This window comes from Streptococcus sp. 116-D4 (genome assembly GCF_009731465.1).
GTDB lineage: Bacteria > Bacillota > Bacilli > Lactobacillales > Streptococcaceae > Streptococcus > Streptococcus pseudopneumoniae_E.
The window spans coordinates 525787-756472 of record NZ_AP021887.1; the positions used below are offsets into that span (position 1 = coordinate 525787).

Sequence of the window (230686 nt, forward strand, 5' to 3'; positions counted from 1 at the left end):
TCTTTTTTTCCGCTAGCACATGCTACAAGAACAATAACGGAAAGAAAGAGAACGAATAATGTACCTAATTTTTTCATTAGATCCTCCAATTTATTGGGGCATTGCCCCTTATTTTAACAAATGTTTATTTTTCAGTTTCAAATATCGTTGTTTTGGAGCGATAAAGAAACTAATGAGAAAGAAACTAGCGGCTGTAAGCACGATACTAGAACCTGCCGCAACGTTAAAGCTATAACCGATAAAGAGTCCCAAAACTGAAGCTATAGCTCCAAAGGTTGAGGAAAGAAAAATCATACTTTTCAGGCTATTAGCATACAGATAAGCAGTTGCAGCTGGGGTAATCAGCATGGCTACAATCAGGATAGTTCCAACACTTTGCATGGCTGTCACAGACACGAGAGTCAGGAGTACCATGAGAAGGTAGTGATAGAAATTGACAGGCATTCCCATGGCTTTAGCCAAGAGTTCATCAAAGGAAGTGATCAAGAGTTGCTTGAAGAAAATCCAGATTAACAAGAGAATGACTGCCCCAACACCCATGGTAATAAACATATCCGTATCTTGGACAGCTAGGATATTACCAAAAAGAATATGGAAAAGGTCAGTTGAACTTTTAGCGACACTAATCAAGATGATACCGAGGGCTAAGAAAGATGAAAAGGTAATGCCGATGGCGGTATCGCTTTTGATAATCGAGTTCCCCTTGATGTAGGTAATGATGATGGCAGCTAGTAGTCCAAAGACGATGGCTCCAATAAAGAAGTCAATGCCCAAGATAAAGGAGAGGGCTACACCTGGTAAGACAGCATGTGAAATGGCATCTCCCATGAGTGACATCCCGCGTAGGATGATGAAACATCCCACAGCACCAGCTACGACCCCGATGACAATAGCTGTTATCAAGGCATTTTGCAAGAAATGGAAGTTCTGCAATCCATCGATGAATTCTGCAATCATAGGTCACCTCCATTGAAAAAGAGTCGATTACCGTAAGCTTCTTTGAGATTGGCTTCGGTAAAGGTTTCTTTGGTCGGACCAAAAGCAATCACTTCTCGATTGACAAGCAGGACTTGATCGAAGTAGTGGGGAACCTTGCTGAGGTCGTGGTGGACGATGAGAACCGTCTTCCCAGCTTTTTTCAGATCTCTCAGCGTATTCATGATGATTTCCTCACTGACTGAGTCAATCCCAACAAAGGGTTCATCCAAGAGGATATAGTCGGCTTCCTGCACCAAACATCTGGCAATCAAGACCCGCTGGAATTGACCTCCAGACAGTTGACTGATTTGCCGTTCAGCATAGTCAGCTAGGCCGACGATTTCAAGGGCTTCTTGCACTTTCTTCCAATGTTTAGCATTTAAACTTCGAAAGAGAGGAATAGAGGGAAATAGTCCTAACGAGACGCATTCCTTGACCTTGATGGGAAAGTTGTAGTCGATATTGATTTTTTGTTCGACATAGGCGATTCGATGTAAGGATTTTTTAACTTCCTTGTCATCGAGAAATGCCTGACCTTGATGTGGGATAATTCCCAGCATACCTTTTAATAAGGTTGATTTTCCAGCGCCGTTTGGGCCAATAATTCCGGTAATAGTGGGTCCTTGGAGCACTAGTGAAATATCCTTTAGTGCCAACGTTTCTTTGTAGGAGACACTGAGGTTTTCGATATGTATCATACAGTTATATTCCTCCTATCTTTTAATATACCTTAAAATAAAAATTAAGTCAAGTTAATTTTCGTAAATATTTAAAATATTAACTAGAAAACAATCAGGAGAAGACGGTATTTTTAATTGCAATCCCAAGGGAATTTTGCTAAGCTAGGAATAAGTGAAAATAGGAAAGCGAGAACAAGATGACACGTTATCAAGATGATTTTTATGATGCTATAAATGGTGAATGGGAAAAGACTGCCGTCATTCCAGCTGATAAATCGAGAACAGGTGGTTTTATCGACCTTGACGAAGAAATTGAAGACTTGATGCTAACGACGACTGACAAGTGGTTGGCTGGAGAAGAGGTGCCTGATGATGCTATCTTGGCAAATTTTGTCAAATACCACGCTATGGTAAGAGACTTCGATAAGCGAGAAGCTGATGGTATTACACCTGTCTTACCACTCCTTAAAGAATTCCAAGAATTGGAGACTTTTGCGGATTTTACAGCTAGACTAGCAGAGTTTGAACTTGCAGGAAAACCTAGCTTCCTTCCATTTGGAGTATCACCAGACTTTATGGATGCTAGAACCAATGTTCTTTGGGCTAGTGCTCCAGGAACTATCTTGCCTGACACAACCTACTATGCGGAAGACCATCCACAGCGTGAGGAATTATTGAACCTTTGGAAAGAAAGTACTTCTAATCTCCTCAAAGCCTATAACTTCTCAGATGAAGAAATCAAAGATCTTTTAGAGAAACGATTGGAATTGGACCGCCGTATCGCAGCTGTCGTACTTTCAAACGAAGAGAGTTCAGAATATGCCAAACTTTACCATCCATACGCTTACGAAGATTTTAAAAAGTTTGCCCCTGCTCTACCTCTAGATGACTTTTTCCAAGCTGTTCTTGGTCAAGTACCTGATAAGGTCATTGTAGATGAAGAACGTTTCTGGCAAGCAGCAGAGCAATTCTATAGTCAAGAAGCTTGGCCTTTGCTCAAGGCAAGCTTGATCTTGAGTGTGGTAAATCTTTCAACTAGCTATTTAACAGATGAGATTCGTATCTTGTCAGGTGCCTACGGACGAGCTCTTTCAGGAGTTCCAGAAGCCAAAGACAAGGTCAAGGCAGCCTATCAGCTAGCACAAGGACCTTTTAAACAAGCTCTTGGCCTTTGGTATGCCCATGAAAAATTCTCTCCAGAAGCTAAGGCGGATGTAGAGAAAAAAGTGGCAACCATGATTGATGTTTATAAGGAGCGTTTGGCTAAAAATGACTGGCTGACTCCTGAAACGCGAGAAAAAGCCATCGTCAAACTCAATGTCATCAAGCCTTATATCGGTTATCCAGAAGAACTGCCAGCCCGCTATAAGGATAAGGTAGTGGATGAATCTGCTAGCCTCTTTGAGAATGCCCTAGCCTTTGCGCGTGTGGAAATCAAGCACAGTTGGAGCAAGTGGAATCAGCCGGTTGACTACAAGGAGTGGGGAATGCCAGCTCATATGGTGAATGCATACTACAATCCACAAAAGAACTTGATTGTCTTCCCAGCCGCTATCTTACAGGCACCATTCTATGACTTGCACCAGTCATCTTCTGCCAACTATGGTGGTATTGGTGCGGTTATTGCCCATGAAATTTCTCACGCTTTTGATACTAATGGAGCGTCCTTTGATGAAAATGGTAGCCTCCAGGACTGGTGGACAGAGAACGACTATGCTGCCTTTAAAGAGAAAACACAGAAGGTTATCGACCAGTTTGATGGTCAAGAATCTTACGGTGCAAAAATCAATGGGAAACTAACCGTGTCAGAAAACGTTGCCGACCTTGGAGGAATCGCTGCAGCGCTTGAAGCAGCTAAGAGAGAACCAGACTTCTCAGCTGAAGAGTTCTTCCATAACTTTGCTCGTATCTGGCGCATGAAAGGTCGCCCAGAGTTGATGAAACTCATGGCTAGCGTTGATGTGCACGCGCCAGCTAAACTCCGTGTTAACATCCAAGTGCCGAACTTTGATGACTTCTTTACAACCTATGATGTCAAAGAAGGTGACGGAATGTGGCGCTCACCAGAAGACCGTGTGATTATTTGGTAATATAATTAATGCTTTAATTATAATATTTTCTATAGTTGTTTTCTTTAGATTAGATTTTATGCTCATTGTTAACAACTATCAATATTTGTATAGTTTAGAATCTTATAAGTGAACAATCGATTCTTAATATACTCCATTGTCATTTTTCTTGTTATAAAATAAGTAAAGCTTATCTATTATTAAAATGTTGGACTTTTGTTAGTTGGATTAAGGATATGGTTAGTTTTGCATGTATGTTAGGAGAGATGACTCAAATATTTTATAAAATATAAAATGAAATTTATGGTTTGCTATAATTGAGCAAACCATATAATCTTATGGATGATACATGGATGATTATGCTATAATAGTTTCAACTAGCGTTATTTCATTGATTTATCTATAAGAAAAGAATTAATCATATTGCAAAAATAGATACAATAGTGCTATAATTAGAAATTAAAATGAATAGAATTTAGGAAATCTATGGAAAAAATAAGTGTAATAATACCTGCATATAATGCAGAAAAATATTTAGATCAATGTGTTGAAAGTGTACAATCTCAAATATATGATAATATAGAGATTATCATTGTTAATGATGGTTCAACAGATCGTACAGCTGCGATGATTGAGCGATTGAAAGAGAAAGACTCTCGGATTAGAACCTTACATAAAAGGAAGAACGAGGGCCTTGGAGCGGCTAGAAATAGTGCTCTTGAGCTTGTCACTGGACAGTATGTTTTGTTTTTGGACAGTGACGATTGGATTGATCCCAATCATATCAGTGACCTCTACGATTTATTAGTGAGAACAGATAGTGATGTGGCAATAGCAAATTTTACTCGCTATATTGAATCTGAGAATAGATACGAGATTCATATTACTGACGGTGATTATTACGAGCAGATATTTACTCCTCAAGAGTGGTTCACATATCAGTATGGAAAACCTCATAATTTAAGCCTATGTTTCACGGTTCCATGGGGTAAATTATATAAGCGAACTCTGTTTGATAATATAATCTATTATACAGGACCTTTTGGTGAGGATGATCGTACAACATGGAAACTATATTTACAAGCAGATAAAATCTCTTATATGCACCGTTCAAGTCTAATTTATCGTGTGAATAGCGGAAGCATGACTCAAGTTGCCAATCAGAGTACAGTTTTTTCGGTTGAGCCTGTATTAGAAAGACTTGCACTATTATCGATGTTAGGATTCAATCTTGAAAATGAAATTGCTGCTTTCGATTGGCGTGCACATATTGGAAAAAATAATGCACTGGCTAATGGAGATATATCTACATATAAGAAATTACAGTTTCAATTAGATATGATAGAGAAATATCGAAAACATTAAGGAAATGTGAGGCGAAAGATGCGCGTTTATATTACGAATATTAATGGTCAGTCTGGGCAGAGTACAGCTCAGTTGTGTCAAAATACGGTGACAGATGTGGCTGTTTCTCTAGGGTATCGTGAATTAGGAATTTATTGTTATCAAATTCATACAGATACTGAAAGTGAAATGAGTAAACGGTTGGATGGTATTGTATCAGGATTACGACATGGAGATGTCGTAATTTTTCAAACCCCCACATGGAATACAACAGAATTCGATGAGAAGTTAATGAATAAATTGAAATTATACGATATTAAAATTGTGCTATTTATTCACGATGTAGTTCCACTTATGTTTTCTGGGAATTTTTACCTAATGGATCGAACAATCTCATATTACAATAAAGCAGATGTAATAATCGCTCCAAGTCAGAGAATGATCGATCAGCTGAGAAAATTTGGCCTGAATGTTGCGAAAACAGTAATTCAAGGAATGTGGGATCATCCGACTCAAGCTCCTATGTTTTCAGCAAGTCTGAAAAAAGAAATTCATTTCCCTGGGAATCCCGAACGTTTTAGTTTTGTGAAAGAGTGGAATTATGATATTCCTTTAAAATTATATACATGGCAAAATACTGAATTGCCACAGAATGTTCATAAATTGAATTACAGACCAGATGAACAACTTCTAATGGAGATGTCGCAGGGAGGATTTGGTTTGATATGGATGGATGACAAAGATAAGGAGTACCAATCGCTGTATTGTCCATATAAGCTAGGAAGTTTTTTAGCGGCAGGTATTCCTGTTATTGTGCAAGAAGGAATTGCTAATCAAGACTTGATAGAGAAAAATGGTCTCGGTTGGGTTGTTAAGGATATAGAAGAAGCTATTGTTAAAATCCAAAACGTGACTGAAAATGAATATGCAGAATTAGTTAAAAATGTAAGAAGATTTAATCCTATTTTGCGAGAGGGTTTCTTTACAAGAAGATTGCTAACAGAAGCTGTATTGGAAGCTATGTGTGACTAGGAGGAGTGAATAGTGGAGAGATTATCAGAAATTAACGTACTTCCTATCTTGGAAAGTCTTACTTATATTAAAAAAAATCATGCTTCTGTTGTTCGGTTTGGAGATGGCGAAATTGATTTGATGACAGGGCATTCTATTCCATATCAAACACATAATGATAAATTAGCAAAAAAATTAAAGCAAATTTTACAGACCAAAAGCGATGAAAATCTTCTTGTTTGTTTACCTGATGTTTTTTCAAATATGGAGCGTTACAATCAAAATGCACAAATTTTTTGGGAAGGCCATTTTTTAAAGTATTCTAATTTTTATTTAGATAATTGTAATTCCCCATTTTATGGTTCAACATTTATTTCCAGACCTTATATTGATCTGGTTGACAAATCAGTTTCAGAAACTTATTTTTCATCCTTAAAAGAATTGTGGAAAGAAAAAGATATTTTAATTGTTGAGGGAGCGACATCACGTTCAGGTGTTGGAAATGATCTATTTTCTGAAGCTTCTTCTATTAAACGAATTATATGTCCATCCAAAAATGCATTTCAATATTATGATGAAATTTTTCAAAAGATTAAAAAACATGGCAAAGACCGACTAATATTGATTATGCTTGGGCCAACAGCAAAAGTTCTTGTTTCTGAATTAGCTTGTCAAGGGTATCAAGCAATTGATTTGGGCCACATTGATTCTGAGTATGAGTGGTATGAGATGGGAGCTACTCATAAAGTAAAATTAGCTAATAAGCATACCGCTGAATTTAATCATGATGAAGGTATAGAATTAGAACTTGATCAGAAATATCAACAACAAATTATTGCTAGAATTGGAGTTGGTAACTTTAATGAAATACAAGTAGAAAAGGTAGAAGAGATGGATACTAGCGAATTGATTAGTGTGATTGTTCCTGTTTATAACGTTGAACAATATTTAAAACGTTGCCTTGATTCTTTGCTGAAGCAATCGTATGAAAACTTTGAAATTCTTTTGGTCAATGATGGTTCAACTGATAGTAGCTCATTGATTTGTGAAGATTATGCTAAAAGAGATGGGCGAATTCGTGTTTATCATCAAATGAATGCAGGCCCATCGGCTGCTAGGAATACTGGTATAACCTTTGCAACCGGCAAGTATATCACATTTATTGATTCGGATGATTTTGTGGAGGAAACCTACCTAGAACATTTGTATCGAGCTTTAGTGGATAACGATTCTGATATTTCTATTTGCAATTTTAATTCTTTTAACGAAGAACGACAGTCATTCCTTTTTTCTATTACGAAAGAAAAATATTTTAGCAAAAATTATACAGTTGCAGAATGGATGAATCTAGAAAGTTCTCCAAATAATAATCTTTTTTTAACATTTACATTTTCACCGACCAAATTGTTTAAAGCAGAACTGTTTGATGGAATTCGGTTTCCAATAGGGCGACTAAGAGAAGATGACGCAACGATTTATCGGCTTTATTTGAAAGCAAAACAAGTTACCTTTATCAATGAAGGTTCTTATTACTATTCTCAAAGGAAAGAAGGACTTTCTAGAACTCGAATGTTGGACGATATTTCTAGTATGATTACTAATGCAGAGGAGCGAATTGCTCTTCTTGCAGCTATGGGATATGATTTGACTGAACAGATAAAGTCATATAAGGGACGTTTGAAGAAGTGTTGTGAAGATGCTCTACGAAATGGTCAGATAGAACTTTATCAACAGTGTTGTAACAAGCTGGACCTGATAGAAAATTATTCAAAGGAGAAATAATGGAAAAAGTAAGCGTGATTGTACCAATATACAACGCCGGAGAATATCTTCGGCCTTGCTTAGAGAGTATCGTTAACCAGACTTATTTGAATCTTGAAATTATTTTAATTAATGATGGTTCAACAGATACATCAGCTGCTATTTGTGAAGAATTTCGCCAGATAGATTCTCGGATTAGGGTGATACACAGGAAATTGGGAGGAAGCGGAGTAGGTGCTGCTAGAAATGCTGCTTTACCATTAGTTACAGGAGATTTTATCTTATTTGTAGATAATGATGACTGGTTAGAACTAAATCATATTGAAATATTATACAAAGATTTAAAGAATACCGGTAGCGACATTGCAGTCGCAAACTTTACAGAGTTCTTTGAAGAAAGACAAAGTTTTGCTTTTCATGTGGATGTGTCGGACCCTTATCTAGAAATTTATACACCTCAGGAATGGTTTGAAAAACAGTATGATGGACGATTATCATTTAGTCAGTGCTTTACAGTTCCATGGGGAAAATTATATAAAGCAGAGCTTTTTCAAGATATTGTTTATCCTGAAGAAGAGAAAGTAGAAGATGATCTAACAACCTGGAAAGTATATTTAATGGCTGATCGTATTTCTTATCGTAATTTGGGCTTGTACTATCATCGGAAACGCCCAACTAGTGTGACAAGCGTGGTTGAAATAGAACATGTGTTTCCAATCAAGAGTATTGAAGAACGTGTAACGGTACTTTCTCTCATAGGTTTCGATATTTCTAATGAATTAAGAGCCTATCGATGGCGACTAGAAAAGCATAAGGATAGTTATATTTCACGTGGAGATGCTTATAATTACAAAAAATGTTTGCAGAAACTAAAAATGATAGAAAAATATAGATAAATTCTCCAAATAACTTCAACAGCTAAGATAAGTGAAGGTTATTCAATGAAAATAGTAGAATCCAGCATCATCCCTTGCTAAGGTAAGTCCGACTGATTTTGACAATGTTTGTCAAGTAGACCTTAGCCTTTCACTAAGTTAATATATATATATATATATATATATATATTAAAAAATAAACAAATTAGTTGTTTTTTCATAAGAAATATTGTAAAATAGGTCGATAAAATATAAAAAAGGAGAATTGTGTGAGACACATAGGAGAAACATCCAGAAAAACTAGAGTTAAAATGCATAAATCTGGGAAAAATTGGGTACGAACCCTCATTTCTCAGATTGGTTTAATGCATTTTTTAGGGGGAGCAACCTCAGAACAAAGCATTAATGTTGATATATATGAACAAAAGAATATTTCTGCAAGTACAATTTTGAAAGGTGCGTTAGCACTGGGGGCAGTAACAGGTGCAACCGTCGTTACTGAGAATGCTTTTGCAGATGATACTGTGATAGCTAAAGAAACAACCCTTTTAACGACTGATACCAATGAAGTTAAACTCTCTAGCGAAACTACAGATTCATCGATTGAGGAAGAAAAAAATAGTCTTTCACAATCAGAATCAAGCTCAGAGCCAGCTAGTGAGTCGAACTCAACCTCAACTAGTGAGTCGATGTCAACCTCAACTAGTGAGTCGGTATCTCAGTCGATGAGTGAATCCGTTTCTGAATCAGTAAGCGAGTCAGTATCTGAATCCGTATCCGTTTCTGAGTCAGTCAGTGAGTCCATTTCTGAGTCAGTCAGCGAATCAACTTCAAAGAGTATTGTCTTGTCTGAATCAGGTGTTGCTTCTGGAGATAAAAATGCAACAACAGGAACTGAAGAAAAACAGGACAGTGTTCGTGAAAATCTAGATAAAATGATTTCAGAAGCTGAAGTGTTGAATGATTTGGCTACCCGTCAATTGAACACACTAGATGATGAACAGCAATTGGAGCTGATGAAATTAATGGTAGCGACACAATCACAATTGGAAGCTACTAAAAATCTGATTGGTGATCCAAATGCGACTGTGGCAGATTTACAGATTGCCCATACAACTTTAGGAAATAATACAGAAGCTCTTGGGAATGAATTGATCAAATTAAGTTCAAATGGTCAAATTCATGCAGTTTTAAATAATATCGAAACTACCCGAGCTGCGACCTTGCGCTCAACCACTACTGGGACAAAAACAACCTTTACCATTAGTGATTTCTCAAATGGTGGAACTCAATACTACTGGTCTGGTGGAAATAAAAACAATCTTTTAAATCCTATAGATAGTATTACTGCGGTTTATGACTCAGCTACTGGAAAAATTTCGTGGACAGTAGAATACAATCCGACGAAAATATTAACACATCCTACTGTTAAAAAATCTGGAGCTTATACAGGGATTTATATCGACACTTCGGCGGATCCGAAATTAAGTAAACCAACAAATGTTTTAATTGACGGGGCGGCAACAAATGAAGTTACAAGTCCTTATACTAACAGAAATCCTCAAGGGATAGAGTATGTAACTCAAACGAGATCAAAAGGAATTACGACTCACACAATTACTTTCGACACGGACTATAGCGGAACAAGTAGCGATCTTCGTGACTTGAAAATTAAAATGCTGGCTGCTTCACGTCCATCGGAGACAGGCACTTTTTATGAAGATGGCTATAGAGGAACTTTTGGACGTTATAATGGTAAAGAGGCTCCTTATGTTGTAGCCAATGATGGTGGGACAGCGATTGGTGGTTATCAAGTTGGTGGTGTGAATGCGGATTCAATACCTTCAGATACAACCAGTCAGTCGGAATCAACGTCTAAATCAGAGTCTACCTCAAAATCAATCTCAGAATCAATCTCAGAATCAGTATCAGAATCAGTGATTAGATCTGTCTCAGAATCAGTATCACAATCAGTAAGTGAATCTGTATCAGAATCAGTAAGCGAGTCAGTATCAGAATCTGTATCTGAATCAGTAAGCGAGTCAGTGTCTGAATCAGTTTCTGAATCAGTATCCGAGTCAGTAAGCGAATCTGTATCTGAATCAGTAAGTGAATCCGTATCCGAGTCAGTAAGCGAGTCAGTATCTGAATCAGTAAGCGAATCAGTGTCTGAATCCGTATCCGAATCCGTATCCGAATCAGTAAGTGAGTCAGTAAGCGAATCCGTATCTGAGTCAGTAAGCGAATCTGTGTCTGAATCCGTATCTGAATCAGTAAGTGAGTCAGTAAGCGAATCAGTGTCTGAATCAGTAAGTGAGTCAGTAAGCGAATCTGTGTCAGAATCAGTAAGCGAGTCAGTATCTGAATCAGTAAGCGAATCAGTATCAGAATCAGTAAGTGAGTCTGTATCCGAGTCAGTAAGTGAATCAGTATCAGAGTCAGTCTCAGAATCCGTATCCGAGTCAGTAAGTGAGTCAGTAAGTGAGTCAGTAAGCGAATCCGTCTCAGAATCAGTAAGCGAGTCAGTATCAGAATCTGTGTCAGAATCAGTAAGTGAGTCCGTATCAGAATCAGTAAGCGAGTCTGTATCTGAATCAGTAAGCGAATCCGTATCTGAGTCAGTATCTGAATCAGTAAGCGAGTCAGTATCAGAATCAGTAAGTGAATCAGTAAGCGAATCCGTATCAGAATCAGTAAGTGAGTCTGTATCCGAGTCAGTAAGTGAGTCTGTATCTGAATCAGTATCAGAATCAGTAAGCGAGTCTGTATCCGAATCCGTATCTGAGTCAGTAAGCGAGTCAGTAAGCGAGTCTGTATCTGAATCAGTATCAGAGTCAGTAAGCGAGTCTGTATCTGAATCCGTAAGCGAATCAGTTTCTGAATCAGTAAGTGAATCCGTATCTGAATCAGTAAGTGAGTCAGTAAGCGAATCCGTATCTGAGTCAGTAAGTGAATCCGTATCAGAATCAGTAAGCGAGTCTGTATCAGAATCAGTAAGCGAGTCCGTATCAGAATCCGTATCAGAATCAGTAAGCGAGTCTGTATCTGAATCAGTAAGTGAATCAGTATCTGAGTCAGTATCCGAATCAGTAAGCGAGTCCGTATCAGAATCAGTATCCGAGTCAGTAAGTGAATCCGTATCAGAATCTGTATCCGAATCAGTGTCAGAATCCGTATCCGAGTCAGTAAGTGAGTCTGTATCAGAATCAGTATCAGAGTCAGTAAGTGAATCCGTATCAGAATCTGTATCCGAATCAGTGTCAGAATCCGTATCCGAGTCAGTAAGTGAGTCTGTATCAGAATCAGTGTCAGAATCCGTATCAGAATCAGTAAGTGAGTCAGTGTCTGAATCAGTCTCAGAATCAGTAAGTGAATCTGTATCTGAATCAGTAAGCGAGTCCGTATCTGAATCAGTAAGCGAATCTGTGTCAGAGTCAGTAAGTGAGTCTGTATCAGAATCAGTGTCTGAATCCGTAAGCGAATCAGTGTCTGAATCCGTATCAGAATCCGTAAGCGAATCTGTCTCTGAATCCGTAAGTGAATCTGTCTCTGAATCCGTAAGTGAATCAGTTTCTGAATCAGTAAGTGAATCAGTAAGTGAATCCGTATCCGAGTCAGTAAGCGAATCTGTGTCAGAATCAGTATCTGAGTCAGTAAGCGAATCAGTGTCTGAATCAGTAAGTGAATCCGTATCCGAGTCTGTATCAGAATCAGTAAGCGAATCAGTATCCGAATCAGTAAGCGAGTCTGTATCAGAATCAGTGTCTGAATCAGTAAGCGAGTCAGTATCAGAGTCAGTAAGTGAATCCGTATCTGAATCCGTAAGCGAATCAGTATCAGAGTCAGTAAGTGAGTCTGTCTCTGAATCCGTAAGTGAATCAGTTTCTGAATCAGTAAGTGAATCAGTAAGTGAATCCGTATCCGAGTCAGTAAGCGAATCTGTATCAGAATCAGTATCTGAGTCAGTAAGCGAATCAGTGTCTGAATCAGTAAGTGAATCCGTATCCGAGTCTGTATCAGAATCAGTAAGCGAATCAGTATCCGAATCAGTCAGCGAGTCTGTATCAGAATCAGTGTCTGAATCAGTAAGCGAGTCAGTATCAGAGTCAGTAAGTGAATCCGTATCTGAATCAGTAAGCGAATCAGTATCTGAATCAGTAAGCGAATCAGTATCAGAATCAGTAAGCGAATCCGTATCTGAGTCTGTATCCGAGTCAGTAAGTGAATCCGTATCTGAGTCTGTATCCGAATCAGTAAGTGAATCCGTATCTGAGTCAGTAAGCGAATCAGTATCTGAGTCTGTCTCAGAATCAGTAAGCGAGTCAGTATCTGAATCCGTATCCGAATCAGTAAGCGAGTCAGTATCTGAATCCGTATCTGAGTCAGTAAGCGAGTCAGTATCAGAATCCGTATCAGAATCAGTGTCTGAGTCAGTAAGCGAATCTGTATCCGAATCAGTAAGCGAGTCAGTATCTGAATCAGTAAGTGAATCAGTATCTGAGTCAGTAAGTGAGTCAGTTTCAGAATCAGTAAGCGAGTCAGTATCTGAATCAGTAAGCGAATCAGTATCAGAATCAGTAAGTGAGTCCGTATCTGAATCAGTAAGCGAATCAGTATCTGAATCAGTAAGTGAGTCCGTATCTGAATCAGTAAGCGAGTCGGTAAGCGAATCAGTATCTGAGTCAGTAAGCGAGTCTGTATCCGAATCAGTAAGTGAGTCTGTATCAGAATCAGTAAGCGAGTCAGTATCTGAGTCAGTAAGCGAATCTGTATCAGAATCAGTAAGCGAATCAGTATCAGAATCAGTAAGTGAATCTGTATCAGAGTCAGTAAGTGAATCAGTATTCGAATCCGTATCAGAGTCAGTAAGTGAGTCTGTGTCTGAATCAGTAAGCGAGTCAGTGTCTGAATCAGTAAGCGAGTCAGTATCAGAATCAGTAAGTGAATCTGTATCAGAGTCAGTAAGTGAATCCGTATCCGAATCAGTAAGTGAATCAGTATCTGAATCAGTTTCAGAATCAGTAAGCGAGTCTGTGTCTGAATCAGTTTCAGAATCAGTAAGCGAGTCTGTGTCTGAATCAGTAAGCGAGTCAGTATCAGAATCTGTGTCTGAATCCGTATCAGAATCAGTAAGTGAGTCTGTATCAGAATCAGTAAGCGAGTCAGTATCAGAATCAGTAAGCGAATCCGTATCTGAGTCAGTAAGCGAATCCGTATCTGAGTCAGTAAGCGAGTCAGTATCAGAATCAGTAAGCGAATCAGTATCTGAGTCTGTATCCGAATCAGTAAGCGAATCAGTAAGCGAGTCTGTATCTGAATCCGTATCTGAATCCGTATCAGAATCAGTAAGTGAATCAGTAAGCGAGTCTGTATCCGAATCAGTAAGTGAATCCGTATCTGAGTCAGTAAGCGAATCAGTATCTGAGTCAGTAAGCGAATCAGTTTCTGAATCAGTAAGCGAGTCAGTATCAGAATCCGTATCAGAATCAGTAAGTGAGTCAGTATCAGAATCCGTAAGCGAGTCAGTATCAGAATCAGTAAGTGAATCCGTATCCGAGTCAGTATCAGAATCCGTAAGCGAATCAGTGTCTGAATCAGTAAGCGAGTCAGTAAGTGAATCCGTAAGCGAATCAGTGTCTGAATCCGTATCAGAGTCCGTATCCGAATCCGTAAGCGAGTCTGTATCCGAATCCGTATCTGAATCAGTATCAGAATCAGTAAGTGAATCAGTATCAGAATCAGTAAGTGAGTCTGTATCCGAGTCAGTAAGTGAATCAGTATCTGAGTCAGTAAGCGAGTCTGTATCTGAGTCTGTATCCGAATCAGTAAGCGAGTCAGTGTCTGAATCAGTGTCTGAATCAGTAAGCGAGTCAGTATCAGAATCAGTAAGTGAATCAGTAAGCGAGTCAGTATCTGAATCAGTATCCGAGTCAGTAAGTGAGTCCGTTTCAGAATCCGTATCTGAATCCGTAAGCGAATCAGTGTCTGAGTCAGTAAGCGAATCAGTATCAGAGTCAGTAAGCGAATCTGTGTCTGAGTCAGTAAGTGAATCAGTATCTGAGTCAGTATCCGAATCAGTAAGCGAGTCCGTATCAGAATCAGTATCAGAGTCAGTAAGTGAATCAGTATCAGAATCTGTATCCGAATCTGTGTCAGAATCAGTATCCGAGTCAGTAAGTGAGTCTGTTTCAGAATCAGTAAGCGAGTCAGTATCTGAATCAGTAAGTGAATCCGTAAGCGAATCAGTATCAGAATCAGTAAGTGAATCCGTATCTGAGTCAGTAAGCGAGTCTGTGTCTGAGTCAGTATCTGAATCAGTAAGCGAGTCTGTATCCGAGTCAGTATCAGAATCCGTAAGCGAGTCAGTATCAGAATCAGTAAGTGAATCCGTAAGCGAGTCCGTATCTGAATCCGTAAGCGAATCCGTATCTGAGTCAGTAAGCGAATCTGTATCAGAATCAGTAAGCGAATCCGTCTCAGAATCAGTAAGCGAATCCGTATCCGAGTCAGTGTCTGAATCAGTATCAGAATCAGTATCTGAATCAGTAAGCGAATCCGTCTCAGAATCAGTAAGCGAATCAGTTTCTGAATCAGTGAGCGAATCTGTATCCGAGTCAGTATCAGAGTCAGTAAGCGAATCAGTGTCTGAATCAGTAAGCGAATCCGTATCAGAATCAGTTTCTGAATCAGTATCAGAATCAGTAAGTGAGTCAGTAAGTGAATCCGTAAGCGAGTCAGTATCAGAGTCAGTAAGTGAGTCTGTATCTGAATCAGTAAGTGAGTCTGTATCAGAATCAGTAAGCGAGTCAGTGTCTGAATCCGTATCAGAGTCAGTAAGTGAGTCTGTATCAGAGTCAGTAAGTGAATCTGTGTCAGAATCAGTAAGTGAGTCTGTATCTGAATCAGTATCTGAATCAGTAAGTGAGTCTGTATCTGAATCAGTAAGTGAGTCTGTATCTGAGTCAGTAAGCGAGTCAGTATCTGAGTCAGTATCTGAGTCAGTAAGCGAATCCGTATCAGAATCAGTAAGCGAGTCAGTGTCTGAATCCGTATCTGAATCAGTCAGCGAGTCAGTATCCGAATCTGTGTCTGAATCAGTAAGTGAATCCGTATCAGAGTCAGTATCAGAATCAGTCAGCGAATCAGTATCAGAATCAGTATCAGAATCAGTAAGTGAATCTGTATCAGAATCTGTGTCAGAGTCAGTATCAGAATCTGTGTCAGAGTCAGTAAGTGAGTCTGTATCAGAGTCAGTAAGCGAGTCAGTATCCGAATCCGTATCAGAGTCAGTAAGTGAATCAGTCTCTGAGTCAGTAAGCGAATCCGTATCAGAATCAGTATCTGAGTCAGTATCTGAGTCAGTATCTGAGTCAGTATCTGAGTCAGTGTCAGAGTCAGTAAGTGAGTCAGTATCCGAATCAGTAAGTGAATCCGTATCCGAGTCAGTGTCTGAATCAGTAAGTGAATCTGTATCTGAATCTGTGTCAGAATCAGTAAGTGAGTCTGTATCCGAGTCAGTAAGCGAATCAGTCTCTGAGTCAGTAAGTGAATCCGTATCCGAGTCAGTGTCTGAATCAGTAAGTGAATCTGTATCTGAATCTGTGTCAGAATCAGTAAGTGAGTCTGTATCCGAGTCAGTAAGCGAATCAGTCTCTGAGTCAGTAAGTGAATCCGTATCAGAATCAGTAAGTGAGTCAGTATCAGAATCAGTAAGCGAATCAGTCTCTGAGTCAGTATCAGAATCAGTAAGTGAATCAGTATCCGAGTCAGTATCAGAATCAGTATCTGAGTCTGTATCTGAGTCAGTAAGCGAATCTGTGTCTGAATCAGTAAGTGAATCCGTATCAGAATCAGTAAGTGAGTCAGTAAGTGAATCAGTAAGTGAGTCAGTATCAGAATCAGTAAGCGAGTCAGTATCAGAATCCGTATCAGAATCTGTGTCAGAATCAGTAAGTGAATCAGTGTCTGAATCAGTAAGTGAGTCAGTAAGTGAATCAGTAAGCGAGTCAGTATCAGAGTCAGTAAGTGAGTCTGTATCTGAATCAGTAAGTGAGTCTGTATCAGAATCAGTAAGCGAGTCTGTATCAGAATCAGTAAGCGAGTCAGTGTCTGAATCCGTATCAGAGTCAGTAAGTGAGTCTGTATCTGAATCAGTAAGTGAGTCTGTATCAGAATCAGTAAGCGAGTCAGTGTCTGAATCCGTATCAGAATCTGTGTCAGAATCAGTAAGTGAGTCAGTATCTGAATCAGTAAGTGAATCAGTGTCTGAATCAGTAAGTGAATCAGTGTCTGAATCAGTAAGCGAATCAGTATCAGAATCAGTAAGTGAGTCAGTATCAGAATCAGTATCAGAATCAGTAAGCGAATCTGTATCTGAGTCAGTAAGTGAATCAGTATCTGAGTCAGTAAGCGAATCCGTATCAGAATCAGTATCTGAGTCAGTATCTGAGTCACCATCTGAATCAATCTCTGAATCAGTAAGCGAGTCTGTATCTGAATCTGTATCCGAGTCAGTAAGTGAATCAGTATCAGAATCAATTTCAGAATCTGTATCTGAGTCTGTGTCAGAATCAGTAAGCGAGTCAGTATCAGAATCAGTATCTGAGTCAGTAAGCGAGTCAGTCAGCGAATCAGTATCCGAGTCTGTATCTGAATCAGTAAGTGAATCAGTATCTGAATCAGTAAGCGAATCAGTATCTGAATCCGTATCTGAGTCAGTCTCAGAATCAGTATCTGAATCAGTAAGTGAGTCTGTATCAGAATCAGTAAGCGAATCCGTATCCGAATCAGTAAGCGAGTCCGTATCAGAATCAGTAAGTGAATCAGTATCCGAATCAGTAAGCGAGTCTGTGTCTGAATCAGTAAGCGAATCCGTATCCGAATCAGTAAGCGAGTCTGTATCCGAATCAGTAAGTGAATCAGTATCAGAATCAGTAAGCGAGTCTGTATCAGAATCTGTATCAGAATCTGTATCCGAGTCTGTATCCGAATCAGTATCTGAGTCAGTAAGTGAGTCAGTTTCTGAGTCAGTAAGTGAATCAGTATCTGAATCAGTAAGTGAATCCGTCTCTGAGTCACCATCTGAATCAGCAAGCGAGTCAGTGTCAGAGTCACCATCTGAATCAATCTCTGAATCAGTGTCCGAGTCAGTAAGTGAATCAGTGTCCGAGTCAGTAAGTGAATCAGTATCAGAATCAATTTCAGAATCTGTATCTGAGTCTGTGTCAGAATCAGTAAGCGAGTCAGTATCAGAATCAGTAAGCGAATCAGTATCTGAGTCAGTAAGTGAATCAGTATCTGAGTCAGTAAGTGAATCAGTATCCGAGTCAGTATCAGAATCAGTAAGTGAATCCGTATCAGAATCCGTATCAGAATCCGTGTCTGAATCAGTATCTGAGTCAGTAAGTGAGTCTGTATCAGAATCTGTGTCTGAATCAGTAAGTGAATCTGTATCAGAGTCAGTATCTGAATCAGTATCAGAATCAGTATCAGAATCAGTAAGCGAATCCGTTTCTGAATCAGTAAGCGAGTCAGTGTCTGAATCAGTAAGCGAATCAGTATCCGAGTCAGTATCTGAGTCAGTAAGCGAGTCTGTATCAGAATCAGTATCAGAATCAGTGAGTGAATCAGTATCTGAATCAGTATCCGAGTCTGTATCAGAATCAGTATCCGAATCAGTAAGCGAATCTGTATCAGAATCAGTATCCGAATCAGTGAGTGAATCAGTATCTGAGTCAGTATCTGAATCCGTAAGTGAATCAGTAAGCGAGTCAGTATCTGAATCAGTGTCCGAGTCAGTAAGTGAATCAGTATCTGAATCAGTAAGTGAATCCGTATCCGAGTCACCATCAGAATCAGCAAGCGAGTCAGTGTCAGAGTCACCATCCGAATCAATCTCTGAGTCAGTAAGCGAATCAGTATCTGAGTCACCATCAGAATCAGCAAGTGAGTCAGTGTCAGAGTCATCATCTGAATCGATCTCTGAATCAGTAAGTGAATCCGTATCTGAGTCACCATCAGAATCAGCAAGCGAGTCAGTGTCAGAGTTACCATCCGAATCAATCTCTGAGTCCGTATCTGAATTCCTTTCTGAGTCCGTCTCAGAGTCAGATTCTAGACGATTATTGCCAAATACGGGAGAAAATTCTTCTTCTCTTGGATTAGTTGGGCTCAGTGGTCTGCTAATCGGAGGACTGTTAGGACGTAAAAAACGTAAAACAGGAGATAATGAGTAAGAAGCGAATAGACTCTTAAAATAAATAAGCAAGGGTTGGTGGTGTTCTCACACCTCAACCTTGTTTTTATGTTATAATAATTTGGAATGGAGAGAATGGATTAATTTGAATATGATAAGAAAATTTCAGAAACACTGGAGGAAATCACTAGTAATCCAAAAATTTTCATGGATGATTTGTATAATATTTATATATATGTTAGGTCGACAAATTCCTATTCCAACAGTTGGGGTTGATAAAGTTGTACTGGGTAATGCCATAGATTCACAACTAATTGAAAATTTTGGAGCTATTACTGGAATTCAATTTAGTAGCATGACCTTATTCACATTAGGGATTGGTCCGACTATGACAATGATGATTTTATGGCGTTTCTTAGTTACTTTTAAATTAATTAGTAATTGGACCTCAGATAAAGTGAATCGGTTGCAGTTTTTGATGACATTAGTAATTGCTTTGTTACAAAGTTATGGTATAACAAATAGTTCTGAATTTTTAATATCATTTGGATATAATGATGTGACTTTAAGGATCATTACAATCATCTTATTAACAACTGGTACACTCATACTAAATTGGTTATGCAAAATTAATAGTGAACGAGGTATTGGAGGAATGACTGTTGTCATATTGGTAAATATGATATTAGCGTTTCAAAGTAATACAATGAAGTACTTCACAACTCAACAATTCGATTCCCATAATCTCATACAATTTGGCATATTATTTTGTACTGTGTTATCTGTACTTGTTTATTTAACTATATTACTGTATAAAGGGGAATATCGTATACCGATTCGAAGAGTAGGATTAAATACACCATACCACTCTAGTAGCTATTTACCTATTCGTGTGACACCTGCGGGTGCGATGCCATTTATGTATGGAATGACTTTAATGTTGTTGCCTCCTTATATATTTATATTGTTGTTGAATATATTTCCTAATAATCAAATTTTAGAATATCTTTCAATTCATATTGGATTATCTCAAGTACCTGGCGTCATTTGTTATATCATACTACTTTATCTCTTGTCCATTGGTTTTTCATACTATAATTATGATCCATATGAAATTTCAAAAAATATGAGAAATAATGGTGATTATATTTCTGGTAAAAAGCCGGGTGAAGAAACCTTAAAATATCTTCGACTTGTTATAAATTCGTTTGCACAATTTGGGGCTTTTACAGTAGTTGTTTTGGGTGGTTTACCGTTGCTTGCAGTTTCATTGCAGGGGCAGGGTAAAAATAGTATTTCAATTGCTCTATTGATTAGTAATGCCTATATTATAGTAAGTCTCTTGTTGGGTGTGATGGAGCAGGTTGATACAATGAATAGTTGGAAAAAATACAAAAATTTAATTTAATGGTGGGAAGTTTATGTTTTATTTTGTGCCTTCTTGGTATAGTCGACAAAGACAATGGTATGATAATACACCTTGGTGGTTTCGTGTAAATAATCGAATGACTTTTGATGATAGTGTGAATCAAGTAAAAATGTTTTTGGAAGCAAAAGAGGAAATTGGAGTAATGATATTGAACTATCAGCCTCAACTTCGATATTTTTTACATAATCAAGGGATTTTTGGGACTTACTATTGGTCATTTTTTGATGATATCCAGAATATCACAAGATTTTACACAAAAATGATTCATTTAAAAGACTTAAATTGGCCAAAAGGTAGTGAGTTTTTTTACAGTCCTTTTGCAGTCATTGTCCGACTAAAGGGAAAAATTTATGCTGTTGTGAACTATGCTGAAAATGGGAATATTCATTCGATATCATTTCAAAAGAATGAAAAAATAACAAAAGATTATATCTTTGATGATAGAGGATTTTTATCTAGCATTCTTTATTACGATATAGATGGGCAAGCCCTTTATCAAGATTACTTGAACACTAATGGTATTTGGCAAGTTAGAGAGTTTCTAAAAAAAGAAAATGACTCCTCTCCTCTACTTATGGTTAATGATTTTGCAGATAAGACTTTTAGTAAGAAGTATTATAATAGTTGGAAAGAATTGATAGAGGAGAGATTGGCAGTTTTTCAAAAAAATCATATTAAAAATAATGATATATTTGTTGTTGCAAGCCATGAACAACATAATCAACTTATTTCAACTATATTTAAGGATTATAGAACAATTTACTCTTTTTTCGGAAATAGATTTAATTTGCAAGATTTTAAAAAGAGTCAATTAACTTTTAATGAAGCTTCTTTTGTGGTGGTCGATACTGAGCGGAATGAAAGATTATTGAAGGATTTTTTTGAAAAAATAGGATTTAAATCAATTCCAATCATGCGTCTTTCACCTTTTGATAGTCGATTACGTCTTGGACATAGTCAGACTGTTAAAGAGCAGATAATTTACTTTTTCATCGATAATATAGAGCGCGATGAACTATATTCTGTCCTAACAATTATTCTAGAATTAATGAGTTTGCGTAAGGATATTGAACTTAGAATCGTAACATTTAGGCAGGATATTCAGTTGGATTTGTTAAAGACATGGATTATAGGATTAATTAAAACATTCCATTTTGAAGAACTCTTTTTTCAACATGTTAGTGAAGGTGAAAATGAACTAGAAGATGAACAAGAGATAGAGTTAAGTCGAATAGTGATGGATTATTTTACAAATGAAAATCAGATTATTGAATGTCTGGATACAGCTAGGTTAGTCATTGATCTTGGGCTTGAACCAGATCTATATACACAAATTGCTAGTATTAGTGCGGGTATACCACAAATTAATCGTGTAATTTCGGACTATGTTGAACACCAAAAGAATGGATTCGTTATCAGTGAAATCAGTGATTTGTCAGCAGCAATTGAATTTTATTTTGATGGACTATCAAACTGGAACGAAGCGCTCATCTACGCTGTTCAAAAAATGTCTGATTACACAAGCGGCAAAATAATAGATCAATGGAAGCAAATGCTAGAAAATAGGAATAGGTAATTGGATGACGATGAAGATTTTACAAATTGGCTATGTAAATTGGTCTAGCAAGGTAGAAAAACTACCAGAAGATTTAGAATGGTTTTTTTGTGAGCCAGAGAATATCCAAAATTTTTTAAAATTAGAAGAAGAAAGATTACTTGCAGAAATCCTTAAAAGCATGACGAAGCAAGATAAATCGATACAAAATCCTAAAGTTCATATTCATTTCAATGCGATTGTTATAACTGATTATCTTGAGGAAAAACAATTAGAACCTTTAATGGACACAATTGAAGCCTATAGTTTATTTTGTAGTTCAGAATTAGACCTATCTTCAGATAATCTAGATGGAATTTTTAGAAGAAAAATACTACGTAAACTGGAAAAATCAAAAGACATTTCTACTTGTATCAATTTTTTACATCAAGTATTGTTTAGCAGTCAATATGGGGCAAAATTAAAAATACCTGAAATAGATATCAATCCAAATTTTGGAGGTATGGTACAACGGAATGGTCATGTAAATACTCAGTTTACTGGTGATTTTGGAGAAGATTTCCAACAACTATTTACTTATAGGTATAATCTTTCAAGTTTTCCAATAGCTCTAGAATTATGGCAGGAGTATGAAAAAGTCAAAGGCAATTGTCACATTCAGTTAATAATAACTCCAATGAGAAGGGGTAGTCTTTATGAATTAATGGACAGTATGATTTATAATGAAGACGATCTTAAAAATTTAATTATCCTAGAATCAAATCCTGAAGAAATTGGTTTTTATGCTGTATCCATATATGCCAAAGGAGAGGGGACTCTGTCATTTGGCCCCCTTCATTGGCGATATTCACGTCAAGGTCTCGGCAACTTAGTTCTTGGAGGTGGAAGGTACAGTGATGAGAGAAGACAGGAATTTTTCTATTACTTTAATCCAGGAGATATGAAGCCACCTCTAAATGTATATTTTTCAGGGTTCAGGCCAGCTGAAGGGTTTGAAGGATTTGGAATGATGAAATCTCTAAATTCTCCGTTTCTGTTAATTGCTGATCCTAGATTGGAAGGAGGCTGTTTCTATGTTGGAACTGATCAATATGAAACAAAAGTCATTGAAGTGATACAAAGATCATTAGACTATTTAGGATTTTCATCATCAGAGTTGATACTATCTGGCTTATCAATGGGGGCATTTGGTGCAGTATATTATGCAGCAGACCTAAATCCTGCGGCAGTAATTGTAGGGAAGCCATTTACAAATCTTGGAGATACTGTGTCTGGATTAAAATTAAAAAGACCAGATGAATTTGAAACAAGTGCAGACATGCTGCTGAATGTAACTCATGGTTTAACAGAAATACAAATTGATGAGTTTAACCAAAAATTATGGAAGAAATATCATAAAGCAAGCTTTAAAGATACTCAATTTGCTATAGGGTACATGAAAAACGATGATTACGATAGTTGTGCTACTCAACGTTTAACAAATTATCTTTCACAGAAAGGTGTACATATATATAGTGTAGGATATGAAGGAAGGCATAATGACAACAGTCAAGCGATTAATAAATGGTTTAAGCAACAATTTAAAAGAATTCTAGAAGATCAGTTTGGAAGGTAAGGAATGTAAATGATTAAACAATTAATTGCTGAAATTTATTGGAAGGAAATAAGAAAGGGAGAGAATTATTTATATGGTTCCCAAATTAAATTCCAAGAGGATTTAGTAAATTTTTACAATCTACGGTTCGCATCAGGAAAGCCCATCGTTATCTTTAAATCACGAACAAATTATCAAGGCGACCGCCATTCTCCTGATCTTCCTATTCTCATACAGGGAAAGAAATATCAAGTGGAGTATTTGATTGATTCAGTACCGGAACTATCCTTTTTCTTACAACTTGATTTTTTTAATCGTCAAGCTGAGCAAATTGAGTCTATCATATTGAGACAATCGGGAGAAAGTTTTATTTTCCCACAGGACACATTTACTTACACACTTACATTGATGAGTGCGGGATGTCAATCTGTTGCGTATCAAAAGATTATGATATATGACATTAATGAGGAAGGAGAAAAAGAATCAGTATTTCGTACTTGCGAGAATCGATATTTACGGGAGTTGCTTCCGAAAGATCTTGATTTAGTAAAGGACCTAGTGAAATATATTTAATGGATAGATGGAAAAAATTAAACAAAAAAAATCATTTATTAATACAATAAAATTACGTAGACTTCGACAAAAATTAGTGAAAATAAATGCATTAGAAGAATCAATGTCCCGCTTAAGCGATGAAGAACTTAAGAAGAAGACTGAAGAGTTCAAAAATCGCTTAAAGACAGGAGAAACACTGGATGATATTCTAATTGAGGCTTTTGCAGCGATTCGTGAAGCAGATCGCCGAATACTAGGCATGTTTCCATTTGATGTTCAAGTTTTAGGAGCTTTAGCCCTTCATGAAGGTACGATTGTTGAAATGAAAACAGGAGAAGGAAAGACTCTGACTGCTACCTTACCTCTTTATTTAAATGCTTTGGAGGGGAAGGGAACAATCCTTGTAACAACAAATGATTATCTTGCCAGACGTGATGCAATAGATATGGGTGAAGTTTATCGTTTTATGGGATTAACTGTTGGAGTAGGCGTTTTTGACGATGATGAAGAAGTAGATTCTAATCGGAAGAAAAAAATCTACTCTTCTGATATATTGTATACGACAAGCACTGCTCTTGGATTTGATTATTTGATAGATAATCTGGCAGGAAATGCAGAGGATAAATTTTTACGACCGTTTAACTATGTTATCGTTGATGAAGCGGATGCTGTTTTGTTAGATAGTGCACAGACACCACTTATTATCGCTGGATCACCCAGAGTTCAATCTAATCTTTATGATACAGCAGATCAATTTATTCGAACATTGAGAAAAGAGCAGGAGTTTAAATTTCTCAAAGATGAAAAAATTATCTTCTTAACTGATGAAGGCATTCGTTATGCAGAGAAATATTTTAATATTCCAAATCTCTATGGTGAAGAATATTTTGAGCTGAATAGACATATAAATTTGGCTCTTAGAGCGCATTATTTATTTAAAAAAGATATAGATTATGTTGTAACTGAGGATACTGTTGAGCTACTGGATAATCGTACAGGGCGAGTACTTGAAGGAACTCGTCTCCAGTCTGGAATTCACCAGGCTATTGAGACAAAAGAAAAAGTCAAAAAATCAAAGGACTCTCGTGCCATTGCTTCTGTAACGTACCAAAGTTTATTTAATATGTTTCCTAAACTATCAGGAATGACGGGGACGGGAAAAATTGCAGAGAATGAGCTGATTAGTACTTATGGGGTATCAGTAGTTGTTCTTCCAACTAACACACCTATACAAAGATTAGATTATTCAGATAAAATTTATACTACTTTACCCGAAAAATTATTTGCTACTCTTGAATTTGTTAAGGAAATCCACGAAAAACAACAACCGATTCTTTTAATTTCAGGAACAGTTGATATTGCGGAGATATACTCACGTATGTTATTACAAGAAAGGATTCCTCACAATGTTTTGACAGCAAAGAATATTGCTAAGGAAGCATTGATTATTGCTGAAGCAGGTCAAAAAGGCGCCGTTACAGTTGCTACTTCTCTAGCTGGGCGTGGTACAGATATTAAGTTAGGACAAGGTGTTGCAGAATTAGGCGGTTTAGCTGTCATTGGCACAGAAAGAATGCCAAATAGTAGAATTGATTGGCAGTTAAGAGGACGAGCTGGACGACAAGGGGATCCAGGTTTGAGTCAGTTTTTTGTATCCTTAGAAGATGAGTTGATTATGAATTATGCTAATAAAAGATTAAAAAAATACTTTGAAAAGCAAAATCATATAGATCGAGAGAATTATGGAAAGCCTTTAATTTCTAAACGTTTTTCTAGAATTGTAGCGCAAGCTCAACAGAAAAGCGAGGACAAGTCGGAATCTGCTCGTCAGAATACAATTAAATTTGATGAGAGCTTAAAATCACAACGTAAGAAAATATATCATTTAAGAGATCAGCTGATTTATGGTGAAGTAAAACTCAGAGATCGTTTAGATAAATTGATGCGTGAATATATTGAAATGTATATAGAAGATCATCGTTACATTGGATTAAACCAAAATGATTTAAAGAGATTTATTTTAGAGAATTTCACCTATCAAGTGAGATTCCTTCCAACAAGTCTAGACTTGGACAATAGTAAACAAGTGAAGGATTATTTATTTTATCTTTATCAATTAGAGATGGAACGTAAATCTAAGCAACTAAAAACAGATTCAAAAGTGGAAGAGTTTATTCGTTTATCAATACTACGAGCAATTGATGAATGTTGGATTCAACAAGTAGACCATTTACAACAACTGAAGACATTCGTATCAATGAGACAAATAGCCCAAAGGGATTCTATTAGTGAATACTTACGAGAATCCTTAGAATCTTATGAGGAAATGGGTAAAGAAGTGAAACAGGCCATTGTTAAAAATGTGATGCTAAGCACCATAGAAGGAAAGATAGACGATGGTTTATCAATTTATTTTGTATAAGAGGGAATAATGACAATCTATAGTATTAATTTAGGGATTGGCTGGGCAAGTAGCGGTGTTGAGTATGCTCAGGCATATAGAGCACAAATTTTAAGATCACTTGGAATACCTGCTAAATTTATTTTTACAAATATGTTTCAATCAGAAAATCTGGAGCATTTTACAAAAAACATCGGATTTGAAGATAGTGAAATAATATGGTTGTATGGCTATTTTACAGATGTTAAAATTGCTGGAACTACATATAAAAAAGAAGATTTGGAGGCTACTTTTTCACAACATCCTACAAAAAAAGAAGTGAGTTCTGATCGAAAACTTATTCGTTATTATTTTGAAAATCAAGAACTATATATTAATGCTTCCCTCCATGGAGAGAATCAGGAATATGTACAACGAGTAGAATATGTTGTGAAAGGAAAACTGATTCGTAAAGATTACTATAGCTATACAAAAGTATTTAGTGAATTTTATGCACCTGGAGAAAATGGGGTACAGCTCTGTAATCGTTCATTTTATAATGAAGATGGTAGTATTGCTTATGAAGAGCTTCTTTCTAATGAAAAGAGTACTTTTGTTTTTTCAAATAAAATTTGTTATGGGCTAGAAGAATTATTAGAGTTCATGCTTGAGGATCTTTCTTTGACAAAGTCTGATTTGATTTTACTTGATCGTGCGACGGGAATTGGACAAGTAGTATTTGAAAATATAGGGGCAGCGAAGTTAGCAGTAGTTATTCATGCAGAACATTTTAATGAAAAGAATACAGATGAATATAATATTCTCTGGAATAATTATTATGAATATCAATTTACTAATGCAAATAAAGTGAATGCATTTATAACGTCTACTGAAAGGCAAAAAATGCTTCTTGAGGAGCAATTCACACAATATACTTCTCTACATCCGAAGGTAGTAGCCATTCCAGTAGGAAGTTTAGAACAATTGAAGTTTCCTGAGCAATCTAGAAAACCTTTTTCAATAATGACAGGTTCACGTTTAGCAATAGAGAAACATATAGATTGGTTAATTGAGGGAGTAGCCTTAGCTCAGAAAAAACTACCTGAACTGACTTTTGATATATATGGTGAAGGAGGAGAGAGAAGAAAACTGACAGAGCTTTTAACTAAATTACATGCTGGGGAGTTTATTGAGTTAAAAGGCCATAAACAGCTTGATGAAATTTATCAGAATTATGAACTATATTTAACTGCTTCAACAAGTGAAGGGTTTGGTTTGACGTTAATGGAAGCAGTTGGCTCAGGACTTCCTATTATTGGTTTTGATGTGCCATATGGAAATCAAACATTTGTTTATTCTGGAGAAAATGGTCTATTAATTGAGCGTCCTAAAGGGGATGACCGTTCTCGTATTGCACAAGCTTTTGCAGATTCGATATATGAATATTTCACTAAGTTTAACAAAACTGATGCACAACAATATTCTTATCATATTGCAGAGGACTATAAGCATGAAAAATTAGTTGAAAGATGGAAAGATTTTATAGAAGAGGTTTTACATGATTAGGTTGTTTGAATGGCTAACACAAGAATCTTTGGATCTACATTATTCTCTTGAGGAATCTGGCATCCATGGAACCAGTGTGGTTTTAAATGATGATGGTTTTTTACCAGCAGGAATTATTTCACCTTATACTTTTTTTTGTGAAGTTGAAATGGATGGCGGAGCACTTTATTTCAATCAATTGGAAGTTCCTTCTCTTTGGCAGATAACAGGAACGAATATAGAAGGAGAAATTTGGAACCGTAGTTCTAAAAAGGGAGTTATTCATTATCATGAACCAAAATATTTGCGATTTGTCCAAAGTGTAGATTGGCTGTATCCAGATGGTTCGATTTATATGACAGATCACTATAATAAACATGGATGGATTTTTGCTAAGACTTATTTTTTTAGTGACCAGCAGGTGAGTCACAAAAAGTATTTTAATAAATCAGGTCAGGAAGTTTTATCAGAAAATATTTTAACAGGTGATATTCTTCTCAATTGGCAAGGTAAAGTTTATCATTTTACTAAAAAAGTAGATTTCTTTCTTTTTTATTTAAAAAAATCAGGTCTAGATTTATCTTCTATTTGGTATAATTCACTGGGAATGCCTTTCTTAATTTCATATTACTTGGGAGGTGAAGGAAGAGACATTTTATTCTGGCAAGAAAAACTTGCGGATCAGCTTCCAGGTAATATGCAAGTTATTTTTTCAGGAAGATCAAGCAGAACAAAGAAAGTAATAGTTCAAGATCAGTCGGTGTATAAAAAACTATTACACTTAGTGGAAGATGGGAAAAAAGAGATGATTAGTTTCTTAAACATTCTCTATCCTAAATTGAGAGAAAACTATTCTCGAAAAGAGATTCTAATTGTGACAAACTCTGATCAAATAGAAGGCTTAGAATTATTAACTGAGCAGCTCTCAGCTTATACTTTTCACATTGGTGCTTTAACGGGTATGTCGGAGAAATTACAAAATTTTGGTCAAAAAGAAAACGTACGACTCTATCCTAATATGTCACCTAAAACGATGTTGGATCTACTGGATCAATGTGATATCTATTTAGATATTAATCATGGGAATGAAGTTTTATCTATAGTACGACAAGCTTTTGAACGAAATCTTCTTATTTTAGCATACGACAATACTATTCATTCAGCGGCTTTTCATCATAAAAATGGTATTTTTAATCATAGTCAGCCTCACACATTATCTGATTGGTTATTGAATGTAGATGATTATTCACAGACGGTTTCGCGTTGGCGGTCAGACATACTCCCTATGACTTATGAAGATTATAAACAAATATTGTTTAGGAATGTAGATTAATGAAGGAGAAAAATAATGACAGATAGAAATAAACTATTAGATGAAGATATACATAAACGTATCAAAGAAATACGCTATGAGAAACCAGATGAGGTAAAAAATAGAAAATCTATTTTTTATATTATCGTGGTAGTATTAGTAACTCTTTCAGTTCTGTTATCATTGTTTAGATATTTATAATAAAAAGGCTCTTTTCTTGCATTTGTCAAGTATATCAAAGGCTTTAAGAAAAAAAAGAGATAAGACAGTAGCTATTCTGAGGTTACTGTCTTATCTCTTTTTTTACTTATTGATCCATAAAAGGGCATGCTAAAAAACATCTCATCTGGTATTTTTGAAACAAGGTGTTATAATACGGCTTAGATAGCCTTATCGATTTTGGGTCAAAGAGTAATCGTAAAGTTTGTTATGCGTAATGAGGGAATACATTGTTCGAATGAGACGATGTATAGAGGCAATCGCGTGTGGCTTGGTTGAAGCTATTGTCGATTGTCTTTTTCGTTTCTCATAAAAGTTGGCGATATGGCAGGGATTGGCATGACTAGCTGAAGCCATGTTATGAATGCACTCGAACAAGATTTTTCTGGCATAGAGATTACCTCGCTTAGTAATGTGTTCCTTGGCGAGAAAGTTCCCAGATTCATAGTGTCTCAGGTCAGTGCCAATAAAAGCGTTGATTTGCTTGGCAGACTAAAAGCGACGACTATCTCCCAATTTGCCAATGTAGATGTGGCTGTGTTTTCTGCGATGCCAGAAATTGACCGTAAGATGTCATACTCTGGTAAAGGCTGAGCTAGAGCTACCATGTCGTTTAAGACAACTTGTCTGCATTCAGAAAGACGAAGCCATTTAGACGAGTGGTTATTATTGCTAGAAAAAAGGATTGAAGGTCTTTTCGTGAGCAATAGTGGTAGCTGGACCATGCCCTGGATAGACATCATAGTTTGGTAGGGTGAAGAGTTGGGTCTGGATGCTATGAAGGAGTTGCTCCATGCTACCAGTCGGAAGATCAGTTCGTCCAATTGTTTCTCGAAATAGGGCATCTCCTGTCAAGACTAGATGAGCATCAGGAAAGACGATAGAAACACCACCGATAGAGTGCCCTGGTGTTGGCAAGACAGTGAAACGAAAGTCCTCCAGTTGGTATTCTTCGTGAAAGATAAAGGTGCGTTCAGCCGGTTTTGCGACCACATCTGCCATATCATCGTGGCGAGGGAGACCAGAGAGATTATCGACGGGAGTATAGAGCCAGCTGGCTTCACTCTCTGCGATATAGACAGGAGGATTGCCAAAAGTCTTGCGCACCAAGTCCAGACTCATGATATGGTCATAATGAGCGTGGGTCAATAGAATAGCACAGATCGGTTTGTTGATGTTCTCTATTGTCTGACGAATGGCGTCCCAATGACTACCAGGATCAACGACGATGAGGTACTTTTCGCCTTCCAAGTAATAGGTATTTTCATAAGCAACAGGATTCACGGTTTTATGGATTTTCATACTAACTCCAATCTCAAAGAATGTACTAATACTCTTCGAAAATCTCTTCAAACTGCGTCAACTTTATCTACAACCTCAAAGTAGTGCTTTAAGCAACCTGCGGCTAGTTTGTTCTTTGATTTTCATTGAGTATAAATTAAGTATAGCACAGTTAGGGAGAATAAGCATAAAAGGGAATAGTTCTAGAAAGAAGAACTAGATTTAGATAAAAAAATAAGCCCCGAATTAGTTCGAGGCTTAGACTGCTTTAATTTCCAGCATAATATTTTTGGATTCCCTTGACAATCCCTTCAACCAGTTTATCTTGATAGTCATTGTTGCGGATTTTTTGGTTTTCTTCTGGATTATCCATATAGCCCATCTCTAGCAAAACAGCTGGTTTAGCTGTTTCACGAAGAACGGCAAAGGTTGCTTGCAAAAGTCCGGCATCCCTAGCTCCAGTTTCAGCTAGCAGTGAAGAATGGATATCGGCTGCGAGACGATTACTTTCACTCATCCGTTCAGGATTGTTGTGCCAATCCTTGTTAATCTTGCTAGGGAAACCGGGTTCATCCTTGTAAGAATAGGTCTGAATACCCAGGTTAACGGTTGTATCATTCCCTTTTGCATTGAAATGAAGGCTGATGAAAAAGTCAGCATTGGTCTTGTTGACCATACGAGAACGCTCGGTAATAAAATCAACGTCTATATCACTATCTCGAGAGGTGAGAACGGTATAGCCGAGTCCTTCTAGACGTTTACGTAGCTTACGATAAACTTGTAGGTTCAATTCTTTTTCAGCTATACCATAGTAATAAGCCCCGCGATCCTTACCACCGTGTCCTGGATCGAGAAAAATAGTTTTAGAGTAATGTCCTTTTTGAAAACCTTGTGCTAATTCACGAACCCATTTTCCATTCCCTTGGAAGAGCTGGTTTTTACCATCCACAGCATAGGTTCCTGTGACATACACACCATCGTCCTTCAGGTAGTACCAAGCTTGATAGTCTGGGTCGTAGATCCATTCTTTGTGGGCCATGTAGCCACCAGATTTGAGGTAGTAGGAACCAATCCATTGTTTTTGGGCATAGCGTCCACCAGACTTGAGGTAAAACCAACTAAAGTAGCTTTGGTCGTAGACCCATTCCTTATCTGCCATAGCACCACTGGCTTTGAGGTAGTAATCGCCTTTCCAGACATTGGCCAACATTCTACCGTAGTCATCAAAAGCATACCACTTGCCATTGATTTGGCTCCACTGGTTGGATAAATATTTACCTGAACCATTGATATAGTACCAATTATTTCCCATTTGGTACCAGCTGTTTTCAAGCAAGTAGCCATGACTATCAAAGAAATAACCATCATAGAGAGTATCTGTAAATTTGACCCCAGTTTGACTATAAAAAGTCCACTTGTTCCCTTCTTTTACCCAGCCAGTCTGTAGAGGTTGATTGGGTTTGGTTTCCCTAGAAAGAGAAGGTTTGCTTTCTTGCTCACTTGAAGTAGCTGTACTTGACGAAGTTTCTGTATTAGCTTGAGAACTGCTAGCAGAAGTATTTGTAGAATTGCTTGTTGAGCTACTGGGTGAACTAGTCATAGGGGTAGTAGTAGAACGACTCGTATCATCAGCTAAAACGACTTGGTTTGTTAGTCCAAGAAAAGCCAAAGCTAAAAGTGTCAGTCTTTTGTGTGATTTCATCTTATTTGCCTTTCTAGAGAAATGAAATTTCAGTAATTATCGTAAAAAAACTGTTCTTATTACCATTATACACTAAAAAAGTTAGAAAATTACCAAAATATTAAACCTTATTTATTGAAAAAAGAAGAATGTGTTTTCATTTCCCTGACTTTTAGTGTAGCCTATATCAAAAAAGATAGATGAAAATCAGATAATTTTATTGTTTTAGTGTGAATCTTTTTTATCCTCCTTCCTAATAACTTGAATAAGCTTTAGAATCCTCTTTTTCTAGTTTTCATATCCTCAAAAAAGTGTTAAAATGGTAGGAAGAATGGGAGAGTTTGCATGCCAAAAGAAGAAATTTATTCAGGCGATGAAGTCGTCGCTTTAACGCAAAAATATTTATCGAAAGAAGATGTGGCTTTTGTCCATAAGGCCTTGGTCTATGCTGTGGAATGCCACAGTGGCCAGTATCGTAAATCTGGCGAACCCTACATTATCCACCCTATCCAAGTGGCAGGTATTTTAGCCAAACTCAAGCTGGATGCTGTAACGGTAGCTTGTGGTTTCTTGCATGATGTGGTGGAAGATACAGATGCGACCTTGGACGATTTGGAGAGAGAGTTTGGACCTGATGTGCGCGTGATTGTCGATGGCGTTACCAAACTTGGTAAGGTTGAGTACAAATCGATTGAGGAGCAATTAGCGGAAAATCACCGCAAGATGCTCATGGCCATGTCTGAGGACATCCGCGTTATCTTGGTCAAATTGTCTGACCGCTTGCACAATATGCGGACCCTGAAACATCTTCGAAAAGACAAGCAGGAGCGTATTTCCAAAGAAACCATGGAAATCTATGCCCCACTTGCCCACCGTTTGGGGATTTCGAGTGTCAAATGGGAGTTGGAAGACTTGTCTTTCCGTTATCTAAATCCAACGGAATTTTACAAGATTACCCATATGATGAAGGAAAAGCGCAGAGAGCGTGAGGCCTTGGTGGATGAGGTAGTCACAAAATTAGAGGAATATACGACGGATCGTCACTTGAAAGGGAAAATTTACGGTCGTCCCAAGCATATTTACTCGATTTTCCGCAAAATGCAGGATAAGAGAAAACGTTTTGAGGAGATCTATGACCTAATTGCCATCCGTTGTATCCTAGACACTCAGAGTGATGTCTATGCCATGTTGGGATATGTCCATGAGCTTTGGAAACCAATGCCTGGACGCTTTAAGGACTATATTGCCAACCGTAAGGCCAATGGTTACCAGTCTATCCATACGACCGTTTACGGACCAAAAGGCCCGATTGAGTTCCAGATTCGGACCAAGGAAATGCACGAGGTGGCTGAGTACGGGGTTGCGGCTCACTGGGCTTATAAGAAAGGCATCAAGGGGCAGGTTAACAGCAAGGAATCAGCCATTGGAATGAACTGGATCAAGGAAATGATGGAGCTCCAAGACCAGGCTGATGATGCCAAGGAATTTGTCGATTCAGTTAAGGAAAACTATCTGGCTGAGGAGATTTATGTCTTTACCCCAGATGGAGCTGTCCGTTCCCTTCCAAAAGATTCAGGACCGATTGACTTTGCTTATGAGATTCATACTAAAATTGGGGAAAAAGCAACAGGTGCCAAGGTTAATGGCCGCATGGTACCATTGACTACCAAGCTAAAAACAGGTGATCAGGTTGAAATCATCACCAATCCAAACTCATTTGGACCAAGCCGTGACTGGCTCAATATGGTCAAGACCAGCAAAGCCCGAAACAAGATTCGTCAATTCTTTAAGAACCAAGACAAAGAATTGTCCATCAATAAAGGTCGTGAATTGCTGATTAGTCAGCTCCAAGAAAATGGCTATGTGGCCAATAAATTCATGGACAAGCGCCACATGGACCAAGTTCTGCAAAAGACCAGCTACAAGACAGAAGAATCCCTCTTTGCGGCTATTGGTTTTGGAGAAATCGGTGCTATTACCGTCTTTAACCGTCTGACTGAAAAGGAACGCCGTGAAGAAGAACGTGCCAAGGCCAAGGCGGAGGCAGAAGAACTTGTCAAAGGTGGCGAGGTCAAGGTTGAGAACAAAGAAACCCTCAAGGTCAAGCATGAGGGTGGTGTGGTCATTGAAGGTGCTTCAGGTCTCCTCGTGCGGATTGCCAAGTGTTGTAATCCTGTTCCTGGTGACGATATTGTCGGTTACATTACCAAGGGTCGTGGTGTGGCTATTCACCGTGTGGACTGTATGAATCTGCGTGCCCAAGAAAACTACGAGCAACGTCTCCTTGATGTGGAGTGGGAAGACCAGTACTCTAGCTCAAATAAGGAGTATATGGCCCATATCGACATCTACGGCCTTAACCGTACAGGACTGTTGAACGATGTACTGCAAGTTCTTTCAAACACAACTAAGAATATCTCAACAGTCAACGCTCAACCAACCAAGGATATGAAGTTTGCGAATATCCATGTTTCCTTTGGAATTTCAAACCTTTCAATGCTGACCACTGTAGTTGATAAGATTAAGAGTGTACCAGAAGTCTACTCTGTCAAACGGACCAATGGTTAAGTTGGTTTGATATAATCAGAAAGGATTGCTATGAGAATTATCGTTCAGCGTGTCAAAAAAGCCCAAGTTAGCATTGAAGGTCAGGTGCAGGGAGAAATCAACCAAGGCCTTTTATTGCTGGTTGGTGTTGGACCAGAGGACCAAAAAGAAGATTTGGATTATGCAGTAAGAAAACTGGTCAATATGCGAATTTTTTCAGACGCAGAAGGCAAGATGAACCTGTCTGTCAAAGATATTGAAGGAGAAATTCTCTCTATTTCTCAGTTTACCCTCTTTGCGGATACTAAGAAAGGCAATCGTCCAGCCTTTACAGGTGCAGCTAAACCGGATATGGCAGAAACTTTGTATCAAGAATTTAACCAAGAACTAGCCAAGGAAGTGCCCGTTCAGACAGGCATCTTTGGAGCGGATATGCAGGTTGAGCTGGTCAATGATGGGCCAGTTACCATTATCCTCGATACTAAAAATAGATAAGAAAAACCGGCTCTTTGTCAACTGTAGTGGGTTGAAGTCAGCTAAGCTCGAGAAAGGACAAAATTCGTCCTTTCTTTTTTGATGTTCAGAGCTATAAAAATTCTTTTTTTGAAGTTTTCAAAGTTCCGAAATCCAAAGGCGTTTCGTTTGATAAGTTTGATGAGATTATTGGTCGCTTCCAATTTTGCGTTGGAATAAGGTAATTGAAGAGCGTTGATGATTTTCTCTTTGTTCTTTAGAAAGGTTTTAAAGACAGTCTGAAAAATAGGATGAACCTGCTTCAGATTGTCCTCAATGAGTCCGAAAAATTTCTCAGGGTCTTTGTTCTGAAAGTGAAAAAGCAAGAGCTGATAGATCTGATAGTGGTGTTTCAAGTCTTCTGAATAGCTCAAAAGCTTGTCTAGAATCTCTTTATTGGTCAAGTGAATACGAAAAGTAGGACGATAAAAACGTTTATCGCTGAGTTTTCGACTATCCTGTTGGATGAGCTTCCAGTAACGCTTGATAGCCTTGTATTCATGGGATTTTCGCTCAAACTGATTCATGATTTGGACACGCACACGACTCATAGCACGGCTGAGATGTTGGATAATATGGAAACGATCCAACACGATTTTAGCGTTTGGAAAAAGCTGTTTAGCCAAGTCATAGTAAGGACTAAACATATCCATCGTAATGATTTTCACTCGACATCGAACGACTCTATCATATTTAAGAAAGTGATTTCGAATGATAGCTTGTGTTCTGCCTTCAAGAACAGTGATGATATTGAGCTTATCAAAATCTTGAGCAATGAAACTCATCTTTCCCTTTGTAAAGGAGTACTCGTCCCATGACATAATTTCAGGAAGACGAGAAAAATCATGCTTAAAACGGAAGTCATTGAGCTTGCGAATGACAGTTGAAGTTGAAATGGACAGCTGATGAGCAATATCGGTCATAGAAGTTTTTTCAATCAGCTTCTGAGCAATTTTTTGGTTGATGATACGAGGGATTTGATGATTCTTCTTGACGAGAGAAGTCTCAGCAACCATCATTTTAGAGCACTGATAGCACTTAAAACGGCGTTTTCTAAGGAGAATTCTAGAAGGCATACCAGTTGTTTCGAGGTAAGGGATCTTAGACGGTTTTTGAAAGTCATATTTCTTCATTAGACTTCCACAATCAGGACAAGAAGGGGCCTCATAATCCAGCTTAGCGATAATTTCTTTGTGGGTATCCATATTGATGATATCTAGAATCTTGATGTTTGGGTCTTTAATATCGAGAAGTTTTGTGATAAAATGTAATTGTTCCATATGATTCTTTCTAATGATGGTTTGATCGCTTTTCATTATAGATGATATGGAACTTTTTTTCTACAACAAAATAGGCTCCATAATATCTATAGGGGATTTACCCACTACAAATATTATAGAGCCGAAAAACCAAGCTCACGGGCTTGGTTTTTCTTATCTATCATAAAATACTCCAAAATGCAATGGGTTCTTGATAAGCTTTTGGAAAGTCTCTTTTCAGGCTCTGGCTTATACGATAGGAAGGGATGAGATGTCCTAGGATGAGGAGAGTTCCCTGAAGGAAGAGTGGGACATCCCTTAAAAACAGCAAAGAGAGAATGAACAGGATATCCCATAGGAAAATTTGTAAGGCAAAGCGCCAGAATTTCGGTCTAATCTGGGAATAGAGTTGACTAAAGTGATCACAAAGTTGGTTGGAAAGATAGGTCAATAGCACAGGATGAAAGAAAATGAGCCAACCGCTATAAATCAAAATCCAGTCCCAAGTAAGCCCCTCTTTAAATGTCAAAAATGCCAGCATGATTCCATCAATGACAAGGAGTTGAGTGATTTTGATGTAGATGATTTTCTTCATGATAAAACCTCCCTCTTTTATCTATCTTCATTCTACTCCAAAAGAATGGAAGTTTCAACTGGAATGATAAAAAATTTTAGTAAGGAGATTCTGTTAGATTTCTTTATTGGATTTCCTTCTTATTATTCCACTTCTTCATCATTCCAGACAAATAAAGCTCCGATTGCATTGAGGATATAAAAGATGTATTTTCCGATATTGGCAAAATTTCCTTGAATGCCAGCCTTTGTCAGCTGAACGAAATTGTAAATCAACCAAAAGCCCCACTGAGTTGTTAGTTTCAATGCGTTCAAAGCGTTGGCAATGAGGGACAGTCCAAAGGCAATAGTTGTTACGTAGGCAAGGAGATTCATCTTACCTCCATAGCCAATATAGTTGGTCACAAAGGCAAAGAGGAAGGCGATGATGGAAATGATGATGGCCGCCAATTTTACCTGTTTTTGGCTCATTTGGTTGGGTTTGCCTTCTTGCGAAGCTTCCCATTTCTTAATCGCAAAGGTATAAATGAGGAAGGTGACGGGATAGGTAATGATGGCCGCCTTATTTCCAAGGATATAATCAATAGCACCGGACAAAATGGTATTAACAATACCAAAGTAATTTCCCCATTTGCTTAATTTTCCCGTGAAGCGAGTGGATAACATGGAAATCCCAACGTTGGTTACAGAAATCAATCCAAAGGGAATAAGGGCAGTCCATGGTCCCCAGTCTACGAATTTGTCGAGACGGGAGTTGAGGTAACCAGATGCAATCGCAATTCCAACGACTAAAGCAACTCCGAAAAGATCAAACCATTTAGATGTAGCAAAAATTTTTAGTGACTTTTTCATAGGTTAAACTATCTTTCTTTTTTTACAAACATTCTACAACTAAATGAGAGTAAAATCAAATGATAGAAATAAAACCCTGAAAATCAAGCTTTCAGGGTTGGTAGGGGACTTGAGAAATTAGTCGATTTTTTCGACATAGAGTTGTTTGGCAATGTCCATACTTACTTGGAAATCCTCGTTTTTACTGAGGATAGTGAAGGTATTGCTGAAGCCGTCAAACTGCTTGACTTGGAGCGAATCACCGATGTGAAGTGAGTGCTTGTCCAGATAATGGAGAATGTCGAAACTATCGTGAACTCGAGTCAGGCGGTAGGATCCAGTCTCTTTAATATCAGCTAGTGGTAGGTTGTTGATTTCAACCAAGAGTTCTCCCTTGGCAGGAATAGTTCCTCCGTGAGGGCAGGTCTTGGGGAACCCAAGTAATTTTTCTAGTCTCTCCACGAATAGTTCAGAGACAGTATGTTCCAATACCTCAGCTTCCTCGTGAATCTGGTCACTCGTATAGTCTAAATGATGAACTAGAAAAACTTCAATCAAGCGGTGTTTGCGATAGAGCTCAGAGACCAGTTTAAGGCCGAGGTTAGTCAGTAGATAGCCACATTCCTTGTCCTTTAGGATGAGATTTTCGCTCTGCATCCGTTTAATCATTTCAGTTACGGCAGGGGGGGAGACTTGCATACGAGCCGCAATTTCCTTATTGGTAATTTTATGCAAATCTAAGCCAATTTCATAAATACACTTTAGATAATCTTCTTTATTCGGGGTCATTCGTTTCCTCTTGTCTAATATCTTTATCTAGTATATCAAAAAAAGCTAGATTTCTCTAGCTGTGACTTTTTATGTTATACTTATTGCAAGAGAAAAAACGAGGAGATGGATATGACGAAAATAGCTCTTCTTTCAGATATTCATGGAAATACCACCGCCTTGGAGGCTGTTTTGGCAGATGCTCGGCAGCTAGGAGTGGATGAATACTGGCTTCTAGGAGATATTCTCATGCCAGGGACAGGGCGTAGAAGGATTTTGGACTTGTTGGCTCAACTACCGATTACGGCTAGAGTTTTGGGAAACTGGGAAGACAGTCTGTGGCATGGTGTCCGAAAGGAATTGGATAGTACTCGTCCCAGTCAACGCTATCTCTTGCGCCAGTGCCAGTATGTTTTAGAGGAAATTTCCCTAGAAGAAATTAAACTGCTCCACAATCAACCACTCCAGATTCATCGTCAGTTTGGGGATTTGACGGTGGGAATTAGCCATCATCTTCCTGATAAGAACTGGGGACGAGAGTTGATTCATCTGGGAAAACAAGAGGATTTTGATCGTCTTGTCACCAATCCGCCTTGCGATATTGCTGTTTATGGTCATATCCATCAGCAGTTGCTTCGTTACGGCACTGGTGGCCAATTGATTGTCAATCCGGGTTCGATTGGGCAACCTTTCTTTCTAGATGCCCAGTTGCGGAAGGACTTGCGGGCCCAGTATATGATTTTAGAGTTTGATGACAAGGGCTTGGTAGATATGGACTTCCGACGGGTGGATTACGATGTGGCAGCTGAATTACAGCTGGCTAAAGATCTCAAACTTCCTTATTTTGAGGTTTACTATGAAAGTCTGGTTAATGGTATCCATCATACTCATCATCAGGAATTTTTGAGAGAATTGGCTCAGAAAGAGGGTTATGACAGGGAATTAGATGCCTGGTTAAAAGGTGGTAATGATTGACATTACAACTAAAAAGGGTATAATAAAAGAAAAAGAAGAGTAGAGGCAGGCTAGCCTCGTAAAAAGGAGGAGAGGATGCAAATTCCAAGTAGATTTACCATTGCGACTCATATGCTGATAATCATTGCCCTCAAGGGGAAGGAAAGCAAGGTGACCAGTGATTTTCTGGCTACTAGTGTCGGGGTCAATCCTGTCATTATCAGAAAGACCTTGTCCCAGTTGAAGAAGGCGGAGCTGATTTCAGTCGCGCGTGGAACGGGCGGAACAGAGATTGTCAAGGATCTCAAAGATATTAGTCTATTAGATGTTTATCAAGCGGTTGAGTGTCTTGGTAAGACAGGTCAACTCTTTAGTTTCCATGATAATCCAAATCCAAATTGCCCTGTAGGAGCTCATATTCATGATGTTTTGGATCAAAAATTGGAGAGAATTCAGCTGGCTATGGAGGCAGAGCTTGGTCAGACCAGTCTAGAGCAAGTGGTAGCTGATGCAGAGAGTCAGATGAAGGAGTGAGAGGGATAGATGCCCTCTTTTTTCTTTGGCTAATTATGATAAAATGTACTCACAAAAGGAGGAAGAAATGCCTCTCGTTATAGGAATTGTATTAGCCTATATCCTGTAATTTTAGAGGGATAATAGAAGTTTGTGAAATCCAGTATTATTCTTATTATCCCTCATTTCAAGTTAATTTTATCTACATACCATCTGCTTTTATTCGGGAGTAAGTAGTGATCTGTGTCAAGATGAAATGGCTCTTCCTTGCTTTTTGTGTCCTACTATTAGTCATCATTTTGCTATCCAATAAAGGAATTCTTTTGTAGTTAAACTCTTTGAAGATCTCTTCAAAACACGTTAGCTTTATCTACAACCTCAAAGCTGTACTTTGAGCAATCTGCGGCTAGCTTCCTAGTTTGCTCTTTGGGTTTCATTAACGATTAGATTCTATTTAAAAAGACTTAGAACACACCTGAAAGTATGTATTCTAAGTCTTTTATTTTGTAGACATTTGATTTTTGAAAGCTACTATCTATTTTTCCAGGCTTGGTAACGGGTATCAATCAATAACTGGGTAAGGCGTCCCATAGTTTCCCTTTCTTCTGGAGTGAGGGATTGCGCTTGGACGAAGAGATGATGAATGTGTTCGATAGCCTTGAAGGAAGATAGGTCATTGATAGAAGTAATACCAGCATCAAGAATAGTGCCAAAGAAGAGGTCAAAGTAGAGCTGTAGTTCCTCGTCAGGGACTGTGGCCACCCACTCCTTAAAGGTTGTGTCTACTTGTTGGCTATCACTGTTAGTTTTATCCAGTTGAACGAAGTGCTTGTCCTCAATCTGCCAACTAAAGGTATCGTGCTGGGCGATGCCACCTAAGGCAGTACTGTGTACGATGATTTGCTGGTTAGGGATTTCCAGCATCATACCGATAATGGAACCTTGTGGAATGAAAACATTAGTTCTATCCATTATCCTTTGATAGCCCTTGGTTTGTGTCAAATCTGTGTGGAGACCGGGCGCGTCAAAGGTATAAATTGCTGTGATTTGATTTTGCAAGTTTTGCTCAACTTGACTAGCAGCATAGATAGCTAGATTTCCTCCCTTGGAATGTCCAGCCAGAATGACCTTTTGCTTAGGATGGTGGATAAGAAAATTTCTTAAATAACGTAGGGCGTGCTTTTGAGCAGGAATTTCCTTCATATAGGTCAGGTGGAAATCTTCCTTCCAGCCAATGATGCTGTCATCAGTTCCACGAAAGACAATCAGATAGGTATCGAGAGTGAGGCGGTAGGTCATAGCCGCAAACTGCTTTTGCAATTCAGGGTCAATGTCATTGATAAAATGGGAGAGTTTACAATTTTTGAAGCGCTTGTGTTGAGCCAGTTCGTCCAATAACTGGAGGTGATTTTTGCTGGTCAGCATGTTAGTCTTCCTTGGAACCTGAGGAGCCAGGTCTAAAAGTCGCTGAGGAGTTATGGAGACCAGATTATCAAAGGAGAGGTAGGTGATTTCTGTTAAGGCTAGAATGTCTAATTCATTTATAGGAAGGTCGTAAAAGGAATCGTATGCGACATCTTTCAGATAGTCAAAAATATTAGCCATAGGTGCTCCTTTCTTTTCTTTATCTTATCAAATTTTCCTCAAATTAGCTAGTAGGATTGTTTCATTTTCAGACTTTCTAGTATGGAAAAATCTGTTATAATAATAGAAAAGGAGGAGCGCATGCACAAGATTTTATTAGTAGAAGATGATCAGGTCATTCGTCAACAGGTCGGTAAAATGCTCTCTGAATGGGGATTTGAAGTAGTCCTGGTAGAAGACTTTATGGAAGTGTTGAGTTTATTTGTCCAGTCGGAGCCTCATCTGGTCCTCATGGATATTGGTTTGCCCTTATTTAATGGCTATCACTGGTGTCAGGAGATTCGCAAGATTTCCAAGGTACCTATCATGTTTCTGTCTTCGAGAGACCAAGCTATGGATATCGTCATGGCAATCAATATGGGGGCGGATGACTTTGTGACCAAGCCTTTTGACCAGCAGGTTCTCTTAGCCAAGGTTCAAGGCTTGTTGCGTCGTTCCTATGAGTTTGGGCGTGACGAGAGTTTACTGGAATATGCTGGTGTGATTCTCAATACCAAATCCATGGATTTACATTATCAAGGACAAGTCTTGAATTTGACCAAGAATGAATTCCAGATTTTACGAGTTTTATTTGAGCATGCGGGCAATATCGTAGCGCGTGATGACCTGATGCGGGAACTTTGGAACAGTGATTTTTTCATTGATGATAATACCCTCTCTGTCAATGTGGCTCGTTTGCGTAAAAAATTGGAAGAGCAGGGCTTGATAGGATTTATCGAGACCAAGAAAGGGATAGGGTACGGACTGAAGCATGCTTGATTGGAAACAATTTTTTCTAGATTATTTGCGTTCCCGTAGTCGTCTGTTTGTCTATCTGCTTGCTTTGACGTTTCTGGTCTTGCTCTTTCAGTTTTTATTTACCAGTCTAGGAATTTACTTTCTCTACTTTTTCCTCTTGTGTTGCTTTGTAACTATTTTATTTTTCGCTTGGGACATATTGGTGGAAATGCAGATCTATCGCCAGGAACTTCTCTATGGTGAGAGGGAAGCAAAATCTCCATTGGAAAGAGCCTTGGCTGAGAAACTAGAAGCGCGTGAGATGGAACTCTATCAGCAGAGGTCAGATTCAGAAAGAAAACTGACGGATTTGCTGGATTACTATACCTTATGGGTCCATCAGATTAAGACCCCCATTGCAGCCAGTCAACTCTTAGTTGCAGAAGTAGCCGACCGCCAATTAAAGCAGCAATTGGAACAGGAAATCTTCAAGATTGACTCCTATACCAATCTGGTGTTGCAGTACCTGCGTTTAGAAAGTTTCCATGATGATTTGGTCTTAAAGCAGGTTCAAATTGAGGACCTTATCAAGGAAATAATTCGTAAATACGCTCTTTTCTTTATTCAAAAAGGCCTAAATGTCAATCTACATGACCTTGATAAAGAAATCGTGACGGATAAGAAGTGGCTACTAGTGGTCATTGAACAAATTATCTCAAATAGTCTCAAGTACACCAAGGAAGGTGGTCTGGAGATTTATATGGAAGGCCAGGAACTCTGTATCAAGGATACGGGAATCGGGATAAAAAACAGTGATGTCCTCCGAGTCTTTGAACGTGGCTTTTCAGGCTATAATGGGCGCCTGACCCAGCAGTCATCTGGACTTGGCCTCTATCTATCTAAGAAAATTTCTGAAGAACTGGGTCACCAGATTCGCATTGAGTCTGAGGTTGGAAAAGGAACGACAGTGCGGATTCAATTTGCTCAAGTGAACCTAGTCCTTGAGTAAGCACAATAGATAAGAACCCAGGATAAGACGAAATGTATTTGAATTTCTTAACTTAATGGCATTGAGTAGTCTACAATAATATTTTTTACACTCTTGCAGTCGGAGTGTTGATTCTGAATGATTGAACGTTTCTAGTTGAACATCAAAATGGAGAAATGGATTGTCAAACACACTCATCCTGTTTAACGATTAAAACGGCATCTTCTTTCAGAGGAGATATCGTTTTTCTTTTTCGGATAAGGATACAAAAATTTCTGGCTTTAACTATCTGTTAAATTTATAGATTTCTTCATATAAATACTGTAACATTTTTGGTATAATGTTAAGGATAGATTGATGGATATTTAAAGGATCATTTTCAAAAGAATAACAGGTGAGCATTTAAAATATGTAAGATTGGACAGAAGTCTCTCTACCATCATCTAGGCAGAAACAAAATTATATGAAATAAAAGGAGTAACCAATGACCCGAAACTATTCAACACGTGAATTTCGCGAGAAACTATATGATGATCTTCATGTTCGATTAAGAGATATAGTGATTTTGATGTGTGCGATTTTTATTGCCTCTATAGGTTTAAATATGAACTCAACAGCTGTCATTATTGGAGCCATGCTGATTTCCCCTCTTATGACACCGATTGTTGGACTGGGGTTTGGTTTAGCTATTTTTGATACGCGTTTAATCAAGCAATCTCTAGAGGTTTTATTTACTCAAGTATTGGTCAGTTTGCTTGTATCGACTCTGTATTTCTGGATTTCTCCCTTATCTTATGAAAGTAGCGAGTTGATTGCACGAACTTCTCCAACTATCTGGGATGTTCTCATTGCTATTGCTGGTGGGATAGCAGGTGTAATTGGTTCAAGGAAAAAAGAAGCAAATAATATCGTGCCAGGAGTAGCCATCGCAACAGCCCTGATGCCACCTATCTGTACTGCAGGCTATGGTTTAGCTACTGGAAATGTACGATTTTTATTTGGAGCTCTCTATCTTTTCTTGATCAACTGTGTCTTTATCATGCTAACCAATATTGTTGGAACAAGAATTTTGATTAGAAAATCTCCCTTAAGTTCATTTAAAGAGCTCAATGTTAAAATGAGAATTGGATTGATAATCTTGATTGTATTATTGATTCTTCCAGCCAGCTATTCAGCAGTCACTCTGACGATAGATCAAGCGCGAAAAGAAGGGATTAAAAAGTTTGTAGGCAAAGAGTTCGCCAATCATACGGTCATTAATCAAGTCTACAAGTCAAGGAATAATGAATTGGTCTTGACAGTTGTTGGAGATCCGATTTCAGAAGAAGAGTTAGAAACGCTCCACCAAAAACAAGCCTCTTACGGTATTCAATCTGTTCAATTGAAAGTCAATCAAGTCCATAATTCGACAAAAATAGATAGTGAGACGACCAAGGAATTTTACGAAACCATTAACCAGTATATCGATCAAAAACTCTCTGAAAAAGATTCACAAAAAGACCTCGTAAAAGAAAAAGAGGCAGACAAGGATTGAGGATATTGACCTTATCCAACTCATGAAAGCAAATCTTGTGTGGAGGTTTGGCCAATCACTACTAGCTCAGATTAAATAAAATCGAAAAAGCAACAACTGTTTCAGTTGTTGCTTTTTAGCTAGCTAGAATGTTATCCCTTATCTCTCAACGCGTGATTTGTTAGCGATATCAGCAAGGATTGCTGCTACAAACTCATCTACTGGGACAGTTTGTGTTTCTTTTTGTCCATAGTGACGAACGTTGACTGTTCCGTCTTCCATTTCCTTGTCTCCAACAATCAATTGGTAAGGAATTTTGCTTGTTTGTGAAGCACGAATCTTGAACTGCATTTTTTCATTGCGCTCATCTACATCTGCACGGACACCGCGGTCACGGAGTTTCTTAGCCACTTCCCAAGCGTAGTCCACATGTTTCTCGTTAGATACTGGGATGAGGGTTACTTGGTGTGGTGCAAGCCATGTTGGGAAGGCACCCTTGTAGTTTTCAATCAAGATAGCTGTGAAGCGTTCCATGGTTGAAATAACACCACGGTGAATCATAACTGGACGGTGTTCTTCACCATCAGCTCCAATGTATTTGAGGTCGAAGCGTTCTGGAAGCAAGAAGTCAAGCTGGATCGTAGAAAGTGTTTCTTCTTTTCCAAGGGCAGTCTTAACTTGGATATCCAATTTTGGTCCGTAGAAGGCTGCTTCCCCTTCAGCTTCAAAGTAGTCAAGTCCCATGTCATCCATAGCTGATTTCAACATACGTTGAGCATTTTCCCACATTTCATCATTATCAAAATATTTGTGAGTATCTTGAGGGTCGCGGTATGACAAACGGAAACGATAGTCAGTCAAGTTGAAATCTTCGTAAACATCGATAATCAATTGAAGCGTACGTTGGAACTCATCTTTAATTTGTTCAGGTGTTACGAAAGTGTGACCGTCATTAAGTGACATTTCACGTACACGTTGAAGACCAGTTAGGGCACCTGATTTCTCATAGCGGTGCATCATACCGATTTCAGCAATACGGATTGGCAATTCACGGTAAGAGTGAACGTGATGTTTAAAGACTTCGATATGGTGAGGACAGTTCATTGGACGAAGAACGAATTCTTCCCCATCACCCATATCCATAGTTGGGAACATATCTTCACGGTAGTGATCCCAGTGACCAGAAGTCTTGTAAAGTTCTACTGAGGCAATTGGTGGAGTGTAGACGTGTTGGTAACCAGCAGCGATTTCCTTGTCGACGATGTAGCGCTCCAATTCACGACGGATAGTAGCCCCATTTGGTAACCAGAATGGAAGCCCTTGACCAACCTCTTGAGAAATCATGAAGAGGTCAAGCTCTTTACCAAGTTTACGGTGATCACGTTCTTTGGCTTCTTCACGCATTTGAAGGTAGTTCTTCAAGTCTTTCTTGTCAAACCAAGCTGTACCGTAGATACGTTGCATCATGGCGTTGTCGCTATTTCCACGCCAGTAAGCACCAGCTACGTTAAGAAGGTGGAAGATTTGGATACGACCAGTTGATGGGACGTGTGGACCACGGCAAAGGTCAACGTATTCACCTTGGCGGTAAATGGTCAAACCACCTTCGTCTTCTGAGTGTTCTTCAATCAATTCTAATTTGTAAGGGTCGTTTTTGAAAATTTCACGCGCTTCATCTTTAGTCACTTCCTCACGAATAGATGGGAAGTTTTCCTTAACGATTTTTTGCATTTCTTCTTCGATACGAGGAAGGTCTTCGTTAGAGATTTGACCAGCTGTGTTGTCAGTATCGTAGTAGAAACCGTCTTCGATGGCTGGGCCAACTCCCAAGTGAATGTCTGGGAAAAGGCGACGAGCGGCTTGAGCAAACAAGTGAGCAGCTGAGTGACGCAAGATTGGAAGAGCATCTTCGTGATCAGGTGTCACGATTTCGATGCTTCCATCTTCAGTAATGGCACGAGTAGTGTCGATGAGTTTGCCGTTGAATTTACCAGCAAGAGCTTTTTTAGCTAGGGAATTGCTGATTGATTGAGCAATTTCAAAAGTTGTAACGCCAGATTCGAATTCACGAACAGCGCCATCTGGGAAAGTAATTTTGATCATGGTTTTCTCCTTTTTATATTTCATAGTTTCTAAGCATTGACTTTTTATTATGAGACTACTTCCTAGTCTGAATGTTCAACTGCTTTTCTTTATCAGAGAGGAAGTTTTCCATTTCCATCAGGATGTCTATATCCAAACGTTGAGAAAGTTCTACTAGCCACCAGATATTTTCTGAAAGTTTATGTTCCAGTGTGTAGGGTGTTTCATCATAGTAGCGTCCTTGCTTGGTCATCACTAATCGTTGGAAATTTCCAATATCATTCGATAAAGCCAAGAGGTCTTCTTCTACCGTCCACTTGGAATCATGATGTTTAACTTCCAGATCGTGATAAGCTTGTCGGATTGCCCAACTGCGCTCCACTAATTCTTGCAACTCCATAGTTAGTCTCCTCATAAAAAAATTGCGACATCCTAAAAAGGACGTCGCAACGTGGTTCCACCTTCATTTATGTTCCTCAAAAAAGAGGGACACCTCTGATCGGCTCTAACGTGGCCACCGTTTTATGTTTTCATAAAAGTCAGTAGAGTAGTATCAGTTTAGGCTTCCTATGCGTTTTCAGCAACCACGCACTCTCTAGTAGAAAGGGGCTAAGTGACTTGTCTCTATGCAATATTATAGCATGATTGTGAGATTTTTCAAGATATTTTTAGATTTTTTTGAATTTCCTTGTTGGAAAGGTGTTTGCAATCAGATATGGTAATATTAGAAAAGTTGATAATCTTAATTATGCTAGTGAACCACATGGAAAGTAATTTGTTGACAAAGAAGTTAGTTATTGGTAGAATAGGAACTGTCGTAAAGACAAATAACTTCTTCTTGGTTACAGGCATGCCAACCTGTCACTCAGATGAAGCCAAATAAAAAGGAGAAACATCATGGCAATCTCAAAAGAGAAAAAAAATGAAATTATCGCACAATATGCACGTCACGAAGGTGATACAGGTTCAGTAGAGGTTCAAGTTGCTGTCCTTACTTGGGAAATCAACCACCTTAACGAACACATCAAACAACACAAAAAAGACCACGCTACTTACCGTGGATTGATGAAGAAAATCGGTCGCCGTCGTAACTTGCTTGCATACTTGCGTAAAAACGACGTTAACCGTTACCGTGAGTTAATCAACTCTCTTGGACTTCGTCGTTAATCTGCTTTATTTTCCACTTACATTGCGTTGTCACCTTACCTCGATATACTCAAGTATAATCTTCGGTTACGGTTCCTAGCACTGTAAGGTAAAATAATCCAGATATTCTCCCTTCGGGGAGATTTTTTTGTTTCACTGAAAGTTTCGTACATTCTTCTCCTCGCCGTCTAGTCTATAAACGGTTTATCCAGCAAGAATTATGATGCTAAGGGCGTAAGAAATCCGTATGAAAATAGGGAAATGACACAGTGTTCGATGAACACAAGGAGTTTCATCTTTTTCACTAGGATTTTAGCCCGAGCTCAAATTAGCTCTCTGACTTCAGAGGGCTTTTTATGTTGTTGCCTTACCTTTGTATGCACAAGTATTATCTTTGCTTATACTTCCTAGCACAATCAAACCAACGATATTCATTTGTTCTCAGCTTGTTACCTAGTTGAAAATATGGTATACTTTTCATGAGAATTTTCTAAATTTTTAAGATTCTATCAAAGGAGGTTTACATGCTTTCCAAATTTTCTGGAAGCCGACAAGACCTGCAATTTGTGTTACTTTTAGGTATCTTGCTAGGTATTTTAGGTATTTCTCTCTTTCTAGCAGTTTCAATGGGATCCGTTGCGATTGATCTAGGAGATACCTATCGGATTATTTTGAGCAGGTTGGGTTTTCCTCTTGAAATAGGAGAGGTTTCCAAGTCTACTCTTGCCATTGTATGGAACATGAGATTCCCCCGAGTATTGTTAGGTTTGATAGTGGGGGCTGGTCTTTCTATGTGTGGTAGCGTGATGCAGTCTACAGTGAACAATCCCATCGCAGAGCCTTATGTCTTAGGAATATCTGCGGGTGCAACTCTAGGGGCAACCTTGAGCATCATTCTTGGTTTAAAAGTGATGATTAGCCTTGGAGCTTTTCTTGGCGCTATTTTGGCAACAATTGCTGTCCTCATCATTGCCTCTATTCAGGGAAGGATGACGACTTCCAGTCTGATCTTATCAGGAACGGTGGTCAACGCTCTCTTTCTGGCTTTTTCCAACTTTATTATCTCAGTTGGAGCTAATGCGGATAGTGTGATGACCATTAAGTTTTGGACAATGGGTTCGCTCGCTGGGACTTCATGGGCAGACTTGGTCCTGCCAACTATAGTAGTAGGAATGGCCTTTCTATTTTTTTCTACTCAGTATCGTGTTTTCAATGCGATGATGATGGGAGATGAGGCTGCTTTAACATTGGGGATTCCCTTACGCTTTTATTGGTATCTTTATGTGACCATGGTGGCTGTGCTGACAGCAGTCTTAGTGGCGACCTGTGGGATTATTGGATTTGTCGGTCTGATTACTCCACATTTAGCTCGAGGGTTAGTAGGAACGAATTACAAGAGGCTTTTTCCTGTTGCAACCTTGCTAGGTGCCCTCTTTGTCATTTGGGCAGATGTACTCTCTCGTATCATCATTCCAAATGCAGAGCTTCCTATAGGTATTTTCACAGCCCTAGTAGGTGCTCCCTTCTTTATCTACATTGTTGGAGGTAGGCGAAGGGAGGTGAGGGTCTGATATGGACTTGATTTGTCGGGATGTCCACTTTGGGCTAGGAGAGAAAAAAATCCTCAAAGGAGTCTCTCTTAAAGTTGAAGGGCATCAATTTCACACGATATTAGGACCAAATGGAAGCGGGAAAACCAGTCTACTTAAACTCCTCTATCGTCAGGAAAAGGTGGACAAAGGCTTGATAAGTCTAGATGGAAAGCCTCTGGAACAATGGACGCTCAAAGAAACAGCCAAGCAAATGGCAGTTGTGACCCAGTTTAATCAACTGCAGTTTGATTGTACCGTTGAGGAAATCGTCTTGCTGGGAAGAACTCCCCACCTCTCTTTTCTACAAAAGGAAAAGGAAAGGGATTATGTGCTCGTTCAAGATGCCCTCGTTAAGGTGGATATGCTCGAGAAGAAAACTCGTCTCTATTCGTCCCTGTCGGGGGGAGAGAAACAGCGAGTTTTGTTAGCCCGCGCCTTGGCGCAAGAACCGACTCTCTTACTCCTAGACGAACCAACCAATCACCTGGATATCAAGTATCAGCTAGACTTGTTGGCTATTGTGAAGGAACTCAAGGTCAATGTCCTAGCTGTCCTGCATGATATTCAACTTGCTTGTCGCTATTCGGATTATCTCTATCTAATGAAAGAGGGAGAAATCCTTTACCAAGGGACTCCAAAGGAGACTATCACCTCTGAGTCATTGCAAACTGTATACGGAGTTCAAAGTCAGGTGACTTGGACCGAGGATCAGCAAGCTATGATTCACTATTTATAAGATTGAAAAGGAAAACAAGATGAAAAAAACACTCAGTATTTTACTCGTAACAGTTGCTATCCTAACCATGGCAGCTTGTGGTAATACTACTACAGAAAAAACTACCACACAATCTAGCGCAGAAACAAGTCAAAAGGCAAGCGCAGAGACGACTTATCCGCTAACGGTCAAAACTTATGATGCTAAGGGAAATGAAGTCGAACAAGTCTTTGACAAGGCACCTGAAAAAGTTATCACCAACAATCTTTCAACCACTGAAATCTTATTGGAGCTAGGCTTGAAGGATAAAATTGCTGGCATGCTTAACCCTGATAATGCTGTGACGGACAAATACAAGGACGCGATTGCGACGATTCCTCAAATTGGGGATAAAAAAACAGTCTCACAAGAAACAGTCCTTTCTTATGAGCCAGACGCTGTGATGGGTCGAAACATGATGTTTTCTGAAAAATCCTTGGGGACAGTTAGCACTTGGAATGAAAACAAAATCCCAGTCTATACGCAAAAAGCTTCTCTCTCAACAATTCAGCAAGATTTGGGGAATATTGTAGAAGATGTCAAAAATCTTGGAATGATTTTTAATGTTCAGGACAAGACCAATGAATACGCGGCCCAATTACAAACTAAAATTGACGCTGTTAAGAAAGCAAATCCAGCAAGTCAAGGTGAAAAGAAAAAGGCTTTGATTATGGTTGCTTATAATGATCAAACCTTCGGTGCCTACAAGTCTGCTTTGCAAGAAAGTTTACTGAACCAACTTGGTTATACAAACGTTGCTACGGGGACATCAGGCTTGACCTTGGAAAATCTCGTGTCAATGGATCCTGAATTGATTATCTATGTAACCAGCGACCGCAATAAAAAATTGGATGAAAAAGCAGTAGAGTTGATGAAGGCAAATGCTGTTTTGGAAAGCGTACCTGCCATTAAGAATCAAAAAATTATGACCATCTCTTACGATGAATTGATGGATTATGGTCCAGCAGTGATTGATTCCCTTGAGAAAATCAATGACTTTATCAATAAATAATGAGTTTGATTGGGAAGGGATCCAAGTCAAAGTCAGCCTTCCCTCTAACTACGACCCCAATCAAACCTATCCGGCTATTTTATTGAATGACGGAAATTTGGATTTCCTATCGTCCCTTTCTGAATCTGTGATTTTAGTGGGCTTGACCTCTAAAAATCGCCTAGATGACTACACTCCCTGGAAGGCAGCTGCTCTGAGAGATGGAGCTCCAGATTTTGGAGGTCAGGCCAACGTCTATCATGATCATTTATTTGGAGGTCTTTTAGATAAGTTGCACTCGCTTTATCGCCTGGACGAAACTCGCCTTGCTTATGGAGGCTACTCACTAGGTGGTCTGACAGCAGTATACAGTCTTTTCAGCTTTGACAAGGTTTCCTGTGTCTTCTCCATCTGCGGTTCCTTTTGGTATCCTGATTTTGTGACTTACTGTAAGGCAGAGACAGTGAAAAATCTAGACTGTTTGCTGTATTTACAGAATGGTCAAACAGAAGGAGTTAATCATAGCAATCGTCTGGCTCAAGCACCAGTCTATGCTGAGCAGATCCATACCAGTCTTCAGAAACGCTATCCGAACGGTCAGTTTGTCTTTGATCCTTATGGACACCATGAACAAGTAGCTGAGCGATTTCTAGCTTTTTCTAGCTGGTTGACCCAAAAATGGAAAATCAAATAAAAGATTTATCCCTTGGCTTTTGCCAAGGGATTTTTGTATGTATTTAACTAAGTTTTTCTCTTTTCTTATCTGGATTCCAGATGAAACTTGCGATAAAACTAAAGATGATGGTTAGGATAGCGAGGATAATGGCAAGGATGAGGGCAGGAATGCGGACAAACCACCAGAGTGGATTTGGTTTTTTATCATTGTGCCATTGTTTCGTTTCGTCGTCTAGACGTTGAAATTCTGCTTGGATACGGTCTGCAACCATTTCAATCCCTTCATCGTTCATTTTCTTGATGTCTGAGATATCGATAGGATTTCCAAAGTTCATATCCACACGTTCACGGCTGACCAATCCTTTCAAGGTCATAGGACCTGTGTAGGTAACAGGCATGATACGAACCTTGGCCATCTTGGCAATCAGGGCTACGCCACCTTTTACATCATTTGAGTGACGGCTCCCACTTGGAAACATGATGAGCGAGCGGTCGCTTTTTTTGAGGACATTGATAGGGTATTTGATAGCAGAAGCGCTGGGATTTTCCCGGTCGATAGGAAAGGCCCCACACATTCGAATCCACCAGCCAAATATGCGGTTGGTAAACAGCTCTTTTTTAGCCATAAAGATGAATTGTTTTGGCTTGGTCGCAAAGGCCATGTAAACAGGATCCCACCAGGTACGATGAGGTGCGACGAGGATATAGTTTTCATCTTTATTAGGAATTTTATCAGTATTATGATAGTGGGCATTGCCATTGATGGACCACAAAATCAGCATGACTAGTCCACGCAAATAAGTATAGAACATGAGATCTCCTTCGATTGTATTGCTTTTATTATTATACCTTATCGAAAGACTACAGGCAAACTTTTTCAGTTATTAGTGGACAGTTTTTGGATAGAATTAGAATTCTTTTAGAAAAAATGATATGATAGAATTTATGGATAAAAATAAGATTATGGGATTAACCCAAAGAGAGGTCAAGGATAGACAAGCTAAGGGCTTGGTCAATGATTTTACTGCATCGGCCAGTACCAGTACTTGGCAAATCATCAAACGAAATGTCTTTACCCTTTTTAACGCTTTGAACTTTGCCATTGCCTTGGCGCTAGCCTTTGTACAGGCTTGGAGCAATTTGGTCTTTTTTGCTGTTATCTGCTTTAACGCATTTTCGGGGATTGTGACCGAGCTACGGGCTAAACACATGGTGGATAAGCTCAATCTCATGACTAAGGAAAAGGTCAAAACCATCCGTGAGGGTCAGGAAATTGCCATCGATCCAGAAGAATTGGTGCTGGGTGATGTCATTCGTTTGTCTGCTGGAGAGCAGATTCCCAGTGATGCCTTGGTTTTGGAAGGCTTTGCGGAAGTCAATGAAGCTATGTTGACGGGTGAGAGTGATTTGGTGCAAAAGGAAGTGGATGCCTTGCTTTTGTCAGGAAGTTTCCTAGCTAGTGGGTCAGTTTTAGCTCAAGTTCACCATGTCGGTGCAGACAACTATGCTGCCAAACTCATGCTGGAAGCCAAGACCGTTAAACCCATCAACTCTCGGATCATGAAATCACTGGACAAGCTAGCAGGTTTTACTGGGAAAATTATCATTCCTTTTGGTCTAGCTCTCCTGCTAGAAGCCTTGCTTTTAAAAGGCTTGCCTCTTAAGTCGTCCGTTGTAAATTCGTCGACAGCCCTTCTGGGAATGTTGCCTAAGGGAATTGCCCTTTTGACCATTACTTCGCTCTTGACTGCGGTTATTAAGCTGGGCTTGAAAAAGGTCTTAGTGCAGGAGATGTACTCTGTTGAGACCTTGGCGCGCGTGGATATGCTCTGTTTGGACAAGACGGGCACCATCACCCAAGGAAAGATGCAGGTGGAGGCTGTTCTTCCACTGACGGCAACTTATGGTGAAGAGGCTATTTCTAGCATCCTGACCAGCTATATGGCCCATAGTGAGGATAAAAATCCAACTGCCCAAGCTATTCGAAAGCGTTTTGTGGGGGAAGTTACTTATCCTTTGATTTCAAATCTCCCCTTCTCAAGCGACCGCAAGTGGGGAGCCATGGAGTTAGAAGGTTTGGGAACAGTTTTCTTAGGGGCGCCTGAGATGTTGTTGGATGCTGAAGTTCCTGAAGCTAGAGAAGCTCTTGAGCGAGGCTCACGTGTCTTGGTCTTAGCTCTCAGTCAGGAGAAATTAGACCATCACAAGCCGCAGAAACCATCTGATATTCAGGCTCTAGCCTTACTGGAAATCTTGGACCCCATTCGAGAGGGAGCAGCTGAGACGCTGGACTATCTCCGTTCTCAGGAAGTGGGACTCAAGATTATCTCTGGCGACAATCCAGTTACGGTATCCAGTATTGCCCAGAAGGCTGGTTTTGCGGACTATGACAGTTATATAGATTGCTCAAAAATCACGGATGAGGAATTGGTTGCTATGGCGGAGGAGACTGCTATTTTCGGACGTGTTTCCCCTCATCAAAAGAAACTCATCATCCAAACGCTGAAAAAAGCGGGTCATACAACAGCAATGACAGGGGACGGAGTCAATGATATTCTGGCCCTTCGTGAGGCGGATTGTTCTATCGTGATGGCGGAAGGGGATCCAGCGACTCGTCAGATTGCCAATCTGGTTCTCTTGAACTCTGACTTTAATGATGTTCCTGAGATTCTCTTTGAAGGCCGTCGTGTGGTCAATAACATTGCCCATATCGCCCCAATTTTCTTGATAAAGACCATCTACTCATTCTTGCTAGCAGTCATCTGTATTGCCAGTGCTCTTCTGGGACGGTCTGAATGGATCTTGATTTTCCCCTTCATTCCGATTCAAATTACCATGATTGACCAATTCGTGGAAGGTTTTCCACCATTCGTTCTGACTTTTGAGCGAAATATCAAACCTGTTGAGCCAAACTTCCTCAGAAGATCCATGCTTCGTGCCCTACCAAGCGCTCTCATGGTTGTGTTCAGCGTTCTTTTTGTGAAAATATTTGGAAGTAGCCAAGGTTGGTCTGAGTTAGAAATCTCAACTCTACTCTATTATCTCTTGGGGTCAATTGGTTTCTTATCCGTATTTAGAGCCTGCATGCCATTTACCCTATGGCGTGTCCTCTTGATTGTTTGGTCAGTAGGAGGTTTCCTAGCCACAGCTCTCTTCCCAAGAATTCAAAAACTGCTTGAAATTTCGACACTTACAGGACAAACATTGCCTGTTTATGGAACCATGATGCTGGTCTTTACCGTGATATTCATTTTGACCAGTCGCTATCAAGCCAGAAAATAAAGAAAGACTGCAATCTGTGGATTGTGGTCTTTTTAGGTGCAGGAGTGCTGACTGAAATGTGGTATAATAAGAGGTAATAGAGTTTTGGAAAGTGAGAGAAGATGATTTCAAAGAGATTGGAATTAGTGGCTTCCTTTGTGCCACAAGGTGCCATTTTACTAGATGTGGGAAGTGACCATGCTTATCTGCCTATCGAATTGGTCGAAAGAGGCCAAATCAAAAGTGCCATTGCAGGTGAGGTTGTGGAAGGCCCCTATCAGTCTGCAGTCAAAAATGTTGAGGCTCACGGCCTCAAGGAGAAAATTCAAGTTCGTTTAGCCAATGGCTTGGCAGCCTTTGAAGAGGCAGATCAGGTATCGGTCATCACCATTGCAGGTATGGGTGGTCGTTTGATTGCTAGGATATTAGAGGGAGGCTTGGACAAGCTAGCCAATGTAGAGCGTTTGATTCTCCAGCCTAATAATCGTGAAGACGACTTGCGCATTTGGTTGCAAGACCATGGTTTCCAGATTGTGAAAGAAAGCATTCTAGAAGAATCTGGCAAGTTCTACGAGATTTTGGTGGTGGAAGCAGGACAAATGAAGTTATCTGCTAGTGATGTTCGCTTTGGACCCTTCTTGTCTAAAGAAGTTAGCCCAGTCTTTATCAAAAAATGGCAAAAAGAAGCTGCTAAGCTAGAGTTCGTCCTCGGACAAATTCCAGAAAAAAATCTGGAGGAACGTCAAGTTCTAGTAGATAAAATTCAAGCCATTAAGGAGGTGCTCCATGTTAGCAAGTGAAGTGATTAACGCGTATGAAGCCTTTTGCCCTCAGGAATTTTCTATGGAGGGAGACAGTCGTGGCCTGCAAATTGGCACTTTGGACAAGGATATCCAAAGAGTCATGGTAGCTCTCGACATTCGTGAAGAAACGGTGGCTGAAGCCATTGAAAAGTGTGTGGACTTGATTATCGTCAAGCACGCGCCGATTTTCCGTCCCATCAAGGACTTGGTAGCCAACCATCCGCAAAATCAGATTTACATTGATCTCATCAAACATGACATCGCAGTTTATGTCAGCCATACTAACATTGACATCGTTGAAAATGGCCTCAATGACTGGTTTTGTCAGATGCTAGGTATTGAGAAGACGACTTATCTGCAGGAAACAGGTTCTGAACGTGGGATTGGACGTATTGGGAATGTTCAGCCTCAGACATTTGGGGAATTGGCCCAACATGTCAAGCAAGTCTTTGGTCTAGATAGCCTTCGAATGGTGCATTATCAAGAGACTGATTTGCAGAAGCCTATCTCAAGAGTGGCCATCTGTGGTGGAAGTGGGCAGTCATTCTATAAGGATGCCTTGGCAAAGGGGGCAGATGTCTATATCACTGGTGATATTTACTACCACACTGCCCAGGATATGTTGTCTGATGGTTTGCTAGCATTGGACCCAGGCCACTATATCGAAGTGCTTTTTGTAGAAAAAATTGCAGAGCTTCTTAATCAATGGAAAGAGGAAAAAGGCTGGACAATCGATATTGTACCTAGTCAAGTATCAACCAATCCTTTCCACCATATCTAGTTAGAAAGTGAAAACAATGAAAAAAGTTGCTATTATCGGAGCAGGGATCGTGGGTGCAACAGCTGCCTACTACCTCTCTAAAGAAAGTGACCTAGAAATAACCGTCTTTGACCATGGACAAGGTCAGGCTACCAAGGCCGCAGCAGGAATTATCAGTCCTTGGTTTTCCAAACGCCGCAATAAAGCCTGGTACAAAATGGCGCGCTTGGGGGCTGATTTTTATGTGGATTTGTTGTCTGATTTAGAGAATTCAGGGCAAGAAATCGACTTTTACCAACGTTCGGGAGTCTTTCTCCTGAAAAAGGATGAAACTAAGTTGGAAGAACTCTATCAACTAGCCCTCCAGCGCAGAGAAGAATCTCCCTTGATAGGGCAATTAGCCATTTTAGACCAAGCGTCTGCAAATAAATTATTCCCTGGTTTGCAGGGATTTGATCGCTTGCTCTATGCTTCTGGTGGAGCAAGAGTGGATGGTCAGCTTTTAGTCACTCGTTTGCTAGAAGCCAGTCAGATCAAGCTGGTCAAAGAAAAAGTGACTCTGACACCTTTAGCAGCAGGCTACCAGATTGGCGAAGAGGTGTTTGATCAGGTTATTTTAGCGACGGGAGCTTGGTTGGGAGATGTTTTGGAGTCTTTAGGATATGAAGTAGATGTCCGTCCTCAAAAAGGACAACTCCGAGATTATCAACTTACCCAAGATATGGAAGCTTATCCTGTTGTTATGCCAGAGGGGGAGTGGGATTTGATTCCTTTTGCTGGTGGGAAATTGTCCTTAGGAGCTACCCATGAAAATGACATGGGATTTGACTTGACCGTGGATGAAACCTTGCTCCAGAAAATGGAGGAGGCAGCCTTGCCCCATTATCCAGTTTTGTCTAAACCGACTTCAAGAACTGAGCGTGTGGGAATCCGTGCCTATACTAGTGATTTCTCTCCTTTCTTTGGACAAGTACCTGGCTTATCAGGTGTCTATGCTGCTAGTGGACTGGGTTCATCAGGCCTCACAACTGGTCCTATCATTGGTTATCACCTAGCTCAACTAATCCAAGACAAGGAGTTGACCTTGGACCCTCTAAACTACCCAATTGCAAACTATGTCAAACGAGTAAAAAGCGAATAATACTCAATGAAAATCAAAGAACAAACTAGAAAACTAGCCGCAGGCTGCTCAAAACACTGCTTTGAGGTTGTGGATAGAACTGACGAAGTCAGTAACCATACCAACCCATAGCAAGTCGACGTTGACATGGTTTGAAGAGATTTTCGAAGAGAAGAGTATAAGCATTTTACTGAAATTTTAGCCTCCCCTCTATGATGGCAAATGACATTCCCTATCAAAAATGGTAAAATAAGAAAAAATAATCCGAGAATCGAGGAAAGAAGATGCAAGAAAAGATTTTGGTAACGGGTGGAGCAGGTTTTATCGGAACCCACACTGTTATTGAGTTAATCCAAGCAGGTCATCAGGTTGTTGTGGTGGATAACCTTGTTAATAGTAACCGAAAGAGTTTAGAAGTTGTTGAGAGAATTACAGGAGTTGAAGTGCCTTTCTATGAGGCAGACATCCGTGATACAGCTACTCTTCGTGACATTTTCAAGCAAGAAGAACCAACAGGTGTCATTCACTTTGCTGGTTTGAAGGCTGTTGGTGAATCAACACGTATCCCTCTTGCCTACTATGAGAACAATATCGCCGGAACTGTCAGTCTTCTAAAAGCTATGGAAGAAAACAACTGTAAAAACATCATTTTCAGTTCTTCTGCGACAGTTTATGGCGATCCTCATACAGTGCCCATCTTGGAAGATTTCCCACTTTCAGTGACCAATCCTTACGGTCGTACTAAGCTTATGCTTGAGGAAATTTTGACCGATATCTACAAGGCAGACTCAGAATGGAATGTGGTCTTGCTTCGTTACTTCAACCCAATCGGAGCTCATGAGAGTGGTGATTTGGGAGAAAATCCAAACGGTATTCCAAACAATCTCTTGCCATATGTGACGCAAGTAGCCGTTGGAAAATTAGAGCAAGTGCAAGTGTTTGGAGATGATTACGATACGGAAGACGGAACTGGTGTTCGTGACTATATCCACGTTGTCGATTTGGCTAAAGGTCACGTTGCAGCTCTGAAAAAAATCCAAAAAGGTTCAGGTCTAAACATTTATAACCTTGGAACAGGTAAAGGCTACTCAGTTCTTGAAATTATCCAAAACATGGAAAAAGCAGTGGGACGTCCAATTCCTTACCGCATTGTAGACCGTCGTCCAGGGGATATCGCAGCCTGCTATTCAGATCCTGCAAAAGCCAAAGCAGAACTGGGCTGGGAAGCAGAGCTGGGCATCACCCAAATGTGTGAAGACGCATGGCGTTGGCAAAGCAAGCATCCAAACGGATTTGAAGACTAAGATGGTGATGTCAATCATTGTCCCCTGTTTAAACGAAGAGGAAGTACTTCCTCTTTTTTATCAGGCTTTGGAAGCTTTGATTCCTGAGTTGGGAGTAGAAATCGAGTATGTCTTTGTCGATGATGGCTCAAGCGATGGGACCTTGAGACTCTTAAAGACCTATCGGGAGCAAAATCCGGCAGTGCATTATATTTCTTTCTCGCGAAATTTTGGAAAAGAAGCAGCCCTCTATGCAGGCTTGCAATATGCGACAGGAGACCTAGTGGTGGTGATGGATGCAGATCTCCAGGATCCTCCGAGTATGTTGCTTGAGATGAAAGCTTTACTAGACCAGAATGCAGACTTAGACTGTGTTGGGACACGGAGAACCAGTCGAGAGGGAGAACCCCTGTTTCGCAGTTTCTGTGCTGATCTTTTTTATCGCCTCATGCAAAAAATTAGTCCAGTAGCCCTGCCTTCTGGTGTCCGTGATTTTCGCATGATGAGAAGGCCTGTAGTCGATGCCATTTTAAGCTTGACTGAGTCCAATCGTTTTTCGAAGGGACTCTTTGCCTGGGTCGGCTTTAAAACCCACTATCTGGACTATCCAAATGTCGAAAGGCAGGCTGGCAAGACCAGTTGGAGTTTTAAACAACTCTTTTTCTACTCCATTGAAGGAATTGTTAATTTTTCAGATTTTCCTTTGATTATAGCCTTTGTGGCTGGTCTCCTATCATGTTTTCTTTCTCTGCTTATGACCTTTTTTGTTGTGGTTCGAACTCTCATTTTGGGCAATCCGACATCAGGTTGGACCTCTTTGATGGCTGTCATTCTCTTTCTTGGGGGAATCCAACTCTTAACCATTGGGATTCTGGGCAAGTATATTAGTAAGATTTATCTAGAGACCAAAAAAAGACCACTTTATCTTATCAAAGAAAAAAGTGGACTTCCTGATTTTACAGAAAAAAATAAAGAAAAAAGACTATAATTTTGCATGGAAATATGCTAAACTAGAAGAAGTAGAACGTTCTTGTCGATAGTAGAGTTAATCTTTAATCAAGGCACGTGTCGGACAGTTTCTAACAGCTTCTACGACGTCCTGACTAGGAGAAATTTCTTTTTCTAGTTGATCAGGGTCATCGTAAAAGCGCACGATTCCATTATCGTGGTAATCAAATAATTCAGAATAAGTTTGGCAAAGCCCACAGGCAATGCAACGTTCAGGTATAAGTGTGATTTTCATATTTATATTGTAATAAGAAAAGTAAAAAAAAACAAGGAGTAAGGTATGGCAAAAGAACCGTGGCAAGAAGATATTTATGAGAATCAAGAAGAAACAAGATCAGAACGTCGTAAGAGAGAACAAGGTGGAGGAGTGCTGGCTAATCGTATCTTGACTATTTTAGCAAGTATTTTCTTTGTGATTGTAGTCGTGATGATTATTGTTCTGATCTATCTTTCATCGGGTGGGAGTAATCGCACAGCAGCCTTGAAAGATTTTTACGATTCAGATACAAAAGTAGAGCAAGTTTCTTCTACTTCTAGTAGTAGTTCAGAGCAGGCATCTTCTAGTTCAGAGGAGAAGGTAGAAGAGTCATCTAGTAGCTCAGAACATCCAAATGATCCAGAAGGAACTACAAAAGTTATGGCTGGAGAAGGAGAAGCAGCCATTGCCGCTCGTGCAGGAATCTCGATTGCGCAGTTAGAGGCTTTGAATCCTGGGCATATGGCTACAGGATCTTGGTTTGCTAATCCAGGTGATGTTGTCAAAATCAAATAGGAGTTGATATGAAAACAATTCAAATTGCTATTGACGGCCCAGCTTCAAGTGGTAAGAGTACAGTCGCAAAGATTATTGCCAAGGATTTTGGTTACACCTATCTAGATACAGGTGCTATGTATCGTGCAGCGACCTATATGGCTCTCAAGAACCAATTAGGAGTTGAACAAGTTGAAGAACTCTTAACCTTATTGGACCAGCATCCAATCAGTTTTGGACGCTCAGAAACGGGAGAACAACTTGTCTTTGTAGGGGATGTGGATATTACTCATCCTATTCGTGAAAATGAAGTGACCAATCATGTTTCAGCTATTGCAGCAATTCCTGAAGTTCGTGAGAAACTAGTTTCTCTCCAGCAAGAAATCGCCCAGCAAGGCGGGATTGTCATGGATGGTCGCGATATTGGAACCGTTGTATTACCACAAGCAGAATTGAAAATTTTCCTAGTAGCTTCTGTCGATGAAAGAGCAGAGCGTCGTTACAAGGAAAATGTTGCCAAGGGAATTGAAACAGACCTTGAAACCCTAAAAGAGGAAATTGCTGCGCGTGACTATAAGGATAGTCATCGTGAGACTTCGCCTCTCAAACAAGCAGAGGATGCAGTTTACCTTGATACGACTGGATTAGGTATTCAAGAAGTAGTTGAAAAAATCAAAGCAGAAGCTGAAAAAAGAATGTAATTGTAGAAAAGCCGATAGATTGATATCGGTTTTTTTCTATATTTGTCAAAATACTGATTTTAAGGTATAATAGTTGCTGTTCGAGAAATTTTGATTTTCAAAGAATAGTGAATGACTATAAGGAGAAACCATGAACAACCTACCAAATTGTCCAAAATGTAACTCAGAGTATGTCTACGAAGACGGTGCCCTACTGGTTTGCCCAGAGTGTGCTTATGAGTGGAATCCTGCTGAAGTTGCAGATGTAGAAGAAGGCCTTGTCGCTATCGATGCTAACGGGAATAAATTGTCTGACGGTGATACAGTAACCCTTATCAAGGACTTGAAAGTAAAAGGTGCGCCAAAAGATTTGAAACAAGGAACGCGCGTGAAAAATATCCGCATCGTAGAAGGCGACCACAATATCGACTGTAAAATTGATGGCTTTGGTGCCATGAAACTCAAATCAGAGTTTGTGAAGAAAATTTAAGCATGTCAAAACACTATAAACTTGTATTTTATAGCCGTATCTTCTTGTTTCTAGCGGCTTTTACGGGAGTTTATCTTGAAATCGCCAAGCATGGTGGATTTGGGATGTTGCTCTATTATACGGTTCTGTCCAACCTCTTAGTCGCGATTTTTACTCTCTATCTCCTAAAGGCTATGAGCCGTTTAGGTGAAAACTGGCAAAGACCAAGTCTCTTGCGCTTAAAAGGTGGGGTCACCATGAGTATCATGATTACCTGTGTGATTTACCATTTCCTCTTAGCGCCTATTGTGCCTAATTTTTATACTCTAGAAAATTTCCTTTGCCACTATATCGTTCCCCTTTGGTTTTTAGCAGATACCCTCTTTTTTGACAAACAGGGTCAATACAAAATCTGGGATCCAGTTATGTGGACGATTTTACCCTTGCTGTATATGATTTTTGCTTTTTTTAATGGCTTGGTATTGAAGCTTGATGTTCCTAATTCTAAGGACAGTCCCTTCCCTTACTTCTTTTTGAATGTGAACAAGGGTTGGGATGTCGTGTTCAAGTGGTGTCTGATTATCTTTGTTGCCTATATGGTAGCAGGATTTATCTTCTACTTTATCAAGCAAATCAAGAGAAAGTCATCCTAATACTCTTTGAAAATCACTTCAAACCACGTCAGTTTCGACTTGCCGTGGGTTGGTATGGTTACTGACTTCGTCAGTTTCATCCGCAACCTCAAAAACATGTTTTGAGCTGATTTGGTCAGTGTTACCTACTACCTCAAAACAGTATTTTGAGCAACCTGCGGCTAGCTTCCTAGTTTGCTTTTTGATTTTCATTGAGTATATGAAACAAGGGATTCATTTTCGAGTTTAAGAAGGAGTCTATACACTAAAGAGGCTTCTTCTTTTCTTGCTTGTTTGACAACTATCAAAAAAGTAGAAGATTAATAGAAATATAGAAAGAGATTTCATGAAACAATTTTTAGAACGGGCCAGTATTTTGGCTCTCTCCCTCGTTTTGATTACTTCCTTTTCCATCTCGAGTGCCCTGCCGGCCATGTTTGACTACTATCAAGGCTATCCTAAGGAACAAATTGAGCTCTTGGCAAGCTTGCCATCCTTTGGAATTATGATTATGTTACTGCTAAATGGTTTCTTAGAAAAAATATTTCCTGAGCGCTTACAGATTAGTTTGGGATTGTTGATTTTATCTCTCAGCGGAACGGCACCCTTTTGGTACCAAGCTTATCCTTTTGTCTTTGGAACACGGATTCTTTTTGGCTTGGGAGTTGGGATGATCAATGCCAAGGCCATTTCCATTATCAGTGAACGCTATCAAGGAAAAACGCGAATTCAGATGTTAGGGCTACGCGGTTCTGCAGAGGTCGTTGGGGCCTCTCTCATTACCTTGGCAGTCGGACAGTTGTTGGCTTTTGGTTGGACAGCTACCTTCCTAGCCTATAGTGCTGGATTTTTGGTGCTGACTCTTTATCTACTCTTTGTCCCTTATGGAAAAGAAAAGAAAGAAGTCAAGAAAAAAGCGAAGGAAGCAAGTCGCTTAACTCGGGAAATGAAAGGCTTGATTTTTATCCTAGCTATCGAAGCGGCGGTTGTAGTTTGTACCAATACAGCTATTACCATCCGTATTCCAAGTTTAATGGTGGAAAGAGGACTGGGAGATGCCCAGTTATCTAGTTTTGTTCTTAGTGTCATGCAGTTAATCGGTATTGTAGCTGGTGTGAGTTTCTCTTTCTTGATTTCTATCTTTAAAGAGAAATTGCTTCTCTGGTCCGGTATTACCTTTGGTTTGGGGCAAATTGTGATTGCCTTGTCTCCATCCTTGTGGGTGGTAGTGGCAGGGAGTGTTCTGGCTGGTTTTGCCTATAGTGTAGCCTTGACAACGGTCTTTCAACTGGTCTCTGAACGAATTCCAGCTAAACTTCTCAATCAAGCTACTTCATTTGCAGTTTTAGGCTGTAGTTTCGGAGCCTTTACGACTCCGTTCGTTCTAGGTGCTATTGGCTTACTAACACAAAATGGGACGTTGGTCTTTGCTATCTTAGGATCTTGGTTAATTGTAACCTCTATCTTTGTCATGTACCTACTTCAAAAGAGAACTTAGGATTGATTCCTAAGTTTTTCTTTTTGTAAATTCTGTACCCAGACAATATTTGTTTTAGAACCTTGTTTAAAGATTATTTTCTTGATAAAATAGAAGTTATGACGAGATATAAAGCAACTATTTCCTATGATGGTTATGCCTTTGCTGGTTTTCAGCGCCAGCCTCATGCGCGTAGTGTTCAGGAAGAAATTGAAAAAACCTTTACTAGGTTAAATAAAGGGCAAGCTATTACTGTTCACGGTGCTGGTAGGACAGATAGTGGGGTTCATGCCCTGGGACAGGTCATTCATTTTGACCTGCCTTATCAGATGGATGAGGAGAAGCTCCGTTTTGCTCTAGACACTCAGTCCCCTGAAGATATTGATGTGATTTCGATTGAGCTTGTGGCGGATGATTTTCATTGCCGTTATGCTAAGCACAGTAAGACCTATGAATTTATCGTGGATAGGGGACGTCCCAAGAACCCTATGCGCCGTTATTATGCCACTCACTTTCCTTATCCACTCGATGTGGAACGCATGCAGGAGGCTGTCAAAAAGCTTGAGGGAACCCATGATTTTACAGGTTTTACAGCCTCTGGGACCAGCGTAGAGGACAAGGTTCGCACCATCACAGAAGCTAGTTTAACAGTTGATGAGACAGGCCAGTTTTTGACCTTTACCTTTTCAGGAAATGGTTTCTTGTATAAGCAGATTCGCAATATGGTGGGGACCCTGCTCAAAATCGGCAATAACCGCATGCCAGTAGAGCAGATTGACTTGATTTTGGAGAAAAAGGACAGGCAGCTTGCAGGTCCCACTGCAGCACCAAATGGTCTATATTTAAAGGAGATTCGTTATGAAGAATAATCGTATTTTAGCACTTTCTGGAAATGATATTTTTAGTGGTGGTGGTTTGTCAGCTGATTTGGCTACCTATACCTTGAACGGCTTGCATGGCTTTGTAGCAGTGACTTGTTTGACAGCCTTGACGGAAAAGGGCTTTGAAGTCTTTCCAACTGACGATACCATTTTTCAACATGAATTAGATAGCTTGCGTGATGTGGAGTTTGGGGGGATTAAGATTGGTCTTCTTCCTACTGTCAGCGTAGCTGAGAAAGCCTTGAACTTTATCAAGCAGCGCCCAGGAGTGCCTGTGGTTCTGGATCCTGTCTTGGTCTGCAAGGAAACACACGACGTAGCAGTTAGTGAACTCTGTCAAGAATTGATTCGCTTTTTCCCTCATGTCAGTGTGATTACGCCTAATCTTCCTGAAGCAGAGTTATTGGCTGGTCAGGAAATCAAAACCTTGGAAGACATGAAAGCTGCAGCGCAGAAATTGCATGAATTAGGAGCTCCAGCAGTCATTATCAAGGGAGGCAATCGCCTTAGTCAGGACAAGGCTGTAGATGTCTTTTATGATGGACAAACCTTTACAGTCCTAGAAAATCCTGTTATCCAAGGGCAAAATGCTGGTGCAGGTTGTACCTTTGCTTCTAGCATTGCCAGTCACTTGGTTAAAGGTGATGAACTTTTACCAGCAGTAGAAAGCTCTAAGGCTTTCGTTTACCGTGCCATTGCACAAGCAGATCAGTATGGAGTAAGACAATATGAAGCAAACCAAAACAACTAAAATTGCCCTTGTATCCCTCTTAACCGCCCTTTCTGTGGTTCTAGGCTATTTCTTAAAAATTCCAACACCGACAGGAATTCTAACTCTTTTAGATGCGGGTGTCTTCTTTGCAGCTTTCTATTTTGGTAGTCGTGAAGGGGCTGTAGTAGGAGGACTAGCAGGTTTCTTGATTGACCTCTTATCAGGATATCCTCAGTGGATGTTCTTTAGCTTGGTTAACCATGGCTTGCAGGGATTTTTCGCAGGATTTAAAGGAAAAACTCAGTGGTTAGGCCTTATCTTAGCAACGATTGCCATGGTAGGGGGTTACGCCTTGGGTTCTACTTTGATGAATGGCTGGGCTGCAGCCCTACCAGAAATTTTACCAAATTTCATGCAAAATACCTTGGGGATGGTTGTGGGATTTGTAGTCTTTCAGAGTATCAAGAAGATTAAGTAAAGAGGCTGAGTCAAAAGTCTTTCAAATAAGAAAAACGCATAGTATCAGGTGTTGAAAACTTGATACTATGCGTTTTATTGTGGGAAGATTTCGAAGAATATTAATCAAAATAAAGCAAGTCTTTGCTGGTGCTTGTAAAGAGGTCAAATCCATCCTTGGTAACAACACCACAGTCTTCGATGCGGACACCGACTTTACCAGGGATATAGATACCTGGTTCAACAGAGAAGCACATGCCTTCTTCGATGATCATGTCGTTTCCTTCCATGATAGATGGGAATTCGTGGACATCCATACCGATACCGTGACCGAGACGGTGGTTGAAGTACTCACCGTAACCAGCTTTTTCGATGACCTCACGGGCAGCGCGGTCCACTTCATGGGCAGTCACACCTGGTTTGATAAAGTCAAGAGCAGCTTGTTGGGCTTCAAGAGTCAAGTTATAAATATCTTTCTTGAATTGGTCAGGTTTGCCGACTGCGACTGTACGAGTCATATCTGATGCGTAACCATTAACCATGACACCGAGGTCAAAGAGGAGAAGGGCGTCCTTTTCAACTTTGTTTGCACCAGGAATTCCGTGTGGATTTGCAGCGTTATCACCAGTCAAGACCATGGTATCAAAACTCATTTCATAGCCTTCACGTTTCATAGAAAAGTCAATTTGAGCGATGATATCTGTTTCTGTCTTATCAAGAGAAATATTATCAAAACCAACCTTAACAGCCTTGTCCGCATAAAGACCTGCAACCATCATTTTTTGCACTTCGTCAGCTGATTTGATGAGGCGCATACGTTGGATACGAGGAGTGAGGTTTTCAAACTCGGCAGTTTCAAAGATAGTTTTTAAACCATGGTATTTAGTCAAGATGAGATTGTCAAACTCAACAGCGACACGTTTGAAGTCAAGCTGTGGAAGAGCATCTTTCATTTTTTGCCATGGATTTTCAGAATCTACATAGCCCGCAACCGGGAAGGAAACAGTGCTACTTGCACGCTCCACTTCAAGGGCTGGGACAAAGAGGAGAGGTTCCTGATCCGCTAGAACAAAAAGGAACATTTGACGTTCGTGTGGATCACTGTAAAAGCCAGTGAGGTAATTAATTGTGACGGGGTCAGATACGACAGCGACGTCTAGTTTTTCTGATTCAAGATATGTTACGATTTGTTGTAATTTAGACATATGCTACCTTCTTTCTACCCCTCTATTTTGGCAAAAAATGAGAGAAAATGCAAGGGAGAAGGTAAAAGAACAGACAAAAAAACTCCGACAAGATAACGGAGTTCTTTGATATAGTTTCACTTTGTTTAAGAAAAGTCTGCCTTGCTTTTGACATCACTGTATTCTTCAGCGATTTCTTGGCTGAGAATGTCCTCATAGGCAGGGAGTTGGATGTCCTGACCGTATTTCTTCTTGAGGGCGGTAGTGACTAGGCGATAAGCTAGATTGGCATTTCGAGAGAGGATAGGCCCGTGGAAGTAGGAACCAAAGACATTCTTATAATGAACCCCTTCGCCGACCTTTTCTTCGTTATTTCCATTTCCATAGACAACCTGTCCCAGTGGTTTTTGGTCATCAGAGAGGAAGGTACGGCCCTGATGATTCTCAAATCCATAGTAAGTTTCATCGAAATCTTCATTGTGAATCTTGATGTCACCGATAAAACGATTATTGGTCTGGTTGAGGGTATAATGTCCCATGACCCCTAGTCCTTCGATGCGTCTCCCTGAAGCTTCAACATAATATTGCCCCAGTAACTGGAAGCCACCGCAGATAGCCAGAACTACACCGTCGTTTTGGATGTAGTTGTCAATGCTCTCTTTTTTAGCAGGTAGGTCGTCTGCAATGATACTTTGTTCAAAGTCTTGACCGCCACCGAAAAAGGTAATGTCGTAGTGATTTTCGTCAAAGTCATCATGAAGTGAAACGATGTCAACGGTCACATGAGCTCCTAGCTTTTCAGCCACATACTTGAGCATGAGGATGTTTCCATTGTCCCCGTAGGTATTCATGAGATTTCCGTAGAGGTGGGCAATATTGAGCTGATAAGGGTAATTGCCAGCTTTTGAGGAAAGTGAAGTATAAACCATTAGTTCATCTCCTTTCTAACAATCTGACGACTAGCCAGCAGTTCGCGAAATTCCAGCATAGCCGTATAGGTCGCAAGGATATAAGCATGCTTGCAGTCTTGGTTCTCAATGGTTTTAAGAACTTGTTCCAGACTACTTGTTTCAGTGATTTTATCAGCTGGATAACCAGTTACTCGAAGACGGCGAGCAATTTCAGAATGGCGAACACCGCCAGCGTTGATTTCAGGAATGTCCATCTCAGTGATTTGTTCAAAATCAGCATCCCAGATCCAGCTGGTATCAATACCATCTGCATAGTTAGCATTGAGGAGAACAGATAGACTAAATGGATAAGGAGCTAGTTTAATCATTTCGATAGCTTGGGTCGCACCGACTGGATTTTTAATCAAGACGAGGGTGCATTCCTTGTCACCGATATGGAAGGTTTCTTGGCGTCCAAAGACAGCACGGCTCTTATCAAATCCTTGCTTAATTAGTTGTGAATCTGCTCCAAGGAAGCGAGCAATAGCCACAGCTGTCAGAGCATTGTAGATATTGTAGAGTCCGCCGATTTGAATACCATATTCTTGTCCGTCAATGACAAAGCGAGAGCGATTGTTGGTTAACTCAACCAGTTTTGTCAGACGGTAGTCCAAGTCAGGACGCTTGCATCCACAATTTTCACAGATATAAGCTCCCAAGTTGGCATAAGTGTTGAGCTCATATTTCAAAATACTTTGACATTCAGGGCAGAGGATACCTTCAGTATTGTAGTGAGCAAGTTGCGCTGGACCTTTTTCTAGATCAAAACCAAAATACTGAACAGGATTTGGAATTGCAGGCTTGTAGAAAAGCGGACTGTCACCATTCAGCAGAACAGTAGCCGTAGGAACTTTCCGAATAGCATCCAAAATCATATTGTAGGTCGTGTAGATCTCACCGTAGCGGTCCATCTGGTCACGGAAGATATTGGTGATAACAAATAAGCTTGGCTGGATATAGTCACAGATACGAGATAGACTGGCTTCATCGATTTCTAGAACGGCAATATTTTTCCCAGTTTTAGAAGATTTGGCTGTTAAGAAGGTTGTCGCAATTCCTGTAATCATGTTGGCACCGCTTGGGTTGGTCAGAACTTGACCATAAACCTCTTTTAAAATGCCGACAGTGAGGGCAGTTGTCAAGGTTTTTCCATTGGTTCCAGTGATCACGACAATCTCGTAGTTCTTAGCTAGGTTTTGTAAAATATCTTTATCAAGTTGAAGGGCAAGTTTTCCAGGGAGCGTACTTCCACGTCCAAGACGACTCAAAATAAAATGAGAAGAACGCCCAGCAAGAAGGCCCAAAGTAGTTTTTGATTTCATGTTTCTATTATATCACAAAAGAGGGAAAAGACAGATTTGAGGTTCCGCAGAAGCAAAAACAGCCCCAAGAGGGCTGTTAGATACGATTAAACGGCTCTATAATATTTGTAGTGGGTAAATCCCCTATAGATATTATGGAGCCTATTTTGTTGTAGAAAAAAAGTTCCATATCATCTATAATGAAAAGCGATCAAACCATCATTAGAAAGAATCATATGGAACAATTACATTTTATCACAAAACTTCTCGATATTAAAGACCCAAACATCAAGATTCTAGATATCATCAATAGAGATAGTCACAAGGAAATCATCGCTAAATTGGATTATGAGAACCCACCTTGCCCTAATTGCGGAAGTCAAATGAAGAAATATGACTTTCAAAAACCTTCGAAAATTCCTTACCTTGAAACAACTGGTATGCCTACTAGAATTCTCCTTAGAAAGCGTCGATTCAAGTGCTATCATTGTTCAAAAATGATGGTTGCTGAGACTTCTCTCGTCAAGAAGAATCATCAAATCCCTCGTATCATCAACCAAAAAATTGCTCAGAAGCTGATTGAAAAAACTTCTATGACCGATATTGCTCATCAGCTGTCCATTTCAACTTCAACTGTCATTCGCAAGCTCAATGACTTCCGTTTTAAGCATGATTTTTCTCGTCTTCCTGAAATTATGTCATGGGACGAGTACTCCTTTACAAAGGGAAAGATGAGTTTCATTGCTCAAGATTTTGATAAGCTCAATATCATCACTGTTCTTGAAGGCAGAACACAAGCTATCATTCGAAATCACTTTCTTAAATATGATAGAGTCGTTCGATGTCGAGTGAAAATCATTACGATGGATATGTTTAGTCCTTACTATGACTTGGCTAAACAGCTTTTTCCAAACGCTAAAATCGTGTTGGATCGTTTCCATATTATCCAACATCTCAGCCGTGCTATGAGTCGTGTGCGTGTTCAAATCATGAATCAGTTTGAACGAAAATCCCATGAATACAAGGCTATCAAGCGTTACTGGAAGCTCATCCAACAGGATAGTCGAAAACTCAGCGATAAACGTTTTTATCGTCCTACTTTTCGTATTCACTTGACCAATAAAGAGATTCTAGACAAGCTTTTGAGCTATTCAGAAGACTTGAAACACCACTATCAGATCTATCAGCTCTTGCTTTTTCACTTTCAGAACAAAGACCCTGAGAAATTTTTCGGACTCATTGAGGACAATCAAAAGCAGGTTCATCCTATTTTTCAGACTGTCTTTAAAACCTTTCTAAAGAACAAAGAGAAAATCATCAACGCTCTTCAATTACCTTATTCCAACGCAAAATTGGAAGCGACCAATAATCTCATCAAACTTATCAAACGAAACGCCTTTGGATTTCGGAACTTTGAAAACTTCAAAAAAAGGATTTTTATCGCTCTGAACATCAAAAAAGAAAGGACGAATTTTGTCCTTTCTCGAGCTTAGCTGACTTCAACCCACTACAGTTGACAAAGAGCCGATTAAACTCAACTTAAATCGCAAACAAGTCATTCAAGTTCTCAGCCAAGGTTGGGTGAGTGAAGATTTGTTTTGTGAAGTAAGTGTAAGGAATCTTGTTGTCCATAGCAACAGTGATGATATTGATGATTTCTTGAGAACCTTCTGAGAAGATGCTTGCTCCAAGAATTTCTTTTGTTTCAGTATTCACAACAGCTTTGAAAGCTCCACGAAGGTCTCCGTTTACGTGACCACGAGGCATTGCTGCAACAGGAATTTCCTTAACGGCGTATGGAAGTTTCAAATCAGCTGCTTGGCTTTCCGTCAAACCTACTTGTGAAAGGGCAGGTGTGATAAACATGGTGTTTGGTACATTGAGACGGTCTTCAAGAGTGTAGCTGCCATCACCAGCAAGGTAGCTGTAAACAACACGGAAGTCATCAAGTGAAATGTAAGTAAATTGAGGGCCACCGTTGACATCTCCAACTGCAAAGACACCAGGAACGTTTGTTTGACAATGTTTGTCTACTTTAATAGCACCACGTTCAGTTAGTTCAATATCTGTATTTTCAAGTTGAAGTGGTTCTACATTTGGTTTGCGTCCAGTTGAGTAGAGAAGGGCATCGAAACGGTAAGTTTCGTTTTCAGTTACAAGGAGCACTTGGTCACCATCGTTTTTGATTTCAGTAGTATGAATGTTTTGAAGCAATTCAATACCATCTTCTTCCATGTATTGTTTAGCAAGAGCTGCGATGGAAGGTTCTGCACGAGGTAAGAAAGTATCCAAGGCATCTAGGACTGTAACTTTGCTGCCAAGTTTGTTGTAAAGGCCAGCGAATTCAAGACCGATATTTCCGCCACCAAGGATTCCAAGTTTTTCAGGCAATTTGTCCAAGTTCTGGATACCTGTTGAGTCAAAGACGTTTTTGCTTGTAGCAAGTCCAGGAATTGGCAAGACGTTTGAAATAGCACCAGTGTTGATAACGATTGTTTCAGCAGTTAGTTCTTGTTTTTCATCACCAGCTTGAATTTCGATGACTTTATTAGAAACAAAGTGAGCTTCCGCATCAATGATATCAACGCCTGTACCAGCTACAGTAGCATAGTTTTTACCGTTAAGGCGACCAGTGACAGTGTTTTTGGTAGCAATCACTTCTTCAAAAGATAAGTCTTTCTCAGCAGCAACTAGTAAAGTCTTAGTTGGGATACAACCGATGTTGATACAAGTTCCGCCGTACATAGCCTTACTACGTTCGATAAGGGCAACTTTTTTACCAGCTGAAGCCAATTTACCTGCTAGTGTTTTACCAGCTTTACCAAATCCGATAACGATTAAATCATAAGTTAACATTTAGAGTTCCTCCTATTCGCATTTCATTCTAGCACAAGAAAAAAACTTTTGCACAATTCTGCTACGAAAAGGAAAGAAAATATAAAAACGCTTTCCAGGCAAAAAAATAGTAATTTTTCAACAATCTTGATAAACTAAAATCCTATCCTTTTTTATATAAAATAGGATAAATGTTCGAAAATAGGAGAATTTATGAAATCGAATCGTTATATTATTGCCTTTTCTGGAGTCATTTTGCACTTAATGCTGGGGTCCACGTATGCTTGGAGTGTTTATCGCAATCCTATTATTGAAAAAACGGGATGGGATCAGGCTTCTGTTGCCTTCGCCTTTAGTCTGGCAATCTTTTGTTTGGGATTATCGGCTGCATTTATGGGGCGTTTGGTAGAAAAATTTGGTCCGAGAGTCATGGGGAGTCTATCTGCTTTTCTATACGCAGGTGGAAATATCTTAACAGGATTTGCAATAGACCGTCAGGAACTGTGGTTGTTGTATCTTGCTTATGGCATTTTAGGTGGGCTCGGTTTGGGAGCAGGCTATATTACCCCTGTGTCAACGATTATAAAATGGTTTCCTGATAAACGTGGTCTCGCAACAGGTTTAGCGATTATGGGGTTTGGTTTTGCTTCTTTATTGACTAGTCCCATAGCGCAACATTTCATCGCAAAGGTAGGTCTTGTAGAAACTTTTTATATTTTAGGTGCAAGTTACTTTGTTATCATGCTCCTAGCTTCACAATTCATTAAGCGTCCAAATGAGCAAGAGCTTGCAATTTTATCTGTTTCAGGGAAAGAAAAAACAGCCTCTTTGACGCAAGGAATGGCTGCAAATCAGGCTCTGAAAAGCAATCGGTTTTATATACTTTGGATTATTTTCTTTATCAATATAGCTTGTGGTCTAGGATTAATTTCAGCGGCATCGCCAATGGCACAGGAGATGGCTGGCTTGTCTACAAGTCATGCAGCAGTAATGGTGGGCGTTTTAGGGATTTTCAATGGGTTTGGTCGTTTGCTCTGGGCGAGTTTATCTGACTACATCGGTCGCCCTCTAACCTTTAGTATATTATTGCTTGTCAATCTTTTCTTCTCGCTCTTACTTTGGCTATTTACAAATTCCGTTTTATTTGTAGTCGCTATGTCTATTTTGATGACTTGCTATGGAGCTGGTTTTTCTTTGATTCCAGCTTATCTCAGTGATATTTTTGGAACCAAGGAATTGGCTGCTCTGCATGGATATATTTTAACAGCTTGGGCAATGGCTGGTTTAGCAGGACCTATTTTATTAGCAGAGACTTATAAAATAGCTCATTCTTACACACAAACCTTATTCGTTTTTCTTATTTTATATAGTATAGCCTTGGCTTTGTCTTATTATCTAGGTCGTTCAATCAAAAAGGAGAGTCAAAAACCGCTTACATGATTTTCTAGAGAAATTAGGCTATCTTTTGTTCTGGTCTTGTGTTATACTAGATAGGTTGCAAAGAAAACAGTACTTTTCTTTTGTGGAAAAGAGGCAACACGATTTTGTATCCAGTATATGAAAATTCGTCATAAAAAGAAAAGTATAAACTAAGCCCTATAGGGTGGCTTCGCACCACCTTTAGAAAGAAGAATACCGTGAAATTTAATGAATTAAACTTGTCTGCTGATTTGCTAGCAGAGATTGAAAAAGCTGGTTTTGTTGAAGCCAGTCCGATCCAAGAACAAACCATTCCCTTGGCCCTTGAAGGCAAGGACGTTATTGGTCAAGCTCAGACTGGTACAGGAAAAACTGCAGCCTTTGGCTTGCCTACCCTTGAAAAAATCCGTACAGAAGAAGCGACCATCCAAGCTTTGGTTATCGCTCCAACACGTGAACTTGCTGTCCAAAGTCAGGAAGAATTGTTCCGCTTTGGTCGTAGTAAGGGAGTCAAAGTCCGCTCAGTATATGGCGGATCAAGTATTGAAAAACAAATTAAGGCTCTTAAATCTGGTGCCCATATAGTAGTGGGAACTCCAGGTCGCCTCTTGGACTTGATTAAACGCAAGGCCTTGAAATTACAAGATATTGAAACTCTTATCCTTGACGAAGCAGATGAAATGCTCAACATGGGCTTCTTAGAAGACATCGAAGCGATCATTTCTCGTGTCCCTGAAAGCCGTCAAACTTTGCTTTTCTCAGCAACTATGCCAGATGCCATCAAACGTATCGGTGTTCAGTTTATGAAAGAACCTGAGCATGTGAAGATTGCTGCCAAGGAATTGACGACAGAATTGGTTGACCAGTACTACCTCCGTGTCAAGGAGCAAGAAAAATTTGATACTATGACTCGTCTTATGGATGTGGAACAACCAGAACTTGCTATTGTATTTGGTCGTACCAAACGCCGTGTGGATGAATTGACTCGTGGACTTAAAATTCGTGGCTTCCGTGCCGAAGGAATTCATGGAGACCTAGACCAAAACAAACGTCTTCGTGTCCTTCGTGACTTTAAAAATGGCAATCTTGATGTTTTGGTTGCGACAGACGTTGCAGCGCGTGGATTGGATATTTCAGGTGTGACTCATGTCTACAACTACGATATTCCACAAGATCCTGAAAGTTATGTTCACCGTATTGGGCGTACAGGTCGTGCTGGTAAGTCAGGCCAGTCAATTACCTTCGTTTCGCCTAATGAAATGGGTTACCTCCAAATCATCGAAAACTTGACTAAGAAACGCATGAAAGGTCTCAAACCTGCAAGTGCAGAAGAAGCCTTCCAAGCTAAAAAACAGGTAGCTCTCAAGAAAATCGAACGTGATTTTGCAGATGAAACCATTCGTGCCAACTTTGAGAAATTTGGTAAGGATGCTCGTAAGCTAGCTGCCGAATTTACTCCAGAAGAACTGGCAATGTATATCTTGAGTCTGACTGTTCAAGATCCAGATAGTCTTCCTGAAGTGGAGATTGCACGTGAAAAACCACTGCCATTTAAACCATCAGGTAATGGCTTTGGTGGCAAAGGAAAAGGAGGTCGTGGAGGCCGTCGTGGGGACGACCGTCGAGACCGTGATCGCCGTGGTAATGGTCGTCGTGATGATTTCAAAAAAGGAAGTCGTGGCAATGATCGTTTTGATAAAGACAGACGTTACCGTAATAAAGACAATAAAAAACCACGCAATACTTCAAGCGAAAAGCAAACAGGTTTTGTTATTCGTAACAAGGGTGATAAATAAGAAAAAGCGGTTCAAAATGAATCGCTTTTTTATATAAGGAGACCGAATGAAAAAGAAAGATAAATGAAATAGATAGTTACCTTCTTTTGATATTATAATATACAAAATTAAGGAACTTGTCAATAGAAAAGAAGCAATTTAATTAAAAATATTCTTGTTTTTTCAAATTGCAAATAAATAAGCAATTTTCAGATAATAATTGAAAATTCAAGCTGTTTATGTTATAATGATAGCGATTAAATTCGAGGTGAAAAATGGCACATTTATTAGAAAAAACTAGAAAAATTACTTCTATCCTGAAGCGCTCAGACGAGCAGTTGCAGGAAGAACTTCCCTACAATGCGATTACCCGTCAGTTGGCAGATATTATTGACTGTAACGCCTGTATCGTTAATAGCAAGGGACATCTCCTTGGCTATTTTATGCGTTACAAAACCAATACAGATCGTGTAGAGCAATTCTTTCAAACTAAGATTTTCCCGGATGACTACATTCAAGGTGCGAACATGATCTACGATACAGAAGCTAATCTGACAGTTGATCATGATTTGAGTATATTCCCTGTCGAGAGTCGTTCTGATTTTCCAGATGGCTTGACGACCATTGCTCCAATTCATGTATCAGGGATTCGCCTTGGCTCTTTGATTATTTGGCGCAATGATAAAAAATTCGAAGACGAGGACTTAATCCTTGTTGAGATTGCCAGTACCGTTGTTGGGATTCAACTCCTTAACTTCCAGCGTGAAGAAGATGAGAAAAATATCCGTCGCCGTACGGCTGTTACCATGGCAGTTAATACTCTTTCCTATTCTGAACTTCGTGCTGTTTCAGCAATTTTAGAGGAATTAAATGGAAATGAAGGGCAGTTGACCGCATCTGTGATTGCAGACCGTATCGGAATCACCCGCTCTGTGATTGTCAATGCCCTTCGTAAACTTGAGTCTGCAGGGATTATTGAAAGTCGCTCACTTGGAATGAAGGGAACCTATCTTAAGGTCTTGATTTCAGATATTTTTGAAGAAGTAAAGAAAAGAGATTACTGATGACTAAAGCTTTAATTTCGATTGATTATACAGAAGATTTTGTTGCTGATAGTGGGAAGCTGACAGCAGGTGCTCCAGCTCAGGCTATTTCGGATGCCATTAGCAAGGTGACTCGATTAGCTTTTGAACGCGGAGATTACATCTTCTTTACCATCGATGCTCACGAAGAAAATGATTGTTTCCATCCAGAAAGCAAGCTATTTCCTCCACATAATTTGATTGGGACTAGTGGACGCAATTTATACGGAGATTTGGGGACCTTTTATCAAGAGCATGGTTCAGACAGTCGTGTCTTTTGGATGGATAAACGCCATTACTCAGCTTTTTCGGGTACTGACCTAGATATCCGTTTGAGAGAGCGTCGAATTTCGACAGTTATTTTAACCGGAGTTTTGACGGATATCTGTGTCCTGCATACAGCTATAGATGCCTATAATCTAGGATATGATATCGAGATTGTTAAACCAGCTGTTGCTTCCATCTGGCCTGAAAATCACCAATTTGCCCTAGGTCATTTCAAAAATACACTCGGAGCTAAGTTAGTAGATGAAAATCTAAATGAACTTTCTGAGTAATTTGGTTGATGAGCTAAATTCCCAAACTAAGTTCCACTGCTAATCCAAGTGGAAGTTAGTCTGAAAAAAATTGTAAAAACCAGTGGAAATCCGTGTCAGGGTAAGTTCCACTGGTTTTTCTAATTCTTGATTTCATCGCTTTTGTAGCCGAAAAGAATAGAAAAAAGAGCGCACAAAACCCTCTCATCTGAAAGCGTTTCAGATTAAGTTCCGCTATGGTGGAAGTTAGTGTGAGACGTTTGAATGGGGTTAAAGATTAGTTTTTAGAACTTATGTTGGAGTAATGTAGAAGATTGACAGACGTCTTCTGCAGGTATGTTAGAAATGCCGAGAAGTTCAGGAATCTCTTCTCCGTAAGTAAAGGCAAAGAGCTCATAAGAAGACTTTCCATTCAAAGCAGCACGTTTGACACTGTTGACATGCGAACAGACGAGATTAATATCCTCTTGCGTTAAATTGTCAAAGGAAGTTCCTTTAGGTAGAATGTCGCGAATCAGCGTGTGATTTTTCTCAATTCTCCCTTTCTGGTCAGAGCGATTAGGGTCACAAAAGAAAAGCTTACTCTCTCCTCGCACATCCATTTCGATATCATCAACCCTGGCAAACTCTCCACCATTATCTGTTAGAATGACAGGGAAAAATTGGAAGAAATCTTTGTCCGCTTGGTGAAAAGTGTTTTTGATGTCATAGAAGTGTTTGGTAACCTCAAGGGCAGTTTTATTATCCAGAAGTCTAGCGAAGATAAAGTTACAGAAAGAGAGATTGAAGGTGAGTAGGACTTTTCCTCCGGTTCGGCCCATAACGGTGTCCATTTCCAGCCAAGAGTCTAGTTGATTAAGGGTTAAATAGTTTTGGAAATCCTCATAGGAACGACCTTTTTTAGCTTCTTTAGGGATGGAAGGTAGCTTACTTTTCCGTCTTTCTTTGAATTTAACGGCTCTGGTTAGGTCAATCGGAGCGATAGATAGGTATCCTTTCCGGATGTGTCGATAGACAGTTGAGGAGCTGACATCAAGGTTATGAGTTTTCAGAATATGGTAGATGTGTTGTCCCTTTTTAACCCCATCAGAAATGATTTTATCCATTTCCCAGAAGGTCTTGGAATTGAGAGGAGTTCCTTCACGAGCTTCTACAAGAATTTTTTCGTACTGTTTTTGAGCTTGTTTAGCGAGGTAGAAGATCTTCTTATAGCCACAATTTTGTCTTCTTTTAGGGCATCCATTACAGACAAAGGGAGCCTTGTCGAGTAGAGGGCAGGGAAGATTATCGCATGTAGACTCTCGGACTTGTCTGTTTCGTTTGACTTCTTTGGAAACAGTAGTTGGGTCTTTTAGAATGGATTGTCCAATAGCTTTGAAGGTTTCACCGCGTTCTAAGCCTAATTGGATATCATTACGGTCTGAAAGGGTAAGGTGTTTATGTTTTGTCATAGTAGACCTCATTTCTAACTCAAACGTCTCACACTTAATTCCACCATAAAAATCCGTTTTAGACTAATTTCCACTTCGGTTAGGCAAGTGGAAGTTACTTTGAGAAGTTACCATTTGGTTGATGAAATGAAAAAAATGAAAAAAAGTGTTGACAAGCATCCCAAAAGTTGATATACTAGTAAAGTAATCGACGCGGGGATGGCGGAATTGGCAGACGCGCAGGACTAAGGATCCTGTGACCGCTTTAGGTCGTGAGGGTTCAAGTCCCTCTCTCCGCATAGGATAAGAGTTAGCTTAGGCTAACTCTTTTTTTATCTAATTCAAGTAGAGCAAAAAATTTTTGCTCTTTTTTGTATTTCATAAACATTTCATATTTGGATTTTATAATAGTCTTACAAATATGGAGGTGACAAATGAATCCAATCCAAAGAGCTTGGGCTTATGTCAGCAGAAAACGACTGAGAAGTTTTATTTTATTTCTGATTTTATTGGTCCTATTGGCTGGAATTTCAGCCTGTTTGACTCTGATGAAGTCCAACAAAACAGTTGAAACCAATCTTTACAAATCACTCAACACCTCTTTTTCTATTAAGAAGATAGAGAATGGTCAGACTTTCAAGTTGTCAGACCTAGCATCTGTAAGCAAGATTAAGGGACTGGAAACTGTCTCTCCTGAACTCGAGACGGTCGCAAAACTAAAAGACAAGGAAGCAGTGAGTGGCGAGCAGAGCGTGGAGCGTGATGATTTGTCAGCTGCGGACAAGAATTTGGTTAGCTTAACGGCTCTTGAGGATTCATCCAAGGATGTGACCTTCACCAGCTCAGCTTTCAATCTAAAGGAAGGACGACACCTTCAAAAAGGAGATGCAAAGAAAATCCTTATCCACGAAGAGTTGGCTAAGAAGAACGGTCTTTCGCTTCATGACAAGATTGGTTTAGATGCTGGGCAGTCAGAAACTGGTAAAGGACAAACAGTAGAGTTTGAGATTATCGGCACTTTTTCTGGTAAAAAACAAGAGAAATTTACAGGCTTATCTTCTGACTTCAGTGAAAACTATGTCTTTACAGACTATGAAAGTAGCCAGACCCTTTTGGGGAATAGTGAACCGCAAGTCAGTGCAGCGCGCTTTTATGTAGAAAATCCTAAGGAAATGGACGGACTCATGAAGCAGGTAGAAAACTTGTCTTTGGAAAATCAAGGCTATCAAGTCGAAAAGGAAAACAAGGCTTTTGAACAAATCAAAGAATCAGTTGCAACCTTCCAAACCTTCCTGACCATCTTCCTTTATGGGATGTTGATAGCCGGAGCAGGAGCCTTAATTTTGGTTTTGTCTCTCTGGTTGAGAGAAAGGGTCTACGAAGTGGGAATTTTACTGGCACTTGGAAAAGGCAAGAGCTCGATCTTCCTACAGTTCTGTTTAGAGGTGGTTTTGGTATCTCTCGGTGCTTTGCTTCCAGCATTTGCTGCAGGAAACGCAATCACAACTTACCTACTCCAAACTCTATTAGCAAGTGGAGACCAGGCAAGCTTACAAGACACGCTAGCCAAAGCAAGCAGTCTATCAACCAGCATCCTATCTTTTGCAGAATCCTATGTTTTTCTAGTTCTGCTCAGTTGCTTATCTGTAGCCCTTTGTTTCCTATTCTTATTTAGAAAATCGCCGAAAGAAATTTTATCATCTATTAGTTAATACTCTTCGAAAATCTCTTCAAACTACGTCAGCTTTATCTGCAACCTCAAAGCTGTACTTTGAGCAATTTGCAGCTAGCTTCCTAGTTTGTTCTTTGATTTTCATTGAGTATAAGAAGGAGAAATCATGACTTTGTTACAATTACAAGATGTTACCTACCGTTATAAGAACACTGCTGAGGCAGTCCTATATCAGATCAATTATAATTTTGAACCTGGCAAATTTTACAGTATTATTGGGGAGTCAGGAGCAGGAAAATCAACTCTCTTATCCCTCCTCGCTGGTCTAGATAGTCCTGTTGAAGGTTCTATCCTTTTCCAAGGAGAGGATATTCGTAAGAAAGGTTATTCTTACCATCGCATGCACCATATTTCTCTGGTCTTTCAAAATTATAACTTGATAGATTATCTTTCTCCACTAGAAAATATCCGCTTGGTCAACAAAAAGGCAAGCAAGGATACACTTCTTGAACTTAGTCTGGATGAAAGTCAGATCAAGCGAAATGTTCTCCAGTTATCAGGTGGTCAACAACAACGTGTTGCCATTGCTCGTAGCTTGGTATCAGAAGCTCCAGTTATCTTGGCTGATGAGCCAACAGGAAATTTGGACCCTAAGACTGCTGGAGATATTGTCGAACTGCTCAAATCACTTGCCCAGAAAACAGGTAAATGTGTAATCGTCGTAACCCACAGTAAAGAAGTGGCACAAGCGTCAGATATTACACTTGAGTTGAAGGACAAGAAACTGACTGAAATATAGAATCTAGTTATTAAACTTTAAAATAGTATTAGTTGGTAACCAGATACGTGTAAAGTAAGAATAAACAAAGTGAGTCTTTAACAACTATTTCCCGCAATAGTGATAGCCTAGATAATAACAGGGTTATTATCTAGGCCGGAATTTTTGAGAGTAAAATAGTTTGGGGAACTATTTTAGCCTGAGCATAGAAATTAAAGGGCGAAGGGCTCAAAAATTAGGGATGAAATTCCCTGGATTTCTAAAATCATCCACTGGATAATTTTACCTCCCGTCCGCACAATCTAAGGGAAATAGTAAAAAAATAATTTATATAAGTTATAAGACATTGAAATAGAACAAGATCTAGAAAGGAAACCTATGTTACACAACGCATTTGCCTACGTTACAAGGAAGTTTTTCAAATCAATTGTCATCTTCCTGATTATTCTTCTCATGGCGAGCTTGAGTTTGGTTGGCTTGTCAATCAAGGGAGCTACTGCCAAGGCTTCTCAGGAGACCTTTAAAAATATCACCAACAGCTTCTCCATGCAAATCAATCGTCGCGTCAATCAAGGAACGCCACGTGGTGCTGGGAATATCAAGGGTGAAGATATCAAAAAAATTACCGAAAATAAGGCCATTGAGTCTTATGTGAAACGCATTAACGCTATCGGAGATTTGACTGGATATGAACTGATCGAAACGCCAGAAACCAAGAAAAATCTGACACCTGACCGTGCTCAACGTTTTGGAAGTAGCTTGATGATTACAGGTGTCAATGACTCCTCCAAAGAAGACAAGTTTGTCTCTGGTTCTTATAAACTGGTCGAAGGAGAGCACTTAACAAACGACGACAAGGACAAGATTCTCCTGCACAAGGACTTGGCAGCCAAATACGGCTGGAAAGTAGGGGACAAGGTCAAACTAGACTCTAATATCTACGATGCAGACAATGAAAAAGGTGCCAAGGAAACAGTCGAAGTGACAATCAAGGGACTCTTTGATGGTCACAATAAGTCAGCAGTAACCTACTCACAAGAACTCTATGAAAATACAGCTATCACAGACATTCACACTGCTGCAAAACTTTATGGATACACAGAAGACACAGCTATTTATGGGGACGCAACCTTCTTTGTAACAGCAGACAAGAACTTGGATGATGTTATGAAAGAGTTGAATGGCATCAGTGGTATCGACTGGAAGAGCTATACACTGGTGAAGAGCTCCTCTAACTACCCAGCTCTTGAGCAATCTATCTCTGGTATGTACAAGATGGCTAATCTCCTATTCTGGGGAAGCTTGAGCTTCTCAGTTCTTCTCCTTGCCCTCCTGCTTAGCCTTTGGATCAACGCCCGCCGTAAGGAAGTGGGAATTCTCCTCTCTATCGGTCTCAAGAAGGCAAGTATCTTGGGTCAATTTATCACTGAATCCATCTTGATTGCCATCCCTGCTCTCGTTTCTGCTTACTTCTTAGCTACTTACACAGCGCGTGCAATCGGAAATACTGTTCTTGCTAATGTCACTTCAGGTGTTGCCAAACAGGCTAGCAAGGCGGCTCAAACATCTAACCTTGGTGGTGGTGCTGAAGTAGATGGCTTTAGCAAGACCTTGTCGAGCCTAGATATTTCTATTCAGACATCAGACTTTATCATCGTCTTTGTCCTTGCCTTGGTTCTAGTGGTTCTCGTTATGGCGCTTGCTTCAAGCAATCTCCTCAGAAAACAACCAAAAGAGCTTCTGCTGGATAGCGAATAACAAACTTGCTACCTATTCTCCCCTAAATGGGGTATAATATAGGTAGCATTTTTATCTATTTCATCTTGATAAGGCCTCTTCCTTTCAGGATGAAATTGAGATGATTTACAAGAAATTTAAAGGAATGTGAAACGTTTTTCTATGAAAATTTTAATTGTAGAAGATGAAGAAATGATCCGTGAGGGGGTCAGTGATTATTTGACGGATTGTGGTTATGAAACCATTGAGGCGGCAGACGGGCAAGAAGCTTTAGAAAAATTTTCCAGCTATGAGGTAGCCTTAGTTTTACTGGATATCCAGATGCCTAAGCTCAATGGTCTAGAAGTGCTAGCTGAGATTCGCAAAACCAGTCAGGTTCCTGTCTTGATGTTGACCGCCTTTCAGGATGAGGAATACAAGATGAGTGCTTTTGCTTCTCTAGCAGATGGCTATCTGGAAAAGCCTTTTTCTCTGTCCCTCTTAAAAGTGAGGGTGGACGCGATTTTTAAGCGCTATTATGATACGGGAAGAATCTTTTCTTACAAGGATGCCAAGGTGGACTTTGAGAGCTACAGTGCCAGCCTAGCAGGTGAGGAAGTAGCTATCAATGCTAAAGAGTTGGAAATTCTGGACTATCTGGTAAAAAATGAAGGACGGGCCTTGACCCGATCTCAGATTATTGATGCCGTCTGGAAAGCGACAGATGAGGTTCCCTTTGACCGTGTCATTGATGTTTATATCAAGGAACTGCGGAAAAAGCTAGGCTTGGACTGCATCCTCACTGTGCGCAATGTTGGTTATAAATTGGAGCGAAAATGAAACGAACGGGTTTATTTACAAAGATATTTATCTACACCTTCTCGATTTTTAGTGTTCTGGTTATTTGCCTTCATTTAGCTATTTATTTTCTTTTTCCTTTGACTTATCTGAGCCATCGTCAGGAAACCATTGGTCAGAAAGCAACAGCTATTGCCCAGTCCCTAGAAGGAAAGGATAGGCAGAGTATCGAGCAAGTCTTAGACTTGTATTCCCAGACTAGTGATATCAAGGGGACCATTAAGGGCGAGATGACCGAGGATAAGTTAGAAGTCAAGGACAGTCTTCCACTAGATACAGACCGCCAGACAACCTCCCTCTTTATCGAGGAGCGTGAGGTGACAACGCAAGACGGTGATACCATGACTCTCCAGTTTCTAGCTTCCATGGATCTGCAAAAGGAAGCAGAGCAAATTAGCCTCCAATTTCTCCCCTATACCTTGCTGGCATCCTTTCTGATTTCCCTCTTGGTGGCCTATATCTATGCTCGGACCATTGTTGCTCCGATATTGGAAATCAAGCGGGTGACCCGTCGGATGATGGAACTGGATGCTCAAGTACGGTTGCGCGTGGATTCTAAGGATGAGATAGGTGACCTCAAGGAACAAATCAATAGCCTTTACCAGCATCTCTTGACTGTCATAGCGGACTTGCATGACAAGAATGAAGCTATTCTCCAGCTAGAAAAGATGAAGGTCGAATTCCTACGGGGGGCTTCTCATGAATTGAAAACACCTCTGGCTAGTTTGAAAATCCTGATTGAAAACATGAAAGAAAATGTCGGTCGTTATAAGGACAGAGACCACTATCTGGGAGTTGCCTTGGGGATTGTGGATGAGCTCAATCACCACGTTCTCCAGATACTTTCTCTCTCGTCTGTACAAGAATTACGAGATGATAGGGAAAAGATTGACTTACACCAGATGACGCAAAGTTTGGTCAAGGATTATGCTTTACTAGCCAAGGAGAGAGAACTTCAGGTAGACATTAGCCTAACCCATCAGCAGGCCTACATAAACCCATCTGTCATGAAATTAATCCTATCGAATCTCATCAGTAATGCTATCAAGCACTCCACTCCAGGTGGCCTGGTTCGCATTGGAGAAAGAGAAGGAGAACTCTTTATTGAGAATAGCTCTAGTCCTGAAGAACAAGAAAAACTGGCCCAGTCTTTTTCTGAAAATGCTAGTCGCAAGGTCAAGGGTTCGGGGATGGGACTCTTTGTGGTCAAAAGTTTATTAGAACACGAGAAATTACCTTATCATTTTGAGACGCAGGGCAATCAATTAACCTTCTTCATACGTTATCCCAAAGTCACTCAGGACTAAGGTGAAGAAAGGGATTACATTGATTGGATTGGAAAAAATTCAATCTAAAGTATGGGAAAAACTAGCTTTTTTTATCAAAAAGTGATAAAATGAACAATGTAAATGGGATGTCCCAAAAAATATATAGGAGGCCTGACAAATGGCAATCGTTTCAGCAGAAAAATTTGTCCAAGCAGCTCGTGACAACGGTTATGCAGTTGGTGGATTTAACACAAACAACCTTGAGTGGACTCAAGCTATCTTGCGCGCAGCAGAAGCTAAAAAAGCTCCAGTTTTGATCCAAACTTCAATGGGTGCTGCTAAATACATGGGTGGTTACAAAGTTGCTCGCAACTTGATCGCTAACCTTGTTGAGTCAATGGGTATCACTGTACCAGTAGCTATCCACCTTGACCACGGTCACTACGAAGATGCACTTGAGTGTATCGAAGTTGGTTACACTTCAATCATGTTTGACGGTTCACACCTTCCAGTTGAAGAAAACCTTAAATTGGCTAAAGAAGTTGTTGAAAAAGCACACGCTAAAGGTATCTCAGTAGAAGCTGAAGTTGGTACTATCGGTGGTGAAGAAGACGGAATCATCGGTAAAGGTGAATTGGCTCCAATCGAAGACGCTAAAGCAATGGTTGAAACTGGTATCGACTTCTTGGCAGCTGGTATCGGTAACATCCACGGTCCTTACCCAGCAAACTGGGAAGGTCTTGACCTTGACCACTTGCAAAAATTGACAGAAGCTCTTCCAGGCTTCCCAATCGTATTGCACGGTGGATCAGGTATTCCTGATGAGCAAATCCAATCAGCTATCAAACTTGGTGTTGCGAAAGTTAACGTTAACACTGAATGCCAAATTGCATTCGCTAACGCAACTCGTAAATTTGCTCGTGACTACGAAGCAAACGAAGCAGAATACGACAAGAAAAAACTCTTCGACCCACGTAAATTCTTGGCTGACGGTGTAAAAGCTATCCAAGCATCAGTTGAAGAACGTATCGACGTATTCGGTTCAGAAGGTAAAGCATAATCTAGCTGAATAATACAGATGAAACCTGCCCATTGGGTGGGTTTTTTGGTGTGAATATATTGTAGAAGAACCAATATTAAGTTGCTAAAAGAGTCTAATTTTTGTACAATAATGCTATGAAAATACTGAAAAAATGGTGTATAGGGCTTCTTAGTTTCATTCTTTTGTTTTTAGTAGGGATATTTATCTTTCATCGTATCAGCTTAGAAAAGGAACAAGCCTCTCTAACTCCTATGGGTAAAACTGTTCTCGTTAATGGGCACAAAATCAATGTTTACGTTGAAGGGGATGGTCCTGAGACTATAGTAGTTCTCTCAGGTGCTGGTATTGCTTCTCCTATATTGGACTTTAAAGAAGTATCGGAATCCTTATCGAAACGGTATAAGGTAGTCATCGTGGAGAGAGCAGGGTATGGTTATAGTGATGATAGCAATCATTCAAGAGATGTGATAGATGTTTTGTCTGAGACGCGTCAAGCTCTTTCACAAGCAAACGTCAAAGGTCCTTTTATCATTTTATCTCATTCCATGGCTAGTCTTGAGAGTTTAGCTTGGCAGGAAAAATATCCTGATGAAGTGAAAACCTTGGTTGGGTTAGATTGGGCACTGCCAGCTAGTTATGAGAATTTAAAGCAAAATCAGGCCTTAATCACTGTGGCATTTTGGAGCAGCAAGATTGGCTTATTACGCTACTTCCCTGAGTCCTTTTATATAAAAAATCCAACTCTGATCGAAAGTGAACGAAAACAATATAAATTTCTAGCTTATAAGCAGTTGATGTCACAAGCCATGCTTCATGAATCCCAAACGGTAAAGGAAAATGCCAAGAAAGTTCCTTCAAACATTAATCCGAAAATTCCCACCTTACTACTGGTGTCTAACGGTCAAGGCACGACCTTTAGCCAATCAGAATGGCAGCATTATGCAGAGACATTTGCTAGTGACCAGTCTAATGTGAAAGTCATCTATATGGATGCGCCTCACGAACTTTATCATTATCAAAGTCATGAACTTATTTCTCGCATTAAAGAATTTTTAGAGAATAATTGAGGACTTAAAAATCCATTGAGACTGATGACAATAATTGAAAGGTAATGACTTATGAATAATTCTTATATTTTACTTAGACATGCTCATTCAAAATTTTCAAGTGATGATTTTAATAGAACTTTGTCAGAAAAAGGATTTTCATCTCTTGACCAGTTAGAGTTTTTGAATTCTTTTAATATTGATCATTATTTTTCTAGTCCTTATAAACGAGCATTTGAAACGGTTAATAGCTCGCCAATTCAATTTGATAAAATAGTTCTTGATAATCGGTTACGGGAGCGAAAATTATCTTCAACCTTTATAAAAGATTCTGAGTTTGAAGACAGTATTAAATATTTATGGCAAAATCCCAGTAAATCTCTTTCAGAAGGGGAATCAAATCAATATGCACTAGCTAGAGTACTAAATTTTTTAATGGAATTGGAAGAGAGATACTCAGAAAAAACGATTTTACTTAGTTCACACGGGAATTTGATAGGAATACTACTACATCATTTTGATTCCAGTTTTTATTATGAAAAATGGGAGCAGATGACCTTTCCAGATTGTTTTCTAATTGATAGAAATGGGATTGTGAAAAGAATTATGAAAGATTAGTTCTTTGATTAAATAGTGATTCATAATGATCAAAATAGTTTGCCTTTTTACAATTCGTAGCCTGCCCCTAAAGGCAGGTTTTTTGGTGTTTTAAGGAAACTATTAAACCAGAATTTATGACTCAAAAGCATTATTTTAAGAGAAAAATTTTCAATTTCATAATCTATAAGCAAACGCTTGCATTCCTTTTTTTATTGGATTATAATAGGTTGGTATAAATCCTTCTGTAATAATATTGAGAAGGTGTAGAAAGTAAGGATTTAGAATATTTGTATTCAAAAATACAATGTTGTTTCTTACTAAAGGGAGATAGATATGGCAATGATAGAAGTGCAACATCTTCAGAAAAATTTTGTGAAGACTGTTAAGGAACCGGGCTTGAAGGGAGCTTTGCGCTCCTTTATTCATCCTGAAAAGCAGACCTTTGAAGCGGTCAAGGATTTAACCTTTGAAGTTCCAAAAGGGCAGATTTTAGGATTTATCGGGGCCAATGGTGCTGGGAAGTCAACCACCATCAAAATGCTGACAGGGATTTTAAAACCGACATCTGGTTTTTGTCGGATTAACGGCAAGATTCCCCAGGATAATCGCCAAGATTATGTCAAGGATATTGGGGTTGTTTTTGGACAACGCACCCAGTTATGGTGGGATTTGGCTCTGCAAGAGACCTACACGGTTTTAAAAGAAATTTACGATGTGCCAGATTCGCTCTTCCATAAGCGTATGGACTTTTTGAATGAAGTCTTGGATTTGAAGGACTTTATCAAGGATCCCGTGCGAACTCTTTCACTGGGTCAAAGGATGCGGGCGGACATTGCAGCTTCCTTGCTTCACAATCCTAAAGTTCTCTTTTTAGATGAACCGACCATTGGTTTGGACGTTTCGGTCAAGGACAATATTCGTCGGGCTATCACCCAAATCAATCAAGAGGAAGAAACAACCATTCTCTTGACCACTCATGACCTGAGCGATATTGAGCAACTCTGTGATCGGATCTTTATGATTGATAAGGGGCAGGAGATTTTTGATGGAACGGTGAGCCAACTCAAGGAGACCTTTGGCAAGATGAAGACTCTCTCCTTTGAACTGCTACCAGGTCAAAGTCATCTCTTCTCTCACTATAAAGGCCTGCCTGATATGATTATTGATAGACAGGGGAATAGCCTCAACATTGAATTCGATAGTTCTCGCTATCAGTCAGCTGACATTATCAAGCAAACCCTGTCTGATTTTGAAATCCGCGATTTGAAGATGATGGATACGGATATTGAGGATATTATCCGCCGCTTCTATCGAAAGGAGCTCTAAGATGGTCAAATTGTGGAGACGTTATAAACCCTTTATCAATGCAGGTGTTCAAGAATTGATCACCTATCGAGTCAACTTTATTCTTTATCGGATTGGGGATGTTATGGGTGCTTTTGTCGCTTTCTATCTCTGGAAGGCTGTCTTTGATTCTTCGCAAGAGTCTTTGATTCAGGGCTTTAGTATGGCAGATATCACCCTCTACATCATCATGAGTTTTGTGACCAATCTTCTGACTAGGTCAGATTCGTCCTTTATGATTGGGGAGGAGGTCAAGGATGGCTCCATTATCATGCGCTTGCTGAGACCAGTACATTTTGCGGCCTCTTACCTTTTCACCGAACTTGGATCCAAATGGTTGATTTTTATCTCTGTTGGACTGCCATTTTTAAGTGTCATTGTTTTGATGAAAATCTTATCTGGGCAAGGTATTCTAGAAGTGCTAGGATTAACTGTCCTTTACCTCTTTAGCTTAACTCTGGCCTATCTGATTAACTTTTTCTTTAATATCTGCTTTGGTTTTTCAGCCTTTGTGTTTAAAAATCTTTGGGGTTCTAACTTACTTAAGACTTCCATAGTGGCCTTTATGTCTGGCAGTTTGATTCCCTTGGCTTTCTTTCCAAAGGTTGTTTCAGATATTCTGTCCTTCCTGCCTTTTTCATCCTTGATTTACACTCCGGTCATGATTATCGTTGGGAAATACGATGCCAGTCAGATGATTCAGGCGCTCGCTTTGCAGTTTTTTTGGCTCTTTGTGATGGTGGGCTTGTCTCAGTTGATTTGGAAACGAGTCCAGTCCTTTATCACCATTCAGGGAGGTTAGGATGAAAAAATATCAACGCATGCATCTGATTTTTATCAGACAATACATCAAGCAAATCATGGAGTACAAGGTGGATTTTGTGGTTGGAGTACTGGGAGTTTTTCTGACTCAAGGCTTGAACCTCTTGTTTCTCAATGTCATCTTTCAACACATCCCCTCGCTAGAAGGCTGGACTTTTCAAGAAATTGCCTTTATCTATGGTTTTTCCTTGATTCCCAAGGGACTAGACCATCTCTTTTTTGATAATCTTTGGGCACTGGGGCAACGCTTGGTACGAAAAGGAGAGTTTGACAAGTATCTGACTCGTCCCATCAATCCCCTCTTTCACATCCTCGTTGAGACCTTTCAGATTGATGCCTTGGGTGAACTTTTGGTCGGTGGAATCTTACTAGCGACAACGGCGACTAGCATTGCTTGGACTCTTCCAAAATTCCTGCTTTTCCTAGTCTGTATTCCTTTTGCGACCTTGATTTACACTTCTTTAAAAATCGCGACAGCTAGTATCGCTTTTTGGACCAAGCAGTCAGGTGCTATGATTTATATTTTTTATATGTTCAATGATTTTGCTAAGTATCCCATTTCCATTTACAATTCGCTTCTTCGTTGGTTGATTAGCTTTATCGTTCCTTTCGCCTTTACGGCCTACTATCCTGCTAGCTATTTCTTGCAGGACAAGGATGTAATCTTTAACATCGGAGGTTTGATATTGATTTCTCTGGTTTTCTTTGTCATTTCCCTTAAACTTTGGGATAGGGGTTTAGATGCCTACGAAAGTGCAGGTTCTTAAGTTCAAAACTATCAAAGCCTTGTCTCAGGACGGGCTTTTTCTAATGGAGATGAAAATTTCGGCTCTTTGTCAACTGTAGTGGGTTGAAGTCAGCTAAGATCGAGAAAGGACAAAATTCGTCCTTTCTTTTTTGATGTTCAGAGCGATAAAAATTCTTTTTTTGAAGTTTTCAAAGTTCCGAAATCCAAAGGCGTTACGTTTGATAAGTTTGATGAGATTATTGGTCGCTTCCAATTTTGCGTTGGAATAAGGTAATTGAAGGGCGTTGACAATCTTTTCTTTATCCTTGAGGAAGCTTTTAAAGACAGTCTGAAAAAGAGGATGAACCTGCTTTTGATTGTCCTCAATGAGTCCAAAGAATTTCTCAGACTCCTTATTCTGAAAGTGAAAAAGCAAGAGCTGATAGAGCTGATAGTGGTGTTTCAAGTCTTCTGAATAGCTCAAAAGCTTGTCTAGAATCTCTTTATTGGTCAAGTGCATACGAAAAGTAGGGCGATAAAAACGTTTATCGCTCAATTTACGACTATCCTGTTGGATGAGTTTCCAGTAGCGCTTGATAGTCTTGTATTCATGAGATTTTCGTTCAAACTGATTCATGATTTGAACACGCACACGACTCATAGCACGGCTGAGATGTTGGATAATATGGAAACGATCCAACACGATTTTAGCGTTTGGAAAAAGCTGTTTAGCCAAGTCATAGTAAGGACTAAACATATCCATCGTAATGATTTTCACTCGACATCGAACGACTCTATCATATTTAAGAAAGTGATTTCGAATGATAGCTTGTGTTCTGCCTTCAAGAATAGTGATGATATTGAGATTATCAAAATCTTGAGCAATGAAACTCATCTTTCCCTTTGTAAAGGAGTACTCGTCCCATGACATAATTTCAGGAAGACGAGAAAAATCATGCTTAAAACGGAAGTCATTGAGCTTGCGAATGACAGTTGAAGTTGAAATGGACAGTTGATGAGCAATATCGGTCATAGAAGTTTTTTCAATCAGCTTCTGAGCAATTTTTTGGTTGATGATACGAGGGATTTGATGATTCTTCTTTACTAGAGAAGTCTCAGCAACCATCATTTTTGAACAATGATAGCACTTGAATCGACGCTTTCTAAGGAGAATTCTAGTAGGCATACCAGTTGTTTCAAGGTAAGGAATTTTCGAAGGTTTTTGGAAGTCATATTTCTTCATTTGACTTCCGCAATTAGGGCAAGGTGGGTTCTCATAATCCAATTTAGCGATGATTTCCTTGTGACTATCTCTATTGATGATATCTAGAATCTTGATGTTTGGGTCTTTAATATCGAGAAGTTTTGTGATAAAATGTAATTGTTCCATATGATTCTTTCTAATGATGGTTTGATCGCTTTTCATTATAGATGATATGGAACTTTTTTTCTACAACAAAATAGGCTCCATAATATCTATAGGGGATTTACCCACTACAAATATTATAGAGCCAAAATTTCTTGACATCTATTCTCAGAGTGCTATATTGTAAGTGGAATCGCCGATTTAGCTTATACTCTTCGAAAATCTCTTCAAACAACGTCAGCTTCGCCTTGCCGTATATATGTGACTGACTTCGTCAGTCTTATCTGCAACCTCAAAACAGTGTTTTGAGCAGCCTGCGTCTAGTTTCCTAGTTTGTTCTTTGATTTTCATTGAGTATTAGTTGCTAGAGCAAGACACTCGTAAAGCCTAGGTCACAGGTTCAAACCCTGCAATCGGCAAAGTGAAGAAACTCATTCTACTGGGTTTCTTTTTTTTTAATTATTGAACCATTTAGACCGAGATAGAGACCAGATAGGCAAAAGCACTTGTTCTTGAAACTGACCTCTGCTATAATGATTTTTGTAAGGGACGTGAGATGTCACTATCAGATAACTCAAGTTCATAAAAAAGAAATCGGAGATAAAGAAATGAAAAAATTATTGGGGATTGTATTTTTAGTAGCAGCAGCGACAGTAGTGTATTTTGGTTCTGTTGGATAGCCAAGTTTAAATGTCAACCTCTGGTCATTGATTCCGGTAGGGCTGTTCCTATTTTTCACTCTAGAGAATCTTTTGAAAAAAGACTACAAGGCTAGTCTGATGTGTTTGATTATTGCCTTTATTATTGCGAATGCAATTTTGGATCTTTTACCAATTTCAAGTGGCTTGGTAATTGGAGCGGGTGTGCTAGCTTGCATTGGTATTGGATTTATCTTTCCTGATAAAGAAGGAAAATAAGATTTTTCAAATAGCGATGTGACATGATATAGCTGGATATTAAGGTTTAGTAATACGGTGAATTTAACCAAAACTTATAAGATAAAATAAAAATTAAGAGTTAACGAAATCAGGAAAAAATTGAACTATTCGTTTGCTCTTTTTGTATGTTTAAATCTTTAAGAAAGATTTTTTCTATTTGGGATAATAAAAAACTATTCCGTCTTAAAATTTTAAAGAAAGTCGGATATCATTTTTATTATAATAAATTCTACTTCAATACTTTTAAAAAACTCTCCAATTTTTATAAAAAACAATCAAAACTATTGTTTTTATCGGTATTCGATTGACAAATTTTTTATTGATTATAAAATCGTATTATAAGATAATGATAATAAGTAGGTTGCTCTCAGATAAAATGAAAGCGATTACTAAAAGGAGGATTACATGCAAAAAGGTAATTGGAACAAAAAAAGAGTGTATAGTATTCGAAAATTTTCAGTCGGTGCTTGCTCGGTGCTTATAGGGACATGTGCTCTATTATTAGGGGCGAGCGTTAGTCTATCTTCTTCGGTATATGCCAACGAAAATGCTGAAGAGATTGTGTCAACAAATAGGACTGAGCACCAGCCTGAAAATAAGGAAACTACTGATTTTTCAAATGAACATAAAGTTGAAGGAGTTATATCTGAAAAATCCAGTGAGCAACCTGTTACATCTGAAAATGTATCTCTAAAGGAAAATGCGGATGGTAGTGATGCTGTAGTAAAACCTCATGCAGATCAACCTTTGGTTTCAGTTGCTAATACTCAATCAGTTCCTTTAGTAGAAGGTAATGCTGAAGTTGAAAACAAAACAGAAGAAACGAACAAGCCTGAGGATAGCAATAAGCTTGAAGAAACAAATAAGACTGAGGTAACGGATAAATCTGAAGATAAAAATAAACCTGAGGATAAGAAGGAATCTGAAGAAACAAATAAAGCAGAATCACAAGATCGTTCTGTTTCAAAAGATAAGCAAGAATTCAAATCTGCTACGAATGAAGTAGTTGATAAGTTAATTGAAGATAGAAATATTTCCTTCAACCAGAATTGGCATTTTAAACTAAATGCCAATGCAAAGGAAGCTGTAAAACCAGACGCAGATATTTCTTCATGGAAAAAAATGGATCTTCCTCATGACTGGAGTATTCATTTTGATTTTGACCATGACTCTCCAGCTCAAAACGAAGGCGGTCAATTGAACGGTGGAGATGGTTGGTATCGGAAAACCTTTAAATTAGACGAAAAGGACTTGAATAAAGATGTTCGTGTAACCTTTGATGGTGTTTACATGGATTCACAAGTGTTTGTCAATGGCCAACTAGTTGGTCACTATCCAAATGGTTACAATCAATTTTCATATGATATTAGTAACTATCTCCATAAAGATGGGCGAGAAAATGTCATTTCTGTTCATGCAGTTAATAAGCAACCGAGTAGTAGATGGTATTCAGGAAGTGGTATCTATCGAGACGTATCATTGCAGGTAACAGATAAGATTCATGTTGAAAAAAATGGAACAACTATTTTAACTCCAAAACTAGAGAGTCAACAAGGAGGAAAAGTTGAAACCCAAGTAAGCAGTAGAATTGTTAATACAGATAATAAAGACCATGAAATTGTAGCAGAGTATCAAATTTTTGAACGAGGTGGTAAAGCGGTTACAAAACTTGTTCGAACTGAGAGTAAAACTCTAAAAGCTAAGGAAACCATTCATTTGGATTTAGCATTAGAGGTTGAAAAACCAAAATTGTGGACAGTGTCATCTGACAAACCTGCTTTATATGAGATGGTAACTCGTGTTTACAAAGATGGTCAGCTCGTAGATGCAAAGAAAGATTTATTTGGTTATCGCTACTATAACTGGACTCCCGACCAAGGGTTCTCTTTAAATGGTGAACATATCAAGTTCCACGGTGTTTCATTGCACCATGATCATGGAGCGCTAGGAGCAGAAGAAAACTATAAGGCAGAATATCGTCGTCTGAAACAAATGAAGGAAATGGGAGTGAATTCGATTCGTACGACTCACAACCCAGCAAGTCCTCAGACCTTACAGATTGCAGCTGAGCTCGGTTTGCTTGTTCAAGAAGAAGCATTTGATACTTGGTATGGAGGTAAGAAACCATACGACTATGGTCGTTTCTTTGAAAAAGATGCTACCCACCCTGAAGCAAGAAAGGGTGAAAAATGGTCCGACTACGATCTTCGAACAATGGTAGAAAGAGATAAAAATAATCCTGCTGTTGTCATGTGGTCTATTGGTAATGAAATCGGTGAAGCAGATGGGAAAGCCCATTCTCTTGCAACTGTCAAACGCTTGGTAAAAGTGATTAAATCTGTTGATAATACACGTTATGTAACCATGGGAGCTGATAAATTCCGTTTCGGAGATGGAACTGGAGATCATGAAAAGATCGCAGATGAACTGGATGCAGTTGGATTGAATTACTCGGAAGAAAATTATCAAACTCTTCATGCGAAACATCCTAAATGGCTCATTTATGGGTCAGAAACGTCTTCAGCAACTCGTACAAGGGGAAGTTATTTCCATCCAGAGAGTGAGTGGGTAGGAAGTAATCAATACTGGCGTAATTACGAACAATCCGATTATGGTAATGATCGTGTTGGTTGGGGTAAAACTGCTACAGCATCATGGACTTTCGATAGAGATCATCCAGGATATGCTGGACAATTCATTTGGACAGGTACGGATTATATTGGAGAACCAACTCCATGGCACAATCAAAATAGTACGCCGGTAAAAAGTTCCTACTTTGGTATTGTTGATACCGCAGGGATGCCAAAAAATGACTATTATCTCTACCAAAGTCAGTGGGTTTCTGCTAAGAAAAAACCAATGGTTCATTTACTTCCTCACTGGAACTGGGAAAAGACTGAATTGGCAGACAATGTTGCAGATGCTGAAAATCGAATCCCGGTTAGAGCCTATTCCAATGCTGCTAGTGTTGAGTTGTTTTTAAATAATGAGTCACTAGGTCTTAAAAAATTCAACAAAAAACAAACTAGTGATGGTCGTACATACCAAGAAGGTGAAAATCCTCACGAACTATATTTGGAGTGGAAAGTTGCTTATAAACCAGGAACTTTAGAAGCAGTTGCTCGAGATGAGTCTGGTAAGGAAATTGCTCGAGATAAGATAGTGACTGCTGGTGAGCCTGCTGGTGTTCGTCTGGTTAAGGAAGAGAACGCTATCGCTGCAGATGGAAAAGATTTGACTTATATCTATTATGAAATTGTAGATAGTAAGGGCAATGTTGTGCCAACTGCCAACAATCAAGTTCACTTCCAACTTCATGGACAAGGTCAATTGGTTGGTGTGGATAATGGTGAGCAAGCTAGTCGTGAACGTTATAAAGAACAAGCAGATGGTTCTTGGATTCGTAGAGCCTTTAATGGTAAAGGGGTAGCGATTGTTAAATCGACTGATCAAGCAGGTAAATTTACCCTTACAGCTTATTCAGGATTGTTGAAATCAGATCAAGTTACGATTTTTACAGGTAAGTCAGACCAGTCAGAAAAAACTGTTTTAAGCACAGAAATACCAAAAGTACGTACAGTTTTAGGACAAAAACTTAAAATGCCTCAGACAGTGCCATTTGTATATAGTGATGGTAGTCGTGAAAAACGTCCTGTAACCTGGTCTCAAGCAGATGTTAGTCAAGCTGGAATTGTAACTGTAAAAGGTATGTCTGATGGGCGTGAAGTTGAGGCTCGTGTTGAAGTACTTACAATTGCAAATGAACTTCCAGCTGTTAAACGCATCACACCTGGAACAGACTTGAGTTCTGTGGATAAACTTGTTTCACTTGTTTCAACAGATGGTCGTATTCACAATTATGAAGTTGAAAATTGGGAAATTTCACCAGAAGATAAAGAGAAGTTATCTACTCCGGGGGCACATATTCAGATGACTAGCCAATTAGGAGATAGAACCATCCACGCTACTTTGATAGTTGATGATGGTAAGGAATTGTCTCAAGTTACACCAACTATAGCAGTAGCTGGTGAAAGTGTTACGGAACTTTCAAAAGAGCATCCTGTACATTATCACAAACTTTCTTATGGTGCAAAAATTCCAGAAGTCAGTGCTAGTGCTGAAAATGCCGATGTGAACGTGATTCAGGCAAATGAATCCAATGGAATGCGTGCTAGTATCTACATTCAGCCTAAAGATGGGGGACAGTTACAAACCTATGCTGTTCAGTTCCTTGTTGATTCTCCACAAATTGAAAGTTTGAGTCTCAGAGTGGATCAAGCTGCTAGCCTCAAAGAAGATCAAACTGTTAAAGTGACAGTTTTAGCCCGTTATCAGGATGGAACTGAAGCTGTTTTACCAACTGATAAGGTGACTTTCTCAAGTCAAGGTGAGGGAGGAGTCTCTGTTAATAAGGGAATGCTAGAGTTGCATAAACCAGGCAGTCTCACTTTACAAGCTCAATATGAAGGTGCAAAAGGAGAACTTCCTCTAACGATCGCAGCAAATACTGAAGATAAAGTTGTTCAGACCATTCGCCCGGTTAGCCTTGTGACAGATTTGCACCAAACACCAAATCTTCCATCTACAGTAACAGTTGAGTACGATAAAGGATTTCCAAAAGTTCATAAGGTAGTTTGGGATTCGATTCCATCTGAAAAGTTAAATCAATATCATACTTTTGAAGTTCTTGGTAAGGTTGAAGGATTGAATCAAGAAGCGCGTGCGACAGTGTCAGTAGAAGGAATTGTAAAAGTTGAAGATGTGAGCATCACAACACCAATTTCTGAGGCACCAACCTTGCCAGAAAGTGTCCGAACTTATTATTCAAATGGCCAAGTATCTTCAGCTAAGGTAGCTTGGGATACTATTGATGCAAGCCAGTATGCAAAAGAAGGAATCTTTACTGTAACAGGTCATGTAGAAGGAACACAACTGACAACGAAATTACATGTTCGTGTATCGAGTCAGACAGAAATTGGGAAGAATATTTCAGATCAATGGACAGGTTCAGAATTACCACTTGCCTTTGCATCAGATTCTCATTCTTATGACCCAGTATCTAATGTAAATGATAAAGTGATTTCTTATGGTAACCAGCCTGCAAATCGTTGGTCAAACTGGAAACGTTCTGAAGAAGCCTCAGTAGGAGTGCTATTTGGAGATTCAGGTATTTTGACAAAACGTTCGGTTGATAATTTGAATGTAGCCTTTTATGAAGATAGTGGTGTAGGTGCTCCAAAATCTTACGTCATTGAGTATTATGTTGGTGAAAAAGCTCCAACTACACCGAAGAATCCTGGTTATGTAGAGGGTGAAAACCACGTATTTAATGACAGTAAAAATTGGAAACCAGTTACAAATCTTAAGGCTCCAGATCAGTTAAAAGCTGGAGGAATGAATCATTTCAGTTTTGACAAGGTGGATACCTACGCGGTACGTATTCGCATGACAAGAGCTGATGATAAACTTGGAACATCAATTACAGAATTACAAGTTTTCTCTAAAAAGGTAGCATCAGCTAAAGAGGCAACTACTAACATTAAGGTGGCTGGAAAAGATCTTCCTCACTTTAATCCAGACTTAACAGATTACTATTTAGACTATAGTGATGGAAAAATTCCAGAAGTAACAGCTAGTATCACAAATAATGGACTTGCTACAGTGGTTCCTAGTGTGAAAGAGGGCGATCCTGTCCGTGTTATTGTGAAAGCAGAAAATGGCGATATTCTTGGAGAATACAACCTTCACTTTACAAAAGATAAAGATTTGTTGGCTCGTAAACCAATTGCTGCTGCCAAACAGTCTCAATTGTTGCAATTAGGTCAACCTTTGGAATTGCCAAATAAGGTTCCAGTTTATTTCGCAGGTAAGAGCGGTTATGACGTAAAAGATTTGGCAGTTGAATGGGAAAAAGTCCCTGCTTCTACCTTAAACAAAGCTGGGGAATATACAATTAAAGGCCATGTAGTTGGTAGTGAAGTCCCAGTAGAATTATCTGTTCGAGTAACGGACAAGGTCGGTAGATCTCTTTCTGATAATCCAGATTATCTTGCTACTCATAGTCAGGCTTTTGCTTCAGCTACTAATGATTTGGATGATAATTCGAACGACCGTGTAGACTATTTAAATGATAATGACCGAAATCAAGACAACCGTTGGACAAACTGGTCCGCTAATCCATCCGCTAATCCAGAAGTATCAGTTGGTGTTATCTTTAAAAAGAATGGTAAAATTGTGGATAGAAAGATTTCACAAGCTAAACTAAACTTCTTTGCAGATAGTGGAACAGATGCCCCAGCTAAACTTGTATTGGAACGATACATCGGTCCTGACTTTGATGTTCCGGTTTACTATTCAAACTACAGCTACGAAACAAATCATCCATTTAATAACCCTGATAATTGGGAACTTGTTCCTTATTACGCAGACAAAGAAATTCAAGCTGGAGACGAGATCAATGTGACATTTAAACCTGTGACTACCAAAGCTATGAGATGGCGCATGGATCGAAAAGCAGATAAAAATGGGGTTGCTTTAACTGAATTAAGTTTCCGAGCACCAAGTGAACTTGCAAAAGAGAGCACAGAGGGAAGAATTTTAGTAGATGGTAAAGAGCTCCCTGACTTCTCTGAAAATCGTTTGGACTATGAATTGATTTATAAAGGGGAACGTCCAAAAATCACTGTGGAAGGGAAAGATCAAGTCACATCTACAATTGTGGATAGTGGAAATGAAAATCTTCCTGTATTAGTCCGTCTGGTATCAGAGAGTGGTAAGAATGTCAAAGAATTCCGGATTAAATTGACTAAGGAAAAACCGATTTCTGAGAAGACAGTTGCTGCTGTACAAGAAGATCTTCCAAAACTCGAATTTGTTGAAAAAGATTTGGCCTACAAGACAGTTGAGAAAAAGGATTCAACGCTGTATCTAGGTGAAACTCGTGTAGAACAAGAAGGAAAAGTTGGTAAGGAACGTATCTTCACAGCGGTTAATCCTAGTGGAAGTAAGGAAGAAAAATTCCGTGAAGTAATACAGACTCCAACAGACCGCATCGTCTTGGTTGGAACCAAACCAGGAACCTCCCTTCCAGAAGATGGAGTGAAGAACTTAGTCCTTAACAGACCAGAACTTGTAATCGAAGAAGAAGCAATTGACTTCAAGGTTGAAGAACGTAAGTCTGACAAGTTATATCTAGGTGAAACTCGTATCCTCCAAGAAGGAAGACAAGGTATTCGTGTTCACTTGATTGAAGTAGAAAATGGCAAGCGAACTGAGAAAGAAAGCTATGATAAAGTGATGGCTGAAGACCGTATCGTAGAGGTTGGTACAGCTATAAAAGATACAAAATCAGCTCCTCAAGAACAGCTTAAAGCAACTTCTAAAGAAACTAGTAAGTCTGTGCTACAAGATCAAGAAGTTCAAAAACCAGAATCTCAAGAATCTACAAAACAACAAGTAGAAACTGAGAAAATGGATGAAAAACAAGTGAGCTCACGTTCAGTTGAAGCCCAGCAAGATGAAAAGAATCACTTGCCAAACACTGGAACAGAGGCAGAACAGGCAGCAGTAGCAGCAGGTTTAGCTCTTCTAGGTTTGAGTGCAGGCTTAGTAGCCACTAAAGGAAAAAAAGAAGATTAGAGATCTTTAAAAACTGATTTGTTTTGATGAAAGTTAAAACAATGTATTGAGGCTGAAAAAAAGTCTTTAAAATTACAAAACGCATAATATCAGGTGTTGAAAAACTTTGATATTATGCGTTTTATTGTGGAAATAGTTACTTCCTTTTCGTTGAGTATAAAAATCCCTAGGCCTTAACTTTCTAGGGATTCGACTATTTCATTAAGAACAATTCAACAATCATCTCGATATACATGACAAGGGTTAATAAGAATCCTGCACGCCAGAAGAATTTGATGAATTTAGGATAGTAAAAGCTGCGTTTTTTCAAAAGGAAGAAAAAAACGAGAACTATGGCTAGGAGTGAGAGGGCTAGTCCCAGTCTAGGGAGAAAATTATGGGTAAAGGTTTTAGCTGTAATAAGGTAATACTCAAATACCAAAATTGGAAAAGCCAAATCCGCGAAGTTTCGTCCTAGTTTTTTTAATCTAAAAAGTTTGGTTATGATAATGCAGACGACTAAGGTCAGTATCAATAATAAAATAGATGCTAATTTCATTAAAATCATATCCATATTGTATCATAAAAAATGGCTAATGGAAACGAGAAATAGAGGAATTTATAGGAAAGTCAGGCTTTTGAGATTGTGGATGTTTTTTGTTATAATGAAAGTTATGAAATCTTATAATACCTTGAATGACTATTATCGAAAACTCTTTGGAGAAAAGACCTTTAAAGTCCCTATTGATGCGGGGTTTGACTGTCCAAATCGTGATGGGACTGTGGCTCATGGAGGTTGTACTTTTTGCACGGTTTCAGGTTCTGGAGATGCTATCGTAGCACCGGATGCGCCTATCCGTGAGCAATTTTATAAGGAAATTGACTTCATGCACCGCAAGTGGCCAGATGTGCAGAAGTATCTGGTGTATTTTCAAAATTTTACCAACACCCATGAAAAGGTGGAAGTCATCCAAGAGCGCTATGAGCAGGCTATCAATGAGCCAGGTGTAGTAGGCATCAATATCGGAACACGGCCAGACTGTCTGCCAGACGAAACCATTGAATATTTGGCTGAGTTGTCGGAGCGCATGCATGTGACGGTTGAATTGGGCTTGCAGACTACTTATGAAACAACCTCTGACCTGATTAATCGTGCCCACTCCTATGAATTGTATGTAGAAACGGTCAAGCGTTTGAGAAAGTATCCCAAGATTGAGATTGTTTCCCATTTGATCAATGGTTTGCCTGGTGAGACTCATGAGATGATGATTGAAAATGTCCGTCGCTGTGTTACGGATAATGATATTCAAGGGATTAAACTGCACTTGCTTCACCTTATGACCAATACACGGATGCAGCGAGATTACCACGAAGGACGCTTGCAATTGATGAGTCAGGACGAATATGTCAAGGTCATCTGCGACCAATTGGAAATCATTCCCAAACATATCGTCATCCATCGAATCACAGGAGATGCACCTAGAGATATGCTGATTGGTCCTATGTGGAGCCTCAATAAATGGGAAGTTCTCAACAGCATTGAGATGGAGATGCGACGTCGTGGAAGTGTTCAAGGATGCAAGGCTGTAAAACAGGAGTTTGAAAATGAAAAGACCACTTGAGATGGCACATGATTTTTTGGCTGAGGTAGTAACTCAGGACGATATCGTAGTAGATGCGACTATGGGAAATGGTCATGACACGCTTTTTCTAGCCAAGCTAGCCAAGCAAGTCTATGCTTTTGATATTCAGGAGCAAGCCTTGGAAAAGACCCAAGAGCGTTTGCAACAGGCTGGCCTGACAAATGCCCAGTTACTCTTGCAAGGCCATGAGACACTGGACCAGTTTGTGACTGAAGCCAAGGCAGGGATTTTTAATCTGGGTTATCTGCCTTCTGCTGATAAGTCTGTCATTACCCAACCTCAGACTACTATCGAAGCCTTAGAAAAGCTGTGTCATTTGCTTGTCAAAGGAGGACGGATTGCCATCATGATCTACTATGGTCATGATGGAGGCGACCTCGAGAAAGATGCTGTCTTGGAGTTTGTTAGCCAGTTGAACCAACAAGAGTACACAGCTGCCATTTACCGAACTGTAAACCAAGTTAACAACCCACCATTTTTAGTGATGATTGAAAAATTAGAGAGATATAGACATGGATAAACAATACTTACGTGAAAAGCTGGATGCTATGCGCCAGAATTTCGTTGAATCACCCCACCACGAACGAGCAGTGGATGCGCTAGATCAGGCTCATATGAGTAAAAAAATGCTTAAAATCAAGAAAAAATTAGTTGCTCTTGAAATGGAACGGTGTCAGAAAAAAATTGAGCACAAAGACTGTTCCAAGATTGACCAAAAAATCAAAGAGCAGAAGGAGATATTTGAATCCTGCTGTAAAAAAGATTAAGGAGGACATGTGTGGAATTACTGATTTACCTCATCCTATTTTTACTGGTTTTGATTGTCTCAAGTACAACCAATAAGCTCTTACCCTTTTTGCCTCTTCCTTTGGTGCAAATTCTTTTAGGAATTGTGATTGGTCTCTTTTTACCCAATACCGACTTTCACCTCAATACAGAGTTGTTTTTGGCCCTGGTTATCGGTCCCTTGCTTTTCCGAGAGTCGGAAGAAGCTGATATTACAGCTATTTTAAAACACTGGCGAATCATTGTCTATCTCATATTTCCAGTGATTTTCATCTCGACCCTGAGTTTGGGTGGCTTGGCCCATCTTCTTTGGCTCAGCCTTCCCTTATCAGCTTGCTTGGCTGTTGGGGCGGCCCTTGGACCTACGGACTTGGTAGCTTTTGCTTCTCTTTCGGAGCGGTTTAGCTTTCCTAAGCGCGTGTCCAATATTCTTAAGGGTGAAGGACTCTTGAATGATGCTTCTGGCTTGGTTGCCTTTCAGGTAGCTTTGACAGCTTGGACAACAGGAGCTTTTTCCCTTGGGCAAGCTAGTAGTTCGCTCTTCTTTTCAATTTTAGGAGGTTTTTTGATTGGCTTTTTAACAGCCATGACCAACCGTTTCCTCCATACCTTCTTGCTGAGTGTGCGAGCAACGGATATTGCTAGCGAACTTTTATTAGAATTGAGTTTGCCTCTGGTGACTTTCTTTCTGGCAGAAGAAGTCCATGTTTCAGGGATTATTGCCGTTGTAGTTGCGGGGATTTTAAAGGCAAGCCGGTTTAAGAAAATTACGCTTCTCGAAGCCCAAGTGGATACGGTGACCGAGACGGTCTGGCATACAGTGAACTTTATGCTCAACGGTTCTGTCTTTGTGATTTTAGGGATGGAGTTGGAAATAATAGCAGAACCTATCTTGACCAATCCAATCTATAATCCCTTACTCTTATTGCTATCTCTTTTCGCCCTTACCTTTGTCCTCTTTGCCATTCGTTTTGTCATGATTTATGGCTATTATGCCTATAGAACCAGACGTCTTAAGAAAAAGCTAAATAAGTATATGAAGGACATGCTTCTCTTGACCTTCTCAGGTGTTAAGGGAACCGTGTCGATTGCTACAATCCTTCTGATACCAAGTAATCTAGAGCAGGAGTATCCTCTTTTACTATTCTTTGTCGCAGGTGTGACACTTGTAAGCTTTTTAACGGGTCTTTTGGTTCTTCCTCATCTTTCTGATGAACAGGAAGAAAGCAAGGACTATCTCATGCATATCAGCATTTTGAATGAAGTAACGCTAGAGTTGGAAAAAGAGTTGGAAGGCACCAGAAATAAACTTCCCCTCTATGCGGCTATTGACAATTATCATGGACGTATTGAAAATCTCATCTTGAGTCAAGAAAATAAGGTGGCTCAAGCAGACTGGGAAGCCTTGAAACTTCTCATCCTCAGTATTGAAAGTGATGGTTTAGAACAGGCTTACGAAGAGGACAAGATGAGTGACCGTGCCTATCGAGTTTACCAACGTTATCTGAAAAACATGGAACAAAACATCAATCGCAAGTTTGTTTCACGATTGACCTATTATTTCCTCGTTTCCTTACGAACTTTACGTTTTATCCTTCACGAAGTCTTTACCTTTGGTAAGACCTTTCGCAGTTGGAAAAATGAAGAATCACAGAAACTTAGAGACATTGACTATGACCAAATTGCAGAGCTCTATTTAGAAAATACCGAGATGATTATCGAAAGTCTGGAGGACCTTAAAGGGGTTTATAAGAGTTCTTTGATCAGCTTCGTGCAGGATTCTCGTCTCCGAGAAACAGCTATTATTACCAGTGGTGCCTTTGTCGAACGGGTTATCAATCGTGTCAAGCCCAACAATATCGATGAGATGCTGAGAGGATATTATCTGGAGCGCAAGTTGATTTTCGAATATGAAGAAAAACGATTGATTACGACCAAGTATGCCAAGAAGTTACGACAAAATGTAAATAACCTAGAGAACTATTCCTTGAAGGAAGCTGCCAATACCCTGCCTTATGATATGATGGAATTGGTAAGAAGAAATTAGTTAATACTCTTCGAAAATCAAATTCAAACCACTTCAGCTTTATCTGCAACCTCAAAGCTGTGCTTTGAGCAACTTGCGGCTAGCTTCCTAGTTTGCTCTTTGATTTTCATTGAGTATAAGATTGTAAATGAAGGAGTGTGACATGAAGAAGTTGTGGAAAGAGCTGATAGACAAGCCTTTATTAAAAGCCTTTTTGCATTATTATCAAGCATCAGAGAGTGAGTTGACCAGTGTCGCAGTAGCCTACTATTGGTTGATTTCGATTTTCCCCTTGCTTTTAGTGGTGGTCAATATCCTGCCCTATTTTCAAATTCCAGTTTCTAATTTTTTAAAGGTTGTCGATGAATTCTTGCCCGATACCATGTATGATGTGGTCGCAAAGATTATTACAGAAGTGCTGACTCAACCGTCAACGGGCTTATTGAGTTTTGCTGTTTTGTCAGCCATCTGGACCTTTTCAAAATCCATGAATTTCCTACAGAAAGCCTTTAATAAAGCATATGGAGTAGCTAAAAATCGTGGAATGATTTCCCACCAGCTCATGAGTTTGTTTGTCAGTTTTGGCTTGCAGATTCTCTTTGCTTTGGCTCTCTTTCTAAGCGTTTTTGGCCGCATGCTCCTCAACCTTATCAAAAGTTACTGGAAATCGGATAGTCCTCTCTTTGATTATCTGCAAGACCTAACAGGTCCCTTGGTTTATTCCTTGATTTTTGCTGTCTTGGTCATGCTTTATTATTTCCTGCCAAACGTTAAGGTTCGACGAATTCGCTTTGTATTACCAGGTAGTGTCTTTGTCTTGTTGACCCTGCTCTTACTGCTCAATATCTTTTCCGTCTATGTCAACAATTATGTCAATCACCTAGTGGACGTGCGTTTTTTCAGTTCCGTCGTCGTGGTAGTCATGATGTTCTGGTTTATACTCATCGCGAAGATTTTGATTGTCGGCGCAGTTATCAATGCCAGTGTCCAGAGTTGGAAAGATCCGAGCTTTAGAATAGATTAACTCAATTTTTATCCATTACAAAACGCATACTATCAGGCTTTATAAAACCTTGATAATATGCGCTTTTTTTGATTATGAAAATTAATAGATAAACATGGCATCGCCAAAACTAAAGAAGCGGTATCGTTCTTGAATAGCATGGTGGTAGGCATCTAAGACCAATTCACGGCCGGCAAAGGCAGAAACCAACATGACCAGAGTTGATTTTGGTAGGTGGAAGTTGGTTGAGAAGGCATCCACCACCTTCCACTCATACCCAGGTTTGATAAAGATATTGGTCCAGCCAGAATCTGCTTGGATTTGCCCATCAAACTTGGAACCAATAGTCTCCAAAGTGCGGATAGAAGTGGTTCCGACAGCAATGACTCGACCACCGTTTTCTTTAACAGAGCGAAGGGTGGCAGCAGCTTCCTCAGAAAGTTGGTAGAATTCTGAGTGCATTTCATGTTCGTCCAAATTGTCAACTGAAACGGGTCTAAAGGTTCCAAGCCCGACATGAAGAGTCAGATAGACTAGATGAACACCCTTAGCTTGGATTTCTGCTAGCAGTTCTTTCGTGAAGTGTAGGCCAGCAGTCGGTGCAGCAGCAGAGCCACTTTCTTTGGCGTAAACGGTTTGATACCGTTCACGATCATCCAATTTTTCATGGATATAAGGCGGTAATGGCATTTCACCCAGACTTTCTAAAACTTCTAGGAAAATTCCTTGGTATTCAAAGCGGACAATGCGGCCCCCGTGAGTCAATTCTTCCGTAACGACAGCGCTGAGACGGCCATCTCCAAAGCTGACGCGAGTACCGACCTTGAGGCGTTTGGCAGGTTTTGCCAGAACTTCCCACTCATCACCTGCAGTATTTTTGAGCAGGAGAAGTTCCACATGACCTCCAGTTTCTTCCTTTTGTCCATAGAGGCGGGCAGGTAGGACGCGGGTATCGTTCATGACAAGGGCATCACCAGGTTCCAGCATATCAATAATAGAGTGGAAGTGTTTATCCTGCATTTCTCCTGTCTCACGGTTGACGATGAGGAGTTTAGAGGCATCCCGTTTTTCAAGAGGGGTTTGGGCAATCAATTCCTCAGGCAAGTGGAAATCAAAATCAGCTGTATTCATATATCTGTTCATTCTTTCTAAGTTCTAATCCTATACATTATAACATGTTTCAAGTTTGGACGCTCTTTTTTTAGAAATTAAACCGTTTTCACTTGACAAAAATTGGTCTATACCATATAATAAATATAGATTAAAACGGAGGATAAAAGAATGAAAGTTATTAAAGTTGAAAACCAAGTCGAAGGTGGAAAAGTTGCTTTTGAGATTTTGAAGGAAAAATTGGATAATGGTGCTCAAACATTGGGACTTGCGACAGGAAGTAGCCCACTTGAATTTTACAAGGAAATTGTTGAGAGTGATCTTGATTTTTCAAATCTAACTAGTGTCAACCTTGATGAGTATGTAGGGCTTGATGGGGACAACCCACAGTCTTATCGTTACTTCATGCAAGAAAACTTGTTTAACCAAAAACCATTTAAAGAAAGTTTCTTGCCTCGTGGGGTTAAGGACAATGCTGAGGCTGAAGTTGAACGCTACAATCAAATTTTGGCTGACCATCCAGTTGATCTGCAAATCTTGGGAATCGGTCGCAATGGACATATCGGATTTAATGAGCCAGGAACTGCCTTTGATAGCCAGACACACCTTGTAGACCTAGACCAGTCTACAATCGAAGCCAATGCACGCTTCTTTGACAAGATTGAAGACGTCCCAACCCAAGCTATTTCAATGGGAATTAAAAATATCTTGGATGCCAAGTCAATCCTTCTTTTTGCTTACGGTGCATCAAAAGCAGAAGCTATTGCTGGAACCGTGTCTGGCCCAGTGACTGAGAACTTACCAGCAAGTAGCCTCCAAAATCACCCTGATGTGACGATTATTGCAGATGCTGAAGCGCTCAGTTTGTTAGAAAAATAAAAAGTATAAGAACCACTTGCTCTTTGGAGTGAGTGGCTTTTTACTTCAAATGTTCACTATTCTGCTAAAAGAAATTTTTCTGTAAATCACCGTAACAGTTGTCGATATTTCATATAAAAATGAAAGTTCTATAATGAAGTTAGCCATCCAGTCTTCCTAAAAATATAATGGTTTAACTAGTTTATAGTTAGCTCTTGATTTCATTTGATAATAGGCTTGAAGATATTAGGCTCGCTAGCCAAGGCTAAGTCTAGGCTTGGTTTAGCTGACCGAACATCTTCAAGGGAAACTGTTGTCAAATGAAATCTAGTTATAGGCATAAGAAAACACCTCTGTGTTATACTTGTTATTCACCACAAACGCAAGAGTTGTTGATGCTGGAAATCATGATATAACTGGCAATTCCTGACATGTGAAGAAAGGTTGAAATCCAGCCTGTTATATTTGGTAGAAGCATGGTTAGAGATAGAACGATTAAAAGGATATAAAATAGTTTTAATCCTAAATTGAAATTTTTCCATATACTAAACATACTCATCATCCCGCCCGTTACAAAAGCATAGCCAATCGCAGAGATACCCGATGCCTGAATTTCTTGATTCTGTGTTAATATATGGAATGCAATTGAAGATATTACCATAGAAGTAATAAAAACTAAAAATACATATTTTGATCCCCTTTTATACTCCAATAGCCCACCAAAAGGAAGTAACATTAAAGTATTTAAAACTAGATGAAACCATATAAACCATACTGGTGCTTCTTTACTTCCATGCATAAATGTACCACTAAAGTATTGCCAACAATAAATTGGCTTTGAATGAAATGCAAATAAGTCATACATTACACTTCCCAAAAAGGTAGTAAGAATTCCTAGCAATAAACAAATTACAACTAAAATACTGACCACAGGGCAAATTTTTATGATTCTTTTCATGTTATAGATTCACTTCTAAATAATACTAATTTTTGCTAATCAATATGTGTCACTATTATATCATTTTCATCTATAAATGTTAATCAATTTTAACAAGATTAACAATAAGATTAAAATTGAAGATAATCAAAATTTACTTGCATTTTTTCTTGACAATTATTCCTTTTACGTGTAAAATAGAATAAATCTTGAACTTGAAGGGAGTGAAAAAAATGTCTAAAACAGTAGTACGTAAGAATGAATCTCTTGACGATGCACTTCGTCGTTTCAAACGTGCGGTTACTAAAGCTGGTACTCTTCAAGAAACACGCAAACGTGAATTCTATGAAAAACCTTCTGTAAAACGTAAACGTAAATCAGAAGCAGCTCGTAAACGTAAAAAATTCTAATTAGAAATGAGAGGCTAGAGAAATCTAGTCCTTTTCTTTTAAATAAATACTATAAAGCCTGCAAAAATCTCAAATATCCTCCTACAATTTGATATAATAGTAAAAAGAACTAGATTGAAGGAGGAAATGATGTCGGTTTTAGTAAAAGAAGTGATTGAAAAGCTTAGACTAGACATTGTCTATGGCGAACCAGAATTACTTGAAAAGGAAATTAATACAGCGGACATTACGCGACCTGGTCTTGAAATGACAGGCTACTTTGACTACTATACGCCAGAGCGGATTCAACTCTTGGGGATGAAGGAGTGGTCTTATCTTGTTTCGATGTCCTCTCACAACCGTTACCAAGTCTTGAAAAAAATGTTTTTACCTGAGACACCTGCGGTCATTGTTGCTCGCGGTTTGGTAGTTCCAGAGGAGATGCTAAAGGCAGCCAGAGAATGTAAGATTGCCATTTTAACCAGCCGTACGGCGACCAGTCGTTTATCTGGAGAGTTATCTAGTTATCTGGATTCTCGTTTGGCAGAACGGACTAGTGTGCACGGTGTTCTGATGGATATCTATGGGATGGGTGTCTTGATTCAGGGGGATAGTGGCATCGGTAAGAGTGAGACAGGGCTAGAGCTTGTCAAACGTGGTCACCGCTTGGTAGCTGATGACCGTGTCGATATCTTTGCCAAGGATGAGATTACTCTTTGGGGTGAACCAGCTGAAATCTTAAAGCACTTGATTGAAATTCGTGGGGTTGGAATTATCGATGTTATGAGCCTCTACGGTGCGAGTGCGGTCAAGGATTCTTCACAAGTCCAGCTGGCTGTTTACTTGGAAAATTACGATACGCATAAGACTTTTGATCGTCTTGGAAACAATGCAGAGGAAATAGAAATTTCTGGCGTATCTATCCCTCGTATCCGTATCCCGGTGAAAACAGGTCGTAATATCTCTGTTGTGATTGAGGCAGCTGCCATGAACTATCGTGCCAAGGAAATGGGCTTTGATGCGACACGTTTGTTTGAAGAACGTTTGACCAATCTTATTGCTCAAAACGAGGTGCCTAATGCTTGATCCAATTGCTATTCATCTAGGCCCTCTAGCCATTCGTTGGTATGCCCTGTGTATTGTGACAGGCTTGATTCTTGCGGTTTATTTGACCATGAAAGAAGCACCTAGAAAGAAGATCATCCCAGATGATATTTTAGATTTTATCTTGATAGCCTTTCCCTTGGCTATTTTAGGAGCTCGTCTCTACTATGTTATTTTCCGTTTTGATTACTATAGTCAGAATTTGGGAGAGATTTTTGCCATTTGGAATGGTGGTTTGGCCATTTACGGTGGTTTGATAACTGGTGCCCTTGTGCTCTATATCTTTGCTGATCGTAAACTCATCAATACTTGGGATTTTTTAGACATTGCGGCGCCGAGCGTCATGATTGCCCAAAGTCTGGGGCGCTGGGGCAATTTCTTTAACCAAGAAGCTTATGGTGCGGCAGTGGATAATCTGGATTATCTACCTGGCTTTATCCGTGACCAGATGTATATTGAGGGGAGCTACCGTCAACCGACCTTCCTTTATGAGTCCCTATGGAATCTACTTGGATTTGCCTTGATTCTGATTTTTAGACGAAAATGGAAGAGCCTCAGACGAGGTCATATCACTGCTTTCTATTTGATTTGGTATGGTTTCGGTCGTATGGTCATCGAAGGTATGCGGACAGATAGTCTCATGTTCTTTGGTCTTCGAGTGTCTCAATGGCTTTCAGTTGTTCTTATTGGACTGGGGATTTTTATCATTCTATATCAAAATCGAAAGAAGGCCCCTTACTATATTACAGAGGAGGAAAATTAAATGTTAGAAGTTGCATATATTCTTGTTGCCCTTGCTTTGATTGTATTTTTAGTGTATCTAATCATTACTGTACAAAAGCTTGGACGTGTTATCGATGAAACAGAGAAGACGATTAAAACCTTGACTTCAGATGTGGATGTGACCTTGCATCATACCAATGAATTGCTGGCTAAGGTCAATGTCTTGGCAGATGATATCAATGTCAAGGTGGCAACAATTGATCCACTCTTTAGTGCTGTTGCAGATTTATCTCTATCTGTTTCCGACCTCAATGACCAAGCGCGTGTCTTGAGCAAGAAAGCTTCATCAGCTGGTTCAAAAACACTGAAGACTGGTGCAAGTTTGTCAGCTCTTCGTCTTGCAAGTAAATTTTTCAAAAAATAAAAAAGGAGAATTCTTATGGCTAAACTATCCTCAATCCTTTTAGGAACCGTTTCAGGTACAGCTCTTGCCTTGTTTTTAACAAGTGACAAGGGCAAACAAGTTTGCAGTCAAGCTCAAGATTTTCTAGCTGATTTGAGAGAAGATCCGGAGTATGCCAAGGAGCAGGTCTGTGAAAAACTGACAGAAGTCAAGGAGCAGGCTACAGATTTTGTTCTTAAAACTAAAGAACAGGTTGAGTCAGGTGAAATCACTGTAGACAGTGTACTTGCTCAAGCCAAATCATGTACTCGTCATGCGAAAGAAGCATCAAAAGATCGATTTAATAATCTCAAGGAGCAATGGCAAGAAAAAGCCAAAACTCTTGATGAACCAGAAGAGATTGTTATTAACATAACAGAAGAATAAACTATCACCATCTCTGGACGGACTATGTATCTGGGGATGGTGATTTTTTTCTCCTAGCCTGTCTTTGTGGTATAATAATTACTATGCAGAAAAAACCAACGTCAGCCTATGTGCACATCCCATTTTGTACCCAGATTTGTTATTATTGTGACTTTTCAAAAGTTTTTATCAAGAATCAGCCGGTAGATAGTTATTTGGAACATCTGTTAGAAGAGTTTCAATCTTATGATATTCAAAAGTTGAGAACCCTCTATATCGGTGGTGGCACACCGACAGCTTTGTCAGCTTCGCAATTGGAGGTGTTATTGAAGGGCTTGACTAAAAACTTGGACTTGTCTGTCTTAGAAGAGTTGACCATTGAAGCCAATCCAGGCGACTTGGATGCGGACAAGATAGCTGTTTTGAAAAACTCGGCTGTCAATCGTGTTTCGCTAGGTGTGCAGACCTTTGATGACAAGATGCTGAAAAAGATTGGGCGCAGTCATTTGGAGCAGGACATTTATGAAAATATCGACCGCCTAAAACTGGCTGGTTTTGACAATATCTCTATTGATTTGATTTATGCACTGCCAGGTCAGACCATGGAGCAGATTAAGGAAAATGTGGCTAAGGCCATTGGACTAGACATTCCCCATATGAGTCTGTATAGCTTGATTTTAGAAAACCATACGGTCTTTATGAACCGCATGCGGCGAGGAAAATTACCTCTGCCTAAGGAGGAACTGGAAGCGGAGATGTTTGAGTACATCATCGCAGAGCTGGAGCGAGCAGGTTTTGAGCATTATGAGATTTCCAATTTCTCCAAGCCTGGTTTTGAAAGTCGCCACAATCTCATGTATTGGGACAATGCTGAATACTATGGCATCGGTGCTGGGGCATCTGGTTATGTAGATGGAGTGCGCTATAAAAACCATGGTCCCATTCGTCATTATCTCAATGCAGTTGAGGAAGGCAATGCTCGGATCACAGAAGAACACCTGAGTCAAAAGGAGCAAATGGAAGAAGAAATGTTCTTGGGATTCCGCAAGAAATCTGGGGTTTCCATGGCGCGATTTGAGGAAAAATTTGGACGGTCTTTTGATGGACTTTATGGAGAAATCGTCAGAGATTTGGTTCAACAAGGTCTCATGCAAATAGAGGGTGATCGCGTGCGTATGACAAAAAGAGGTCTCTTTTTGGGAGACACCGTAGCAGAACGATTTATTTTGGAGTAGGATGATGGGCTTAACTTATCAAATGAACATGAAAATTCCTTTTGATATGGCTGATATGAACGGTCATATCAAGCTTCCAGATGTGATTTTGCTATCCCTGCAAGTTTCAGGGATGCAGTCGATTGAACTGGGAGTTAGTGATAAGGCCATTTTGGAAAACTATAATCTGGTCTGGATTATCACAGACTATGATATTGAGGTGATTCGTTTGCCTCGTTTTGCGGAAGAAATTACTATTGAAACGGAAGCTTTGAGCTACAATCGACTTTTTTGCTACCGTCGCTTTACCATTTATGATGAAGCGGGTCAGGACCTTATCCATATGATGGCGACCTTTGTTCTCATGGACCGAGACAGTCGAAAAGTCCATGCTGTCGAACCTGAGATTGTGGCTCCTTTCCAGTCTGAGTTTTCCAAAAAATTGATGCGAGGACCAAAGTATGCAAATCTAGAAGAGCCAGTCAGCAAGGATTACCATGTCCGTTTTTACGACTTGGATATGAATGGCCATGTTAATAACAGTAAGTATCTTGACTGGATTTTTGAGGTCATGGGAGCGGACTTTTTGACCCACTATATTCCCAAGAAAATCAACCTCAAGTATGTCAAGGAAGTTCGACCAGGTGGGGTGATCACATCGTCTGTTGAACGGACTGGACTGGAAAGCAAGCATGAGATTACAAGCGACGGGGCGACCAATGCCCAAGCTATCATCACTTGGCAAGAAATAAAAAAGGATTAGGGAGAAATAGATGAAATATAAAGGCTATTTAATTGATTTAGATGGAACCATTTATAAGGGGAAAGACAGAATTCCAGCAGGAGAGGCTTTTGTCCATGAATTGCAAAAGCGGGATATCCCTTATCTTTTTGTGACCAACAACACAACCCGCACTCCAGAGAGTGTTCAGGAGATGCTAGCTCAGAATTTTAATATCGATACGCCCCTGTCGACTGTCTACACAGCGACTTTGGCGACTATCGACTATATGAACGACTTGGGGCTTGATAAGACCGTCTATGTCATCGGAGAAGCAGGGCTCAAGGAAGCCATCAAGGCGGCTGGTTATGTAGAAGACAAGGTCAATCCGGCCTATGTGGTAGTAGGCCTAGACTGGCAAGTTGACTATGAAAAATTTGCGACAGCAACTCTAGCTATCCAAAAGGGAGCTCATTTTATCGGAACTAATCCTGACCTCAACATCCCGACAGAACGCGGTCTTTTGCCAGGTGCTGGTTCACTGATTACCCTTCTTGAAGTAGCAACACGAGTGAAGCCTGTTTATATTGGAAAACCAAATGCCATCATTATGGACAAGGCGGTTGAGCACTTAGGTTTGGAACGTGAAGAGTTAATCATGGTCGGAGATAATTATCTGACGGATATCCGAGCAGGGATTGACAATGCTATTCCAACGCTCTTGGTGACAACAGGTTTTACCAAGGCAGAAGAAGTAGCAGACCTGCCAATCGCACCGACTCATGTGGTTTCTAGCCTTGCGGAGTGGGATTTTGATGAAAACTAAACTGACCTTTTGGAGCTCTATGCTCTTTCTCCTCTCCCTCTCAATCCTTCTGACCATTTATTTGGCTTGGATTTTTTATCCGCTGGAAATTCAGTGGCTGAACTTAACAGATCGGGTTTATCTAAAACCAGAAACCATTCAGTACAACTTTCATATTTTGATGAATTATCTGACCAATCCTTTTAGTCAGGTCTTGCAGATGCCAGATTTTCGTTCGTCAACAGCTGGTCTGCACCATTTCGCAGTGGTCAAGAACCTCTTTCACTTAGTGCAGCTAGTGGCTTTAGTGACACTGCCAAGTTTTTATTTCTTTGTCAAAGGAATTGTGAAAAAGGGCTTTTTGTCTCTATTTAGTAAAGGGCTTCTGACTCTAGTGGTTTTCCCTTTTCTGTTCGGTCTTGGGGGAGTTTTGATTGGTTTTGACCAATTCTTTACCCTTTTCCATCAAATTCTCTTTGTGGGAGATGATACTTGGCTTTTTGACCCAGCCAAGGATCCTGTTATTCTGATTTTGCCAGAGACCTTTTTCCTTCATGCCTTTCTCCTCTTTTTTGCCATCTATGAAAGCTTCTTTGGTTTTCTGTACCTGAAAAGTCGTGGGAAGTGAAACGAAAGATGTTTTTAATTGCTCTATATAAAAATGTATATCATTTAAAATCATCGTTAAGAGTGAATAAACCAAATCCAATTGTGTCAATCGTTTGCGAACAGTTTATTTTTCTTGAAAAAATAGTTTTTTTTCTAAAAACACCTAGTCAAGCGCTTTATTTTTTTGTATAATAGAAGTAGCAAAGTATAGATAAGAAGAGAAAAGCATGATTACATTATTTCTATCACCGAGCTGTACTTCATGTCGTAAGGCGAAGGCCTGGTTAGAGACGCATAAAGTTCCTTTTGAGGAGCATAATATTATGACTAGTCCTTTAACAAGAAAAGAATTGCAGCATATTCTTTCCTTGACCGAAAATGGTACTGATGACATCATTTCAACTCGTTCAAAAATTTTTCAAAAATTAGATATTGATGTAGAAAGTATTTCGGTATCGGAATTGCTTCATTTGATTGAGCAGTACCCTAGTCTTTTGCGTCGCCCAATTATTATCGATGCAAAACGTATGCAGATCGGTTTTAATGAAGATGAGATTCGTGCTTTTCTCCCTCGTAGTTACCGTAAGCAAGAACTAAAAGAAGCAAGAATGAGAGCTGGTATTAGTTAATGAACAAACAGTATAGTTACCCACTAGATTTGTCGTGGAGCACTGAAGAACTTGCTTCAGTGCTTTCTTTTTTTAATGATGTCGAAGCTGCCTATGAAGGCAAGGTAGAGGTTAAAAAGTTACTGGACTCCTATAAGGGATTTAAGTTGGTTGTGCCAAGCAAGAGTGAAGAGAAACGTTTGGGACGAGAATTTGAAACAGTTAGTGGCTATTCGCTTTACCGAGCAGTTCAGGCTGCCAAGGAAAAAGGGGAAGGGAAGATTTCTCTTGGAAAGTAAATTTAAATTTGCTAAAGAGCTGGTTAAGAAAGCAGGCCAGTACATTCTTGACCATATGCAGGAAGATTTGTGTGTTGAAGCCAAGTCCTCTCCAACGGATTTGGTGACCAGACTGGACAAGGAAGTTCAGGAACTCTTGGTTGGTGAGATTTTGTCTCGTTATCCTGAGGATAAGATTTGTGCTGAAGAAGGTTGTCTGCGAGCCTCGGTTCAAGAGGGCAAGGTCTGGGTCATTGATCCAATTGATGGGACCAATAACTTTGTCGCCCAGCAGGAAGATTTTGCTGTTATGATGGCTTATTTTGAAAATGGTCAGGGGCAGTTTGGACTGATTTATGATGTGGTCAAAGGAGATTGTTATCACGGTGGTGGAGAATTTCCAGTTTGTCTAAATGATAGGCCCTTAACTCCCTTTAAAGCAAAACCACTTGGAGATTTTCTCATTGCAGGGAATAGCGGCATGCTGGAAACCAATGAATGGGGGCTGGCTGATTTGAGTCGAGCGGTACTTGGTGTTCGTGTCTATGGGAGTGCGGCCATTAGTTTTGCCAAGATTTTGTCAGGGCGTTTGTTGACCTATGTTACCTATCTGCAACCATGGGATTATGCTGCCGCTAGTATTTTAGGGGAAAGTTTGGGCTATCGGGTTGTGACTCTTTCTGGTGAAACTCCTAATTTTCAAACCAGACAGCCGGTCATGATGCTACCTCTTGAGATGCAGGAGGAAATTCAGTCCTATATTTACGAAAGGAAAAGAACTTAGATGCAATTTCCAGAAGGATTTGTTGAAAAATATGAAGAGATACTAGGAGATGAGGCAAGAGATTTTCTTGCCTCTTTTGAGGAGGAAGCAGTTTCGGCCTTTCGGGTCAATCCTTTAAAAGAAGCGCCAGTTTCCTTTTCTGATCCCATTCCTCAAACCCCTTGGGGCCACTATGGTAAGGTGTCTGGGAAATCTCCGGAACATGCTACAGGGTTGGTTTACTCGCAAGAACCCGCTGCACAAATGGTGGCTCAGATAGCCCAGCCCAGTCCTGGTATGAAAGTCTTGGACTTGGCAGCTGCACCGGGTGGCAAATCAACTCAACTGGCAGCCTATCTAGCAGGGGAGGGTCTTCTCGTCTCTAATGAAATTTCAAGCAAACGGGCTAAGATTTTAGTAGAAAACATGGAGCGCTTTGGAGCGACAAATGTTGTGGTAACTAATGAATCTGCTGACCGTTTGGCCAAGGTCTTTAAGGGCTATTTTGACCTCATTATCCTCGATGCCCCTTGCTCGGGTGAAGGAATGTTTCGTAAGCAACCAGATGCTATGGACTATTGGAGCTTAGATTATCCAAGTCAATGTGCCAGTCTTCAAAGAGAAATTCTAGCAGATGCCGTGGCCATGCTAGCAGAAGGTGGTCGTTTGGTTTATTCAACCTGTACCTGGGCACCTGAGGAAAATGAAGAGATTGTCAAATGGTTGCTAGAAGAGTATGATTTTGATTTGCTAACAGTAGAGCATATTAATGGAATGGTAGCTGGTATTGATCTGCCAGAAACAGCTCGGATGTATCCTCATCATTTTAAGGGAGAGGGTCAGTTTGTCGCTCATTTTCAATTTAAAGGGGAAAATCCAGCCCCTAAATATAAGGCAAGTAAGAGTAATCTCAGCAGAGAACAAGTTGCCTTGTGGCAGGAATTTGCCCAAAAACATTTGCAGATCAATCTAAGGGGAATCTTGCAGACTTTTGGTGATCAACTCTATCTCTTGCCAGAACTCTTGCCAGATTTAGGGAAACTCAAGATTGCTCGCAATGGCCTGCATCTGGGCACTTTTAAGAAGAAACGCTTTGAGCCTAGTTTTGCTCTTGGTCTAGCCTTGAAACCGAGTCAGGTCAAGCAGTCGGTTGAAATTGACCAAGAAGCGTTTGTAAAGTATGTGGCTGGAGAAACCGTTCAGCTGGCGGAAAGTCTGCCAAATGGTTGGTACCAAGTTTTAGTTAAAGGAAATGGTTTGGGCTTTGCTAAGGTGACTGGAAATGTTTTGAAAAATTATTTTCCAAAAGGCCTCAGATTCAAGTGAAAATGCTAGTCAAAGTAGCTTGTCTATGTTATAGTGGAAGTATGGATTTTTTTAAATTGTCTTTCATTTTAAGTCAAAATTGGTGGGCAAGGCAATTGAGCAAATGACTAGTAAAACTAAGCAAAAGACTTCAGTTGGCGCCCAATTTTCAAAAGAAAAACATAAATAAATAGTTGAAAAAATTCACAGCATTCACCATTATTTTCAAGGAGAAAAACAGTGAAAAAAAGGAAAAAACTCGCTCTATCCCTTGCGGCTCTTTTGCTGGCAGGTTCTTTGGCGGGATGTGCCAGCTGGATTGATCGTGGAGAATCCATGACAGCTGTTGGCTCAACGGCTCTTCAGCCCTTGGTCGAAGCAGCAGCAGATGAATTTGGCTCTATGCACGTTGGAAAAACAGTCAACGTCCAAGGTGGAGGATCTGGTACAGGTCTGTCTCAGGTTCAATCTGGAGCCGTTGATGTAGGAAATTCAGACGTATTTGCCGAGGAAAAAGACGGTATCAACGCATCCGCTCTAGTGGATCATAAGGTAGCCGTAGCGGGCTTGGCAGTGATTGTAAACAAGGAAGTTGATGCTGAAAATCTGACAACGGAACAACTCCGTAGCATCTTCACAGGTCAAGTGACCAACTGGAAAGAAGTCGGTGGGAAAGACCTAGCCATTTCCATTATCAACCGCGCAGCAAGTTCTGGTTCGCGTGCAACCTTTGATAGTGTTGTCATGGATGGTCAATCTGCCGTGCAGAGTCAAGAACAGGATTCAAATGGGATGGTCAAAAACATTGTTTCCCAGACACCAGGAGCCATTTCTTACCTAGCCTTTGCCTATGTGGATGACTCGGTGAAACGCATGAAGTTGAATGGCTATGAGCCGATTGCAGAAAATGTTACAAGCAATAACTGGCCTTTGTGGTCTTATGAACACATGTACACCTTAGGCCAGCCAGACGAATTGGTGGCAGAATTCCTCAACTTTGTCCTCTCTGATGAAGCGCAAAGTGGAATCGTTAAGGGGATGGGCTATATTTCTGTCAAGGAAATGAAGGTTGAAAAAGATGCTGTAGGAACGGTGACAGCGCTAGAAGGGAGTCAATAATGAATCAAGAAGAATTAGCTAAAAAATTACTTTCTCCCTCAAAGAACTCTCGTCTAGAGAAATTAGGAAAAGGCTTGACCTTTGCCTGTCTGTCTTTGATTGTTATCATTGTGGCCATGATTTTGATTTTTGTAGCTCAAAAAGGCTTGTCGACCTTCTTTGTAAACGGGGTCAATATCTTTGATTTCCTTTTTGGACAAACTTGGAATCCTTCAGGTAAACAATTTGGTGCTCTTCCCATGATTTTAGGTTCCTTTATTGTTACCATCCTATCAGCTCTTATTGCAACACCATTTGCCATTGGGGCTGCAGTCTTTATGACAGAGGTGTCTCCAAAAGGAGCTAAGATTTTGCAACCTGCTATTGAACTCCTAGTTGGGATTCCTTCAGTCGTGTATGGATTTATCGGTTTGCAGGTCGTAGTTCCTTTTGTTCGTAGTGTCTTTGGTGGAACTGGTTTTGGGATTTTGTCAGGGATTTTCGTTCTCTTTGTCATGATCTTACCGACGGTAACCTTTATGACAACCGATAGCTTGCGTGCGGTGCCTCGTCACTACCGCGAAGCTAGTTTGGCTATGGGGGCCACTCGTTGGCAAACCATTTGGCGCGTGACCTTGAAGGCAGCGCGTTCAGGGATTTTCACCGCAGTGGTCTTTGGGATGGCGCGTGCCTTTGGTGAGGCCTTGGCCATTCAGATGGTGGTCGGAAACTCAGCCGTTGTCCCAACTTCATTGACAACACCTGCTGCGACCTTGACCTCTGTGTTGACTATGGGGATAGGAAATACTGTTATGGGAACAGTTGATAATAACGTTCTCTGGTCACTGGCCTTAGTCTTGCTCTTGATGAGTTTGGCCTTTAACAGTGTGATTAAATTGATTACGAAAGAAAGAGGAAAGAAAAACTATGCACGCTAAGAAATTAGATAAAATTGCAACAGCTGTCCTCTACTCAATTGCAGGAATTATCGTTGCCATCTTGGCATCCTTGATTCTCTATATCTTGGTTCGTGGTTTGCCCCACATCTCTTGGTCTTTCTTGACTGGCAAATCCTCTTCTTACCAAGCAGGCGGAGGGATTGGAATTCAGCTCTATAATTCCTTCTTCCTTTTGGTTATTACCTTGATTATCTCTGTGCCCTTATCTATGGGAGCTGGGATTTTCCTAGCAGAGTATGCTAAAAAAGGTCCTGTGACCAACTTTGTCAGAACCTGTATTGAAATCTTGTCTTCACTGCCATCAGTCGTAGTCGGTCTCTTTGGTTATTTGATCTTTGTAGTTCAGTTTGAGTATGGATTTTCAATTATTTCAGGTGCCTTGGCCTTGACAGTCTTTAACTTGCCTCAGATGACTCGTAATGTTGAGGACAGTTTGAAACATGTTCACCATACGCAGCGTGAGGCTGGTTTAGCCCTTGGGATTTCTCGTTGGGAGACTGTGGTTCATGTCGTCATTCCAGAAGCTCTACCAGGTATCGTGACGGGGGTTGTCTTGGCCTCTGGTCGTATCTTTGGCGAGGCTGCTGCTCTTATCTATACAGCAGGACAATCCGCTCCAGCCCTTGACTGGTCTAACTGGAATATTCTCAGTGTGACCAGCCCAATCTCTATCTTCCGTCAAGCAGAAACCTTGGCTGTCCATATCTGGAAAGTCAATAGCGAAGGTACTATTCCTGATGGAACCATCGTATCAGCAGGTTCTGCAGCCGTGCTCCTCATCTTTATCCTCATCTTTAACTTTGGAGCCCGCAAACTCGGAAGCTACCTACATAAGAAATTAACCGCTGCCTAAAGGAGAAGCCATGTCAAAATATAATTGGGATGAAAAGCATATCATCACCTTTCCTGAAGAGAAAGTGGCCCTCTCTACTAAGGATTTACATGTTTACTACGGTAAAAATGAATCTATTAAGGGCATCGATATGCAATTTGAAAAAAATAAAATTACGGCCTTAATTGGCCCTTCTGGTTCAGGGAAATCAACCTATCTCCGCAGTCTCAATCGGATGAATGATACCATTGATATTGCCAAGGTCACAGGTCAAATTCTCTATCAAGGGATTGATGTCAACCGCCCAGAAATCAATGTTTATGAGATGCGCAAGCACATCGGAATGGTCTTCCAACGCCCAAATCCCTTTGCTAAGTCTATCTACCGCAATATCACTTTTGCCCATGAACGTGCAGGAGTTAAGGACAAGCAAGTTTTGGATGAAATTGTGGAGACTTCTCTTCGTCAAGCTGCCCTTTGGGACCAGGTCAAAGACGATTTGCACAAGTCAGCCTTGACTCTATCAGGTGGTCAGCAGCAACGTCTCTGTATCGCTCGTGCTATCTCTGTTAAACCAGATATCCTCTTAATGGATGAGCCGGCTTCAGCCTTGGATCCGATTGCGACAGCCCAGCTGGAAGAAACTATGTTGGAGTTGAAGAAGGACTTTACCATTATCATCGTGACCCACAGCATGCAGCAGGCTGCGCGTGCTAGTGATTACACAGGATTTTTCTACTTGGGTGACTTGATTGAGTATGATAAGACCTCTAATATTTTCCAAAATGCCAAACTACAGTCAACCAATGACTATGTAACAGGACACTTTGGATAGAAAGGAAACAGTATGACAGAAGCGATTTTACAGGTGTCAGACCTGTCCGTTTACTACAATCAAAAAAAGGCCTTGAATAGTGTTTCCCTATCTTTCCAACCTAAGGAAATTACAGCCTTGATCGGTCCATCTGGATCAGGGAAGTCAACCCTTCTCAAGGCTATCAACCGTATGGGAGACCTCAATCCAGAGGTAACCACAACTGGTTCAGTGGTATACAACGGCCACAACATCTACAGCCCACGTGCTGATACGGTTGAATTGCGGAAGGAAATCGGTATGGTTTTCCAACAACCAAACCCCTTCCCTATGTCTATCTACGAAAATGTTGTTTACGGGCTTCGTATCAATGGAGTTAAGGATAAGCAGGTTCTGGATGAAGCGGTAGAAAAAGCCCTACAACGAGCTTCTATCTGGGATGAGGTCAAGGATCGCCTGCATGATTCAGCTATTGGGCTTTCAGGTGGACAACAACAACGTGTTTGTGTTGCCCGTGTCTTGGCAACCAGTCCTAAAATCATCCTCTTGGATGAACCGACTTCAGCCTTGGACCCTATCTCGGCTGGGAAGATTGAGGAAACCTTGTATGCTCTAAAAGATAAATACACCATGCTCTTGGTTACGCGTTCCATGCAACAAGCCTCTCGTATCTCTGACAAGACAGGATTTTTCCTAGATGGAGATTTAATCGAGTTTAACAATACCAAGAAGATGTTCCTCAGCCCACAACACAAGGAAACAGAAGATTATATTTCAGGAAAATTTGGATAAGGAGATAAATGATGTTACGTTCTCAATTTGAGGAAGATTTAGAGAAATTGCACAACCAGTTCTATGCTATGGGACAAGAAGTGCTATCCCAAATCAATCGTACAGTGCGTGCCTTTATTACGCATGACCGTGATTTGGCCAAGGAAGTCATCGAAGACGATGCAGAGGTAAACGAATACGAAGTGAAATTGGAGAAGAAATCATTTGAAATGATTGCCCTTCAACAACCTGTTTCTCAAGATTTGCGTACTGTTCTAACAGTCTTAAAAGCCGTATCTGACTTGGAACGTATGGGTGACCATGCTGTTTCCATTGCAAAAGCAGCCATTCGTATGAAGGGGGAGCAACGTATCCCTGCTGTTGAAGAAGAAATCAAAAAGATGGGTCGCGATGTCAAGAACTTCGTTGAAGCTGCTCTTGAACTCTATCTGAATGGTTCGGTGGATCAGGCCTATGAAGTAGCAGCAAAGGATGAAAAAATCAACCATTACTTTGATACCATTCGTGACTTGGCTACAGAAGAAATCAAGAAAAATCCTGATGCCATTGTTACAGGTCGTGATTACTTCCAAGTCATTTCTTTCTTGGAGCGTATCGGAGACTACGCAAAAAATATCTGTGAATGGGTTGTTTACTTTGAAACAGGTAAGATTGTCGAACTATAAAACAGATTCATTCTGTATAAAAAGGAGCTTGGAATTAATATATAGCTCCTTTTCTTGAATGAAAAAAATATTTTTAAGATAAAAATTCAAAAATTACTTGACAAGTAACTTGGATAGCGTTATAATTATACAAAATTAACAGAGAGGTTGTTTATTTATGAAATCGAAAAAATGGATATTTGTTTTATGTAGTTTTCTTGCAAGTTTCTTCTTAGTGGCTTGCCAGTCGGGTTCTAATGGTTCTCAGTCAGCTGTTGAGGCCATTAAGCAAAAGGGGAAATTAGTTGTGGCGACTAGTCCTGATTATGCACCTTTTGAATTCCAAGCCTTGGTTGACGGGAAAAATCAGATAGTTGGTGCGGACATTGATATGGCCCAAGCTATTGCTGATGAACTCGGGGTGAAGTTGGAAATTTCAAGCATGAGTTTTGACAATGTCTTGACCAGTCTTCAAACTGGTAAGGCTGACCTAGCGGTTGCAGGAATTAGTGCTACTGACGAGAGAAAAGAAGTTTTTGATTTTTCAATCCCTTACTATGAAAACAAGATTAGTTTCTTGGTTCGTAAGTCTGATGTAGAAAAATACAAGGATTTAACTAGCCTTGAAAGTGCTAATATTGCAGCCCAAAAAGGGACTGTTCCTGAATCAATGGTCAAGGAACAATTGCCAAAAGCTCAGCTGACTTCCCTAACCAATATGGGGGAAGCAGTCAATGAATTGCAGGCTGGAAAAGTAGATGCTGTTCACATGGATGAGCCTGTTGCCCTTAGCTATGCTGCTAAAAACGCCGACCTAGCTGTGGCAACCGTCAGCTTGAAGATGAAGGACGGCGAAGCCAACGCAGTTGCCCTTAGAAAAAATAGTGCTGATTTGAAAGAAGTGGTGGACAAGGTCATCCAAAAACTCAAGGATGACGGTACCTACCAAAGCTATCTTGAAAAAGCAGCAAGCTTAACTGAAGTTGAACAATGAGAAAAAAGCAGAGTTGGAAGTCAATCCAATTCTGCTTTTAAATACTTTAAAACCTTTTCCAGATTTTCTAGGGACACCTTGGCAAATTGATAAGGGCAGGCATCCAAGTAAGCCTTCTCAAAGAAGTCCAAGCCCAGTTGGCTGTGTTTTAGGCTGGCTATTTTAGGGTACTGTCTGAGATCAAGTAATAAACCATCGTGTAGGGGATAATGAGGAAGGGGACAAGGAGTGTTAGCTAGTCTTTCCTCGATTTGTTTTTGGTAGTCTTCCTGATTGGACAAGCGAGCCAAACGGTTTTTCTCAAACAATTGACTGTCAATATAGAGTGACAGGGCCTTTTGCATGATGAGATTGCTGTCGTAATCTAGGATATTTTTGTAGGCTACAAAGGCTTCTTTGATAGCATTTGGCAGAATGAGTGCCGTAATCCGCAGGGCTGGAAAAAGGCTGGTTGAGAAGGACTTGATATAAATGACTCGCTCCTCTGTATCTAGATAGTGGAAGGTCTGACCCTTCTTGGAGTCCAAATCCCCCAAATAGTCGTCCTCCACGATATAGGCACCATACTTGGCAGCTAAGTCAAGAATAGCCCGTTTGTCCTGCTCTGAATAGGAATGCCCCAGAGGATAGTGAAAACGAGGAATGGTATAGAAAAACTTAATTTTTCCTGTCTTAAAATGGCCTTCCAGTTCTTCCAAGTCAATCCCCTCAATGCCTCGTTCGATCATTTGATAGTCCAGACCTTGGGCAATCAAGAGGCGATTCATCCGATGGTAGGTCGGCTGTTCTACCAAGATTTCCTTTGCTTGGCTAGGAAAGGATATTTGAGAGAGGATAAACAAGGCTTGCTGGGTTCCAGAAGTCAGTACCAGTTGGTCAGCCTTGCAGTAGAGAGCTTGGTCAAAGAGGAGTTTATGAATGGATTGTCTTAGGTCCTCTAAACCTTCTTGGTTGTCATAGTAGTTGAAGAGGTAGTTCTCCCGGCCAATCAAGGTTTCATTGACACAGAGTCGGAAATCGTCATAGGCGCTGGCATGTTCGTCGGTAACCTCGATTTCTAGGTCCTGGTGTTGTCCTTGTTCTAGGACATAGTAGCCACTCTGGGGTTTGGCATAGAGGTATTGTTCGTGCCGTAATTCCAGCAGGGCGCGTTGAATAGTGTCCTTGCTACAGTGAAAGTCAAGGCTCAGTTGACGGATAGAGGGCAGGCGACTTCCCGTCGGAAATCGTCCAGACTCGATACCATTTTTCAGATAGGAAACAACCTCTTGGTACTTGCTTTGTTTCTTCATTCCAGACCTCCCTTGATTTTGTTACATTGTACCCTTTTTTTTCTTTCTTGGCAATGTCTAGGGTGTTTCTCTCGTTCACATCTAGGGGCAAATGTGGTATATTCCCATCTTTAATACTTTTTTGAAATCAAAGAGCAATCAAATGCAGATGTGACAGTTTTTCGTACCCTTTTTTCTCTTTAAAATAAAATGTGTATTTTTATCTGGGGTTGATTTGTTTTAAAAAGTTTTCATGCTAATTTTCCCTTATTACTTGCACATATTTTTAGCAAAATACTTGAAACCGTTTTCTTGTTGTGATATAATAGAATTGAAAAATAAAAGTATACGAATAACTTGTTAGAAAGGAGTTTTAAATCAGAAAATCAAGTTATTTTATCAGTAATATATATTTGTGACTTGAATGGAGTGTTTTTTATGAAATTTAAAAAAATTGTAACTTCAGCTCTTGTTGTATTATCACTATTTTCTATTATGTCTCCTTCTATAGCTTCTGTTAGAGTATTTGCTGATGATGTAACTACCACGGAAGTTTCTGAAATTAGTACTCAAGAACAAAAACAAATCGATGATGTAGCCAATGTTCTTGAACAAATGTTTAGAAATGGAGTTAATGAAAAAAATTTTACTGAATATGTTTATAAAAACTTTTCTCAAAAAGATATTGCTTTTGCGGAAAATGAATTAGAAACTAATATTAATAATCCCTATGACAGAGTCCCTTGGGATGAGATGGGAGGATGTATAGCAGGAAAAATACGAGATGAATTTTTTGCTATGATCAATGTTTCGCTAATTGTTAAGTATGCGCAGAAGAAGGCTTGGTCAGAATTAGCTAAAGTGGTACTAAGATTTGTTAAAGCTAATGGACTTAAAACAAATATTTATATCATTGCTGGTCAATTGGCTATTTGGGCAGTTCAGTGCGGTATGGAATAATGCGTGATAAAAAATTTCTTATTAAAGATGCGATTATTAGCTTTTTGATTGGATTTGTATATGCGTATTTAGTGTTACAAAAATTTATCCTTTGGAAAATCCTTTTATTTGCATTTATTTTTGCAATTATTAATACAATATTTATGTTTACTAGGAACAAAAAATAAATAATGATTTAGTTAAATAAAAAGTGACCCCTAGGGAAGTGTGTTCCTTAGGGGTTGTTGTGCTAGTTCAAGTTTTGTTTCTGTCAAAATCTCAGACTACCCGTCGGAAAGCGTCCAGACTCGATACCATTTTTCAGATAGGAAACAACCTCTTGGTACTTGCTTTGTTTCTTCATTCCAGACCTCCCTTGATTTTGTTACATTGTACCTTTTTTTTTCCTTCTTGGCAATGTCTAGAATGTTTCTCTCGTTCACATCTAGGGGCAAATGTGGTATACTTAGGAGTAAGATTTATAAAATAACAGACAAGAAAGAGAAAAGATAAAAAGTGCAAGAACCAGTGAAATTATTTCAATACAATACCCTTGGAGCCTTGATGGCTGGTCTTTATGGTGGTACCATGACAGTAGGAGAATTGCTAGAGCATGGTGACCTTGGTTTGGGAACCTTGGATTCCATTGATGGAGAATTGATTGTCTTGGATGGCAAGGCTTATCAGGCCAAAGGGTCAGGAGATCAGCCAGAGATTGTAGAAGTATCACCAGATGCCCTTATTCCTTATGCAGCAGTAGTACCGCATCAGGCAGAGGTTATTTTCCGCCAGCGCTTTGAGATGACAGATAAGGAATTGGAAGAACGAATCGAGTCTTATTATGATGGGGAAAATCTTTTCCGTTCTATTAAGATTCGTGGGGAATTTTTACATATGCATGTGCGCATGATTCCTAAGTCAACACCAGATACCAAGTTTGCTGAGGTCGCAACTCATCAGCCTGAATATAGTCGAGACAATGTGGCGGGGACCATCGTTGGTTTCTGGACGCCAGAGATTTTCCAAGGGGTTAGTGTGGCAGGTTACCATCTCCACTTTATCTCAGATGATTTGACCTTTGGTGGTCATGTCATGGACTTTGTCATCAAGGAAGGGATTGTCGAGGTGGGAGCGGTTGACCAGTTGGACCAACGTTTCCCAGTCCAAGATCGTCAATACTTGTTTGCTAAGTTCAATGTTGACGAGATGAAAAAAGATATTGAAAAGGCAGAATAGGAGAAGAAAATGACTATTCATATTATCATTACCATGGTGCTGTTACTGGCTTTCTTGCTAGGAAGTATTTGGTATGCCAAAAAGAAATACCAGATCAATCTGGCTGTCTTGGGCTTGGGGGCGATTGCCTTCTTTGTCTCTTCTCAGATTTTGGAAAAACTGGTGCATTTATTGGTTTTGCATCCTCAAAAAGACGGTAGTATTGCCCTCTTGCAAGACCACCCACTTCTCTATATTATCTATGGTTTAGCCATGGCAGCCTTTTTTGAGGAAACTGCTCGTCTTGTTTTCTTCAAATGGTTGGAGAAAAAGAGAAGTTTGGAAAGGGCAGATGCCTTGGCTTATGGGTTAGGGCATGGTGGCTTGGAGTTGATTTTCCTAGGTCTTACTAGTTTGATCAATCTTTACATCGTGCTTTCAGCAGTTCAAACTCAGAATCCACAGGTCATGCAATTGCTGTCTGAAAATATGTTGAAAACTATTCAGTCGCTATCAGTCTGGCAGATTTATTTGCTTGGTTTTGAGCGAATCCTGGCCCTAGGTTTCCAAGTACTCTTGACTGTTTGGGTTTACCAAGCTGTTCGCCAGAAGAAATGGATTTACCTCCTAGCAGCCTATGGCCTACATGCCTTCTTTGACCTGGCTCCATCTCTTGCCCAAGTTGGCTGGTTGACAAATCCAGTCTTGGTTGAAATGCTCTTAGCACTTGAGCTCGTTCTGGTTGCCTATGGAACAAAGGCTATCTTTTGCAAAAAATCATAAAAAGAGGGAAAACCTCTTTTTTGTTTAAAATAAGTCCAAGATTTTTTAGGGTCGTCAAATGTCTCTAAAAATGGTATAATGGAATGAATTTTGTAAAAGGAAGAGTGACATGTCAGTAAGAGAAAAAATGCTTGAAATCTTGGAAGGAATCGATATCCGTTTCAAAGAACCCTTGCATAGCTATAGTTATACAAAAGTAGGTGGAGAGGCTGATTATTTGGTCTTTCCACGAAACCGTTTTGAGTTGGCTCGCGTTGTTAAATTTGCAAATCAAGAAAATATCCCTTGGATGGTTCTTGGAAATGCTAGCAACATTATTGTTCGTGATGGTGGGATTCGTGGATTTGTCATCTTGTGTGACAAGCTCAATAACGTTTCCGTTGATGGCTATACCATTGAAGCTGAAGCTGGTGCCAACTTGATTGAAACAACTCGCATTGCCCTCCGTCATAGTTTGACTGGTTTTGAGTTTGCTTGTGGCATTCCAGGGAGTGTCGGTGGTGCTGTCTTTATGAATGCGGGAGCCTATGGTGGCGAGATTGCCCACATCTTACAGTCTTGTCAGGTCTTGACCAAGGATGGAGAAATCGAGACCATGTCTGCCCAGGACTTGGCTTTCGGGTATCGCCACTCAGCCATTCAAGAGTCTGGTGCAGTTGTCTTGTCAGCTAAATTTGCCCTTGCTCCAGGAACCCATCAGATCATCAAGCAAGAAATGGACCGTTTGACGCACCTCCGTGAACTCAAGCAACCTTTAGAATATCCATCTTGTGGTTCGGTCTTTAAGCGTCCTGTTGGTCATTTTGCAGGTCAATTAATTTCAGAAGCTGGCTTGAAAGGCTATCGTATTGGTGGTGTCGAAGTCTCAGAAAAACACGCAGGTTTTATGATCAATGTTGCTGACGGAACGGCTAAAGACTACGAGGACTTGATTGAGTCTGTGATTGAAAAAGTCAAGGAACACTCTGGCGTTACTCTTGAGAGAGAAGTCCGTATTTTAGGTGAAAGCAAGTAAGAAGCTGTAGTTGAAAAGCTGTTGCTATGTCATGGAAGGGGGTGAAAGCCTATCGTTAGTACTGATGTATGCAGGTGGTTTTACACTCTGCAAGAGGTAGTGGCGGCCTGACAGAGCCCTGATCTGTTAATCTATGAAAAAGAAGGAATAAATGCCAATTGAAAAAACCAATTATTGAATTCAAAAACGTATCTAAAGTTTTTGAAGACAGCAACACCAAGGTTCTCAAAGATATCAACTTTGAGTTGGAAGAGGGGAAATTTTATACCCTTCTAGGCGCATCTGGTTCTGGGAAATCAACCATCCTAAACATTATTGCAGGTTTGCTGGATGCGACGACAGGAGATATTTTACTGGACGGTGTCCGCATAAATGATATCCCAACCAATAAGCGAGACGTCCATACGGTCTTCCAATCTTACGCCTTGTTCCCGCACATGAATGTCTTTGAAAATGTTGCCTTTCCATTGCGATTGCGAAAGGTCGATAAAAAAGAAATCGAAAAACGTGTCTTAGAAGTTCTCAAGATGGTACAGCTTGAAGGATATGAAAAGCGTTCTATCCGTAGGTTATCTGGAGGACAACGTCAGCGTGTGGCTATTGCGCGTGCGATTATCAACCAACCCCGTGTAGTTCTCTTGGACGAGCCTTTGTCAGCGCTGGACTTAAAATTGCGAACAGACATGCAATACGAGCTGCGTGAACTGCAACAACGCTTGGGTATTACCTTTGTCTTTGTTACTCACGATCAGGAAGAAGCCTTGGCCATGAGTGACTGGATTTTTGTCATGAATGATGGCGAGATTGTCCAGTCAGGAACACCAGTTGACATCTATGACGAGCCAATCAACCACTTTGTTGCAACCTTTATCGGTGAATCCAATATCCTGCCAGGAACCATGATTGAGGACTACTTGGTCGAGTTCAATGGCAAACGATTTGAAGCGGTCGACGGTGGGATGAAGCCAAATGAGCCAGTTGAAGTCGTGATTCGTCCAGAGGACTTGCGCATTACCCTTCCTGAAGAAGGCAAGCTTCAAGTTAAGGTCGATACCCAGCTTTTCCGTGGGGTTCACTATGAGATTATCGCTTATGATGAACTTGGCAATGAATGGATGATCCATTCAACTCGTAAGGCCATCGTGGGTGAGGAAATCGGTCTGGACTTTGAACCAGAAGACATCCACATCATGCGTCTCAATGAAACAGAAGAAGAGTTCGATGCTCGTATCGAAGAATACGTAGAAATTGAAGAGCAAGAAGCAGGTCTGATTAACGCGATCGAGGAGGAAAGAGATGAAGAAAACAACCTCTAAACTCTTTGTAGTGCCCTACATGCTTTGGATTGCGCTCTTTGTCCTGGCACCCTTGGTCTTGATTTTTGGGCAATCCTTTTTCAACATCGAAGGCCAGTTCAGTTTAGAAAACTATAAATCCTATTTTGTGTCACAAAACTTGACCTATCTTAAAATGAGTTTCAACTCGGTTCTTTATGCTGGGGTTGTGACTCTAGTGACACTCTTGATTAGCTATCCAACAGCCCTCTTTTTGACCCGTCTCAAGCACCGTCAACTCTGGCTCATGCTGATTATCCTACCGACTTGGATCAATCTTCTCCTTAAGGCTTATGCCTTTATCGGGATTTTTGGTCAAAATGGTTCTATTAACCAATTCTTGGAATTCATCGGAATCGGTTCACAGCAATTGCTCTTTACCGATTTCTCCTTTATTTTTGTCGCAAGCTATATCGAGCTTCCATTTATGATTTTGCCCATCTTCAATGTTTTGGATGATATGGATAACAATCTCATTAATGCCAGCTATGACCTCGGTGCAACTAAGTGGGAAACCTTCCGCCATGTCATCTTCCCTCTGTCTATGAACGGGGTGCGAAGCGGAGTTCAATCTGTCTTTATCCCAAGCTTGAGTCTCTTCATGTTGACACGTTTGATTGGTGGGAACCGTGTTATTACGCTGGGAACTGCCATCGAGCAAAACTTCCTGACAAATGACAACTACGGTATGGGTTCAACTATCGGTGTGATTCTCATCCTGACCATGTTTATCACTATGTGGGTGACTAAGGAAAGGAGAGAACGATGAAAAAATTATCAAATCTTTACCTAGCCTTTGTCTTTATCGTCCTTTATTTGCCAATCTTTTACCTGATCGGATATGCCTTCAATGCCGGGGATGATATGAACAGCTTTACAGGCTTTAGCTTGAGCCATTTTAAAACTATGTTTGGCGATGGTCGCCTTATGTTGATCCTCACCCAGACCTTTTTCTTGGCCTTCCTGTCAGCCTTGATTGCGACCATTATCGGGACTTTTGGTGCCATTTACATCTACCAGTCTCGTAAGAAATACCAAGAAGCCTTTCTATCACTCAATAATATCCTCATGGTTGCGCCTGACGTTATGATTGGTGCCAGCTTCTTGATTCTCTTTACCCAACTCAAGTTTTCACTTGGCTTTCTGACAGTTCTTTCTAGTCACGTAGCCTTCTCCATCCCTATCGTGGTCTTGATGGTCTTACCTCGTCTCAAGGAAATGAACGATGACATGATTCATGCGGCCTATGACCTTGGTGCCAGTCAATTTCAGATGTTCAAGGAAATCATGCTTCCTTACCTGACTCCGTCTATCATAGCAGGTTATTTCATGGCCTTCACCTATTCGCTAGATGACTTTGCTGTGACCTTCTTCGTAACGGGAAATGGCTTTTCAACCCTATCCGTCGAGATTTACTCTCGTGCTCGCAAGGGGATTTCCTTAGAAATCAATGCCCTGTCTGCCCTTGTCTTTCTCTTTAGTATTATCCTGGTTGTTGGCTATTACTTTATCTCACGTGAGAAGGAGGAGCAAGCATGAAAAAACTCTATTCATTTTTAGCAGGAATTGTAGCCATTATCCTGGTTTTGTGGGGAATTGCGACTCATCTAGATAGTAAAATCAATAGCCGAGATAGTCAAAAACTGGTTATCTACAACTGGGGGGACTACATCGATCCAGAACTCTTGGAGCAATTCACAGAAGAAACAGGAATTCAAGTCCAGTATGAGACCTTTGACTCCAACGAAGCCATGTATACCAAGATCAAGCAGGGTGGAACGACCTACGATATTGCCATTCCGAGTGAATACATGATCAACAAGATGAAGGATGAGGATCTCTTGGTTCCGCTAGATTATAGCAAGATTGAGGGAATTGAGAATATCGGTTCTGAGTTTCTAAATCAGTCCTTTGACCCAAACAATGAGTACTCTATTCCATACTTCTGGGGAACCTTGGGGATCGTCTACAATGAAACCATGGTAGATGAAGCGCCTGAACACTGGGACGACCTTTGGAAACCAGAATATAAGAACTCCATTATGCTCTTTGATGGGGCGCGTGAAGTGCTTGGTTTAGGTCTTAACTCACTAGGCTACAGCCTCAACTCCAAGGATAGCCAGCAGTTGGAAGAGACAGTGGACAAGCTCTACAAACTGACTCCAAATATAAAGGCTATTGTGGCGGACGAGATGAAGGGTTACATGATTCAGAACAACGCTGCAATCGGTGTGACCTTCTCAGGTGAAGCCAGCCAAATGCTAGAGAAAAATGAAAATCTTCGCTATGTCGTACCGACAGAGGCAAGCAATCTCTGGTTTGACAATATGGTCATTCCTAAGACTGTCAAGAACCAGGATGCGGCCTATGCCTTTATCAACTTTATGTTGAAACCTGACAATGCTCTCAAAAATGCAGAGTATGTCGGTTATTCAACACCAAATAATGCTGCTAAGGAATTGCTCCCAGAGGAGAAAAAAGAAGACAAAGCCTTCTATCCTGATGCTGAAACTATGAAACACCTAGAAGTTTATGAGAAATTTGACCATAAATGGACAGGAAAATATAGCGACCTCTTCCTACAATTTAAAATGTATCGGAAGTAGGATGTATGAAAACGGATCAGTCACGCTGGTTCGTTTTTTTAACTCTTTTTCTTTGCAATAACAATATTTTATGGTATAATGTAAGCGTAAACACAAACACAAGAAACTCTCTAAATATTCTATGCTTTTAAAAAAGATAGGAGGAATAAATCATGAAAAAGAATTTTATGATTTTCTTAACAGCAGTTGCTAGTTTATTGTTTTTAACAACATTTTCAACTACAAAGGCAGATGAAAATATTGACAATAACGGTAGTTATGAAACAAGAACATCTTTAGTAATGAAAGTTGGGGATTCTGATACACAAGTATTTACAGATAATTCTGGGCAAGAAAATGTAATTACCGTTACAAAGGTTGCTGACGGACCTCGAACCGGTTTTAGATGGGCACAAGTTGGTAGTGAAAAAGCTAATAACGGAACTTATCATATAAGTTACAGACGCGGGATATTTAACTGTGGCTTCTATATCACAATAGATACTCGTAACATTACCAGCGCATATGATTTATGGTATTTCCATCTAGTAGGCGTAGACTCCGCAAATTTAGTGCATGAAAGTAATAGGAGAGCAACAGCATATTTCACATTTCAACTCGGTGTTCCTTGGATTAACGGCCCAAGTTGGGACGGAGCTCTTCGAGCAGAGCTCGACGCAGACTATCTAGTTACACTGGTGAAGTAAAATGGGAATATTTGGTTTGATGACAGTCGCTCTTACTATAACTCTCTTTCTAATCATCATTTTTTTAATAGTAAAAAATATTAAGAAATAAATAACTTTAAAATATTTAGAGAGCAGATAAAAGACACCAAAACTAAATAATTTGGTGTCTTTTATTATGAAACATTCGAAAACTTGGGATAAAAGTTGGGATAAAAAGAAAAATGGCAGTAAGAAAAAGTATATTCTGAAAAAGTAATCTGAGATGTAGGGAATAGGTCTGATTAAATGGAGATCATTTCCAGTTGACGCAAGCTTAAAAAAACGGTATAATAAGAAAGTTGAGAATTGATTTTCAGTTGTCTTAGTCCAGAGAAATGGCGGTGCTGCGAGCCATCTAAGCTAGGAAGTCATGCTACTCAATCATACAATTGCATAAGAACAAGAGAATGACAAGTTCATTGAATGAAGGTGGTACCGCGGTTTTTCGCCCTTCGTGATATGAGCTTGTCTTTTGATTTTTTGGAGGTGTTGATGAAAACATTTCTTGTCAAACAAAAGTTTCGTCTTGGAGGCGAACGCTTCGCTATCAAGGACGACAGGGGAGAAATCGCCTATCAGGTAGAGGGATCATTCTTTAAGATTCCCAAAACTTTTACCATCTATGATGATAATGGTGAACAGGTCAGTCAGATCAGTAAAGAAATCTTGACCTTGCTTCCTCGTTTTGAGATTCAGCTTCGGGATGGCTCGAGTTTTGTCATTCGTAAGAAGTTGACCTTTTGGCGAGATAAGTATGAGTTTGATAATTTAGGTCTTCGTATCGAGGGTAATATCTGGGATTTGGATTTCAAATTGCTGGATGATCGCGATCAGCTGATTGCGGAAATTAAGAAGGAACTCTTCCATTTGACCTCTACCTATACCGTAACGGTTCTTGAAGACGCTTATGCAGATCTAGTCATTTCCCTCTGTGTCGCGATTGACTATGTGGAAATGCTGGAAAGCCAATCACATTAAACAAGTAAATAAGGAGACAATATGAAACAACTATCTAGTGCACAAGTACGCCAAATGTGGCTTAATTTCTGGGCGACCAAAGGTCACTCAGTAGAACCATCAGTAAGCTTGGTTCCTGTAAATGACCCAACTCTTTTGTGGATCAACTCTGGGGTAGCAACTCTTAAGAAATACTTTGACGGAACCATCATTCCTGAAAATCCACGTATTACCAATGCTCAAAAGGCTATTCGTACCAACGATATTGAAAACGTAGGGAAGACTGCGCGTCACCATACCATGTTTGAAATGTTGGGGAACTTCTCTATCGGGGATTACTTCCGTGATGAAGCGATCACTTGGGCTTATGAGCTTTTGACAAGCCCTGAGTGGTTTGATTTCCCAGCTGAAAAACTTTACATGACCTACTATCCAGATGATAAAGATTCTTACAACCGCTGGATTGAAGTGGGAGTGGATCCAAGTCACTTGATTCCAATCGAGGACAACTTCTGGGAAATCGGTGCGGGACCTTCTGGACCAGATACAGAAATCTTCTTTGACCGTGGAGAAGCTTTTGATCCAGAAAATATCGGTATTCGCCTTCTTGCAGAAGATATCGAAAACGACCGTTATATCGAAATCTGGAACATCGTTTTGTCACAATTTAACGCAGACCCTGCTGTCCCTCGTAGCGAATACAAGGAATTACCACATAAGAACATTGATACGGGCGCTGGTTTGGAGCGTTTGGTGGCGGTTATCCAAGGTGCTAAGACCAACTTTGAAACTGACCTCTTCATGCCGATTATTCGTGAAGTGGAGAAATTATCTGGTAAGGTTTATGACCAAGATGGTGACAACATGAGCTTTAAGGTTATCGCTGACCACATCCGTTCACTTTCATTTGCCATCGGAGATGGTGCCCTTCCAGGAAATGAAGGCCGTGGTTATGTCCTTCGTCGTTTGCTCCGTCGTGCCTCTATGCATGGTCAAAAATTGGGTATCAACGAGCCTTTCCTTTACAAATTGGTTCCAACTGTTGGAAAAATCATGGAAAGCTACTACCCAGAAGTGCTCGAAAAACGTGACTTTATCGAAAAAATTGTCAAGAGCGAGGAAGAGTCATTTGCCCGCACTCTTCACTCAGGTCAACACTTTGCAGAAACTATCGTAGCAGACTTGAAAGAAAAAGGTCAATCTGTCATTGCTGGTCAAGATGTCTTCAAACTTTATGACACTTATGGATTCCCGGTTGAATTGACAGAAGAAATCGCTGAAGAAGCGGGTATGACTGTGGATCGTGAAGGTTTTGAAGCAGCCATGAAAGAGCAGCAAGAACGCGCGCGTGCGTCAGCTGTTAAGGGTGGTTCAATGGGTATGCAAAATGAAACCCTTCAAAACATCACTGTAGAAAGTGTCTTCAACTACAATGCTAGTCAATTGCCTTCTAAGTTAGTGGCTATCGTAGTAGACAATACAGAAGTAGAAGCTGTTTCGGAAGGAACTGCCTCTCTTATCTTTGCGGAAACGCCATTCTATGCTGAAATGGGTGGACAGGTCGCTGACCACGGTCAAATCTTGGATGAGTCAGGTAAGGTTGTGGCTACTGTGACCAATGTTCAAAAAGCACCAAACGGACAAGCTCTTCACACTGTTGATGTTCTTGCACCGCTTGCCTTGAACCAAGAATATACGCTGGCAATTGATACCAATCGTCGTCACCGTGTTATGAAAAACCACACTGCAACTCACTTGCTTCACGCTGCTCTTCACAATATCCTTGGAAACCATGCGACACAAGCAGGGTCTCTTAACGAAGTTGAATTCCTTCGCTTTGACTTTACCCATTTCCAAGCTGTGACTGCTGAAGAATTGCGTGCGATTGAACAACAAGTCAATGAAAAAATCTGGGAAGCCATCGCAGTCAAGACTGTTGAGACTGATATCGACACAGCCAAAGAAATGGGAGCTATGGCCCTCTTTGGTGAGAAATACGGCAAAGAAGTCCGTGTTGTAACGATTGGTGACTACTCAGTTGAACTTTGTGGTGGTACTCACGTAGGTAACACTTCTGAGATTGGCCTCTTCAAGATTGTTAAAGAAGAAGGGATCGGTTCAGGAACTCGCCGTATCTTGGCAGTGACTGGTAAGGAAGCCTTTGAAGCCTACCGTGAACAAGAAGATGCGCTGAAAGCAGTCGCAGCAACCTTGAAAGCACCTCAAGTCAAGGAAGTCCCTCATAAAGTAGAAGGACTTCAAGAGCAACTTCGTCAATTGCAAAAAGAAAATGCTGAGTTGAAGGAAAAAGCAGCAGCAGCTGCCGCAGGCGATATCTTCAAGGATGTCAAGGAAGTCAATGGTCATCGTTACATTGCTAGTCAAGTATCTGTATCTGACGCTGGTGCCCTTCGTACTTTTGCAGATAACTGGAAACAAAAAGACTATTCTGATCTTCTTGTTCTTGTTGCGGCTATCGGTGACAAAGTCAATGTCCTTGTAGCAAGCAAGACAAAAGACCTTCATGCAGGAAACCTTGTCAAAGAATTGGCACCAATCGTCGATGGACGTGGTGGTGGAAAACCAGACATGGCCATGGCAGGAGGAAGCAACCAAGCTAAAATCCAAGAATTGCTGGATGCAGTAGCAGGTAAATTATAATCAAGTAAAGATCTATCCATTTGGGTAGGTCTTTTTGTGACTACAAAAAAGCCAAATCTGATTGGATCTGGCTTGAATATTATGAACTATTAAATAGTATTAGCTGCCCAGACACTTACCGAAGCAGCTGAGACAGGGAATTGTCCATAACCTTCCTCATCAATTGTAACTTGACCTTGATTATTTCCAAGTAAATCTACGAAGGTTTGGTTAGCCCATTCTTGACCAACAAACATAGACTTGTTATTTTCTTGGTCATTTGAGATTAGGACTGCGATTGGGGATTGATTTTCAGCACCTGAACGTACCCAACCGATACAGTTAGCATCATCAAAGTAGTCATTTTGTTCTCCATAGGCCAAATCTTTTCGGATGGCTAGGAGGCGGTCAAGGACTTCTTTGAAATCTTCTTGAGCATACTCCCCTGAAATCCCATAGTAGTCTCCGTAAAAGACACATGGAAGGCCGTTTTGGCGTAATAGAATGAGGGCATAAGCTGCTGGTTTGAACCATTCTTCAACAGTAGACTCAAGGGCTTGTCCTCGTTGGGTATCATGATTGTCGACAAAGGTTACAGCCTTGTCGGGCTTGAGTTCAACCAAGCTATCTGTGAAAATACCACGAAGGTCATAGTTTGCACCAGCTTGACTGGCTTCAAAGAAATTCTGGTGGAGACGAACATCGACAAGGTCAAAGCGTTCTTCTGTTTTTTCAAGATAGTCTAGATTGGCTTCCTTGTCGGCGTTCCAAAATTCACCAAAAACATAGAAATCCTCACCGTATTTTTCCTTCATATCTCGGATGAAATTGCGCATGAAGAAAGAGTCAATGTGTTTGACGGCATCCAAGCGGAAACCAGCCACACCAGTCGTCTCCATGAACCAGTCAGCCCAGTCATAGATATTTTGAATGACTTCGGGATGTTTAAAGTCTAGGTCGGCATACATGAGGTAGTCATAGTTACCATTTTCGTTATCGACCAATTCCTCGTTAGCCCAGCCTTTGTTATCCCCTTGGATGAGATAAATCCCAGACTTGCGGCGTTTGGCATCGTAGTCTGTACCGGTGAAGTGGTACCAATGCCAGTGGAAGTCATTGTAGGTATCTTGGCGTCCATCGAAGGTAAAGCTAGTCCAGCCATTGATAGTGAAGGGTTCTCCAAGTTCAACTGTACGGTCATCTGGATCCACTTCGATAACCTGAAAGGCTTCCATGTGATCAGCAGCAGCCTTGTGATTGAGCACCACATCGGCCATAGGTTGAATTCCCTGTGCTTTAAGGGCTTGAATGGTTTGAAGATAGTCTTCTTTAAAACCATACTTGGTACGGACAGTTCCTTTTTGATTAAACTCTCCTAGGTCAAATAAGTCATAGACTCCATAGCCGACATCTTTTTCATTTGTCGCCTTGAAAGCTGGTGGCATCCAGACATGACTGATACCGAGATCAGCTAGGTGTTGAGCATCTTCAGCCAGACGCGTCCAGTGCTGGCCGTCGTGGGGCAGATACCATTCAAAGTATTGCATGAGTGTTTGATTTTGCATGATGTTTCCTCTTACTTGTCAATCTTGTTCTTTATTCTATCATAAAGTATCGGTTAGCTCAAACGTTTGCGTAAAACTGAATAATAAGTTTTTGACTATTTTATCAAAAGTGTTGATAAATCTGTACCAAAGTGTTAATATAATAATAAAAAAACATAAATATAGGAGTCATCCCATGATCGAATTTCAAAATGTTAGTAAGTTGTATGGTGATAAAGAGGCCTTGAGCAATCTCAATCTGCAGATTGAAAATGGAGAGATTATGGGCTTGATTGGCCATAATGGGGCTGGAAAATCGACCACCATAAAGTCTCTAGTCAGTATCATTTCACCCAGCAGTGGCCGTATTTTGGTAGACGGTCAGGAGTTATCGGAAAATCGCTTAGCAATCAAACGAAAGATTGGCTACGTAGCAGACTCGCCTGACTTATTTTTACGCTTAACGGCCAATGAATTTTGGGAATTGATTGCTTCATCCTATGATCTGACTAGCTCTGACTTGGAGGCTAGTCTAGCTAGGCTATTGAGTGTTTTTGATTTTGCTGAAAATCGCTATCAGGTTATTGAAACTCTTTCTCACGGAATGCGTCAGAAAGTCTTTGTCATCGGGGCACTCTTGTCTGATCCCGATATTTGGGTCTTGGACGAACCATTGACTGGTTTGGATCCCCAGGCTGCCTTTGATTTGAAGCAAATGATGAAGGAGCATGCGCAAAAAGGCAAGACGGTCTTGTTTTCAACTCATGTCCTAGAGGTAGCTGAGCAAGTCTGTGATCGGATTGCCATTTTGAAAAAGGGACATTTGATTTATTGTGGTAGCGTGGAGGACTTGAGAAAAGACCATCCAGACCAGTCTTTGGAGAGTATCTACCTTAGCCTTGCCGGTAGAAAAGAGGAGGTTTCAGATGCGTCTCAAGGTCATTAAAAAATTAGTTGATATCAATATCCTCTATTCATCTCAAGAAGCTAATCTGGCTAACCTACGAAAGAAGCAGGCTAAGAATCCTGGGAAAAAAGTTGATGTGTCAGGGAAATTATTGCGTTCTTATCTTGTTTCTAGTTTGTTGCTACTCCTCTTATTTTCGAATTTAGTTTTTCGTTATCCTTTTGAGGAGGTTCCCAGTCTATTTAGTAATATGGTTGCTATTTTTCTAGTTATTGTCTTTTCTAATAGTTTAACAGCCTTTTACAATGTTTTTTATGAGAGTAAGGACTTGTCCTCTTATAGTCCTTATGCCTTTAAGGAATCAGAAATTATGCTTGCAAAAGGAATATCTGTTCTTTTGCCGTCTTTAGTTGGACTTGTCCCTATCTTAGCTTATTTTCTGGTTCTTTATCTTCGATTAGCTCCTTCTCTTTGGTTGGGCTTGCCTTTGATGTTGCTGTCCTTAGCTTTATTATTTGTCTCAGTTGGTCTAGGGATGGTCTTGGCAGTCCATTTTTTGGCCCAGACAGCATTTTTCAGAAAGCACCAGTCTCTTTTATCTAATGTCATGATTGGTCTGGGGCTATTATTCCCTATGATACTGGTTTTCTATTCAAATTCAGGAGCGAGTATAGAGACAGTTAGAGAAGTCCCAACCCTCTTTTATCCTCTTCATATCTTTTATAAAATAGCAGTAGAGCCTTTTTCTCTTGAATCCATCTTTGGATTACTTGCTTGGATAGTAGCAACTGTTTTGCTACTTTATCTAACAAAAAAGAAGGTTGTTCCTCAATTTTATCAAGTTGTTATGACCAACAGCGAAGAAAAAATCAGAAAAGAGCGTCGTAGCAAACAAAGCAGTTCCATAACTAAAAAAGGTTTTTTCCGTATGGTGTTACGCTACAACCTCTCCCTCTTGGGACAGGGGACTAGCTTGGTGACAGTGCTTTTTACAAGTACTTTCCTGCCTTATTTCTTTATGATAGGATTAATATTTAAGATTAGGGACTCACAGCTTGTTCCAGAAATAACTGCCGAATACTGGTTGCCCTTGTTTTTTGTGGGAGTGTTTATAGCAGTCTTAAATAACAATATCACAAGTCTATCTTCAATCGGGTTATCTCTGGAGAGGGAAAATTTTGATTTTCTGAAGAGTTTACCCTTTGACTTTACTCGTTATGTGAAAATGAAATTTTGGATTATATTTGCTGTCCAGTCCTTTTTACCAGTTCTGACTTTACTTGGTCTTTCTCTATATCTAGGCTTGCCCATTCTTTCGATGATTTACCTTCTTGTGGTATGGGTCCTTGCCAGTGTCATCCTTTCTTGTCACCATTACTTTAAGGATGTGAAAAATCTGTCAACCAATTGGAGTAGTATTACGGACTTGGTGAATCGTTCAAATGGTATAGTCGCAATAGTTTTATTGTTTATATATAGTGCAATCCTGATGGCCCTTGTAATTGGGAGCTTATTCTTGGTTCAGTCTCTATCTCCTATCCTTGCCATCAGCTTGGGAGTAGGGGCCCTTATTCTTCTGCTTGGTTTTGCTATTTTTAGCTATCATTACTATCTATCACGCATATTATCAGAAGTAGAAAAAAGATGAGCTAGTTGGTCGCTTGCTTGATAAATTTAATTCGACAAACACTTTTATAGTTTGTTAGAATGTAGTTGTAAATGATTAAGATTTGTAATAAAAAAATATAGGGAGAAATGTTTTGAATAAGAAATATAACATAGTTCTATTATTGTTGTTTATCGATGGTATATTGAGTTTGTAATAAAAGGCTTCTCTATAAAATCAAATTTTCCATATACCTGCTGAAGCCGATTTATTTCTTCTACTATCTTTTATCTTTGTCACTAAATTTGACAGACATATATTGCTGATACAGCCTCTCTACCTACAATCTCAAAGTTAATACTCTTCGAAAATCTCTTCAAACCACGTCAGCTTTGCCTTGCCGTACTCAAGTACAGCCTGAGGCTAGTTTCTTAGTTTGCTCTTTCATTTTCATTGAATTTTATTTTATAAAAAGAAATGCTCCTCCAAGACGGAAGAGCATCTTTTATTGTGATTCTTACACATTTACTTTCTAAGTTTTTATTAGTATTAGTATAGCATTTTGTAAAACGAGAGTAAAAAAGCAAGTCTAGTTTCTTTTTTGAGAATTATCATAAAATTTGCTATAATAGGGATTATGAATAGAATAAGAGTCAGTAAACGGGTTGAAAAAAAGATTTCCAGGGGACTAGTTTTACTAGAAGCCAGCGATCTTGAGGATATCAATCTCAAGGATCAGGAAGTAGAAGTCCATAGTCAAGATGGAAACTTTCTAGGGACAGCCTACCTTTCCCAGCAAAACAAGGGTTTGGGCTGGTTTATCAGTAAGGAAAAGGTGACCTTTAATCAAACTTTTTTTGAAACACTGTTTAGACAAGCCAAAGAAAAGAGAAAAGCCTACTTTCAAGATGATTTGACAACTGCTTTTCGTCTCTTCAACCAAGAGGGAGATGGCTTTGGCGGTCTGACAGTGGACCTTTATGGCGACTATGCTGTCTTTTCTTGGTATAATTCTTATATTTATCAGATTCGTCAGACCATCACAGAAGCTTTTAGACAGGTTTTTCCTGAGGTGTTAGGGACTTATGAGAAGATTCGCTTTAAGGGTTTGGATTATGAATCTGCCCATGTTTATGGTCAAGAAGCACCTGACTTTTTCACTGTTCTGGAAAATGGTGTCTTGTATCAAGTCTTTATGAACGATGGCTTGATGACAGGGATTTTCCTAGATCAGCATGAGGTTCGTGGTAGCTTGGTTGATGGTTTAGCTAGGGGTAAATCCTTGCTCAACATGTTTTCCTATACAGCAGCCTTTTCAGTAGCTGCAGCCATAGGGGGAGCAAGCCAGACTACTTCGGTTGACCTAGCTAAACGTTCACGAGAATTGTCTCAAGCGCATTTTCAGGCTAATGGAATTAGCACAGACGACCATCGTTTTATTGTCATGGATGTCTTTGAATATTTCAAATATGCCAAACGAAAAGGCTTGACTTATGATGTGATTGTCCTAGATCCTCCTAGCTTTGCTCGGAATAAAAAACAGACCTTTTCTGTAGCTAAGGATTATCACAAGTTGATTTCCCAGAGTCTTGAGATTTTAAATCCGGGAGGAATTATCATTGCCAGTACCAATGCTGCTAATGTTTCCCGCCAGAAATTTACAGAACAAATTGATAAAGGCTTTGCAGAAAGAAGTTACCAAATTTTAAACAAATACGGTCTTCCAGCAGATTTCGCCTATAATAAAAAAGATGAAAGTAGTAATTACCTCAAGGTGATTAGTATGAAGGTTAGTAAATGAAATTAATCGTTTCAGTAATGCCAAGAAGTTTAGAGGAGGCTCAGGCTCTGGATGCCACGAGGTATCTGGATGCTGACATCATTGAATGGCGTGCCGACTATCTGCCTAAAGAAGCGATTTTGCAGGTAGCTCCAGCTATTTTTGAAAAATTCGCAGGCCGTGAGTTGGTTTTCACATTGCGAACTCGCTCTGAAGGGGGAGAAATCGACCTTTCTCCAGAAGAATATATCCATCTAATCAAGGAAGTGGCGCAACTCTATCAACCAGACTATATTGATTTTGAGTACTATAGCTACAAGGATGTTTTTGAGGAGATGCTTGACTTCCCAAATCTTATTTTGAGTTACCACAATTTCCAAGAAACACCTGAAAACATGATGGAAATCTTGTCAGAGTTGACGAGCTTAAGTCCAAAACTTGTTAAGGTTGCAGTCATGGCTCACACGGAGCAGGATGTGCTAGACTTGATGAACTATACACGAGGCTTTAAAACCCTCAATCCTGAGCAGGAATATGTGACCATTTCTATGGGCAAGGTGGGTAAGGTCTCTCGTATCACTGCGGATGTGACTGGTTCTAGCTGGTCCTTTGCTAGTCTAGATGAGGCTAGTGCACCGGGTCAGATTTCCCTAGCTAACATGAAAAAAATCAGGGAGATATTGGATGAAGCTTGATGGCTATACGCGTTTAGCTGCCGTTGTTGCCAATCCTATTAAGCATTCTATTTCCCCCTTTATTCACAATAGGGCCTTTGAGGCGACAGCTACAAATGGTGCTTATGTGGCTTGGGAGATTGAAGCGGCTGACTTGGAAGTCACAGTGGCCAATATTCGTCGCTACCAGATGTTTGGCATCAACTTGTCCATGCCCTATAAGGAGCAAGTGCTTCCTTATTTGGATGAATTGAGCGATGAGGCGCGCTTGATTGGTGCGGTTAATACGGTTGTCAATGAGAATGGCAATTTAATTGGATATAATACAGATGGCAAGGGATTTTTTAAGAGCTTGCCTTCTTTTACAATTACAGGTAAAAAGATGACCCTGCTGGGTGCAGGTGGTGCGGCTAAATCAATCTTGGCACAGGCTATTTTGGATGGCGTCAGTCAGATTTCGCTCTTTGTTCGTTCAGTTTCCATGGAAAAAACAAGACCTTATCTAGACAAGTTACAGGAGCAGACAGGCTTTAAGGTGAACTTGTATGCTTTAGAAGATGTTTCGGAACTACAAGCAAGGATTGCTGAGTCGGATTTGCTGGTTAATGCCACCAGTGTGGGCATGGATGGTCAATCATCTCCAGTTCCTGAAAACATTGTCCTCTCAGAAACTCTTTTAGTAGCAGATATCATTTACCAACCCTTTGAAACACCATTTTTGAAATGGGCTAGAAGTCAGGGAAATCTAGCGATCAATGGTCTGGGAATGTTGCTCTATCAAGCTGCAGAAGCTTTTCAACTGTGGACAGGAAAGGAAATGCCAACGGAAGAGATTTGGCAGTCCTTAATAGACAAATACCAATAAAGAAAAGGAGACTTTCCTATGAAAATCAGAATTGATATTCCTCATCATCCTTATGATATTCAGATTGAAAAGGGCTGTCTGGCTCAGGCTGGTCAATGGTTGCGAGAGCTTTGGCAACCTCAAAAAGTGGTTATCGTGACCGATAACCATGTAGCTTCTCTTTATGCAGAGAAGGTCAAGCTCAGCCTAGAAGATGCTGGTTTTCAGGTAGCTGTTTTTGACTTTTTAGAAGGGGAAGAAAGAAAGAATTTAACCACTGTCCAGAAAGTATATGAATTTCTAGTCAAGCAAGGCCTGACTCGTAGCGATGGAATCGTGGCTCTTGGTGGCGGTGTCGTTGGAGACCTGGCTGGTTTTGTAGCCTCTACCTATATGCGGGGCATTCATTTTATTCAGATACCGACTAGCTTGACAGCCCAAGTTGATTCGTCTATCGGTGGAAAGACAGGTGTCAACACTCCATTTGCCAAGAACATGGTAGGAACTTTTGCCCAACCAGATGGGGTTCTGATTGATCCTCTTGTCCTTGAAACCCTTGGAAAGAGAGAGTTGATTGAAGGAATGGGTGAGGTCATCAAGTATGGCTTGATTGAGGATCCAGAACTGTGGGCTCTTTTGACGGAACTGGATGGTTCTGTTTCGGGCATTTTGGAGCATGCAGAGACCTTGATTGAACATTCTTGTCAGGTGAAGCGCAAGATGGTGGTTGAGGATGAGTTGGACAATGGTGTTCGTCTTTACCTCAATTTTGGACACACTATTGGCCATGCCATTGAAGCAACGGCCGGTTATGGTAAAGTCATGCATGGAGAAGCTGTGGCCATGGGAATGGTACAGATTTCCAAGGTTGCTGAGGAAAAAGGCCTCATGCCAGCTGGCATTACCCAGTCCATTACAGCTATGTGCCAGAAATTTGGACTACCTGTTGACTATGAAAACTGGGATGTTGCCAAGCTTTATCAAGCTCTTACTCATGATAAGAAGGCGCGTGGCAATACCTTGAAATTGGTCTTGGTACCAGAGCTCGGTTCAGCGGCCATTCACCCAATTTCTCTGGAAGAGATGAAAGACTACTTGGTAAAATAAGGAGAGCCTATGAGATATTTAACTGCAGGAGAATCACACGGTCCCCGTCTGACAGCTATCATTGAACGAATTCCAGCTGGACTACCTTTGACAGCAGAGGATATAAATGAAGAACTTAAACGCCGTCAGGGTGGCTACGGACGTGGTGGTCGTATGAAGATTGAGAGCGATCAAGTTGTCTTTACTTCTGGCGTTCGTCACGGGAAGACGACAGGGGCTCCTATTACTATGGATGTCATCAATAAGGACCATCAAAAATGGCTGGATATCATGTCTGCGGAGGACATTGAAGACCGCCTAAAAAGCAAACGAAAAATTACCCATCCTCGCCCAGGACATGCCGATTTGGTTGGGGGCATCAAGTACCGTTTTGATGATTTGCGTAATTCCTTGGAGCGCTCATCAGCTCGTGAAACCACCATGCGGGTGGCAGTTGGGGCAGTAGCCAAACGCCTCTTGGCTGAGCTGGATATGGAGATTGCCAACCATGTCGTAGTCTTTGGTGGCAAGGAAATCGATGTTCCTGAAAATTTAACAGTCGCTGAGATTAAGGAACGAGCTGCCCAGTCTGAAGTTTCTATTGTCAACCAAGAAAGAGAACAGGAAATCAAGGACTATATTGACCAAATCAAGCGTGATGGAGATACCATCGGTGGGGTTGTGGAGACAGTCGTTGGAGGTGTTCCAGTTGGTCTTGGTTCCTATGTCCAATGGGACAGAAAATTGGATGCGCGATTGGCCCAAGCAGTTGTCTCTATCAATGCCTTTAAAGGGGTGGAATTTGGTCTTGGCTTTGAAGCTGGTTATCGTAAAGGCAGCCAGGTCATGGATGAAATCCTCTGGTCATCAGAAGATGGCTATACTCGTCGGACTAACAATCTTGGCGGCTTTGAAGGTGGTATGACCAATGGGCAACCTATCGTTGTTCGTGGAGTTATGAAGCCCATTCCTACTCTCTACAAACCACTCATGAGTGTGGATATCGAAACTCATGAACCCTACAAGGCAACTGTGGAGAGAAGTGATCCGACCGCTCTTCCAGCTGCAGGAGTGGTCATGGAAGCCGTTGTGGCAACGATTCTGGCACAAGAAATCCTCGAAAAATTCTCATCAGACAATCTAGAGGAATTAAAAGAAGCAGTAGCCAAACATCGAGACTATACAAAGAACTATTAAGGAGTTCCTATGGCAAAAAAAGTCTATATCGCAGGTCTTGGTCTGATCGGTGCCTCAATGGCACTTGGTATCAAACGCGATCATCCAGATTATGAAATTTTAGGCTATAATCGCAGTCAAGCTTCGAGAGATATCGCCTTGAAAGAAGGCATGATTGACCGTGCAACAGATGATTTTGCCAGTTTTGCTCCTTTGGCGGATATCATCATTCTGACCTTGCCAATCAAGCAGACCATTGCTTTCATTAAGGAGTTGGCTGACTTGGACTTAAAAGAAGGTGTCATTATTTCCGATGCTGGCTCGACCAAGTCAGCCATTGTGGATGCGGCGGAGCAATATTTAGCTAGTAAGCCTGTTCGCTTTGTCGGGGCTCATCCCATGGCTGGTAGTCACAAGACAGGAGCTGCCTCTGCGGATGTCAATCTTTTTGAAAATGCCTATTATATCTTTACAACTTCGAACCTGACAAGTTCTGACACACTTGCCGAAATGAAGGATTTACTTTTAGGCCTTCATGCTCGTTTTATCGAGATTGATGCCAAGGAGCACGATCGAGTGACTTCTCAGATTAGCCATTTTCCTCATATTTTGGCTTCCAGTCTCATGGAGCAGACCGCGATCTATGCTCAAGAACATGAGATGGCAAGGCGCTTTGCGGCCGGTGGTTTTCGAGATATGACTCGAATTGCGGAAAGCGAGCCAGGTATGTGGACTTCTATTCTTTTGTCCAATCGCGAGACTATCCTAGAGCGGATTGAGGATTTTAAGGAACGTTTGGAAGCGATTGGGCAGGCCATTAGCAAGGGAGATGAGGAGCAGATTTGGAACTTTTTCAATCAAGCGCGTGAGCAACGTCAGGCCATGGAAATTCATAAGCGTGGTGGTGTGGATAGCTCTTATGACCTCTATGTCGATGTTCCCGATGAAGAAGATGTCATCTTGCGAATCTTGGAGCTGCTACGTGGAACTTCCTTGGTTAACATCCACATCAATGAGGAAAACCGTGAGGACATTCACGGGATCCTACAAATTTCATTTAAAAATGCTCAAGATTTAGAAAGAGCTGAGCATCTTATAACAGAAAATACCGACTACACAGTCGTTGTCAAATAAGGAGAAATCATGTCAAATATTTACGATAGTGCAAACGAACTCAGTCGCGGTCTACGCGAATTACCCGAATACAAGGCTGTCAAAGCAGCTAAAGATGCGATTTCAGCAGATGCTGAGGCAAGTAAAATCTTTACAGAATATGTTGCCTTTCAAGAGGAAATTCAAAAACTAGCTCAGACAGGTCAAATGCCAGACGCATCTTTCCAAGCAAAAATGGAAGGCTTTGGTAAAGAGATTCAAGGAAATAGTCTCTTGTCAGAATTCTTTACCAAGCAACAACAATTGGCAATTTACCTTTCTGACATTGAAAAAATTGTTTTCGAACCAGTTTCAGAATTGCTAAAATAAGAAAATAACTATCCTAAAGTCAGGAATTTTTAAGGAATTTCTGGCTTTTTATGATAAAATAGGTAAAAGTATTGCAAGTATGAGGTCCAGTATGAAACTAAAAACAAACATTAGCCACTTACATGGCAGTATCCGAGTTCCAGGTGACAAGTCTATCAGCCACCGTTCCATAATCTTTGGAAGTTTGGCTGAGGGTGAGACCAAGGTTTATGATATTTTGCGGGGCGAAGACGTCCTTTCGACCATGCAAGTTTTTCGTGACCTTGGTGTTGAGATTGAGGATAAAAATGGGGTTATTACCATTCAAGGTGTCGGTATGAACGGCTTAAAAGCTCCGCAAAATGCCCTTGATATGGGAAATTCTGGAACCTCGATTCGCCTGATTTCAGGTGTTCTTTCTGGTGCAGACTTTGAAGTAGAAATGTTTGGAGATGACAGTCTTTCCAAACGACCTATGGATCGTGTGACCCTTCCACTGAAACAAATGGGTGTTAGTATTTCAGGGCAAACTGAGCGAGACCTGCCTCCTCTTCACTTAAAGGGGACGAAAAGCCTAAGACCTATTCATTATGAGTTGCCGATTGCTTCTGCCCAGGTCAAGTCAGCCTTGATATTTGCGGCCTTGCAGGCTCAGGGGGAGTCTGTAATTATCGAAAAAGAGTGCACCCGTAATCATACTGAAGATATGTTGCAACAATTTGGTGGCCATTTAAGTGTGGATGGCAAGAAAATCACAGTCCAAGGACCACAAAAATTGACAGGACAAAAGGTGGTCGTGCCAGGAGATATTTCCAGTGCAGCCTTTTGGTTAGTCGCAGGTTTGATTGTTCCAAATTCTCGTCTGGTGCTGAAGAATGTGGGCATCAACGAAACGCGTACCGGTATCATAGATGCCATTCGTGCCATGGGTGGAAAATTAGAAGTTACTGAAATTGACCCAGTCGCTAAATCTGCTACCTTGACTGTTGAGTCTTCTGACTTGAAAGGAACAGAGATTGGTGGCGCTTTGATTCCACGTTTGATTGATGAATTGCCAGTTATCGCTCTACTTGCGACCCAAGCCCAAGGTGTAACAGTTATCAAGGATGCTGAGGAACTTAAGGTCAAGGAAACAGATCGCATTCAGGTTGTGGCAGACGCTTTAAACAGCATGGGTGCGGATATCACACCTACAGCAGATGGAATGATTATCAAAGGGAAATCAGCCCTTCACGGTGCTAGAGTCAATACTTTTGGTGACCATCGTATCGGCATGATGGCGGCTATCGCAGCCCTCTTGGTTGCAGATGGAGAAGTAGAGCTTGACCGAGCTGAAGCTGTCAATACCAGCTATCCTAGCTTCTTTGATGATTTGGAGAGCTTGATTCATGGCTAAGATATTACTAGGATTTATGGGGGCAGGCAAATCGACTATTGCAAGAAGCTTGAACCCTAATTACCTTGATATGGACGCTTTGATTGAGAAGCGTTTAGGCATGTCTATCGAGGAATTTTTCACGGAAAAGGGAGAAGAAGCCTTTCGACAGGTAGAGTCAGAAGTTCTAGCTGATTTACTACAAAGAGACCAAATTGTGTCAACTGGCGGAGGAGTAGTCGTTTCTCAGAAAAATCGTGACTTACTCAAGACTAATTCTGATAACATCTACCTAAAAGCTGATTTTGAAACCCTCTACCAACGCATATCAGCTGATAAGGACAATCAGCGACCGCTTTTTCTAAATAATAGCAAGGAAGAACTTGCAGCTATTTTCCAAGAAAGACAGGCTTGGTATGAGGAAGTAGCCAGTCGGATTTTGGATGTGACCAAGCTAAGCCCAGAGGAAATTATAGAGGAATTGAGATGAAAATTGCTTATCTAGGTCCCAAGGGATCATTTTCACACCACGTTGTACAGACAGCTTTTCCTCAGGAGGAATTGCAGGCCTTTGCCAATATTACAGATGTCATCAAGGCCTATGAGCAAGGCTTGGTGGACTATTCTGTGGTGCCAGTTGAAAATTCTATCGAGGGTAGTGTTCATGAAACCTTGGACTACCTTTTTCATCAGGCACGCATCCAAGCAGTGGCAGAAATCGTTCAGCCCATTCATCAGCAGTTGATGGTGGTTCCAGGTCATACTAAGATTGAAAAGATTTTTTCACACCCACAGGCTTTGGCTCAAGGAAAGAAATTCATCGATGAACAATATCCAGAGGCCCAAATCGAGGTAACAGCTAGTACAGCTTATGCGGCCCGCTTTATTTCTGAACACCCAGACCAACCTTTTGCGGCTATTGCACCAAGAAGTTCTGCTGAAGAATATGGCTTGGAACTGATTGCCGAGGATATTCAGGAAATGGAAGCCAATTTCACACGTTTCTGGGTTTTGGGAGCTGAAAAGCCTAGTATTCCCTTGAAAACACAAACTGAGAAAATAAGTTTGGCCTTGACCCTACCTGATAACCTTCCAGGTGCACTTTATAAGGCCCTGTCGACCTTTGCTTGGCGAGGAATTGACCTGACAAAAATTGAAAGTCGGCCACTCAAGACAGCACTGGGAGAATATTTTTTCATTATCGATGTGGACTATGCTGACAAGAATCTAGTCCACTTTGCCCAAAAAGAATTAGAAGCGATTGGAATCCAGTATAAAGTACTGGGTGCCTATCCTATTTATTCAATATCAGATCATGGAAAGGAGAAAAGATGAGTAAAGAAAATCCTTTAAGCTATCACGAGCAGTTGCGTTATGACTATCTTTTTAAGAATATTTATTATCTCAATGAGCGAGAGAAAAAAGAGTTTGCATACTTGCAAGCTAAGTTAAATATGGCTAGCAGTAGTGAAGCTTCTCCAGAAATTCATAATGAAAATTACGATATGGAGGAGTCTTTCAGGGAACCAGTCAATCAGTCTCCTCTTCCATCTTATGGAAACCATAGTCGTACAAAAAAATACCAGAAAAGTCAACCTCTTCCAAAGGTTAAGTCCAAAAAACGTAAGATTCGTTGGGGGCGCATTTTTGCAGGATTGCTTGCCCTTCTAGCCTGTGTCGGTTTTGGCATGATTTTTATGTTCCTAAAAGGCTATTCAAATGCGGATCCAACCAAACCTGCCAATGCTAAGGCAGCTCAAGTAGAAGTTTTTCATGGTCAAGATACCAAGGATGGGGTCAATATTTTGATTATGGGGACGGATGGACGGATTGGCCAAAATAGTGCTGAGACGAGAACAGACTCTATCATGGTACTAAATGTTGGCGGCTCAGATAAAAAAATTAAGCTAGTCAGCTTCATGCGTGACAATTTAGTTTATATAGACGGTTATAGCCAAGTGATTAACGGGAGAAAGCAGTCCGATAACAAGTTAAATGTTGCCTATGAGTTGGGGGAACAAGAGGGGCAAAAAGGGGCAGAAATGGTTCGTCAAGTCTTGAAAGACAATTTTGACTTGGACATTAAGTACTACGCTTTGGTAGACTTCGAGGCCTTTGCAACAGCGATTGACACGCTTTTCCCTGATGGGGTGACGATTGATGCACAATTTTCAACATTGAATGGGCGTCCACTAACCGAAGCTACAGTGGGAGATGATTTACATGCTACTGAGACTGAGTCTCCAACTCAGACGATTAAAGTCGGAAAACAGCAGATGAATGGATCAACCTTGCTCAATTATGCTCGCTTCCGTGATGATGACGAAGGTGATTATGGTCGTACCAAGAGACAACAGCAAGTGCTGACAGCTGTTCTGCAACAACTCAAGGATCCAACCAAACTCTTTACTGGATCAGAAGCACTTGGTAAGGTCTTTGGGATGACCTCTACGAATGTTCCTTATAGTTTCCTACTGACCAATGGTTTATCCTTCCTAGATGGAGCGCAAAATGGCATTGAGAGATTAACAGTTCCAGAACTAGGTGATTGGGTCGATGCCTATGATGTCTATGGAGGTATAGCTCTCCAAGTCGATCAAAATAAATATCAAACCAAGCTTGCTCAAATGGGAATGAGATAAGATAGAAAAATCAAAGTTTGAAGGCTATTTATCTAGCAGTCAAGCTTTGATTTTTTACAGTCTGCAATAGATTTTCACCCCTAATTTGTGGTATAATGAAACGATACGATAGAAAGAATAATGAACAATATGACTGATTTAAAAGCAATTCAGGCTCGTAGTCTGGAGATGGCTGAATATTTTGTGGCCTTTTGTAAAGAACATGATTTGCTTTGTTATCTTTGTGGTGGAGGTGCTATTGGTGCCCTTCGAAACAAGGGTTTCATTCCTTGGGACGACGACCTAGACTTTTTTATGCCTCGTAAAGATTATGAGAAATTAGCAGAATTATGGCCTCGTTATGCAGATGAACGTTATTTCTTGTCAAAGAGTAATAAGGATTTTGTCGACCGCAATCTTTTTATTACCATTCGTGACAAGGAAACCACCTGTATAAAGCCTTATCAGCAAGATTTGGATTTGCCACATGGTTTGGCCTTGGATGTGTTGCCTTTGGATTATTATCCTAAAAATCCAGCTGAGCGGAAAAAACAGGTTCGTTGGGCTTTGATTTATTCACTTTTTTGTGCGCAAACTATTCCAGAAAAGCATGGCGCACTTATGAAATGGGGAAGTCGCATTTTACTCGGTTTGACTCCAAAATCACTCCGTTATCGCATTTGGAAAAAAGCTGAGAAAGAAATGACCAAGTATGGTCTAGCTGAGAGCGATGGAATCACAGAATTATGCTCAGGTCCTGGCTACATGAGAAACAAGTACCCAATCGAATCTTTTGAGGATAATCTCTTCTTGCCCTTTGAAGGGACAGAGATGCCTATTCCGATCGGCTACGATGCCTACCTCAGCACTGCTTTTGGGGATTATATGACGCCTCCACCAGCAGACAAGCAGCTACCGCATCATGATGCTGTTATCGCTGATATGGATAAGTCTTATACAGAATACAAGGGAGAATATGGTGGCTAAGAAAAAAATCTTATTTTTTATGTGGTCTTTTTCTCTTGGAGGCGGTGCAGAGAAGATTTTATCGACAATTGTTTCAAATCTAGATCCAGAAAAGTATGATATTGATATTCTTGAAATGGAGCACTTCGACAAAGGATACGAACCTGTTCCCAAGTATGTACGCATTTTAAAATCCCTTCAGGATTATCGTCAAGCCAGATGGATACGAGCTCTTTTGTGGAGAATGAGAATTTATTTTCCAAGATTGACACGTCGCTTACTGGTGAAAGATGACTATGATGTTGAAGTTTCCTTTACCATTATGAATCCTCCGCTTTTGTTCTCTAAAAGAAAAGAAGTCAAGAAAATCTCTTGGATTCATGGAAGTATTGAAGAATTTCTTAAGGATAGCTCCAAAAGAGAATCACATAGACGCCAATTGGATGCTGCGGATACCATTGTAGGAATTTCAAAAAAGACCAGTCATTCTATCAAGGAAGTCTATCCAGATTATGCTTCGAAATTACGGACAGTTTACAATGGGTATGATTTTAAGACTATTCTAGAAAAATCTCAAGAGAAGATCGATATCGAGATTGCGCCTCAAAGTATCTGTACTATCGGGCGGATTGAGGAAAATAAGGGTTCTGACCGTGTAGTGGAAGTGATACGATTATTACACCAAGAGGGAAAAAACTATCATCTCTATTTTATCGGGGCTGGGGATATGGAAGAGGAACTGAAAAAACGCGTCAAAGAGTATGAGCTTGAAGACTATGTACATTTCCTTGGTTATCAAAAAAATCCTTATCAGTATTTATCTCAGACGAAAGTTCTCCTGTCTATGTCTAAACAAGAAGGTTTTCCTGGAGTGTATGTGGAAGCCTTGAGTCTGGGACTTCCTTTTGTCTCTACGGATGTCGGAGGGGCTGAGGAATTATCCCAAGAAGGACGATTTGGACAAATCATTGAGAGCAATCAAGAAGCAGCTCAGGCAATTACGAACTACATGACCTCTGCCTCAAACTTCGATGTCAATGAGGCTGGTCAATTCATTCAGCAATTTACAATTCCCAAACAAATCGAACAAGTAGAAAAACTATTAGAGGAGTAGCATGGAAACTGCATTAATTAGCGTCATTGTGCCAGTCTATAATGTGGCACAGTACCTAGAAAAATCGATAGCTTCCATCCAGAAGCAGACCTATCAGAATTTGGAAATCATTCTTGTTGATGATGGAGCAACGGATGAAAGTGGTCGCTTGTGTGATTCAATCGCTAAACAAGATGATAGGGTGTCAGTGCTTCATAAAAAGAATGAAGGTTTGTCGCAAGCACGAAACGATGGAATGAAGCAGGCTCACGGAGATTATCTGATTTTTATTGACTCAGATGATTATATCCATCCTGAAATGATTCAGAGTTTATATGAGCAATTAATTCAAGAAGACGCCGATGTTTCGAGCTGTGGTGTCATGAATGTCTATGCTAATGATGAAAGCCCACAGTCAGCCAATCAGGATGAGTATTTTGTCTGTGATTCTCAAAGATTTCTAAAGGAATACCTCATAGGTGAAAAAATACCTGGAACGATCTGCAATAAGCTAATCAAGAGAGAGATTGCAACTGCCCTATCCTTTCCAAAGGGATTGATTTATGAAGATGCTTATTATCATTTTGATTTAATCAAGTTGGCTAAGAAGTATGTAGTTAATACTAAACCCTATTATTACTATTTCCATAGAGGGGATAGTATTACGACTAAACCCTATGCAGAGAAGGATTTAGCCTATATTGATATCTATCAAAAGTTTTATAATGAAGTTATGAAAAACTATCCTGACTTGAAAGAGGTCGCTTTTTTCAGATTGGCCTATGCCCACTTCTTTATTCTGGATAAGATGTTGCTGGATGATCAGTATAAACAGTTTGAAGCCTATTCCCAGATTCATCGTTTTTTAAAAAGCCATGCCTTTGCTATTGCTAGGAATCCAATTTTCCGTAAGGGGAGAAGAATTAGTGCTTTGGCTCTATTCATAAATATTTCCTTATACCGATTCTTATTACTAAAAAATATTGAAAAATCTAAAAAATTACATTAGAACGGGGGTGAGCAAGTGATTGATGGAAAACGATTATTATTTAGTTTGACCATAGCCAGCTATGCCTTGACGCTAGTAAGTGGAATTGTCTATCTGTTTAATAATAACAATGTTAGCTTGCTTTCTACTTTATTGTTCTTACTGGTTAGTAGCTTAATTGCTTGTTGGAATGATATCAAGTATTACTTAATCCATTTTATTTTCTTTTTAACTATTTTTGTATTTCTGGTGTCAAGGCCGACCATTGATTATTTTAGAAATGGCGCTTTAGATACCTATCATCCCATAGCCTACCGTTTTGCCTTTATAGTCGTCATGGTTTCGATATTGGGATTGACCACAGGGGGGCTCCTAGCTCGCTATTTTATAGCTAGAAAGAAAATACAAGTACCCAAGATAGGGAGTTCTCTAAAAGAGGTTTATACCAAGCGGTTGCGCTTTGTATCGCTAGGAGTTTTTCTTCTAACCTATCCTTTCTATTTCATTCGGTTATTTGAACGACTCTTATATCGCTTGCAGACTTCCTACTATGCCTACTATGCAAACTTTGAAAGTAAACTGCCCTATTTTACCTATATCTTATCAACCTTTACGGTCTATGCAATGTGTATGTATTTGGCAACCAAGCCAAAGAAATTGCAGGCAACAGCAGTGCTTGTCTCCTTTATTGCAGCTAATACCATTCATTTGGCAATCGGGACACGAAATCCTTTTATTTTAAGTATTTTATTTGCTTTTGTTTATTACTTTATGCGGGAGCAAACTGAAAAAGGAAAATGGATTGGGTTTAAAGAAAAGTTAGCGATTTTTGTGGGTTCTCCTATTCTCATGTTAGCGATGGGAGTGCTCAATTATGTACGGGATAATGTCCAAGTTTCCCATACAGGTTTCTGGGATATCCTGCTCGACTTTATCTATAAACAAGGAACCAGTTTTGGTGTTCTGGCTCGAGGTTTTCTATTTAACAGTAGCCTACCTTATCGAGATTTCCGTAATTTTACTTTTGGTCCTGTTCTGGATTATTTTGCAAGGGGAAGTTTAGGAGCCGTTTTCGGAGGAAAAGCCTTTGAGCATACAACCAATAGTGTGGAATTGGCTATTGATAGCAATAGTTATGCCCATAATCTATCCTATCTTGTCTTGAACAAGGAATACTTGAAAGGACATGGTATCGGAAGTAGCTATATTATGGAGTTGTATACCGACTATGGTATGATGGGAGTCTTTCTACTTAGTCTCTTACTAGGTATGTTATTTATAGCCATGCTGCAAGTAGCCTACAGCTCAAGAACAATCCTATTTGCCTTGTCCCTACTCATCTTGAATAATCTATTCTTTATGCCAAGAAGTAGCTTTTCAGAAAGTTTCTTCAATTTATTTACAATGCAATTCTGGGGAATTGTTCTTGTGATTCTATTTGTAGCGAAAATGCTTACAAAAGAGAACCAGTATCTACTAAACAAAGGAGAAAAAAATCATGTTTGAACATTATTCAGTAGCTGATTTGTTTGCAAATCTATACAAAAAACGAAAAGCAAATATTCTAGCTCTCATCGCTTTATTTGCTCTCATTGCTGTACCATTTACAATTAAAGCAGTTAAGAATAAAAACACTGTCAAAGACACAACAAGTTATTCAACTTATATCAGCTATAAAATCACTCCTCCAGAAGATTCAGCTAAAACGATTTTAAATCATCAAATTGGTGGTTATAGCGATTTCTACGGAAAATTGATTGATGGGAATTTGAATGGAGCTTATCTTTTCAATGATGTAGAGCCGAGTGAGTTGAAAAAAATTGCCAGTGAATTGGATACGACAGAAACAACCTTGAAAAATTCTACAAGTGACTATTGGTGGAAAAAATTGACTGTCTATTATATGATTGACGATGCAGGGGTTGGTGTGAAAATTTTGACACCAAGTAAAGACGCCAATGACTTGTTAGAGAAAAAAATTGATGGGTTGATTGAGAAATTTAAAAATACCTATGCAAACGTGAAAATTGAAAAATTGGAAACCATCAACTCTAAGGAATTGAACGCAAATGGTGAAACAGCGCTTGGCTTAAACGTAAAGAATCTGATTCTTCGTTTAGCTGTTATTGGAGTGATTTGTGTGATTTTGGTTGTGATGGGAAATGTGTTGGTTTATCTCTTTAATCCAACAATCAATAGAGCAGGTGATTTTTCTCAGTATCAAATTGATTTTGTAACAGAGATTACAACAATTGCTAACCTAGCCGATGTCTTGTCATACAAAAATGCTGGACAGGAATTGACCATCGTTAGCTCAAATAAAGCTATCCTAGATAAATTGAAACAGAGTCAAGAGGCTTTAAAAGGAATGCATTTTGTAGATTTACAGGATGTATCATCTCTTTTGGAAAGAGATACAGTCCTTCTTGTTGAAGAATACGGAGTCACTCGTTATAAGAAATTTGAGCAAAGTCTTCAAATTCTTCGAAACTTAAATCGTTCTATCCTCGGTGTAGCAACCTTTAAATTATAAGGATTCTAATGTATTAAGTCTTCAAGGTCAGACAAGCAGTTTGATTTCGAGGGCTTTTTCTATTTGTTAGCAGATATTTCCCTTTAGAATCTTTTACAGAAAGACCCTAAGGGAAAATCTAGCATGACAGAGGAGCCTTCTTTTGATAAAATCGTAAAAATCTAGTATAATAGATAGAACTGAAAGTATGAGGTTACTAGCAATGAAAATGAAACAAATCAGTGATACAACTTTAAAAATCACGATGTCTTTAGAGGATTTGATGGATCGAGGCATGGAGATTGCTGACTTTCTCGTTCCTCAAGAAAAAACAGAAGAGTTCTTTTATGCTATCTTAGATGAGTTAGAGATGCCGGAGAGTTTTTTGGATACAGGCATGTTGAGCTTCCGTGTAACTCCAAAACCTGATAAGGTCGATGTCTTTGTAACCAAATCAAAGATTGACCAAAATCTAGATTTTGAAGACTTATCGGATTTACCAGATATGGAAGAATTAGCTCAAATGTCGCCAGATGAATTTATCAAAACCCTGGAAAAAAGTATCGCGGACAAGACTAAGGATGATATTGAAGCGATTCAATCTCTAGAGCAAGTCGAAGCCAAGGAAGAAGAGCAAGAGCAGGATGAACAAGAAATTGAAAGTAAGAAAGAGCCTTACATCTATTACATCCTTTCTTTTGAAAAATTAGCTGACTTGGTGGCTTTTGCCAAGACAGTTACTTTTGAGATGGAAACTTCTGAACTCTACAAGATGAATGAGCGCTATTATTTGACTATTTTAGTAGATATTGAAAATCATCCAAGTCCGTATCCGGCTTGGTTGTTGGCCCGTATGCGGGAGTTTGCAGACGATAGTGACATCAGTCGTTCAGTCTTGCAAGAGTATGGTCAAGTCTTGATGAATCACGATGCCGTACTCAATCTGCAAAAGATTAGATAACCCTATCTAGAAAGCTATTTCTAGATTTTAAGAAGAGCGAATCGTCTGATTCGTTTTTTCTTTTCTAGACTGAAAGAGTGATTTACTATAATAGGAATTTTCACAAAATTCTGTTATAATGGCTATATTAGAAAATTTCGAGGAGACAAAGATGACAGTTAAAATTGCTTTACTAGGATTTGGTACCGTTGCAAGTGGCGTGCCCTTCCTCCTAAAGGAAAATGGAGAAAAAATCAATCAATCAGCACATTCAGAAATTGAAGTTGCCAAGGTATTGGTTAAGGATGAAAATGAAAAGAATCGCTTGCTTGCGGCAGGGAATGACTTTAACTTTGTCACCAATGTGGATGACATTTTATCAGACCCAGACATTACAATCGTAGTGGAATTAATGGGACGTATCGAACCTGCTAAGACCTTTATCACTCGTGCCTTGGAAGTTGGAAAACACGTAGTTACTGCGAACAAGGACCTTTTGGCTGTCCATGGTGCAGAATTGTTAGAAATCGCTCAAGCCAATAAGGTAGCACTTTACTACGAGGCAGCAGTAGCTGGTGGGATTCCTATTCTTCGTACTTTAGCAAATTCCTTGGCATCTGATAAAATCACGCGCGTGCTTGGAGTGGTCAACGGAACGTCCAACTTCATGATGACCAAAATGGTGGAAGAAGGTTGGTCTTACGATGATGCTCTTGCGGAAGCACAACGACTAGGATTTGCAGAAAGCGATCCGACAAATGACGTGGATGGGATTGATGCCGCCTACAAGATGGTGATTTTGAGCCAATTTGCTTTTGGAATGAAGGTTGCATTTGACGATGTAGCCCACAAGGGAATCCGCAATATCACACCAGAAGACGTAGCTGTAGCCCAAAACCTGGGCTATGTAGTGAAATTAGTTGGTTCTATCGAGGAAACTCCTTCAGGGATTGCCGCAGAAGTAACTCCGACCTTCCTTCCTAAAGCACACCCACTTGCTAGCGTGAATGGGGTAATGAACGCTGTCTTTGTAGAATCTATCGGTATTGGTGAGTCTATGTACTATGGACCAGGTGCTGGTCAAAAACCAACTGCAACAAGTGTTGTGGCAGATATTGTCCGTATCGTTCGTCGCCTGAATGATGGTACCATTGGCAAAGACTTCAACGAATATAGCCGTGACTTGGTCTTGGCAAATCCTGAGGATGTTAAGGCTAATTACTACTTCTCAATCTTGGCTCCAGACTCAAAAGGTCAGGTTTTGAAGTTGGCTGAAATCTTTAACGCTCAAGATATTTCCTTCAAGCAAATCCTCCAAGATGGTAAAGAAGGTGACAAGGCGCGTGTTGTGATCATTACACACAAGATTAATAAAGCCCAGCTTGAAAATGTCTCAGCTGAATTGAAGAAGGTTTCAGAATTCGACCTCTTGAATACCTTCAAGGTGCTAGGAGAATAAGATGAAGATTATTGTACCTGCAACCAGTGCCAATATCGGACCAGGTTTTGACTCGGTCGGTGTAGCTGTAACCAAGTATCTTCAAATTGAGGTCTGTGAAGAACGAGAAGAGTGGTTGATTGAACACCAGATTGGCAAATGGATTCCACATGACGAGCGCAATCTCTTGATCAAAATCGCTTTGCAAATTGTACCAGACTTGCAGCCAAGACGTTTGAAAATGACCAGTGATGTTCCCTTGGCACGTGGTTTGGGTTCTTCCAGTTCGGTTATTGTAGCTGGGATTGAACTAGCAAATCAATTGGGCCAGCTCAATCTGTCAGACCATAAAAAATTGCAGTTAGCGACTAAGATTGAAGGACATCCTGACAATGTGGCTCCAGCCATTTATGGTAATCTCGTTATTGCAAGTTCTGTTGACGGGCAAGTTTCTGCTATCGTAGCAGACTTCCCAGAATGTGATTTCCTAGCCTACATACCAAACTATGAATTGCGAACTCGAGACAGCCGTGGTGTCTTGCCTAAAAAAATGTCTTATAAGGAAGCTGTTGCGGCCAGTTCTATCGCCAATGTGGCAGTTGCAGCCTTGTTGGCAGGAGACATGGTGACAGCTGGGCAAGCAATCGAGGGAGACCTCTTCCACGAGCGCTATCGTCAGGACTTGGTGAGAGAATTTGCGACGATTAAGCAAGTAGCCAAAGAAAATGGTGCCTATGCAACCTACCTCTCTGGTGCTGGGCCGACAGTTATGGTTCTGGCTTCTCATGACAAGATGCCAACGATTAAGGCAGAATTGGAAAAGCAACCTTTCAAAGGCAAACTTCATGACTTGAAAGTTGATACCCAAGGTGTCCGTGTCGAAGCAAAATAAAGAATAGATGATAGGATGGGGAAACTTTCGACCAGAGGGCTTCCTATCCTTTTTTTGAAAAGAAGTTCATACTCAATGAAAATCAAGAGCAAACTAGGAAGCTAGCCGCAGGCTGCTCAAAGCACTGTTTTGAGGTTGTGGATAGAACTGACGAAGTCAGCTCAAAACACTGTTTTGTGGTTGTAGATGGAAGCTGACATGGTTTAAAGAGATTTTCAAAGAGTATTAGTTAAAAACTTGATAAAGGAGAAATAAAGATGGCAGAAATTTATCTAGCAGGTGGTTGTTTTTGGGGTTTAGAGGAATATTTTTCACGCATTTCTGGAGTGCTAGCAACCAGTGTTGGCTACGCTAATGGTCAAGTCGAAACGACCAATTACCAGTTGATCAAAGAAACAGACCATGCAGAAACAGTTCAAGTGATTTACGATGAGAAGGAAGTAGCACTTAGAGAAATTTTGCTTTATTATTTCCGTGTTATCGACCCCTTGTCAATCAATCAACAAGGGAATGACCGTGGTCGCCAATATCGGACCGGAATTTATTACCAAGATGAAGCTGATCTGCCAACTATCTACACAGTGGTGCAGGAACAGGAGCGCATGCTTGGGCGAAAGATTGCAGTGGAAGTGGAGAAACTACGTCATTACATTCTAGCTGAAGACTACCACCAAGACTATCTGAAGAAGAATCCTTCAGGTTACTGTCATATCGATGTGACCGATGCTGAGAAGCCATTGATTGATGCCTCTAACTATGAAAAGCCTAGTCAAGAGATGTTAAAGGAAAGCTTATCAGAAGAATCCTATCGTGTTACCCAAGAAGCTGCTACAGAGGCTCCATTTACCAATGCCTATGACCAAACCTTTGAAGAAGGGATTTATGTAGACATAACAACAGGTGAGCCACTCTTTTTTGCCAAGGATAAGTTTGCCTCAGGTTGTGGTTGGCCAAGTTTTAGTCGTCCGATTTCCAAGGAATTGATTCATTATTACAAGGATCTCAGCCATGGAATGGAGCGAATCGAGGTTCGTTCTCGGTCAGGAAATGCTCACTTGGGTCATGTTTTCACAGATGGACCTCGGGAATTAGGTGGCCTCCGTTACTGTATTAATTCTGCATCCTTGCGTTTTGTAGCCAAGGATGAGATGGAAGAAGCAGGATATGGCTATCTACTACCTTACTTAAACAAATAAAACAGAGAGGGTGGGTGCTTCCCACTTTCTTCATTTCTAGAAACGAATAGAAGGGATTTATGAAACACCTATTATCTTACTTTAACCCCTACATCAAGGAATCCATTTTAGCACCCTTGTTCAAGCTACTAGAAGCTGTGTTTGAGCTCATGGTTCCTATGGTGATTGCTGGGATTGTTGACCAATCCTTGCCCCAGAAAAATCAGGGTCATCTCTGGATGCAGATTGGTTTGCTCCTTATCTTTGCAGTGATTGGCGTTGTAGTGGCCTTGATAGCCCAGTTTTACTCAGCTAAGGCTGCGGTTGGATTTGCTAAAGGACTGACAGATGATCTCTATCGTCATATTCTTTCATTGCCCAAGAACAGCAGAGATCGTCTGACAACTTCGAGCTTGGTGACTCGCTTGACTTCGGATACCTACCAGATACAGACTGGTATCAATCAATTCCTGCGTCTCTTTTTGCGAGCGCCTATTATCGTTTTTGGGGCTATCTTTATGGCCTATCGCATCTCAGCTGAGCTGACTCTCTGGTTCTTGGTCATGGTTGTCATTTTGACCGTCGTCATTGTAGGCCTTTCTCGGTTAGTCAATCCTCTCTACAGTAGTCTCAGAAAGAAAACGGACCAACTGGTTCAAGAAACGCGCCAGCAATTACAAGGGATGCGGGTTATTCGTGCTTTTGGTCAAGAAAAACGAGAGTTACAGATTTTTCAAATCCTTAACCAAGTTTATGCAAGATTGCAAGAAAAAACAGGTTTCTGGTCTAGTTTATTAACCCCTCTGACCTATCTGATTGTCAATGGAACTCTCCTTATTATTATCTGGCAAGGTTATATTTCTATTCAAGGAGGATTGCTCAGTCAAGGTGCTCTAATCGCCCTTATCAATTACCTCTTGCAAATTTTGGTGGAATTGGTCAAGCTAGCCATGCTGATCAATTCTCTCAACCAGTCCTATATCTCAGCCAAGCGAATCGAGGAAGTTTTTGCTGAAGCTCCCGAAGACATCCACTCAGAGTTAGAACAAAAGCAAACTACCAGTAATCAGGTTTTACAAGTCCAAGAACTAACCTTTACCTATCCTGATGCGGCCCAGCCTTCTCTGAGAGATATTTCCTTTGATATGACTCAAGGGCAAATCCTTGGTATCATCGGAGGAACTGGTTCCGGTAAGTCAAGTTTGGTGCAACTCATCCTTGGACTTTATCGAGCAGACAAGGGGAGCATTGACCTTTATCGAGATGGACGTAGTCCTCTTAATTTGGAGCAGTGGCGGTCTTGGATTGCCTATGTGCCTCAAAAAGTCGAGCTCTTTAAAGGAACTATTCGTTCCAACTTGACTTTGGGTTTCAATCAAGAAGTATCTGACCAGGAACTCTGGCAGGCCTTGGACATTGCGCAAGCCAAGGATTTTGTCAGTGATAAGGAAGGACTCTTGGATGCTCTAGTTGAGGTAGGAGGGCGAAATTTCTCGGGAGGTCAAAAACAAAGGCTGTCTATCGCACGTGCAGTCTTGCGCCGGGCTCCGTTTCTCATCTTAGATGATGCTACCTCGGCACTGGACACCATCACTGAGTCCAAACTCTTGAAAGCTACCCGAGAAAATCTGCCAAATACGAGCTTAATTTTGATTTCTCAACGAACCTCGACTTTACAGATGGCTGACCAGATTCTCCTCTTAGAAAAAGGTGAGTTACTAGCCATAGGTAAGCACGAGGTCTTGATGAAATCTAGTCAAGTTTATCGCGAAATCAATGCATCTCAACACGGAAAGGAGGACTAATATGAGACGACAAACTGCAAAACAGACGCTCAAACGTTTAGCCATAGATTTAGCCAGCCATCCCTTCCTCCTTTTCCTAGCCTTTCTAGGAACCATTGCCCAAGTTGGCTTATCAATTTACCTACCAATATTGATTGGGCAGGTCATTGACCAAGTCCTGGTGGCTGGCTCTGCACCAGTTTTTTGGCAGATTTTTCTCCAGATGATTTTGGTGGTCATAGGAAATACCCTTGTGCAGTGGGCCAATCCTCTCCTCTACAATCGTCTAATCTTTTCTTATGCCAAAGACTTGCGAGGGCGAATCATTCATAAACTCCATCGTTTACCGATTGCCTTTGTGGATCGGCAGGGCAGTGGGGAGATGGTCAGTCGTGTAACCACAGACATTGAACAGTTAGCAGCTGGCTTGACCATGATTTTTAACCAATTCTTCATTGGCGTCTTGATGATTTTGGTTAGTATTCTAGCCATGCTTCAGATTCATCTCCTCATGACTTTCTTAGTTTTGTTGTTGACGCCACTGTCTATGGTGATTTCACGCTTTATTGCCAAACGCTCCTATCATCTCTTTCAGAAGCAAACAGAGACTAGGGGAGTTCAGACTCAGTTGATTGAAGAATCGCTTAGCCAGCAGACGATTATCCAGTCCTTTAATGCTCAGGCAGAATTTATCCAAAGGCTGCGTGAGGCTAATGACAACTACTCAGGTTATTCGCAGTCAGCCATCTTTTATTCCTCAACGGTCAATCCTTCGACTCGTTTCGTCAATGCACTCATTTATGCCCTTCTAGCTGGAGTAGGAGCTTATCGTATCATGATGGGTTCCACCTTGACCGTTGGTCGTTTAGTAACTTTTTTGAACTATGTACAGCAGTATACTAAACCCTTTAACGATATTTCTTCAGTTCTAGCCGAATTGCAAAGCGCTCTCGCTTGCGCAGAACGTGTCTATGGAGTCTTAGATAGTCCTGAGGTGGTTGAAACAGGTAAGGAAGTCTTGACCAGTGATCAAGTTAAAGGAGCTATTTCCTTTAAATATGTCACTTTTGGCTACCAACCTGAAAAGATTTTGATTAAGGATTTATCTATTGATATTCCAGCTGGTAGTAAGGTGGCTATCGTTGGGCCGACAGGTGCTGGAAAATCAACCCTTATCAATCTCCTCATGCGTTTTTATCCTATTAACTCAGGAGATATTTTGCTAGATGGTCGTTCTATTTATGACTATTCCCGAGCTTCTTTTCGACAGCAGTTTGGGATGGTACTTCAAGAAACTTGGCTCAAGCAAGGAACCATTCATGATAATATTGCTTTTGGCAATCCTGAAGCCAGTCGAGAGCAGGCTATTGCCGCTGCCAAAGCAGCCAATGCAGACTTTTTCATCCAACAGTTACCTCAAGGCTATGATACCAAGCTAGAAAATGCTGGAGAATCTCTCTCTGTTGGTCAAGCCCAGCTTTTGACCATTGCCCGAGTCTTTCTGGCTATTCCAAAGATTCTTATCTTAGACGAAGCAACTTCATCCATCGATACGCGGACAGAAGTGCTGGTACAGGATGCCTTTGCTAAACTCATGAAGGGGCGCACAAGTTTTATCATCGCCCATCGCTTGTCAACCATTCAGGATGCGGATTTGATTCTTGTCTTGGTGGATGGCGACATCGTGGAGCATGGCAATCATCAGGAACTCATGGAAAGAAAGGGCAAGTATTACCAAATGCAGCAAGCTGCAGCTTTTAGCTCTGAATAATCTTATCTACTTTGAAATCTTATGGACAAAAAAAGTTGCCTTTGGGTGACTTTTTTGTTACAATAGCTAGAAAAATTATTCACTGTCATACTCAATGAAACTTAAAGTGAGAACTAGGAAGCTAGCCGTAGGTTGCTCAAAGCACTGTTTTGAGGTTGTAGATAAGACTGACGAAGTCAGCTCAAAGCATTGCTTTGAGGTTATAGATAAAACTGACGAAGTCAGTAACATATATCTACGGCAAGGCAAAGCAGGCGTGGTTTGAAGTGATTTTAGAAGAGTATAAATTGTCTTTTAGAAAAGGAGCCTATAATGAAAGTCTATCAGCATGCAAATATCGTGACTTGTGACCAAAATTTCCATGTGCATCTGGATGGTATCTTGGCTGTTAAGGATTCTCAAATCGTCTATGTCGGCCAAGAGGAGCAAGAGATTATAGAGCAAGCTGAGCAGATTATAGACTATCAGGGAGCCTGGATCATGCCTGGTTTGGTCAATTGCCATACCCACTCTGCTATGACAGGATTGAGAGGAATTAGAGATGATAGCAATCTCCATGAATGGCTCAATGACTATATCTGGCCAGCAGAAGCTGAGTTTACTCCCGATATGACTATCAAGGCGGTCAAAGAAGCTTTGACAGAGATGCTCCAGTCAGGAACAACAACCTTTAATGATATGTATAATCCTAATGGTGTAGATATTGAGCAGATTTATCAGGCAGTGAAAGATTCCAAGATGCGTTGTTATTTCTCACCGACCCTCTTTTCTTCAGAGGCAGAGACAACTGCTGAGACCATAAGCAGAACTCGAGCAATCATTAAAGAAATTATTGGATATAAAAATCCAAATTTCAAGGTTATGGTAGCTCCACATTCTCCCTATAGCTGTAGCAGAGACTTGCTGGAAGAAAGCTTAGATATGGCAAAAGAGCTGGACATTCCTATTCATATCCATGTGGCGGAGACCAAGGAGGAGTCAGGAACTATCCTAAAACGATACGGCAAACGCCCCCTCGCCTTTCTAGAAGAACTGGGTTATTTAGAGCATCCGTCTGTCTTTGCTCATGGGGTCGAACTAAACGAGAGAGAAATTGAACGCTTAGCAACTTCTCAAGTGGCTATCGCCCACAATCCTATCAGTAATCTCAAACTGGCCTCAGGAATCGCTCCAATAATCCAGCTCCAGAAAGCGGGAATAGCAGTGGGGATTGCGACAGATTCGGTTGCTTCCAATAACAATCTTGATATGTTTGAGGAAGGACGAACTGCAGCTCTTCTTCAGAAGATGAAAAGTGGGGATGCCAGCCAATTCCCGATCGAAACAGCTCTCAAAGCACTAACAATCGAAGGGGCTAAGGTTCTAGGACTAGAAAATCAGATAGGAAGTCTGGAAGTAGGTAAACAAGCAGATTTTCTCGTCATTCAACCACAAGGAAAAATCCATCTCCAACCCCAAGAAAATATGCTTTCCCATCTGGTTTATGCTGTCAAATCCAGTGATATTGATGATGTCTATATTGCTGGAGAACAAGTTGTGAAGCAAGGTCAAGTCTTGACAGTAGAACTTTAAAAGAAAAATCACTGAAATCACGAAAAAATTTAAAAAAAGTTTGCAAAAATCTTGCATTCTTTTTTTGACTATGCTATAATTATTATCGGTTTGAAAAAACTGCCTAAGACAGTAGGGGAGCTCGACTCATAAGTATCCTACCGAGGACAAAACGTATCATGTAAAAGAAGCGTATTGTACTTTCGTGTCTAGGTTTGGGCGCGTTTTTCTTTTGGAAAAATTCCCCAAGCAAAATAATTACGGAGGTGAACACACTAATGAGTGAAGCAATTATTGCTAAAAAAGCGGAACTAGTTGACGTAGTAGCTGAGAAAATGAAAGCTGCTGCATCAATCGTCGTTGTAGACGCTCGTGGTTTGACAGTTGAACAAGATACAGTTCTTCGTCGTGAGCTTCGTGGAAGCGAAGTTGAGTATAAAGTTATCAAAAACTCAATCTTACGTCGTGCAGCTGAACAAGCTGGACTTGGAGAATTGGCATCTGTTTTTGTTGGACCATCTGCTGTAGCATTTTCTAACGAAGATGTTATCGCACCAGCGAAAATCTTGAACGATTTTGCTAAAACTGCTGACGCACTTGAAATCAAGGGTGGTGCAATCGAAGGCGCTGTCGCATCAAAAGAAGAAATCGTTGCTCTTGCAACTCTTCCAAACCGCGAAGGACTTCTTTCTATGCTCCTTTCTGTACTTCAAGCGCCAGTGCGCAACGTTGCTCTTGCAGTCAAAGCGGTTGCAGACAACAAAGAAGACGCAGCTTAATCTTAAGCTACGCAGCGTAGCCTAGCTACAAAAATATAAACATAAAATATAAACTTATTTGGAGGAAATAACAATGGCATTGAACATTGAAAACATTATTGCTGAAATTAAAGAAGCTTCAATCCTTGAATTGAACGACCTTGTAAAAGCTATCGAAGAAGAATTTGGTGTAACTGCAGCTGCTCCTGTAGCTGTAGCTGCTGCTGGTGGTGCTGAAGAAGCTGCTAAAGATTCATTTGACATTGAATTGACAGCTGCAGGCGACAAGAAAGTCGGCGTTATCAAAGTTGTACGTGAAATCACAGGTCTTGGTCTTAAAGAAGCTAAAGAACTTGTTGATGGTGCACCAGGTGTCATCAAAGAAGGCGTTGCAACTGCAGAAGCTGAAGAAATCAAAGCTAAATTGGAAGAAGCTGGAGCTTCAGTTACTCTTAAATAATAGAGCGACTACATTAGTAGCTTAAAAACATGATTAAACCGCTATTCTTAGGAGTAGCGGTTTTTTATATTTTTATACAGTATTTTCCAGAAATAATCATTTATAAGTATGAGTTGCCTTTTCAATAAAGGGGTTATATAATAGTAATATAGTTAGGGAAGATTGATCTTTTAATCTATGATTTTTATTAAAAAGGAGAAATGATGCCATTAAATTTGTTTGATGTTATTCGTTATGAAGGTGAAGATACAAGGAATATACTTGCTTGGAGACATCCTAAAACGAATATTAAGATGGGGGCAACTGTAATTGTAAATCCTGGTCAGCGTGCTGTATTTTTTTCAAATGGAAGAGCAGTAGCTACTTATGATGTTGGTAAACATAAGATTGAAGGAGATGATATTCAGGTAGTTTCGGGAATAAAAAACTTTTTAAGTGGTGGAATGGCATCTGACTCATCGTTTTTGTGGTTTGTGAATATGTATGATTTACAACCGATTGGATGGGGAACTTCTTCGCCTATAATGGTTCGAGATCCAGAAAGTGATATTCCTGTAGAATTGAAAATACATGGAAATTTTATTCCTCGAATTGTAAATTTGGAAGCATTTATACTAGAATTTATGCCAAGTCACCCTGATCTTATAACTGCTGCTATTTTACAAAAACGATTTAGACAAACTGCCAGTGGACTGATTAGTTCAGCTATTTCACAGGTAATATATAACTATAAGATTCCAATTATTGATATTGAGATGCACAGTTTTGATATAGCTGTTGGTTTGTCAGAAATTTTATCTAGCCATTTTGCTAAGTATGGAATTAGTATTGAAGGATTTAATATTGAGGCTTTAAAGGTGAACCAGAATAGCAATGGATATAGAGAAATCTTTAAATTCCACAAGCAAATTTTGGAAGCCAAAAGCAAGCAGGCGAGTCGAGATATTGAAGAGTATACTTATCAAGAAGAGAGACAATTTGATCTTTTAGAAGAGGCAGCCAAAAATAATGATTCTGCAGGAAATCTAATGGGAGCAGGCGTGGAAATAGCTATGGGACTTTCTTTGGGAGCTAAATTTAGCAACTTGGTGGATCAGATTGAAGATAGGAATTCATTTGACAAAGATGTTAATCAGCATCAAACTGACCTCAAAGGAGAAACAGGCTTAGCTAAGTTTTGTAGCCAATGCGGGACTGCTTTTTTGGAAGAAGCAAACTTCTGTTCTAATTGCGGGCACGAAAGATAGTTCAAATTATTGGAAAAATCATTTTTATATCAATCTAGTTTAAGTATTATCTTTAATCTTTGATTTTTTGTATTTTCAATTTTACTTTTGTTTTATTTGGGAAGTCTGGTATTGCCAGAATTTCCCTTTTTCTTAGAAATCTGAAAACTAAGATTTCTTGTTTTCGTTTTTAGATCTTTCAAATTATGTAATTCTAAGTATGGAAATGTATGAATAAATACAAAGGGTCATGAAGAGTATTTGGAAATTTTTTAAGAGAGTAAGGGATTTATTTAGACAAGTTCTATGACAGGAGGATATTGTAGATGTACCAAGTATTTCGTTTATTAAGTATACTTTTTATGGGATTGACAAGTGCAACATTTTTTATTTCACTATGGACCGTAACTCTATTTCTAGAACATGGTGAGCCGATTTTCTCAATATTGATTCCTATTATTTTTTCTTTATCAGGTTTCTTTTTGTCTTCCTTTGCATTTTATAGCTTCGGTGTTTTAGAAAATATAAAAATTAAAGTCAAAGCTTTGGATGAGATATATAATGGAAAAGCTCTTTATAGAGAGTATATAGCAACTAGAGGAGAAGATAGGTGAAGCAGTATATTAAGAATAATTGGAAAAAAGGCTTTCATTGGTTAATTTCGAATATAGTAATACTCTGTTTTGTAGTTTTATCACTTGCAATCTTTTCTCTAGAAGATGGACCAAGAATCTTTATACTGAAAAATCTTGATTTTATAATTTTGGCAAAGTTTGTGGGCATTCCTATTGTGATCAGCTTTTTATTTTTAACATTTCAAAATTTACCCTATGTAATAGTTGCCTTAATTATTTTATATTTGTTTCGAGAAAAAATTAAAGATTCCTTTTCCTTAAAGAAATTAAAACAGAAGAATTTACTTCAAATGCTTGTTTTATCATTTTATCATCATTTTTTGAATATGAAAAATCTAGGGAATGGTCTATTCGATTTTTATTTCTTTTAGTTCCTTGGTATTTGCTTAGTGTGATTTTAATTTTGGTAATGACTTATTGTGAGTCTAGGAGACAAGAAGAAGTCAAGAAACGAAATCAAATACAAGCTTTATTCACTTTATTTGAAAAGCACTAGATTAACAAAAATACATATCCCGTTATTTGTCCATCATGTAGTGGTGAGAATCTGCTTGACCTAGGGCAAGGTAAATCATGTGATTATTGTGGTGCATGGTTATCTAGAAAGGAAATATAAATGAGACGCTATCGTTTAATCATTTCCAAGGTTGTTTATCCGCTAGTATCTTTCATATGTATTGTCACCGGATTGAAATTTTATCAGTACATTGATAACTACATAAGATGGATTTTAGGAAAAAAAGAAGGTTTACTTTATGATTTCTACTTTATGTGGCTTTTAATAGTTACAATTTTGTTTGTTTTATTTTTCCTATTTTTGATTCTATCCGCTTTTTTATTTTTAAAACAGCCGCGTATGAAACAATATGATAAAGCTTTGATAACAGTTCTTAAGTTTGAAGAACAAGGTAAAGATGTTATTGAAATTAAAGGGAAAGAATTGCGTGATGAGTTATCTTATCGACTATCAGCAAAACGTGTTTATTGTCCTACTTGTCATAAGCCAACAGATGGAGTAATTGGAACTAAATTGACCTGTGAAACTTGCGGCAAAACTTTTATAGTTTCTTGATTTTAGGATAATCGAAATGCTATTATCTTATAGATATTTTGATATTGTTTCTAAAATCTAGTAACTTTGTTTACTTTAAAAAACCGCTATTCTTAGGACTAGCGGTTTTTATTTTTATGTGCCAGGGGGCAAAAAAGGGAAAGGAATCTTTAAAAGTGAGGAGAGTTAGATGAAAGAATCATATTGGTAAATCGACATGATGGATATTTGTATCATGTCATAAATCGTTATCAAACGATAATATTGATTTTCTTACAAATTAAGAGTATAATTTATAAAAATGAGTGTTCACTCAATTTTTGTGAAATTAAGGAGTAAAGAAAATGGTTGTTGAAGCAATAGAGTACAGTCGTTTCGGTAACGAAGAGGTCTTGTATTTACTGAAAATCGACTCTACAGCCTTGGAAGTAAATCAGGTGAGAGTAGAAGTTCATGCTGTTGGTTTAAATCCTATTGATTATAAAACTTTTGAGGGAGCGAAACCTCTTCGATTTCTATCTTTTATAACGAAGTTAAGGAAACCAAGTCATTGGTTTGAATCTAAATCATCTTTATTTCCAAGAGGTGTGGGGAGAGATTTTTCTGGAGTTATTACAGAAGTTGGAAATGAAGTAACTAGGTTTTCAGTAGGAGATAAGGTGTTTGGAACAATGATTAGCGATCCTGGTTTGGGAACTAAGAGGGGTGCTTTAGCAACAGAAATTTGTGTCAATGAATCAGAAATTGTATTGAAACCAGAGATGACCGACATGACTCACGCAGCTACTATGGGAGTAGCTGCTCTAACTGTGGGTGGGGCTTTTAGAAGAATCGGTTTAAATTCAAGAGATACTGTTGTTATTTCAGCTGCCGCAGGAGGTATTGGAAGTATTGCAGTACAGTATGCAGTTGCTAAGGGGTCGACAGTGATTGGAATAGCAAGTAAGAAAAATGCAGAGTATCTGAAATCTTTAGGTGCCATACCAGTAAGTTACGAAGAGAATATCAAGACAGCTCTTCTATCAGCTAGTCCAACGCCTATTACAAAATTTTTGGATTGTTATGGATCTGATTATGTTAGATTGGCTTTTAGTTTAGGCTTGAAGGGGACAGCTATTGGGACATTAGTACCTTCGCCCTATGTTATGATAAAAGGTGCTCAGTTTACTGGTCCGAGACATTCCACATATGATGATTTTAGCACTTTAGCTGAAATGGCCTCAGACGGGAAGGTTCAGCTGAAAATTGATCAAGTGTATGACTTTTCTCTAAAGTCAGTTAGAGAAGCCTATCGTAGTCTGAAAATGGGACACAGTCGAGGCAAAAAAGTCGTAAAAGTAAGAGAGTAGAAGAGAGGTGCTAGCGATGGAAAGTTTAGAACAAAAGTATGCTCAGACGTTAGAAGTTAGCAACTTGAGCTTGAAACAACGTCGAGTATTATTATCAAGCTTAACATTATTCTCAGAAATTGGATTTGAGAATACAACGTCCAGCCTTATTGCCGAACGCGCTGGAGTGTCAGAAGGAACTGTTTTTAGTTACTTTAAAACAAAGGAAGGTATTTTAGAAGCCATTTTATCTACTTTTCTAGAACAGGTTATTCCAGAAGTAATTGCGGATTTCTCAGAAAAAAAATTCACAGTAGATCAAGAAACTTTTCCCTTCTTTTTAAAAAGTGTTGTTCGAGATAGGCTCTTTTTTATTCAGGAGAATCAAATGCATGTTAAAATTCTCTTGGGGCGTTCTTTTATTGATAAAAATCTTTCTATCCAGTTAGGAAATATTATTGTTCAATCTATAATAGAACCAATTAGCCCTGTTTTAAATCAATTTAAAGAAAAAGGACTTATTCTAAATTGGTCAAATGAAAGAATTGTTCGATACATTTTAGCATTGAGTTTTTCTTATCTTATTCCCATGATGTTGAATGATGAAGGAACTATAAACATAGATGAAGCAGTTGATGAGATTGTTGAATGTTTGTCATCTGCCCTAATGAAAGTAAAATAAATTCTGATGTTAAAACTCACCGTTAATGGTGAGTTTTTCAAATTCAACATAAAAATCCCCAATCGAAGCGATTGAGGATTCAGCATATTTTATCTTAAACAATCCCTTGTGCAATCATAGTGTTTGCTACATTTTCAAAGGCAGCAATGTTTGCACCTGCAAGGTAGTCAGTACCAAGATCGTAAGTTTCTGCAGTTGTTTTAGCTGTGTTAAAGATGTTAGTCATGATGTCTTTCAAGCGACCGTCAACTTCTTCACGTGTCCATGAAAGGCGAAGGCTGTTTTGGCTCATTTCAAGAGCTGATACAGCTACACCACCAGCATTGGCAGCTTTGGCAGGTCCGTATAGGATTCCATTTTCCTTGTAGACTTTGATAGCTTCAAGGTCGCTAGGCATGTTAGCTCCCTCAGATACACAGATAACTCCTTGAGCAACCAAGCGTTTAGCTGCTTCACCGTTGATCTCGTTTTGAGTCGCACATGGAAGAGCGATATCGTAGTTTCCAGTGTAAGTCCATACAGAACCTTCGTAGTAAGTAGCTGTTGGTTTTTCTGCAGCGTACTCAGTCAAACGAGCGCGACGTTTTTCTTTAACATCTGTAAGAAGGTCAAAGTCGATACCATTTTCATCGATGACATAACCATTTGAGTCAGATACAGAGATAACAGTTGCACCAAGTTCAGTTGCTTTTTGAAGAGCGTATTGTGCTACATTACCAGAACCTGAAATCACAACTTTCTTACCAGCAAAGCTGTTGTCGTTTGCTTTAAGCATTTCTTCTGTGTAGTAAACCAAACCGTAACCAGTTGCTTCTGGACGAATCAAGCTACCACCAAATCCAAGAGGTTTACCAGTCAAGACACCAGCATCAAATTGGTTGAGGCGTTTGTATTGACCATAAAGGTAACCAATCTCACGTCCACCAACACCGATATCACCAGCAGGGACGTCAAGAGATGGTCCGATGTATTTTTGCAATTCAGTCATGAAGCTTTGGCAAAAGCGCATCACTTCAGCATCAGTTTTGCCTTTAGGATCAAAGTCTGATCCACCTTTACCTCCACCGATTGGAAGTCCAGTCAAAACGTTTTTAAAGATTTGTTCGAATCCGAGAAATTTCAAGATCCCTTGGTTTACAGTTGGGTGGAAACGAAGTCCGCCTTTATATGGTCCAACAGCTGAGTTAAATTGAACACGGTAACCACGGTTAACTTGAACTTTTCCATCACGGTCAACCCAAGGAACACGGAAAGAAATCACGCGCTCAGGTTCTGTGATACTTGCCAAGATATTTTCTTCAATATACTCAGGGTGTTTTTCAAAGACAGGCTCCAAAGTGCTGAAGAATTCTTCAACCGCCTGGAGAAATTCAGCCTCATGCCCGTTACGAGCTTTTACAGTTTCAAACACGCTTTGGATATATTCTTTAGCAGATGTCATATCGTTCTCCTTTTGTTGTCATATTTTATTACATGAGACATTATAGCAGAATTTTTTTTTACTGTAAAGAAAAAACAGAAATTTTCTAAAAATTCTTTCAATTTAGTTTTTCGGATTTTTTGAAAATGGATAAATAACGAACATTTTCTATGGAAATGCTTTTATTGAAAGGCAAAAGTCAAAGTATGGTATAATATTAAAAATAAAAGGAATCTGGAGGAACAGAATCATGGTATCAACTAAAACACAAATTGCTGGTTTTGAGTTTGACAATTGCTTGATGAATGCAGCAGGAGTTGCTTGTATGACAGTTGAGGAGTTGGAAGGTGTCAAAAACTCAGCAGCAGGAACCTTTGTCACTAAAACAGCAACCTTGGAATTTCGTCAAGGAAATCCTGAGCCACGCTATCAGGATGTTCCACTTGGTTCTATCAACTCTATGGGCTTACCGAATAATGGTTTAGATTATTACTTAAACTATCTTTTAGAGTTACAAGAAAAGGAAGCAAATCGTACCTTCTTTTTATCATTAGTTGGAATGTCTCCAGAAGAAACTCATACCATTTTGAAAAAGGTTCAAGAAAGTAATTTTCGTGGTCTAACTGAACTCAATCTCTCCTGTCCAAATGTTCCCGGTAAACCTCAGATTGCCTATGATTTTGAGACAACAGACCGTATCTTGTCAGAAGTCTTTGAGTATTTTACAAAACCATTAGGAATTAAGCTTCCACCTTATTTTGATATTGTTCACTTTGACCAGGCTGCAGCGATCTTTAATAAATATCCGCTCAAGTTTGTCAATTGTGTCAACTCTATTGGAAATGGTCTTTATATAGAAGATGAGTCCGTCGTTATTCGTCCTAAAAATGGTTTCGGTGGGATTGGTGGAGAGTACATCAAACCGACTGCTCTTGCTAATGTCCATGCTTTTTATCAACGCTTGAATACAGAAATCCAAATCATCGGAACTGGTGGAGTATTAACAGGACGTGATGCCTTTGAACATATCCTATGTGGTGCCAGCATGGTGCAGGTAGGAACTACCCTCCATAAAGAAGGAGTTGGTGCTTTTGACCGCATTACCAATGAACTGAAAGCAATCATGGCGGAAAAAGGGTACGAGACCCTAGAAGATTTCCGTGGGAAATTGCGCTATATCGATTAAATGAATTAAAAAATCAGAAGAAAGGAGAGAAGATGCTAGCTATTGAAGAAAGTCAGAAGTTGACTTTATCAAATTTACCGAGTCTGAGCCTATTTACAGGGACAGATCAGGGTCAGTTTGAAGTGATGAAGAGTCAAGTGTTAAAACAGATTGGTTATGATTCTGCTGACCTCAACTTTGCCTACTTTGATATGAAAGAAGTGGTTTATAAGGATGTAGAACTGGAGTTGGTCAGCCTTCCTTTCTTTGCAGATGAGAAAATCGTGATCCTAGATCATTTTGTCGATATCACGACTGCTAAAAAGCGCTTTTTGACAGATGATGAGCTCAAGTCATTTGAGGAATACCTTGATAATCCTTCACCAACAACCAAGTTGTTAATCTTTGCAGAAGGAAAGCTGGATAGCAAAAGGCGATTGGTTAAATTACTTAAGCGTGATGCCAAGGTCTTTGATGCAGTAGAAGCCAAAGAACAAGAATTGCGTCAGTATTTCCAAAAGTGGAGCCAGAAAGAAGGTCTGCAGTTTGCCAATCATTCTTTTGAAAATCTCCTTATCAAATCGGGTTTTCAATTTAGCGAAATCCAGAAAAATCTCCTCTTTTTACAGTCCTATAAGGCAGATTCTATTATCGAGGAAGAAGATATTGTCAATGCTATTCCCAAGACCTTGCAGGACAATATTTTTGATTTAACTCAGTTTATTCTGACTAAAAAGATGGACCAGGCGCGCGATTTGCTTAGAGACTTGACCCTGCAAGGGGAAGACGAAATTAAACTGATTGCAGTCATGCTGGGACAATTTCGGACTTTTACTCAGGTGAAGATTTTGGCGGAGTCTGGGCAAACAGAATCGCAGATTACAAGTAGTCTAGGCAGTTTTCTCGGACGCAATCCTAATCCCTATCAGATTAAGTTTGCGCTGAGGGATTCAAGAGGACTTTCCTTTAGCTTTTTGAAGCAAGCTATTTCTTATTTGATTGAGACAGACTATCAGATTAAAACAGGTCTTTATGAAAAAGGTTTCCTTTTTGAAAAGGCACTCTTACAGATTGCTAGTCAGGTCAATTGACATTTGTTGAAACTATAACCCGCGTCAAGATGATCTTGTCATGGGTTTCTTGCTGATTTGCTTATTTTATACTCAATGAAAATCAAAGAGCAAACTAGGAAACTAGCCGCGTTGCTCAAAGCACTGCTTTGAGGTTGTAGATAAGACTGACGAAGTCAGCTCAAAACATGTTTTTGAGGTTGCGGATGAAACTGACGAAGTCAGCTCAAAGCAGTGCTTTGAGGTTGCGGATGAAACTGACGAAGTCAGTAACTATATCTACGGCAAGGTGACGTTGACGCAGTTTGAAGAGATTTTCGAAGAGTATGATTAGAAAGTATTTCAGTGATTTCTTCATCTATAAGCAAAAAACTTGAAAAAAGTGAATGTTTGCGTTATCATTTTCATATAGAAAGAAAAAGAGGTATTACAGATGGCTATTATCTTACCAGATCTTCCATATGCATACGACGCTTTGGAACCATACATCGATGCAGAAACAATGCACTTGCACCATGACAAACACCATCAAACTTATGTCAACAATGCTAATGCAGCTCTTGAAAAACACCCTGAAATCGGTGAAGATCTTGAAGCCTTGCTTGCTGACGTAGAATCTATCCCAGCTGATATCCGTCAAGCGCTTATTAACAATGGTGGTGGGCATTTGAACCACGCTCTTTTCTGGGAATTGATGACTCCTGAGAAAACAGCTCCTTCAGCAGAACTTGCAGCAGCAATCGATGCAACATTTGGTTCATTTGAAGAATTCCAAGCGGCCTTCACTACAGCCGCAACAACTCGTTTTGGTTCAGGATGGGCATGGTTGGTTGTCAACAAAGAAGGGAAGCTTGAAGTAACTTCAACAGCAAACCAAGATACACCAATCTCAGAAGGTAAAAAACCAATTTTGGGCTTGGACGTTTGGGAACATGCTTACTACGTGAAATACCGCAACGTGCGTCCTGACTACATCAAAGCTTTCTTCTCAGTGATCAACTGGAACAAAGTAGATGAATTGTACGCAGCTGCTAAATAATGGTATATGGAGGGAAGAATTGTTCTTCTCTTTTTTAGGTTATATTATTTTGGTCTGACAAAATCGTCAGACTTTTTTCATTTTTATGAGAAACGTGCTAAATTTCAATTAGGATGTGTAAAGCCCTTGATATAGCTACATTTCACAATTGAGCTAGTGAGTTTTTAAACTTTTTGTGGACTTTTTAGGAACTTTTTAACTTTTCAATGGCTTTTTCATAAAATGAAGTAGCGTTTTTCTTGTTGTCTTTGGACAAGTGGCTATATGTATCCATGGTTATTGATATCTGAGAATGCCCTAGCCTTGTTTGTATTTCTTTGTAAGGCAGTCCTGCATTGAGTAAGATACTAGCGTGAGTATGACGGAAGGCGTGGAAAGTTAAACGAGGGCAGTCAGAAAGTTTTAAATGTTTCTCAAGTCTATGTCTAAGTGTCCTAGCGTCTCTATATTCATCGAAATAATTAGGGAATACTTTCTCATAAGTCAAGCCTATTTCTCTACCCACTTGCGCTTGTCTATTTTTGTAAAGCCGTAGCATGAGCACTGTCTTATTATCCAAGTCAATTACTCTTACGCTTGATTTTGTTTTAGGGGTGGTGACTTCCTTTTCACAGTTTAGAGTTTTGTTTACGTCTAGTGTACCGTTTTGTAAGTCAATATCAGACCATTTCAAGGCTAAACACTCACGAATACGCAAACCAGTAGCTAAAAGCGTCTTATAAAGCACCGTATCGTAGAAATTTTTGTAAGTGTTTGGTAACTGCTCCAGATAAGTCAAGAATTTTTTTAAATGATCATCATCCAGATATTTCAGTTTTTGCCCTTCTTTTGGTTTGCGACGTGGGACGATAATATCACGGGCAGGATTAAAAGGGATAACTTGCAACGATACGGCGTATTTAAGTATGCGTTTATTTAGCGAGTTAAGTTGCGTATATTCTTGGTAGCCTTTGCCTAGTTGATTGTAATCTTTTGCCCATTGATTAACTTGCTTTTGAATAACTGGGGGCGTTAGCTTATCTAGTTTGTAGTTTCCAAAGGCTGGAAGTAGATAGTTATTTAGTCTACTCTTGATTATTGTAAGGGTTGCCTTTTTGACTGTATGGCAGTACGTTTCTAGCCAATTCTCCACCAGTTCGGCATAGGTATTGATTTGAACCGCCTTATATACTGTTGAGCCTCCTTTTTCAAAGTCTATTTGAGCTTGCAGCGCTTTGGCTTTGAGCTCTCTCTTGGTTCGCCCTGATATAGTCGTCTTGACTTTCTTACCCGTTATGGTATCGATGCCAAGATAGACGCTGGAGCGATAGACTGTAGATTCGTCTTTTTTGGTGTATTCTGTTATTTTCATGGTTTTACTCCTTTTTCCATCAGCAGGCAAGCAATTAGAAAAGGTTTTGAGTTTATACCATGCGAGGGGCTACGAGAAGCCCCTTGTTTTCGATTTTAAGCAGTCAGACGGTAAATATAATGCTAGAGTAGGAAACAAGGAGGATATGGGGCTTATATGGGCTTGTTTGTGATGGGTGTTTTTGATATAATGTTTTCGCCCCCTCAATTTAGAGAAGGGAGGTGTTATATATGCTAGAGTTGTTTTCCCTTTTTCTAGCTCCGTTACTTGTTAACGTACTGTCTGAGCTTTTCAAGCTATGGATAAAGAGACGCAACAAGTAGCCTTTAACCCTTTTAAGAGGGTAGCAAAAAACCCCATCGCTGGAACGGTGGGGCTTTTTAGTTACATATGCTAGAAGCACTGTTTTTCCCTTTATGCTTTCATTCTAGCATACAAGCCCCAATATTTCAAGAGTTTTATTTTTTTTTGATATTGTTTAGAGCACTTTAAGCGTTTCTAAAATGCCAAAGTGTTGAAAATCGTCTAAATTATACCGCATTATACTGCATTAGAGAGTTATAGCCCGATGAGCGTGAGAAATGCCGTCAGTCGCTTTTTAACTGCAAGAGTGGTATAATGATGTTGTAAATATCTAACCTTTTGCTTATTTTCAGTTAGGTATTATCAGACAAGTCAGCAGGAGCAGGCTTGTCTTTTTTTGTTAGTTAGTCTATTCTTTCGAATACCAACGTAGCAAAAATATGATCACCGCCTAACATTCCTTTTCCACCTTTACTAGTAGACATTGTATGTAGTTTATACCCTTTTTCTACTTGTTCGTTTAGAACATCCTCTAATTCGGTGATGGTAGTTCTAGCTGAACCAGTTCCAAAAACTGCTTCTTGCAACTTAACTTGCATAACGATATATTTTCTATTTTTGTTATTATCTTTGAATCGAAAAGCTGATTTTGTATTTAATTTCATGATTTTACTCCTTTTTTATTCTCTATATATACTCACGACTTCGCCTATGATAATCTTACTAATCTAGGTAGTCGCGTTCGCCATATGCCGATTGTAAGACTTTCAAGAGTTTTTCGGTTTTTTCTTTAGATTTTGTTTCATCATAGATATACCCGTGGATTTGTTCCTCTAAATCATTTCTAGCAAACTCATTACCGAAAACTAATGAGTAATCATCAATTATTTGTTTTGATTCGTCATTATCAGAAAAAATCAAATCGGTAAACTGTCTGCCTCTTGGGGTGGCATTATTGAGATTGGCAGCCTGCACCATAGAATATAGAGACAAAATTTCATCATCGCTGATAAAGATAATGTTATCACGGAAAAATGTAATGAAATCTTTAAACATTCTTTCTTGATTCTCTTTGTCGTATCTCTCTCTAGAGTGTACTACAATCAACCCCTCTTCAGGTTCCATTACAATTTCGTCATCATATATTTTGGGATCATCACTATACCCCAACAGGTAGCCTACACTTACCCCGAAGTAGTCAGCAAGTTGTTGGGCTTTTTCTGGTTTAATAGTATGCTTATTATTTTCCCAGTTAGATATCACCATTTTGGATATTGGTTTTTCATTTTCATTTAGTTTTTCATTTATAATTTTGGCTAATTTTTCTTGAGTTATTCCCTCATCAGTTCTTAGAATTTTTAGTCTATTTTTTATTGTTGACATTTTATCACCTCAGTTAAATTATAACCGTTAAAAAAACTTTTGTAAAGTTTTTATTTATTTTCTCTTGACAAGTAAAGAAAAACATTATATACTCGATTCGAGTAAAGTTAAACTTTACAAACAAGAAAGGAGGAAACTGTCTTGCTTATCACCTCAACACAAGCAAAAGCGATCCGCCGAAAGCAGGCAGACAAGAATTTGACCGCTAAAAAAGCCAGTGAGGAAATTGGTGTAAATCCAATTACCTATCGCAAAATCCGAGACGGTGGCGAAGTAAAGCCTAGCATTTATCAAAAAGCTATGCAGTGGCTTGCAGAAGATTATTAGAAAGGAGCGACCCGATCGCAATACTTCAATACATTTACAAGTTTCTCATGTGGTGCTTTACCACTGGGGATTGACAACAAAAAAGGAGCAAAGAAATGAACTTTAAAGAATTTAAAACATGGCTAGATAATGCCGTGAGTGTGGCTGAAGCTATTGCATTACCTGAAAACAAAGGGGTGCTTGACGAATTGATAGAAAATACGGCCAATAACCTAGCTTTTATCGCTGAGTTAGTGGAAAGCCGTCAACTGATTTATAAAAAACCTAGACATGAAGATTAAAAACGACAACAAAAAAAAGTCACTTGCTGAACGTTTGGCGACAGAAGCAAGCGACTGGATCAAGAATATAGATATTTTTTCTATACCTTGATTATAGCATAGAAAGACAAGGTAAACAATGGGAAAGAAACATCAAGTAGTAAAATTCAAGGATATTGCTGAAAAATTGCCTGAATTAGAGGGCAAAAACCTAGAAGAAATCGCTGGAGTATTAGGCTATCGCAATTTAGAGAGTTGCAGAACTAATCTTTACAGTTTGAGACAAAGCAAACGGATAGACTTCAAAGTAGAAAAAGGAGTTTATACCAAGTTTGAACTTTTGGACAATTCGATAAAAGAGGAGCTTGAAGACAAGGAATTGTCAGGTCGTGGGCGCTATTTGAAGAGTGTAGACCGCTACAAGGCTATGTTAAACGCCTTTTCTATTGCCTTTGATAGCACAGTCAAGGCGGAAACAAGACAAAAAGCAGAACACGATGGCTTGAAAGCCTTGGACAGAATCCCAGATAAGCACTACGCCCTACTTTATGACATGATGGAGGGCTAACAGATGACAGCATACGAACGAGCAAGGCAATTTTACAGCCGTGTAACTTACGCCCTGAGCGACTTTCTGCATGGGCGGATAGATGAACAAGATTTTAGAAAACAATGGCAACGGCTAGCAGATAAAGCCGTAAACGAAATGAAGAAAAACTAAGAAAACCGAAGTGCAGGCAAGCAATTAGAAAAGGTTTTGAAAAGCATAGAGCTCCAACTCTTTAAACTGGTACTTTCTCACGCTTTCAATTTGGCGACTCTGAGCGTGAGGCTAGGAATTACAAGAAACAATGTATAAGAAACAACCATTAAAAATCCCCACGCTCTCAAAGTTTGGCGACTCTGAGCGTGGGGTATGTAACAGGAAAAAAAGCATTAAAAAGCCATCGTGGCAAGTATAAAAAGATAGAAAAAGAGGTAAAAAACATGACAACAAAAAAAGCAACATCAAGCCAACAAGTTCTATTATCGGCTAAGAAACTAGCAGAATTAGGGAACGAATTAACCGACATCATGAATGTTTTAAAAATGAATAACCTAGCTCTTGAAGGGCTTGAGTTTGCACTACAGAAAGATACAACCACGTTCTTATGGCTTGCTAAAAAATACACTGATACAGCATACGCCCAGAATGAAAAGCTATACGATCGTCTAAATGAAATAGCCTTTTTGCTTTTGAACAATGACAACGCTAAAGAGCTGGAGGCATACCATGACTAAAGATATTAAAGAAATGGCACAAGCCGAAGACGACTTGCTGAAGATGGAACGAAGCGACCAAGTGGACTACATCAAGAATTACAAAGCGAGGGTATAACATGAATGAGTTAGATTTGACCAATACACAGGCACTTGCCTTTTCCGTGGTACTGATTGGCTTACTGCTTTATTTAAACCACCGAGACCGCAAAAAAAGCGCCAAAATAGAGCGAGAAAACCAACAGACGATAGAAACACCTAGCAAGGATTTAAACCCTGATTATGGGCGATATATCCAGCTTGCAGGGGTAAGAGTTTACGGAGGGATGAAATGAGTTACACAATTAATTTATTTCTTGATTTTGAAGATATGCCAGATGAAACCTATTTTACTAAAGAGATTTTTCTAGCTACGTGTATGGACAATGCAACAAAGTTAGCTGTAACTATGGGCTTGTTGACAAAACAAGCGTTGGATTTAGAGACTAAGACAGCTATTTTGAAAACCTTGGATACAATCATAGAAACTCAAAAAGATATTTTGCAAGGGATAGCGAGCGGACAAATAACCTTTTTGAATAAAAGCAAAGGAGAGGAGGAACTGGATGAGCCTATCAGAGAATGATAAACGAGTATTAAGACTAATCAAGGTAGGGGCTGAGAACTCCATAACAGGGGCAGAAATCAGCCTGACAACCAAGCTAACAGAAAGAACAGTACGTGACATCATTAAGCGCCTAGTAGTCAAGCATAACATCCCAATAGTGGGGGTTAGATGTGGCGTTTTTAGTGGCTACTTTATCCCAGCGAATAAAGGCGAGCTACTAGATGGCGCTAAGGCCTTTTACAACCAAGTACAGGAAGAGAGCAAGCGCCTAGCAGTGTTGATGAATAGCGATCTAGAAAGTTATAAGGAAACCTTGAAGGAGGTGGGCGGATATGTTTAGCCTAAGCAGAGAAAGTGAGCATGACCTGACACATGGCATTCTGGAGGTAGTAAAAAAATACCTTGAAGCGCATGAGAAAGTACCGCCAAGACTGACCAAACTTATAAATAGAGTTGAACTCAAAGAGGAATTGAAAATTAGTGACAGCACGCTAAATAAGTGGGAAAGGCAGGGTTTAAGACGCTATCAACCGCCTGACGATGGTTCTAGAATGATTTACTATTTAGTGACTGACATCTGGAAGTTTCTGGGGGTGGATAAATGAGGGTGCTGGAGTTAATTTTATCCGCTGACAAATTGCCTTTGTTTGGCTTTCTCAAGTCTACCCCAACCCAAGTATGGAAGAATGGGGAACACTACAAATTTATCTACTTTGAGCCAATAGGTGAGGGTTTGACGGCTTTTCACTACAAAGGCTTGTATGTGGTAGTTAAAGACGAAAGTGAGGAAGTAGAGGGCTGGGAACTAACCAGAGATTTAGAGATAGGTTTGGCCAGTCCTGACTTGCTGACGATCCTGAAAGATTTAGAGGTAAACAAATTGACAGAGCAACGGCAGGGGCTTGGAGTGGAGTTAAAAGGCTGGGTTTTTGACCTGATTTGTAATGGCATTTATACCAGGTATGAGACTTCACTTTTTGTCCGCTTGCTGTTTGTGAATGGCTATAGTTTTAATCAGTTAGTGGATTTGTTTTCAGCAATTGTTAAACGCAAAGACCTAGCAAGCTATTTCCTAGAAGTAGCGACAACATTCTATAAGGAGGTGGCTTTTGAATAGCAATGACATTGTAAATAAAATCATTGAAGAAGATAAGCAACAAGCACCGCCTGAAGTGGTGGACTTGACCCAAGCAAGGGAGACCGATGAGGAACATAATAGCCTGAACTTGGCAAAGAGAGCAAGAGGCGATGGCTTTGCAGTCAACTTGGACAATCTCAAGAAGATTTTGAGCGGAGATAGCAAGCTAAAAGGGGCTATACAGTACAACGTCTTCACTTATGAAATCGACGTGACTAGACCAATGAAGCTAAACGGTAGGACCCTGAGCGGTGCAATCGATGACCTGATTATCAGAGAGATTAGGGCTTATATTGCTACCAAGTACAAGCTGGACTATAAAAAGCCTGACATAGCGGATATTTTGGAAGTGGTGGCTGGAGAACACAGCTACAACCCCTTAAAAGACTATCTGGAATCTTGCGAAAGTGAGTATAAAGAGTTAGTGAATCAGCGTGATCCCTTTGAGATTTTAAGGCATTATCTCAATATTAAGGATGATGAATATAACCGTATTATCATGGACTTGTTTTTCCGTGGAGCGGTTGCCAAGGTGTTTGACCCTACCATCAAGTTTGACTTTGTACTGGACTTGACTGGACGGCAGGGAGTAGGAAAGACCCAATTTTTTGAGGGGCTTTTTACTCACAAGTATTTTACAACCGTTGAGACCTTCACAGATAAAGATGATAAGGCTAGAATGGTCAGAAACTGGTGTGTATTTGATGATGAGATGGTGGCCAGTAAAAAGGCTAGTTTTTCAGAATTGAAGAAATTCATCACAGAAACCAAGCTAGAGTTTAGACCGCCTTACGCCTCCAGTGATAGGCGACTACCTAAGAGTTTTATTATTGTGAGGGCAACCAATGACCATGATTATTTAAACGACCTGACAGGAGAAAGGCGCTTTTTGGTTGCAGAAGTCCATAAAGACACCAACTATAAGGGCAGGAAGTGGACAGAAAAAGACCGTAGAGCCTTTTGGGGTGCTATGGTGATGGCTTGGAGAGCTAACCAAGTCTTGAACCTGACAGACGAGCAGGAAAAGCTAGTAAATGAGGTTAGAAGCCGTTACAAGTTTGTAGATGAAATCCTTGAGGATGTTGAGCGTTATTTAGAAACTCCCTACCCTAAAAATATGTATCAATTCCCAGCAACAGACAGTACGAGACACTACTATATTCATGACATGATGAACCACGGCTATCATATGGGCGCTAATGGCGTAGAGATTCATCTAGATACTGGAAAGTATGGGGAACTGGTGGAAAGGGACAAGTTGACAGTAAATATATTCTTTTCCGAGGTTTATTTGAACAATTCCCCCAACCCTAAAGATAAAAATAAGGTTAAGAAATTCATGCAAAACAAAGAGGGTTGGGAATCGAGGGACTCCCTTAGATTTGGTAAAAGCGTCAAACGTGGATTTGCTAAAATAAAAAAATAAAGTGTAGACAGTGTAGCCAAAAGATAAAAAAACGGCTACACTGAAAACCTTTGATACTGTAAGGGTTTCAAAGAGATGTAGACAAGACGAAAAAAACGGCTACACCCCTAAACCCTTGATATTACTGACTTTTTAATATAAATGTAGCCAAAATATATATTTTATAAAAGTATATATAATTAAAAACCTAATGCGTTATTTATATATTTTTTTTGAGATGAAATGGCTACACGGCTACACAAGGCGAAAACCCTTGGGGCTGTAAGGCGGAACGCGTAGCCAATAGATATTCAAAAACGGCTACACTTTGCCTAAAACCTAAAACAAAATGGGGTAGATAGTACCGACCCCTTTGCAATGGTGTAACTACTAGTGACACCCTTAAAACAGAAAGAGGAAAAACAACATGACATTAAAAGTATTTTCAGAAACAGCGCCAAAACATACATTTACTTATGAATTTGGAAACCTAGAAGACGCACAAATAGCAGGGTTAGCCTTATTTGGATATATGAGAGGTACTTATCTAGTGCCAGCTATTAAACTAAAATATAAGGAAAATGGAACACTTATTGCTGAGTATATAGATGATAACAAACTAGACATCAACTTTGAGCGCATTTGTGAAGTTTTCAAGAATGAAGAAAATCCAATAGATGAAGAAGTTGAGGAATAGAGTAGAGAGTATGTAAGCAGATGAACTACAATAGAGATCCCGTGACTGGATATAGCACTCTAAACTTAATAAAACAACAGGAAAGGAAAGAACAAGATGACAGAAACACAAAACACAAACAACATTGAACAAGCGCAAAAACGCCAAGAACTAGCCCAAAAAATGGATAAAGCACTAGATAAAATTACTAAGGAAGTTAACGCATTGATCACACAAAACGAAAATGCGATTGCTGAGGCTGAACGAGAAAAAACACAGTTGCTTCAAGATCAAGCGAACGCCCAACGTGAACATGATGAAGCGGTTGATGAAGTAGACAAAGACAAGCTACGCAATGCCAAGGATAACTTATGGATTGCTGAAAGTAAATTAAAAAAGAATGCTAAAAAGCTGGAAGACTTGCACAATGAAACACTTATGAGTCTTGAAGATTTTAAGACAAAAATCGATGAACTAGATTCAACGGTTGACAAAAAGCATAAGGCGCTTTATGATAAAGCCGTGGATTTGCTACGAGAGATTGACCAGATCGATGACGAATTTAGAGCTGATTCAGATAAACTTCAAGCCCTTTACCATGCTATGGTTTACAAAGTTGGAAAAGGTAAGAGAGAGTTTACTTTCAGCACAGGGGGGTCTATTATTTCGCCAGCCGATGGAAGGGTTAGATACGAACCAGTCTATCCAGTTGAACCATTCTTAAGAGAAGTTTATGTGCGAGCCTTTGGAAATACTTACAACGATGTGAAAGGGCATTTTTAAAAGATGAAGAGACAAATTAGACACAAAATTGAACCAGTACCAACGATTGTAGAACTCTTCAAACTAATGGAAGAACACCAGCAAGCACATCCAGAGTACGAGCGTTATAATTTTAAATACATTGAAGATGGGGACGCTATCGGTGCAATCATTGACTACAACGTAGAAGAAGCAGTATTAAAAGCTGAGCAAGAGCAAGATAACGCTTAAGACAAGGGGGAGTTTTCCCCTTTTTGTCGCTTAAGGAGGTGAACTAATGTGACAGATAAGTTAACGCAGAGACAAGAAAAATTTGTCCAAGGACTAGTGGCTGGACTATCTCAAAGAAAAGCATATAAAGAGGCTTATAACGCCCAAAAGATGGCTGATAGTACGATAGATTCAAGGGCTAGTAAGTTGCTGAAAGAGTATAAGGTTAATACAAGGTACAGAGAGTTATTAAAAGAGTTTTCAAACCGTGCTTTATGGTCAAGAGAACAGGCTTTTAATGAGTATGAATGGCTAAAAAATAAAGCTAAATCTGAAATTATCGAAAGTGGATTGAGATCTAGTAATTTTAATGCCTTTCTTTCTGCTTTGCATGGGATGAATAATAGCGCTTTTCGTGATTTGGAGTTGCTGGACGAGAAGTTGCGAGCAGAAATCAGTGTGATTAAGAGTAACATCCATCAAGAAACTCCGGTTAAGGATGATAAATTTATAGAGGCCATGAGCGCAATGGTTGAATCCGTTTGGGAAGATGAGATTCAAAAGGAAAAGCCTTAGAATACAAAAAAAGCCAAGGCGCTCCGCCTCAGCTATAATCTCAATAATATTATTATATCACAAGGGAGCGAACTAATGGAGCTGGATAACTTCAAAACGATGATGAACGTCAGAGAGCGGATGACTTACTTTCTGAGATTCCAGAGAATGGCAGGAAGTGAAAACCAAGTTGCGATAGATGAAGAGGCTTGGGAACTTGTCTTACCTGATCAGTGGAATTTGAGCGGTGAGCATGAAAAAGCAATCCGTGAGGGATTGGAAATATTCGCCCACGACATCAACAGCATAGAGGACAAACGAGCCAGAAAATACTTTATTATCCATTATTGCTATATGAGAAAGAAAACAATGAGTGAATGCGTAGAGATGGCAGGTACTAGCTCCACTACTTATCATCGATACAAACAGATAGCTGTTTTAAACTTTGCGAGAATCCACCAGAACGGAGAGCTAGAAGTGTATAAGTAGGCTGAGGCTTCATATTCACCCCCTATTTTGCTTTGTTTCGTACTGGATAACTAAATCACCACGGATAAACTAAAAGCCCTTAGAAACGAATCTAGGGCTTTTTTGACTGGTTGATTTTATCAGTAATTTCAATTACACTACTTTTTCAATATCATCGATTGTAATTGTTATGGTATCCCAGTCTTTCGGGGAATCTCCTATGTCAGCAATAAAAGTATCTTCGCTTAGCTTTTCGACAATTGTCGCCATTTGACCGTTTTTTAACAACACTGTATCAAATTCTAGAATTTTTACGATTTTTCTCCTTGCATAAGCTTCTTTGGCTTCAGCTAGAGTTATTTTATTTGGGCCACCGTCAATATTTATAATACCTGTATTTTGCCAACGACAGACGTCACAGATATCATAGTCCATAACTTCAGTTCCGCAAACAGGACAATGTAACCAGGTATCTCCGTTAATTACCCATGTCTTTTTTGAACTATCCATATAAATCCCTCCTCCATAAACTCGCCAAACCAGTCTTTTTGGTGAACCGTGGGTATCAACCCACCTTTCCATCATTATACTGCAAACCGAGAGGGATTGCTAATAATTGAGTGTGTATTTTAGATGTGGTATAATATTATTAGGTAATAAAAAAAGCACGTTTGACCGTGCTAGTTCCTTGCCTGCTGAACTCGTAATTTTGTTTGCCCTTTTGTGGGGGCTTTTTTTGTGGACTTTTTTAAGAACTTTTATAGTCTTTTAAAAAGTCCTAAAGACCTGCTATTTTTTAAGATTTAATAGTATAAACGCTTTAGGTTTTTTAATGAAGACTAAAAGTTTATCGTTTCTATTCTTATGAGAAACGTGCTAACTGCTAGAAATTATGGTAGAATAAAGTATTAAGTAATCGTGAAAAAAGGATATCTATGCGAAAAGAAATTGCACCTGAATTATACAACTATAACAAGTTTCCTGGTCCTGAGTTCCATTTACACGGGGACACGGTCGAAACGGAAGGGATAGCTTTTTCCTTGGTGGAAAATATCAAGGATGCCTTTGATGTGACGGCTTTTAATCAGCGTTTTTCAGAAGTCTTAACAAAGTTTGATTATATCGTGGGAGACTGGAGCAACGAACAGCTTCGCCTACGAGGTTTTTACAAGGATGACCGAACAGAAGAAAAACTTGAAAAAATCAGTCGTTTACAAGACTACCTTTTAGAGTATTGTAGTTATGGTTGTGCCTATTTTGTCCTAGAAAATGAAGCCCCTAAGCGAGCATCATTTGACAAGAAAATGCGTAAGAAGGAAGAAGAACCGCCTTCTAGAAAAGGAAAGAAACCGACTCAAACCAAACGAAAACCGAATGCAGATAAGAAAAATAGACGTCGTCAGAAAGACCAGCATTCTCAGAAAGAGGACAAGGGGCAACGTCATTTTGTCATTCGTCAGAAGTGAGTAGAGAATAAGGAGAAGAAATGAAACCGTCAATTTATAGTTTAACACGTCAAACCATGCAGGAATGGGTATTGGAGCAGGGAGAAAAGAAATTCCGTGCTGATCAAATCTGGGAATGGCTTTACCGTAAACGTGTGCAGTCATTTGAAGAAATGACCAACCTTTCAAAAGATTTAATTGCTAAGCTCAATGACCAGTTTGTGGTCAATCCCTTGAAACAGCGTATCGTGCAAGAGTCTGCTGATGGTACCGTTAAATATCTTTTTGAGTTGCCTGATGGTATGTTGATCGAGACTGTACTCATGCGTCAACACTATGGTTTGTCAGTCTGTGTGACCACTCAGGTCGGCTGTAATATCGGTTGTACCTTCTGTGCTTCTGGTTTAATCAAGAAACAACGTGACCTCAATAATGGGGAAATCGTAGCGCAGATCATGCTGGTTCAGAAATACTTCGATGAACGTGGTCAGGACGAGCGTGTCAGCCATATCGTTGTCATGGGAATCGGTGAGCCCTTTGATAACTACAACAATGTCTTGAATTTCGTTCGTACTATCAATGATGATAAAGGAATGGCCATCGGTGCTCGTCACATTACGGTTTCAACCTCAGGTTTGGCCCATAAAATTCGTGACTTTGCTAATGAAGGAGTTCAGGTCAATCTTGCCGTTTCTCTTCACGCACCCAACAATGAATTGCGCTCAAGCATTATGAAGATTAATCGTGCTTTTCCGATTGAAAAACTTTTTGCAGCTATTGAGTACTACATCAAAACAACCAACCGTCGTGTAACCTTTGAATATATCATGCTCAATGAAGTTAACGATGGTGTAGAACAAGCCTTGGAATTGGCTGAATTGCTCAAGAATATCAAGAAATTGTCTTATGTAAACTTGATTCCTTATAACCCAGTTAGTGAACATGACCAATATAGCCGTAGTCCTAAAGAGCGCGTCATGGCCTTCTATGATACGCTCAAGAAAAAAGGGGTTAACTGTGTTGTTCGTCAAGAGCACGGTACTGATATTGATGCAGCTTGTGGACAATTGCGTTCTAATACAATGAAACGTGACCGCCAGAAAGCAGTCGCAGCAGTCAATCCTTAATGATGAAGAAAACTCATAATCATATTTTGGTCTTGGGAGTCATTTTCTATAGCATTTGTATCGTCTACTTTTGTTTTACTCCTCAAGAACATTCTCCCGTGGGAGTGGAAACTCCAGGTATTCAGCATCTTGGACGCCTGGTTTTTCTTTTGACTCCTTTCAATTCTCTCTGGAAACTAGGTGAGGTGAGTGATATGGGACAATTATATTGGATTTTTTTACAAAATATCCTCAATGTCTTCTTGCTTTTTCCTCTGATCTTTCAACTCCTTTATCTCTTTCCGAATTTAAGGAAAACAAAAAGAGTTCTTTTTTTCAGTTTTCTAGTGAGTCTTGGAATCGAGTGTACGCAGTTAGTCTTGGACTTTTTCTTTGATTTCAATCGCGTCTTTGAGATTGATGATTTGTGGACCAATACCTTGGGTGGCTATTTGGCTTGGCTCCTCTATAAACAATTACATAAAAATAAGATAAGGAATTAAAATGAGTATTTTAGAAGTTAAAAACCTGAGTCACGGTTTTGGTGACCGTGCAATTTTTGAAGATGTGTCCTTCCGTCTCCTCAAGGGAGAACATATCGGTCTGGTCGGTGCCAATGGTGAAGGGAAATCAACCTTTATGAGCATTGTGACTGGTAAAATGTTACCAGACGAAGGAAAGGTAGAGTGGTCTAAATATGTGACTGCTGGTTATTTGGACCAGCACTCTGTCCTTGCTGAAGGCCAATCTGTTCGTGATGTTCTCCGTACAGCCTTTGATGAGCTTTTCAAAGCTGAAGCTCGTATCAATGACCTTTATATGGAAATGGCTGAAGACGGAGCGGATGTTGATGCTCTCATGGAAGAAGTGGGCGAACTCCAAGACCGTTTGGAGAGTCGTGATTTCTATACCTTGGATGCAAAGATTGATGAAGTGGCGCGTGCTCTTGGTGTCATGGACTTTGGCATGGATATAGATGTAACATCTTTGTCAGGTGGGCAAAGAACCAAGGTGCTTTTGGCTAAACTCCTCCTTGAAAAGCCCGATATCTTGCTTTTGGACGAGCCGACCAACTACTTGGATGCTGAGCATATTGATTGGCTCAAGCGCTATCTCCAAAACTATGAGAATGCCTTTGTCCTTATTTCACACGATATTCCATTCCTGAACGACGTTATCAACATCGTCTATCATGTGGAGAATCAACAGCTGACGCGTTATTCTGGTGACTACTACCAGTTCCAAGAAGTCTATGCCATGAAGAAATCTCAGCTAGAGGCTGCCTACGAACGTCAGCAAAAAGAAATTGCGGACCTCAAGGACTTCGTTGCCCGAAACAAAGCGCGTGTTGCAACACGAAACATGGCCATGTCTCGTCAGAAGAAATTGGATAAGATGGATATTATCGAACTGCAAAGTGAGAAACCAAAACCATCCTTTGATTTCAAATCGGCTCGTACACCTGGGCGCTTTATCTTCCAAGCCAAGGATTTGCAGATTGGTTATGACCGTCCTCTGACCAAGCCTTTAAATCTTACCTTTGAACGTAATCAAAAGGTTGCTATTATCGGGGCAAATGGTATCGGGAAAACAACTCTCTTGAAGTCTCTCTTGGGCATTATCCCGCCTATTGCTGGGGAAGTGGAGCGCGGTGACTACCTAGAACTCGGTTACTTTGAGCAAGAGGTGGAAGGTGGCAATCGTCAAACACCACTAGAGGCTGTTTGGAATGCCTTTCCAGCTCTCAACCAGGCAGAAGTCCGTGCAGCCCTTGCTCGTTGTGGTTTGACAACCAAGCATATTGAAAGTCAAATTCAGGTCTTGTCAGGTGGGGAACAAGCCAAGGTTCGTTTCTGTCTCTTGATGAATCGTGAAAACAATGTTTTAGTGCTGGACGAGCCGACCAACCACTTGGATGTGGATGCCAAGGATGAACTCAAACGTGCTCTTAAAGAATACAAGGGATCTATCCTTATGGTCTGCCACGAGCCAGACTTTTATGAAGGCTGGATGGACCAAATCTGGGATTTTAATAATCTAACTTAAAAATGAGGATAAAAGAAATACAGTACCAAATGTGGGTACTGTATTTTTTGGTTTTTAAGATTTAATACTCTTCGAAAATCTCTTCAAACCTCGTCAACGTCGCCTTGCCGTACTCAAGTACAGCCTGCGGCTAGTTTCCTAGTTTGCTCTTTGATTTTCATTGAGTATAAAATCTTAGTCTTTCACCACTTCGATGCTGTCGATTGTGATAGCAGTAGTTGGCTTGTCTTTTTCATCTTTTTCAGCCTTGGCAATCTTATCCACAACATCCATACCGTCAATCACTTGACCAAAGACTGGGTGCTTGCCATCTAGACTAGGGTTTCCCCCTTCTTTATAGGCTTCGATGATTTTCTGTGGATACTTGCTAGTAGGGAGTTTAGCAGAGGTATCTGTAGAGTTTTGGTTGATGAAGAACTGGCTACCATTGGAATTTGGTTGGCCAGTATTAGCCATAGAAAGAGCACCACGGATGTTATAGAGATATGGAGAGATTTCGCTCTTGAAACCAGTTCCATGGTCTTTAGTCTTGTCCTTATCGTGCCAGATGGATTCGCCACCTGTACCATCTCCTTTTGGATCACCAGTCTGAACCATAAAGCCATCAATCACTCGGTGGAAGGTAACGCCATTGTAGTAGCCTTCCTTAGCGTGAGTTAGGAAATTTTCAACCGCAAGAGGGGCTAGCTTTGGAAAGAGTTTGATACGGATATCTCCTTGACTTGTATGGAGAATGACTTCAGCCTCGTCTTCAGCAACTTCCTTAGAAAGTTGTGGGAAATTGGCGTTTTCGTTTGTTAAAGCATCGTTTAACTCCTTGGCAGATTGGGCAGCTGCTTTGGAGCTTTCCTCAGCGGCCAAGCTAGAATCTACATAGTCATCACCACGCAAACTACGTTGGATGCTGCTACACCCAGCTAGGGCAAAAGTTGAGATTAATAGAAGTGTTGCTAGTTTTTTCATGGGAATCCTTTCAAAAATTCATTTCTACCATTGTACCTTAAAAGGAAGGGGATTTCAAATATTAGTGACAAGGTAGTTTAAGAGGAAGCCAACCAGAAAGTCGCTTGTTTAGGGGCATCAATACCATAAGTATACTCAAAGTACTTAGGAAACCAGATCTTAAGAAAGCTCGTAAAGCATCACAATTAGTAAAGGTTAATTCGAAAGAATTACTATATTTTAAAAGAGCACATTTTCAAAGGATTTTTTCTTTTGGATTCAATTCCTAATTAATCAGTGAACTTAATACTAGGTTTCGAAAAGAATTATGCTTCCTCTTTCTGTCTGAGTTCAAAGAGGTCTTCTACTTTCAGATTAAAAACTTGAGCAATTTTAAGAGCCATTTCCAGCGAAGGATTGTAACGGTTATTTTCCAAGTGCAGAATTGTCTCGCGTCGCATGCCGATGAGGTCGGCTAACTCCTGCTGGGTCATGCCTGTGGACTCACGAACAGATTTGAGATTAGTAATAATATTGCTTTCTTTGGCCATGCTTATCCTCTCCGTTCCAAGATAAGATAGACAACCGCAAAGATGCAAATCAAGGCAGCTATGCTAAAAAATATCTGTCCCATGTAAAGAGTGAGAGACCCCATATACCCAATGATAACTGCTAGGATCATCAGTGCGCCTAGTATAAAAACAAACATCAAGCTAGCTGCCTTGGCTAAATTAGCATAAAAGCGTTCGTCCGGAGTTTCCTTGACATTTTTCAAACAGAAAAAAGCAAATAAAATCACTTCAATAACGAGGCCAATTCCCAAAATCCATTCTTTAATATCAGAACTTACGCTTGGGGTCGCAACCCAAATCCCTACTGTATAAAAAATGCTTGCTGCAAAAATAAGTATCGAGTAAAGCTTAGCAGACAAGTCAAAAATAATCTTCCCCTTATCTTTCTGACTCTTATGAGGTCGTGGTTTCATATGTATCCAGCTCCAAATAGCTACAATTTGACCTGACACTGAAATACCAGTAATAACTAACTTGGGTTCCCAACTAAGATTAGAACCAAATAAAACAATAAAATCAATAAAGAGAGCTACGGCAATCATTGCAATGAGGCCACGCATTTTTTGACTTTTTTTCATGATAGACTCCTTTTTTGTGTTATAAATATATAACACTTAAATTTTATGTTACAAATATATCACATTTAAATTTGGAAAGCAAGAATTTATGTGCCAAGGTGACAATTATTTGAAAAATTTTTTTAATAAAAGCCCTCGATAGTCAAACAACTAAAGAATTCTTTGAAGCAATGCATCGGATTTGATTTGGATAGTTTCGTTAATAATATTTGATGATAAAGAATTTTTGGAAAATCTAGATACTGTATGGATCTCTACTTTTTTTCTTAGACTCTTATAAAGTCTGTCAGAATAAGCTTTGTAGGTGTAGAAGTTAATTTTTACAGAAGTGAAGTAAGCATTCAATACGAATCAATACATAAGAAAAACTCTGATTTCAAGCGTTTTTTCTTTTTTCAATTTTAATACATTTCACTATATTTCAGTCCAATCTCTACCTTTTTCTCTACCTTTTTTAGATAAATATATCATCTGGATATTGAAGTTGAGCCATGCTATCATTTCGATGACAGGGCTTTTTAATGTTTGGTACACTACCTTCTTATCTATACTTTGATGGAGCTGAAGTTGACATCTACAAAGTTTAATGTTAGAATACATTAAAAAATATATTTGAATGAGGTGTTTTATGATTCAAAATGTTGTTACTTCAATAATCCTGTATTCTGGGACAGCCGTAGACTTACTTATTATCCTAATGTTATTTTTTGCCAAAAGAAAAAGCAGAAAGGACATCATTAACATCTATTTAGGACAATTTCTAGGCTCTGTTAGTCTAATATTGCTAAGTTTACTTTTTGCATTTGTATTAAATTATATTCCTAGTAAAGAGATTTTAGGTTTGCTCGGTTTGATTCCAATTTTCCTAGGACTCAAAGTTTTGCTTTTAGGAGATTCTGATGGAGAAGCTATTGCAAAAGATAGTTTGCGCAAAGATGATAAAAACCTGATTTTTCTAGTCGCTATGATTACTTTTGCAAGTTGTGGTGCTGACAATATTGGTGTTTTTGTCCCATATTTTATTACCTTAAATTTAGCGAATTTGATTGTGACTTTACTTACCTTTCTAGTCATGATTTATCTCTTGGTTTTTTCTGCCCAAAAATTGGCACAAGTCCCTTCTGTTGGAGAAACTTTGGAAAAATATAGCAGATGGTTTATTGCCGTTGTTTATTTAGGACTGGGGATGTATATTCTGATTGAAAACAACGTTTTTGACATGCTAAGGACTGTGTTCGGCTAGGAGAAAAAATTATGAAAAAAGATAGTATCTGTCAAGTGGATGTTATAAATCAACAAAATGTTACAACCGCAACGAACTACCTTGAAAAGGAAAAAGTCCAAAAATCACTTTGCATTTTATCAAAATTTACCGATAATAAACAGATAAATATCATCTTTTATCTCCTTGCCGTCGAAGAACTCTGTGTCTGCGATATAGCCTGTTTATTAAATCTCAGTATGGCATCTGCCTCCCACCATCTTCGTAAACTAGCCAATCAAAACATCTTGGACACTAGAAGAGAGGGGAAAATTATATATTATTTTATAAAAGATGAGGAAATCAAAGACTTTTTTAATCAACTAGGATAACAACTATTTTTATTACTCTACCATGATTATATATAGGACTTATCTATGAAATTTTTTGATGAAAATTACTCACAAGAAATACCTACTCGTATCAAATGTTTAAGAAAAATGTATAATTTAAAGCAAAGCGACCTAGGTAATGCAGGTCAAGTTAGCCAAGTTGAAAAGGGAGGAATTTGAAAGAAAATGTATCTTTGATAGTAGTCATTTATTGTGAAATATGATATATTTATTGATTAGATGGATGAATATTTCTAAAGTTAAATAAGATATGACAGATACATGTTTTTTTAGTGTATCTTGTTTGTACTCAAAGTATGAAATGAATATCTAATATTTAAGATTAAAAAATATTATACGATGAGATAGAATGCTACAAAATGAAAGGCGATGTAATCTGATGAAGAAAGATAGATTAATTGCATTGACAGATGCTGTTCTAGCAATTATTATGACCATCTTGATTTTAGAGTTAGAAAAACCAACAACACCAAGTCTTGAAGCTTTTTGGGATTTACGGCAAAATTTCTTTGCTTGTTTTCTTTCCTTTTTCTGGTTGGGATCGTTATGGATGGCACTAAACACATTATGGGAAAAGGTTGAGAAAATTTCCTCAGAAATTATTTGGTGGAATTTGTTTCTACTCTTGGAGCGGCAGGAGTTCTCTTTGGAGAATTTCATGCCATCCAAGATACCAGTCTGAATGATGTGGTGGACCGGATCTATATAAATGTCAAGGATTTACCGTTTCAGTCCTTGGGAGCTTTAGCTAATATCCTGTCTGATGTTAAGAAGGGACTGATTCAAGACAGTCATATCTGGTCTTTCTTCCAGTCATTTTTCAAACAATATCAGTTGATAATCAGCTTAAATCAGATCTATCAGTTTGTCTATCTTTCTCTGATGGAGATCATGTCCTATCTTCACTTTGATTATTGGAAAAAACGGCTCGGTCAGGAGCTAGTATGAATAAGGAGAACAAATGAGACGTTTAAAAATGTTATGGCATATTATACAGGTTACGGGTTTTACTCGGTTTGCTCTGAGTTTTGTGACCTTTGTTTTTGGGTCAGGAGGCGTGCTTTTCCTAGTTGAACCTGCTATCACAAATTACGGAGACGGTCTTTGGTATGCTTTTGTGACTTCGACGACTGTCGGCTACGGGGATCTCCTAGCTGTGACCTTGATTGGAAGGATTACCAGTGTCTTCTTGACGATTTATGGGCTCATATTTTTTGGCTGTTTATCAGCTGTTATTATTAATTATTATACCGATTTAAATAAGGAAAGAGGAGAGGACAAATGACTGCCAATTATTCAACACGGGAATACCGTGAGAAATTATACGATGACCTTCATGTTCGATTGAGAGATACAGCGATTTTGATGTGTGCAATTTTTATTGCCTCTATCGGTCTAAATATGAATTCAACAGCTGTTATTATTGGAGCCATGTTAATTTCACCTCTCATGACACCGATTGTTGGACTGGGATTCGGTTTAGCTATTTTTGATACGCGTTTAATCAAGCAATCTCTAGAGGTTTTATTGACTCAAGTGTTGGTCAGTTTGCTTGTCTCGACTCTGTATTTCTGGATTTCTCCCTTGTCTTATGCAAGTAGCGAGTTGATCGCACGAACCTCTCCAACCATTTGGGATGTTCTCATTGCTATTGCTGGTGGGATTGCTGGTGTGATCGGTTCAAGGAAAAAAGAAGCAAACAATATCGTGCCAGGAGTAGCCATTGCTACAGCTTTGATGCCGCCTATCTGTACTGCTGGCTATGGTTTAGCTAATGGGAATGTACGATTTTTATTGGGGGCTCTCTATCTTTTCTTGATCAACTGTGTCTTTATCATGCTAGCCAACATTGTTGGAACAAGAATTTTGATGAGAAAATCTCCTTTAACTTCATTTAAAGAGCTGAGCATTAAAATGAGAATTGGCTTGATTTCTTTGATTGTATTGTTGATTCTTCCAGCTAGCTATTCGGCAGTTACTCTGACAATAGAACAAGCGCGCAAAGAAGGGATCAAACAGTTTGTAGGAAAAGAGTTCGCCAATTATACGGTTATTAATCAAGTCTACAAGTCAAGTAACAATGAATTGGTCTTGACGGTTGTTGGAGATCCGATTTCAGAAGAAGAATTAGAAACACTCCACCAAAAACAAGCCTCTTACGGTATTCAATCTGTTCAATTGAAAGTGAATCAAGTTCAGAACTCGCCAACATTAGATAGTGAAGCGACCAAGGAATTTTATGAAAACATTGACAAGTATATTGATCAAAAACTCTCTGAAAAAGATTCACAAAACGATCTCGTAAAAGAAAATGAAGCAGACAAGGATTGAGGACAATGAACTGAATCGGTTTTTACGCCGTGTTTTTCTTGTATCTTCCTCTTTCTTACTTATAGCAGGTTGTTTTTGCTTGAATAAGAAATAAATTAGAAGTTCTATCATCTAAGAAAAATGATGAAAAAAATCATTTAACTAATGGTGTGAACGTTTAGTGTTTATCAGCTCCATTCTCTGTAATTTTGGGGGTAAAATCCACACCATTTAGATAAAATTAGTTGAATTTGATTGGAAAAACGCTTTTATAAAAGCGGAGAAAAGTCTTGATATTACGCTGTTTTTAGTCCAACTGAAATTCATACTTTCCAAACCAGGTCTTAAGAAAGCTCGTAAAGCATCACAATTATCAAAACGTAAATCAACACGCTTATATCAACGTTTACAGACATTTAAGAAATTTCTCTTGGATGTCTTTTTTTGTCTAGCTAAATTTTACAAATTGGGCAATTTAGGTTACTCAATAATATAAAAAAGATAAAAATTTAAAGTTCGAATTTTAATTTTAAAAAAAGTAATTATTATTGAATATCTGTTCAAACATTTTTTCTTTTCTAAGGTTAATATAAGTATATATACTTTAAAAAAGGAAGTCAAACATCTTGCTCATAGATTTTTGCATTTTTAAAAAATACATTTTGTCATATAATAATGTGGAAAATTGACGGATTCCTTAAACAATCATATAATATGAATATGTAAACCCTTACATACTATTCTACTTATACTTGATAAAATGCAAGTTCTTGAGAATCTATAAATATATAGACACTCTTCTATTTATAAAGTGAAATAAAGAATCACGGAGAAAGTTTATGGATATTAAAGAGACATTCAACCAGCTAGACAATACAAAATTTAATGATTTCAATAATCGCCTTGAAGGTTTTGAGAAACTTTTTAAAGACAAATATTATTTTACCCATCCCGAAGATTTTAGCTCAATCTTTAGCATTTTGGTAAAGTATGGAAAAAGTACAAGTAAATATATTTTATCGAAAGGAGAGATATATGAGTGAAATAGTTATTAATGCTCAGAATTTATCTAAAAATTTTTATAATTTTGATTCAAGACTCCCATTTATCAAGAGATTTTTGAAACGTAATCAAATAACGATTCGAGCTGTTCAAGATATTAGTTTTACGATTAAGAGAGGGAGTATAGTTGGCTTTATTGGGAGTAATGGAGCTGGTAAATCCACAACGATTAAAATGTTGACTGGGACTCTTTATCCTAGTTCCGGAAAATTAGAAGTGAATGGAGAAATTCCATTTAAAAGAAGTATAAATTTTAGAAAAAAAATTTCAATAGTAGTAGGAAATAAATTACAGTTATTTCAAGATGTTTCGGCTATGGATTATTTTCAATTGATTGGTACTTTATATGAGGTAGAACCGGCGATTTTACAAGAACGAATTCAGGAATTAAGCAATTTGTTGAATGTAAAAGATCAGCTTTACCAGCAGGTCCGGACCCTCTCTCTTGGACAAAAAATGAAAATGGAGTTTATCGCGGCATCTTTAACAAGTCCGGAAATATTATTTTTAGACGAGCCTACTATAGGGTTAGATATACAGTCTAAAAAAGATATCAGAACATTTTTAAAGAAAATGAATGAAGAATGTCATACTACTATTATTTTAACGAGTCATGATATGGATGATATTTCGTCTGTTTGTGACGAATTAATCGTCATTGACAAAGGAAAAATTATTTTGCAGGAGTCAATGGATGTTATTTTATCTAAATTTTCTGATTTTAAATATTTAAAGATAAAAATGACATTAGATTTGGTACCAGAGTTATGCTCTGTTAAAGGAGTAGTAGTCATTTCTCAAACAAAATCGGAATGTATACTAAAAATACCTAGAGATTTTGTCTTTGAGACATTAGAATCAATCAATAAGCTTGTAGATATAGAAGATTTTGAAATATCAAATCTTTCTTTAGAAGAAATTATTTTACAAAACTATTTTACAAAAAAGGAGCACAATTGAAAAAAGAAATGTCTATTATTCTGATATCATTTCGATCTATTTTGAACTATAAATCAAGTGTACTATTGTTAATGTTACAGGCAAGTATACAAATTATGATATCAGTATTTTTATGGACGTATATATATCAGAGTAACCAGATAAATATAGCAGGATATGATTTTACCTCAATGGTTCAATACTATTTGGGGACTATAATTTTTTCATATTTTGTTTTTTATCCAGTTGATTGGGAAATCAATGACGATGTTCATTCAGGAAATTTTTTTAGCATATTAATAAAACCTGTTACTTTTTATAAGTATTATTTTTGTAAAATGCTTGGAGATAGGCTTGCTCATTTATTATTTATCATCATTCCTGTCATTTTATTCTCCAGTGTTTATTACAAGAATGAGTTATTAACCATTGAAATTCTTATTTTAGGAAGTATTGCAATTATTCTATCTATGGTTCTATGGTTTTTAATATCATGTTGTGTAGGTATGCTTTCTTTTTGGTTAGAAAATATATTTTTTGTCCTTACTGTTAAAGAAATAGTAATTCAGTTTTTATCAGGAATATTATTGCCTTTAAGTTTTTTTTTCAAATAATTTTCGTCTGTTTTTAGATGTATTACCTTTTAAATACTTAGTATATGAACCGCTTCAGATGTTTAGTAATGATACATATAAATTAATAGACTATTTGAGAATTATTTGTATTCAATTGATTTGGTGCATCATTTTTTATATTATATTAAGATTCATATTGAGAAAAGGAGTGGAGCACTTCTCAAATGTGGGAGGATAAAATGTTTAGAATAAAAGTAATTTTTAGGCTACTTCATTTTGGTTTTAAATCTGATATGAATTTTCATTTTGACTTCTTTTGTGGTCTATTTTCGTCGATACTGTGGATTGGTTTACCTATTGTATTTTTTAGATTGATTTTCTTAAACATAGACTCTTTTAATGGTTGGAACTATTATCAAATTTTATTTTTGGTAGGTTCCTACACTATTGTAGATGGAGTTATGATGGGATTGTTAATTAGAAGTATGGGAATTTTAGAATCAGATATTTTGAGTGGTAACTTGGATCAAATTTTATTGAGGCCGTTTGATACTCAGTTGTTCTATATTTTTAGATCATTTAATTTAGTTCAATTCGTGAATACTTTTTTTGGTCTTGCGATCATTTTTATAAGTTATGGAAATTTAAATGTACATTTAAATTCATTAAAAATATTATTTTATATCCTTTCTTTAATGTGTGGTTGTATTATATATTATTCAATTTGGTTTCTAATAACGATTAGTTCATTTTGGTTCCCAACTAAATTTTCAAAAGTAGATGTATTTTTGAATTATATTGGAATTTCTAAGTATCCATATAATATTTTTACAGGTATTAACAGATTGATCACTATGTTATTTGTTCCCAATTTATTAATTGCCAATCCTGCAGTATTAATATTTTTGGCTCTATAATATTTGTAGTGGGTAAATCCCCTATAGATATTATGGAGCCTATTTTGTTGTAGAAAAAAAGTTCCATATCATCTATAATGAAAAGCGATCAAACCATCATTAGAAAGAATCATATGGAACAATTACATTTTATCACAAAACTTCTCGATATTAAAGACCCAAACATCAAGATTCTAGATATCATCAATAGAGATAGTCACAAGGAAATCATCGCTAAATTGGATTATGAGAACCCACCTTGCCCTAATTGCGGAAGTCAAATGAAGAAATATGACTTTCAAAAACCTTCGAAAATTCCTTACCTTGAAACAACTGGTATGCCTACTAGAATTCTCCTTAGAAAGCGTCGATTCAAGTGCTATCATTGTTCAAAAATGATGGTTGCTGAGACTTCTCTCGTCAAGAAGAATCATCAAATCCCTCGTATCATCAACCAAAAAATTGCTCAGAAGCTGATTGAAAAAACTTCTATGACCGATATTGCTCATCAGCTGTCCATTTCAACTTCAACTGTCATTCGCAAGCTCAATGACTTCCGTTTTAAGCATGATTTTTCTCGTCTTCCTGAAATTATGTCATGGGACGAGTACTCCTTTACAAAGGGAAAGATGAGTTTCATTGCTCAAGATTTTGATAAGCTCAATATCATCACTGTTCTTGAAGGCAGAACACAAGCTATCATTCGAAATCACTTTCTTAAATATGATAGAGTCGTTCGATGTCGAGTGAAAATCATTACGATGGATATGTTTAGTCCTTACTATGACTTGGCTAAACAGCTTTTTCCAAACGCTAAAATCGTGTTGGATCGTTTCCATATTATCCAACATCTCAGCCGTGCTATGAGTCGTGTGCGTGTTCAAATCATGAATCAGTTTGAACGAAAATCCCATGAATACAAGGCTATCAAGCGTTACTGGAAGCTCATCCAACAGGATAGTCGAAAACTCAGCGATAAACGTTTTTATCGTCCTACTTTTCGTATTCACTTGACCAATAAAGAGATTCTAGACAAGCTTTTGAGCTATTCAGAAGACTTGAAACACCACTATCAGATCTATCAGCTCTTGCTTTTTCACTTTCAGAACAAAGACCCTGAGAAATTTTTCGGACTCATTGAGGACAATCAAAAGCAGGTTCATCCTATTTTTCAGACTGTCTTTAAAACCTTTCTAAAGAACAAAGAGAAAATCATCAACGCTCTTCAATTACCTTATTCCAACGCAAAATTGGAAGCGACCAATAATCTCATCAAACTTATCAAACGAAACGCCTTTGGATTTCGGAACTTTGAAAACTTCAAAAAAAGGATTTTTATCGCTCTGAACATCAAAAAAGAAAGGACGAATTTTGTCCTTTCTCGAGCTTAGCTGACTTCAACCCACTACAGTTGACAAAGAGCCATATTTTTAGGGAAAGATACATTGAACCTATTTTTCTATCAAATAGTTTTTACAGTTTTTTTGATTATTATCAGTCGTACAATTTTTAGAAAAGGATTGAAAAAATATGAAAGTGCAGGAAGATAAACAATGTTGTTCAGTTATATGTTTGACTAAAGGAAGTGATTCGCTGTACTTTGTTTTGTGGTCATTGAAACATCAGATAATTATAAACTATAATTTAAAGAATAGTATTATTAACTTATAGGTGCTAAGAAAAAATTTAAAGAAATTCCCTCATTCAATCAAACTTATTCATATTTTTTAAAATAAGAAAATAGTTGGATTTTGATGATGGTTGATATAAAGCTAAACTGAAAGTACCTGAAATCCAACTGTGTCAAACCAGGTCTTAAGAAAGCTCGTAAAGCTAGCCAGTTCTCTAAACGTTAAGAACTAGCTACAATACAGCATTTACAACACTTCATGGTTCACACCATGGGGTGTTTTTGATGATTTTAAGCAAAATTCACACCATTTAATTGAAAGTTATTTAAATTAGATGAAAATTTGTTTGCTGAAAAAGTGGGAAAACATTGATTTTAAGCGAATTTTGATACATATTCGAATGGGAGTTTTTAAAATCATGTTTCGGTTGTAAAAGTGCCAAACTGGATTCTTCATAGGAGAATGATATCTCCTGTTAGTAAATCATCTGCTAATAAAACCATGTGTCATTTGGGAACGGGCTTAGTATTTAGTAGCCAAGCTTCGATATCACGATTAGGAAAGATATAGGGCTTGACAGGTTAATCTTTATAGATAGAATCAAAAGTAGTATTCATAAATTTTTTCTTTCTAATTTATCCCTATTAGTCTAATAAATTTCTAAAAAATTTAAAAATTTTATAGTCTGTCAAGTTTTTTTCTTGACACCTGTCAGAAATCTGCTATAATAGAACATGTGCTAAATAGCTCAGCTATTTCACCGAAATAAAAAATAAGAAAAGAGACTTTAAAAATGGCAGTTAAAATCCGTTTGACTCGTATGGGTTCTAAGAAAAAACCTTTCTACCGTATCAACGTAGCAGATTCACGTTCACCACGTGACGGACGTTTCATCGAAACAGTTGGAACTTACAACCCACTTGTTGCTGAAAACCAAGTAACTTTGAAAGAAGACCGCGTTCTTGCATGGTTGGCTGATGGAGCTCAACCTTCAGATACAGTTCGCAACATCCTTTCAAAAGAAGGTGTATTGAAGAAATTCCACGATTCTAAATTCTCAAAATAAGTTTAAAGTAGGTTGACAGATGGATACGATTGAAAATCTCATTATTGCGATTGTGAAACCCTTGATTTCACAACCAGATGCCTTAACTATCAAGATTGAAGATACACCAGAGTTTTTGGAGTATCACTTGGATCTTGATCAAAGTGATGTGGGTCGTGTAATCGGTCGTAAGGGTCGCACTATTTCTGCGATAAGAACGATTGTCTACTCTATCCCAACTGAAGACAAAAAAGTAAGAATCGTTATTGACGAAAGATAAGAAGGGCGGGACGGATGTCTCGCTTTTTGTGTGCAGAAGTGTAAAACAGAATCCATCAAGTAATAGCATAATCGGTATTTGGAAGGATTTTTGAATGGAAAGAGAGTTGATGTCCTCCTCCTTCAACTTGTGAAAATCTTTGGAACGTGATAAAATAAAGGATAAGGATTTTTAATAATTCATTATATAGAACGAGTGGATTTCTTTATGAAGAGGTTTGAAGTATCTACAAAAATTGGTAGTCTCTCTGTTACTTATCAAAAGCAAAAGAAAGTGCTAGTTTGTTTAAGTGGCGCAGGTTTGCTACCAAGTTATGAAAATTTTTCACTTATACTTGAAAAACTTCCTCCTACAATTGGTTATTTGATAATTGATTTTCCGAACACAGGTAGGAGTCCGATTCATGACCAAGCTGGAAAAAATCTAGATAATCTTGCAGATGCGGTTTATGAAGTACTTGAAGAATTAGGGATTTCTGAATATATACTTTGTGTACATAGTTTGAGTGGAATTTTAGCTTGTAAATTGCTCAACAAACCAATTAAGTGTCAGGCTTTAGTAGCAATTGAACCGACAACTAAAAAAGTCATGTTTGCTGATTTTTCAGAAAATCCTTATCCAGAAATGGAAGAGCAGATGAGGCTGATTGACGAGTATGGTCCTGAACTTTATTTTGAGAACTTAACTCAAGCAACATTTAGCCCTGAAATTAACAAAGAAATCTGGGAAATAATGCAAGAAAAAGGTTTAGAGTTGGAAAACCGAGATCCAGAATTTCAGATATCTGTTGAGACCACCAAGGAAGATTTTGAGAATGTATCTATAGAATCTTATATACCTGTATTTATTTTTTGTCAGGCTTATAGAGAAAAAGAGTACAGAGAATCAGAATATTGGACTTCCAATACTAAACTCATTTTAGGAGGGAAACACCATTATTTACAGTGGTCCGAATCAGAGAAAATTGTAGATATTATCAAAAAATTGTAAGAAGAAAATGGAGATAAGGAAATTACAGGAGACAAGATGAACTACTTTAATGTTGGGAAAATCGTCAATACGCAGGGGTTGCAGGGTGAGATGCGAGTCTTGTCTGTGACAGATTTTGCAGAAGAACGGTTTAAAAAAGGTACTGAGCTGGCCTTGTTTGATGAAAAAGATCAGTTTGTCCAAACAGTGACCATCGCTAGCCACCGTAAACAGAAGAACTTTGACATTATTAAATTCAAAGATATGTACCATATCAACGCTATCGAAAAGTACAAGGGCTACAGTCTCAAAGTTGCTGAGGAAGATTTGAAGGACCTAGATGATGGTGAATTTTATTATCACGAGATTATTGGCTTAGAGGTTTACGAAGGTGATAACTTGCTTGGAACCATCAAAGAAATCCTGCAACCAGGTGCTAACGATGTCTGGGTGGTCAAGCGAAAAGGCAAGCGTGATTTGTTATTGCCTTATATCCCGCCAGTGGTTGTCAATGTTGATATTCCAAATAAACGGGTCGATGTAGAACTCTTAGAAGGGTTAGACGATGAAGATTGATATTTTAACCCTTTTTCCGGAGATGTTCTCTCCGCTAGAGCACTCAATCGTTGGAAAGGCACGTGAAAAAGGGCTCTTGGATATCCAGTATCATAATTTTCGAGAAAATGCTGAAAAGGCCCGCCATGTCGACGATGAGCCCTACGGAGGCGGTCAGGGGATGTTACTTCGAGCCCAACCCATTTTCTATGCCTTTGATGCTATTGAAAAGAAAAATCCGCGTGTGATTCTCCTCGATCCAGCTGGAAAGCAGTTTAATCAGGCTTATGCTGAGGATTTGGCCAAAGAAGAGGAACTCATCTTTATCTGTGGGCACTACGAGGGCTATGATGAGCGCATTAAGACCTTGGTGACAGATGAGATTTCGCTGGGTGACTATGTCTTGACTGGTGGAGAGTTGGCGGCTATGACCATGATAGATGCTACGGTACGCTTGATACCAGAAGTGATTGGCAAGGAGTCTAGCCACCAAGATGATAGTTTTTCCTCAGGACTTCTCGAATACCCTCAGTACACACGTCCCTATGATTATCGAGGCATGGTTGTCCCAGATGTACTGATGAGCGGGCACCATGAAAAAATTCGTCAGTGGCGATTGTACGAGAGTTTAAAGAAAACCTACGAGCGCAGACCCGATTTGCTTGAACAGTATCAACTGACAGCAGAAGAAGAAAAAATGCTGGCAGAAATTAAAGAAAACAAATAATAAAGGAGAAACCTATGCAAGTAATCAAACGTGATGGAGAAATTGCTGAATTTAATCCAGACAAGATTTACCAAGCTATCTTAAAAGCAGCTCAGACTGTTTATGTATTGACAGATGATTTACGTCAAAACCTTGCACAAGTTACTAAGAAAGTGGTTTTGGATTTGGAAGAAGCCAAGGTGGAACGTGCTACCATTAGCATGATTCAATCTATGGTTGAACATCGTTTACTGGGTGCAGGTTACATTACCATTGCAGAACACTACATTTCCTATCGTCTACAACGTGACTTGGAAAGAAGTGGTTATGGAGACCATATCGCTGTTCATTTACATTTTGAACAAATTCGCTAAGAAAAAAGAGTGGGATGAAGCAACTACATCTCACTCTTTCTTAAATCTATTTTTTTGGGCTGTTTGGACGGTTGAAGGGACAAAGCGAAGACGTTGAATGTCGCTTATGCGGATAATACGGGTCACATTTTTAGCAAAATTTTTCACGATAATTTGTTGGCGCTGCTGATCGTATTTGATGATGTCACCTGTAAAACTTGTCTCTGATAAGATAAGGTGAACAGCGGTTTGTTTCTGGATAGCCTCTTCAATAGTAGCTGTAAGGGAGTTGCTTTCAGTCTGGTCAGGTTGGTCATGTCCATTTAAAAAGTCATGTATTTTATCTAGAACTTGCTGGAATTTATGTCTCATAGTGGCCTCCCTTCTTTTATATCAATATTATATAAAATTTTCCTAAAATCTACAAGATTTTACGAATAATCAAATGAAAGCTAAAAAAGGAGAAGAAAATGGCAGAATTTACATTTGAAATCGAAGAGCACTTGTTGACTCTTTCTGAAAACGAAAAAGGTTGGACCAAGGAAATCAACCGTGTGAGCTTTAATGGTGCTCCTGCTAAGTTTGATATTCGTGCTTGGAGCCCAGACCATACTAAAATGGGCAAGGGAATTACTCTTTCCAATGAAGAATTTCAAACGATGGTGGATGCCTTTAAAGGCAATTAATACTCTTCGAAAATCTCTTCAAACCGTGTCAGCTTCGCCTTGCCGTAGTTATATGTTACTGACTTCGTCAGTTCTATCTGCAACCTCAAAACAGTGTTTTGAGCTGCCTTCGTCAATCTTTATCTGTAATCTTAAAGCAGTGTTTTGAGCTGCCTTCGTCAATCTTTATCTGTGACCTTAAAGCAGTGTTTTGAGCAACCTGCGGCTAGCTTCCTAGTTTGCTCTTTGATTTTCATTGAGTATAGGTTTTCAAAATAAAAGAAAAGGATACTGAGTCATGGCAACTCGATATCCTTTTTTAGTTAGCAAAGTAAGCCTGATTTTTAAGGCGTTGAAGTAGCGAACGGCCAATAAAACTAATAGCCAGAAGTTTAGCAAGGTCTGGAATGATAAAGGGAAATACTCCCACAACAAGAGCTTTTTCAAATGCCATTCCAGCTAGAAAATGCAAGCTGAGAATTCCGCCTGCAAAGACAAGGGCATCACCTAAGAGGTTTGCAAGAAAAATCTTGACAACACCACTCTTGCTGTTGGTTAGAGAGGAAGTAAGTCCAGAGTAAACGAGATAAAACCAAAGATAGCCTGCAGTAGGGCCAATTAAAGCCTGAAAACCAGCTCCACCTCCTGCAAAGACAGGAAGACCGATAGCACCTAGAAGAAGATAGAGTCCAACAGAAAGTACAGCCTCTCTCGGTCTAAAGACAGTAGCAATCAAGCCGATTGCAAAGTTTTGCAGAGTGAAGGGAACAGGTCCAATTGGAAGACTGATTTGGGCTAATACTGCAATTAGAGCAGCCCCAATAGCAGGGATAGCGTAAATATGCGCTTTTTTCATAATAGTTAACCTCTTTTTTAATTTATAGTAACTATTATACTGGAAGGGGGATAATTGTCAACCTATTCTATAGGATAAGGTAACAAAAACTGTCACGGCCGATTTTGCTGACTAGTTAAGTTGGATAATTTTTTTATCGATTTGTAAATCGCCTTTATAGATAATCCCATTTTATCAATAAAAAATATACTATAAATACTTGACAAACTAAAAAATAAGTGCTATGATAAAAATTGTAAGCGGATACAATTAGAGATGTTCAATTTCAAAAGGAGGGGTAGTTATAAGATATTTTAACGACTCTAGATACCATAACGGTGATTAAAAACCTAAATATAATCAATTCATATTAAAGTAATATGGAGGGACTAAAAAGGGACTATTATTTAATCTTCATCAAATATTTAAATTCAAGGAGAAGTAAAATGAAAAAAGAATTAATAAGAAAGCATCTGTTTTTCTAGTTGCAAGTTTTTTCAGTTTTGGATTTGCTACTACAGCTAGTGTCGTTAACGCAGTAACGGCACACCCTGCTCCAAGTCCCATTATTGATGTATGGGAGTATGGTGTAAGTGATAGCTATGGTTATTCAAATTACTTTGTTAGTTCTCCAAATAATATTGGATCAAAATCTTCAGTAACGAATTTTTGGGGAGCCGTTAAAGCTTACGATAAAAGAGATTATGGATGGGCATATTCAAGTGCAACAAAATCTTGGAACGATGTTCGCTTAAATGCATATTGGGATTATTATAGATTTTAAAAATAATTTATGAAAACAGGAGACCCAATTATAAAATAGGGTCTTTTGTAATAGGGTAAGTGCTTATGAAATTAAAATTATGTATCATTGGATTCTTCTTTTGTTTGATTGCTGCAATTGGTTTGGTCGCTATTAGTGATACCGAAATCCCCATACCTTTACCAATTGATGGTGCTTTTTCTATTCAAGGGAAAAGTAATCTTTCTAATAACGAAATATACGAAATGGTTCGTGACTTATCAAAAACGGAAAAGGTTACCATTTATAAACCAATCGTTCAGAGTTCGGGTCAGTTGAAGTATGTAAAGTTTGATGATGTAAATAATGAACAATTAAAGACAGCACCAATAGTAGGGATGTATTACACACTTGGGAAAATGGATGTAGACAGTTTGAAACCACTTACTATGACTGGACTACAAACAGTCTATATGGCTTATCCTTGGTATATAGGAGGAATATTACAATTCACTGGAACTTTAAGAATACTGTTAATGAGCTCCATTTACTTAACTTTATTAGTTGTTTTATTTGTTGTTAGGACGAGACAGATCAAAGAAGGAGTGATACGACGTTCTTTGGGATTGCCTGTATACGACCTTAGAAGAGATTATGTGATTTCTCTTATTTTTGAACTGATTATGATGGCTTTATTGATGATTTCTTACAGTTCTTTTTTGGGAAATGGTTTCTTCACCTATAGTTCTAAGTTATTTTTCTCTCTGCTTTTAACGAATTTTATACTATTTCAAATCATTGATCTCATTACTTTTGTTTTATTTTGGTTGACGATTCAGGTTGAAAAGCCAATTGAAATTATCAAAAACAAGGCGAAAAATAAACTTATTTTTGTCGTATGGCTTGCCATTATTTCGATTATCATCATTGTCTCAGGAATTTTTTTACAAGAAACAAAGAGTAGTCAATCCAGTATTAACATCCAGCTACAGAATTTAGTACCATGGGACACAGTAAAAGACTGGAGAAGGATTGAGTTCCTTGGAATTGAAAATAACTCTGCTAAAAATGGAGAAGTTAATGATTCGGATGGTCAGTATCTACAGATAGCTGCTGCCTTAAAAAACTTAGATTATTTATATATAGACCGATCTAAGGCATATGTTCCAGATTTCATGAAAACATCTCATGTTTTAGAAGACTTTTCTAAACAATTAGAAAATGACGGAATAACGAATCCAGAAATAAATAAAGAGTTGATTTATATCAATCAAACAGGTGCTAACCTACAAAATAAAGTGAATGGAACAAACTATCATCTTTTAGATAATAAGATAGCAACCATTTATATTCCTGAGAAGTGGAAAGAAAACCAGAAATCCATTGAGAATACAGTTGTAGCAGAACAATTTATTGGAACAAACTATACAAAAGAACAGCTTGCAGTACAAATAATTCCTGACGGTAATAAAATTTTTTATTTCAATGAGGATGCTGATATCGATCATAAAAATAAAGATATTTTACCAATGACAAGTCTAGCAGATAGCAAAGATAATATAGTTGTTGTGTTAGATACGGATAAAATGATTGAAAATAATAAGTTTTCTTTGGCTAGTAACATACTATCTAAATCTCTTTTTAGTCCTGAAGCGGTAAAAAAAATAAATGAGATGACTGCCCCGTTGAATTTCTCAATGAATCCAGTAGATGTTTACCAAATTGTGAAATTAAAGATTCAATCCTTAGAGCACCAAATTCTACTTTCACAAATCTTGCAGAAGATAATTTACAGTATTGTCTTTATACTCATTTATCAATATGTCCAACTTTATATTGTCCTAAAACAGAATGAATATGTGAAAAAAATCATTTTGGGTCTGTCAAAAACATATATAGCAATTTCAAGTCTCAAGTATTTTATGATGATTATTACAATGGTTATACTATTTACATTTCTTATGACAGGGCAAATAGAGTTGCTATATATTGGAGCGGCTTCTCTGCTAGTTTTGATGTTGTCAATAATCATGAGTTTTAGAAAATTATCTGAAAGCTACACTAAAATTTTAAAAGGAGATGAAACATGACAATTGACCTTTTGAACGTTTCAAAAAGTTTCGGCTCAAAGAAGATCTTTACAGACTTAAATTTAAGATTTGAATCTGGAAAAAGCTATGCATTGATTGGAGGTTCTGGCTCTGGTAAAAGCACCCTTCTTAATATTATAGGAAGATTAGAAAAAATTGACAGTGGGAATGTTTTAGTTGATAAACAAGATATTTGGAAGATAAAAGAAAGAACTTTTTTTAAAAATACTGTTGGATATGTATTTCAGAATTATTCTTTAATAGATAACAAAACAGTATATGATAATCTGAAACTTATCACTAAAGACAAAAAAACAATAACTGATGTACTTGAAAAAGTAGGACTGTCGAGTGACTATTTACATCAAAAAATATATGAATTGTCTGGAGGGCAGGCTCAACGTGTAGCTATTGCCAGAATGTTAATGAAACCACGTAAAATTATCTTAGCAGATGAACCCACAGGAGCTTTAGATGGTGAGATTGGAAAAGAAATTATTCGTTTATTATTAAATGAAAGAGATGAAGATAAATATGTTATTATAGCGACTCATGATCCAGCTGTCTATAACAAAGTTGATGTGATCATTGATATGAAAGATATAGGGGATAATGTATGAAAAAGATAATTTATATTGCTTTGATTTTTGTAGCTGGGTTACTTGCTATCTTCCTTTTTGGAAAACAAATGATCAAAAAAGAAAATACCATTAAACCAACACTGGAGTTAACAGTTTATACGGTTTCTTCTGGTGATACAGAAAAATGGAATAAAGTGAGACAAGTAGAAACAGAAGAGGCCACATACTTCATAACTGTGAAAGAAGTAGCGTCTTCAGAAGAAGTATTTTCAAACATCATTGCAAATGGAGCTGCTACGGGGTTCGGAGTTCGGGAAGAAGAAGTGAAGAAATTCAATAATGGTTTAGGAGACACTATAGAGGACTCTAAGCATAATAAACTAATTGGAATAGAATTTTTTACTTTTTCTGATGATAGCGAGGGATTTGTGGTAGCAAACTTTGACTACGGTAAAGAAGAGTTGAATTCTCAGAAAAAAGATATAAAAGAGTTATATAAAAAAATATATGAATCTTTTAAAGAAAAGAATAAATGATTGTATTATAATCCTTGTATTTTGCTATGGTTTGTTAATTGATTTTTGCATATATTATTTCAACATACTATAAAAATAAGACATAAGAAAACGAGTATCTCCAACTACGGAAATACTCGCTTTTTGATATTTAGAAGTGTTTTTGCATTGCTTCATTTATTTCGATTAACGCATAGTTACAAATTCTTCAGATGCAGTTGGGTGAATCGCCACAGTTGCATCAAAGTCAGCTTTTGTAGCTCCCATCTTGATTGCTACAGCAAAACCTTGAATCATTTCATCAACGCCGTAGCCGATACCATGAAGGCCAACTACTTTTTCGTCTGCACCGGCTGTAACTAGTTTAAAGCGAGCTTCTTGACGGTGACTAGTAACTGCAGAATACATAGATGCAAATTTTGATGTATAAACTTTAACGTTTTCTTGTCCATACTGTTTAGTAGCTTCTTCCTCAGTCAGACCAACCGTTCCGATAGCAGGGTGTGAAAAGACAACAGTTGGAATAGTTGAGTAGTCCATTTTTGCAGTTGTTTTTCCGTTAAAGAGACGTTCAGACAAAGTACGTCCAGCCTTGATAGCTACTGGAGTCAGTTCCTTTTCACCTGTTACATCACCTAGAGCGTAGATTCCCTCAACAACAGTATTTTGGTATTCATCTACTTGTATAAAGCCACGTTCATTCAGAGTCACTCCAGCTTTTTCAAGTTGCAAGCCCTTAACGTTTGGACGGCGACCTGTAGCCCAGATAACTTGGCTAGCTGTATGACTAGTCCCATCTTCAAAATGAATGGTAATGCCTTCAGCAGTTTTTTCTAACCTGGCAGGGACTTTGTGAGTATGAAGTGGTAAGTTTGTTCTTTCCATTTCCTTTACTAAACCTTCAATGATGTAAGAATCAAAACCACGTAAAGGACGATCATGACGGACGAATAAATCTGTCTGAACACCAAGGGTATGGAGCACGCCAGCCAATTCAACAGCAATGTAACCTGCCCCAAGAATGGCTACAGATTCAGGCAATTTTTCCCAAGCAAATACATCATCAGAAGAGCCACCTAGTTCAGCACCAGGAATATTTGGAATATTTGGATGGGCACCAGTCGCAATCACGATGTGTTTGGCACGAATCAGTTCACCATTTACGCTGACAGTATGAGAATCTATAAATTCAGCATGACCTTCAATCAAGTCTACACCGTTGCGTTTGAAACTGCCATCATAAGAAGAACGAGCGCGATCGATGTAAGCTTCACGATTGCGACGTAGGGTTGCAAAGTCAAAGTTAACATCAGTAGTTTTAAAACCGTAGTCTTCTCCAAATTGATGGAAAGTCTCAGCGATTTGCGCCCCGTACCACATGATTTTTTTAGGAACACAACCGACATTGACGCAAGTTCCACCTAGTTTTTTTTCCTCAATAACGGCCGCTTTGGCTCCATGTTCACCAGCACGGTTCATGGTAGCAATCCCTCCGCTGCCTCCACCGATAGCAATGATATCATATTCTCTCATTGTAAACTCCTTTGTACTCTTTGAAATAGTAGAGTGTCATTTTTTGATAGTCATATTCTATCTTTTTTTTGATGTGATTGCAAAAATCTGCTACGTTCAAAAAAATTAAAGAAAAGGCTTGCAAAAAGGAAAAATAAAGTGTATTATATAACTAGTACAATGATGGTTAAAATAAATTCCGAACATTTATTGAATCCTGAAATGTCATTATTTCGTTCTGAACTGTTATTGTTTATATTTGGTAATTTTTGTATAATATTGTTAAGGACTTTAAATCAAAAAGGAGTTTCATTATGAAGAAGAATCGTAAAGCTAAAAAGTGGCAATTGTATGCAGCAATCGGTGCTGCCAGTGTAGTTGTATTAGGTGCTGGGGGGATTTTGCTCTTTAGACAACCATCTCAGAGCGCTGTAAAAGATGAGCCTACTCATCTTGTTGTTGCCAAGGAAGGAAGCGTCGCATCCTCTGTTTTATTGTCAGGAACAGTAACAGCAAAAAATGAACAATATGTTTATTTTGATGCTAGTAAGGGAGATTTAGATGAAATCCTTGTTTCTGTGGGTGATAAGGTCAGCGAAGGGCAGGCTTTAGTCAAGTACAGTAGTTCTGAAGTCCAGGCGGCCTATGATTCAGCTAGCCGAGCAGTAGCTAAGGCAGATCGTCATATCAATGAACTCAATCAAGCACGAGATGAAGCTGCTTCAGCTCCGGCTCCACAGTTACCAGCGCCAGCAGGAGGCGAAGGTGCAACAGCGCAAGCTTCAGGAAATGCAGTTTCCTCTATTGATGCACAATTAGGGGATGCTCGTGATGCTCGTGCAGATGCAGCAGCGCAATTAAGCAAGGCTCAAAGTCAGTTGGATGCAATGATGGTTCTCAGTACACTTGAGGGGACTGTGGTTGAAGTCAACCACAATGTTTCAAAATCTCCAACAGGAGCTAGCCAAGTGGTAGTGCATGTCGTAAGTAATGAAAACTTGCAAGTTAAGGGGGAACTATCTGAATATAACCTTGCCAACCTATCTGTAGGTCAAGAAGTAACCTTTACTTCTAAAGTTTACCAAGATAAGAGCTGGACAGGTAAGATTAGCTATATTTCTGATTACCCTAAAACCAATGGCGAAGCAGCAAGTGCAGCTGCTGCCGCTGGTGGTAATTCAGGTTCTAAATATCCATATACCATCGATGTTACAAGTGAAATTGGTGACTTGAAACAGGGATTCTCAGTAAGTGTTGAGGTGAAGAACAAGACTAAAGCTATTTTGGTTCCTCTAACAAGTGTTGTGACTGAAAATGATAAGAACTATGTCTGGGTGCTTGACGAGCAGAAAAAGGCTAAGAAAGTGGAAGTTGGTTTGGGTAATGCTGATGCAGACAACCAAGAAATCACTTCAGGTCTAACAAATGGAGTCAAGGTCATCAGTAACCCAACGTCCTCTCTAGAGGAAGGAAAAGAGGTGAAGGCTGATGAAGAAACTAATTAGTCTAAAAAATATCTGTAGAAGCTACCGTAATGGTGATCAAGAACTGCAGGTACTTAAAAATATCAACCTAGAAGTGAATGAGGGTGAATTTGTCGCCATCATGGGACCATCTGGTTCTGGTAAGTCCACTCTGATGAATACGATTGGCATGTTGGATACACCAACCAGTGGAGAATATTATCTTGAAGGCCAAGAAGTAGCTGGACTTGGTGAAAAACAACTAGCCAAGGTCCGCAACCAACAAATCGGTTTTGTCTTTCAGCAGTTCTTTCTTCTATCCAAACTCAATGCTCTGCAAAATGTAGAATTGCCCTTGATTTACGCAGGAGTTTCGGCTTCAAAACGGCGCAAGTTAGCTGAGGAATATCTAGATAAGGTTGAATTGACTGAGCGTAGTCACCATTTACCTTCAGAATTATCTGGTGGTCAAAAACAACGTGTGGCTATTGCGCGTGCCTTGGTAAACAATCCTTCTATTATCCTAGCAGACGAACCGACAGGAGCCTTGGATACCAAAACAGGAAATCAAATTATGCAACTATTGGTTGACTTGAACAAAGAAGGAAAAACCATTATCATGGTAACGCATGAGCCTGAAATAGCTGCTTATGCCAAACGTCAGATTGTCATTCGAGATGGAGTCATTTCGTCTGATAGTGCTCAGTTAGAAAAGGAGGAAAACTAAGATGCAGAATCTGAAATTTGCCTTTTCATCTATCATGGCTCACAAGATGCGTTCTTTGCTTACCATGATTGGGATTATTATCGGTGTTTCATCGGTTGTTGTGATTATGGCTCTGGGTGATTCTATGTCTCGACAGCTCAATAAAAATATGACCAAGTCACAGAAGAATATCCGTGTTTTTTTCTCACCTATTAAAAGTAAAGATGGCTCTTTTACCCAAAAACAATCAGCTTTGACAGTGTCTGGGAAAGAAGAGGACGTTCCTGTGGAACCACCAAAACCACAAGAATCCTGGGTTAAGGAAGCTGCTAAGCTTAAGGGAGTGGATAGCTACTATGTAACCAATTCAACAAATACCACCCTTTCTTATAAAGATAAAAAAGTGGAGCGCGCTAGCTTGACAGGTGGAAATATTACTTACATGAAGGCGGTTCAAAATGAAATTGTTGCAGGCCGCAGTTTCATAGCTCAGGATTATAAAGATGTAGCCAGTGTCATTTTATTAGACCAAGAACTTGCTAATAGTCTGTTTGGATCTGCTCAAGAAGCTGTTAACCAGATTATAGATGTTGGTGACTTTAGTTATCGTGTCATTGGTGTCTATACTAGCGACGAGTCCAAGGCTGCCAAGACTTTTGGTATTGGTGGACTTCCGATTACGACTAATATTTCTCTTGCCAATAACTTCAATATGGATGAAATTTCTGATATTGTCTTCCGTGTTAACGATACCAGCTTGACACCAACGGTGGGACCAGAATTAGCTAGAAAAATGACCGAGATTGCTGGTCTTCAGCAGGGGGAGTATCAGGTGGCAGATGCGACTGAAGCCTTCCAAGAAGTACAACAAATGTTCGGCTTTATAACTACGATTATTAGTGCTATTGCAGGAATTTCCCTCTTTGTTGGTGGGACTGGTGTTATGAACATCATGCTGGTTTCGGTGACAGAGCGTACTCGTGAGATTGGTCTCCGTAAGGCTTTGGGTGCAACACGTGCCAATATTTTAATTCAGTTTTTGATTGAATCCATGATTTTGACCTTGTTAGGTGGATTAATTGGTTTGACAATTGCAAGTGGTATAACTGCTTTAGCAGGTTTGTTACTGCAAGGTTTGATTGCGGGGATAGAAGTTGGAGTATCCATTCCAGTTGCCCTATTTAGTCTTGCAGTTTCGGCTAGCGTGGGTATGATTTTTGGAGTCTTGCCAGCCAACAAGGCATCGAAGCTTGATCCAATCGAAGCCCTTCGTTATGAATAAGATTAACAGGATGGACACTAGTCTATCTTGTTTTTGTATGGATTTCCTTATCGAAAATCATCAAAATATGATATAATGAAGTGTTAGAAAAACAGGTTTCATTTGCCTGGAAAGGAAATATTATGTCTGAAAAGAATTTTTATATTACAACGCCGATTTACTATCCATCTGGTAAACTTCATATCGGTTCTGCCTACACTACCATCGCTTGTGATGTCTTAGCTCGCTACAAACGCCTGATGGGCTACGATGTCTTTTATTTGACAGGTCTGGATGAGCATGGTCAAAAGATTCAACAAAAAGCAGAAGAAGCTGGCATCACACCTCAAGCCTATGTTGATGGCATGGCAGTTGGAGTTAAAGAACTCTGGAAATTGCTTGATATCTCATACGATAAATTCATCCGTACAACTGATGACTACCATGAAAAAGTAGTAGCGCAAGTTTTTGAACGCTTGCTTGATCAAGATGACATCTACCTAGGTGAATATTCTGGTTGGTATTCAGTATCGGATGAGGAATTCTTTACAGAAAGCCAGCTTGCAGAAGTTTTCCGTGACGAAGCTGGAAATGTAACGGGTGGTATCGCTCCATCAGGTCACGAGGTTGAATGGGTTTCAGAAGAATCTTACTTCCTTCGCCTCAGCAAATACCAAGACAGCTTGGTCGAATTTTTCAAAGCTCATCCTAACTTCATCACTCCAGATGGTCGCCTTAATGAAATGCTGAAAAACTTCATTGAGCCAGGTTTGGAAGACTTGGCGGTTTCTCGTACAACCTTTACCTGGGGTGTACAAGTCCCATCAAATCCAAAGCACGTTGTCTACGTTTGGATTGATGCTCTGCTCAACTATGCGACAGCGCTTGGATACGGTCAAGATGAACATGGTAACTTTGACAAGTTCTGGAATGGAACAGTCTTCCATATGGTTGGGAAAGACATCCTTCGTTTCCACTCCATCTACTGGCCAATCCTTCTTATGATGTTGGATATCAAATTGCCTGACCGTTTGATTGCCCATGGATGGTTTGTCATGAAAGACGGCAAGATGTCCAAGTCTAAAGGGAATGTTGTTTATCCTGAAATGTTGGTAGAGCGCTATGGTCTCGATCCACTTCGTTACTACCTCATGCGTAGCCTTCCAGTTGGTTCAGATGGAACCTTCACTCCTGAAGACTATGTAGGCCGTATCAACTATGAACTAGCCAATGACCTTGGGAACCTCCTCAACCGTACGGTTTCAATGATCAACAAGTACTTTGATGGAAAAGTTCCAGCCTATGTTGAAGGTGTGACAGAATTTGACCATGCTCTTGCTGAGGTTGCAGAACAATCAATCGCTGACTACCATACTCACATGGAAGCAGTTGACTACCCACGTGCGCTTGAAGCAGTCTGGACACTTATCTCTCGTACTAACAAATACATCGATGAGACAGCCCCATGGGTCTTGGCTAAGGATGAATCTCTTCGCGACCAATTGGCAAGTGTGATGAGTCACTTGGCAGCTAGCCTTCGTGTCGTAGCTCACTTGATTGAACCATTTATGATGGAAACCAGTCGTTCAGTCTTGACTCAACTTGGCTTGGAAGAAGTAGCGAGCCTTGAAAACTTGAGCTTGGCTGATTTCCCTGCAGGTGTGACTGTAGTTGCCAAAGGAACACCAATCTTCCCACGTCTCGATATGGAAGCAGAAATCGCCTATATCAAGGAACAAATGGAAGGCAACAAGCCAGCTGTCGAAAAAGAGTGGAACCCAGACGAAGTTGAACTCAAACTAAACAAGGAAGAAATCAAGTTTGAAGACTTTGACAAGGTCGAAATCCATGTCGCAGAAGTCAAAGAAGTGTCTAAAGTAGAAGGTTCAGATAAGTTGCTTCAATTCCGCTTGGATGCTGGTGATGGTGAAGATCGTCAAATCCTTTCTGGTATTGCGAAATACTATCCAAATGAACAAGAATTGGTGGGCAAGAAAGTCCAAATCGTTGCCAACCTCAAACCACGTAAAATGATGAAAAAATATGTCAGCCAAGGGATGATTCTCTCAGCTGAACATGATGGAAAATTAACCCTTCTCACAGTTGATCCAGCTGTACCAAACGGAAGTGTGATTGGGTAACAATAGACAGGACTAGTTCATGCTAGTTCTGTTTTTTTTTTATTTTGACTATTATGCTTTACAAACTAGTGAGAAAGTGGTATATTATAGATGAAGCTACTAGTAGGTATTACAAAATAGATAGAAAGGGGAAGTGATGAAAGAAACTCAGCTATTAAAAGGTGTTCTTGAAGGTTGTGTCTTGGATATGATTGGTCAAAAAGAGCGGTATGGTTATGAGTTGGTTCAGACTTTGCGAGATGCTGGATTTGACACTATCGTTCCAGGAACTATTTATCCTTTGTTGCAAAAGTTAGAAAAAAATCAATGGATAAGAGGTGACATGCGCCCGTCGCCAGATGGTCCAGATCGGAAGTATTTTTCGTTAACCAAAGAAGGAGAAGAGCGTGTCTCAGTCTTTTGGCAACAATGGGACGATTTGAGTCAAAAAGTAGAAGGAATTAAGAATGGAGGGTAAACCATGAAGAAAATGAAGTATTATGAAGAAACAAGCGCTTTGTTGCATGAGTTTTCTGAGGAGAATCAGCAGTATTTTGAGGAACTGTGGGATAGTTTTAATCTTGCTGGATTTCTCTATGATGAGGACTATCTTAGAGAGCAGATCTATTTGATGATGTTAGATTTCTCAGAAGCAGAACGAGATGGTATGAGTGCAGAGGATTATCTAGGTAAGAATCCTAAAAAATTAATGAAAGAGATGCTCAAGGAAGCACCACGCAGTTCTATTAAAGAGTCCCTTTTGACACCAATTCTTGTATTAGCGGTATTACGTTACTATCAACTGCTAGGTGATTTTTCTAAAGGTCCTCTCTTAACAGTCAATTTGCTCACGTTTTTAGGGCAACTTCTTCTTTTTTTGATTGGATTTTGGCTTGTGGCTACAATTTTACGATGGAGTTTAGTTCAAGATTCTCTTAAGATGAAAATCGGCACTTATATTGTCGTTGGAATTCTTGTTCTGCTAGTCGTTCTAGGATATGTAGGAATGGGAAGTTTCATACAAGAAGGAGTCTTAAATCTTCCGGCTCCCTGGGATAGTTTCCTTGTCTTTACGATTTCGCTGGTCATCAGTATTTGGAATTGGAAAGAACCGATTTTTCGTCCCTTTAATAGCATGATTGTTGCCCACCTTATTGTAGGTTCTCTGCTCCGTTACTATAAGTGGATGGGCATTTCAAATGTTTTCTTTACAAAATTCATTCCTTTAGCTGTCCTCTTTATTGGTATTTTTCTCTTGTTCCGTGGGTCTAAGAAGATAAAATGGAGTGAAATATAGTCAAAAAACCGTTGCAAAGCGGTTTTTTGTTATAATGAAGGGGAGGATGTTAGAAATTAAAGGAGAAAAATTTGATGAGATACATAACTCTTGGTCAAGAGAAAAGAGAACTATCAGAAATTGTCCTAGGCATGATGCGAATCAGTGACAAGTCTGTAAAAGAAGTTGAAGAGCTTGTAGAAACAGCCCTGTCTGTTGGAATCAATGCTTTCGACTTGGCTGACATATATGGTGGAGGTCGTTGCGAAGAATTACTGGGTCAAGTGTTAAACAATCGTCCTGACCTGCGAGAGAAGATGTGGATTCAGTCCAAGTGTGGTATTCGCATTGAGGAATTTACCTATTTTGATTTTTCAAAAGATTATATTTTAGAATCAGTTGATGGAATTTTAAAAAGATTGCAGGTTGATTACCTAGATAGCTTGCTTCTCCATCGACCAGATGCTTTGATGGAAGCTGACCAAGTAGCAGAAGCCTTTGATCTTCTTTATAAACAAGGTAAGGTTCGAGATTTTGGAGTTTCTAATCAAAATCCTATGATGATGGAGTTACTTAAAAAAGATGTCAAGCAGCCGTTAGCTGTTAATCAGCTACAATTGAGTGCAGCTTTTACTCCAGGATTCGAATCAGGTTTTCATGTTAATATGGAAGATAGTCAAGCAGCTATGCGAGATGGCAGCATTTTTGAATATTGTCAATTACACGATGTTGTCATTCAAGCATGGTCTGTCTTACAATTCGGGTATTTTAAAGGGAATTTTGTTGGAAATGAGAAATTTCAAGCTTTAAACCAAGTACTTGATCGTTTAGCTATTAAATATGGAGTAACATCTTCAACTATTGCCATTTCTTGGGTATTGCGTTATCCAGCAAAAATGCAGGCAGTCGTAGGTACAACAAATCCTAAGCACTTGAGAGAAGTTAGCCAAGCGGCAAACTTTAGCTTAACAAGAAAAGAATGGTATGAAATTTATCTTGCAGCAGGGAATAATTTACCGTAAGTAGAAGCAGATGTAAATAAATCACAGTCAAAAAGCCGTTTTAAAGCGGTTTTTTTTGTTATAATGAAGGGGAGAATTATTGACATTAAAGGAGAAAAACATGACATTTGAAGAGATCCTGCCTGGATTAAAGGCTAAGAAAAAATATGTACGAACTGGTTGGGGAGGTGCTGAAAACTATGTCCAACTTTTTGACACCATTGAACAAAACGGGGTTGCACTTGAAGTGACACCTTATTTCCTAATCAATGTGTCTGGAGAAGGAGAAGGTTTTTCCATGTGGAGTCCGACACCTTGTGATGTTTTGGCGACAGATTGGGTAGAAGTGCATGACTAGTCGTGTACTCATTACAGGAGTGAGTTCAGGGATTGGTCTGGCTCAAGCTCGCCTCTTTTTAGAGAATGGCTTTCAAGTTTATGGAGTTGACCAAGGTGAAAATCCTGATTTACAGGGTGACTTTCGTTTTCTACAACGTGATCTAACGCTTGACTTGGAACCAATTTTTGATTGGTGTCCTCGAGTTGATGTTCTCTGCAATACTGCTGGAGTGTTGGATGATTATAAACCACTTTTGGAACAATCAGCCCAGGAAATTCAAGAGATTTTTGAAATCAACTATGTGACTCCAGTTGAGATGTCTCGGCATTATTTGACCCAAATGCTGGAAAATAAAAAGGGAATCATTATCAATATGTGTTCCATTGCTTCAAGTCTAGCAGGTGGAGGTGGTCATGCCTATACTTCTTCGAAGCACGCCTTGGCTGGCTTCACCAAGCAGCTGGCTCTAGACTATGCTGAAGCTGGGATTCAGGTCTTTGGGATTGCTCCAGGAGCAGTCAAGACGGCTATGACCGCTGCAGACTTTGAACCCGGTGGCTTAGCAGACTGGGTGGCTAGTGAAACACCAATCAAACGCTGGATTGAACCAGAGGAAGTGGCAGAAATCAGTCTCTTTTTGGCTACTGGAAAGGCCTCTGCCATGCAGGGACAAATCTTGACAATAGATGGTGGCTGGTCTTTGAAATAGGAGGAGTTGGATGGATATTCAAGAGATCACAGAAGAAAATGCATCGTCATTAGTCTTGAAGGTTAAGTCTGAATTATTAGGATTTCCAGAACTGGACAAGACTTCTTACATGAATTGAAAGGTGAAGTAGGGGGGGATAATGGAACTATTTAAAACATGGAAGAAAAATATGGTTCTCTATGGTCTTGAATCTCAAATTGGAACTGTCTACCGAAACAGTGATGGGACAACAAGTTTTTATGATATTGGGAATTTTCTATACCTAGCAGGGGAGTTGAACTCCAGATTTTGGGAAGATTTTGTTAGGAAATATGGTTTAGATTATAAGATTATTATTTCAGAAAATACCAATTGGCAAGATTTTCTGCATCGGAAAGTGGGGCTAAATTCTTTTACTCGCTATTCTTTTAAAGATAAGGCAAATTTTCAAGTTGAATTTTTAAATAATCTAGTTACTCATATAGAGGAAGGTTACAATATTGTACCTATTGATAATCGTATTTTTAACTGCCTTTCTGAGGAAGAATGGTCACAAGATTTAAAGGGAGATTTTGAGTCCTATCAGGATTTTTCTTTAAAAGGTGGATTTGGCTTTGTGGTTCTTAAAAATAAAGAACTGATTGCTGGGATTTCCTCAGGGTTAGTTTACCGTGGAGCAGTTGAAGTGGAAGTTGCAACTAGACCAAACGAACAAGGAAATGGCTTTGCTAAAAAGCTTGGTGCTGCAATGATTCTAGAGAGTTTAAATAGAGATATGTTTCCACTTTGGGATGCTCATAACGAGGCTTCCAAAAAAGTAGCAGAATTTTTAGGATATGAGTTAGTTGAACCTTATGAAGCTTTTGAGCTAGAGGAAAGAATTAAATAATATATTATATTGTATCTTTTAAGACGAGGTGAATGGCTATGAAAAACCAGCTAGCCCTTAGTGGCGAGAAACTTGATGAAAAAGTTTACCCTCAACTATTGCACCACGTCGGCATGATTCGTGGGGAATATTTGTTGAGAGAGCTCAATCAAAACATCCTGTTACCAAGTTGTCAGCAATTTGTAAAAGCTTATCTAGAGACTATCTGCTCCCTGTACTCAGGTAAGGAAGTTTGGTATCGTTTTTCTGAATTAACGAATACAGAAGCTAATTGTCTAAAGGGGACTAAAGAGTATTTTGACGAACGTCATCCTTTGTTTGGATATAGAGGAACTAGGCGTTTGCTGGCGTGTTTGGATGAATTTCAGGCTGAGGTAAATGTCGTTACAGAAGTTTATCAAAACAACCCCAATCTATCTGTTATCTTTCCTTTTGTCAATGATGCTGAGCAGTTAAAGCAAGCTATTAGAGTGTTGCGTCAGCATGGTTTTACTGGGAAAGTTGGCACGATGATTGAATTACCGTCAGCTTATTTTGACTTGGACAGGATACTGGAAGCTGGTATTTCAAAGATTGTAGTTGGAATGAATGATTTGACTTCTTTTGTTTTTGCGACTGTGAGAAACAGTCAATGGCATGATATGGAAAGTCCAATAATGTTAGATATGCTAAGACAGATGCAGGATAAAGCAAGGACGAAAAAGATTGACTTTGCTGTAGCAGGATATCTGAATGTTTCTTTCATACAAAAAATGAATCAGTTGGGTATCGAATGTATTATCCACTATAGTTCTATTCCAGAGATTTTTAATTTAGAGATTGACCATCCAGATCATCTCAAACATATAAAAGAAGAAAGTAAGAAATTACAAAGGAGCACCCATGACACCGAAAGAAATATGGAATGCCTACAAGCAAATTAACCCCTCTATCGGAGATGAAATCGATGCTTGGGCTTTTGGAGTGGAAGCAGACCTTTTGGCAGATTTGGTTTTAAAAGGCGAAAAGACTGCAACAGCGTCGGCTTATGACCTCTACGTACTAGAGGACAAACCCCTTCCGCAAGAAGGCACCTTTGACATCATTTTAGATAGTCAAAATCAGGCTGTCTGTATTGTCGAAATTACAAAGGTTTCCGTTCAACCTTTTCATCAAGTTTCAGCTGACCATGCCTATAAGGAAGGTGAGGGAGACAAATCCCTAGCCTATTGGCGCCAGGTTCATGAGGAGTGTTTCGCCGAGTGGCTGAAAGAAGCAGGACTGACTTTTACACCTGAAAGCAAGGTTGTTTTAGAAGAATTTCGTAAGGTCTACCCACTGTAGACTGTTAGACGGAAGAAAGTTTTGGAAATCACCGTCCAATCCTTTTTTCTCCGGCAAAACATGATATAATAAGTTTGTTTGAAGAAGAGCTCTAGCTCTTAAACTTAGATAGGAGAAAACTATGCAAGCAGTTGAACATTTTATTAAGCAATTTGTTCCTGAACATTATGATTTATTTTTAGACTTGAGTCGTGAGACCAAGACTTTTTCAGGAAAAGTAACCATTACTGGTCAAGCTCAAAGTGACCGAATTTCCCTTCACCAAAAGGACTTAGAAATTGCTTCAGTTGAAGTAGCAGGACAAGCTCGTCCATTTACAGTTGACCATGACAATGAAGCCCTTCATATTGAACTTGCGGAAGCAGGTCAAGTTGAAGTGGTTATCGCTTTTTCAGGAAAAATCACAGACAACATGACAGGAATTTACCCATCTTACTACACAGTTGATGGAGTCAAGAAGGAAGTCTTGTCTACTCAGTTTGAGAGCCACTTTGCCCGTGAAGCCTTCCCGTGTGTGGATGAGCCAGAAGCAAAAGCAACCTTTGACTTAGCACTTCGTTTTGACCAATCAGAAGGAGAATTGGCCTTATCAAACATGCCAGAAATCGATGTTGAAAACCGTAAGGAAACAGGTATCTGGAAGTTTGAGACAACACCTCGCATGTCTTCTTACTTGTTGGCCTTTGTTGCTGGTGATTTGCAAGGTGTGACGGCTAAAACTAAAAACGGTACCCTCGTAGGTGTTTATTCAACCAAAGCTCATCCACTATCAAACCTTGATTTCTCACTGGACATTGCTGTTCGTTCTATCGAGTTTTACGAAGATTACTATGGAGTTAAGTACCCAATCCCTCAATCTCTTCACATCGCTCTTCCTGACTTCTCAGCTGGAGCTATGGAAAACTGGGGTCTTGTGACCTACCGTGAAGTTTACTTGGTTGTAGATGAGAACTCAACATTTGCCAGCCGTCAACAAGTTGCCCTTGTTGTGGCCCATGAGTTGGCTCACCAATGGTTTGGTAACCTCGTTACTATGAAATGGTGGGATGACCTTTGGCTCAATGAAAGCTTTGCTAACATGATGGAGTACGTCTGTGTGGATGCTATTGAACCAAGCTGGAATATCTTTGAAGATTTCCAAACAGGTGGTGTTCCGTCTGCCTTAAAACGTGATGCGACTGATGGTGTTCAATCTGTTCACGTCGAAGTGAAACATCCAGATGAAATCAATACGCTCTTTGACGGCGCTATCGTCTATGCCAAAGGAAGTCGCCTCATGCACATGCTTCGTCGTTGGCTAGGTGATGCCGATTTTGCTAAAGGTTTACATGCCTACTTTGAAAAACATCAATACAGCAATACCATTGGTCGTGACCTTTGGGATGCTCTTGGTCAAGCATCTGGCCGTGATGTCGCAGCCTTCATGGATTCTTGGTTGGAACAACCTGGTTATCCAGTTCTCACTGTCAAAGTTGAAAATGATGTCTTGAAGATTTCACAAAAACAATTCTTCATCGGTGAGCACGAAGATAAGAACCGTCTCTGGGTTGTGCCACTCAATAGCAACTGGAAAGGCTTGCCTGATACACTTGAAACTGAAAGCATCGAAATTCCAGGCTACGCAGCTCTTCTTGCTGAAAATGACGGAGCTCTTCGTCTCAACACTGAAAATACAGCCCACTACATTACAGATTATCAAGGAGACTTGTTGGATGCAGTTCTTGCTGACCTAGTTGAGCTTGATAACACAAGCAAACTACAAATTGTTCAAGAACGTCGTTTGCTTGCTGAGGCAGGACACATTTCTTATGCAGACTTGCTTCCAGTCCTTGATAAACTTGCTAAGGAAGAATCTTACCTTGTCGTTTCAGCTGTTTCTCAAGTAATTTCTGCTCTTGAGCGCTTCATCGATGAAGGAACAGAAGCTGAAAGAGCCTTCAAAGCCTTGGTTGCTAAGTTGGCTCGTCACAACTATGACCGTCTTGGTTTTGAAGCTAAAGATGGTGAATCAGATGAGGATGAATTGGTTCGTCAGTTGGCTGTTTCTATGATGATTCGCTCAAATGATGCAGAAGCTAGTCAAGTCGCTAGCCAAATCTTCGCGGCTCACAAGGAGAATCTTGCAGGACTTCCAGCAGCTATTCGCTCACAAGTTCTGATCAATGAGATGAAACATCATGAGGCCAAAGACTTGTTAGCACTTTATCTTGATACTTATACTCACGCAACAGATGCTGTCTTTAAACGCCAGTTGGCAGCCGCTCTTGCCTATAGTAAAGATGCGGATAATATCCAAACCTTGATTACTTCTTGGAAGGACAAATTTGTAGTCAAACCACAAGACTTGTCTGCTTGGTATTACCAATTCCTAGCTCATCAAGCAACTCAGGAAACAGCTTGGTCTTGGGCGCGTGAAAACTGGGCTTGGATTAAGGCAGCTCTTGGTGGAGATATGAGCTTTGATAGCTTTGTTATCCTTCCTGCACACGTATTTAAGACTCAGCAACGCTTGGCAGAGTACAAGGAATTCTTTGAACCACAACTTTCTGATCTTGCTCTTAGCCGTAACATCGGTATGGGAATCAAGGAAATTGCAGCGCGTGTTGACTTGATTAACCGTGAAAAAGCTGCAGTGGAAGCAGTCGTTCTTCAATACGGAAATGCATAAATAAGCCTAAATGAAAATAAAACTCAGCTATCTCATGTAATACTCTTCGAAAATCAAATTCAAACCACGTCAGCGTCGCCTTACCGTACTCAAGTACAGCCTGCGGCTAGCTTCCTAGTTTGCTCTTTGATTTTCATTGAGTATAAAATGCAGAGAGTTGAGTTTTTTTTAAGGCAAATTTGGTATAATGGTTTTAATAAGGAGGAGTTTCTCATGATAAAAATCTTATTGGTTGAGGATGACCTAGGCCT

The 230686-nt window shown here is 39.4% G+C and carries 224 protein-coding genes, 1 tRNA gene, 4 pseudogenes and 1 other annotated feature (2 of these 230 running past the window's edge); of the genes and pseudogenes, 191 read left to right on the forward strand and 38 right to left on the reverse strand.

Features of this window, described 5'->3' with window-relative positions; translation table 11 throughout:
- The 3 genes in view from psaA to UKS_RS02795 are tightly spaced (at most 31 nt apart) and all read right to left on the reverse strand, a layout consistent with a single transcriptional unit that may run on beyond the window.
- Positions 1-77: the 5' end (the start) of a metal ABC transporter substrate-binding lipoprotein/adhesin PsaA gene (gene psaA, locus UKS_RS02785; RefSeq protein ID WP_156011734.1), read on the reverse strand. Its footprint begins 853 nt before the window's first position; 77 of the gene's 930 nt are visible here — the first part of the coding sequence; its start codon is at positions 75-77; its stop codon lies off the left edge, out of view.
- 31 nt (positions 78-108) lie between these two features.
- On the reverse strand, positions 109-957 hold the full coding sequence (locus tag UKS_RS02790) for a metal ABC transporter permease (RefSeq protein ID WP_156011735.1): 849 nt from the start codon (positions 955-957) through the stop codon (positions 109-111).
- The gene (locus UKS_RS02795) at positions 954-1676 is read right to left on the reverse strand and encodes a metal ABC transporter ATP-binding protein (protein ID WP_156011736.1); all 723 of its coding nucleotides are present in this window, start codon (positions 1674-1676) and stop codon (positions 954-956) included. Before UKS_RS02795 ends, UKS_RS02790 begins: the two co-directional genes overlap by 4 nt.
- A 179-nt stretch (positions 1677-1855) precedes the next feature.
- Here UKS_RS02795 and UKS_RS02800 point away from each other — a divergent pair, with 179 nt between their 5' ends.
- The 14 genes from UKS_RS02800 to UKS_RS09700 all read left to right on the forward strand — a co-directional run bounded on the left by UKS_RS02800 (position 1856) and on the right by UKS_RS09700 (position 29484).
- The gene (locus UKS_RS02800; protein ID WP_156011737.1) at positions 1856-3748 is read left to right on the forward strand and encodes a M13 family metallopeptidase; all 1893 of its coding nucleotides are present in this window, start codon (positions 1856-1858) and stop codon (positions 3746-3748) included.
- 465 nt (positions 3749-4213) lie between these two features.
- A complete protein-coding gene (locus UKS_RS02805) occupies positions 4214-5092 on the forward strand; it encodes a glycosyltransferase family 2 protein (RefSeq protein ID WP_156011738.1) in 879 nt (292 codons plus the stop codon).
- An 18-nt stretch (positions 5093-5110) separates the two neighbouring features.
- A complete protein-coding gene (locus UKS_RS02810) occupies positions 5111-6103 on the forward strand; it encodes a sugar transferase (protein ID WP_173020444.1) in 993 nt (330 codons plus the stop codon).
- Between the two features lie 12 nt (positions 6104-6115).
- Positions 6116-7864, forward strand: a complete 1749-nt coding sequence (locus UKS_RS02815) for an SP_1767 family glycosyltransferase (RefSeq protein WP_156011739.1) — start codon at positions 6116-6118, stop codon at positions 7862-7864.
- The gene (locus UKS_RS02820) at positions 7864-8739 is read left to right on the forward strand and encodes a glycosyltransferase family 2 protein (protein ID WP_156011740.1); all 876 of its coding nucleotides are present in this window, start codon (positions 7864-7866) and stop codon (positions 8737-8739) included. The genes UKS_RS02815 and UKS_RS02820 overlap by 1 nt, the downstream gene beginning before the upstream one ends.
- Before the next feature lie 290 nt (positions 8740-9029).
- Complete coding sequence (locus UKS_RS09955) at positions 9030-18953, forward strand: accessory Sec-dependent serine-rich glycoprotein adhesin (RefSeq protein ID WP_443031389.1); 9924 nt, start codon at positions 9030-9032, stop codon at positions 18951-18953.
- A gap of 195 nt (positions 18954-19148) precedes the next feature.
- A complete protein-coding gene (gene secY2, locus UKS_RS02830; protein ID WP_232049749.1) occupies positions 19149-20321 on the forward strand; it encodes an accessory Sec system protein translocase subunit SecY2 in 1173 nt (390 codons plus the stop codon).
- A gap of 13 nt (positions 20322-20334) precedes the next feature.
- Complete coding sequence (gene asp1, locus UKS_RS02835) at positions 20335-21918, forward strand: accessory Sec system protein Asp1 (protein WP_156011742.1); 1584 nt, start codon at positions 20335-20337, stop codon at positions 21916-21918.
- Positions 21919-21922: 4 nt separating this feature from the next.
- Positions 21923-23512, forward strand: a complete 1590-nt coding sequence (asp2, locus tag UKS_RS02840) for an accessory Sec system protein Asp2 (protein ID WP_232049750.1) — start codon at positions 21923-21925, stop codon at positions 23510-23512.
- Between the two features lie 9 nt (positions 23513-23521).
- Positions 23522-24064, forward strand: coding sequence for an accessory Sec system protein Asp3 (asp3, locus tag UKS_RS02845; RefSeq protein ID WP_156011743.1), 543 nt, complete (start codon positions 23522-23524; stop codon positions 24062-24064).
- A 7-nt stretch (positions 24065-24071) separates the two neighbouring features.
- Positions 24072-26468, forward strand: a complete 2397-nt coding sequence (gene secA2 / locus UKS_RS02850; protein WP_156011744.1) for an accessory Sec system translocase SecA2 — start codon at positions 24072-24074, stop codon at positions 26466-26468.
- A 9-nt stretch (positions 26469-26477) separates the two neighbouring features.
- On the forward strand, positions 26478-27992 hold the full coding sequence (gene gtfA / locus UKS_RS02855; RefSeq protein WP_156011745.1) for an accessory Sec system glycosyltransferase GtfA: 1515 nt from the start codon (positions 26478-26480) through the stop codon (positions 27990-27992).
- Complete coding sequence (gtfB, locus tag UKS_RS02860; RefSeq protein WP_049494879.1) at positions 27985-29304, forward strand: accessory Sec system glycosylation chaperone GtfB; 1320 nt, start codon at positions 27985-27987, stop codon at positions 29302-29304. Before gtfA ends, gtfB begins: the two co-directional genes overlap by 8 nt.
- Positions 29305-29319: 15 nt before the next feature.
- A complete protein-coding gene (locus UKS_RS09700; RefSeq protein WP_173020446.1) occupies positions 29320-29484 on the forward strand; it encodes a hypothetical protein in 165 nt (54 codons plus the stop codon).
- Between the two features lie 189 nt (positions 29485-29673).
- Here UKS_RS09700 and UKS_RS02865 read toward each other — a convergent pair.
- The 3 genes and pseudogenes from UKS_RS02865 to UKS_RS02875 all read right to left on the reverse strand — a co-directional run.
- Positions 29674-30152 (reverse strand): annotated as a pseudogene (locus UKS_RS02865) (transposase); the annotation flags it as partial.
- A 22-nt stretch (positions 30153-30174) separates the two neighbouring features.
- Positions 30175-30804 carry an MBL fold metallo-hydrolase gene (locus UKS_RS02870; protein WP_049495005.1) on the reverse strand — a complete coding sequence of 210 codons (630 nt, stop codon included), beginning with the start codon at positions 30802-30804 and terminating at the stop codon, positions 30175-30177.
- A gap of 247 nt (positions 30805-31051) precedes the next feature.
- Positions 31052-32485, reverse strand: coding sequence for an N-acetylmuramoyl-L-alanine amidase (locus tag UKS_RS02875; protein ID WP_156011746.1), 1434 nt, complete (start codon positions 32483-32485; stop codon positions 31052-31054).
- 324 nt (positions 32486-32809) lie between these two features.
- Here UKS_RS02875 and UKS_RS02880 point away from each other — a divergent pair, with 324 nt between their 5' ends.
- Both UKS_RS02880 and dtd read left to right on the forward strand, forming a co-directional pair.
- Positions 32810-35032 (forward strand): RelA/SpoT family protein, encoded by a 2223-nt coding sequence (locus UKS_RS02880; protein WP_156011747.1) that lies wholly within the window; start codon positions 32810-32812, stop codon positions 35030-35032.
- Positions 35033-35062: 30 nt separating this feature from the next.
- Positions 35063-35506, forward strand: a complete 444-nt coding sequence (gene dtd / locus UKS_RS02885) for a D-aminoacyl-tRNA deacylase (protein WP_156011748.1) — start codon at positions 35063-35065, stop codon at positions 35504-35506.
- A 41-nt stretch (positions 35507-35547) separates the two neighbouring features.
- Here dtd and UKS_RS02890 read toward each other — a convergent pair whose 3' ends face one another.
- The 4 genes from UKS_RS02890 to UKS_RS02910 form a co-directional block, all read right to left on the reverse strand.
- A complete protein-coding gene (locus UKS_RS02890; RefSeq protein ID WP_173020491.1) occupies positions 35548-36804 on the reverse strand; it encodes an ISL3 family transposase in 1257 nt (418 codons plus the stop codon).
- A 160-nt stretch (positions 36805-36964) separates the two neighbouring features.
- The gene (locus tag UKS_RS02895; RefSeq protein WP_156011750.1) at positions 36965-37378 is read right to left on the reverse strand and encodes a hypothetical protein; all 414 of its coding nucleotides are present in this window, start codon (positions 37376-37378) and stop codon (positions 36965-36967) included.
- Between the two features lie 122 nt (positions 37379-37500).
- Positions 37501-38208, reverse strand: coding sequence for a nicotinamide mononucleotide transporter (locus tag UKS_RS02900; protein WP_156011751.1), 708 nt, complete (start codon positions 38206-38208; stop codon positions 37501-37503).
- Between the two features lie 117 nt (positions 38209-38325).
- On the reverse strand, positions 38326-38976 hold the full coding sequence (locus tag UKS_RS02910) for a metal-dependent transcriptional regulator (RefSeq protein ID WP_156011752.1): 651 nt from the start codon (positions 38974-38976) through the stop codon (positions 38326-38328).
- A gap of 111 nt (positions 38977-39087) precedes the next feature.
- Between UKS_RS02910 and UKS_RS02915 the strand changes: the two genes are divergently transcribed.
- Positions 39088-39930: a metallophosphoesterase family protein gene (locus UKS_RS02915; RefSeq protein WP_173020447.1), complete on the forward strand. Its 843-nt coding sequence runs from the start codon at positions 39088-39090 to the stop codon at positions 39928-39930.
- 75 nt (positions 39931-40005) lie between these two features.
- Entirely contained in the window at positions 40006-40443 is a 438-nt protein-coding gene (locus tag UKS_RS02920) for an Rrf2 family transcriptional regulator (RefSeq protein WP_156011754.1), read from the forward strand.
- Positions 40444-40953: 510 nt separating this feature from the next.
- Here the strand turns inward: UKS_RS02920 and UKS_RS02925 are convergent.
- The gene (locus tag UKS_RS02925) at positions 40954-42027 is read right to left on the reverse strand and encodes a DUF2974 domain-containing protein (protein ID WP_156011755.1); all 1074 of its coding nucleotides are present in this window, start codon (positions 42025-42027) and stop codon (positions 40954-40956) included.
- A 120-nt stretch (positions 42028-42147) separates the two neighbouring features.
- Between UKS_RS02925 and UKS_RS02930 the strand changes: the two genes are divergently transcribed.
- The 3 genes from UKS_RS02930 to UKS_RS02940 all read left to right on the forward strand — a co-directional run bounded on the left by UKS_RS02930 (position 42148) and on the right by UKS_RS02940 (position 45305).
- Entirely contained in the window at positions 42148-42825 is a 678-nt protein-coding gene (locus tag UKS_RS02930; protein ID WP_000548990.1) for a response regulator transcription factor, read from the forward strand.
- Positions 42818-43792: a HAMP domain-containing histidine kinase gene (locus UKS_RS02935; protein WP_156011756.1), complete on the forward strand. Its 975-nt coding sequence runs from the start codon at positions 42818-42820 to the stop codon at positions 43790-43792. Before UKS_RS02930 ends, UKS_RS02935 begins: the two co-directional genes overlap by 8 nt.
- A gap of 463 nt (positions 43793-44255) precedes the next feature.
- Positions 44256-45305 (forward strand): TIGR00341 family protein, encoded by a 1050-nt coding sequence (locus tag UKS_RS02940; protein ID WP_156011757.1) that lies wholly within the window; start codon positions 44256-44258, stop codon positions 45303-45305.
- A gap of 138 nt (positions 45306-45443) precedes the next feature.
- Here the strand turns inward: UKS_RS02940 and thrS are convergent, their stop codons facing one another.
- Both thrS and UKS_RS02950 read right to left on the reverse strand, forming a co-directional pair.
- Entirely contained in the window at positions 45444-47387 is a 1944-nt protein-coding gene (gene thrS, locus UKS_RS02945; protein ID WP_156011758.1) for a threonine--tRNA ligase, read from the reverse strand.
- A gap of 55 nt (positions 47388-47442) precedes the next feature.
- The gene (locus UKS_RS02950; RefSeq protein WP_173020448.1) at positions 47443-47766 is read right to left on the reverse strand and encodes a MazG-like protein; all 324 of its coding nucleotides are present in this window, start codon (positions 47764-47766) and stop codon (positions 47443-47445) included.
- Positions 47767-48263: 497 nt separating this feature from the next.
- Here UKS_RS02950 and rpsO point away from each other — a divergent pair, with 497 nt between their 5' ends.
- The 5 genes from rpsO to UKS_RS02975 all read left to right on the forward strand — a co-directional run bounded on the left by rpsO (position 48264) and on the right by UKS_RS02975 (position 52543).
- Positions 48264-48533, forward strand: coding sequence for a 30S ribosomal protein S15 (gene rpsO, locus UKS_RS02955; protein ID WP_001018251.1), 270 nt, complete (start codon positions 48264-48266; stop codon positions 48531-48533).
- A gap of 503 nt (positions 48534-49036) precedes the next feature.
- Positions 49037-50083 carry a FecCD family ABC transporter permease gene (locus UKS_RS02960; RefSeq protein WP_156011759.1) on the forward strand — a complete coding sequence of 349 codons (1047 nt, stop codon included), beginning with the start codon at positions 49037-49039 and terminating at the stop codon, positions 50081-50083.
- 1 nt (position 50084) lies between these two features.
- A complete protein-coding gene (locus UKS_RS02965; RefSeq protein WP_156011760.1) occupies positions 50085-50840 on the forward strand; it encodes an ABC transporter ATP-binding protein in 756 nt (251 codons plus the stop codon).
- Between the two features lie 19 nt (positions 50841-50859).
- A complete protein-coding gene (locus UKS_RS02970) occupies positions 50860-51870 on the forward strand; it encodes an ABC transporter substrate-binding protein (protein WP_156011761.1) in 1011 nt (336 codons plus the stop codon).
- Positions 51851-52543 (forward strand): alpha/beta hydrolase-fold protein, encoded by a 693-nt coding sequence (locus tag UKS_RS02975; RefSeq protein WP_049495037.1) that lies wholly within the window; start codon positions 51851-51853, stop codon positions 52541-52543. Before UKS_RS02970 ends, UKS_RS02975 begins: the two co-directional genes overlap by 20 nt.
- 43 nt (positions 52544-52586) lie before the next feature.
- On the opposite strand, the gene UKS_RS02980 is transcribed toward UKS_RS02975, so the two are convergent.
- Positions 52587-53336, reverse strand: a complete 750-nt coding sequence (locus UKS_RS02980) for a lysophospholipid acyltransferase family protein (RefSeq protein ID WP_049495039.1) — start codon at positions 53334-53336, stop codon at positions 52587-52589.
- A gap of 133 nt (positions 53337-53469) precedes the next feature.
- On the opposite strand from UKS_RS02980, the gene UKS_RS02985 reads away from it, so the two are divergent.
- The 6 genes from UKS_RS02985 to UKS_RS03010 all read left to right on the forward strand — a co-directional run bounded on the left by UKS_RS02985 (position 53470) and on the right by UKS_RS03010 (position 60739).
- On the forward strand, positions 53470-55806 hold the full coding sequence (locus UKS_RS02985; RefSeq protein WP_156013037.1) for a cation-translocating P-type ATPase: 2337 nt from the start codon (positions 53470-53472) through the stop codon (positions 55804-55806).
- Between the two features lie 101 nt (positions 55807-55907).
- Positions 55908-56585 (forward strand): tRNA (adenine(22)-N(1))-methyltransferase, encoded by a 678-nt coding sequence (locus UKS_RS02990; protein WP_156011762.1) that lies wholly within the window; start codon positions 55908-55910, stop codon positions 56583-56585.
- Positions 56572-57369 carry a Nif3-like dinuclear metal center hexameric protein gene (locus UKS_RS02995; RefSeq protein ID WP_156011763.1) on the forward strand — a complete coding sequence of 266 codons (798 nt, stop codon included), beginning with the start codon at positions 56572-56574 and terminating at the stop codon, positions 57367-57369. Before UKS_RS02990 ends, UKS_RS02995 begins: the two co-directional genes overlap by 14 nt.
- 16 nt (positions 57370-57385) lie before the next feature.
- A complete protein-coding gene (locus UKS_RS03000) occupies positions 57386-58489 on the forward strand; it encodes an NAD(P)/FAD-dependent oxidoreductase (protein WP_173020449.1) in 1104 nt (367 codons plus the stop codon).
- A gap of 263 nt (positions 58490-58752) precedes the next feature.
- Complete coding sequence (gene galE / locus UKS_RS03005; protein WP_156011765.1) at positions 58753-59772, forward strand: UDP-glucose 4-epimerase GalE; 1020 nt, start codon at positions 58753-58755, stop codon at positions 59770-59772.
- Position 59773: 1 nt separating this feature from the next.
- Entirely contained in the window at positions 59774-60739 is a 966-nt protein-coding gene (locus UKS_RS03010; protein WP_156011766.1) for a glycosyltransferase family 2 protein, read from the forward strand.
- A gap of 57 nt (positions 60740-60796) precedes the next feature.
- Here UKS_RS03010 and UKS_RS03015 read toward each other — a convergent pair whose 3' ends face one another.
- Positions 60797-60994, reverse strand: a complete 198-nt coding sequence (locus UKS_RS03015) for a ferredoxin (RefSeq protein WP_004235080.1) — start codon at positions 60992-60994, stop codon at positions 60797-60799.
- Positions 60995-61039: 45 nt separating this feature from the next.
- On the opposite strand from UKS_RS03015, the gene UKS_RS03020 reads away from it, so the two are divergent.
- The 8 genes from UKS_RS03020 to UKS_RS03055 all read left to right on the forward strand — a co-directional run bounded on the left by UKS_RS03020 (position 61040) and on the right by UKS_RS03055 (position 66839).
- Entirely contained in the window at positions 61040-61531 is a 492-nt protein-coding gene (locus UKS_RS03020; RefSeq protein WP_173020450.1) for an SAG1386/EF1546 family surface-associated protein, read from the forward strand.
- Between the two features lie 8 nt (positions 61532-61539).
- Positions 61540-62211, forward strand: a complete 672-nt coding sequence (gene cmk, locus UKS_RS03025) for a (d)CMP kinase (RefSeq protein WP_156011767.1) — start codon at positions 61540-61542, stop codon at positions 62209-62211.
- A gap of 130 nt (positions 62212-62341) precedes the next feature.
- On the forward strand, positions 62342-62680 hold the full coding sequence (locus UKS_RS03030) for a zinc ribbon domain-containing protein YjdM (protein ID WP_153210424.1): 339 nt from the start codon (positions 62342-62344) through the stop codon (positions 62678-62680).
- Positions 62681-62682: 2 nt separating this feature from the next.
- Positions 62683-63312, forward strand: coding sequence for a Pr6Pr family membrane protein (locus tag UKS_RS03035; protein WP_049495050.1), 630 nt, complete (start codon positions 62683-62685; stop codon positions 63310-63312).
- 325 nt (positions 63313-63637) lie between these two features.
- Entirely contained in the window at positions 63638-64789 is a 1152-nt protein-coding gene (locus UKS_RS03040; protein ID WP_156011768.1) for an MFS transporter, read from the forward strand.
- A 98-nt stretch (positions 64790-64887) separates the two neighbouring features.
- A complete protein-coding gene (gene truA / locus UKS_RS03045) occupies positions 64888-65637 on the forward strand; it encodes a tRNA pseudouridine(38-40) synthase TruA (RefSeq protein ID WP_156011769.1) in 750 nt (249 codons plus the stop codon).
- Positions 65627-66400 (forward strand): bifunctional hydroxymethylpyrimidine kinase/phosphomethylpyrimidine kinase, encoded by a 774-nt coding sequence (locus tag UKS_RS03050; protein WP_156011770.1) that lies wholly within the window; start codon positions 65627-65629, stop codon positions 66398-66400. The genes truA and UKS_RS03050 overlap by 11 nt, the downstream gene beginning before the upstream one ends.
- On the forward strand, positions 66378-66839 hold the full coding sequence (locus tag UKS_RS03055; RefSeq protein WP_049495055.1) for an ECF transporter S component: 462 nt from the start codon (positions 66378-66380) through the stop codon (positions 66837-66839). The genes UKS_RS03050 and UKS_RS03055 overlap by 23 nt, the downstream gene beginning before the upstream one ends.
- Before the next feature lie 100 nt (positions 66840-66939).
- On the opposite strand, the gene UKS_RS03060 is transcribed toward UKS_RS03055, so the two are convergent.
- The 3 genes from UKS_RS03060 to murT all read right to left on the reverse strand — a co-directional run bounded on the left by UKS_RS03060 (position 66940) and on the right by murT (position 70273).
- Positions 66940-68022, reverse strand: a complete 1083-nt coding sequence (locus UKS_RS03060) for a M24 family metallopeptidase (RefSeq protein ID WP_156011771.1) — start codon at positions 68020-68022, stop codon at positions 66940-66942.
- Positions 68023-68147: 125 nt separating this feature from the next.
- On the reverse strand, positions 68148-68930 hold the full coding sequence (gatD, locus tag UKS_RS03065) for a lipid II isoglutaminyl synthase subunit GatD (RefSeq protein WP_156011772.1): 783 nt from the start codon (positions 68928-68930) through the stop codon (positions 68148-68150).
- The gene (gene murT, locus UKS_RS03070; RefSeq protein ID WP_156011773.1) at positions 68930-70273 is read right to left on the reverse strand and encodes a lipid II isoglutaminyl synthase subunit MurT; all 1344 of its coding nucleotides are present in this window, start codon (positions 70271-70273) and stop codon (positions 68930-68932) included. The genes gatD and murT overlap by 1 nt, the downstream gene beginning before the upstream one ends.
- A gap of 215 nt (positions 70274-70488) precedes the next feature.
- On the opposite strand from murT, the gene UKS_RS03075 reads away from it, so the two are divergent.
- A complete protein-coding gene (locus tag UKS_RS03075) occupies positions 70489-71745 on the forward strand; it encodes an ISL3 family transposase (RefSeq protein ID WP_173020489.1) in 1257 nt (418 codons plus the stop codon).
- 46 nt (positions 71746-71791) lie between these two features.
- On the opposite strand, the gene UKS_RS03080 is transcribed toward UKS_RS03075, so the two are convergent.
- Positions 71792-73108, reverse strand: a complete 1317-nt coding sequence (locus UKS_RS03080; RefSeq protein ID WP_156011774.1) for an FAD-containing oxidoreductase — start codon at positions 73106-73108, stop codon at positions 71792-71794.
- A 192-nt stretch (positions 73109-73300) separates the two neighbouring features.
- Here UKS_RS03080 and UKS_RS03085 point away from each other — a divergent pair, with 192 nt between their 5' ends.
- The 4 genes from UKS_RS03085 (at position 73301) to UKS_RS03100 (ending at position 77920) form a co-directional block, all read left to right on the forward strand.
- Positions 73301-74527, forward strand: coding sequence for an L-lactate MFS transporter (locus UKS_RS03085; RefSeq protein ID WP_049495063.1), 1227 nt, complete (start codon positions 73301-73303; stop codon positions 74525-74527).
- Between the two features lie 197 nt (positions 74528-74724).
- The gene (locus UKS_RS03090) at positions 74725-76302 is read left to right on the forward strand and encodes a DEAD/DEAH box helicase (RefSeq protein ID WP_049495065.1); all 1578 of its coding nucleotides are present in this window, start codon (positions 74725-74727) and stop codon (positions 76300-76302) included.
- Between the two features lie 254 nt (positions 76303-76556).
- Complete coding sequence (gene codY, locus UKS_RS03095; protein ID WP_049495066.1) at positions 76557-77345, forward strand: GTP-sensing pleiotropic transcriptional regulator CodY; 789 nt, start codon at positions 76557-76559, stop codon at positions 77343-77345.
- Complete coding sequence (locus UKS_RS03100) at positions 77345-77920, forward strand: cysteine hydrolase family protein (RefSeq protein WP_004269841.1); 576 nt, start codon at positions 77345-77347, stop codon at positions 77918-77920. Before codY ends, UKS_RS03100 begins: the two co-directional genes overlap by 1 nt.
- Positions 77921-78183: 263 nt before the next feature.
- Here the strand turns inward: UKS_RS03100 and UKS_RS03105 are convergent, their stop codons facing one another.
- Positions 78184-79350 (reverse strand): IS30 family transposase, encoded by a 1167-nt coding sequence (locus tag UKS_RS03105; protein ID WP_156011775.1) that lies wholly within the window; start codon positions 79348-79350, stop codon positions 78184-78186.
- Positions 79351-79542: 192 nt separating this feature from the next.
- On the opposite strand from UKS_RS03105, the gene UKS_RS03110 reads away from it, so the two are divergent.
- From UKS_RS03110 to UKS_RS03165, 12 genes are all read left to right on the forward strand, one after another.
- Positions 79543-79628, forward strand: a tRNA-Leu gene (locus UKS_RS03110).
- Between the two features lie 135 nt (positions 79629-79763).
- On the forward strand, positions 79764-81041 hold the full coding sequence (locus tag UKS_RS03115; protein WP_156011776.1) for an ABC transporter permease: 1278 nt from the start codon (positions 79764-79766) through the stop codon (positions 81039-81041).
- Between the two features lie 126 nt (positions 81042-81167).
- Entirely contained in the window at positions 81168-81800 is a 633-nt protein-coding gene (gene vex2, locus UKS_RS03120) for an ABC transporter ATP-binding subunit Vex2 (protein ID WP_156011777.1), read from the forward strand.
- A 357-nt stretch (positions 81801-82157) separates the two neighbouring features.
- On the forward strand, positions 82158-83537 hold the full coding sequence (gene vex3, locus UKS_RS03125; RefSeq protein WP_049495075.1) for an ABC transporter permease subunit Vex3: 1380 nt from the start codon (positions 82158-82160) through the stop codon (positions 83535-83537).
- Positions 83538-83678: 141 nt separating this feature from the next.
- Positions 83679-84335: a response regulator transcription factor VncR gene (gene vncR / locus UKS_RS03130; RefSeq protein ID WP_049495077.1), complete on the forward strand. Its 657-nt coding sequence runs from the start codon at positions 83679-83681 to the stop codon at positions 84333-84335.
- Entirely contained in the window at positions 84332-85660 is a 1329-nt protein-coding gene (gene vncS / locus UKS_RS03135) for a sensor histidine kinase VncS (protein ID WP_156011778.1), read from the forward strand. Before vncR ends, vncS begins: the two co-directional genes overlap by 4 nt.
- Positions 85661-85799: 139 nt before the next feature.
- Complete coding sequence (locus UKS_RS03140; RefSeq protein WP_156011779.1) at positions 85800-86681, forward strand: class II fructose-bisphosphate aldolase; 882 nt, start codon at positions 85800-85802, stop codon at positions 86679-86681.
- Between the two features lie 116 nt (positions 86682-86797).
- Complete coding sequence (locus UKS_RS03145; protein WP_173020451.1) at positions 86798-87730, forward strand: alpha/beta fold hydrolase; 933 nt, start codon at positions 86798-86800, stop codon at positions 87728-87730.
- Between the two features lie 51 nt (positions 87731-87781).
- Positions 87782-88327 carry a histidine phosphatase family protein gene (locus UKS_RS03150; protein ID WP_156011781.1) on the forward strand — a complete coding sequence of 182 codons (546 nt, stop codon included), beginning with the start codon at positions 87782-87784 and terminating at the stop codon, positions 88325-88327.
- Between the two features lie 315 nt (positions 88328-88642).
- Positions 88643-89635, forward strand: coding sequence for an ABC transporter ATP-binding protein (locus UKS_RS03155; protein ID WP_156011782.1), 993 nt, complete (start codon positions 88643-88645; stop codon positions 89633-89635).
- A 1-nt stretch (position 89636) separates the two neighbouring features.
- Entirely contained in the window at positions 89637-90455 is an 819-nt protein-coding gene (locus UKS_RS03160; protein WP_156011783.1) for an ABC transporter permease, read from the forward strand.
- 1 nt (position 90456) lies between these two features.
- Positions 90457-91242 (forward strand): ABC transporter permease, encoded by a 786-nt coding sequence (locus UKS_RS03165; protein WP_156011784.1) that lies wholly within the window; start codon positions 90457-90459, stop codon positions 91240-91242.
- 93 nt (positions 91243-91335) lie between these two features.
- Here the strand turns inward: UKS_RS03165 and UKS_RS03170 are convergent, their stop codons facing one another.
- On the reverse strand, positions 91336-92592 hold the full coding sequence (locus tag UKS_RS03170) for an ISL3 family transposase (RefSeq protein WP_173020492.1): 1257 nt from the start codon (positions 92590-92592) through the stop codon (positions 91336-91338).
- Between the two features lie 584 nt (positions 92593-93176).
- On the opposite strand from UKS_RS03170, the pseudogene UKS_RS03175 reads away from it, so the two are divergent.
- Positions 93177-93485 (forward strand): annotated as a pseudogene (locus UKS_RS03175) (hypothetical protein).
- Between the two features lie 426 nt (positions 93486-93911).
- Positions 93912-101144, forward strand: a complete 7233-nt coding sequence (locus UKS_RS03180; protein WP_156011786.1) for an Ig-like domain-containing protein — start codon at positions 93912-93914, stop codon at positions 101142-101144.
- Positions 101145-101337: 193 nt separating this feature from the next.
- Here the strand turns inward: UKS_RS03180 and UKS_RS03185 are convergent, their stop codons facing one another.
- A complete protein-coding gene (locus UKS_RS03185; protein ID WP_049495090.1) occupies positions 101338-101697 on the reverse strand; it encodes a DUF3397 domain-containing protein in 360 nt (119 codons plus the stop codon).
- Positions 101698-101788: 91 nt separating this feature from the next.
- Here UKS_RS03185 and UKS_RS03190 point away from each other — a divergent pair, with 91 nt between their 5' ends.
- The 5 genes from UKS_RS03190 to UKS_RS03210 all read left to right on the forward strand — a co-directional run bounded on the left by UKS_RS03190 (position 101789) and on the right by UKS_RS03210 (position 106602).
- On the forward strand, positions 101789-102745 hold the full coding sequence (locus tag UKS_RS03190; RefSeq protein WP_049495249.1) for a TIGR01212 family radical SAM protein: 957 nt from the start codon (positions 101789-101791) through the stop codon (positions 102743-102745).
- Complete coding sequence (locus UKS_RS03195; RefSeq protein WP_173020452.1) at positions 102729-103286, forward strand: tRNA (mnm(5)s(2)U34)-methyltransferase; 558 nt, start codon at positions 102729-102731, stop codon at positions 103284-103286. The genes UKS_RS03190 and UKS_RS03195 overlap by 17 nt, the downstream gene beginning before the upstream one ends.
- Positions 103279-103533, forward strand: coding sequence for a hypothetical protein (locus UKS_RS03200; RefSeq protein ID WP_117305018.1), 255 nt, complete (start codon positions 103279-103281; stop codon positions 103531-103533). Before UKS_RS03195 ends, UKS_RS03200 begins: the two co-directional genes overlap by 8 nt.
- A gap of 11 nt (positions 103534-103544) precedes the next feature.
- Positions 103545-105599: a cation:proton antiporter gene (locus UKS_RS03205; protein ID WP_156011788.1), complete on the forward strand. Its 2055-nt coding sequence runs from the start codon at positions 103545-103547 to the stop codon at positions 105597-105599.
- A 142-nt stretch (positions 105600-105741) separates the two neighbouring features.
- A complete protein-coding gene (locus tag UKS_RS03210; protein WP_156011789.1) occupies positions 105742-106602 on the forward strand; it encodes a YihY/virulence factor BrkB family protein in 861 nt (286 codons plus the stop codon).
- A gap of 81 nt (positions 106603-106683) precedes the next feature.
- Here UKS_RS03210 and queA read toward each other — a convergent pair whose 3' ends face one another.
- Complete coding sequence (queA, locus tag UKS_RS03215; RefSeq protein WP_156011790.1) at positions 106684-107712, reverse strand: tRNA preQ1(34) S-adenosylmethionine ribosyltransferase-isomerase QueA; 1029 nt, start codon at positions 107710-107712, stop codon at positions 106684-106686.
- Between the two features lie 150 nt (positions 107713-107862).
- On the opposite strand from queA, the gene UKS_RS03220 reads away from it, so the two are divergent.
- Positions 107863-108570: a glucosamine-6-phosphate deaminase gene (locus tag UKS_RS03220; RefSeq protein WP_156011791.1), complete on the forward strand. Its 708-nt coding sequence runs from the start codon at positions 107863-107865 to the stop codon at positions 108568-108570.
- 346 nt (positions 108571-108916) lie between these two features.
- Here the strand turns inward: UKS_RS03220 and UKS_RS03225 are convergent, their stop codons facing one another.
- Complete coding sequence (locus tag UKS_RS03225) at positions 108917-109507, reverse strand: rhomboid family intramembrane serine protease (protein ID WP_156011792.1); 591 nt, start codon at positions 109505-109507, stop codon at positions 108917-108919.
- A gap of 212 nt (positions 109508-109719) precedes the next feature.
- Here UKS_RS03225 and rpsU point away from each other — a divergent pair, with 212 nt between their 5' ends.
- The 20 genes from rpsU (at position 109720) to UKS_RS03325 (ending at position 124946) form a co-directional block, all read left to right on the forward strand.
- Positions 109720-109896, forward strand: a complete 177-nt coding sequence (gene rpsU, locus UKS_RS03230; RefSeq protein WP_000048054.1) for a 30S ribosomal protein S21 — start codon at positions 109720-109722, stop codon at positions 109894-109896.
- Positions 109897-110025: 129 nt separating this feature from the next.
- Positions 110026-110961 carry an HPr(Ser) kinase/phosphatase gene (gene hprK, locus UKS_RS03235; protein ID WP_173020453.1) on the forward strand — a complete coding sequence of 312 codons (936 nt, stop codon included), beginning with the start codon at positions 110026-110028 and terminating at the stop codon, positions 110959-110961.
- Positions 110954-111742, forward strand: coding sequence for a prolipoprotein diacylglyceryl transferase (lgt, locus tag UKS_RS03240; protein WP_156011794.1), 789 nt, complete (start codon positions 110954-110956; stop codon positions 111740-111742). Before hprK ends, lgt begins: the two co-directional genes overlap by 8 nt.
- Positions 111743-112126, forward strand: a complete 384-nt coding sequence (locus UKS_RS03245; RefSeq protein ID WP_117305006.1) for a DUF948 domain-containing protein — start codon at positions 111743-111745, stop codon at positions 112124-112126.
- A gap of 15 nt (positions 112127-112141) precedes the next feature.
- The gene (locus tag UKS_RS03250; RefSeq protein ID WP_156011795.1) at positions 112142-112531 is read left to right on the forward strand and encodes a YtxH domain-containing protein; all 390 of its coding nucleotides are present in this window, start codon (positions 112142-112144) and stop codon (positions 112529-112531) included.
- Positions 112532-112614: 83 nt separating this feature from the next.
- Positions 112615-113745, forward strand: coding sequence for a radical SAM family heme chaperone HemW (hemW, locus tag UKS_RS03255; RefSeq protein WP_156011796.1), 1131 nt, complete (start codon positions 112615-112617; stop codon positions 113743-113745).
- 4 nt (positions 113746-113749) lie between these two features.
- Positions 113750-114487 (forward strand): acyl-[acyl-carrier-protein] thioesterase, encoded by a 738-nt coding sequence (locus UKS_RS03260; protein ID WP_156011797.1) that lies wholly within the window; start codon positions 113750-113752, stop codon positions 114485-114487.
- Between the two features lie 10 nt (positions 114488-114497).
- Complete coding sequence (locus UKS_RS03265) at positions 114498-115271, forward strand: TIGR01457 family HAD-type hydrolase (protein WP_156011798.1); 774 nt, start codon at positions 114498-114500, stop codon at positions 115269-115271.
- Complete coding sequence (locus UKS_RS03270) at positions 115261-115878, forward strand: TIGR01906 family membrane protein (protein ID WP_156011799.1); 618 nt, start codon at positions 115261-115263, stop codon at positions 115876-115878. The genes UKS_RS03265 and UKS_RS03270 overlap by 11 nt, the downstream gene beginning before the upstream one ends.
- Positions 115879-116086: 208 nt before the next feature.
- Positions 116087-116488, forward strand: coding sequence for a Spx/MgsR family RNA polymerase-binding regulatory protein (locus UKS_RS03275; RefSeq protein WP_049495116.1), 402 nt, complete (start codon positions 116087-116089; stop codon positions 116486-116488).
- The gene (locus tag UKS_RS03280; RefSeq protein WP_156011800.1) at positions 116488-116766 is read left to right on the forward strand and encodes a UPF0223 family protein; all 279 of its coding nucleotides are present in this window, start codon (positions 116488-116490) and stop codon (positions 116764-116766) included. The genes UKS_RS03275 and UKS_RS03280 overlap by 1 nt, the downstream gene beginning before the upstream one ends.
- Positions 116756-117529: an inositol monophosphatase family protein gene (locus UKS_RS03285; protein ID WP_156011801.1), complete on the forward strand. Its 774-nt coding sequence runs from the start codon at positions 116756-116758 to the stop codon at positions 117527-117529. The genes UKS_RS03280 and UKS_RS03285 overlap by 11 nt, the downstream gene beginning before the upstream one ends.
- The gene (locus UKS_RS03290; RefSeq protein WP_156011802.1) at positions 117530-118834 is read left to right on the forward strand and encodes an RsmF rRNA methyltransferase first C-terminal domain-containing protein; all 1305 of its coding nucleotides are present in this window, start codon (positions 117530-117532) and stop codon (positions 118832-118834) included.
- Between the two features lie 219 nt (positions 118835-119053).
- Entirely contained in the window at positions 119054-119932 is an 879-nt protein-coding gene (locus UKS_RS03295) for a phosphate ABC transporter substrate-binding protein PstS family protein (protein ID WP_156011803.1), read from the forward strand.
- On the forward strand, positions 119932-120849 hold the full coding sequence (gene pstC / locus UKS_RS03300; protein ID WP_049495124.1) for a phosphate ABC transporter permease subunit PstC: 918 nt from the start codon (positions 119932-119934) through the stop codon (positions 120847-120849). The genes UKS_RS03295 and pstC overlap by 1 nt, the downstream gene beginning before the upstream one ends.
- Entirely contained in the window at positions 120839-121723 is an 885-nt protein-coding gene (pstA, locus tag UKS_RS03305; RefSeq protein ID WP_000543046.1) for a phosphate ABC transporter permease PstA, read from the forward strand. The genes pstC and pstA overlap by 11 nt, the downstream gene beginning before the upstream one ends.
- A 10-nt stretch (positions 121724-121733) precedes the next feature.
- Positions 121734-122537, forward strand: coding sequence for a phosphate ABC transporter ATP-binding protein PstB (pstB, locus tag UKS_RS03310; RefSeq protein WP_000049848.1), 804 nt, complete (start codon positions 121734-121736; stop codon positions 122535-122537).
- A gap of 12 nt (positions 122538-122549) precedes the next feature.
- A complete protein-coding gene (pstB, locus tag UKS_RS03315; RefSeq protein WP_156011804.1) occupies positions 122550-123308 on the forward strand; it encodes a phosphate ABC transporter ATP-binding protein PstB in 759 nt (252 codons plus the stop codon).
- An 11-nt stretch (positions 123309-123319) separates the two neighbouring features.
- Positions 123320-123973 (forward strand): phosphate signaling complex protein PhoU, encoded by a 654-nt coding sequence (gene phoU / locus UKS_RS03320; protein ID WP_156011805.1) that lies wholly within the window; start codon positions 123320-123322, stop codon positions 123971-123973.
- Between the two features lie 157 nt (positions 123974-124130).
- Complete coding sequence (locus UKS_RS03325) at positions 124131-124946, forward strand: ABC transporter substrate-binding protein (RefSeq protein WP_156011806.1); 816 nt, start codon at positions 124131-124133, stop codon at positions 124944-124946.
- A gap of 20 nt (positions 124947-124966) precedes the next feature.
- Here the strand turns inward: UKS_RS03325 and UKS_RS03330 are convergent, their stop codons facing one another.
- Complete coding sequence (locus UKS_RS03330; RefSeq protein ID WP_156011807.1) at positions 124967-126238, reverse strand: aminotransferase-like domain-containing protein; 1272 nt, start codon at positions 126236-126238, stop codon at positions 124967-124969.
- A gap of 417 nt (positions 126239-126655) precedes the next feature.
- Here UKS_RS03330 and UKS_RS03335 point away from each other — a divergent pair, with 417 nt between their 5' ends.
- The 11 genes from UKS_RS03335 (at position 126656) to alaS (ending at position 138434) form a co-directional block, all read left to right on the forward strand.
- Positions 126656-127177, forward strand: coding sequence for a streptococcin A-M57 (locus tag UKS_RS03335; protein WP_156011808.1), 522 nt, complete (start codon positions 126656-126658; stop codon positions 127175-127177).
- A gap of 543 nt (positions 127178-127720) precedes the next feature.
- Entirely contained in the window at positions 127721-128392 is a 672-nt protein-coding gene (gene budA / locus UKS_RS03340; RefSeq protein WP_232049761.1) for an acetolactate decarboxylase, read from the forward strand.
- A gap of 9 nt (positions 128393-128401) precedes the next feature.
- On the forward strand, positions 128402-129154 hold the full coding sequence (locus UKS_RS03345) for a YhfC family intramembrane metalloprotease (RefSeq protein ID WP_156011810.1): 753 nt from the start codon (positions 128402-128404) through the stop codon (positions 129152-129154).
- A gap of 109 nt (positions 129155-129263) precedes the next feature.
- Entirely contained in the window at positions 129264-130169 is a 906-nt protein-coding gene (gene murB / locus UKS_RS03350) for a UDP-N-acetylmuramate dehydrogenase (protein WP_156011811.1), read from the forward strand.
- Between the two features lie 158 nt (positions 130170-130327).
- Complete coding sequence (locus tag UKS_RS03355) at positions 130328-131485, forward strand: ABC transporter ATP-binding protein (protein ID WP_049495137.1); 1158 nt, start codon at positions 130328-130330, stop codon at positions 131483-131485.
- On the forward strand, positions 131466-132272 hold the full coding sequence (locus UKS_RS03360; RefSeq protein ID WP_156011812.1) for an ABC transporter permease: 807 nt from the start codon (positions 131466-131468) through the stop codon (positions 132270-132272). The genes UKS_RS03355 and UKS_RS03360 overlap by 20 nt, the downstream gene beginning before the upstream one ends.
- Complete coding sequence (locus UKS_RS03365; RefSeq protein WP_156011813.1) at positions 132269-133042, forward strand: ABC transporter permease; 774 nt, start codon at positions 132269-132271, stop codon at positions 133040-133042. The genes UKS_RS03360 and UKS_RS03365 overlap by 4 nt, the downstream gene beginning before the upstream one ends.
- On the forward strand, positions 133039-134109 hold the full coding sequence (locus UKS_RS03370; RefSeq protein WP_156011814.1) for an ABC transporter substrate-binding protein: 1071 nt from the start codon (positions 133039-133041) through the stop codon (positions 134107-134109). Before UKS_RS03365 ends, UKS_RS03370 begins: the two co-directional genes overlap by 4 nt.
- A 152-nt stretch (positions 134110-134261) precedes the next feature.
- Positions 134262-134795 (forward strand): DUF5626 family protein, encoded by a 534-nt coding sequence (locus tag UKS_RS03375; RefSeq protein ID WP_156011815.1) that lies wholly within the window; start codon positions 134262-134264, stop codon positions 134793-134795.
- A 513-nt stretch (positions 134796-135308) separates the two neighbouring features.
- Positions 135309-135794 (forward strand): LURP-one-related/scramblase family protein, encoded by a 486-nt coding sequence (locus tag UKS_RS03380; RefSeq protein ID WP_138700324.1) that lies wholly within the window; start codon positions 135309-135311, stop codon positions 135792-135794.
- Between the two features lie 21 nt (positions 135795-135815).
- Complete coding sequence (gene alaS / locus UKS_RS03385; RefSeq protein ID WP_156011816.1) at positions 135816-138434, forward strand: alanine--tRNA ligase; 2619 nt, start codon at positions 135816-135818, stop codon at positions 138432-138434.
- Positions 138435-138523: 89 nt separating this feature from the next.
- On the opposite strand, the gene UKS_RS03390 is transcribed toward alaS, so the two are convergent.
- The gene (locus UKS_RS03390) at positions 138524-139978 is read right to left on the reverse strand and encodes an alpha-amylase (protein WP_156011817.1); all 1455 of its coding nucleotides are present in this window, start codon (positions 139976-139978) and stop codon (positions 138524-138526) included.
- Between the two features lie 175 nt (positions 139979-140153).
- On the opposite strand from UKS_RS03390, the gene UKS_RS03395 reads away from it, so the two are divergent.
- The 33 genes from UKS_RS03395 to UKS_RS03555 all read left to right on the forward strand — a co-directional run bounded on the left by UKS_RS03395 (position 140154) and on the right by UKS_RS03555 (position 174737).
- On the forward strand, positions 140154-140903 hold the full coding sequence (locus tag UKS_RS03395; RefSeq protein ID WP_050242125.1) for an ABC transporter ATP-binding protein: 750 nt from the start codon (positions 140154-140156) through the stop codon (positions 140901-140903).
- The gene (locus UKS_RS03400; RefSeq protein ID WP_156011818.1) at positions 140884-142512 is read left to right on the forward strand and encodes a hypothetical protein; all 1629 of its coding nucleotides are present in this window, start codon (positions 140884-140886) and stop codon (positions 142510-142512) included. The genes UKS_RS03395 and UKS_RS03400 overlap by 20 nt, the downstream gene beginning before the upstream one ends.
- 595 nt (positions 142513-143107) lie before the next feature.
- Positions 143108-144271 (forward strand): class I SAM-dependent rRNA methyltransferase, encoded by a 1164-nt coding sequence (locus UKS_RS03405; RefSeq protein ID WP_173020454.1) that lies wholly within the window; start codon positions 143108-143110, stop codon positions 144269-144271.
- On the forward strand, positions 144268-144945 hold the full coding sequence (gene aroD / locus UKS_RS03410) for a type I 3-dehydroquinate dehydratase (RefSeq protein WP_156011819.1): 678 nt from the start codon (positions 144268-144270) through the stop codon (positions 144943-144945). Before UKS_RS03405 ends, aroD begins: the two co-directional genes overlap by 4 nt.
- Complete coding sequence (locus UKS_RS03415) at positions 144935-145789, forward strand: shikimate dehydrogenase (protein WP_156011820.1); 855 nt, start codon at positions 144935-144937, stop codon at positions 145787-145789. The genes aroD and UKS_RS03415 overlap by 11 nt, the downstream gene beginning before the upstream one ends.
- A gap of 18 nt (positions 145790-145807) precedes the next feature.
- Positions 145808-146875, forward strand: coding sequence for a 3-dehydroquinate synthase (aroB, locus tag UKS_RS03420; RefSeq protein WP_156011821.1), 1068 nt, complete (start codon positions 145808-145810; stop codon positions 146873-146875).
- 9 nt (positions 146876-146884) lie between these two features.
- Positions 146885-148051, forward strand: coding sequence for a chorismate synthase (aroC, locus tag UKS_RS03425; protein ID WP_156011822.1), 1167 nt, complete (start codon positions 146885-146887; stop codon positions 148049-148051).
- Between the two features lie 9 nt (positions 148052-148060).
- Entirely contained in the window at positions 148061-149164 is a 1104-nt protein-coding gene (locus UKS_RS03430) for a prephenate dehydrogenase (protein ID WP_156011823.1), read from the forward strand.
- A 9-nt stretch (positions 149165-149173) separates the two neighbouring features.
- Complete coding sequence (locus UKS_RS03435) at positions 149174-149512, forward strand: YlbF/YmcA family competence regulator (RefSeq protein ID WP_049495160.1); 339 nt, start codon at positions 149174-149176, stop codon at positions 149510-149512.
- A 91-nt stretch (positions 149513-149603) separates the two neighbouring features.
- Positions 149604-150887, forward strand: a complete 1284-nt coding sequence (aroA, locus tag UKS_RS03440; RefSeq protein WP_156011824.1) for a 3-phosphoshikimate 1-carboxyvinyltransferase — start codon at positions 149604-149606, stop codon at positions 150885-150887.
- Positions 150880-151356: a shikimate kinase gene (locus UKS_RS03445; RefSeq protein WP_156011825.1), complete on the forward strand. Its 477-nt coding sequence runs from the start codon at positions 150880-150882 to the stop codon at positions 151354-151356. Before aroA ends, UKS_RS03445 begins: the two co-directional genes overlap by 8 nt.
- Positions 151353-152201: a prephenate dehydratase gene (gene pheA, locus UKS_RS03450; RefSeq protein WP_156011826.1), complete on the forward strand. Its 849-nt coding sequence runs from the start codon at positions 151353-151355 to the stop codon at positions 152199-152201. Before UKS_RS03445 ends, pheA begins: the two co-directional genes overlap by 4 nt.
- Positions 152198-153508, forward strand: a complete 1311-nt coding sequence (locus UKS_RS03455) for an LCP family protein (protein ID WP_156011827.1) — start codon at positions 152198-152200, stop codon at positions 153506-153508. The genes pheA and UKS_RS03455 overlap by 4 nt, the downstream gene beginning before the upstream one ends.
- A gap of 120 nt (positions 153509-153628) precedes the next feature.
- Positions 153629-154474 (forward strand): LicD family protein, encoded by an 846-nt coding sequence (locus tag UKS_RS03460; protein WP_156011828.1) that lies wholly within the window; start codon positions 153629-153631, stop codon positions 154472-154474.
- Positions 154464-155567 (forward strand): glycosyltransferase, encoded by a 1104-nt coding sequence (locus tag UKS_RS03465; protein WP_156011829.1) that lies wholly within the window; start codon positions 154464-154466, stop codon positions 155565-155567. Before UKS_RS03460 ends, UKS_RS03465 begins: the two co-directional genes overlap by 11 nt.
- Position 155568: 1 nt before the next feature.
- A complete protein-coding gene (locus UKS_RS03470; RefSeq protein ID WP_156011830.1) occupies positions 155569-156555 on the forward strand; it encodes a glycosyltransferase family 2 protein in 987 nt (328 codons plus the stop codon).
- A 15-nt stretch (positions 156556-156570) separates the two neighbouring features.
- Positions 156571-158040, forward strand: a complete 1470-nt coding sequence (locus tag UKS_RS03475) for an O-antigen polysaccharide polymerase Wzy family protein (RefSeq protein WP_156011831.1) — start codon at positions 156571-156573, stop codon at positions 158038-158040.
- Complete coding sequence (locus tag UKS_RS03480) at positions 158033-159067, forward strand: hypothetical protein (protein ID WP_049495172.1); 1035 nt, start codon at positions 158033-158035, stop codon at positions 159065-159067. The genes UKS_RS03475 and UKS_RS03480 overlap by 8 nt, the downstream gene beginning before the upstream one ends.
- 202 nt (positions 159068-159269) lie before the next feature.
- Entirely contained in the window at positions 159270-160007 is a 738-nt protein-coding gene (mecA, locus tag UKS_RS03485) for an adaptor protein MecA (RefSeq protein ID WP_049495175.1), read from the forward strand.
- A 151-nt stretch (positions 160008-160158) separates the two neighbouring features.
- Positions 160159-161445, forward strand: a complete 1287-nt coding sequence (locus tag UKS_RS03490; RefSeq protein ID WP_156011832.1) for a homoserine dehydrogenase — start codon at positions 160159-160161, stop codon at positions 161443-161445.
- 1 nt (position 161446) lies between these two features.
- Entirely contained in the window at positions 161447-162316 is an 870-nt protein-coding gene (gene thrB, locus UKS_RS03495; RefSeq protein ID WP_156011833.1) for a homoserine kinase, read from the forward strand.
- Positions 162317-162573: 257 nt separating this feature from the next.
- Positions 162574-163512, forward strand: coding sequence for a peptide-methionine (R)-S-oxide reductase MsrB (gene msrB / locus UKS_RS03500; protein ID WP_156011834.1), 939 nt, complete (start codon positions 162574-162576; stop codon positions 163510-163512).
- Between the two features lie 59 nt (positions 163513-163571).
- Positions 163572-165296, forward strand: coding sequence for an ABC transporter ATP-binding protein (locus UKS_RS03505; RefSeq protein ID WP_156011835.1), 1725 nt, complete (start codon positions 163572-163574; stop codon positions 165294-165296).
- A 1-nt stretch (position 165297) separates the two neighbouring features.
- A complete protein-coding gene (locus UKS_RS03510; protein ID WP_156011836.1) occupies positions 165298-167046 on the forward strand; it encodes an ABC transporter ATP-binding protein in 1749 nt (582 codons plus the stop codon).
- A 312-nt stretch (positions 167047-167358) separates the two neighbouring features.
- Complete coding sequence (locus UKS_RS03515) at positions 167359-168618, forward strand: TRZ/ATZ family protein (protein WP_156011837.1); 1260 nt, start codon at positions 167359-167361, stop codon at positions 168616-168618.
- Between the two features lie 84 nt (positions 168619-168702).
- Positions 168703-168837 (forward strand) — a sequence feature (ribosomal protein L10 leader region).
- 38 nt (positions 168838-168875) lie between these two features.
- Complete coding sequence (rplJ, locus tag UKS_RS03520; protein ID WP_049495187.1) at positions 168876-169376, forward strand: 50S ribosomal protein L10; 501 nt, start codon at positions 168876-168878, stop codon at positions 169374-169376.
- Between the two features lie 73 nt (positions 169377-169449).
- A complete protein-coding gene (gene rplL, locus UKS_RS03525; protein WP_049495189.1) occupies positions 169450-169815 on the forward strand; it encodes a 50S ribosomal protein L7/L12 in 366 nt (121 codons plus the stop codon).
- Between the two features lie 200 nt (positions 169816-170015).
- Positions 170016-171062: an SPFH domain-containing protein gene (locus UKS_RS03530; RefSeq protein ID WP_232049751.1), complete on the forward strand. Its 1047-nt coding sequence runs from the start codon at positions 170016-170018 to the stop codon at positions 171060-171062.
- 305 nt (positions 171063-171367) lie between these two features.
- Positions 171368-171655, forward strand: coding sequence for a hypothetical protein (locus UKS_RS03535; RefSeq protein WP_156011838.1), 288 nt, complete (start codon positions 171368-171370; stop codon positions 171653-171655).
- Positions 171652-172047: a hypothetical protein gene (locus tag UKS_RS09815; RefSeq protein WP_232049752.1), complete on the forward strand. Its 396-nt coding sequence runs from the start codon at positions 171652-171654 to the stop codon at positions 172045-172047. The genes UKS_RS03535 and UKS_RS09815 overlap by 4 nt, the downstream gene beginning before the upstream one ends.
- A 245-nt stretch (positions 172048-172292) precedes the next feature.
- Positions 172293-172748 carry a hypothetical protein gene (locus UKS_RS03545; RefSeq protein ID WP_156011839.1) on the forward strand — a complete coding sequence of 152 codons (456 nt, stop codon included), beginning with the start codon at positions 172293-172295 and terminating at the stop codon, positions 172746-172748.
- 323 nt (positions 172749-173071) lie between these two features.
- The gene (locus UKS_RS03550; RefSeq protein ID WP_156011840.1) at positions 173072-174076 is read left to right on the forward strand and encodes an NADP-dependent oxidoreductase; all 1005 of its coding nucleotides are present in this window, start codon (positions 173072-173074) and stop codon (positions 174074-174076) included.
- Between the two features lie 16 nt (positions 174077-174092).
- The gene (locus UKS_RS03555) at positions 174093-174737 is read left to right on the forward strand and encodes a TetR/AcrR family transcriptional regulator (protein WP_156011841.1); all 645 of its coding nucleotides are present in this window, start codon (positions 174093-174095) and stop codon (positions 174735-174737) included.
- Positions 174738-174831: 94 nt separating this feature from the next.
- Here the strand turns inward: UKS_RS03555 and gdhA are convergent, their stop codons facing one another.
- Positions 174832-176178, reverse strand: a complete 1347-nt coding sequence (gdhA, locus tag UKS_RS03560) for an NADP-specific glutamate dehydrogenase (RefSeq protein WP_156011842.1) — start codon at positions 176176-176178, stop codon at positions 174832-174834.
- Between the two features lie 229 nt (positions 176179-176407).
- On the opposite strand from gdhA, the gene UKS_RS03565 reads away from it, so the two are divergent.
- The 3 genes from UKS_RS03565 to sodA all read left to right on the forward strand — a co-directional run bounded on the left by UKS_RS03565 (position 176408) and on the right by sodA (position 179431).
- Entirely contained in the window at positions 176408-177343 is a 936-nt protein-coding gene (locus tag UKS_RS03565; RefSeq protein ID WP_156011843.1) for a dihydroorotate oxidase, read from the forward strand.
- Between the two features lie 32 nt (positions 177344-177375).
- Positions 177376-178413, forward strand: a complete 1038-nt coding sequence (gene holA / locus UKS_RS03570) for a DNA polymerase III subunit delta (RefSeq protein ID WP_156011844.1) — start codon at positions 177376-177378, stop codon at positions 178411-178413.
- Between the two features lie 412 nt (positions 178414-178825).
- The gene (gene sodA, locus UKS_RS03575) at positions 178826-179431 is read left to right on the forward strand and encodes a superoxide dismutase SodA (protein WP_156011845.1); all 606 of its coding nucleotides are present in this window, start codon (positions 178826-178828) and stop codon (positions 179429-179431) included.
- 184 nt (positions 179432-179615) lie between these two features.
- On the opposite strand, the gene UKS_RS03580 is transcribed toward sodA, so the two are convergent.
- The 3 genes from UKS_RS03580 to UKS_RS03590 all read right to left on the reverse strand — a co-directional run bounded on the left by UKS_RS03580 (position 179616) and on the right by UKS_RS03590 (position 182468).
- Positions 179616-180782 (reverse strand): tyrosine-type recombinase/integrase, encoded by a 1167-nt coding sequence (locus UKS_RS03580; protein WP_156011846.1) that lies wholly within the window; start codon positions 180780-180782, stop codon positions 179616-179618.
- 707 nt (positions 180783-181489) lie between these two features.
- Positions 181490-181750 (reverse strand): hypothetical protein, encoded by a 261-nt coding sequence (locus tag UKS_RS03585; RefSeq protein ID WP_049512165.1) that lies wholly within the window; start codon positions 181748-181750, stop codon positions 181490-181492.
- Between the two features lie 58 nt (positions 181751-181808).
- Positions 181809-182468, reverse strand: a complete 660-nt coding sequence (locus tag UKS_RS03590; protein WP_156011847.1) for a helix-turn-helix transcriptional regulator — start codon at positions 182466-182468, stop codon at positions 181809-181811.
- A 141-nt stretch (positions 182469-182609) separates the two neighbouring features.
- Here UKS_RS03590 and UKS_RS03595 point away from each other — a divergent pair, with 141 nt between their 5' ends.
- From UKS_RS03595 to UKS_RS03665, 16 genes are all read left to right on the forward strand, one after another.
- Positions 182610-182795, forward strand: a complete 186-nt coding sequence (locus UKS_RS03595; protein ID WP_070526404.1) for a hypothetical protein — start codon at positions 182610-182612, stop codon at positions 182793-182795.
- A gap of 95 nt (positions 182796-182890) precedes the next feature.
- The gene (locus UKS_RS03600) at positions 182891-183076 is read left to right on the forward strand and encodes a hypothetical protein (RefSeq protein ID WP_156011848.1); all 186 of its coding nucleotides are present in this window, start codon (positions 182891-182893) and stop codon (positions 183074-183076) included.
- 118 nt (positions 183077-183194) lie between these two features.
- Entirely contained in the window at positions 183195-183623 is a 429-nt protein-coding gene (locus UKS_RS03605; protein WP_156011849.1) for a hypothetical protein, read from the forward strand.
- Positions 183624-183626: 3 nt separating this feature from the next.
- Positions 183627-183776: a hypothetical protein gene (locus UKS_RS09705; protein ID WP_173020455.1), complete on the forward strand. Its 150-nt coding sequence runs from the start codon at positions 183627-183629 to the stop codon at positions 183774-183776.
- Positions 183777-184042: 266 nt separating this feature from the next.
- Positions 184043-184336, forward strand: coding sequence for a hypothetical protein (locus tag UKS_RS03610; RefSeq protein ID WP_156013045.1), 294 nt, complete (start codon positions 184043-184045; stop codon positions 184334-184336).
- A gap of 98 nt (positions 184337-184434) precedes the next feature.
- Positions 184435-184650 carry a hypothetical protein gene (locus tag UKS_RS03615; RefSeq protein WP_156011850.1) on the forward strand — a complete coding sequence of 72 codons (216 nt, stop codon included), beginning with the start codon at positions 184435-184437 and terminating at the stop codon, positions 184648-184650.
- Positions 184647-184940, forward strand: coding sequence for a hypothetical protein (locus UKS_RS03620; protein WP_156011851.1), 294 nt, complete (start codon positions 184647-184649; stop codon positions 184938-184940). Before UKS_RS03615 ends, UKS_RS03620 begins: the two co-directional genes overlap by 4 nt.
- Positions 184921-185262, forward strand: a complete 342-nt coding sequence (locus UKS_RS03625; protein ID WP_156011852.1) for a DNA-binding protein — start codon at positions 184921-184923, stop codon at positions 185260-185262. The genes UKS_RS03620 and UKS_RS03625 overlap by 20 nt, the downstream gene beginning before the upstream one ends.
- On the forward strand, positions 185255-185527 hold the full coding sequence (locus UKS_RS03630) for a hypothetical protein (protein ID WP_156011853.1): 273 nt from the start codon (positions 185255-185257) through the stop codon (positions 185525-185527). The genes UKS_RS03625 and UKS_RS03630 overlap by 8 nt, the downstream gene beginning before the upstream one ends.
- Positions 185524-186039 carry a hypothetical protein gene (locus UKS_RS03635; protein WP_156011854.1) on the forward strand — a complete coding sequence of 172 codons (516 nt, stop codon included), beginning with the start codon at positions 185524-185526 and terminating at the stop codon, positions 186037-186039. Before UKS_RS03630 ends, UKS_RS03635 begins: the two co-directional genes overlap by 4 nt.
- Positions 186032-187486 carry a virulence-associated E family protein gene (locus tag UKS_RS03640; RefSeq protein WP_156011855.1) on the forward strand — a complete coding sequence of 485 codons (1455 nt, stop codon included), beginning with the start codon at positions 186032-186034 and terminating at the stop codon, positions 187484-187486. Before UKS_RS03635 ends, UKS_RS03640 begins: the two co-directional genes overlap by 8 nt.
- A gap of 406 nt (positions 187487-187892) precedes the next feature.
- The gene (locus UKS_RS03645; RefSeq protein ID WP_156011856.1) at positions 187893-188162 is read left to right on the forward strand and encodes a hypothetical protein; all 270 of its coding nucleotides are present in this window, start codon (positions 187893-187895) and stop codon (positions 188160-188162) included.
- Positions 188163-188258: 96 nt separating this feature from the next.
- On the forward strand, positions 188259-188924 hold the full coding sequence (locus UKS_RS03650) for a hypothetical protein (protein ID WP_049497376.1): 666 nt from the start codon (positions 188259-188261) through the stop codon (positions 188922-188924).
- A 3-nt stretch (positions 188925-188927) separates the two neighbouring features.
- The gene (locus UKS_RS03655; RefSeq protein ID WP_156011857.1) at positions 188928-189134 is read left to right on the forward strand and encodes a hypothetical protein; all 207 of its coding nucleotides are present in this window, start codon (positions 188928-188930) and stop codon (positions 189132-189134) included.
- 48 nt (positions 189135-189182) lie between these two features.
- Positions 189183-189689, forward strand: a complete 507-nt coding sequence (locus tag UKS_RS03660) for a terminase small subunit (RefSeq protein ID WP_156011858.1) — start codon at positions 189183-189185, stop codon at positions 189687-189689.
- Between the two features lie 75 nt (positions 189690-189764).
- Entirely contained in the window at positions 189765-190157 is a 393-nt protein-coding gene (locus UKS_RS03665) for a transcriptional regulator (protein WP_156011859.1), read from the forward strand.
- 303 nt (positions 190158-190460) lie between these two features.
- On the opposite strand, the pseudogene UKS_RS09820 reads toward UKS_RS03665, so the two are convergent.
- A pseudogene (locus UKS_RS09820) lies at positions 190461-190646 on the reverse strand (CPCC family cysteine-rich protein); the annotation flags it as partial.
- Between the two features lie 425 nt (positions 190647-191071).
- Between UKS_RS09820 and UKS_RS03675 the strand changes: the two are divergent.
- Genes UKS_RS03675 through UKS_RS03690 form a run of 4 tightly spaced genes read left to right on the forward strand, consistent with a single transcriptional unit; the run spans position 191072 to position 194733 of the window.
- A complete protein-coding gene (locus UKS_RS03675; RefSeq protein WP_156011861.1) occupies positions 191072-191602 on the forward strand; it encodes a YutD family protein in 531 nt (176 codons plus the stop codon).
- A 20-nt stretch (positions 191603-191622) separates the two neighbouring features.
- Entirely contained in the window at positions 191623-192708 is a 1086-nt protein-coding gene (gene rlmN / locus UKS_RS03680) for a 23S rRNA (adenine(2503)-C(2))-methyltransferase RlmN (protein WP_156011862.1), read from the forward strand.
- Positions 192708-193190: a VanZ family protein gene (locus UKS_RS03685; protein WP_049495204.1), complete on the forward strand. Its 483-nt coding sequence runs from the start codon at positions 192708-192710 to the stop codon at positions 193188-193190. Before rlmN ends, UKS_RS03685 begins: the two co-directional genes overlap by 1 nt.
- 1 nt (position 193191) lies before the next feature.
- A complete protein-coding gene (locus tag UKS_RS03690) occupies positions 193192-194733 on the forward strand; it encodes an ABC-F family ATP-binding cassette domain-containing protein (protein WP_156011863.1) in 1542 nt (513 codons plus the stop codon).
- A gap of 174 nt (positions 194734-194907) precedes the next feature.
- Here UKS_RS03690 and UKS_RS03695 read toward each other — a convergent pair whose 3' ends face one another.
- The 4 genes from UKS_RS03695 to UKS_RS09825 all read right to left on the reverse strand — a co-directional run bounded on the left by UKS_RS03695 (position 194908) and on the right by UKS_RS09825 (position 197425).
- The gene (locus UKS_RS03695) at positions 194908-195696 is read right to left on the reverse strand and encodes a peptidylprolyl isomerase (protein ID WP_156011864.1); all 789 of its coding nucleotides are present in this window, start codon (positions 195694-195696) and stop codon (positions 194908-194910) included.
- Between the two features lie 305 nt (positions 195697-196001).
- The gene (locus tag UKS_RS03700; RefSeq protein WP_042769224.1) at positions 196002-196226 is read right to left on the reverse strand and encodes a helix-turn-helix transcriptional regulator; all 225 of its coding nucleotides are present in this window, start codon (positions 196224-196226) and stop codon (positions 196002-196004) included.
- A gap of 2 nt (positions 196227-196228) precedes the next feature.
- Positions 196229-196825 (reverse strand): DUF3796 domain-containing protein, encoded by a 597-nt coding sequence (locus tag UKS_RS03705; RefSeq protein WP_156011865.1) that lies wholly within the window; start codon positions 196823-196825, stop codon positions 196229-196231.
- 414 nt (positions 196826-197239) lie between these two features.
- Positions 197240-197425 (reverse strand): FanG protein, encoded by a 186-nt coding sequence (locus UKS_RS09825; protein WP_232049754.1) that lies wholly within the window; start codon positions 197423-197425, stop codon positions 197240-197242.
- Positions 197426-197453: 28 nt separating this feature from the next.
- On the opposite strand from UKS_RS09825, the gene UKS_RS03710 reads away from it, so the two are divergent.
- The 20 genes and pseudogenes from UKS_RS03710 to UKS_RS03805 all read left to right on the forward strand — a co-directional run bounded on the left by UKS_RS03710 (position 197454) and on the right by UKS_RS03805 (position 209781).
- Entirely contained in the window at positions 197454-198068 is a 615-nt protein-coding gene (locus UKS_RS03710) for a CadD family cadmium resistance transporter (RefSeq protein ID WP_332066881.1), read from the forward strand.
- A gap of 11 nt (positions 198069-198079) precedes the next feature.
- Positions 198080-198418: a Cd(II)/Zn(II)-sensing metalloregulatory transcriptional regulator CadX gene (gene cadX / locus UKS_RS03715; RefSeq protein WP_156011867.1), complete on the forward strand. Its 339-nt coding sequence runs from the start codon at positions 198080-198082 to the stop codon at positions 198416-198418.
- Between the two features lie 45 nt (positions 198419-198463).
- Positions 198464-198598 (forward strand): hypothetical protein, encoded by a 135-nt coding sequence (locus tag UKS_RS09915; RefSeq protein WP_156011868.1) that lies wholly within the window; start codon positions 198464-198466, stop codon positions 198596-198598.
- 220 nt (positions 198599-198818) lie between these two features.
- Positions 198819-199064 (forward strand): annotated as a pseudogene (locus UKS_RS03725) (TMEM175 family protein); the annotation flags it as partial.
- Positions 199046-199387, forward strand: coding sequence for a hypothetical protein (locus UKS_RS03730; protein ID WP_000397556.1), 342 nt, complete (start codon positions 199046-199048; stop codon positions 199385-199387). The pseudogene UKS_RS03725 and the gene UKS_RS03730, both read left to right, overlap by 19 nt.
- A gap of 13 nt (positions 199388-199400) precedes the next feature.
- A complete protein-coding gene (locus UKS_RS03735; protein ID WP_001253404.1) occupies positions 199401-199724 on the forward strand; it encodes a potassium channel family protein in 324 nt (107 codons plus the stop codon).
- The gene (locus tag UKS_RS03740; protein ID WP_000126416.1) at positions 199721-200770 is read left to right on the forward strand and encodes a DUF389 domain-containing protein; all 1050 of its coding nucleotides are present in this window, start codon (positions 199721-199723) and stop codon (positions 200768-200770) included. Before UKS_RS03735 ends, UKS_RS03740 begins: the two co-directional genes overlap by 4 nt.
- An 818-nt stretch (positions 200771-201588) precedes the next feature.
- Positions 201589-201792 carry a hypothetical protein gene (locus UKS_RS03750; protein WP_003010127.1) on the forward strand — a complete coding sequence of 68 codons (204 nt, stop codon included), beginning with the start codon at positions 201589-201591 and terminating at the stop codon, positions 201790-201792.
- Complete coding sequence (locus tag UKS_RS03755) at positions 201785-202771, forward strand: ABC transporter ATP-binding protein (RefSeq protein ID WP_003010129.1); 987 nt, start codon at positions 201785-201787, stop codon at positions 202769-202771. The genes UKS_RS03750 and UKS_RS03755 overlap by 8 nt, the downstream gene beginning before the upstream one ends.
- A complete protein-coding gene (locus tag UKS_RS03760; RefSeq protein ID WP_269472451.1) occupies positions 202768-203364 on the forward strand; it encodes an ABC transporter permease in 597 nt (198 codons plus the stop codon). Before UKS_RS03755 ends, UKS_RS03760 begins: the two co-directional genes overlap by 4 nt.
- A 7-nt stretch (positions 203365-203371) precedes the next feature.
- Positions 203372-203563, forward strand: coding sequence for a hypothetical protein (locus UKS_RS09920; RefSeq protein WP_269472454.1), 192 nt, complete (start codon positions 203372-203374; stop codon positions 203561-203563).
- A gap of 1 nt (position 203564) precedes the next feature.
- Positions 203565-204242: an ABC-2 family transporter protein gene (locus UKS_RS03765; protein WP_232049755.1), complete on the forward strand. Its 678-nt coding sequence runs from the start codon at positions 203565-203567 to the stop codon at positions 204240-204242.
- Positions 204243-204355: 113 nt separating this feature from the next.
- Complete coding sequence (locus tag UKS_RS03770) at positions 204356-205612, forward strand: ISL3 family transposase (protein ID WP_173020489.1); 1257 nt, start codon at positions 204356-204358, stop codon at positions 205610-205612.
- A gap of 54 nt (positions 205613-205666) precedes the next feature.
- On the forward strand, positions 205667-205771 hold the full coding sequence (locus UKS_RS03775) for an ABC-2 family transporter protein (RefSeq protein WP_232049756.1): 105 nt from the start codon (positions 205667-205669) through the stop codon (positions 205769-205771).
- Between the two features lie 874 nt (positions 205772-206645).
- Complete coding sequence (gene rpsP / locus UKS_RS03780) at positions 206646-206918, forward strand: 30S ribosomal protein S16 (protein ID WP_000268760.1); 273 nt, start codon at positions 206646-206648, stop codon at positions 206916-206918.
- A 19-nt stretch (positions 206919-206937) separates the two neighbouring features.
- Entirely contained in the window at positions 206938-207177 is a 240-nt protein-coding gene (gene kphA / locus UKS_RS03785) for an RNA-binding protein KphA (protein ID WP_117304884.1), read from the forward strand.
- Between the two features lie 207 nt (positions 207178-207384).
- Positions 207385-208167, forward strand: coding sequence for an alpha/beta fold hydrolase (locus UKS_RS03790; RefSeq protein WP_156011869.1), 783 nt, complete (start codon positions 207385-207387; stop codon positions 208165-208167).
- Positions 208168-208203: 36 nt separating this feature from the next.
- On the forward strand, positions 208204-208722 hold the full coding sequence (gene rimM / locus UKS_RS03795) for a ribosome maturation factor RimM (RefSeq protein WP_156011870.1): 519 nt from the start codon (positions 208204-208206) through the stop codon (positions 208720-208722).
- Positions 208712-209428, forward strand: a complete 717-nt coding sequence (trmD, locus tag UKS_RS03800; RefSeq protein ID WP_156011871.1) for a tRNA (guanosine(37)-N1)-methyltransferase TrmD — start codon at positions 208712-208714, stop codon at positions 209426-209428. The genes rimM and trmD overlap by 11 nt, the downstream gene beginning before the upstream one ends.
- 14 nt (positions 209429-209442) lie before the next feature.
- Positions 209443-209781, forward strand: coding sequence for an ATP cone domain-containing protein (locus tag UKS_RS03805; RefSeq protein ID WP_001196040.1), 339 nt, complete (start codon positions 209443-209445; stop codon positions 209779-209781).
- 30 nt (positions 209782-209811) lie between these two features.
- Here UKS_RS03805 and UKS_RS03810 read toward each other — a convergent pair whose 3' ends face one another.
- Positions 209812-210132: a hypothetical protein gene (locus UKS_RS03810; RefSeq protein WP_001216096.1), complete on the reverse strand. Its 321-nt coding sequence runs from the start codon at positions 210130-210132 to the stop codon at positions 209812-209814.
- 98 nt (positions 210133-210230) lie between these two features.
- Here UKS_RS03810 and UKS_RS03815 point away from each other — a divergent pair, with 98 nt between their 5' ends.
- Entirely contained in the window at positions 210231-210446 is a 216-nt protein-coding gene (locus UKS_RS03815; RefSeq protein ID WP_000807422.1) for a YdbC family protein, read from the forward strand.
- A 298-nt stretch (positions 210447-210744) separates the two neighbouring features.
- Here UKS_RS03815 and UKS_RS03820 read toward each other — a convergent pair whose 3' ends face one another.
- Positions 210745-211281 (reverse strand): biotin transporter BioY, encoded by a 537-nt coding sequence (locus tag UKS_RS03820; protein WP_156011872.1) that lies wholly within the window; start codon positions 211279-211281, stop codon positions 210745-210747.
- A 436-nt stretch (positions 211282-211717) separates the two neighbouring features.
- On the opposite strand from UKS_RS03820, the gene UKS_RS09960 reads away from it, so the two are divergent.
- The 4 genes from UKS_RS09960 to UKS_RS03835 all read left to right on the forward strand — a co-directional run bounded on the left by UKS_RS09960 (position 211718) and on the right by UKS_RS03835 (position 215209).
- Positions 211718-212044: a hypothetical protein gene (locus UKS_RS09960; protein ID WP_319024059.1), complete on the forward strand. Its 327-nt coding sequence runs from the start codon at positions 211718-211720 to the stop codon at positions 212042-212044.
- A 65-nt stretch (positions 212045-212109) separates the two neighbouring features.
- Positions 212110-214092, forward strand: coding sequence for an ABC transporter permease (locus UKS_RS03825; RefSeq protein WP_156011873.1), 1983 nt, complete (start codon positions 212110-212112; stop codon positions 214090-214092).
- Complete coding sequence (locus UKS_RS03830; RefSeq protein WP_156011874.1) at positions 214089-214712, forward strand: ATP-binding cassette domain-containing protein; 624 nt, start codon at positions 214089-214091, stop codon at positions 214710-214712. Before UKS_RS03825 ends, UKS_RS03830 begins: the two co-directional genes overlap by 4 nt.
- Complete coding sequence (locus UKS_RS03835) at positions 214709-215209, forward strand: hypothetical protein (protein ID WP_156011875.1); 501 nt, start codon at positions 214709-214711, stop codon at positions 215207-215209. The genes UKS_RS03830 and UKS_RS03835 overlap by 4 nt, the downstream gene beginning before the upstream one ends.
- A 165-nt stretch (positions 215210-215374) precedes the next feature.
- Here UKS_RS03835 and gor read toward each other — a convergent pair whose 3' ends face one another.
- On the reverse strand, positions 215375-216721 hold the full coding sequence (gene gor, locus UKS_RS03840; protein WP_156011876.1) for a glutathione-disulfide reductase: 1347 nt from the start codon (positions 216719-216721) through the stop codon (positions 215375-215377).
- A 290-nt stretch (positions 216722-217011) separates the two neighbouring features.
- On the opposite strand from gor, the gene UKS_RS03845 reads away from it, so the two are divergent.
- From UKS_RS03845 to ciaR, 14 genes are all read left to right on the forward strand, one after another.
- Positions 217012-218205: an efflux RND transporter periplasmic adaptor subunit gene (locus UKS_RS03845; RefSeq protein ID WP_173020493.1), complete on the forward strand. Its 1194-nt coding sequence runs from the start codon at positions 217012-217014 to the stop codon at positions 218203-218205.
- Complete coding sequence (locus UKS_RS03850) at positions 218189-218890, forward strand: ABC transporter ATP-binding protein (protein ID WP_000733789.1); 702 nt, start codon at positions 218189-218191, stop codon at positions 218888-218890. Before UKS_RS03845 ends, UKS_RS03850 begins: the two co-directional genes overlap by 17 nt.
- A 1-nt stretch (position 218891) precedes the next feature.
- A complete protein-coding gene (locus UKS_RS03855; protein ID WP_049495222.1) occupies positions 218892-220151 on the forward strand; it encodes an ABC transporter permease in 1260 nt (419 codons plus the stop codon).
- A 122-nt stretch (positions 220152-220273) separates the two neighbouring features.
- A complete protein-coding gene (gene metG, locus UKS_RS03860) occupies positions 220274-222271 on the forward strand; it encodes a methionine--tRNA ligase (protein WP_156011878.1) in 1998 nt (665 codons plus the stop codon).
- Positions 222272-222407: 136 nt separating this feature from the next.
- Entirely contained in the window at positions 222408-222728 is a 321-nt protein-coding gene (locus UKS_RS03865) for a PadR family transcriptional regulator (RefSeq protein ID WP_049495225.1), read from the forward strand.
- Positions 222729-222731: 3 nt separating this feature from the next.
- Complete coding sequence (locus UKS_RS03870) at positions 222732-223547, forward strand: hypothetical protein (protein WP_156011879.1); 816 nt, start codon at positions 222732-222734, stop codon at positions 223545-223547.
- A gap of 74 nt (positions 223548-223621) precedes the next feature.
- Positions 223622-224548: an aldo/keto reductase gene (locus UKS_RS03875; RefSeq protein WP_049495227.1), complete on the forward strand. Its 927-nt coding sequence runs from the start codon at positions 223622-223624 to the stop codon at positions 224546-224548.
- Between the two features lie 100 nt (positions 224549-224648).
- Positions 224649-224885: a DUF2829 domain-containing protein gene (locus tag UKS_RS03880; RefSeq protein WP_000141913.1), complete on the forward strand. Its 237-nt coding sequence runs from the start codon at positions 224649-224651 to the stop codon at positions 224883-224885.
- Positions 224878-225576 carry a 3-oxoacyl-ACP reductase gene (locus tag UKS_RS03885; protein ID WP_156011880.1) on the forward strand — a complete coding sequence of 233 codons (699 nt, stop codon included), beginning with the start codon at positions 224878-224880 and terminating at the stop codon, positions 225574-225576. Before UKS_RS03880 ends, UKS_RS03885 begins: the two co-directional genes overlap by 8 nt.
- Before the next feature lie 139 nt (positions 225577-225715).
- Entirely contained in the window at positions 225716-226444 is a 729-nt protein-coding gene (locus tag UKS_RS03890) for a GNAT family N-acetyltransferase (protein WP_049495230.1), read from the forward strand.
- Positions 226445-226482: 38 nt separating this feature from the next.
- On the forward strand, positions 226483-227367 hold the full coding sequence (locus UKS_RS03895; RefSeq protein WP_173020456.1) for a putative PEP-binding protein: 885 nt from the start codon (positions 226483-226485) through the stop codon (positions 227365-227367).
- The gene (locus UKS_RS03900; protein ID WP_156011882.1) at positions 227327-227767 is read left to right on the forward strand and encodes an ASCH domain-containing protein; all 441 of its coding nucleotides are present in this window, start codon (positions 227327-227329) and stop codon (positions 227765-227767) included. Before UKS_RS03895 ends, UKS_RS03900 begins: the two co-directional genes overlap by 41 nt.
- 121 nt (positions 227768-227888) lie before the next feature.
- The gene (locus UKS_RS03905; protein WP_156011883.1) at positions 227889-230435 is read left to right on the forward strand and encodes a M1 family metallopeptidase; all 2547 of its coding nucleotides are present in this window, start codon (positions 227889-227891) and stop codon (positions 230433-230435) included.
- Positions 230436-230648: 213 nt separating this feature from the next.
- On the forward strand, positions 230649-230686 hold the 5' end (the start) of the coding sequence (ciaR, locus tag UKS_RS03910; RefSeq protein ID WP_000590639.1) for a two-component system response regulator CiaR. Its footprint extends 637 nt past the window's final position; 38 of the gene's 675 nt are visible here — the first part of the coding sequence; its start codon is at positions 230649-230651; its stop codon lies off the right edge, out of view.

Bases quoted from the DNA above. Each gene is read 5' to 3' on its own strand.
- UKS_RS02790 (WP_156011735.1), bottom strand. From the start codon at position 957: ATGATTGCAGAATTCATCGATGGATTGCAGAACTTCCATTTCTTGCAA.
- UKS_RS02795 (WP_156011736.1), bottom strand. From the start codon at position 1,676: ATGATACATATCGAAAACCTCAGTGTCTCCTACAAAGAAACGTTGGCA.
- UKS_RS02800 (WP_156011737.1), top strand. From the start codon at position 1,856: ATGACACGTTATCAAGATGATTTTTATGATGCTATAAATGGTGAATGG.
- UKS_RS02805 (WP_156011738.1), top strand. From the start codon at position 4,214: ATGGAAAAAATAAGTGTAATAATACCTGCATATAATGCAGAAAAATAT.
- UKS_RS02810 (WP_173020444.1), top strand. From the start codon at position 5,111: ATGCGCGTTTATATTACGAATATTAATGGTCAGTCTGGGCAGAGTACA.
- UKS_RS02820 (WP_156011740.1), top strand. From the start codon at position 7,864: ATGGAAAAAGTAAGCGTGATTGTACCAATATACAACGCCGGAGAATAT.
- UKS_RS09955 (WP_443031389.1), top strand. From the start codon at position 9,030: ATGCATAAATCTGGGAAAAATTGGGTACGAACCCTCATTTCTCAGATT.
- secY2 (WP_232049749.1), top strand. From the start codon at position 19,149: ATGTTAGGTCGACAAATTCCTATTCCAACAGTTGGGGTTGATAAAGTT.
- asp1 (WP_156011742.1), top strand. From the start codon at position 20,335: ATGTTTTATTTTGTGCCTTCTTGGTATAGTCGACAAAGACAATGGTAT.
- asp2 (WP_232049750.1), top strand. From the start codon at position 21,923: ATGACGATGAAGATTTTACAAATTGGCTATGTAAATTGGTCTAGCAAG.
- asp3 (WP_156011743.1), top strand. From the start codon at position 23,522: ATGATTAAACAATTAATTGCTGAAATTTATTGGAAGGAAATAAGAAAG.
- secA2 (WP_156011744.1), top strand. From the start codon at position 24,072: ATGGAAAAAATTAAACAAAAAAAATCATTTATTAATACAATAAAATTA.
- gtfA (WP_156011745.1), top strand. From the start codon at position 26,478: ATGACAATCTATAGTATTAATTTAGGGATTGGCTGGGCAAGTAGCGGT.
- gtfB (WP_049494879.1), top strand. From the start codon at position 27,985: ATGATTAGGTTGTTTGAATGGCTAACACAAGAATCTTTGGATCTACAT.
- UKS_RS09700 (WP_173020446.1), top strand. From the start codon at position 29,320: ATGACAGATAGAAATAAACTATTAGATGAAGATATACATAAACGTATC.
- UKS_RS02870 (WP_049495005.1), bottom strand. From the start codon at position 30,804: ATGAAAATCCATAAAACCGTGAATCCTGTTGCTTATGAAAATACCTAT.
- UKS_RS02875 (WP_156011746.1), bottom strand. From the start codon at position 32,485: ATGAAATCACACAAAAGACTGACACTTTTAGCTTTGGCTTTTCTTGGA.
- UKS_RS02880 (WP_156011747.1), top strand. From the start codon at position 32,810: ATGCCAAAAGAAGAAATTTATTCAGGCGATGAAGTCGTCGCTTTAACG.
- dtd (WP_156011748.1), top strand. From the start codon at position 35,063: ATGAGAATTATCGTTCAGCGTGTCAAAAAAGCCCAAGTTAGCATTGAA.
- UKS_RS02890 (WP_173020491.1), bottom strand. From the start codon at position 36,804: ATGGAACAATTACATTTTATCACAAAACTTCTCGATATTAAAGACCCA.
- UKS_RS02895 (WP_156011750.1), bottom strand. From the start codon at position 37,378: ATGAAGAAAATCATCTACATCAAAATCACTCAACTCCTTGTCATTGAT.
- UKS_RS02900 (WP_156011751.1), bottom strand. From the start codon at position 38,208: ATGAAAAAGTCACTAAAAATTTTTGCTACATCTAAATGGTTTGATCTT.
- UKS_RS02910 (WP_156011752.1), bottom strand. From the start codon at position 38,976: ATGACCCCGAATAAAGAAGATTATCTAAAGTGTATTTATGAAATTGGC.
- UKS_RS02915 (WP_173020447.1), top strand. From the start codon at position 39,088: ATGACGAAAATAGCTCTTCTTTCAGATATTCATGGAAATACCACCGCC.
- UKS_RS02920 (WP_156011754.1), top strand. From the start codon at position 40,006: ATGCAAATTCCAAGTAGATTTACCATTGCGACTCATATGCTGATAATC.
- UKS_RS02925 (WP_156011755.1), bottom strand. From the start codon at position 42,027: ATGGCTAATATTTTTGACTATCTGAAAGATGTCGCATACGATTCCTTT.
- UKS_RS02930 (WP_000548990.1), top strand. From the start codon at position 42,148: ATGCACAAGATTTTATTAGTAGAAGATGATCAGGTCATTCGTCAACAG.
- UKS_RS02935 (WP_156011756.1), top strand. From the start codon at position 42,818: ATGCTTGATTGGAAACAATTTTTTCTAGATTATTTGCGTTCCCGTAGT.
- UKS_RS02940 (WP_156011757.1), top strand. From the start codon at position 44,256: ATGACCCGAAACTATTCAACACGTGAATTTCGCGAGAAACTATATGAT.
- thrS (WP_156011758.1), bottom strand. From the start codon at position 47,387: ATGATCAAAATTACTTTCCCAGATGGCGCTGTTCGTGAATTCGAATCT.
- UKS_RS02950 (WP_173020448.1), bottom strand. From the start codon at position 47,766: ATGGAGTTGCAAGAATTAGTGGAGCGCAGTTGGGCAATCCGACAAGCT.
- rpsO (WP_001018251.1), top strand. From the start codon at position 48,264: ATGGCAATCTCAAAAGAGAAAAAAAATGAAATTATCGCACAATATGCA.
- UKS_RS02960 (WP_156011759.1), top strand. From the start codon at position 49,037: ATGCTTTCCAAATTTTCTGGAAGCCGACAAGACCTGCAATTTGTGTTA.
- UKS_RS02965 (WP_156011760.1), top strand. From the start codon at position 50,085: ATGGACTTGATTTGTCGGGATGTCCACTTTGGGCTAGGAGAGAAAAAA.
- UKS_RS02970 (WP_156011761.1), top strand. From the start codon at position 50,860: ATGAAAAAAACACTCAGTATTTTACTCGTAACAGTTGCTATCCTAACC.
- UKS_RS02975 (WP_049495037.1), top strand. From the start codon at position 51,851: ATGACTTTATCAATAAATAATGAGTTTGATTGGGAAGGGATCCAAGTC.
- UKS_RS02980 (WP_049495039.1), bottom strand. From the start codon at position 53,336: ATGTTCTATACTTATTTGCGTGGACTAGTCATGCTGATTTTGTGGTCC.
- UKS_RS02985 (WP_156013037.1), top strand. From the start codon at position 53,470: ATGGATAAAAATAAGATTATGGGATTAACCCAAAGAGAGGTCAAGGAT.
- UKS_RS02990 (WP_156011762.1), top strand. From the start codon at position 55,908: ATGATTTCAAAGAGATTGGAATTAGTGGCTTCCTTTGTGCCACAAGGT.
- UKS_RS02995 (WP_156011763.1), top strand. From the start codon at position 56,572: ATGTTAGCAAGTGAAGTGATTAACGCGTATGAAGCCTTTTGCCCTCAG.
- UKS_RS03000 (WP_173020449.1), top strand. From the start codon at position 57,386: ATGAAAAAAGTTGCTATTATCGGAGCAGGGATCGTGGGTGCAACAGCT.
- galE (WP_156011765.1), top strand. From the start codon at position 58,753: ATGCAAGAAAAGATTTTGGTAACGGGTGGAGCAGGTTTTATCGGAACC.
- UKS_RS03010 (WP_156011766.1), top strand. From the start codon at position 59,774: ATGGTGATGTCAATCATTGTCCCCTGTTTAAACGAAGAGGAAGTACTT.
- UKS_RS03015 (WP_004235080.1), bottom strand. From the start codon at position 60,994: ATGAAAATCACACTTATACCTGAACGTTGCATTGCCTGTGGGCTTTGC.
- UKS_RS03020 (WP_173020450.1), top strand. From the start codon at position 61,040: ATGGCAAAAGAACCGTGGCAAGAAGATATTTATGAGAATCAAGAAGAA.
- cmk (WP_156011767.1), top strand. From the start codon at position 61,540: ATGAAAACAATTCAAATTGCTATTGACGGCCCAGCTTCAAGTGGTAAG.
- UKS_RS03030 (WP_153210424.1), top strand. From the start codon at position 62,342: ATGAACAACCTACCAAATTGTCCAAAATGTAACTCAGAGTATGTCTAC.
- UKS_RS03035 (WP_049495050.1), top strand. From the start codon at position 62,683: ATGTCAAAACACTATAAACTTGTATTTTATAGCCGTATCTTCTTGTTT.
- UKS_RS03040 (WP_156011768.1), top strand. From the start codon at position 63,638: ATGAAACAATTTTTAGAACGGGCCAGTATTTTGGCTCTCTCCCTCGTT.
- truA (WP_156011769.1), top strand. From the start codon at position 64,888: ATGACGAGATATAAAGCAACTATTTCCTATGATGGTTATGCCTTTGCT.
- UKS_RS03050 (WP_156011770.1), top strand. From the start codon at position 65,627: ATGAAGAATAATCGTATTTTAGCACTTTCTGGAAATGATATTTTTAGT.
- UKS_RS03055 (WP_049495055.1), top strand. From the start codon at position 66,378: ATGAAGCAAACCAAAACAACTAAAATTGCCCTTGTATCCCTCTTAACC.
- UKS_RS03060 (WP_156011771.1), bottom strand. From the start codon at position 68,022: ATGTCTAAATTACAACAAATCGTAACATATCTTGAATCAGAAAAACTA.
- gatD (WP_156011772.1), bottom strand. From the start codon at position 68,930: ATGGTTTATACTTCACTTTCCTCAAAAGCTGGCAATTACCCTTATCAG.
- murT (WP_156011773.1), bottom strand. From the start codon at position 70,273: ATGAAATCAAAAACTACTTTGGGCCTTCTTGCTGGGCGTTCTTCTCAT.
- UKS_RS03075 (WP_173020489.1), top strand. From the start codon at position 70,489: ATGGAACAATTACATTTTATCACAAAACTTCTCGATATTAAAGACCCA.
- UKS_RS03080 (WP_156011774.1), bottom strand. From the start codon at position 73,108: ATGTTAACTTATGATTTAATCGTTATCGGATTTGGTAAAGCTGGTAAA.
- UKS_RS03085 (WP_049495063.1), top strand. From the start codon at position 73,301: ATGAAATCGAATCGTTATATTATTGCCTTTTCTGGAGTCATTTTGCAC.
- codY (WP_049495066.1), top strand. From the start codon at position 76,557: ATGGCACATTTATTAGAAAAAACTAGAAAAATTACTTCTATCCTGAAG.
- UKS_RS03100 (WP_004269841.1), top strand. From the start codon at position 77,345: ATGACTAAAGCTTTAATTTCGATTGATTATACAGAAGATTTTGTTGCT.
- UKS_RS03105 (WP_156011775.1), bottom strand. From the start codon at position 79,350: ATGACAAAACATAAACACCTTACCCTTTCAGACCGTAATGATATCCAA.
- UKS_RS03115 (WP_156011776.1), top strand. From the start codon at position 79,764: ATGAATCCAATCCAAAGAGCTTGGGCTTATGTCAGCAGAAAACGACTG.
- vex2 (WP_156011777.1), top strand. From the start codon at position 81,168: ATGACTTTGTTACAATTACAAGATGTTACCTACCGTTATAAGAACACT.
- vex3 (WP_049495075.1), top strand. From the start codon at position 82,158: ATGTTACACAACGCATTTGCCTACGTTACAAGGAAGTTTTTCAAATCA.
- vncR (WP_049495077.1), top strand. From the start codon at position 83,679: ATGAAAATTTTAATTGTAGAAGATGAAGAAATGATCCGTGAGGGGGTC.
- vncS (WP_156011778.1), top strand. From the start codon at position 84,332: ATGAAACGAACGGGTTTATTTACAAAGATATTTATCTACACCTTCTCG.
- UKS_RS03140 (WP_156011779.1), top strand. From the start codon at position 85,800: ATGGCAATCGTTTCAGCAGAAAAATTTGTCCAAGCAGCTCGTGACAAC.
- UKS_RS03145 (WP_173020451.1), top strand. From the start codon at position 86,798: ATGAAAATACTGAAAAAATGGTGTATAGGGCTTCTTAGTTTCATTCTT.
- UKS_RS03150 (WP_156011781.1), top strand. From the start codon at position 87,782: ATGAATAATTCTTATATTTTACTTAGACATGCTCATTCAAAATTTTCA.
- UKS_RS03155 (WP_156011782.1), top strand. From the start codon at position 88,643: ATGGCAATGATAGAAGTGCAACATCTTCAGAAAAATTTTGTGAAGACT.
- UKS_RS03160 (WP_156011783.1), top strand. From the start codon at position 89,637: ATGGTCAAATTGTGGAGACGTTATAAACCCTTTATCAATGCAGGTGTT.
- UKS_RS03165 (WP_156011784.1), top strand. From the start codon at position 90,457: ATGAAAAAATATCAACGCATGCATCTGATTTTTATCAGACAATACATC.
- UKS_RS03170 (WP_173020492.1), bottom strand. From the start codon at position 92,592: ATGGAACAATTACATTTTATCACAAAACTTCTCGATATTAAAGACCCA.
- UKS_RS03180 (WP_156011786.1), top strand. From the start codon at position 93,912: ATGCAAAAAGGTAATTGGAACAAAAAAAGAGTGTATAGTATTCGAAAA.
- UKS_RS03185 (WP_049495090.1), bottom strand. From the start codon at position 101,697: ATGGATATGATTTTAATGAAATTAGCATCTATTTTATTATTGATACTG.
- UKS_RS03190 (WP_049495249.1), top strand. From the start codon at position 101,789: ATGAAAGTTATGAAATCTTATAATACCTTGAATGACTATTATCGAAAA.
- UKS_RS03195 (WP_173020452.1), top strand. From the start codon at position 102,729: ATGAAAAGACCACTTGAGATGGCACATGATTTTTTGGCTGAGGTAGTA.
- UKS_RS03200 (WP_117305018.1), top strand. From the start codon at position 103,279: ATGGATAAACAATACTTACGTGAAAAGCTGGATGCTATGCGCCAGAAT.
- UKS_RS03210 (WP_156011789.1), top strand. From the start codon at position 105,742: ATGAAGAAGTTGTGGAAAGAGCTGATAGACAAGCCTTTATTAAAAGCC.
- queA (WP_156011790.1), bottom strand. From the start codon at position 107,712: ATGAATACAGCTGATTTTGATTTCCACTTGCCTGAGGAATTGATTGCC.
- UKS_RS03220 (WP_156011791.1), top strand. From the start codon at position 107,863: ATGAAAGTTATTAAAGTTGAAAACCAAGTCGAAGGTGGAAAAGTTGCT.
- UKS_RS03225 (WP_156011792.1), bottom strand. From the start codon at position 109,507: ATGAAAAGAATCATAAAAATTTGCCCTGTGGTCAGTATTTTAGTTGTA.
- rpsU (WP_000048054.1), top strand. From the start codon at position 109,720: ATGTCTAAAACAGTAGTACGTAAGAATGAATCTCTTGACGATGCACTT.
- hprK (WP_173020453.1), top strand. From the start codon at position 110,026: ATGTCGGTTTTAGTAAAAGAAGTGATTGAAAAGCTTAGACTAGACATT.
- lgt (WP_156011794.1), top strand. From the start codon at position 110,954: ATGCTTGATCCAATTGCTATTCATCTAGGCCCTCTAGCCATTCGTTGG.
- UKS_RS03245 (WP_117305006.1), top strand. From the start codon at position 111,743: ATGTTAGAAGTTGCATATATTCTTGTTGCCCTTGCTTTGATTGTATTT.
- UKS_RS03250 (WP_156011795.1), top strand. From the start codon at position 112,142: ATGGCTAAACTATCCTCAATCCTTTTAGGAACCGTTTCAGGTACAGCT.
- hemW (WP_156011796.1), top strand. From the start codon at position 112,615: ATGCAGAAAAAACCAACGTCAGCCTATGTGCACATCCCATTTTGTACC.
- UKS_RS03260 (WP_156011797.1), top strand. From the start codon at position 113,750: ATGGGCTTAACTTATCAAATGAACATGAAAATTCCTTTTGATATGGCT.
- UKS_RS03265 (WP_156011798.1), top strand. From the start codon at position 114,498: ATGAAATATAAAGGCTATTTAATTGATTTAGATGGAACCATTTATAAG.
- UKS_RS03270 (WP_156011799.1), top strand. From the start codon at position 115,261: ATGAAAACTAAACTGACCTTTTGGAGCTCTATGCTCTTTCTCCTCTCC.
- UKS_RS03275 (WP_049495116.1), top strand. From the start codon at position 116,087: ATGATTACATTATTTCTATCACCGAGCTGTACTTCATGTCGTAAGGCG.
- UKS_RS03280 (WP_156011800.1), top strand. From the start codon at position 116,488: ATGAACAAACAGTATAGTTACCCACTAGATTTGTCGTGGAGCACTGAA.
- UKS_RS03290 (WP_156011802.1), top strand. From the start codon at position 117,530: ATGCAATTTCCAGAAGGATTTGTTGAAAAATATGAAGAGATACTAGGA.
- pstC (WP_049495124.1), top strand. From the start codon at position 119,932: ATGAATCAAGAAGAATTAGCTAAAAAATTACTTTCTCCCTCAAAGAAC.
- pstA (WP_000543046.1), top strand. From the start codon at position 120,839: ATGCACGCTAAGAAATTAGATAAAATTGCAACAGCTGTCCTCTACTCA.
- pstB (WP_000049848.1), top strand. From the start codon at position 121,734: ATGTCAAAATATAATTGGGATGAAAAGCATATCATCACCTTTCCTGAA.
- pstB (WP_156011804.1), top strand. From the start codon at position 122,550: ATGACAGAAGCGATTTTACAGGTGTCAGACCTGTCCGTTTACTACAAT.
- phoU (WP_156011805.1), top strand. From the start codon at position 123,320: ATGTTACGTTCTCAATTTGAGGAAGATTTAGAGAAATTGCACAACCAG.
- UKS_RS03325 (WP_156011806.1), top strand. From the start codon at position 124,131: ATGAAATCGAAAAAATGGATATTTGTTTTATGTAGTTTTCTTGCAAGT.
- UKS_RS03330 (WP_156011807.1), bottom strand. From the start codon at position 126,238: ATGAAGAAACAAAGCAAGTACCAAGAGGTTGTTTCCTATCTGAAAAAT.
- UKS_RS03335 (WP_156011808.1), top strand. From the start codon at position 126,656: ATGAAATTTAAAAAAATTGTAACTTCAGCTCTTGTTGTATTATCACTA.
- budA (WP_232049761.1), top strand. From the start codon at position 127,721: ATGGCTGGTCTTTATGGTGGTACCATGACAGTAGGAGAATTGCTAGAG.
- UKS_RS03345 (WP_156011810.1), top strand. From the start codon at position 128,402: ATGACTATTCATATTATCATTACCATGGTGCTGTTACTGGCTTTCTTG.
- murB (WP_156011811.1), top strand. From the start codon at position 129,264: ATGTCAGTAAGAGAAAAAATGCTTGAAATCTTGGAAGGAATCGATATC.
- UKS_RS03360 (WP_156011812.1), top strand. From the start codon at position 131,466: ATGAAGAAAACAACCTCTAAACTCTTTGTAGTGCCCTACATGCTTTGG.
- UKS_RS03365 (WP_156011813.1), top strand. From the start codon at position 132,269: ATGAAAAAATTATCAAATCTTTACCTAGCCTTTGTCTTTATCGTCCTT.
- UKS_RS03370 (WP_156011814.1), top strand. From the start codon at position 133,039: ATGAAAAAACTCTATTCATTTTTAGCAGGAATTGTAGCCATTATCCTG.
- UKS_RS03375 (WP_156011815.1), top strand. From the start codon at position 134,262: ATGAAAAAGAATTTTATGATTTTCTTAACAGCAGTTGCTAGTTTATTG.
- UKS_RS03380 (WP_138700324.1), top strand. From the start codon at position 135,309: ATGAAAACATTTCTTGTCAAACAAAAGTTTCGTCTTGGAGGCGAACGC.
- alaS (WP_156011816.1), top strand. From the start codon at position 135,816: ATGAAACAACTATCTAGTGCACAAGTACGCCAAATGTGGCTTAATTTC.
- UKS_RS03390 (WP_156011817.1), bottom strand. From the start codon at position 139,978: ATGCAAAATCAAACACTCATGCAATACTTTGAATGGTATCTGCCCCAC.
- UKS_RS03395 (WP_050242125.1), top strand. From the start codon at position 140,154: ATGATCGAATTTCAAAATGTTAGTAAGTTGTATGGTGATAAAGAGGCC.
- UKS_RS03400 (WP_156011818.1), top strand. From the start codon at position 140,884: ATGCGTCTCAAGGTCATTAAAAAATTAGTTGATATCAATATCCTCTAT.
- UKS_RS03405 (WP_173020454.1), top strand. From the start codon at position 143,108: ATGAATAGAATAAGAGTCAGTAAACGGGTTGAAAAAAAGATTTCCAGG.
- aroD (WP_156011819.1), top strand. From the start codon at position 144,268: ATGAAATTAATCGTTTCAGTAATGCCAAGAAGTTTAGAGGAGGCTCAG.
- UKS_RS03415 (WP_156011820.1), top strand. From the start codon at position 144,935: ATGAAGCTTGATGGCTATACGCGTTTAGCTGCCGTTGTTGCCAATCCT.
- aroB (WP_156011821.1), top strand. From the start codon at position 145,808: ATGAAAATCAGAATTGATATTCCTCATCATCCTTATGATATTCAGATT.
- aroC (WP_156011822.1), top strand. From the start codon at position 146,885: ATGAGATATTTAACTGCAGGAGAATCACACGGTCCCCGTCTGACAGCT.
- UKS_RS03430 (WP_156011823.1), top strand. From the start codon at position 148,061: ATGGCAAAAAAAGTCTATATCGCAGGTCTTGGTCTGATCGGTGCCTCA.
- UKS_RS03435 (WP_049495160.1), top strand. From the start codon at position 149,174: ATGTCAAATATTTACGATAGTGCAAACGAACTCAGTCGCGGTCTACGC.
- aroA (WP_156011824.1), top strand. From the start codon at position 149,604: ATGAAACTAAAAACAAACATTAGCCACTTACATGGCAGTATCCGAGTT.
- UKS_RS03445 (WP_156011825.1), top strand. From the start codon at position 150,880: ATGGCTAAGATATTACTAGGATTTATGGGGGCAGGCAAATCGACTATT.
- pheA (WP_156011826.1), top strand. From the start codon at position 151,353: ATGAAAATTGCTTATCTAGGTCCCAAGGGATCATTTTCACACCACGTT.
- UKS_RS03455 (WP_156011827.1), top strand. From the start codon at position 152,198: ATGAGTAAAGAAAATCCTTTAAGCTATCACGAGCAGTTGCGTTATGAC.
- UKS_RS03460 (WP_156011828.1), top strand. From the start codon at position 153,629: ATGAACAATATGACTGATTTAAAAGCAATTCAGGCTCGTAGTCTGGAG.
- UKS_RS03465 (WP_156011829.1), top strand. From the start codon at position 154,464: ATGGTGGCTAAGAAAAAAATCTTATTTTTTATGTGGTCTTTTTCTCTT.
- UKS_RS03470 (WP_156011830.1), top strand. From the start codon at position 155,569: ATGGAAACTGCATTAATTAGCGTCATTGTGCCAGTCTATAATGTGGCA.
- UKS_RS03480 (WP_049495172.1), top strand. From the start codon at position 158,033: ATGTTTGAACATTATTCAGTAGCTGATTTGTTTGCAAATCTATACAAA.
- mecA (WP_049495175.1), top strand. From the start codon at position 159,270: ATGAAAATGAAACAAATCAGTGATACAACTTTAAAAATCACGATGTCT.
- UKS_RS03490 (WP_156011832.1), top strand. From the start codon at position 160,159: ATGACAGTTAAAATTGCTTTACTAGGATTTGGTACCGTTGCAAGTGGC.
- thrB (WP_156011833.1), top strand. From the start codon at position 161,447: ATGAAGATTATTGTACCTGCAACCAGTGCCAATATCGGACCAGGTTTT.
- msrB (WP_156011834.1), top strand. From the start codon at position 162,574: ATGGCAGAAATTTATCTAGCAGGTGGTTGTTTTTGGGGTTTAGAGGAA.
- UKS_RS03505 (WP_156011835.1), top strand. From the start codon at position 163,572: ATGAAACACCTATTATCTTACTTTAACCCCTACATCAAGGAATCCATT.
- UKS_RS03510 (WP_156011836.1), top strand. From the start codon at position 165,298: ATGAGACGACAAACTGCAAAACAGACGCTCAAACGTTTAGCCATAGAT.
- UKS_RS03515 (WP_156011837.1), top strand. From the start codon at position 167,359: ATGAAAGTCTATCAGCATGCAAATATCGTGACTTGTGACCAAAATTTC.
- rplJ (WP_049495187.1), top strand. From the start codon at position 168,876: ATGAGTGAAGCAATTATTGCTAAAAAAGCGGAACTAGTTGACGTAGTA.
- rplL (WP_049495189.1), top strand. From the start codon at position 169,450: ATGGCATTGAACATTGAAAACATTATTGCTGAAATTAAAGAAGCTTCA.
- UKS_RS03530 (WP_232049751.1), top strand. From the start codon at position 170,016: ATGATGCCATTAAATTTGTTTGATGTTATTCGTTATGAAGGTGAAGAT.
- UKS_RS03535 (WP_156011838.1), top strand. From the start codon at position 171,368: ATGTACCAAGTATTTCGTTTATTAAGTATACTTTTTATGGGATTGACA.
- UKS_RS03545 (WP_156011839.1), top strand. From the start codon at position 172,293: ATGAGACGCTATCGTTTAATCATTTCCAAGGTTGTTTATCCGCTAGTA.
- UKS_RS03550 (WP_156011840.1), top strand. From the start codon at position 173,072: ATGGTTGTTGAAGCAATAGAGTACAGTCGTTTCGGTAACGAAGAGGTC.
- UKS_RS03555 (WP_156011841.1), top strand. From the start codon at position 174,093: ATGGAAAGTTTAGAACAAAAGTATGCTCAGACGTTAGAAGTTAGCAAC.
- gdhA (WP_156011842.1), bottom strand. From the start codon at position 176,178: ATGACATCTGCTAAAGAATATATCCAAAGCGTGTTTGAAACTGTAAAA.
- UKS_RS03565 (WP_156011843.1), top strand. From the start codon at position 176,408: ATGGTATCAACTAAAACACAAATTGCTGGTTTTGAGTTTGACAATTGC.
- holA (WP_156011844.1), top strand. From the start codon at position 177,376: ATGCTAGCTATTGAAGAAAGTCAGAAGTTGACTTTATCAAATTTACCG.
- sodA (WP_156011845.1), top strand. From the start codon at position 178,826: ATGGCTATTATCTTACCAGATCTTCCATATGCATACGACGCTTTGGAA.
- UKS_RS03580 (WP_156011846.1), bottom strand. From the start codon at position 180,782: ATGAAAATAACAGAATACACCAAAAAAGACGAATCTACAGTCTATCGC.
- UKS_RS03585 (WP_049512165.1), bottom strand. From the start codon at position 181,750: ATGAAATTAAATACAAAATCAGCTTTTCGATTCAAAGATAATAACAAA.
- UKS_RS03590 (WP_156011847.1), bottom strand. From the start codon at position 182,468: ATGTCAACAATAAAAAATAGACTAAAAATTCTAAGAACTGATGAGGGA.
- UKS_RS03600 (WP_156011848.1), top strand. From the start codon at position 182,891: ATGAACTTTAAAGAATTTAAAACATGGCTAGATAATGCCGTGAGTGTG.
- UKS_RS03605 (WP_156011849.1), top strand. From the start codon at position 183,195: ATGGGAAAGAAACATCAAGTAGTAAAATTCAAGGATATTGCTGAAAAA.
- UKS_RS09705 (WP_173020455.1), top strand. From the start codon at position 183,627: ATGACAGCATACGAACGAGCAAGGCAATTTTACAGCCGTGTAACTTAC.
- UKS_RS03610 (WP_156013045.1), top strand. From the start codon at position 184,043: ATGACAACAAAAAAAGCAACATCAAGCCAACAAGTTCTATTATCGGCT.
- UKS_RS03615 (WP_156011850.1), top strand. From the start codon at position 184,435: ATGAATGAGTTAGATTTGACCAATACACAGGCACTTGCCTTTTCCGTG.
- UKS_RS03620 (WP_156011851.1), top strand. From the start codon at position 184,647: ATGAGTTACACAATTAATTTATTTCTTGATTTTGAAGATATGCCAGAT.
- UKS_RS03625 (WP_156011852.1), top strand. From the start codon at position 184,921: ATGAGCCTATCAGAGAATGATAAACGAGTATTAAGACTAATCAAGGTA.
- UKS_RS03630 (WP_156011853.1), top strand. From the start codon at position 185,255: ATGTTTAGCCTAAGCAGAGAAAGTGAGCATGACCTGACACATGGCATT.
- UKS_RS03635 (WP_156011854.1), top strand. From the start codon at position 185,524: ATGAGGGTGCTGGAGTTAATTTTATCCGCTGACAAATTGCCTTTGTTT.
- UKS_RS03645 (WP_156011856.1), top strand. From the start codon at position 187,893: ATGACATTAAAAGTATTTTCAGAAACAGCGCCAAAACATACATTTACT.
- UKS_RS03650 (WP_049497376.1), top strand. From the start codon at position 188,259: ATGACAGAAACACAAAACACAAACAACATTGAACAAGCGCAAAAACGC.
- UKS_RS03655 (WP_156011857.1), top strand. From the start codon at position 188,928: ATGAAGAGACAAATTAGACACAAAATTGAACCAGTACCAACGATTGTA.
- UKS_RS03665 (WP_156011859.1), top strand. From the start codon at position 189,765: ATGGAGCTGGATAACTTCAAAACGATGATGAACGTCAGAGAGCGGATG.
- UKS_RS03675 (WP_156011861.1), top strand. From the start codon at position 191,072: ATGCGAAAAGAAATTGCACCTGAATTATACAACTATAACAAGTTTCCT.
- rlmN (WP_156011862.1), top strand. From the start codon at position 191,623: ATGAAACCGTCAATTTATAGTTTAACACGTCAAACCATGCAGGAATGG.
- UKS_RS03685 (WP_049495204.1), top strand. From the start codon at position 192,708: ATGATGAAGAAAACTCATAATCATATTTTGGTCTTGGGAGTCATTTTC.
- UKS_RS03690 (WP_156011863.1), top strand. From the start codon at position 193,192: ATGAGTATTTTAGAAGTTAAAAACCTGAGTCACGGTTTTGGTGACCGT.
- UKS_RS03695 (WP_156011864.1), bottom strand. From the start codon at position 195,696: ATGAAAAAACTAGCAACACTTCTATTAATCTCAACTTTTGCCCTAGCT.
- UKS_RS03700 (WP_042769224.1), bottom strand. From the start codon at position 196,226: ATGGCCAAAGAAAGCAATATTATTACTAATCTCAAATCTGTTCGTGAG.
- UKS_RS03705 (WP_156011865.1), bottom strand. From the start codon at position 196,825: ATGAAAAAAAGTCAAAAAATGCGTGGCCTCATTGCAATGATTGCCGTA.
- UKS_RS09825 (WP_232049754.1), bottom strand. From the start codon at position 197,425: ATGTATTCTAACATTAAACTTTGTAGATGTCAACTTCAGCTCCATCAA.
- UKS_RS03710 (WP_332066881.1), top strand. From the start codon at position 197,454: ATGATTCAAAATGTTGTTACTTCAATAATCCTGTATTCTGGGACAGCC.
- cadX (WP_156011867.1), top strand. From the start codon at position 198,080: ATGAAAAAAGATAGTATCTGTCAAGTGGATGTTATAAATCAACAAAAT.
- UKS_RS09915 (WP_156011868.1), top strand. From the start codon at position 198,464: ATGAAATTTTTTGATGAAAATTACTCACAAGAAATACCTACTCGTATC.
- UKS_RS03735 (WP_001253404.1), top strand. From the start codon at position 199,401: ATGAGACGTTTAAAAATGTTATGGCATATTATACAGGTTACGGGTTTT.
- UKS_RS03740 (WP_000126416.1), top strand. From the start codon at position 199,721: ATGACTGCCAATTATTCAACACGGGAATACCGTGAGAAATTATACGAT.
- UKS_RS03750 (WP_003010127.1), top strand. From the start codon at position 201,589: ATGGATATTAAAGAGACATTCAACCAGCTAGACAATACAAAATTTAAT.
- UKS_RS03755 (WP_003010129.1), top strand. From the start codon at position 201,785: ATGAGTGAAATAGTTATTAATGCTCAGAATTTATCTAAAAATTTTTAT.
- UKS_RS03765 (WP_232049755.1), top strand. From the start codon at position 203,565: ATGTTTAGAATAAAAGTAATTTTTAGGCTACTTCATTTTGGTTTTAAA.
- UKS_RS03770 (WP_173020489.1), top strand. From the start codon at position 204,356: ATGGAACAATTACATTTTATCACAAAACTTCTCGATATTAAAGACCCA.
- rpsP (WP_000268760.1), top strand. From the start codon at position 206,646: ATGGCAGTTAAAATCCGTTTGACTCGTATGGGTTCTAAGAAAAAACCT.
- kphA (WP_117304884.1), top strand. From the start codon at position 206,938: ATGGATACGATTGAAAATCTCATTATTGCGATTGTGAAACCCTTGATT.
- UKS_RS03790 (WP_156011869.1), top strand. From the start codon at position 207,385: ATGAAGAGGTTTGAAGTATCTACAAAAATTGGTAGTCTCTCTGTTACT.
- rimM (WP_156011870.1), top strand. From the start codon at position 208,204: ATGAACTACTTTAATGTTGGGAAAATCGTCAATACGCAGGGGTTGCAG.
- trmD (WP_156011871.1), top strand. From the start codon at position 208,712: ATGAAGATTGATATTTTAACCCTTTTTCCGGAGATGTTCTCTCCGCTA.
- UKS_RS03805 (WP_001196040.1), top strand. From the start codon at position 209,443: ATGCAAGTAATCAAACGTGATGGAGAAATTGCTGAATTTAATCCAGAC.
- UKS_RS03810 (WP_001216096.1), bottom strand. From the start codon at position 210,132: ATGAGACATAAATTCCAGCAAGTTCTAGATAAAATACATGACTTTTTA.
- UKS_RS03815 (WP_000807422.1), top strand. From the start codon at position 210,231: ATGGCAGAATTTACATTTGAAATCGAAGAGCACTTGTTGACTCTTTCT.
- UKS_RS03820 (WP_156011872.1), bottom strand. From the start codon at position 211,281: ATGAAAAAAGCGCATATTTACGCTATCCCTGCTATTGGGGCTGCTCTA.
- UKS_RS03825 (WP_156011873.1), top strand. From the start codon at position 212,110: ATGAAATTAAAATTATGTATCATTGGATTCTTCTTTTGTTTGATTGCT.
- UKS_RS03830 (WP_156011874.1), top strand. From the start codon at position 214,089: ATGACAATTGACCTTTTGAACGTTTCAAAAAGTTTCGGCTCAAAGAAG.
- UKS_RS03835 (WP_156011875.1), top strand. From the start codon at position 214,709: ATGAAAAAGATAATTTATATTGCTTTGATTTTTGTAGCTGGGTTACTT.
- gor (WP_156011876.1), bottom strand. From the start codon at position 216,721: ATGAGAGAATATGATATCATTGCTATCGGTGGAGGCAGCGGAGGGATT.
- UKS_RS03850 (WP_000733789.1), top strand. From the start codon at position 218,189: ATGAAGAAACTAATTAGTCTAAAAAATATCTGTAGAAGCTACCGTAAT.
- UKS_RS03855 (WP_049495222.1), top strand. From the start codon at position 218,892: ATGCAGAATCTGAAATTTGCCTTTTCATCTATCATGGCTCACAAGATG.
- metG (WP_156011878.1), top strand. From the start codon at position 220,274: ATGTCTGAAAAGAATTTTTATATTACAACGCCGATTTACTATCCATCT.
- UKS_RS03865 (WP_049495225.1), top strand. From the start codon at position 222,408: ATGAAAGAAACTCAGCTATTAAAAGGTGTTCTTGAAGGTTGTGTCTTG.
- UKS_RS03870 (WP_156011879.1), top strand. From the start codon at position 222,732: ATGAAGAAAATGAAGTATTATGAAGAAACAAGCGCTTTGTTGCATGAG.
- UKS_RS03875 (WP_049495227.1), top strand. From the start codon at position 223,622: ATGAGATACATAACTCTTGGTCAAGAGAAAAGAGAACTATCAGAAATT.
- UKS_RS03880 (WP_000141913.1), top strand. From the start codon at position 224,649: ATGACATTTGAAGAGATCCTGCCTGGATTAAAGGCTAAGAAAAAATAT.
- UKS_RS03885 (WP_156011880.1), top strand. From the start codon at position 224,878: ATGACTAGTCGTGTACTCATTACAGGAGTGAGTTCAGGGATTGGTCTG.
- UKS_RS03890 (WP_049495230.1), top strand. From the start codon at position 225,716: ATGGAACTATTTAAAACATGGAAGAAAAATATGGTTCTCTATGGTCTT.
- UKS_RS03895 (WP_173020456.1), top strand. From the start codon at position 226,483: ATGAAAAACCAGCTAGCCCTTAGTGGCGAGAAACTTGATGAAAAAGTT.
- UKS_RS03900 (WP_156011882.1), top strand. From the start codon at position 227,327: ATGACACCGAAAGAAATATGGAATGCCTACAAGCAAATTAACCCCTCT.
- UKS_RS03905 (WP_156011883.1), top strand. From the start codon at position 227,889: ATGCAAGCAGTTGAACATTTTATTAAGCAATTTGTTCCTGAACATTAT.